The sequence below is a fragment of the Acinetobacter sp. YH12021 genome (genome assembly GCF_013420145.1).
GTDB classification, from domain to species: Bacteria; Pseudomonadota; Gammaproteobacteria; order Pseudomonadales; family Moraxellaceae; genus Acinetobacter; species Acinetobacter towneri.
This window is the reverse complement of the sequence record NZ_VOYT01000001.1, coordinates 230687-461372: the sequence shown is the minus strand read 5'-3', so window position 1 is coordinate 461372 and position 230686 is coordinate 230687. Positions and strand designations below refer to the sequence as shown.

At 41.0% G+C, this 230686-nt stretch carries 204 protein-coding genes, 14 tRNA genes, 1 other RNA gene and 1 pseudogene (2 of these 220 cut by a window edge); 129 read left to right on the top strand and 91 right to left on the bottom strand.

What is annotated here, in order from left to right; all coding sequences use genetic code 11:
- Positions 1-418 carry the start of a 1-aminocyclopropane-1-carboxylate deaminase/D-cysteine desulfhydrase gene (locus tag FTT91_RS02110; RefSeq protein WP_180168880.1) on the bottom strand. It extends 452 nt beyond the left edge of the window, so the window shows 418 of its 870 coding nt (coding positions 1-418); it begins with the start codon at positions 416-418; its stop codon lies beyond the left edge, outside the window.
- Between the two features lie 124 nt (positions 419-542).
- On the opposite strand from FTT91_RS02110, the gene FTT91_RS02105 reads away from it, so the two are divergent.
- Both FTT91_RS02105 and FTT91_RS02100 read left to right on the top strand, forming a co-directional pair.
- Positions 543-752, top strand: a complete 210-nt coding sequence (locus tag FTT91_RS02105; RefSeq protein WP_180168879.1) for an NF038215 family lipoprotein — start codon at positions 543-545, stop codon at positions 750-752.
- 76 nt (positions 753-828) lie between these two features.
- On the top strand, positions 829-1452 hold the full coding sequence (locus tag FTT91_RS02100; protein ID WP_180168878.1) for a LysE family translocator: 624 nt from the start codon (positions 829-831) through the stop codon (positions 1450-1452).
- A gap of 49 nt (positions 1453-1501) precedes the next feature.
- Here the strand turns inward: FTT91_RS02100 and FTT91_RS02095 are convergent, their stop codons facing one another.
- Both FTT91_RS02095 and metG read right to left on the bottom strand, forming a co-directional pair.
- Positions 1502-1858 carry a hypothetical protein gene (locus FTT91_RS02095; RefSeq protein WP_136144675.1) on the bottom strand — a complete coding sequence of 119 codons (357 nt, stop codon included), beginning with the start codon at positions 1856-1858 and terminating at the stop codon, positions 1502-1504.
- Between the two features lie 127 nt (positions 1859-1985).
- Complete coding sequence (gene metG / locus FTT91_RS02090; RefSeq protein ID WP_180168877.1) at positions 1986-4043, bottom strand: methionine--tRNA ligase; 2058 nt, start codon at positions 4041-4043, stop codon at positions 1986-1988.
- Positions 4044-4321: 278 nt separating this feature from the next.
- Here metG and apbC point away from each other — a divergent pair, with 278 nt between their 5' ends.
- The 7 genes from apbC (at position 4322) to FTT91_RS02055 (ending at position 14141) form a co-directional block, all read left to right on the top strand.
- Positions 4322-5581 carry an iron-sulfur cluster carrier protein ApbC gene (gene apbC, locus FTT91_RS02085; RefSeq protein ID WP_180168876.1) on the top strand — a complete coding sequence of 420 codons (1260 nt, stop codon included), beginning with the start codon at positions 4322-4324 and terminating at the stop codon, positions 5579-5581.
- A gap of 372 nt (positions 5582-5953) precedes the next feature.
- Positions 5954-6547 (top strand): LysE family translocator, encoded by a 594-nt coding sequence (locus tag FTT91_RS02080; RefSeq protein WP_070152620.1) that lies wholly within the window; start codon positions 5954-5956, stop codon positions 6545-6547.
- Positions 6548-7007: 460 nt separating this feature from the next.
- Positions 7008-7577, top strand: a complete 570-nt coding sequence (gene dcd, locus FTT91_RS02075) for a dCTP deaminase (RefSeq protein ID WP_004975507.1) — start codon at positions 7008-7010, stop codon at positions 7575-7577.
- A 243-nt stretch (positions 7578-7820) separates the two neighbouring features.
- Positions 7821-9704: a hypothetical protein gene (locus tag FTT91_RS02070; RefSeq protein ID WP_180168875.1), complete on the top strand. Its 1884-nt coding sequence runs from the start codon at positions 7821-7823 to the stop codon at positions 9702-9704.
- Between the two features lie 13 nt (positions 9705-9717).
- Positions 9718-10434, top strand: a complete 717-nt coding sequence (locus tag FTT91_RS02065) for a hypothetical protein (protein WP_178867163.1) — start codon at positions 9718-9720, stop codon at positions 10432-10434.
- Between the two features lie 33 nt (positions 10435-10467).
- Positions 10468-12714 (top strand): DUF6160 family protein, encoded by a 2247-nt coding sequence (locus FTT91_RS02060; RefSeq protein ID WP_180168874.1) that lies wholly within the window; start codon positions 10468-10470, stop codon positions 12712-12714.
- A 14-nt stretch (positions 12715-12728) separates the two neighbouring features.
- Entirely contained in the window at positions 12729-14141 is a 1413-nt protein-coding gene (locus FTT91_RS02055) for a hypothetical protein (RefSeq protein WP_178867159.1), read from the top strand.
- A 52-nt stretch (positions 14142-14193) separates the two neighbouring features.
- Here the strand turns inward: FTT91_RS02055 and FTT91_RS02050 are convergent, their stop codons facing one another.
- The 4 genes from FTT91_RS02050 to FTT91_RS02035 all read right to left on the bottom strand — a co-directional run bounded on the left by FTT91_RS02050 (position 14194) and on the right by FTT91_RS02035 (position 21034).
- Positions 14194-15915, bottom strand: coding sequence for a proline--tRNA ligase (locus FTT91_RS02050; RefSeq protein WP_180168873.1), 1722 nt, complete (start codon positions 15913-15915; stop codon positions 14194-14196).
- Between the two features lie 123 nt (positions 15916-16038).
- Positions 16039-19143 carry an efflux RND transporter permease subunit gene (locus FTT91_RS02045; protein WP_180168872.1) on the bottom strand — a complete coding sequence of 1035 codons (3105 nt, stop codon included), beginning with the start codon at positions 19141-19143 and terminating at the stop codon, positions 16039-16041.
- A 63-nt stretch (positions 19144-19206) separates the two neighbouring features.
- Complete coding sequence (locus tag FTT91_RS02040; RefSeq protein ID WP_004975519.1) at positions 19207-20340, bottom strand: efflux RND transporter periplasmic adaptor subunit; 1134 nt, start codon at positions 20338-20340, stop codon at positions 19207-19209.
- A gap of 49 nt (positions 20341-20389) precedes the next feature.
- Entirely contained in the window at positions 20390-21034 is a 645-nt protein-coding gene (locus FTT91_RS02035) for a hypothetical protein (protein WP_004975522.1), read from the bottom strand.
- Positions 21035-21310: 276 nt separating this feature from the next.
- Between FTT91_RS02035 and pilG the strand changes: the two genes are divergently transcribed.
- The 6 genes from pilG to FTT91_RS02005 all read left to right on the top strand — a co-directional run bounded on the left by pilG (position 21311) and on the right by FTT91_RS02005 (position 29963).
- Positions 21311-21694 (top strand): twitching motility response regulator PilG, encoded by a 384-nt coding sequence (gene pilG / locus FTT91_RS02030; protein WP_004975524.1) that lies wholly within the window; start codon positions 21311-21313, stop codon positions 21692-21694.
- 32 nt (positions 21695-21726) lie between these two features.
- Entirely contained in the window at positions 21727-22095 is a 369-nt protein-coding gene (locus tag FTT91_RS02025; RefSeq protein WP_180168871.1) for a PleD family two-component system response regulator, read from the top strand.
- A 3-nt stretch (positions 22096-22098) separates the two neighbouring features.
- Positions 22099-22635, top strand: coding sequence for a chemotaxis protein CheW (locus FTT91_RS02020; RefSeq protein ID WP_004975527.1), 537 nt, complete (start codon positions 22099-22101; stop codon positions 22633-22635).
- 46 nt (positions 22636-22681) lie between these two features.
- On the top strand, positions 22682-24757 hold the full coding sequence (locus tag FTT91_RS02015) for a methyl-accepting chemotaxis protein (protein ID WP_180168870.1): 2076 nt from the start codon (positions 22682-22684) through the stop codon (positions 24755-24757).
- A gap of 169 nt (positions 24758-24926) precedes the next feature.
- Positions 24927-29501 carry an Hpt domain-containing protein gene (locus FTT91_RS02010; protein ID WP_180168869.1) on the top strand — a complete coding sequence of 1525 codons (4575 nt, stop codon included), beginning with the start codon at positions 24927-24929 and terminating at the stop codon, positions 29499-29501.
- A gap of 3 nt (positions 29502-29504) precedes the next feature.
- The gene (locus FTT91_RS02005) at positions 29505-29963 is read left to right on the top strand and encodes a hypothetical protein (protein WP_167846162.1); all 459 of its coding nucleotides are present in this window, start codon (positions 29505-29507) and stop codon (positions 29961-29963) included.
- Between the two features lie 83 nt (positions 29964-30046).
- Here FTT91_RS02005 and dapE read toward each other — a convergent pair whose 3' ends face one another.
- The 3 genes from dapE to FTT91_RS01990 all read right to left on the bottom strand — a co-directional run bounded on the left by dapE (position 30047) and on the right by FTT91_RS01990 (position 32474).
- Positions 30047-31180 (bottom strand): succinyl-diaminopimelate desuccinylase, encoded by a 1134-nt coding sequence (gene dapE / locus FTT91_RS02000; RefSeq protein WP_179988577.1) that lies wholly within the window; start codon positions 31178-31180, stop codon positions 30047-30049.
- 142 nt (positions 31181-31322) lie between these two features.
- Positions 31323-31469, bottom strand: a complete 147-nt coding sequence (locus FTT91_RS01995; RefSeq protein ID WP_004968261.1) for an entericidin A/B family lipoprotein — start codon at positions 31467-31469, stop codon at positions 31323-31325.
- 120 nt (positions 31470-31589) lie between these two features.
- Positions 31590-32474 (bottom strand): DUF1853 family protein, encoded by an 885-nt coding sequence (locus FTT91_RS01990; RefSeq protein WP_178318184.1) that lies wholly within the window; start codon positions 32472-32474, stop codon positions 31590-31592.
- A gap of 87 nt (positions 32475-32561) precedes the next feature.
- On the opposite strand from FTT91_RS01990, the gene FTT91_RS01985 reads away from it, so the two are divergent.
- From FTT91_RS01985 to FTT91_RS01935, 11 genes are all read left to right on the top strand, one after another.
- Complete coding sequence (locus FTT91_RS01985; protein ID WP_180168868.1) at positions 32562-32942, top strand: YbaN family protein; 381 nt, start codon at positions 32562-32564, stop codon at positions 32940-32942.
- Between the two features lie 9 nt (positions 32943-32951).
- A complete protein-coding gene (elsL, locus tag FTT91_RS01980) occupies positions 32952-33476 on the top strand; it encodes a cell wall-recycling L,D-carboxypeptidase ElsL (RefSeq protein ID WP_004968267.1) in 525 nt (174 codons plus the stop codon).
- A 262-nt stretch (positions 33477-33738) separates the two neighbouring features.
- Positions 33739-33814 (top strand) — tRNA-Val (locus FTT91_RS01975).
- A 26-nt stretch (positions 33815-33840) separates the two neighbouring features.
- A tRNA-Asp gene (locus tag FTT91_RS01970) sits at positions 33841-33917 on the top strand.
- A gap of 51 nt (positions 33918-33968) precedes the next feature.
- Positions 33969-34045: transfer RNA gene (locus FTT91_RS01965), tRNA-Asp, on the top strand.
- Between the two features lie 21 nt (positions 34046-34066).
- Positions 34067-34142 (top strand) — tRNA-Val (locus tag FTT91_RS01960).
- A 14-nt stretch (positions 34143-34156) separates the two neighbouring features.
- A tRNA-Asp gene (locus tag FTT91_RS01955) sits at positions 34157-34233 on the top strand.
- A 101-nt stretch (positions 34234-34334) separates the two neighbouring features.
- Positions 34335-34410 (top strand) — tRNA-Val (locus tag FTT91_RS01950).
- A gap of 65 nt (positions 34411-34475) precedes the next feature.
- Positions 34476-34552, top strand: a tRNA-Asp gene (locus FTT91_RS01945).
- Between the two features lie 101 nt (positions 34553-34653).
- A tRNA-Val gene (locus FTT91_RS01940) sits at positions 34654-34729 on the top strand.
- A 94-nt stretch (positions 34730-34823) separates the two neighbouring features.
- On the top strand, positions 34824-35285 hold the full coding sequence (locus FTT91_RS01935; protein WP_004977378.1) for a DUF2750 domain-containing protein: 462 nt from the start codon (positions 34824-34826) through the stop codon (positions 35283-35285).
- Between the two features lie 25 nt (positions 35286-35310).
- Here the strand turns inward: FTT91_RS01935 and FTT91_RS01930 are convergent, their stop codons facing one another.
- From FTT91_RS01930 to yccS, 4 genes are all read right to left on the bottom strand, one after another.
- Positions 35311-36129, bottom strand: coding sequence for a YdcF family protein (locus FTT91_RS01930; RefSeq protein ID WP_180168867.1), 819 nt, complete (start codon positions 36127-36129; stop codon positions 35311-35313).
- 167 nt (positions 36130-36296) lie between these two features.
- The gene (locus FTT91_RS01925) at positions 36297-38906 is read right to left on the bottom strand and encodes a sulfite reductase flavoprotein subunit alpha (protein WP_180168908.1); all 2610 of its coding nucleotides are present in this window, start codon (positions 38904-38906) and stop codon (positions 36297-36299) included.
- A gap of 155 nt (positions 38907-39061) precedes the next feature.
- Positions 39062-39622, bottom strand: a complete 561-nt coding sequence (locus tag FTT91_RS01920) for a YcxB family protein (RefSeq protein WP_004977388.1) — start codon at positions 39620-39622, stop codon at positions 39062-39064.
- A 147-nt stretch (positions 39623-39769) separates the two neighbouring features.
- A complete protein-coding gene (gene yccS, locus FTT91_RS01915) occupies positions 39770-41944 on the bottom strand; it encodes a YccS family putative transporter (protein ID WP_180005964.1) in 2175 nt (724 codons plus the stop codon).
- A 251-nt stretch (positions 41945-42195) separates the two neighbouring features.
- On the opposite strand from yccS, the gene FTT91_RS01910 reads away from it, so the two are divergent.
- The 3 genes from FTT91_RS01910 (at position 42196) to gltS (ending at position 46973) form a co-directional block, all read left to right on the top strand.
- Positions 42196-43380, top strand: coding sequence for a multidrug effflux MFS transporter (locus tag FTT91_RS01910; protein ID WP_131261542.1), 1185 nt, complete (start codon positions 42196-42198; stop codon positions 43378-43380).
- Between the two features lie 400 nt (positions 43381-43780).
- The gene (locus FTT91_RS01905) at positions 43781-45115 is read left to right on the top strand and encodes a DcaP family trimeric outer membrane transporter (protein ID WP_180168866.1); all 1335 of its coding nucleotides are present in this window, start codon (positions 43781-43783) and stop codon (positions 45113-45115) included.
- A 616-nt stretch (positions 45116-45731) separates the two neighbouring features.
- Complete coding sequence (gene gltS, locus FTT91_RS01900; protein ID WP_026438165.1) at positions 45732-46973, top strand: sodium/glutamate symporter; 1242 nt, start codon at positions 45732-45734, stop codon at positions 46971-46973.
- 91 nt (positions 46974-47064) lie between these two features.
- Here the strand turns inward: gltS and chrA are convergent, their stop codons facing one another.
- Positions 47065-48291 (bottom strand): chromate efflux transporter, encoded by a 1227-nt coding sequence (gene chrA, locus FTT91_RS01895; RefSeq protein WP_180168865.1) that lies wholly within the window; start codon positions 48289-48291, stop codon positions 47065-47067.
- Between the two features lie 234 nt (positions 48292-48525).
- On the opposite strand from chrA, the gene FTT91_RS01890 reads away from it, so the two are divergent.
- The 3 genes from FTT91_RS01890 to FTT91_RS01880 all read left to right on the top strand — a co-directional run bounded on the left by FTT91_RS01890 (position 48526) and on the right by FTT91_RS01880 (position 50942).
- On the top strand, positions 48526-49536 hold the full coding sequence (locus tag FTT91_RS01890; protein ID WP_218951984.1) for a patatin-like phospholipase family protein: 1011 nt from the start codon (positions 48526-48528) through the stop codon (positions 49534-49536).
- A gap of 355 nt (positions 49537-49891) precedes the next feature.
- A complete protein-coding gene (locus tag FTT91_RS01885) occupies positions 49892-50062 on the top strand; it encodes a hypothetical protein (protein ID WP_004977313.1) in 171 nt (56 codons plus the stop codon).
- Between the two features lie 358 nt (positions 50063-50420).
- Positions 50421-50942: an acyl-CoA thioesterase gene (locus FTT91_RS01880; RefSeq protein WP_004977311.1), complete on the top strand. Its 522-nt coding sequence runs from the start codon at positions 50421-50423 to the stop codon at positions 50940-50942.
- 184 nt (positions 50943-51126) lie between these two features.
- On the opposite strand, the gene FTT91_RS01875 is transcribed toward FTT91_RS01880, so the two are convergent.
- Positions 51127-51339: a hypothetical protein gene (locus FTT91_RS01875; protein ID WP_004977309.1), complete on the bottom strand. Its 213-nt coding sequence runs from the start codon at positions 51337-51339 to the stop codon at positions 51127-51129.
- 521 nt (positions 51340-51860) lie between these two features.
- On the opposite strand from FTT91_RS01875, the gene FTT91_RS01870 reads away from it, so the two are divergent.
- The 4 genes from FTT91_RS01870 (at position 51861) to FTT91_RS01855 (ending at position 55909) form a co-directional block, all read left to right on the top strand.
- A complete protein-coding gene (locus FTT91_RS01870; protein ID WP_180168864.1) occupies positions 51861-52883 on the top strand; it encodes a GTP-binding protein in 1023 nt (340 codons plus the stop codon).
- Between the two features lie 92 nt (positions 52884-52975).
- Positions 52976-53506, top strand: a complete 531-nt coding sequence (locus FTT91_RS01865; protein WP_004977306.1) for a YaeQ family protein — start codon at positions 52976-52978, stop codon at positions 53504-53506.
- Between the two features lie 58 nt (positions 53507-53564).
- Positions 53565-53906, top strand: a complete 342-nt coding sequence (locus FTT91_RS01860) for an FKBP-type peptidyl-prolyl cis-trans isomerase (RefSeq protein ID WP_004977304.1) — start codon at positions 53565-53567, stop codon at positions 53904-53906.
- Positions 53907-54067: 161 nt separating this feature from the next.
- On the top strand, positions 54068-55909 hold the full coding sequence (locus tag FTT91_RS01855) for a diguanylate cyclase domain-containing protein (protein WP_373686097.1): 1842 nt from the start codon (positions 54068-54070) through the stop codon (positions 55907-55909).
- 24 nt (positions 55910-55933) lie between these two features.
- On the opposite strand, the gene FTT91_RS01850 is transcribed toward FTT91_RS01855, so the two are convergent.
- The gene (locus tag FTT91_RS01850) at positions 55934-56254 is read right to left on the bottom strand and encodes a co-chaperone YbbN (RefSeq protein WP_004977299.1); all 321 of its coding nucleotides are present in this window, start codon (positions 56252-56254) and stop codon (positions 55934-55936) included.
- 152 nt (positions 56255-56406) lie between these two features.
- Between FTT91_RS01850 and FTT91_RS01845 the strand changes: the two genes are divergently transcribed.
- From FTT91_RS01845 to FTT91_RS01835, 3 genes are all read left to right on the top strand, one after another.
- Positions 56407-57399 (top strand): NAD(P)H-quinone oxidoreductase, encoded by a 993-nt coding sequence (locus FTT91_RS01845; RefSeq protein WP_178318175.1) that lies wholly within the window; start codon positions 56407-56409, stop codon positions 57397-57399.
- 304 nt (positions 57400-57703) lie between these two features.
- Positions 57704-57883 (top strand): hypothetical protein, encoded by a 180-nt coding sequence (locus tag FTT91_RS01840; protein ID WP_131262037.1) that lies wholly within the window; start codon positions 57704-57706, stop codon positions 57881-57883.
- Between the two features lie 313 nt (positions 57884-58196).
- Positions 58197-58703: a hypothetical protein gene (locus FTT91_RS01835; protein ID WP_004977287.1), complete on the top strand. Its 507-nt coding sequence runs from the start codon at positions 58197-58199 to the stop codon at positions 58701-58703.
- 133 nt (positions 58704-58836) lie between these two features.
- Here FTT91_RS01835 and FTT91_RS01830 read toward each other — a convergent pair whose 3' ends face one another.
- The gene (locus FTT91_RS01830) at positions 58837-60165 is read right to left on the bottom strand and encodes a hemolysin family protein (RefSeq protein ID WP_179989393.1); all 1329 of its coding nucleotides are present in this window, start codon (positions 60163-60165) and stop codon (positions 58837-58839) included.
- A gap of 137 nt (positions 60166-60302) precedes the next feature.
- A complete protein-coding gene (locus FTT91_RS01825; RefSeq protein ID WP_004977282.1) occupies positions 60303-61292 on the bottom strand; it encodes a LysR family transcriptional regulator in 990 nt (329 codons plus the stop codon).
- Positions 61293-61940: 648 nt separating this feature from the next.
- Between FTT91_RS01825 and FTT91_RS01820 the strand changes: the two genes are divergently transcribed.
- Positions 61941-63542 (top strand): isocitrate lyase, encoded by a 1602-nt coding sequence (locus tag FTT91_RS01820; RefSeq protein ID WP_004977281.1) that lies wholly within the window; start codon positions 61941-61943, stop codon positions 63540-63542.
- Positions 63543-63669: 127 nt separating this feature from the next.
- Here FTT91_RS01820 and FTT91_RS01815 read toward each other — a convergent pair whose 3' ends face one another.
- Entirely contained in the window at positions 63670-64500 is an 831-nt protein-coding gene (locus FTT91_RS01815; RefSeq protein WP_096901480.1) for a copper resistance protein NlpE N-terminal domain-containing protein, read from the bottom strand.
- 356 nt (positions 64501-64856) lie between these two features.
- On the opposite strand from FTT91_RS01815, the gene FTT91_RS01810 reads away from it, so the two are divergent.
- Positions 64857-65483, top strand: a complete 627-nt coding sequence (locus FTT91_RS01810) for a 1-acyl-sn-glycerol-3-phosphate acyltransferase (RefSeq protein ID WP_104852321.1) — start codon at positions 64857-64859, stop codon at positions 65481-65483.
- 47 nt (positions 65484-65530) lie between these two features.
- On the opposite strand, the gene ykgO is transcribed toward FTT91_RS01810, so the two are convergent.
- The 3 genes from ykgO to mrdA form a co-directional block, all read right to left on the bottom strand.
- A complete protein-coding gene (gene ykgO / locus FTT91_RS01805) occupies positions 65531-65653 on the bottom strand; it encodes a type B 50S ribosomal protein L36 (RefSeq protein ID WP_026438469.1) in 123 nt (40 codons plus the stop codon).
- A gap of 105 nt (positions 65654-65758) precedes the next feature.
- Positions 65759-66316 (bottom strand): 16S rRNA (guanine(966)-N(2))-methyltransferase RsmD, encoded by a 558-nt coding sequence (rsmD, locus tag FTT91_RS01800; protein WP_180168863.1) that lies wholly within the window; start codon positions 66314-66316, stop codon positions 65759-65761.
- A gap of 3 nt (positions 66317-66319) precedes the next feature.
- Entirely contained in the window at positions 66320-68410 is a 2091-nt protein-coding gene (mrdA, locus tag FTT91_RS01795; protein ID WP_096901482.1) for a penicillin-binding protein 2, read from the bottom strand.
- Positions 68411-68664: 254 nt separating this feature from the next.
- Between mrdA and FTT91_RS01790 the strand changes: the two genes are divergently transcribed.
- The 4 genes from FTT91_RS01790 to FTT91_RS01775 all read left to right on the top strand — a co-directional run bounded on the left by FTT91_RS01790 (position 68665) and on the right by FTT91_RS01775 (position 71636).
- On the top strand, positions 68665-69183 hold the full coding sequence (locus FTT91_RS01790) for a hypothetical protein (RefSeq protein ID WP_004970721.1): 519 nt from the start codon (positions 68665-68667) through the stop codon (positions 69181-69183).
- A gap of 63 nt (positions 69184-69246) precedes the next feature.
- Entirely contained in the window at positions 69247-70563 is a 1317-nt protein-coding gene (locus FTT91_RS01785; protein ID WP_167846149.1) for a hypothetical protein, read from the top strand.
- An 81-nt stretch (positions 70564-70644) separates the two neighbouring features.
- Positions 70645-71304 carry an adenylate kinase gene (adk, locus tag FTT91_RS01780; protein WP_004970717.1) on the top strand — a complete coding sequence of 220 codons (660 nt, stop codon included), beginning with the start codon at positions 70645-70647 and terminating at the stop codon, positions 71302-71304.
- 107 nt (positions 71305-71411) lie between these two features.
- Positions 71412-71636 (top strand): hypothetical protein, encoded by a 225-nt coding sequence (locus tag FTT91_RS01775; RefSeq protein WP_225543532.1) that lies wholly within the window; start codon positions 71412-71414, stop codon positions 71634-71636.
- A gap of 129 nt (positions 71637-71765) precedes the next feature.
- Here the strand turns inward: FTT91_RS01775 and nth are convergent, their stop codons facing one another.
- Entirely contained in the window at positions 71766-72455 is a 690-nt protein-coding gene (gene nth, locus FTT91_RS01770) for an endonuclease III (protein WP_180168905.1), read from the bottom strand.
- 92 nt (positions 72456-72547) lie between these two features.
- Positions 72548-73342, bottom strand: a complete 795-nt coding sequence (locus FTT91_RS01765; protein WP_131260797.1) for an RnfABCDGE type electron transport complex subunit B — start codon at positions 73340-73342, stop codon at positions 72548-72550.
- Positions 73343-73698: 356 nt separating this feature from the next.
- On the opposite strand from FTT91_RS01765, the gene gdhA reads away from it, so the two are divergent.
- Positions 73699-75042, top strand: a complete 1344-nt coding sequence (gene gdhA / locus FTT91_RS01760) for an NADP-specific glutamate dehydrogenase (RefSeq protein WP_004970711.1) — start codon at positions 73699-73701, stop codon at positions 75040-75042.
- A 71-nt stretch (positions 75043-75113) separates the two neighbouring features.
- On the opposite strand, the gene FTT91_RS01755 is transcribed toward gdhA, so the two are convergent.
- The 3 genes from FTT91_RS01755 to rlmH all read right to left on the bottom strand — a co-directional run bounded on the left by FTT91_RS01755 (position 75114) and on the right by rlmH (position 77445).
- Positions 75114-75896, bottom strand: a complete 783-nt coding sequence (locus FTT91_RS01755) for an META and DUF4377 domain-containing protein (protein WP_180168862.1) — start codon at positions 75894-75896, stop codon at positions 75114-75116.
- 139 nt (positions 75897-76035) lie between these two features.
- Positions 76036-76812, bottom strand: a complete 777-nt coding sequence (locus tag FTT91_RS01750; protein ID WP_096901485.1) for a dioxygenase — start codon at positions 76810-76812, stop codon at positions 76036-76038.
- A 150-nt stretch (positions 76813-76962) separates the two neighbouring features.
- Positions 76963-77445: a 23S rRNA (pseudouridine(1915)-N(3))-methyltransferase RlmH gene (gene rlmH / locus FTT91_RS01745; RefSeq protein WP_026438445.1), complete on the bottom strand. Its 483-nt coding sequence runs from the start codon at positions 77443-77445 to the stop codon at positions 76963-76965.
- Positions 77446-77602: 157 nt separating this feature from the next.
- On the opposite strand from rlmH, the gene FTT91_RS01740 reads away from it, so the two are divergent.
- A complete protein-coding gene (locus tag FTT91_RS01740; protein ID WP_373686095.1) occupies positions 77603-78568 on the top strand; it encodes a M28 family peptidase in 966 nt (321 codons plus the stop codon).
- A 354-nt stretch (positions 78569-78922) separates the two neighbouring features.
- On the opposite strand, the gene lon is transcribed toward FTT91_RS01740, so the two are convergent.
- Positions 78923-81349: an endopeptidase La gene (gene lon, locus FTT91_RS01735; RefSeq protein WP_180168861.1), complete on the bottom strand. Its 2427-nt coding sequence runs from the start codon at positions 81347-81349 to the stop codon at positions 78923-78925.
- A gap of 147 nt (positions 81350-81496) precedes the next feature.
- Entirely contained in the window at positions 81497-82093 is a 597-nt protein-coding gene (locus tag FTT91_RS01730) for a 5-formyltetrahydrofolate cyclo-ligase (protein WP_026438444.1), read from the bottom strand.
- Positions 82094-82444: 351 nt separating this feature from the next.
- On the opposite strand from FTT91_RS01730, the gene FTT91_RS01725 reads away from it, so the two are divergent.
- From FTT91_RS01725 to FTT91_RS01695, 7 genes are all read left to right on the top strand, one after another.
- A complete protein-coding gene (locus FTT91_RS01725; RefSeq protein WP_180168860.1) occupies positions 82445-83695 on the top strand; it encodes a YncE family protein in 1251 nt (416 codons plus the stop codon).
- 97 nt (positions 83696-83792) lie between these two features.
- Entirely contained in the window at positions 83793-84290 is a 498-nt protein-coding gene (locus FTT91_RS01720; protein WP_004970693.1) for a hypothetical protein, read from the top strand.
- A 519-nt stretch (positions 84291-84809) separates the two neighbouring features.
- Positions 84810-86480, top strand: coding sequence for an L-lactate permease (gene lldP, locus FTT91_RS01715; RefSeq protein ID WP_179996066.1), 1671 nt, complete (start codon positions 84810-84812; stop codon positions 86478-86480).
- A gap of 24 nt (positions 86481-86504) precedes the next feature.
- A complete protein-coding gene (gene lldR, locus FTT91_RS01710) occupies positions 86505-87254 on the top strand; it encodes a transcriptional regulator LldR (protein WP_004970689.1) in 750 nt (249 codons plus the stop codon).
- Entirely contained in the window at positions 87251-88405 is a 1155-nt protein-coding gene (gene lldD / locus FTT91_RS01705; protein ID WP_016659249.1) for an FMN-dependent L-lactate dehydrogenase LldD, read from the top strand. The genes lldR and lldD overlap by 4 nt, the downstream gene beginning before the upstream one ends.
- Before the next feature lie 90 nt (positions 88406-88495).
- Positions 88496-90211, top strand: a complete 1716-nt coding sequence (gene dld, locus FTT91_RS01700) for a D-lactate dehydrogenase (RefSeq protein WP_180168859.1) — start codon at positions 88496-88498, stop codon at positions 90209-90211.
- A 48-nt stretch (positions 90212-90259) separates the two neighbouring features.
- Positions 90260-91159, top strand: coding sequence for a LysR family transcriptional regulator (locus tag FTT91_RS01695; RefSeq protein ID WP_180168858.1), 900 nt, complete (start codon positions 90260-90262; stop codon positions 91157-91159).
- Between the two features lie 105 nt (positions 91160-91264).
- Here the strand turns inward: FTT91_RS01695 and FTT91_RS01690 are convergent, their stop codons facing one another.
- Positions 91265-91816, bottom strand: coding sequence for a ricin-type beta-trefoil lectin domain protein (locus FTT91_RS01690; RefSeq protein WP_019837853.1), 552 nt, complete (start codon positions 91814-91816; stop codon positions 91265-91267).
- Positions 91817-92237: 421 nt separating this feature from the next.
- Here FTT91_RS01690 and FTT91_RS01685 point away from each other — a divergent pair, with 421 nt between their 5' ends.
- The 4 genes from FTT91_RS01685 (at position 92238) to FTT91_RS01670 (ending at position 96315) form a co-directional block, all read left to right on the top strand.
- Positions 92238-93812 (top strand): sensor domain-containing diguanylate cyclase, encoded by a 1575-nt coding sequence (locus FTT91_RS01685; protein WP_180009250.1) that lies wholly within the window; start codon positions 92238-92240, stop codon positions 93810-93812.
- A gap of 42 nt (positions 93813-93854) precedes the next feature.
- Complete coding sequence (locus tag FTT91_RS01680) at positions 93855-94985, top strand: TIGR00341 family protein (protein WP_004970544.1); 1131 nt, start codon at positions 93855-93857, stop codon at positions 94983-94985.
- Positions 94986-95165: 180 nt separating this feature from the next.
- Positions 95166-95543: a diacylglycerol kinase gene (locus FTT91_RS01675; RefSeq protein WP_180168857.1), complete on the top strand. Its 378-nt coding sequence runs from the start codon at positions 95166-95168 to the stop codon at positions 95541-95543.
- Between the two features lie 58 nt (positions 95544-95601).
- On the top strand, positions 95602-96315 hold the full coding sequence (locus FTT91_RS01670; protein ID WP_180168856.1) for a phosphatase PAP2 family protein: 714 nt from the start codon (positions 95602-95604) through the stop codon (positions 96313-96315).
- Here the strand turns inward: FTT91_RS01670 and FTT91_RS01665 are convergent.
- The 6 genes from FTT91_RS01665 to FTT91_RS01640 all read right to left on the bottom strand — a co-directional run bounded on the left by FTT91_RS01665 (position 96296) and on the right by FTT91_RS01640 (position 104720).
- The gene (locus FTT91_RS01665) at positions 96296-97606 is read right to left on the bottom strand and encodes an ATP-binding protein (protein ID WP_104852308.1); all 1311 of its coding nucleotides are present in this window, start codon (positions 97604-97606) and stop codon (positions 96296-96298) included. The two genes, FTT91_RS01670 and FTT91_RS01665, sit on opposite strands and share 20 nt — an antisense overlap.
- Positions 97606-98283, bottom strand: a complete 678-nt coding sequence (locus FTT91_RS01660) for a response regulator transcription factor (RefSeq protein ID WP_096902721.1) — start codon at positions 98281-98283, stop codon at positions 97606-97608. The genes FTT91_RS01665 and FTT91_RS01660 overlap by 1 nt, the downstream gene beginning before the upstream one ends.
- 1 nt (position 98284) lies before the next feature.
- Positions 98285-99997 carry a phosphoethanolamine transferase gene (locus FTT91_RS01655; protein ID WP_180168855.1) on the bottom strand — a complete coding sequence of 571 codons (1713 nt, stop codon included), beginning with the start codon at positions 99995-99997 and terminating at the stop codon, positions 98285-98287.
- 240 nt (positions 99998-100237) lie between these two features.
- Positions 100238-100939: a VIT family protein gene (locus tag FTT91_RS01650; RefSeq protein WP_096902719.1), complete on the bottom strand. Its 702-nt coding sequence runs from the start codon at positions 100937-100939 to the stop codon at positions 100238-100240.
- 857 nt (positions 100940-101796) lie between these two features.
- Entirely contained in the window at positions 101797-102189 is a 393-nt protein-coding gene (gene cueR, locus FTT91_RS01645) for a Cu(I)-responsive transcriptional regulator (protein ID WP_004970532.1), read from the bottom strand.
- Positions 102190-102248: 59 nt separating this feature from the next.
- A complete protein-coding gene (locus FTT91_RS01640; RefSeq protein WP_180168854.1) occupies positions 102249-104720 on the bottom strand; it encodes a heavy metal translocating P-type ATPase in 2472 nt (823 codons plus the stop codon).
- A 149-nt stretch (positions 104721-104869) separates the two neighbouring features.
- On the opposite strand from FTT91_RS01640, the gene FTT91_RS01635 reads away from it, so the two are divergent.
- From FTT91_RS01635 to FTT91_RS01610, 6 genes are all read left to right on the top strand, one after another.
- Positions 104870-105064 (top strand): heavy-metal-associated domain-containing protein, encoded by a 195-nt coding sequence (locus FTT91_RS01635; protein WP_004970528.1) that lies wholly within the window; start codon positions 104870-104872, stop codon positions 105062-105064.
- 504 nt (positions 105065-105568) lie between these two features.
- The gene (locus FTT91_RS01630) at positions 105569-106570 is read left to right on the top strand and encodes a putative oxygenase MesX (RefSeq protein WP_154320486.1); all 1002 of its coding nucleotides are present in this window, start codon (positions 105569-105571) and stop codon (positions 106568-106570) included.
- A gap of 26 nt (positions 106571-106596) precedes the next feature.
- On the top strand, positions 106597-107625 hold the full coding sequence (locus FTT91_RS01625; RefSeq protein WP_179988915.1) for a methionine synthase: 1029 nt from the start codon (positions 106597-106599) through the stop codon (positions 107623-107625).
- Positions 107626-107747: 122 nt separating this feature from the next.
- Positions 107748-108242 carry a flavin reductase gene (locus FTT91_RS01620; protein WP_004970523.1) on the top strand — a complete coding sequence of 165 codons (495 nt, stop codon included), beginning with the start codon at positions 107748-107750 and terminating at the stop codon, positions 108240-108242.
- Between the two features lie 71 nt (positions 108243-108313).
- The gene (locus tag FTT91_RS01615; protein WP_019836372.1) at positions 108314-108604 is read left to right on the top strand and encodes a type II toxin-antitoxin system HigB family toxin; all 291 of its coding nucleotides are present in this window, start codon (positions 108314-108316) and stop codon (positions 108602-108604) included.
- Position 108605: 1 nt separating this feature from the next.
- Positions 108606-109007, top strand: a complete 402-nt coding sequence (locus FTT91_RS01610; protein ID WP_004970519.1) for a type II toxin-antitoxin system HigA family antitoxin — start codon at positions 108606-108608, stop codon at positions 109005-109007.
- Between the two features lie 47 nt (positions 109008-109054).
- Here the strand turns inward: FTT91_RS01610 and ssrS are convergent.
- From ssrS to FTT91_RS01595, 3 genes are all read right to left on the bottom strand, one after another.
- Positions 109055-109237, bottom strand: a non-coding RNA gene (ssrS, locus tag FTT91_RS01605) — 6S RNA.
- Positions 109238-109347: 110 nt separating this feature from the next.
- Complete coding sequence (locus tag FTT91_RS01600) at positions 109348-109632, bottom strand: cell division protein ZapA (RefSeq protein WP_004970518.1); 285 nt, start codon at positions 109630-109632, stop codon at positions 109348-109350.
- Position 109633: 1 nt separating this feature from the next.
- Positions 109634-110185: a hypothetical protein gene (locus FTT91_RS01595; protein ID WP_180168853.1), complete on the bottom strand. Its 552-nt coding sequence runs from the start codon at positions 110183-110185 to the stop codon at positions 109634-109636.
- Between the two features lie 64 nt (positions 110186-110249).
- Between FTT91_RS01595 and FTT91_RS01590 the strand changes: the two genes are divergently transcribed.
- A complete protein-coding gene (locus FTT91_RS01590; RefSeq protein WP_180168852.1) occupies positions 110250-110888 on the top strand; it encodes a UPF0149 family protein in 639 nt (212 codons plus the stop codon).
- Positions 110889-110982: 94 nt separating this feature from the next.
- On the top strand, positions 110983-112317 hold the full coding sequence (gene pepP, locus FTT91_RS01585) for a Xaa-Pro aminopeptidase (RefSeq protein ID WP_154320488.1): 1335 nt from the start codon (positions 110983-110985) through the stop codon (positions 112315-112317).
- Positions 112318-112396: 79 nt separating this feature from the next.
- Here the strand turns inward: pepP and FTT91_RS01580 are convergent, their stop codons facing one another.
- Positions 112397-112690 (bottom strand): type II toxin-antitoxin system RelE/ParE family toxin, encoded by a 294-nt coding sequence (locus FTT91_RS01580; protein WP_004970510.1) that lies wholly within the window; start codon positions 112688-112690, stop codon positions 112397-112399.
- The gene (locus FTT91_RS01575) at positions 112680-112925 is read right to left on the bottom strand and encodes a type II toxin-antitoxin system RelB/DinJ family antitoxin (protein ID WP_167846138.1); all 246 of its coding nucleotides are present in this window, start codon (positions 112923-112925) and stop codon (positions 112680-112682) included. Before FTT91_RS01575 ends, FTT91_RS01580 begins: the two co-directional genes overlap by 11 nt.
- A gap of 372 nt (positions 112926-113297) precedes the next feature.
- Here FTT91_RS01575 and ubiH point away from each other — a divergent pair, with 372 nt between their 5' ends.
- From ubiH to FTT91_RS01560, 3 genes are all read left to right on the top strand, one after another.
- Positions 113298-114506 (top strand): 2-octaprenyl-6-methoxyphenyl hydroxylase, encoded by a 1209-nt coding sequence (gene ubiH / locus FTT91_RS01570; RefSeq protein WP_180168851.1) that lies wholly within the window; start codon positions 113298-113300, stop codon positions 114504-114506.
- On the top strand, positions 114503-115753 hold the full coding sequence (locus FTT91_RS01565) for an FAD-dependent monooxygenase (protein WP_180168850.1): 1251 nt from the start codon (positions 114503-114505) through the stop codon (positions 115751-115753). Before ubiH ends, FTT91_RS01565 begins: the two co-directional genes overlap by 4 nt.
- A 176-nt stretch (positions 115754-115929) precedes the next feature.
- On the top strand, positions 115930-116178 hold the full coding sequence (locus FTT91_RS01560; protein WP_096902159.1) for a hypothetical protein: 249 nt from the start codon (positions 115930-115932) through the stop codon (positions 116176-116178).
- Positions 116179-116369: 191 nt separating this feature from the next.
- Here FTT91_RS01560 and rsmI read toward each other — a convergent pair whose 3' ends face one another.
- On the bottom strand, positions 116370-117212 hold the full coding sequence (gene rsmI, locus FTT91_RS01555) for a 16S rRNA (cytidine(1402)-2'-O)-methyltransferase (protein WP_180168849.1): 843 nt from the start codon (positions 117210-117212) through the stop codon (positions 116370-116372).
- 204 nt (positions 117213-117416) lie between these two features.
- Here rsmI and FTT91_RS01550 point away from each other — a divergent pair, with 204 nt between their 5' ends.
- From FTT91_RS01550 to FTT91_RS01540, 3 genes are all read left to right on the top strand, one after another.
- Entirely contained in the window at positions 117417-117845 is a 429-nt protein-coding gene (locus FTT91_RS01550) for a YraN family protein (protein WP_180008691.1), read from the top strand.
- Positions 117846-117955: 110 nt separating this feature from the next.
- A complete protein-coding gene (locus FTT91_RS01545) occupies positions 117956-118633 on the top strand; it encodes a BON domain-containing protein (protein ID WP_004972649.1) in 678 nt (225 codons plus the stop codon).
- Positions 118623-119516, top strand: a complete 894-nt coding sequence (locus tag FTT91_RS01540) for an alpha/beta hydrolase (RefSeq protein WP_180168848.1) — start codon at positions 118623-118625, stop codon at positions 119514-119516. Before FTT91_RS01545 ends, FTT91_RS01540 begins: the two co-directional genes overlap by 11 nt.
- A gap of 94 nt (positions 119517-119610) precedes the next feature.
- Here FTT91_RS01540 and nudC read toward each other — a convergent pair whose 3' ends face one another.
- From nudC to dnaQ, 3 genes are all read right to left on the bottom strand, one after another.
- Positions 119611-120384, bottom strand: coding sequence for an NAD(+) diphosphatase (gene nudC, locus FTT91_RS01535; RefSeq protein WP_180168847.1), 774 nt, complete (start codon positions 120382-120384; stop codon positions 119611-119613).
- Positions 120384-122027 carry a chemotaxis protein gene (locus FTT91_RS01530; RefSeq protein ID WP_180168846.1) on the bottom strand — a complete coding sequence of 548 codons (1644 nt, stop codon included), beginning with the start codon at positions 122025-122027 and terminating at the stop codon, positions 120384-120386. The genes nudC and FTT91_RS01530 overlap by 1 nt, the downstream gene beginning before the upstream one ends.
- Positions 122028-122155: 128 nt before the next feature.
- A complete protein-coding gene (dnaQ, locus tag FTT91_RS01525) occupies positions 122156-123634 on the bottom strand; it encodes a DNA polymerase III subunit epsilon (protein ID WP_180168845.1) in 1479 nt (492 codons plus the stop codon).
- 212 nt (positions 123635-123846) lie between these two features.
- Here dnaQ and FTT91_RS01520 point away from each other — a divergent pair, with 212 nt between their 5' ends.
- From FTT91_RS01520 to FTT91_RS01495, 6 genes are all read left to right on the top strand, one after another.
- On the top strand, positions 123847-127116 hold the full coding sequence (locus FTT91_RS01520; RefSeq protein WP_180168844.1) for a LysM peptidoglycan-binding domain-containing protein: 3270 nt from the start codon (positions 123847-123849) through the stop codon (positions 127114-127116).
- A 66-nt stretch (positions 127117-127182) separates the two neighbouring features.
- Entirely contained in the window at positions 127183-129030 is a 1848-nt protein-coding gene (locus FTT91_RS01515) for an extracellular solute-binding protein (protein ID WP_004972660.1), read from the top strand.
- A gap of 64 nt (positions 129031-129094) precedes the next feature.
- Positions 129095-130165, top strand: a complete 1071-nt coding sequence (locus FTT91_RS01510) for a microcin C ABC transporter permease YejB (RefSeq protein ID WP_180168843.1) — start codon at positions 129095-129097, stop codon at positions 130163-130165.
- Positions 130165-131175: an ABC transporter permease gene (locus tag FTT91_RS01505; protein WP_179988923.1), complete on the top strand. Its 1011-nt coding sequence runs from the start codon at positions 130165-130167 to the stop codon at positions 131173-131175. Before FTT91_RS01510 ends, FTT91_RS01505 begins: the two co-directional genes overlap by 1 nt.
- A complete protein-coding gene (locus tag FTT91_RS01500) occupies positions 131153-132751 on the top strand; it encodes an ABC transporter ATP-binding protein (protein ID WP_180168903.1) in 1599 nt (532 codons plus the stop codon). Before FTT91_RS01505 ends, FTT91_RS01500 begins: the two co-directional genes overlap by 23 nt.
- A gap of 142 nt (positions 132752-132893) precedes the next feature.
- Positions 132894-134138: an NADH:flavin oxidoreductase/NADH oxidase family protein gene (locus FTT91_RS01495; protein WP_004972669.1), complete on the top strand. Its 1245-nt coding sequence runs from the start codon at positions 132894-132896 to the stop codon at positions 134136-134138.
- A 66-nt stretch (positions 134139-134204) separates the two neighbouring features.
- On the opposite strand, the gene FTT91_RS01490 is transcribed toward FTT91_RS01495, so the two are convergent.
- From FTT91_RS01490 to pyrC, 9 genes are all read right to left on the bottom strand, one after another.
- Positions 134205-135626, bottom strand: a complete 1422-nt coding sequence (locus FTT91_RS01490) for an iron-containing redox enzyme family protein (RefSeq protein ID WP_180168842.1) — start codon at positions 135624-135626, stop codon at positions 134205-134207.
- Positions 135627-135939: 313 nt separating this feature from the next.
- Positions 135940-136015: transfer RNA gene (locus FTT91_RS01485), tRNA-Glu, on the bottom strand.
- A 45-nt stretch (positions 136016-136060) separates the two neighbouring features.
- Positions 136061-136136 (bottom strand) — tRNA-Glu (locus tag FTT91_RS01480).
- 24 nt (positions 136137-136160) lie between these two features.
- Positions 136161-136236 (bottom strand) — tRNA-Glu (locus FTT91_RS01475).
- A gap of 288 nt (positions 136237-136524) precedes the next feature.
- Positions 136525-137943 (bottom strand): amino acid permease, encoded by a 1419-nt coding sequence (locus FTT91_RS01470; protein ID WP_026438458.1) that lies wholly within the window; start codon positions 137941-137943, stop codon positions 136525-136527.
- A 110-nt stretch (positions 137944-138053) separates the two neighbouring features.
- Positions 138054-138129: transfer RNA gene (locus FTT91_RS01465), tRNA-Glu, on the bottom strand.
- Positions 138130-138278: 149 nt separating this feature from the next.
- Positions 138279-138437, bottom strand: coding sequence for a hypothetical protein (locus tag FTT91_RS01460; protein WP_004972674.1), 159 nt, complete (start codon positions 138435-138437; stop codon positions 138279-138281).
- 215 nt (positions 138438-138652) lie between these two features.
- Complete coding sequence (gene rnt / locus FTT91_RS01455) at positions 138653-139315, bottom strand: ribonuclease T (protein WP_096902181.1); 663 nt, start codon at positions 139313-139315, stop codon at positions 138653-138655.
- Positions 139300-140334, bottom strand: coding sequence for a dihydroorotase (gene pyrC, locus FTT91_RS01450; RefSeq protein WP_004972678.1), 1035 nt, complete (start codon positions 140332-140334; stop codon positions 139300-139302). The genes rnt and pyrC overlap by 16 nt, the downstream gene beginning before the upstream one ends.
- Positions 140335-140531: 197 nt before the next feature.
- On the opposite strand from pyrC, the gene FTT91_RS01445 reads away from it, so the two are divergent.
- A complete protein-coding gene (locus FTT91_RS01445) occupies positions 140532-141791 on the top strand; it encodes a GGDEF domain-containing protein (protein WP_096902183.1) in 1260 nt (419 codons plus the stop codon).
- 116 nt (positions 141792-141907) lie between these two features.
- Here the strand turns inward: FTT91_RS01445 and argG are convergent, their stop codons facing one another.
- Positions 141908-143251 carry an argininosuccinate synthase gene (gene argG / locus FTT91_RS01440; protein WP_179994760.1) on the bottom strand — a complete coding sequence of 448 codons (1344 nt, stop codon included), beginning with the start codon at positions 143249-143251 and terminating at the stop codon, positions 141908-141910.
- Between the two features lie 597 nt (positions 143252-143848).
- On the opposite strand from argG, the gene FTT91_RS01435 reads away from it, so the two are divergent.
- Together FTT91_RS01435 and FTT91_RS01430 are read left to right on the top strand one after the other, a co-directional pair.
- Entirely contained in the window at positions 143849-145882 is a 2034-nt protein-coding gene (locus tag FTT91_RS01435) for an NADPH-dependent 2,4-dienoyl-CoA reductase (protein WP_004972684.1), read from the top strand.
- Positions 145883-146011: 129 nt separating this feature from the next.
- A tRNA-Ser gene (locus FTT91_RS01430) sits at positions 146012-146101 on the top strand.
- A gap of 142 nt (positions 146102-146243) precedes the next feature.
- Here the strand turns inward: FTT91_RS01430 and FTT91_RS01425 are convergent.
- Genes FTT91_RS01425 through tssH form a run of 6 tightly spaced genes read right to left on the bottom strand, consistent with a single transcriptional unit; the run spans position 146244 to position 153747 of the window.
- Complete coding sequence (locus FTT91_RS01425) at positions 146244-147194, bottom strand: M15 family metallopeptidase (protein WP_180168841.1); 951 nt, start codon at positions 147192-147194, stop codon at positions 146244-146246.
- A 3-nt stretch (positions 147195-147197) separates the two neighbouring features.
- Positions 147198-147764: a hypothetical protein gene (locus tag FTT91_RS01420; RefSeq protein ID WP_180168840.1), complete on the bottom strand. Its 567-nt coding sequence runs from the start codon at positions 147762-147764 to the stop codon at positions 147198-147200.
- Positions 147765-147774: 10 nt separating this feature from the next.
- Entirely contained in the window at positions 147775-148575 is an 801-nt protein-coding gene (gene icmH, locus FTT91_RS01415; protein WP_180168839.1) for a type IVB secretion system protein IcmH/DotU, read from the bottom strand.
- A gap of 10 nt (positions 148576-148585) precedes the next feature.
- The gene (gene tssK / locus FTT91_RS01410; protein WP_136144160.1) at positions 148586-149950 is read right to left on the bottom strand and encodes a type VI secretion system baseplate subunit TssK; all 1365 of its coding nucleotides are present in this window, start codon (positions 149948-149950) and stop codon (positions 148586-148588) included.
- 10 nt (positions 149951-149960) lie between these two features.
- Complete coding sequence (tssA, locus tag FTT91_RS01405; protein ID WP_136144159.1) at positions 149961-151052, bottom strand: type VI secretion system protein TssA; 1092 nt, start codon at positions 151050-151052, stop codon at positions 149961-149963.
- 28 nt (positions 151053-151080) lie between these two features.
- A complete protein-coding gene (gene tssH / locus FTT91_RS01400) occupies positions 151081-153747 on the bottom strand; it encodes a type VI secretion system ATPase TssH (RefSeq protein WP_218948408.1) in 2667 nt (888 codons plus the stop codon).
- A 439-nt stretch (positions 153748-154186) separates the two neighbouring features.
- Between tssH and FTT91_RS01395 the strand changes: the two genes are divergently transcribed.
- From FTT91_RS01395 to purL, 12 genes and pseudogenes are all read left to right on the top strand, one after another.
- Positions 154187-154846, top strand: a complete 660-nt coding sequence (locus FTT91_RS01395) for a hypothetical protein (protein WP_136144010.1) — start codon at positions 154187-154189, stop codon at positions 154844-154846.
- A gap of 15 nt (positions 154847-154861) precedes the next feature.
- Positions 154862-155365, top strand: coding sequence for a type VI secretion system contractile sheath small subunit (gene tssB, locus FTT91_RS01390; protein ID WP_004972705.1), 504 nt, complete (start codon positions 154862-154864; stop codon positions 155363-155365).
- Positions 155358-156839, top strand: a complete 1482-nt coding sequence (gene tssC, locus FTT91_RS01385) for a type VI secretion system contractile sheath large subunit (RefSeq protein WP_180168838.1) — start codon at positions 155358-155360, stop codon at positions 156837-156839. Before tssB ends, tssC begins: the two co-directional genes overlap by 8 nt.
- A gap of 45 nt (positions 156840-156884) precedes the next feature.
- Positions 156885-157388 carry a type VI secretion system tube protein Hcp gene (locus FTT91_RS01380; protein WP_004972712.1) on the top strand — a complete coding sequence of 168 codons (504 nt, stop codon included), beginning with the start codon at positions 156885-156887 and terminating at the stop codon, positions 157386-157388.
- Between the two features lie 81 nt (positions 157389-157469).
- Positions 157470-157946, top strand: a complete 477-nt coding sequence (gene tssE, locus FTT91_RS01375; RefSeq protein WP_004972715.1) for a type VI secretion system baseplate subunit TssE — start codon at positions 157470-157472, stop codon at positions 157944-157946.
- 12 nt (positions 157947-157958) lie between these two features.
- Entirely contained in the window at positions 157959-159767 is a 1809-nt protein-coding gene (gene tssF, locus FTT91_RS01370; protein WP_180158812.1) for a type VI secretion system baseplate subunit TssF, read from the top strand.
- A complete protein-coding gene (tssG, locus tag FTT91_RS01365; protein WP_004972723.1) occupies positions 159731-160732 on the top strand; it encodes a type VI secretion system baseplate subunit TssG in 1002 nt (333 codons plus the stop codon). The genes tssF and tssG overlap by 37 nt, the downstream gene beginning before the upstream one ends.
- Positions 160726-162152 (top strand): annotated as a pseudogene (locus FTT91_RS01360) (hypothetical protein). Before tssG ends, FTT91_RS01360 begins: the two are co-directional and overlap by 7 nt.
- 25 nt (positions 162153-162177) lie before the next feature.
- Entirely contained in the window at positions 162178-166002 is a 3825-nt protein-coding gene (gene tssM, locus FTT91_RS01355) for a type VI secretion system membrane subunit TssM (protein WP_180168837.1), read from the top strand.
- 37 nt (positions 166003-166039) lie between these two features.
- Positions 166040-166999, top strand: coding sequence for a type VI secretion system-associated protein TagF (tagF, locus tag FTT91_RS01350; RefSeq protein ID WP_179994234.1), 960 nt, complete (start codon positions 166040-166042; stop codon positions 166997-166999).
- Between the two features lie 2 nt (positions 167000-167001).
- Positions 167002-167769 carry an OmpA family protein gene (locus tag FTT91_RS01345; protein WP_180168836.1) on the top strand — a complete coding sequence of 256 codons (768 nt, stop codon included), beginning with the start codon at positions 167002-167004 and terminating at the stop codon, positions 167767-167769.
- A 331-nt stretch (positions 167770-168100) separates the two neighbouring features.
- Positions 168101-171937, top strand: coding sequence for a phosphoribosylformylglycinamidine synthase (gene purL / locus FTT91_RS01340; RefSeq protein WP_180168835.1), 3837 nt, complete (start codon positions 168101-168103; stop codon positions 171935-171937).
- A 26-nt stretch (positions 171938-171963) separates the two neighbouring features.
- Here the strand turns inward: purL and FTT91_RS14720 are convergent, their stop codons facing one another.
- The gene (locus tag FTT91_RS14720; RefSeq protein WP_256732322.1) at positions 171964-172095 is read right to left on the bottom strand and encodes a hypothetical protein; all 132 of its coding nucleotides are present in this window, start codon (positions 172093-172095) and stop codon (positions 171964-171966) included.
- 51 nt (positions 172096-172146) lie between these two features.
- Between FTT91_RS14720 and FTT91_RS01335 the strand changes: the two genes are divergently transcribed.
- Together FTT91_RS01335 and epmA are read left to right on the top strand one after the other, a co-directional pair.
- Entirely contained in the window at positions 172147-173214 is a 1068-nt protein-coding gene (locus FTT91_RS01335) for a 4-phosphoerythronate dehydrogenase (RefSeq protein WP_004972744.1), read from the top strand.
- Positions 173211-174191 carry an EF-P lysine aminoacylase EpmA gene (gene epmA / locus FTT91_RS01330; RefSeq protein WP_180168834.1) on the top strand — a complete coding sequence of 327 codons (981 nt, stop codon included), beginning with the start codon at positions 173211-173213 and terminating at the stop codon, positions 174189-174191. Before FTT91_RS01335 ends, epmA begins: the two co-directional genes overlap by 4 nt.
- 170 nt (positions 174192-174361) lie before the next feature.
- On the opposite strand, the gene FTT91_RS01325 is transcribed toward epmA, so the two are convergent.
- The 6 genes from FTT91_RS01325 to ahcY all read right to left on the bottom strand — a co-directional run bounded on the left by FTT91_RS01325 (position 174362) and on the right by ahcY (position 184330).
- A complete protein-coding gene (locus tag FTT91_RS01325) occupies positions 174362-175597 on the bottom strand; it encodes a multifunctional CCA addition/repair protein (protein ID WP_004972751.1) in 1236 nt (411 codons plus the stop codon).
- A gap of 90 nt (positions 175598-175687) precedes the next feature.
- Positions 175688-177967, bottom strand: coding sequence for an NADP-dependent malic enzyme (locus FTT91_RS01320; protein WP_180168833.1), 2280 nt, complete (start codon positions 177965-177967; stop codon positions 175688-175690).
- 139 nt (positions 177968-178106) lie between these two features.
- Positions 178107-180983, bottom strand: coding sequence for a bifunctional diguanylate cyclase/phosphodiesterase (locus FTT91_RS01315; protein ID WP_180168832.1), 2877 nt, complete (start codon positions 180981-180983; stop codon positions 178107-178109).
- 186 nt (positions 180984-181169) lie between these two features.
- Complete coding sequence (locus FTT91_RS01310; RefSeq protein ID WP_180168831.1) at positions 181170-181886, bottom strand: 16S rRNA (uracil(1498)-N(3))-methyltransferase; 717 nt, start codon at positions 181884-181886, stop codon at positions 181170-181172.
- A 41-nt stretch (positions 181887-181927) separates the two neighbouring features.
- On the bottom strand, positions 181928-182764 hold the full coding sequence (gene metF, locus FTT91_RS01305) for a methylenetetrahydrofolate reductase [NAD(P)H] (protein WP_136144198.1): 837 nt from the start codon (positions 182762-182764) through the stop codon (positions 181928-181930).
- Positions 182765-182947: 183 nt separating this feature from the next.
- The gene (gene ahcY / locus FTT91_RS01300; protein WP_179995669.1) at positions 182948-184330 is read right to left on the bottom strand and encodes an adenosylhomocysteinase; all 1383 of its coding nucleotides are present in this window, start codon (positions 184328-184330) and stop codon (positions 182948-182950) included.
- Between the two features lie 456 nt (positions 184331-184786).
- Between ahcY and FTT91_RS01295 the strand changes: the two genes are divergently transcribed.
- The 4 genes from FTT91_RS01295 (at position 184787) to FTT91_RS01280 (ending at position 187970) form a co-directional block, all read left to right on the top strand.
- Complete coding sequence (locus tag FTT91_RS01295; RefSeq protein WP_167846472.1) at positions 184787-185713, top strand: DUF4424 family protein; 927 nt, start codon at positions 184787-184789, stop codon at positions 185711-185713.
- 294 nt (positions 185714-186007) lie between these two features.
- On the top strand, positions 186008-186607 hold the full coding sequence (locus tag FTT91_RS01290; RefSeq protein ID WP_104852276.1) for a DUF3592 domain-containing protein: 600 nt from the start codon (positions 186008-186010) through the stop codon (positions 186605-186607).
- A 40-nt stretch (positions 186608-186647) separates the two neighbouring features.
- Positions 186648-187229: a hypothetical protein gene (locus FTT91_RS01285; RefSeq protein WP_104852275.1), complete on the top strand. Its 582-nt coding sequence runs from the start codon at positions 186648-186650 to the stop codon at positions 187227-187229.
- A 102-nt stretch (positions 187230-187331) separates the two neighbouring features.
- Positions 187332-187970, top strand: coding sequence for a DUF3592 domain-containing protein (locus tag FTT91_RS01280; protein WP_104852274.1), 639 nt, complete (start codon positions 187332-187334; stop codon positions 187968-187970).
- Positions 187971-188029: 59 nt separating this feature from the next.
- Here FTT91_RS01280 and FTT91_RS01275 read toward each other — a convergent pair whose 3' ends face one another.
- Positions 188030-188551 (bottom strand): tetratricopeptide repeat protein, encoded by a 522-nt coding sequence (locus FTT91_RS01275; RefSeq protein WP_180168830.1) that lies wholly within the window; start codon positions 188549-188551, stop codon positions 188030-188032.
- A 206-nt stretch (positions 188552-188757) separates the two neighbouring features.
- Between FTT91_RS01275 and FTT91_RS01270 the strand changes: the two genes are divergently transcribed.
- Complete coding sequence (locus FTT91_RS01270; RefSeq protein ID WP_004972768.1) at positions 188758-189018, top strand: hypothetical protein; 261 nt, start codon at positions 188758-188760, stop codon at positions 189016-189018.
- A gap of 77 nt (positions 189019-189095) precedes the next feature.
- On the opposite strand, the gene FTT91_RS01265 is transcribed toward FTT91_RS01270, so the two are convergent.
- Both FTT91_RS01265 and lipA read right to left on the bottom strand, forming a co-directional pair.
- Complete coding sequence (locus tag FTT91_RS01265) at positions 189096-189482, bottom strand: carboxymuconolactone decarboxylase family protein (RefSeq protein WP_004972770.1); 387 nt, start codon at positions 189480-189482, stop codon at positions 189096-189098.
- Positions 189483-189693: 211 nt separating this feature from the next.
- Entirely contained in the window at positions 189694-190707 is a 1014-nt protein-coding gene (lipA, locus tag FTT91_RS01260) for a lipoyl synthase (RefSeq protein WP_180168829.1), read from the bottom strand.
- Between the two features lie 287 nt (positions 190708-190994).
- On the opposite strand from lipA, the gene sthA reads away from it, so the two are divergent.
- Complete coding sequence (gene sthA, locus FTT91_RS01255; protein WP_042068765.1) at positions 190995-192410, top strand: Si-specific NAD(P)(+) transhydrogenase; 1416 nt, start codon at positions 190995-190997, stop codon at positions 192408-192410.
- 132 nt (positions 192411-192542) lie between these two features.
- Here sthA and FTT91_RS01250 read toward each other — a convergent pair whose 3' ends face one another.
- The 4 genes from FTT91_RS01250 to map form a co-directional block, all read right to left on the bottom strand.
- Entirely contained in the window at positions 192543-192968 is a 426-nt protein-coding gene (locus FTT91_RS01250; protein WP_180168828.1) for a VOC family protein, read from the bottom strand.
- Between the two features lie 194 nt (positions 192969-193162).
- Positions 193163-194374, bottom strand: coding sequence for an MFS transporter (locus tag FTT91_RS01245; protein ID WP_180168827.1), 1212 nt, complete (start codon positions 194372-194374; stop codon positions 193163-193165).
- A gap of 194 nt (positions 194375-194568) precedes the next feature.
- Positions 194569-195621 carry an OmpW family protein gene (locus tag FTT91_RS01240; protein WP_180168826.1) on the bottom strand — a complete coding sequence of 351 codons (1053 nt, stop codon included), beginning with the start codon at positions 195619-195621 and terminating at the stop codon, positions 194569-194571.
- 341 nt (positions 195622-195962) lie between these two features.
- Positions 195963-196790 carry a type I methionyl aminopeptidase gene (gene map / locus FTT91_RS01235; protein ID WP_004972787.1) on the bottom strand — a complete coding sequence of 276 codons (828 nt, stop codon included), beginning with the start codon at positions 196788-196790 and terminating at the stop codon, positions 195963-195965.
- Between the two features lie 208 nt (positions 196791-196998).
- On the opposite strand from map, the gene rpsB reads away from it, so the two are divergent.
- The 3 genes from rpsB to FTT91_RS01220 all read left to right on the top strand — a co-directional run bounded on the left by rpsB (position 196999) and on the right by FTT91_RS01220 (position 199478).
- On the top strand, positions 196999-197745 hold the full coding sequence (gene rpsB, locus FTT91_RS01230) for a 30S ribosomal protein S2 (RefSeq protein ID WP_004972791.1): 747 nt from the start codon (positions 196999-197001) through the stop codon (positions 197743-197745).
- Positions 197746-197888: 143 nt separating this feature from the next.
- On the top strand, positions 197889-198764 hold the full coding sequence (tsf, locus tag FTT91_RS01225) for a translation elongation factor Ts (RefSeq protein ID WP_004972793.1): 876 nt from the start codon (positions 197889-197891) through the stop codon (positions 198762-198764).
- Positions 198765-198956: 192 nt separating this feature from the next.
- Positions 198957-199478 (top strand): DUF3465 domain-containing protein, encoded by a 522-nt coding sequence (locus tag FTT91_RS01220; RefSeq protein ID WP_004972795.1) that lies wholly within the window; start codon positions 198957-198959, stop codon positions 199476-199478.
- Between the two features lie 34 nt (positions 199479-199512).
- Here the strand turns inward: FTT91_RS01220 and FTT91_RS01215 are convergent, their stop codons facing one another.
- The 7 genes from FTT91_RS01215 to FTT91_RS01185 form a co-directional block, all read right to left on the bottom strand.
- Entirely contained in the window at positions 199513-199968 is a 456-nt protein-coding gene (locus FTT91_RS01215; protein ID WP_004972797.1) for a DUF962 domain-containing protein, read from the bottom strand.
- A gap of 231 nt (positions 199969-200199) precedes the next feature.
- A complete protein-coding gene (locus FTT91_RS01210; protein ID WP_004972798.1) occupies positions 200200-200808 on the bottom strand; it encodes a septal ring lytic transglycosylase RlpA family protein in 609 nt (202 codons plus the stop codon).
- 294 nt (positions 200809-201102) lie between these two features.
- Entirely contained in the window at positions 201103-202104 is a 1002-nt protein-coding gene (gene mltB, locus FTT91_RS01205; protein ID WP_131261569.1) for a lytic murein transglycosylase B, read from the bottom strand.
- A gap of 369 nt (positions 202105-202473) precedes the next feature.
- Positions 202474-203124, bottom strand: coding sequence for a hypothetical protein (locus FTT91_RS01200; RefSeq protein ID WP_180168825.1), 651 nt, complete (start codon positions 203122-203124; stop codon positions 202474-202476).
- Positions 203125-203142: 18 nt separating this feature from the next.
- Entirely contained in the window at positions 203143-203958 is an 816-nt protein-coding gene (gene queF / locus FTT91_RS01195) for an NADPH-dependent 7-cyano-7-deazaguanine reductase QueF (protein WP_154320518.1), read from the bottom strand.
- Positions 203958-204731: an ABC transporter permease gene (locus FTT91_RS01190; RefSeq protein WP_096902393.1), complete on the bottom strand. Its 774-nt coding sequence runs from the start codon at positions 204729-204731 to the stop codon at positions 203958-203960. The genes queF and FTT91_RS01190 overlap by 1 nt, the downstream gene beginning before the upstream one ends.
- Complete coding sequence (locus FTT91_RS01185) at positions 204728-205663, bottom strand: ABC transporter ATP-binding protein (protein ID WP_154320519.1); 936 nt, start codon at positions 205661-205663, stop codon at positions 204728-204730. Before FTT91_RS01185 ends, FTT91_RS01190 begins: the two co-directional genes overlap by 4 nt.
- A gap of 179 nt (positions 205664-205842) precedes the next feature.
- Here FTT91_RS01185 and FTT91_RS01180 point away from each other — a divergent pair.
- Together FTT91_RS01180 and FTT91_RS01175 are read left to right on the top strand one after the other, a co-directional pair.
- Positions 205843-205918, top strand: a tRNA-Arg gene (locus tag FTT91_RS01180).
- 168 nt (positions 205919-206086) lie between these two features.
- Positions 206087-207367: an integrase arm-type DNA-binding domain-containing protein gene (locus tag FTT91_RS01175; RefSeq protein WP_180168824.1), complete on the top strand. Its 1281-nt coding sequence runs from the start codon at positions 206087-206089 to the stop codon at positions 207365-207367.
- Here FTT91_RS01175 and FTT91_RS01170 read toward each other — a convergent pair.
- The 8 genes from FTT91_RS01170 to FTT91_RS01135 all read right to left on the bottom strand — a co-directional run bounded on the left by FTT91_RS01170 (position 207362) and on the right by FTT91_RS01135 (position 212156).
- Entirely contained in the window at positions 207362-207571 is a 210-nt protein-coding gene (locus FTT91_RS01170) for an AlpA family phage regulatory protein (protein WP_104852263.1), read from the bottom strand. The genes FTT91_RS01175 and FTT91_RS01170 overlap by 6 nt on opposite strands.
- Positions 207572-207650: 79 nt before the next feature.
- Positions 207651-208004 carry a hypothetical protein gene (locus tag FTT91_RS01165; RefSeq protein ID WP_180168823.1) on the bottom strand — a complete coding sequence of 118 codons (354 nt, stop codon included), beginning with the start codon at positions 208002-208004 and terminating at the stop codon, positions 207651-207653.
- A complete protein-coding gene (locus tag FTT91_RS01160; protein WP_180168822.1) occupies positions 208004-208240 on the bottom strand; it encodes a hypothetical protein in 237 nt (78 codons plus the stop codon). Before FTT91_RS01160 ends, FTT91_RS01165 begins: the two co-directional genes overlap by 1 nt.
- Positions 208241-208290: 50 nt before the next feature.
- Positions 208291-209763 (bottom strand): recombinase RecT, encoded by a 1473-nt coding sequence (locus FTT91_RS01155; protein ID WP_180168821.1) that lies wholly within the window; start codon positions 209761-209763, stop codon positions 208291-208293.
- Positions 209764-209782: 19 nt separating this feature from the next.
- Positions 209783-210664, bottom strand: a complete 882-nt coding sequence (locus FTT91_RS01150; RefSeq protein ID WP_180168820.1) for a PD-(D/E)XK nuclease-like domain-containing protein — start codon at positions 210662-210664, stop codon at positions 209783-209785.
- Positions 210661-210912 carry a hypothetical protein gene (locus FTT91_RS01145; RefSeq protein ID WP_180168819.1) on the bottom strand — a complete coding sequence of 84 codons (252 nt, stop codon included), beginning with the start codon at positions 210910-210912 and terminating at the stop codon, positions 210661-210663. The genes FTT91_RS01150 and FTT91_RS01145 overlap by 4 nt, the downstream gene beginning before the upstream one ends.
- Before the next feature lie 207 nt (positions 210913-211119).
- A complete protein-coding gene (locus tag FTT91_RS01140; protein ID WP_104852255.1) occupies positions 211120-211455 on the bottom strand; it encodes a hypothetical protein in 336 nt (111 codons plus the stop codon).
- 2 nt (positions 211456-211457) lie between these two features.
- Positions 211458-212156, bottom strand: a complete 699-nt coding sequence (locus tag FTT91_RS01135; protein ID WP_171287384.1) for a LexA family transcriptional regulator — start codon at positions 212154-212156, stop codon at positions 211458-211460.
- A 115-nt stretch (positions 212157-212271) separates the two neighbouring features.
- Here FTT91_RS01135 and FTT91_RS01130 point away from each other — a divergent pair, with 115 nt between their 5' ends.
- The 23 genes from FTT91_RS01130 to FTT91_RS01020 all read left to right on the top strand — a co-directional run.
- Positions 212272-212517: a hypothetical protein gene (locus FTT91_RS01130; RefSeq protein ID WP_104852254.1), complete on the top strand. Its 246-nt coding sequence runs from the start codon at positions 212272-212274 to the stop codon at positions 212515-212517.
- Between the two features lie 14 nt (positions 212518-212531).
- On the top strand, positions 212532-212849 hold the full coding sequence (locus tag FTT91_RS01125; RefSeq protein WP_104852253.1) for a hypothetical protein: 318 nt from the start codon (positions 212532-212534) through the stop codon (positions 212847-212849).
- Positions 212850-212865: 16 nt separating this feature from the next.
- The gene (locus tag FTT91_RS01120) at positions 212866-213816 is read left to right on the top strand and encodes a hypothetical protein (RefSeq protein ID WP_180168818.1); all 951 of its coding nucleotides are present in this window, start codon (positions 212866-212868) and stop codon (positions 213814-213816) included.
- Positions 213809-214408, top strand: a complete 600-nt coding sequence (locus FTT91_RS01115) for a restriction endonuclease (RefSeq protein ID WP_180168817.1) — start codon at positions 213809-213811, stop codon at positions 214406-214408. Before FTT91_RS01120 ends, FTT91_RS01115 begins: the two co-directional genes overlap by 8 nt.
- On the top strand, positions 214405-214779 hold the full coding sequence (locus FTT91_RS01110; RefSeq protein WP_180168816.1) for a hypothetical protein: 375 nt from the start codon (positions 214405-214407) through the stop codon (positions 214777-214779). Before FTT91_RS01115 ends, FTT91_RS01110 begins: the two co-directional genes overlap by 4 nt.
- Complete coding sequence (locus FTT91_RS01105) at positions 214776-214928, top strand: hypothetical protein (RefSeq protein ID WP_158660389.1); 153 nt, start codon at positions 214776-214778, stop codon at positions 214926-214928. The genes FTT91_RS01110 and FTT91_RS01105 overlap by 4 nt, the downstream gene beginning before the upstream one ends.
- Positions 214921-215436, top strand: a complete 516-nt coding sequence (locus tag FTT91_RS01100; protein WP_180168815.1) for a RusA family crossover junction endodeoxyribonuclease — start codon at positions 214921-214923, stop codon at positions 215434-215436. The genes FTT91_RS01105 and FTT91_RS01100 overlap by 8 nt, the downstream gene beginning before the upstream one ends.
- Before the next feature lie 2 nt (positions 215437-215438).
- Positions 215439-215864, top strand: a complete 426-nt coding sequence (locus FTT91_RS01095; protein WP_180168814.1) for a hypothetical protein — start codon at positions 215439-215441, stop codon at positions 215862-215864.
- Positions 215865-216081: 217 nt separating this feature from the next.
- Positions 216082-216393 carry a hypothetical protein gene (locus FTT91_RS01090; protein ID WP_180168813.1) on the top strand — a complete coding sequence of 104 codons (312 nt, stop codon included), beginning with the start codon at positions 216082-216084 and terminating at the stop codon, positions 216391-216393.
- A gap of 2 nt (positions 216394-216395) precedes the next feature.
- Positions 216396-216629, top strand: a complete 234-nt coding sequence (locus tag FTT91_RS01085; protein ID WP_104852246.1) for a hypothetical protein — start codon at positions 216396-216398, stop codon at positions 216627-216629.
- Positions 216629-218272 carry a portal protein gene (locus FTT91_RS01080; RefSeq protein WP_180168812.1) on the top strand — a complete coding sequence of 548 codons (1644 nt, stop codon included), beginning with the start codon at positions 216629-216631 and terminating at the stop codon, positions 218270-218272. Before FTT91_RS01085 ends, FTT91_RS01080 begins: the two co-directional genes overlap by 1 nt.
- Positions 218269-218700, top strand: a complete 432-nt coding sequence (locus FTT91_RS01075) for a hypothetical protein (RefSeq protein ID WP_180168811.1) — start codon at positions 218269-218271, stop codon at positions 218698-218700. The genes FTT91_RS01080 and FTT91_RS01075 overlap by 4 nt, the downstream gene beginning before the upstream one ends.
- Positions 218693-219352, top strand: coding sequence for a hypothetical protein (locus FTT91_RS01070; protein WP_180168810.1), 660 nt, complete (start codon positions 218693-218695; stop codon positions 219350-219352). Before FTT91_RS01075 ends, FTT91_RS01070 begins: the two co-directional genes overlap by 8 nt.
- Before the next feature lie 16 nt (positions 219353-219368).
- Positions 219369-220265 (top strand): phage capsid protein, encoded by an 897-nt coding sequence (locus FTT91_RS01065; protein WP_180168902.1) that lies wholly within the window; start codon positions 219369-219371, stop codon positions 220263-220265.
- A gap of 137 nt (positions 220266-220402) precedes the next feature.
- The gene (locus FTT91_RS01060; protein WP_180168901.1) at positions 220403-220852 is read left to right on the top strand and encodes a DUF2829 domain-containing protein; all 450 of its coding nucleotides are present in this window, start codon (positions 220403-220405) and stop codon (positions 220850-220852) included.
- Between the two features lie 58 nt (positions 220853-220910).
- Positions 220911-221474 (top strand): hypothetical protein, encoded by a 564-nt coding sequence (locus tag FTT91_RS01055; RefSeq protein ID WP_180168809.1) that lies wholly within the window; start codon positions 220911-220913, stop codon positions 221472-221474.
- On the top strand, positions 221474-223543 hold the full coding sequence (locus FTT91_RS01050) for a carbohydrate-binding protein (protein WP_180168808.1): 2070 nt from the start codon (positions 221474-221476) through the stop codon (positions 223541-223543). Before FTT91_RS01055 ends, FTT91_RS01050 begins: the two co-directional genes overlap by 1 nt.
- A 1-nt stretch (position 223544) precedes the next feature.
- Complete coding sequence (locus tag FTT91_RS01045; RefSeq protein ID WP_180168807.1) at positions 223545-223994, top strand: GNAT family N-acetyltransferase; 450 nt, start codon at positions 223545-223547, stop codon at positions 223992-223994.
- Positions 223995-223996: 2 nt separating this feature from the next.
- A complete protein-coding gene (locus FTT91_RS01040; protein WP_180168806.1) occupies positions 223997-224479 on the top strand; it encodes a hypothetical protein in 483 nt (160 codons plus the stop codon).
- Positions 224479-224913, top strand: a complete 435-nt coding sequence (locus FTT91_RS01035; protein WP_180168805.1) for a hypothetical protein — start codon at positions 224479-224481, stop codon at positions 224911-224913. Before FTT91_RS01040 ends, FTT91_RS01035 begins: the two co-directional genes overlap by 1 nt.
- Entirely contained in the window at positions 224913-226976 is a 2064-nt protein-coding gene (locus FTT91_RS01030) for a methyl-coenzyme M reductase (protein ID WP_180168804.1), read from the top strand. Before FTT91_RS01035 ends, FTT91_RS01030 begins: the two co-directional genes overlap by 1 nt.
- The gene (locus FTT91_RS01025; RefSeq protein ID WP_180168803.1) at positions 226976-229840 is read left to right on the top strand and encodes a lytic transglycosylase domain-containing protein; all 2865 of its coding nucleotides are present in this window, start codon (positions 226976-226978) and stop codon (positions 229838-229840) included. Before FTT91_RS01030 ends, FTT91_RS01025 begins: the two co-directional genes overlap by 1 nt.
- A gap of 3 nt (positions 229841-229843) precedes the next feature.
- A protein-coding gene (locus FTT91_RS01020; RefSeq protein WP_180168802.1) for a hypothetical protein crosses the window boundary here: on the top strand, positions 229844-230686 show its start. The gene runs 1683 nt beyond the window's last position; the window shows 843 of its 2526 coding nt (coding positions 1-843); it begins with the start codon at positions 229844-229846; its stop codon lies beyond the right edge, outside the window.

Below are 230686 nucleotides of genomic sequence, written 5' to 3'. Positions count from 1 at the left end.
GTAAAATATAGGCATCGGGATATTCATGCTGTAAAAACTGTAAGAATTCGGGATGGTTTTTCTGTCGATACATTTCACGTGAAACGAATCGAAATTGCATCCCCATTTTATGGGCTAAAGCCAAAGTTGAGTTATAAGGGCGTTCTGCCAACTCTTCACCACGGATGATTGCTGTGCTTTTCCAACCAAACAGCTGAGCGGCAAAAGCGGTTGCAGCAATATGATTTGAATATGCGCCACCAAAAGTCAGAACGTGTTGATAACCCTGTGCTTGCGCAGCTAAAAAATTATATTTTAGTTTGTAAAACTTATTGCCCGAAATATAGGGATGAACTAAATCGAGGCGCTTTATCCATAGCTCACGACCATAAAAATCAATACGTTGTAAAGGAACTTCTTGGGCGATGTTATTGAACATACAGATCAGCAATAGGATTAGACACATAATTATAAATGGCACTTTATTAAACACAATGAATTTACGTGCTGAATGAATGTTATGCTCGAACTATAAATATAAATAGAAGAACAGGAGAAAAATCATGTCATTCTTTTCTCATCAATGGTGTTCTGTATTTTTGCTTGGTGTGGTTGTGGGTTTATGTGGATGTGATGCCGCAAGTGTGCAAAAGACACAAACTCAAAACTCACAAAAAATAGAAACGTGCGGCATGATTATGGTGGGCATGCCTGTACATGAACATGACTATCAATTGGTTACGACATCCAGTAGGAAAATTGCCAAGAAATAATTTGACCAAATAGTACAACCATGGAAATAAAAACCGTAAAATAGCCGAATTGATTTTGCTGCGTCAGGTGTTGGTTTTGGAATCCTTGCTTATATTAGGTTCAATTGCGATGGCATTAATGCTGGGTGCAATGAGTCCTGGCCCCACCTTTATTTATGTGGCAAAAAATTCGATTGCCATTTCTCGTAAACATGGTTTATTTACGGCTTTAGGCACAGGTACGGGTGCAGCAATTTTTGGTTTATTGGCGGTGATGGGGTTGCAGGCTATTTTATTGGCTGTGCCTTCGGCATATTTGCTGCTTAAAATTTGCGGTGGTTTATATCTGTTATTTTTGGCTTATAAAATTGTGAAGCATGCCAAAGAGCCTATTCAAACTAATCTTGCAGATGGACAGCAAATGTCACTGCGCCGTGCGTTTACCACAGGTTTAATTACACAGTTATCTAACCCTAAAATTGCAATTGTCTTGGCGAGTATTTTTACAGCTTTGTTGCCTAAAGAAATTCCGAACTATTTTTATGTGGTGCTGCCAATTCTGTGTTTTTTTATTGATGCAGGTTGGTGTTCATTGGTTGCTGTAGCTTTGTCTGCAGAAAAACCACGTGAGGCTTATATTAAGTTTAAGGCTATTTTTGACCGTGCAGCAGGGGCGGTCATGACAGTATTGGGCTTAAAATTAATTTTTGGGATGAAGTGATTTTTGTATAAATCCCCTCTAGGGTGAGAGGATTTATACTTAGTACATATTATTTTTTACATTCTGGTTGAGAGCGATCAATAACTTGAGTGCCTTCAACGCGATAACCAATTTGACCTACAATGAATGCTTGGTTTAATTGAGTAATAACAACATCAGATAAAGCAACTGCACAGCGATCTTTTTCAATTGCACGATCTACAGCTGTTTTGAAGTTTGGAATACCTAAAGGAAATAATACAACAGGTACTTTATCTTCACCTGTAACTCGTTCACCTTTTACAAATTGATTTGAGTTTAAGTTATAGTTTTTCGTAGATGCGACAGTCATATCCGCCATACGTACTGAACAACCAGTGAAAGCAAGTGTCGATAAAGATAATGCGATTGCTAATACTTTTTTCATAAATACCCCTAAAATAATTTTAATAAATAAAAGCAGCGATATTTTAATTAGAATTATTTAGAAATCAATAAAATAATTATATTTTTAAGAAAAATGCGCCATTTCGGCGCATTTTTCAATTCACAGCTTAGCTGACTTTATCACCCGGTTTAGCACCAGATTCAGGTGAAATCACCCAAACACCATCGCCATTACCCGCTGCAAGTACCATACCGTTTGAAATACCAAAACGCATCTTACGCGGTGCAAGGTTAGCCACCATTACTACCAATTTGCCTTTTAAGTCTTCTGGTTGGTAAAACTCACGAATACCACTAAACACATTACGTGGTTCAGCTTCACCAACATTTAAAGTGAGTTGAAGTAATTTATCAGAACCCTCGACAGTTGAAGCTTCTAAAACTTCAGCTACACGTAGGTCAACTTTCATAAAGTCTTCAATACCAATAATTTCAGCTTCACCCACTTTAGGTTCTGCTTTTTTCTCTTTGGCTTTTTCTTTTTTCTTTTCCGCTTTTGGTGCTTCAGCAGGGGCAGCTAAAGAATCTTTAGATGCATCTACCATTGCAGCTACCGCTTTCGGATCAACACGTTGCATGAGTGGTTGGAACAACGCAATTTCATGACCGACTAAAACAGTTTTACGTGATTCAAAGTTAAAGCTATCTAACTGTAAGAAGGCTTGAACTTGTTCAGCCAAGGTTGGCAGTATAGGCGCAAGATAAATCGCCAATTGACGGAATAGGTTAATCCCTACAGAACATACGTCATGAACTTGCTGTTCTTCGCCTTCAATTTTGGCTAAAGCCCAAGGCTTTTTCTCATCAATATATTGGTTGGCGCGGTCAGCAAGCGCCATAATTTCACGAATTGCCGCAGAGAATTCACGCTCTTCGTATGCTTTGGCAATCGAGTCACCTGCAGCAATAAAGCTTTGTACTAACTCAGGTTCAGCGCAGTTTGCACTTAATTTGTTATCAAATTTAGTGTTGATGAATTTGGCACAACGACTGGCAATATTCACCACTTTACCTACAAGATCAGAGTTTACTTTCTGCACAAAATCATCCAGATTTAAGTCAGAGTCTTCAACTTTATCAGACAGTTTTGATGCAAAGTAATAGCGTAAATATTCAGGATTTAAATGCTGTAAATACGTTTCTGCTTTAATAAATGTGCCGCGAGATTTCGACATTTTTTGACCATTTACAGTCAAGAAACCATTTACAAATAAACCTGTAGGCGTGCGATAACCCGCACCATCTAACATTGCAGGCCAGAATAAAGCGTGGAAATATACGATGTCTTTACCAATGAAGTGATAGACTTCTTTGTCTGAATCTTTTTTCCAGTAATCGTCAAAATTTAGGTCAGGGCGTTTGGTTTTTACGTAGTTTTCAAAACTCGACATATAACCAATTGGTGCATCAACCCATACATAAAAATATTTATTTGGTGCGTCTGGAATTTCAAAACCAAAATATGGCGCGTCACGTGAAATATCCCAGTCATTCAAGCCATTTTCAAACCATTCATCCAATTTGTTGGCAATTGAAACTGGCAAACGACCTTCATCGCGCGTCCATTTTTGTAAATATTCACCAAAATTAGGCAATTTAAAGAAGTAATGATCTGATGATTTTTCTACAGGTGTTGCACCGCTCAAAGTCGATTTTGGATTAATCAGCTCAGTCGCGTTATAGGTAGTGCCGCAAACTTCGCAAGAATCGCCGTATTGATCTTCCGCTTTACATTTCGGGCACGTGCCTTTAATGAAACGATCAGACAAAAACATGCCTTTTTCAGGGTCAAATAATTGCGTAACAGGACGCACAGCAATATTGCCTGCATCACGGTTTTTGACATAAATTTCGCTGGCACGTGCGCGGTTGGTGTCGCTATGCGTTGAATCATAATGATCAAAATGCACACCAAAACCGTCAAAATCGCGAATGTGTTCTTGTTGCACATTGGCAATTTGCTGTTCAGGGCTAATCCCGTTGGCTTCGGCACGCAGCATGATTGCTGTACCATGCGCATCATCCGCACAGACATAAGTCACGTCATGTCCCATTGCACGCATGGCGCGAACCCAGATATCTGCCTGGATATAACCGAGTAAGTGACCCATATGGATCGGACCATTGGCGTATGGTAGGGCGTTAGTGACTAAAATTTGACGCACGGATATAACTCTCTCAAATAGGGACGATGCAATTCGGGCAATTTTACCTTAGATAGCACATAGATGCACAAGGGATTCCAGGAATTCTTTTCAAATCCGCTTAGAAGGCTAAATACAATATCGAAACAAGCTCTTGGTCTGCATTTGAAGATAAATCATGTCAAAAACCAAGCAATATACTCAGAATTAAGTATTTCAGTGATAGCACGACTTAACCTTATACTGAATTATCGTTACACTATCAAAATCGCGGTATTTCCAAACTTTGGAGTAAATCTATGTCTTGGCTTTCTTCACTTAAATCAGTTTTTTCACCTTTGCATACGGTGAATGAGGAAGCTATTCAGCACGTGCTACAAAGTTATATATTGCCTGAATCTGAACATGCTTTAAAAGATCGTATTTCTCAAGTGAATGTGCAAGGTGATATTCTGCAAATCACCATCAATACTTATCCTGAAGAAAAACAACATTTACAACAAATTCATGATGAACTGGCAGATGCTTTAGAAAAATGCGGCATTAAAGAATTGAATATGCATGTGATTCAGCAAAAAACGGGTCAAGCAAAGCAAGAAAGTTGTGGTCATCAACATGCTGCGGGCGAAAGCTGTTCATCATCTACTCAAGCTCAGACTGTATCTTCTAATTTACCACCAGTGGTCGATGCTGCGGGTCAAAGCTCAGCGCAAGAAGCAGATCCGAATAATCCACCTATTCAAAAAGCTGCGCCACAACAGCGTGATGTGCCAAAACATCCACGTATTCAAAACGTGATTTTGGTGTCATCAGGTAAAGGCGGGGTTGGAAAATCTACCACTACTGTAAATTTGGCTTTGGCATTACAAAAGCTAGGCTTAAAAGTTGGCGTATTAGATGCTGATATTTATGGTCCAAGTATTCCGACCATGCTCGGCAATGCTGGCAAAACTCCAATGATTGAAGCTGAGCAATTTGTACCATTGGATGCTTTTGGGATGCCTGTGTTATCCATCGGACATTTAACAGGTGACCACAATACACCTGTAGCGTGGCGTGGACCAAAAGCCACAGGTGCATTAATGCAGCTCTTTAATCAAACTTTATGGCCAGATTTAGATGTGTTGATGATTGATATGCCACCAGGAACGGGGGATATTCAATTGACACTTGCACAGCGTATTCCTGTAACGGGAGCGGTGATTGTGACTACACCACAAAATGTTGCCTTAATGGATGCTGTCAAAGGCATCGAACTATTTAATCGTGTGCAAATCCCTGTCATGGGCGTAATTGAGAATATGTCGACGCATATCTGCTCAAACTGCGGCTACGAAGAACAAATTTTTGGTCAAGGTGGTGGCGATAAACTGGCAGAACAATATGACATTCCGTTACTTGGGCGTTTACCATTGAATGTCAGTATTCGTGAAAATGTCGATGCAGGTACGCCGTCAGTGATTGCAGGCGATGATGCTGCCGATAGTTACATTGCGATTGCTCAGCAAATTGCAAAAAAACTGCCTAAAGCTGAAAAAGATCAGAATCGTATTTTCTAGTGAGGGATCTCAGCTTGGAATGATTGCAGTTGCAGTCATTAAGTTATCATTCTTTAAATTTTGACTGATTCATCTTTAAAAGCTAAGTCACAATATTTTGAAAATTTGGCTCACTTCGGTGAGCTATTTTTTTTGATTAAAAAATACACAAGCATCTGATTTAATGGTGTTTAATCTCTAAATACCTTAAAAATGTTAAGATAAAATGACTTATAAGTTACCATTTAATTAAAAAATATTTTTTATATAAGTGATTGAATAAAATAATAAACTTAAAATGTTAAACTGATCAAGAATTTGTCTTACAAAATACTTTTTGCCAATTGCAATGAACTATTTTAATCTGCGCTCATTCAGTAGTGAGGTCAATGCATGATTTCATGGTTTTTTATCGGTTTGGTGATCACAATTTTATTGACACCAGGGCCAACCAATACCTTGCTTGCATCATCAGGTATTCAGGTTGGTATCCGCAAATCTTTCCGATTAATTCCAGCAGAAGCATTGGGTTATTTGATTTCTATTACACTTTGGGGCGCCTTAATTGGTACGGTGTCTACTCATCTCCCGTTGTTGCCCACCATTCTAAAATTATTCAGTGCAAGCTATATTATTTTCTTGGCGATTAAATTATGGCGCACGGCTAAAGTCGAGCAAAGCTTTAATCAACCTACGATCCGTGCGAGTGAGCTATTTTTAGCGACTTTACTGAATCCTAAAGCATTGTTGTTCGCCTCTGCAATTTTCCCAACGATTGCATGGGTAAAAGCAGACTATTATGTGGCACACATGTTGGCATTTTTATGTTTAATCGTGCCGATTGCTTTTTTCTGGACATTTATTGGTTCGGTGCTCGCTAAAAATAAAATTAGCTGGCTCAATCAGTGCAATCTACAAAAAACAGCTTCTATTGTGTTGCTGAGCTTTTCAATTCCTTTAAGTTATTCGGCTTTGTTGAGTCTATAAAGCCAACGTTGTATCTAAAAGTTGTATCTACTGGAAATAGGGTCTGTTGACATTTCATAAATGGCTTGCGCTGTAGGCTAAAACTGAGCAGATCAGGCATGAAACGCAGGGAATAGTGGGTCTATTGCCAAGTTTCATAACGCAATCTGAGAAAGTTTTAGCCACATGAGCGAGAACAAAGCATTGCTTTGTTTGCTGCGCAAGGGGACAAGCATATTTTTTGCTGCTATTGCGTTATGTGCCAGTCATTTAGAATGACTAAATTTCCTGTCCCATGCCTTATATCAGCTAAAAAACCTTGCGAGATATATCTCTCATGTCGCAAACATAGACGAATTGTCAACAGCCCCTAATCATTGCACTTAAAAAAGCGATGTGAGGGAAACGGCTGGTTTTCATTAACTTAGATTTCAGTTAAAGTACAGCACAGTTAAACATTCATATTTTGGATAGAAAATAAATGGCAATTAAGTCTGATCGTTGGATTCGCGAAATGAGCGAAAAACACGGCATGATTGAACCGTATGCAGAAAACCAAGTTCGCTTTGACGAAAATGGCGAGAAACTCATTTCTTATGGTGTTTCTAGTTATGGTTATGATGTACGTTGTGCACGTGAATTTAAAGTCTTTACCAATGTTCACTCCGCAATTGTCGATCCAAAAAACTTTGATGAAAAAAGTTTTATCGATATTGAGTCAGATGTGTGCATCATTCCGCCAAACTCGTTTGCATTGGCGCGTACCGTTGAATATTTCCGTATTCCGCGCAATGTATTGACAGTGTGTTTAGGTAAATCGACCTATGCACGTTGCGGTATTATTGTGAATGTGACGCCACTCGAACCAGAGTGGGAAGGTCATGTAACTTTAGAGTTTTCCAATACCACGAACTTACCTGCACGTATTTATGCAGGCGAAGGTGTGGCACAAATGTTGTTCTTTGAATCAGATGAAGTTTGTGAAACCTCGTACAAAGACCGTGGTGGTAAATATCAAGGGCAGACAGGCGTGACCTTGCCTAAAGCATAAGTGATTAACCCATCACAATTTTTCTGTTGAACAAGCGAGCCAATGTGCTCGCTTTTTTTTCATTCATCGGAAAGCTGTGCTGTTTAGCCAGTTTGTTTTGCATTTGCATAAATATTCAGCATAATTAAATATGAGAATGGTTTGGCATAATCACGTTTTTAAGGATAAAAACACTCAAATAAATAGCCAAGCTATAGATAAATAAAAGAAAGATGCGGAGCATCAGATAAAAGGAAGGTCGAGATGACTGAACACGCAATTACTTTCCCTTTTCGTAAGCGTTGCTTAGCCACTGCGATAGGCTTATTTTTGACGAATCCGAGTTATGCTTTACAAGCACTCTCCGATGACTCTTTGTCAAATACCACAGGCGAAGGGGTTGCTTTAGTTCTTGATGACTTCAAGATGGTGTTCCAGCAACCGAACGATCTTTCTACAGGGTCGAGCTATACACGTGGCTTAGAAAACCCAAGTCAATATGATACGGGCTTTATTCGTATTATCCCGACGGGGGAGAATTATCAATATATTCAAAATAAGCAGTTTGAAGAAAAATATAAAATTGCTTATACGAATCAATATGATAATTCACATAAAGCAGTGTATAAGACATCGGAAACTGCAGAATATAATCGTGTTTATCAGGGTGAGTTTGATAAAGCATTTGCAGCAAAGAAAGTTGAAAATGAAAAAACTTATCGTGAATATGAGTATAGTGATCAGGCGGGAACCCTTTATAAACAACGTTACGATTATTGGTATAATGAAGTTTATAATGTGGGAGCGAATTGGTTTTTATTACCTAATGAAAAGAGGAAGCGTTCGCGTGATGCAGCTTTAAATGATTTAAATAATGTTGATCAGTGGAAGAATGAATTAACTAGCCGTGTAAATGCAAAACTAACAATTGATGCGACACCTATCGCCGTAAAAAATGCGAAAGCATTGGCAGAGGTGTATGCATTAAAACAGGTTGAATTGCATGCGAATCAAGTAATACGTGATACTGTAAATCAGCAAGCAAATATAACGCATAATAGAACCAAAGCAGATGTTTTTATTTATGGTTTAGCATTATCTAAAAGTGATAACTCATTAAGTAGCCGTTATAGCAATCAGGGCTTTAACTGGGGTTCCGCAGACAATCCATGGTTATTCCGTGCAGGCACAGAAAAAGTAAAACAATTTAAAAATATAGAAAAAGATGTTGGTTATTTAGCATTAGAGGCACCGCTCGCAACTACAACGCCAACTGAAAGTGATAATAATATTAAATTGGGTTTTTGGACTGATATTTTTTCACGTCAGTTGAACTCAAGCGCAGAGGTAGATCCAAGCACTGGGGCGCCAAAATCTGGTTTAGATAAAGAGTACCGTTTGCGTACTCAGTTTATTGCCAATGGTTTAAGTTTAAATGGTTCGCAGACTCGACTATTTCAGACTTTAGATTCTGATAATCCAAATCATCATCAAACATTGGGTATGGCAAGTGTATTGCGTTTAAATACTAATGATAATCCTGCGAATTTAAGTTTCACAGATTCAAACTTAGATAGTAAAGGGATCCGCATTAGTACAGCAGCAAAATCAGATACTTTGGATGGAACGGCGGTCACACCAGCAATAGATGGTTCATTAGCACCAGTTTTTCATGATACAGAGGGTTTGTACTTATATAGTCCAAATGTCAATTTAGTTTTAGGGAATATGTATCAGCCTTTTGTGGTTGGTTCTGAGGGCAATAATATTGTGCTGGAAGTCACACGTATTCCGAATGTTCCTGAAATTTACAATAAAATTTATCAAAATTATGAAGACGGAAAGGGTGGGTATTTAGGTTCTACAGCATTTACAGGTTCAACCTGTAATGTGGTGAGCTGTGGCACACCGCTAAAAGCCAATGTCAATGACAGTACTGCGATGTATCAAGGACGTAATGCGACGCATAGTAGTATTGCAATTGGTACTGTAGAACGCTTGCCAAATAATATGTTGCGTGCCAAGGATCATGATAATGCCACAGGTGTTGTATTTAAGGGTGTAGATGGTACTGCTAAGAATCTAGGTTCAGTTGCAATAGATGGTGTGCTGATTCAGCACCTTAAATTTAAAACAACAGGTCTATAAAAGGAGAATCATCATGTTGAAAAAACTGTCTTGTATTGCATTGATGTGTAGTCCTTTGACCCATGCCAATTTAATTGCACTGGAAAATCATGAATTAACCCAAGCAACAGGTCAAGGGGGTGCAGATCTCAGTTGGACGTTGTCGTTAAACCATGAATATGCTGAAAATTTAGAACTCAGCAATATTTCAAAATTTAATGGCGGGACTAAACCTACAGAAGTTTATTATCGCTATAGTGAAAATTGTGCTGACAATAATGTGCTCTGTCGTTTAGCGATTGCACCCAATAACCATGAAGATAATAACGGTAATAAAAAATGGCTGGTATTTAAGCAAATTCAAGGCACCCTACAAATTGATAAGTTTTCTTTAGATGGCACGACTATTATTAATCATAAAAATGACCCACAAACGGCTATGCAGCTTAAGTTTTATGATGATAAGCCGTTGAAAATAAGAAATTTGGGTTTTGCAACCATGGCGATTGAAACAGGTTCTAAACTTGAAGGTGAGGGTTATGCAAATTCAACAGTTTATGAGAAATATAATTCAAAACAAATTTTAGCAGATGGAACGATCGGTAGTGAGGTATCTTTGGATGTACCATTGTTTGATCGGGGCGCCGAAAAAGGATTTATGGGCTTAAATATTCACGGCAATATGCACATGTCTGGCAATGTGAAAATATTTAGCTACAACTGTACAGGTTCAGCAGCAAGTCGTTGTTGAATATAGGATTAAGTACAGTATAGGGAAATAAAAATGAAAAAAATAATGCAGTTGAATTTATTAACATTGAGCGTACTTTGTGCGCAACAAGTGTATGCTTTAGAGCTGATTGCAGACCAGCATTTGTCTGATGTAAGTGGGCAAGATGGTATTGTAATCACCCATGAAATGTCTAAAGCCACGATTAATCAAGTCAATTGGTATGATCCTGATTTAGTGGCTGGAACTCAACAGGGTTTAGGCTTACATAATGTAGAAATTCAAGGACAGAATAACCAGCCTATTATCAGTAAGCTTGCTTTAGATGTGGGGAAAACTGATGTTGGCGCAGGTGTGCGTATAGATGCGAGTATTGACGCTTTTCAAGCGACTGCAGATTTAAACTTAGTCAAAAAGAACTGTGTCGGAAATAGTTGTACTAAAGAAACACAAAGTTTGGGTCAGTTCGGCTTAGAAACGAAATCACCTTTAAAAGTATTATTAGAAACCAAAGCAGGTTTATTCAATCAAAATGAAACGGCACATTTAAACTTCCAGTTACAGAATGCCAATATTAGTCATGGTTTAGGTAAGCATCAATTATCTTTGCATGATTTTAACTTTAATTTTGCGACTGACGGCTATATGTATATTGATGCCGATGAGGGATTGGTCTTTACCACTAAAAATGGTACCACCGACCATTTTGTTAATCTTGGACGAGTGAAAGACCTGAGTGATGTTGCAAGTAGCCGACAAAATGCAACCAATCCTGGGGTCAATATTGACTTGCGTTATGATGATAAAAATTTAATTCGCTTTGGTGCATCTGGTGCAGTGAGCAATGCGAAATTGTTTTTTAATGGGCAGCAAAAAAATGTTGCCAATTTTGACGTTTCGAATAAGGTCAATGGTGTAATTGAAACTAAAAATACCGCAGTTACAGGCTACGATACTGTGGTGGGGCAAGGTGGTTTGCATTTGGGCTTATCTGCTGATTTTACCAATCAAAATACGACAGGTTTGACCGCAGGACAATTACCAACAACTTTAGAAATTGGGCACACAGGAAAAGGCAGTTATGCGGTTGAGTTTTCGAATTTAAGACCGCTAACTACCCGTGATGCACAAGGTAATTTACACAATAAAAATGCCTATATCGATTTTGGCGATATTTATATTAATACCGTACAAGCGAAAAATCTCAATTTTTTAGTCAATGAAAATATTAAAAATACCATTGGTGCAACCAGTCCTATTTTAAACCAGTTGCTATCGAGTGAGCTTGAAGGTGATCAGTTCTCACTCATTGCTGTTCGTGGTATGGACTTTCAGTCTATTGCGGCCAAAGCGAGAATTATTTCTGATAACTCTTTAAATGAATTGACAGGGGATGGTGGTTCTTGGGGTATTGGAATTCCAATTTATAATTTAAATGCCAATGTGGCCTTGTCGGGTAAACAATATTTGTCACCTTATGATGGAACGAATAAAACGGGAATTGGTTATAACGCCATGGTTTCTACCGAAGGTTATGGCATAGATTCAAAAACAGGCTTGCCCAGTACCACTTCTATTATCCTAATTGATGGGCAAAACAGCCTGCATGCAGGAGAAACTGTTAACTATTATGCTGGTTTAAGAAATATTGATGCATTAATTCAGTCCGACGGTGTGATTGGTTATGAAGATGATGGGATTTATATTCGTGCAGATCATTTATTGGTTGCAGCAAAAGCAGAGTTAGCGATTGGGCAATTACCAGGTTCAAAATACAATTGCGTCACAGAATCAACGAAATGCGGTAGCTTTGTACCCTACGACAATTTCTCTAAGAAAGATGATGTGTTAACCACAATTGTGTTTAAATTAGATGGAAATGGTGAATTGTTGGTAATTCCTGGAATGGATCCAACCGCTACTAATCCGAACTCAAATTTTTTGTCTTTTGATGCGAACTTTAAGTTTAGAAGTCTAGATAGCACAGAACAGGCAGATCCGAATAATTTAGGTAGTTATTTTAGTTTGATTAATGAAGATCAAGTGAATCATGAAACTGTTCAAACTTCTTCAATTAACTTGAATCGTATGGAAGGGCATTTAGGTGTTAAAGGAAAAGTCGTCGTTAGTGCAGATACGGTTACTTTAGACAATCAAGTTAAATTTAATTATAAAAATGATATTGCTCAACCCTTTAAAACAGACTTTGCAATGTCTACCAATGGCAATATGCAGAAAATCGCATCTGTCGCGCTTACAGGTGGAACCATGCGCAGTACATTGGGCATTACGCCACGCTAAAGGATAGAAATAAAATGAAAAAACCGATTTTAGTTGCATCTATTTTAAGTACAGCTTTTTCATTCAATTCTGCTCAAGCGATGCAGGCTTTAAATGATGATCAGTTATCTCATGTACAAGGTCAGGCACTTTTGAACCTGATGACTGCGACAGATCAATCACAAGGGCTCAACTTTTATAAGCTGAGTGTTGATGCACTCATGGAGCTTAATGCCAACATTAAAACACTACAATTAGGTTGTGGTGGTGTAAATAATGCGATTGGTGGTAAAGCGGGATGTGATATTGATATTTCTAATATTGCACTAAGTGGTTTGAATAAGTCCCATGATTCAACAGGTAGTCCAGAGTTTAATGGTGAACGTGCGGGTACTAGTGCGCAAATTACCAATCCATTTATTGAGTTTGCAATTAGTGGAAATAGTGCGTCAACACGTGAAGTGGTTGGTTTTCGTTTAGGTGCTGAAGAAATTTTAGGTCTACTAACTTTGGGTACAGATAACGTACAAAACCCAAATGACGGGATTAAAAGTTTTAGTGGTTATATGAAAATGGCACAAACTCAAGGTCATTCATTTACTGAGCAAGCGACATTTGGTATGACCGAGGATGAAATTATTTCTGGTCGTTTAAAGGCTTTGGGGCAAACAAGACAGTTTGATAGTAAGCCATTTACAAATGGTGTTAGAACAGAAGGGCATACAGGGATTACAGTTCCTTCTATGAAAGTAGATTTTACTATGCCAGAAACGGTGGTTACGGGTCAACGTATGACTGCTGCCAAAGTGAGTGGTATTCGCTCATCTATTCCTTCTATTCCTTTAGCTGCTGCAGAGTCGGGTAAGAGTTTACCAGGTAGTGTTCAGGGAACTCCTGACTTCTCAAAAGACCAGCTTTATGTGGAATTCCCGGCTTTATTAGGTACGGTTGGTACGCACTCATTCTTTAAAATGGCAGCAGGTTCGAGTTTGGATGAACTTAATATGGATATTACTTTTGTTCAAGCTTTAAATATGATTCACAATATTCCACTCAATGGTACGGGGGGCTATTTATCTTTGCAAAGTAAACCTGTGCATTGGCAGGGGGCTGATCAGGGCGATGTTGCACAACAAGGGTGGTGGATGTCTTTTAAAGAACCTATACAACTGGGATATTTAGCAACAACAGATAAGGTTGATATTTCTGCGGTATTACCACAAGTAGCTGAAGCAATTAGTGATTATTTACTTTATAAATCTGAACCAATTGATGTTGGTTTTTTTGCTGCGTTAGGATCTTTAGCTGGAATACCTGTTGAAAAAAAATTAAATATTAATGTGGGGCAATATACTACTCAGAACCCTGCTACGATTACATTAACGGATAAGGTTTTACAAAACCAGAACGTCACCCCTAACTGTTATGGTGGTATGAAATTCTGTTAATTCCAAATGAAAAAAATCCCGCAACTTGTGCGGGATTTTTTATGCTTAGTGTTTAACCTTCTTTAGCAATTTTGATGAGTAATTCTTCTTTCGTCAGGTTGCTAGATTCAGCATCACGACGACCTTTATATTCAAAAGTACCTGCATCTAAACCTTTCTCACCAATCACAATACGGTGCGGAATACCTGTAAGCTCAAGATCAGAGAATTTCACCCCAGGACGTTCATTACGATCATCCAGTAATACATCATAACCTGCAGCTTGAAGTTCAGCATAAAGTGCTTCTGCTGCTTCTAATGTGCGAGGTGATTTATGTGCGTTCATTGGTACAATCGCAATTTCAAATGGTGCGATGGCTGCAGGCCAAATAATCCCTTTATCATCAAAATTTTGTTCAATGGCAGAGGCAACGACACGTGTTACTCCAATCCCATAGCATCCCATGGTAACAGTAAACGGTTTGCCATCTTCACCTAATACTTTGCAGCCCAACGCTTCTGAGTATTTAGTACCAAGCTGGAAGATATGACCGACTTCAATACCGCGTTTAATTTGTAGAGTTCCTTTGCCATCTGGAGATGGATCGCCCTCAACGACGTTACGTAAATCGTAAACTTCAGTATATTGTGCATCGCGTTCCCAGTTCACACCTGTTGCGTGTTGATCAACTTGGTTTGCACCTGCAACGAAGTCAGACAATATCGATGCAGCACGGTCTACAATCACTGTTATGCCTTTTTCAACCAAACCTTGTGGACCAACAAAGCCAGCAGTTAAACCTAAAGCTGCAATTTGTGCATCGGTTGCAAAAGTAAGTGGTGCAGCAATCTGTGGATGCTTTTCTGCTTTAATTTCGTTGAGTTCATGGTCACCGCGCAGGAATAATGCAATCACAGGCACTTGACCTGTTTCATCTGCAACACCTTGAACCAAGAGCGCTTTGACTGATTGGTTACTATTTGTGCCTAAAAATGCAGAAACTTCCGCAATGGTTTTTTGGTTTGGTGTATCCACAATGTTGAGTTCTTGGGTTGCAGCAGCACGTTCACCCACCAAAATAGCTTCAGCCATTTCAATATTGGCTGCATAATCAGATTCGGTAGAGAAGGCGATATCATCTTCACCGCTTGAAGCCAGAACGTGGAATTCATGTGAACCAGAACCACCAATAGAACCTGTATCTGCTTGTACAGGGCGGAAGTCTAAACCTAAGCGCGAGAAAATACGGCAGTAGGTGTCGTACATTACATCATAGGTTTCTTGTAAAGAAGCTTGATCGGTATGGAAAGAATAAGCATCTTTCATAATAAATTCGCGTGAACGCATTACCCCAAAACGTGGGCGAATTTCGTCACGGAATTTGGTTTGAATTTGATAGAAGTTGATTGGTAATTGCTTATAGCTTTTTAATTCATTACGCGCCAAATCGGTAATGACTTCTTCATGTGTTGGGCCAAGTACAAAAGGATTGTCGTGGCGGTCTTTAAAGCGCAGTAATTCAGGACCGTATTGCACATAACGACCTGATTCTTCCCAAAGTGAGGCAGGCTGAGTGACAGGCATAAATGTTTCTAAAGCACCTGCGCGATTCATTTCTTCACGAACAATGGCTTCAACTTTATTTAGCACACGTACACCCATTGGCAGCCAAGTATATAAACCTGAAGCCAATTTACGAATCATACCCGCACGTAACATCAGCTGGTGAGAAATCACCTCGGCATCGTTTGGGGTTTCTCTTAACGTAGCAAATAAAAAGCGACTCGCGCGCATGGAAACTGTCCTAAAAAATGAAGCGTTAAATGGATTTTTTTCAAAGCCAGATTATACAATAAAAATCGGGCTAAACTTGTGTTAAAATTTAGCCCGAGCGATTGTGTGATTTTACGTGAGATTTTAAGAAATGAGTTTACGTGTTTGGCGTAACATAAAATTCTTAAAATCGTCTAAATAAGTGAAAATGACAGGTACGACCACCAAGGTGAGTAGGGTAGATGTAATTACACCGCCAATGACTGCATGTGCCATAGGCGCACTTTGTTCGCCGCCTTCACCCAAGCCAAGTGCGAGTGGCACCATCCCCATCACCATTGCACTGGTGGTCATTAAAATAGGGCGTAAACGGGTTTTCCCTGCAGCTATAATTGCATCATAACGTGAATCGCCCTGATCCATGGCTTTTTTAATAAAATCAATTAGTAAAATCGCATTTTTGGTGACCAATCCCATCAGCATAATAATACCGATAATAGAAAACAGGTTCATGGTCGAGTTAAAAATAAACAGTGCCAAGAATACTCCAATCAACGATAAAGGTAGGGAAGCCATAATTGCTGCGGGGTGAATGAAACTGTTGAATTGCGAACCTAAAACAATATAAATAAACACAATAGACAGGGTAATTGCAGTCAGTGCATAACCTGCAGATTCAGCCATGTCAGCATTGGCGCCTTGAGTGTCGAAGCTATAACCTGCGGGTAATTTAAAGTTATCCTGAATTTTTTGAATGTCGGCACCAATGTCCCCTGAAGGACGTCCAGCAGTGTTAGCTTCGACCAAAACTTCACGGGCCAAATCACGGCGGTTGATTTGCGCTGCACCTAAACTTTCTTCAAACTTCGCCACACTTGCTAGAGGCACTAAAATATTTTGTCCATTGGCATCGGTTTTTTGTGAAGTTAAATACATATTTTGCACATCGCTCGGCAAGCTACGATGGTTTTCTGTAAGGCGAACATTGACATCGTAGGTTTCGCCACGTTCATCTTGCCAAGTGGTGACATCATCCCCCGCAATCAGTGGGCGGATAATATTGGCAATTTGATTTACCGATAGCCCTAAATCGCTGGCAAGGACACGGTTAATATGAACACCTAATGTAGGTTTAGGAGCTTTTAGCGAGCTTTCTAAATCGACAATACCATTCACCTGAGCAATTTCGGTCATAAAGCGGTCAGAGATTTTTTGTAATTCTGCTAAATCAGGGCCTTTAATAGACACCATCACAGGTTTTTGCCCACCAGAAACCGTTTCATCGGCAGATGCGACAGAGGTAATGGTGATGCCTGCAATACTTTGTAGACGCTGGCGAAATTCGTTATTGAGTTCGGTCAGCGTTTGTTGACGTTCATTACGCGGGCTGACAGTTACACGCAAGTTAACATGATTTTTCCCGTGATCTGTCACGCTGTTAATGGCTCCGTAAGTCGCGCGAACTTCAGGGTGTTGACGGATGATTTGATCTACTTGTTTTAATTTTGCTTGTGAATATTCAAGTGAGGCATCCACAGGTGTTTCAAATTTAATCCGAATCTCACCTTTGTCGGGTACAGGTACAAACTCCGTACCAATCAGTTTGGATAATCCGAGTGCTGCAAATAATGAGCCCACTGCAATCAATAAGGTAATAACGCGAAATCGTAGTGCTAATTTTAAAAGTTTTTCATAATGATGGCTTAAATTGTCGAGTTTGTTAGAAATCCAGTTTAAGAAGCGTTTTACCCGTCCAGGTTTTTTATTCGGATTTGCTTTTTCTGCCCAGTGTGCAGAAAGCATTGGATCCAGCGTAAAACTGACAAACATGGAAATCAGTACGGCAGTACTGACGGTGACACCAAATTGATAGAAAAAGCGTCCGATAATGCCGCCCATAAATGCCACAGGTAAAAATACCGCCACAATGGTTAAGGTGGTTGCTAAAACTGCTAAGCCAATTTCTTTAGTACCATCCAAAGCAGCCGTGACATGGTCTTTACCCATATCTGCATGACGCACGATATTTTCACGTACCACAATTGCATCATCAATCAATAAGCCAATACTGAGCGAGAGCGCCAGTAAGGTCATCATGTTGATGGTAAAGCCAAATGCCCAAATAAAGGTGAGTGTGCCGAGTAGGGCGATTGGCAGGGTCAATCCTGTAATGGCGGTAGAACGGAATGAACCAAGAAACAACAGTACAATCAGGACTGCCAGAATCGCACCCTCAATAATGGTGCGCGCTACATCACGGATACTGCCACGAATCCCTTTAGAAGAATCCACCACGACCTTTGCAGTCATGCCTACAGGTAGTTGGGTCTGAATACGTTCTAAGGTTTTGTAGGTGTTATCAACCACTTCAATAACATTAGAGTCTGAACTACGCAAGATATCGACAGCAACCGCAGTTTGCCCATTTAAAAATGCACTGGTTTCCAGCTCTGCCTGACTGTCTTGAATTGTGGCAACTTGTTTTAAAAAGATTGGCGCACCATTTTTATTGGCAATAATTAAATCGCCAAAAGCCAGAGGATGAATGACTTTGGATTGGATTTCGACTACCAATTCACTATTGGCTTGTTTGAGTGTACCGCCTGGCACTTCAATATTTTCAGCTTTGAGGGTGTTGATAACCTGATCCACACCTAAGCCAAAACTCATTAACTTTTGTGGATCTACCTCAATCCGAATTTGTCGCTGTGCATCACCCAATAAATTAACAGTTCCGACACCAGACACAGTGCGCAGTTGCGGTACAACTTGTTGATCTAAATAGGAACTTAAATCACGCAAAGACATTTGTGAGGATTCAAACACAATCGACATGACTGCATTGGCAGTTGGGTCGTAGCGCTCCACCACAGGGTCTTGAATTTCATCTCGAAAGCCTGCACTGACAGACGAAATTTTATCGCGTACATCTTGTGCCGCCACTGCCGAAGGAACATCTAAATTAAACTCTGCAATAATAGTAGATAGCCCTTCACTGGATTGTGAAACCAGTTGTTTGAGTCCAGAAATGGTGTTGATCTGATCTTCCATTTTCTTGGTGATTTCAGATTCAACTGTTTCAGGTGATGCACCCGGATAACTGGTATAAACCACTACAAACGGAAAATCGACGTCAGGAAATTCTTCCACGCCCATACGTTGCCATGAAGCCAAGCCAAGCACCATTAGACAAAACATCATCATGATGGTAAAAACGGGATACTTGACGCTAACTCGGGTAAACCACATAACAACGATCCTGATTTTTTATTTATTGGACATCTGCACTACTGCATTGAGATGAAATTCAATTTATTGAGGGTTATTTTGAATGATCACCTGCTGCTGAATTTGATCGGGGTTGAACACCACTCGACTGACTAGATCACTGCTCTGTAAGCCTTGAATCACAGCAGTATTGTCACTATAGCGCTGTTCTAAAACTGTGATATCCACGCGGGCAATTTTTTGATCTCGAATCACCCAAACATAAGGTTTGTTTTGGATATCGTGAATGGTATTGAGTGGGATGATTTGCCCTGAAATTGTCGTGTTCGCTAAAATATAACCATCCACAAATGCCCCAATACTTAAAGAGGGAAGACGCTCAAGCGGGGTCGCAAAAAATTCAATTTGACGACTGGCTAAATCCGCAACAGGAGAAACACGGCTAATTTGTGCATTAAATGTGTTTGCTTGTCCTTGGAGTTGATATTCAATTTTTTGACCAATTTTGAGTGCGGCTTGTAAGTCGCTTGGTAATTTCGCTTGAATTTCTAATTGGTTCGGATCGACGACTTCAAATAAGGTTTGTCCTGCAGCCACAGTTTGCCCAGGCTCAACTTGACGTTGGGTAATGACACCATGAATTGGACTGGTAATCGTGCCATCTTGATCGGCTTTTAGTGCAATATCGACATTGGCTTGTTGGGCGCGTACATTTTCCATTTGAGCACGATAATCTAACTGACTTTGCTCATATTCCACTTGTGAAATAAAACCCTGATCGAGCAAACGTTTTTTTCGTTGCATCATGTTGCGGGCTTGGTTGGCTTGCGCTTGCGTTGCAGCTAAATTGGCGCGAGCTTGTGCTAAACGCGCAGCATTATCCTGATTATTTAAGCGTAGCAAGGTTTGACCACGTTGTACGCTATCGCCCACTTTGACATAGACTGAAGTTGCTGTGGCAGTCACCTGTGCTTGAATACTACTTTGATTGACTGCACGCACTGTGCCTGTAAAGGCAGTTTTACTGATTGCGCTGCCTTGTTGTGGTGTCACTAAATCTTGCTGAATGAGTTCAATTTTTTCTGATACTGTTGTTTTATTTTCAGTTTCTGTTTTTTGGCAGGCACTCAGCAAAATACATAAGCCGATTGCACCAATACGAAAAATGGGTAAATGCTGCCGATTAAACCTAACTGCGATACGCTGTGCAATGTGCATGCATATTTGTCCTTATTGATTGCCAAAATGACAAGGTAATTCAAATCAACTATTCAAGTGCTTTTAAGCGAGTAATAATTCTGTCGTATTCTGCTTGTGTATTTCGATAGCTTGTTTGTAAAGATTGAATCATATCTTTTTTAAGCTCGATGTTTTTTAAGTTATTGTCCAAATTGGTTTTTAGTTGTGCAGGCACAGGTTTGACCTTGCGTAAATACTCCATTTCTTGACGTTTAAAAGTAATACGGTCATTTTGCAGCTGTTTGAGTTGTTCTTGTTGGAAAATAATTTGCTTTTTAATATGCGCTAAAGCGTTATTACGTTTAGTGATTGCGGTTTGACTATTGGTATAGGCTTTTTTTAAACGCTGATCAGATTCCATTTGATACGCTTGAGCAGCACGTTGTGGGGCTTTTTTAATATCCGTTTCGGTGTTGTATGGACGTGCACGCTGAATCACTTGCATATTACGGTCTAATGCTTCATAGCCATGACGAATATGATTAGGTGTCACATTACTACTAATATTTGCAACACCATGTTGATCATAATAGCGATACCACACCGCTTTGTTCTGGCTGTCAGCCATGAGTGGGGCAGAGGGCAATAGCAGTAACGCAAGCATGCCCAATTTGAGTGACTGCTTATTTTGTTTTAATTTTACAGCGAGTGATTTTGCAAAAAAAGTGCTCACGTTGTCCCCCACAATAAAGTTGACTAAATTACTTAAATTACACGTAATAATAGTGTTATATTAGATCAAAATTAGGAATTAAAAAAATACAACCGATAAAAAAATATCAATGGTCACACGAAAGTGTGAGCGGTTTGGTGATAATGGTGTAAAAGTGTAGCTTTACACTAAATATGTTCATTGAAACTACAAGTAAAGATATGTTAAAAATACGATCAATGTGTAAAATTTTTCTACTCAGTTGCTTGTACAAACAAAAATGGGAAGGGTCATTGAATGGACGATAAATTCCAAAATCTAAAAGTCATGGTGATTGATGATTCAAAAACCATTCGCCGTACAGCTGAAACACTTCTACAGCGTGAAGGTTGTGAAGTGGTTACCGCAGTTGATGGATTTGAAGCTTTATCCAAAATTGCCGAATCAAATCCAGATATCGTATTCGTAGATATTATGATGCCACGCCTAGATGGTTACCAAACGTGTGCCTTAATTAAAAACTCGCAAAACTACCAAAACATTCCTGTCATTATGCTATCAAGTAAAGATGGTTTATTTGACCAAGCCAAAGGACGTGTAGTAGGTTCTGATGAGTATCTGACTAAACCATTTAGTAAAGATGAATTATTAAACGCCATTCGTAACCACGTGACAGCATAATTATTAGTTAGTTAGATTTATTGGGGAAAATAATGGCTCGTATTCTTATTGTAGATGATTCACCTACAGAAACATTCCGCTTCAGAGAAATCTTGACCAAGCATGGTTTTGAAGTCATTGAAGCAGCGAATGGTGCAGATGGCGTGACCATGGCGCAAGCTGAATTACCAGATTTAGTATTAATGGATGTGGTTATGCCAGGCGTGAATGGCTTTCAGGCAACACGTCAAATTTCGCGTGGTGATACCACCAAACACATTCCAATTGTAATTGTGAGTACCAAAGATCAGGCAACTGATCGTGTTTGGGGAAAACGCCAAGGTGCAAGCGATTACTTAACTAAGCCTGTTGACGAAAAACAATTAATTGATGCGATTAATCAACACCTTAATGCAGGATAAGCTATGGCTGCAAATGGTTTTATTGAATTGCTTCGGTTATCTAAACGTGGAAACAAAAACTACGTTAGTACCGAAAATGAGGTAAACCGCTGGTCAGGCATTGCTTTTGAGATGATGGGGCAATATTTCGTTGCTCCATTAGGAGAAGTTTCTGAGGTTATTTATCCACCGAAATATACGCCAGTGCCAAATACCCAACCTTGGGTAGTAGGTTTAGCGAATATTCGCGGAAGATTACTTTCAGTTTCAGATTTGGCACATTATGTTTCTGGGCAAAGCAGCCAATATTCACCTACTCAAAAAGTAATGTGTATTAGTCATAATGACCATTATGTCGGTTTAGTTGTAGATCAAGTTTTGGGTATACAGCACTTTAATAAGAAAAGTTTCTTTTCTAAACACAATGATTTAGATAGTAATTTACAAGAATATTGTCAGGGGTATTTTCACCAACATAACCAACAATGGCATGTTTTCTTATTTAGTCGTTTATTGCAAAACCCAAAATACATGAACGCATCTATAAAATTTATAAATTAACTGTCGCGCACCTAAAAAATGAAGGCGTCAATCGGGGAGAAGCTGCATGGGCTTTAAACTTAAAAAGAAAAATTCAGGCGAAGAAACTGTCCGTAAAGCAAGTGGTCCAGGTTTTTTTGCAAAATTACAGGCGCGAACAGAAGAGTTTGCGAGTGTATTTGGCGAAACAGAAAAATCTAAGCCACTTATTTTAGGCGCAGCTTTTTGTATCATCTTATCGCTTTTCCTGTTGTTATACCTTTTTTATAGCGTGCCGCGTAATAACGATTTTACCCGTAGTTTGGGTGATTTACGTCTGTTGTCACAAACCATTTCACGTCAAGCAACTGAAGCGACTGCATCAGGTACGCCTGAATCTATTAAAAACTTAACAGATTCACAAAAAGCCTTTGCTGCAAACTTAGAAACAGTGAAAGATATTCATGCCAGCACAGATACACTGCGTGAAGTGGAAACACAGTGGAAATCGGTTTCTGAAAATATTGATTTGATTGCTTCGCAACAAAAAATCATTAACCAACTCTATGACACCAACATTGCAATTGGTGAAACCATTCCGGGTATTCAGGCTGAATATAACTTGATGGTTGACCAAATGGCACGTCAAGACATGCCAAGTAGCCAGGTGGTTATTGCAAAGAACCAAGTATTCATTGCAGAACGTATTTTACGTTCAATCAGTTCTGTATTAACAGGTACAGACAGTTCACGTGAATCTGCAGATGACTTTAGTGCCGATACCGAAACGTTTGGTGCTTACTTGGCAGCACAGTTAAATGGTAGTGCGGAACTTGGTGTACAACGTATTACTCAAGAAGATTTACGTAGTTCATTAGAAGGCATTCAAGCAGAATATGAAGATGTATTGAAATCTGCTGCTGCAACGGTTTTAAGTAACTCAACACAAATTGTAAAAGTACGTCAGGCATCATCTTCTATTTTTGATCAGTCAGATAAGCTTTTAACCAATTTAAATAAATTGTCTAGCGGTTCAGGTTGGTCTATTGCAATTCCTGCAATTGGCTTAATTGCAGCATTACTTGCGTTCTTATTCTGTGTATTCAAACTCTTGAACTTACGTGGTGAAGCCGATAAAACTCGCGTGGTTCGTCTACAAGATGAATATGACCGTAACCAGAACGCGATTTTACGTTTACTTGATGAGATTGCCGACCTTGCGGATGGTGACTTACGTTCATACGCAACAGTATCGGAAGACTTCACGGGTGCCATTGCCGACTCGATTAACTTCGCAATTGACCAATTACGTGACCTTGTATCGCGTATTCACGAAACATCGCACGAAGTTGCACAATATACGGCAACCACACAGAACATTACCAACCAGCTTGCTGAAGCATCTGAGCATCAGGCGCAAGAAATTGCAGGTGCATCTGCCGCAATTAACGAAATGGCAATGTCAATTGACCAAGTATCTGCCAACGCTGAAGAATCAGCAGCGGTAGCAGAACGTTCAGTACATATTGCATCGAATGGTGCAGACGTTGTAAACCGTTCAATTGAAGGTATGGATATCATTCGTGAGCAGATTCAAGAAACCTCTAAGCGTATTAAGCGTTTGGGTGAATCTTCACAAGAGATTGGTAACATCGTTGCCTTGATTAACGATATTGCCGACCAAACTAACATTTTGGCATTAAACGCAGCAATTCAGGCGTCTATGGCGGGTGAAGCAGGTCGTGGTTTCGCAGTCGTAGCCGACGAGGTACAGCGTCTAGCGGAACGTTCAGCATCTGCAACTAAACAGATTGAAACACTGGTTAAAACCATTCAAACTGATACCAACGAAGCCGTAATTTCGATGGAACAAACCACATCGGAAGTTGTACGTGGTGCGAACTTATCTAAGGATGCGGGTGTTGCACTGGATGAAATTCAAACGGTATCAACCAACCTTGCGAAATTGATTTCTAACATTTCGGACGCTGCAAAACTTCAGTCTGCTTCTGCAGGTCACATTGCAACCACGATGAACGTTGTACAGGAAATTACCTCGCAAACGACCAGTGCAACTTTCGATACTGCACGTTCGGTATCTGAGTTGGCCAACATGGCAGAATCATTACGTGAATCTGTAACTGACTTTAAACTACCTGAATAAGCGGGATTCCAGCTTGAGGAAAGGTGTACCTATACACTGTTATGGGTACACCATCATTCAGAGATAAAGCATCGCAAAGATGAACTTAACTTTTGGGTTAGGGGCATTCAGGATGGTTACAATTAAGTTGAAGTGCCTTTTGGTGCTGAAAACGTAAGAAGCCTTAGCTATGAAAGAAATATTAAAAAATTTAGTCGAAACAATGACGCTTCCTGAAGATAGTTATCTTGAGCAAGATGCGGAAATTCTTGAAATTTTTGTCGAAGAAATTGAAGAAATCTTCGAAGAATTAAATCCATTATTTACAACTTGGTTTGCGAACCCAACAGATCAAGAAACTTTAGTAACTATTCGTCGTCACTTTCACACTTTAAAAGGCTCGGGTCGCATGGTGGGTGCGAAGTCTGCGGGCGAGTTGGCATGGACGGTTGAAGATACTTTAAACCGTGTGCTTTCGGGTGCGGTAACACTCAATACTGATATTCAAAAATACGCAAAAACTGTTTTAAATATTTATCAATACAAGCTTTATCCAATTTTTAAGCAAGTCGGTTTAATTGATCTTGATTTACGCCCATTGGTGCTTTTAGGACAACAATTACAGCAAAACCAAAGTCCTGAACCTGCACTGGAAGAGTTGCTAGTTCTAGCGGATCAACTGACTGCAACTGATATACTGACAGGGCTAGAATTGGCGGATGCTGCAGTTGAAACAGCAGCTGTCGCAGCAGTTGAATCATCTGAAGATGTAATGACTGCTGAAGAAATGCTGCATACAGAAGTTGAACAAGAAGCGGCTGCTGATGCGAGTCTATTGGCTGAAACTCTGGCTATTTTTGTAGAAGAAGCTGAAGAGCATTTAGCGACCATTGATCAGTTCTTGGCGCAAGATCAGATTCACTCACAAGACTATAATGGCTTAATCCGTGCTTTACATACACTGCGCGGCAGTTCGTCTATGGCGCAAATTGATCAAGTTTTTCAAGCTAGTTCTAAAGTTGAAAATTTGTTTAAAACGTTTGTACAAGATGAAATTGAATCTACATCTAAAGAAACTGCGCTGTTGGTGCAATATGCGGAATTTGTCCGTGATTATCTGCATGTACTTCGTCAAGGTCACTGTGATAGTTTAGATGTTATCTATGCAACTTTTAATAAAGCTTGGGATAGCTACGGCTTTAGCACCAGCGATACGGAAGACTCTAATCCTCAAGGTTTAGTATCGAAGCTAATCGAACTGAATATTGATCGTTTACTTGATGCCGAATTTGAATTTGATAAATTGGCGCAAGCGCAATTCCCAAGCTATTTAGAAGAACTCAGCGCACAAGCGCAATTGTTGGTAGAGCATACCGATAACCGTGCGTCTGTGGGTATCCATCAATTTACTGAAGAACTTAAAGCCGCTTACGACAGTGTTTTAGCCAAGCCAATCTTGCTTAACTCTGAATATGGTTATGAGTTATTTGCACAGGCGCACCAAGAGTTTATTCATTTATTCGATACCTTGGCTGCGGGACAGCGTGTTACGGTTACAGAAGACATTCAGAAAACCTTAAATGACTTAACTGCATTTGTGCAGCAAGACATTGATGCAATTGCACTTGAAGATGCTGAAACATCAGTGAGCGACAATGCTGTAGAAACAACAGTTGTTGCAGAACCTGAAGCGGTGCCTGCTGCAGTTACTGGCGAAAATTCGGGCACAGTGAATTTGGCGCAATTGTCACAACGTATTGCATCAGATCAACAAAACATGCATGCTGATGATGCCAACAAAGACTTCGATCCTGACTTGCTGGATATCTTCTTGGAAGAAGCAGAAGAGCTTTTGGTGGGTATGGATGAAGATGTCAATACTTGGTCAAAAGACGCCAGCGATACTTCGGCGTTAAATAACTTAATGCGTTATTTGCACACTTTAAAAGGTGGTGCAAATATGATTTCTGCGACGCATATTGGTTTAATTGCACACAACCTTGAGTCGATTTACGAGCGTATCATTAACAACCAAATTGTTGTTTCACCTGCGTTAATTCAAATTATTCGTTTGGTGCAAGATGATATTGCAGACCGTATTCAGACCATTCGTGATGAGCGTGTGGACTATGCTGCGCCAGAGTCGATTGCAATTTTAGGCAACATTGTTAGCTTGGCACAAGGCGATGCAGATGTGTCAGTTGCAAGTGCGACAACCGCAGCGCAGCCTAAACAGACTATTGAGGCAGTAGAAGAGGTTGATGCACAGCCTGAGTTGGCGGTAAAAGCGTTGCAAGATACAACTGCAGATTTAGCTGAAGATGACGCAGTTATTGCTGATGATGCACATCTTGAAGACACCGCTGCTGCGGCATTTGAACCGATCACAGAAACTGCAAGTCTTGAAGCAAGTGCTGAATCTGAAGATGAGCAATTACATTCAATTGTGGTTGAGACTTTCAGAGAAGAAGCGGAAGAAATTTTGGATGCTGCAGATCAGCGCTTGAAACAATGGTTTGAGCAGCGTAGTGACCGAAGTATCTTGCTTCAATTACAACGTGCGGCGCACAGCTTAAAAGGCGGTGCACGTATGGCTGAAATTGAGTCTGTTGCGCAAATCGCCTATCAACTTGAAAGTGCCTTTGAACAGTTTGCTGTGCATCAATTTAACTCAAATGTTTATGATGCTTTATTGCAAACCACGTTGGCGTGGTTGCGTGATGCAATCTTCAAAGCAGATTACAGCAATTATGACAGCTTAAAATCTAGCTTGTCGGCGATGCAGTTTGTAGATGTATCTGCGCAATTGCCCGAGCGTTTAACGCATACCGACTTGTTATCGCCAAGCCGTAGTTATGAGTTTGTTCAGGGTGATGGTACAGAGCCACCTGCAATGTCGGGTGAGTGGGGCGAAACCACACAGCTGGATAATAGCAATGAGATGATTCGTATCTCTGCCGATTTAGTCGAGAAGATGATTGACTTGTCAGGCGAGAACTCGATTAACCGTTCACGTATTGAAATGGAGCTTGGGCAACTGGGCGGTACGTTGAATGAGATGGAATTGGCGATTAAACGTCTTGCCGATCAGTTACGTCGAATGGAAGGCGAGCTGGAATCGCAAATTATTGCCAAGCACGGTTCTGAAAACTCACGTTATGCAGACTTTGACCCATTAGAGATGGATCAATATTCATCGTTGAATCAGTTGTCTAAATCTCTGGCGGAATCTGCATCGGACTTGGTGGACTTTAAGAGCACCTTGGCTGAAAAAATTCGTGATGCTGAAGGTTTGTTATTACAACAATCACGTATTCAGGCCGAAATTCAAGAAAGCTTGATGCGCACACGCCTTGTACCATTCTCACGTTTATTGCCACGTTTACAACGTATTGTGCGTCAGACTTCATCGACCTTAAACCGTCCAACAGAATTGGTGGTTTATAACACTGAAGGTGAATTAGACCGTACCATTCTAGAGCGTTTGGTGACACCGTTTGAACACATGCTGCGTAATGCGGTCGACCATGGTATTGAAGACCCTGCACAACGTGCTGCAGCCAATAAACCTGAAGTTGGTAAAATTGAACTGAACATTACTCGCCAAGGCACAGATGTTATGGTGACTTTTGTGGATGATGGTAAGGGTATTGATGATGCCAAGATTAAAGAAAAAGCATTGAGCTTAGGTTTAATCAAAGCCGATCAGAATTTAGATAAAAATGAAATTCTGCAATACATTTTCCACCCAGGCTTTACAACAGCGCAATCAGTTACACAAATTTCAGGTCGTGGTGTTGGTTTAGATGTGGTGCAAAGTGAAATTAAGGCACTTGGTGGTCACGTTTCTGTAGATTCAACTTTAGGTCAAGGCACAACCTTTAGTATTCGTGTACCAACGACAGTTGCTGTATCCGATGCCTTAATGGTTAAAGTTGGCGATCAACAATTTGCTGTACCGTTGGCGCAAATTGACCGTATTGTACGTATTGCACCAACTACCTTGGAATCTTACTTCAATAGCAATGAAGATTTCTTCCAAATTGATAACCAGAACTACAAGTTGCGTTACTTATCTGAGTTCGTTGGCAATCAGCCATTACCGCGTTTAAGCCATGTGGGTCATTCACTACCTGTCTTGTTAATTAAAGGCAGTACAGGTCAAACCATTGCCTTGCTAGTCGATCAATTGATTGGTTCACGTGGTCAAATTGTTGTGAAACCAATTGGACAACAGTTCTCAAGTATTGGTGCAATTGCAGGCGCAACCATTTTGGGTGATGGTCAAGTTTGTTTGATTTTGGATGGTCAGAACATTGCCCGTCAAATTCTTGCAACGCAACGTACCAAACAAGCCAGCGATCAACGTGATAGCCAACGTCGTGATACGCGCCGCTTAATTATGATCGTGGATGACTCAGTCACCGTACGTAAAGTAACTTCACGTCTGCTTGAGCGTCAAGGTTATGATATCGTGACTGCTAAAGATGGTGTCGATGCCATGGAGCAGCTTGAAAACGTCAAACCTGACTTGATGTTACTGGATATTGAAATGCCACGTATGGATGGTTTTGAGGTGACTAACCTTGTGCGCCACCACGACATGCATAGCAATCTGCCGATCATCATGATTACGTCACGTACAGGTGAAAAACACCGCGAACGAGCGTTTAGCTTAGGTGTGACGCATTACATGGGGAAACCGTTCCAAGAGGCAGAATTGCTTGCCAATATTGAACAATTATTAGCAGTCAGTCAGGGGTAAACGATGAGTCAGACGAATAGTCCAAATTTACTCGGGCAAATCAGTCAGCAAGAGCTGCAACATTTAATTACCGTATCTACTGGTTTTATTGATGCTTATATTGTTGAATGTCATGGTAAACAACCGATGCTGATACCTCAAAATATTGTGTTGTCAGCGCTGGATAACGCCACTCAAGTTAAAACTGTGGAATGGCACGAATCGCAATTGCCTGTTTATGCAGTCAATGACCCAGAGAAAAAAATGGGCGTGGCACTGGTCATTGAAGGTGATGAAATGGAGCAGCGTTTTGCTTTGATGTGCAATGAAATGCCTAAAACACTGCGCTTGCGTATTTCTGAAGTAGTGGATGATGACCAACAAACCACGACTGATCCTGCGGTATTCCAATATGTCCGTATGGGTGAGCAGGTCTTTCATGTACCAAATTTACAATACATTCAAGAAAACTTGACGGCTTAAACGCAATTTTTCTCCGTTGTAAAATAGAAAAGGAACTCAAAATGGAGTTCCTTTTCTGCTTCATGCAACTAATCTTATAGGGTTTAAGTCAATAACCCTTCCAAAATCTGTTCATAAATTTCTGCCAATGGCTCTAAATCAGCCACATCAACATGCTCGTTAATTTGGTGAATGGTGGCATTGAGTACGCCTAATTCCAACACTTGCGCACCTGTTGGCGCAATAAAGCGACCATCAGATGTACCGCCACTGGTCGATAATTCTGTTTCAACACCTGTGACATTGCGAATGGCTTGACGTGCAGCATTAACCAATTCACCTACAGGGGTTAAAAATGGCAAACCTGAAAGCGTCCACTCGATTTCATAATCCACTTGATGGCGATCTAAAATTTCCAAGACACGTGCTTTTAGCTCATCTGCAGTCACTTCAGTCGAATAACGGAAGTTAAAGGTCACCGTCATATTGCCAGGGACAACATTGGTCGCGCCTGTTCCTGCTTGAATATTTGAAATTTGAAATGAGGTGGCAGGGAAGTATTCATTGCCATGATCCCACACCGTTTCACAAAGTTCCGAAATCGCTTTAGACGCGGTATGAATCGGGTTAATTGCCAAGTGTGGATAAGCCACATGACCTTGTTTACCCTTTACCGTTAAGACACCATTAAGCGAACCGCGACGCCCATTTTTAATAATATCGCCTAATTTATGGGTACTTGAAGGTTCACCCACCAAACACCAAGTCATTTTTTCATGACGTGCTTCCAACGTTTCTACAACTTTTACGGTGCCGTTAATGGATGGGCCTTCTTCATCTGAGGTGATTAAAAAGGCAATTGAGCCTTTGTGGTCAGGATGTTTGGCGACAAAGCGTTCAGAGGCAACGACCATGGCTGCCAATGCTGTTTTCATGTCGGCACTGCCACGACCATAAAGTTTGCCATCACGAATTTCAGGTACAAATGGATCGGTATTCCATGCGTCTAAATTGCCTGTCGGTACAACATCTGTATGACCTGCAAAGCAAAAGACTGGTGCTTCCGTACCTTTACGCGCCCAGAGGTTATCTACATCGTCAAAACGCATAGATTCAATCTTAAATCCAATTTTTTCTAAGCGTTCTGCCATGAGGTTTTGACAGTTGTGATCGACAGGAGTGACAGACGGTTGGCGTAAAAGCTGAAGGCTTAAATCCAGAGTAGCAGAAGAGGTCATGAGAGTTTCAGACGTTTATCAAGAGTAAGTGCTAATAATAGGGGAATAATGCAACAAAAGTGAAATTTTAGCGTGAAAAAAACCTTGTCCGAGAACAAGGTTTTTTGTGGTTTTTGTGAAGATATTCGTGAAATACTCAGAATTATTTGCGAATTTCTTGTTGGGTTTTTTCAGCAGTGTTACTCACCGCATGACCTGCAGAAGATACGTCTTCGCCCACGCCTTTAATTGTATTACAACCCGTTAAAACAAAGGTTAATAGCAGTGAAGTCACTAGAATTTTTTTCATGATCATCTCCAATATGCTCTAGATAGATTATTTTGATGTGTTTTTTAGCTTAGGAAATAAACAGAATAATAAATAGGCAACTTTTATGGTGCTTACGTAATAAAATGTTGAAACAGTTATTCAGCGTGTTAAAGGGGGATAGCTAATCAGCGGTGCAGCGCGATACATATAAAATTGTGAATGTGCCTCTTGATAATACAAACCATCGCCCCACCATTGATTCGGTAGGCTACTGGCTTGAGCATTTTGACAAATCCATTCATGACGTTGTAGGCGATAAAACCGTTCTGCTTGGGCAGGAATATCACTCCCCCAAAGACCTAAACGACGAGCGCGATTAACCCAGTGTGGCGTAAGTGTTGTAGATGATTGTGCCAAGTGATGTATGGCGAAATACAATTGTCCTTTGAGTACAGCAAAACGGCGTTGAATCGGCACATCCAAGGCTTGCTTAAATTGAAATTGCTTTTGACTAAAATGATTCAGTTTACGCGCCAAAGTATCGGAGCGGTTTAAACCATACCAGTGTGCCAAAGAGCAATCCGCTTCGGCTAAATAGTATTTTAATGCGACTTCCCAATGTTCAACCTGCTGTGTGTCATGGTTGTGCAGTAAAAAATCCAGTTCACCCACAGTTTTAGCGCCATCAATAATTTGAATACTGTGTCCCAATAATTCGAAGGGATGATAATCACGATCACGCAGCCAAAACCACATCAACATTTCAAAGCGTAAGCCTAAACGGGTACTTTTCAGTTGATTTAAAAAATCGTACACCGCTTCGGGATGTGAATCTAAATAGGCTAAACGTGATTGATAAGCGTGATAATGCTGCTGCCAAAAAGTATCTGAATGGAATTCAAAAGCATGTTGAATGGGCAATTGCTCAGGCACAGCACATAAAATATTCGGACTTGCCACACTAAAAGCCAACTGACGGATGAGTGGGGTTTTGTAGGTCAGCCATACTTCGGGCAGAAGTTCGGGTTGATACAACTCAATCATTATGAATCCATGCTGAAAAATGCAGAATTACAACGGAAAATTAAAAAACGCTTTATACTACCGCAATTCGTAGTTTAGGACAGTGGTATGCAAAGCTTGTTATGGCGAAGTTTAGTGGTGATCTTTGTCATCCTCGGCTTTATTGGTGCATTGTTGCCGGGTATGCCTACTACTGTTTTCTTGATTTTAGCAGCTTGGGCATCGTCACGCGGTTGGCCGCAAATGGACAACTGGTTACTGAATCATCCTAAATATGGCAGTACACTCAGAGATTGGCGTGCCAATGGTACTGTACCGCTTAAAGCCAAATGGTTTGCAACGATCATGATGAGTATTAGTGCCGTGATCATGCTGTTTACAACTGCGCCCGTTGCGGTCAAAATTTTTACCAATACCACCATGTTGGTGGTGTGTATTTGGTTGTGGTTACGTCCTGAGCCACAGCCGCCCACGCAAGAAGAAGAATAGGGTAGCGCAATGTCTTTTTTATACACACAAGCAGATATTTTGATTGATTTAGCCGAGCAAACTTTATATTTGCCGAAGCATCAGAAACTCTACGTCATCTCGAGTGGTGTGAATGGCATTGGTGAAACTGAAAATAGTGGTAAAACACCACGTGGCTGGCATGAAGTCGCTTTAAAGTTTGGTGAAAATGAACCTGAAAATGCAGTGTTCATTGCACGTCAACCGACAGGGGAAATTTACAATTTAGATTTAGCTGAACAATTTCCTGAACGAGACTGGATTTTAAGCCGCATTTTATGGCTCAGTGGTTTGCAAGAAGGTTTTAATCAAGGCATCGGCTGCGATACTTTTCAGCGTTATATTTATATACATGGCACACCAGATACAGAGCCGATGGGAATTCCTGCATCGCATGGCTGTATTCGGATGCGTAACCACGATATTTTAGAATTGTATGAACTGATTCCAGAAAAAGCCTTGGTTTATATTTCTGAACACAAGCTAGATTTAAATAGCTTAGGTTTGCTTGGTTGATGGTGCGAGTCAATTGAATAAAGTTGTATCTATCACAACATAAAAAACCAACATATTGAGCAGATAGATTGCAGAGCTAACAAGTTGAAAAGCACATTAATTTTGCTTGAAAACTAAAATAACTTGCAGAATTTGTTTGTTTTTATAGCGGATCACCTATTTTTTAATCACTCAGTCACAAAAAACTGAAAACAAGCCGAAAAGCGTTTGACAGGCGGTAAAGATTCTCTATAATGCACCTCACAAACGATAAAGACGTTAAGGGCGCTTAGCTCAGTTGGTAGAGCGTCTGCCTTACAAGCAGAATGTCGGCGGTTCGATCCCGTCAGCGCCCACCAAGCCTTTACGTTATAGATTCTTACGTGCAGCGGTAGTTCAGTTGGTTAGAATACCGGCCTGTCACGCCGGGGGTCGCGGGTTCGAGCCCCGTCCGCTGCGCCACTTAAGATTCTTTAACCATTGTTTGTACCACAATAGTGACTTTGTGTAAGTGCAGCGGTAGTTCAGTTGGTTAGAATACCGGCCTGTCACGCCGGGGGTCGCGGGTTCGAGCCCCGTCCGCTGCGCCATTTACATAAAATTGCTTTTGAGGGCGCTTAGCTCAGTTGGTAGAGCGTCTGCCTTACAAGCAGAATGTCGGCGGTTCGATCCCGTCAGCGCCCACCAGATTCTTTTGCGATGCAGCGGTAGTTCAGTTGGTTAGAATACCGGCCTGTCACGCCGGGGGTCGCGGGTTCGAGCCCCGTCCGCTGCGCCATTCAAAAGAAAAGTTTAGGTTGCCTGATAGACTTAAACTGAAATGATGCAAAGTTTGACAGTTTTGCAAAATCAGAACAAAATATTGTTTTGATCTTATCAGGGCGCTTAGCTCAGTTGGTAGAGCGTCTGCCTTACAAGCAGAATGTCGGCGGTTCGATCCCGTCAGCGCCCACCATATTTTAGTATCTATGCTTGTCATATATACAAAAAAGACCTTAATTGCTTAACGCAATTACCGTTGCAGCGGTAGTTCAGTTGGTTAGAATACCGGCCTGTCACGCCGGGGGTCGCGGGTTCGAGCCCCGTCCGCTGCGCCATTTTTCATTCCCTGATGTGAAAAATGTATTTCAAAGTTCAAGACGACGTGCTTCGCTTGTCTTGCATCATAAAAAATAACGATGTTATTTTTTAATATTCAGGGCGCTTAGCTCAGTTGGTAGAGCGTCTGCCTTACAAGCAGAATGTCGGCGGTTCGATCCCGTCAGCGCCCACCATATCCTTTCATCCTCCTTTATCTTATATTTCTTGCGTATTGCACTAAATTCGCCTAGAATTTTTATTTAATAATAATACTAATATCCGTGACTTATGCGAAATCCTTATCAACGTAAAGCTGCATCTAAGCAAGCAACGCAAACTTATAATGCACAAGATATTTACAAGCAATTTATTGAAACCATTGTGTCTCAGGGGCATGTTTTTGCATTGTATGAAGATGGCTGGGCGCTCTGTGCCACGCCTACAGGGCAACGTGCTTTTGCAATGTGGCAAAATAAAAGTCTGGCAAAACTGTTAATTAAAGACAATTGGGCCAATTATCAAGTTGAAGAAATTTCACTGAAAGATTTTATTGAAAAAGTGATTCCATTTTTACGTCAGGAAGCCACCAATATTTCGATGAATCTAAGCCCAGAAGGGCAGAATGTATTGGTTGCCCCTGAAAAGTTATTGCTTGATCTAAAAAATTATTTGTATCAGGTGTATATGCAAAAACCTGAATTTTTTAAAGATATGCAAATTCCTTTACCACGCTCGATACGTTTGAATTAAGCGATCTGCTTGCTAGATTTTATTTTTAATACTCATTCAGCAGCCAACCACTGATATAAGCAAAATACTCGCGTAACCATGCGTTATAGCGGGTATAGAGTGGTGTCGTTGCACTGAGCATGCTGAACTGTGTGTATCCTTGTCGTTTGGCAATGGCTGCTGCACGTGGTGTGTGAAAGTCGCTGGTGACAATTATAATCGGTTGGGTTTTATCTGTGCCTAATGTATGCAGCAAGGGCTGACTGTTTTTCAAATTAAGTGCCGTACTGGTGCTTTGGGTTTCCAAGATAATGTGTGATGCTGCAATTGCATAACGTTGTTGCAAATAATTAGACATCACCTGTGCTTCAGTGAGTTGTTCCGCAAATGCAGGGCCACCACTAACAATGAAATAACTTTGAGGATGCGCTAAGGCATACGCGGCTGCAGTATCCAGTCGTTTGGCGAGCGTGGGCGATGGTTGTCCATTTTCAATGCCACTGCCGAGTACAATCACCACTTTAGCATTGTTGGTTACAGTATTTTGCTGCTGTGTACTGAAATGAATATAAGTAAAAAAGATCAGCAGGCTGATGCACCACAGCCAAAATACGCCCCAACCGAATTTCCACAGCCAATCTAAGCGTGTATGTTGTTTTAAGTAGCTTTGAATCCAAGTATAGAAAATGGCATAACACAGCAGCATCGTGCCTATTAAAACAGGTAAAATGGTGCCGAAATGAATTTTCTTTAAGCTGATGAGATAGGCACCATCCAATACTAAAATTAGCCCAATTAGGCTACTGAATACTCTTTTGAATAGATTAGGTTGTGTTTGTACGTGACTTGCTTGCATGCCTTGCATAATTTTATTGCACTGTGATGCTGTACAAACAGTATAGCCGAAGCTGCTGAAAAATTTTGCCTCAACTGAATTATGTTTCGGCTGAGGCTATGGATAAAACTTGGGTGAATTGCCAAGTTTTAGCTATAGAGCTACAGCGCAAGCCATTTAAAAAGTGTCAACAAATCCTAATACACATCTCGGCGATAACGTCCTTGCTGACGTAATTGTTCCAGTTGAGTCTCACCCAAAATATCTTTTAAGGCTTGGTCGACATCACTGGCCATGCCTTGAATGCTACCGCAGACATAAATCACGGCATTTTGTTCAATCCAGCGTTTTAATTCTTCAGCCTGTTCGCGTAACTTATGGTGTACATAGACTTTTTCTGCTTGATCACGGGAAAAGGCCAAATCAAGGCGTTGTAGCATACCTGTGCTTTGCCAAGCCTCGATGGTGTGCTGATAAAAGTAATCGTGCGCTTGCTGACGTTCACCAAAAAACAACCAGTTTTGGGTGTAATTCAGGCGGGTACGTGCATGCAATAAGCTCATTAATCCTGCAAGCCCTGTACCGTTGCCAATACAAATAATTGGGCGGTCATCATCAATTAAATGGAAAGATGGATTATTGCGAATGCGTAATGCGATATTTTGCCCAAGTGCAGCATGTGCAGTTAACCAACCTGAAGCTAAGCCAAGCTCGCCTTGAGCATCGAATTTTTGACGCACCACAAGTCTTAAAACCTGTTGTGAAGGAATACTGGCAATTGAATATTCACGACTAGGCAAGGGTGAAAGTTGTGCCAATAATTCATCCGCAGTTTTAAATGTCTGAATTGGCGCGGTGAGGTCTTTATCTGCCAAAGCCTGTACTAAGGTTTGCTGACCATCAGCAAGAATTGTATTGGCATCGAGTTGATGCTGTTTTAAAAAGGCGTGAATCCGTGCAGTGCTGTTTTCAGGCTGAATTTCTGCAATATCACCTGCAGACCAATGCACATCATGTTGTGCTAACAGTGCAATATTGAAGGCGGGTGCGCCTAAACTGTTGGGATTTAGCAAGTCACGTTGCTGTAAGGTCCATGTATCAAAAGTTTTTTCGATATGCATACTTGGTAAGTCAAGTTGTGTGACCTGTACCAAAGCCTGATTCCAACGCTGTATGTCTGCAGGATTGGCATTATTTACTTCAATGGTATTGAACAAGGCATGTGCTTGATTACGTTGCAGCCATGCAGCAATCGTATGTCCAAAACGGCAGTAATGATCTGCATAATCACGTGAACCTAAAGCCAGTACTGCATAACGCAAATGACTCAGGTCACAGGTTTGCGGTAGGATTTTTTTCACAAAACTTGAGGTCAAATCGGGTGCATCACCTGTGCCATAGGTGCTGGCAATACATAACAGTTGGGTGGTGTTTTTAAGGTCTTCAAGGCTGAGATGTTGCAGAGCTTTGACTGTGACAGGCTGATGTGCTTCTTGCAGACTAGTAGCGGTGCGCCATGCCAATTGTTCGGCAGTACCTGTTTGGCTGGCATAGACAATGAGCCAGTGTGCAGCATTTGGGTCGATCTGAAATTGAGTCTGGTTTTGACGTGCAGCAAGAGTCAAACGCTTTTGTTTACGACGTTTTAAATACAGCATCCAACCTGTGACGAAAAACAGCGGCATCATCAATGCAGAAAGCATGGCTAAAAATTGATAAACAGGCCCAAAGAAACTACCGCGATGCACAGGCAACATGCTGCTCATGATTTTTTCATTGAGTTTCTTGTCTGCATAGAGCTGTAATGCAGTGATCTCGGTATTTTGATAATTAAAGGTAGCCGTGTTGCGTGCACGTTCATGCTGTGGAATGGCATCGACAAAAGTGATGTCAATTTCCGTATTGGCTTGTTTGGGCACATTGAAGGTAATGCTTGAATAATCACGTCCTAATTGTTGCGGGAAGTGATGCCACGCTTGATTTAAGGCAAGTTGGATTTGAGCAGCATCTATATTATTTTTCGGTTTTTTATTTTCTGATGATTTCTGCTCTATAGAAGGAGTACTCGATGCTGCATTAAGCTGAGTTGGATCCGAGGCATTCGCACGAGGTTGAGCTTGTTGCTGAGGCTGTGGTCGTTCCACCCCTAGAACTTTGTACATGCCACCACGCCACCAATCATAAGACCAAAACAGTCCAGTACAGGCTAAAATCAGATAAAAAATGATGACCCATGTGCCTACAACAGCATGTAAGTCCCAAATAAAATTGCGCCCTTTAAGTTGGGGTTTAATTGCGAACCATTGTTTGAATGAATGACGTTTTGGCCAGCGTAAATAAATGCCACTTAACACAAAGAAAATCAGAATAAGCGTACATGCGCCTGTGATTTGTTTACCGACTGGCCCAACGGTTAAATTGCGGTGTAATTGCTGAATAAACTGAAAAAATTCGCGTCCTTTAACTTTTGGAAGTTCTTCTGCCGAATAGGGATTGATGAGAATATTTTGCCCGCGTTTTGAACCTTCTTTGGCAATATTAATGCTTGAGGAGGCCGCAGGGTCTTTGGCAATGCTAATGCTATTGATTTTATAATCGGGTTGTACTTGCTGAAAATGTGTATAGATTTCTGCAGGGCTTAGTTTGGCTTTCTGCTCAACTTGTACCTGATAACTGTTCGGATTCATCCATTTTAGAATTTCTTGTTCGTAGGAATAAATCGCACCTGTCACGCCCATGAGTGACAAGATCAGTCCTGCAGTAATACCAAGGAACCAGTGAATTTGGAAAAAGGCTTTCTTCAGCATAAGCGTTGGTTGTTGAGTATGAATTGTGATGCAGAATAATGCAGAGATGAAGTTAATGCAAATGCTATTTATTCTCATTATCGTTCATTGTTTTAATTTTAAGCAAAAAAAACCTCCATCACAGGGGATAGAGGTTTATTTTTAGATCGGGATATTTAGATTTGCTTGGCTTCGCCTGCAGCTTCAGTCAAATGCTTGCGAATGGTGTTGAACGAAAAGTTCTTGCTGTCCATGCGCTTAGGCAGAATATAAGCACCTTGCTGACCTTTTACTTTGAAGTTCATCAAGATAAACTCAGGGGTATTGTACCATTCATACACATCTTTCCAGCCAATTGCACCCACGCCTTCTTGAGCGCCCATTTGCTGACGCATCACGATACCGTGCGGCTGTACGCCTAAACGAATCCCTTTAATTTCTTGAACAGGAAATTCATTCATTTTTCGCTTAACGTACCATTCCAAGCCGTATTTACGCACGAGCAGGTAGAGCACCACACAGACAATGGCAACCCAGCAGAAAATTGTCGAATAATTTTTTAATAGCAGAATGCCTAAAATGGAAAGGGCAACAATCACACCCATAATAATCCATGCTTTCATGCCAATTTTATTGGTACTGCGCCAAATTACCAGTTGTGCGTGACGTTGTTCTTCTTCAGAAACTTCGTAGATCACAGGCTGTAGGGTATAGGCGTATAAACTTTTCGCGGTCATAGTGAAACTAACAAATTTAAAACTATAAAAAGTTTAGCATTAATTGCTGTCATGCAGTGAGTATATTGTCGCAAAATCATGCTAAGGTCGGTGAATACTTGTGCAGCTTAGGGCGAATAAGTAGGCACTGACCGTTTGCAGGATTGTTTATAAAGACGCCAGTTCCGTTGCATCTTGATCATGTTCGTGGCTTAAACTTTGTTTTAAGCGACTTAATTGCTGCAAGATACTCATCATCAAAGATAATTGCTGCAAAATAATCAATGATTTTTGATCTTCTTCTTTGTTTTGGCTTAAACGCTGACGAATGGTTTGCAGCATGTTTTGTGCGCTTAAATCTGGCGTTTCATCTTTCAGTAAAGCACCTTGAATATCGTCCATCGCTTGATCGAGCAGTTGCAAGACTTCCTGATCATCAATTTTGTCACGATGTGCACCAAGTGCAGCAATATAGCTAATAAAGGTGTGATTTAGACACAAGAACTCAAAGGCTTGAGCTTTTTGATTGGGGTCAAAATCAGGTTCGGTGGCGAGTGTTGAAATCAGTGAAGCAACTTCTGCATCGGTATTGTGAGCAGCACGGCGTACCACACGGTAATTCAAGCCGTTATTGCGTCCATTTTTATATTGTTCAATCACTTCTGCTAAATAGCCACATTGCGCGGTGAGTGAGCGGCGAATCGTGCGTGATAAACGGCGGAATTTCCAGTCGGGGAAGATAAAACTCACGCCAAACCATGCTAGCGCACAACCAATTAAGGTATCGACCATACGAGGTACGGCTGCGGCATAGCCCAAACCTTCTAGGTTAAAGTTCATCAGCGCCAAAATGGTCATAAAGGCAGTGGCTTGTGCATATTGTTTACTGCGCAATTCAAAGAACAACATGCCACTAATCACTAAAACCAGTAATTGCCCTTCAACGGACGGTACAAAATATAAAATGGTGTAGCCGACTACAATCCCTGCTAACGTCCCAATAATACGCAAACGTAAACGCCGTTTGGTGGTGTTAAAGTTAGGCTGCATCACAAACAGGGCGGTCAGTAAAATCCAGTAGCCATATTGAATGTTGGTGACTTGCACAAAAATATAGCCAATCAACAGCACAATCGACAAACGAATGGCGTGGCGGAACAAAACCGATTCGGGGGTTAAATGCTGCTTAATCCGAATGACAATATCATCCCAACTTTTTAAGTCATCATCTTTCAGTTGCTGTTCAATATGTTTGGATTTATCCAGTTTAATATTACGTTCGGTTTCAAGGTTACGCAGTTGAGCATCAATTGATTTCAGGTTTTGGTATAAGGCAAACAGTGCATTAATCCAGACTTGGTCATATTGCTGTTCACTGCGCAGTTTTTCTAAAGACTGTTTAAGATTTTCAAAAGCATGTTTAAAACGCTTGTTATGCACATAAGGTTTACGATGCAAAATGCTTTCGCTTAAATCTTTACAGGCTTTGCCTTGAATCGACAAAATACGCTGGAAGCGAAATAAAATATCGCTGTGCTGAAATATTTTCGCCAGTTTTTGATAATCAATATGTGCAGAGTCGGCACGTTCGTGAATGTCTTGTGCGACAAAATAATATTGTAAGCTGCGTCGGGTATCTTTTTGCCCACGGTCGCCTTTTAAACGGGTCAGTAAAGCGGTTTTTAAGTCGTTAAAAATCGCAATTAATTTGCCATTTTCAAGTGATAAATCAATGATACTTTGTTGATAACTCGGTGCAGTCATATCCACATCAAATAGATTTGATTTGGCAAATAAAAAATCACCCAAAGAAGAATAACTGAGTGAAAGTTTGTCTTGTAAGGCACGAACAGGGAACAGTAAAAAGCTGATGGTCGAAATTAAGCCGTACCAAATTGCGCCCGAAACCAAAAGCAGCGGCTGCATGTACCAGTCATCAAATAGGTTGACGCCAAGCATGGAATAGACTGACACCACCAAACAGCCATAAGAAATGGTGGCATAACGTCGTCCGAGCGAACCGAGCAAAATTAAGACAATACACGACAGGATTAAGCCTGTAGCAAATAAAATAGGATGCGGAAATAAAAACTGAATTGATGTGGCGGTAACAAAGAAACCAATATAAGTATAGAGCTGATTGACAATACGCACCGAAAAACGGTCATCAATATCACTCAAACCTGCGGCAAGCACACCTAAAGTTAAAGGAATAGTGGCAAGCTGCATCCCCATAAAATAGGGAACAAAAGCAGTTCCCGCAAATGCAATGAGCATGCGGATGTTATACATAAATGTGGTGTTATAGGTCGCTTGTTTGAGCTTTATCAGCCAAGGTTTCAACATCATTCCTTTAAGTAAACTTTTCTGTCTAAACAGAGATTTATGCTGCAAGATGAAGGTTTGCGTACATTGTAACTGTAGATGAGATGTTTAGAGTACCTAATATGTGAAAATTCATCTTTGATCACAACAAATCATACTATGGAGCGTGTAAGCTTGTCTGTACATCTGTCATTTCATCATAAAATATGAGCATATCGAAAACGCTGCCAAGTTCAAGCAGTACGCCACCATCTAGGCAACAACCCAACATGCGGCAATATTCGACTGCGTGGATTTTATTGTTGGCGTTATTGACTTCGCTTGGACCTTTATCGATTGATATGTATTTGCCTGCCTTGCCCGTTATGGCAAGCGAGTTTGGCGTATCGACCCAAATGGTCGCAAACAGTTTGCCTGCCTACTTTTTAGGTTTGGCATTGGGTCAACTGATTTACGGGCCGCTGAGTGATCGGATTGGACGTAAGCCGCCTTTATATTTTGGCTTGGCACTATTTTCACTCGCCAGTATGTTGTGTGTGTTTGCACAAAATGAATGGGGACTGATTGCTGCACGTATTTTGCAGGCTTTGGGTGGCTGTGTGGGTGTGGTAATTGCACGAGCAGCTATTCGTGATCGCTTGGATTTGCAAACATCCGCTCAAGCTTTTTCGAGCATGATGATTGTGATGACCATTGCGCCCATTATTGCACCTACGCTGGGCGCATGGGTACTTAGATGGATGAATTGGCAAGCTATTTTTGTAGTGCTGACCTGCGTTGGAATTATTTGCTGTTTATGTGTGCACTTCTTTTTTAAAGAAACTTTGGCGAAAGAACGTCGTTTAAATTTGAACTTTCAGCAAGTACTGACCTTATATTTTGCCATTTTAAAAGATCGTGATTTTCGTTTTCCAATGTTGGCAGGCTGTCTGACTGGTGGAGCATTGTTTTGCTATATCAGCGGTTCAAGTGCAGTCATGATGGATCAATATGGCTTGAGTGAAACAGCTTTTGCTTATGTGTTTGGTGCCAATGCGATTGGTATTATGCTGTTTTCGACCTTGAATAAAAAAATCAGTGGCAAATTGGGTGTGTTACAACGCTTAAAATTGGGCAGCATGATTCAACTGAGTGGTGCGGTCATTCTACTGCTTGCAGGTAGTTTGGGGTATGCACCTTTGGCATTGGTGATGGTCGGTTTATTTCTTGCCGTGTCTGGGATTGGTTTTACAGGCCCGAATGCCATGGCACTAGCTATGGCAAAACAAGGCGCACGTGCAGGAACAGCCAGTGCGGTCATGGGCAGTGTGCAATTCTTTTGTGGCTTGATTGGTGGAGTGTTACTCAACTTTTTAACAGGCAGTGCTTTGCTGAATATGGCTGTATTAATGCTGCTATTTATTGGGTTTGGGATGTTTGCCGTTTTTCATATTTTGCAACCTCAATCAGATTGAGTTGGGGTCAATACTTTTTCAAATGGTGATTTTTTTCGAAAAAATCGGGCTTTTTAACAGAACTGAAATATATACAATAGTCTAATGGTGGTGTAAATACTTGAATAATCAACCTATTTAAGGTGTTGAATTTTATATGGTTTAATTGTTTGAATCTGTAATTATGATTAATTGTGATTTCTTATTCGGGAAAACTGATTTTAATAAACGTCATAACTTGATAGATTGAAGCCTGTAATAAATGACACAAATTGTAATATTTTAAATATTTGGGTGTCTTGGACTATTTGGCAAAAGTGTTTTGATTTTTAAGCCATTTTTATAATTCGATGTGAAATCGATAGATGACGAACAAAATCATCATGCACGGATGCAGCGTTGTTTTATTTTGGAGAGATAAATGAGTCAATTACTCAACGGTCAATTTATGATCAAAGGTTTAGCTATCGCCGTTACAACATTAATGGTAGGTACTGCACACGCAGCAAAAACTGAGCAACAACAAATTCAAGAACTTCGTCAAGAAGTTGAAGCGTTAAAATCATTAATTCAGCAACAACAGCAAGTACAACAACAACAGCAAACTCAAATTGCCCAAGTACAACAGGCGAAGCCTGCTGCACCTGCAACTGCATTAAGCAGTTTAAAGTCTAAATCTGGTGCAGATGTTTCTATTTATGGTTTTGTACGTGGTGATGCAAACTATATTATTAAAGGTGCTGATAATGACTTTAACTCGGCAAGTACGAGTAAAGAAGAAGCAAGTGACAAATTACGTGCTACTGCCAAAGTAACTCGTTTAGGTTTAGACTTTAATACACCTGTTGGTGACAACAAAGTAGGTGGTAAAGTTGAGGTTGACTTTGCGAGTGCCGCAGAGAATTTACGTATTCGCCATGCTTATTTAACTTTAAATAATTGGTTATTCGGTCAAACTACATCGAACTTCTTGTCTAATCATGCACCAGAAATGATCGACTTTAATACAAATATTGGTGGTGGTACAGCACGTGTACCGCAAGTTCGTTACAACTATAAATTAGCCCCTGCAACACAATTATTTGTTTCTGCCGAAGAAGGTAATAGTGCAGCAACTGAACTGAAAGTTACAGAAGAAAAAATTAGAAATGATTTGGGTGTTGTAACTGAAACTAAAGTTAAGAGAGAAAATGTTTCATCAAATGTGACCTATCGTGCCCCAGTAATTACTGCTAAATTGGTTCAAGGCTTTGCGGAAGGTAAAGGCTCAGCTTCTGCACGTGCATTAGTAGAACACTATAAAGCTACTTCTGGTGATGATAAAACAGGGTGGGGTGCAGCTGTAGGTGCGAATTATCAAGTTGCTGAGCCACTTAAAGTTTCAGCTGATGTATCTTATGTACAAGGCAACAGCAACTATTTATATGGCAGTAACTCAGCATTCTTCGTAGATGCAGATGGTGACATTCAGCAAAATGAAGCGATTGGTGTACAAGTGGGCGCAACTTATAAGTTCTCACCACAACTACGTTCAACTCTAGCTTATGGTGCACTATTTGCAGATGATGGTACAGACTATGCACGTTTAAACACTGGTGCTAACGAGAAAGTACAACAAGCATGGATCAACTTTATCTATTCACCTGTAAAACCAGTTGATTTAGGTATCGAGTATCTAAATGGTGAACGTGAAACATTTGCTGGTGAAAAATTCAGTGATGATCGTGTAGGCTTTATGGCACGTTATAGCTTCTAAGTTTTAGTACTTTTAGCGAAACCAAAACAGAGCTTAATATTAAGCTCTGTTTTTTTTATTTTGAAAATTTATGTTATTCACTCAATAACTTAAATTTTATCTGGTTTAAAGGAATATTGTAACTTTCTCTTATAGCAGAACACAATCATTAAAATTTTTAGAAAAAACCGAAGAAAATAGCAGCTTTTTGTCAAAAAAAATGCATAATGATCGACCTTTAATCTTGCTGTTTTTTGTCAAGTGGTTGAATATCTTTATCGGAAGGTATTTATCTACCTCAGATATTTTGGAGCTTATATGAGATTACCTCTCAGTGTTAAGCCGATTCAGTTGTTTGCACTCGAAGTCACCCCGAAAGTGAAAATGCTGTCTTTTGTCTTTCTTTTCTTCTGTTCTAGGCAAACGCAGATGATAACGCTTGAGTGAAACCAAAGGATGGGTTGGCTTAGCGAAATGCATACCTCTTAAACTTCGGTCAAATACGATACTGTTTACATACTTTGTATTGCGGCATTTTTTAGTTGATTTAGAGTCATAGTGATGCAAATGCTTTGGTTTGCATAGACAGCTCTTCATCGTATTAAAAACAATCTGCAATCACTATATGGATATTGCCATGGAATTTACTTTTAACGCGTTTTATACGCTGATTGCTGCGGTCATCGTCCTGCTCTTAGGGCGACTTTTAGTCAATAAAATTGATTTTTTAAAACGCTATAATATTCCTGAACCTGTTGCAGGTGGTTTGGTTGCCGCTATTGTTTCATTGTTGGTGAATCAATTTTGGGGTTATAGCATTACCACCAGTAGCGCATTGCAAACTAGCTTTATGCTTATTTTCTTCGCCTCGATTGGTTTAAGCGCGAACTTCACAAAATTGCGTCAGGGCGGAATCGGTTTAATTATTTTCTTGATTGCAATTTCCACATTTATTGTGTTGCAAAACATTGTCGGCATTAGTCTTGCAACATTGTTAGGTATTGATCCACTAATTGGTTTAATTGCAGGATCGATTACTTTAACTGGCGGTCATGGTACAGCAGGTGCGTGGGGTGAAATTTTAGAAACCCAATATGGTATTCAAGGTGCTTTGGCACTGGGCATGGCAAGTGCGACCTTTGGTTTAATTATTGGTGGTTTAATTGGTGGTCCACTGGCTAAAACTTTAATCAATCGTCATCAATTGGCTGTACCACGTACCGACGAACAAATTGAAAAACGCGATAATACGCCTGCGGATCAAGATTCCAATGAGTTTATTCCATTTGAATATCCGCATCAGGTTCGTTTAATTACAGCAGATAATGCAATTACTACTTTAGGTTTATTTGCAGCGTGTTTGGCATTTGCCGAATTTATGACAGGCGCTGCCAAAGGCACGATGTTTGAATTACCAACTTTCGTTTGGGCATTGGCGGGCGGTGTGGTTCTGCGTAATGTCTTAGAAAGTATTTTTAAAGTTAATATTTTTGACCGTGCGATTGATGTGTTTGGGAATGCATCTTTATCGTTATATTTGGCGATGGCGTTGTTGTCACTCAAACTATGGCAATTGGCCGATTTGGCAGGTCCGTTGATGGTGATTTTAGGTGCGCAAGCACTCACAATGGCGTTATATGCAGCTTTTGTGACCTTCCGTCTTATGGGGAAAAACTACGATGCAGCCGTGTTGGCAGCAGGACACTGTGGTTTTGGGATGGGGGCAACGCCAACAGCAGTCGCCAATATGCAGGCCATTACCAATATGTATGGTCCATCTTATAAAGCGTTCTTGATTGTGCCGCTGTGTGGTGCATTCTTTGTCGATTTAATTAACGTTGCGGTGATTCAATCTATTCTAAAATTCTTTGGTGGCTAAGCTCCAAAGCATTCAGGCTTGATTCAGTCATCCACAAAAAATGCCAGTTCAATTGAACTGGCATTTTTATTTGATCTGTAGCATTTTTCATTTAAGCCATGAAATGCAAGAATGCTGTATAGACCAGGAAACTACCAATTAAACTGAGCCAAACAGGTAGTTTGGATTTTAATAATCCAATCACCAAAACAATAAACAGCAGATCAACAATACTCAAAATATGACGCTGTGCCATTTCGAGCACCATATACAGCAGCAAACCGACTACAGCTGCATTAATACCTGTTACCGCATGACGGATATAGGCTTGCTGCATTAACCAAGACCAATAAGGCAAGGTCGCAAATACCAAAAAGAAAGACGGCAGAAAAATCGCCAACGTGGCTAAAGTCGCATTCAGCAGCATAGATTCTGTCATTGTAATCAAACTGCCCAAATATGTTGCAAAGCTGAACAGTGGACCAGGCACCAATTGCGCTATGGCATAACCCAAATCGAACTGTTCTGCACTGACTAAGCCTGTGCTAACAAAATCTTGATGCAATAAAGGCAAAATGACATGCCCTCCGCCAAAGACCAAAGATGCGGCTTGATAGAAACTTAAATTGGCTGCATAGAGTAATTGAGGTTGCAGCCAGTTTAGACCTGACAGCACAATAAAGGGTGCAACAAAAAGTACTGCCCAAAATACAGCATAACGACGATGTTTGAGTAAATGTGCCGCAGTAAAATGAGTATCTGTCGCCGTTGTATTGGTGGATGCTGGTGCAGCAGTCGGTGCTGCGCGTTTCGCCATCCAAATGCCAAAACAAGCGGCAATCAGAATCACCAAAACTTGATTGAAGCTCAATGGCATTAGATAAATAAATAGGGCAGAAGCAAACATTAAGGCATATTGCCAAACCGTTTTACAAAAACTACGCAACATTTGCCAAAATGCCCAAGCCACCACGGCCAATACGATCAGTTGAATACTGTGAAAGCTATTTGACGACAGTACATCTAAATATTGATGTCCCAAAACTGCAACCAAAGCCATAAACAACGCTGAAGGTAGGGTGAAACCCAACCAAGCTAGGACTGCACCCCAATAGCCTTTTTGCAAATAACCAATCGCTAACCCCACCTGACTACTAGTTGGGCCAGGTAAGAGTTGTGCAAGTGCGACAATTTGTGAATACTGGGATTCATCTAGCCATTTGAGTTGTTGCACAAAACGCTGATGGAAAAACACCAAATGCGCTGCAGGCCCACCAAAAGACAGACAGCCTAATTGCAGAAAAATCCAGAATAATAAGGAATAAGAAGGTGTTGGCATATAATTTTAGACAGATTCGACTTGTGCGCCACTGTAGTCGCTAGACGTGACAGTTTAACGAATTACTACAAGGATCGGTTAAAATAATAGATAGACTATGGGCGCTCATGCAAGGTAAAAACAGAGAGCATAACTGTTGACGTTAAGAGGGTTGCTGTATCAAGTAGGCTGATCAACCTTGACACGATTGATGGTGAAATATCGACTGAAACCTATGGATTCAAGAAGGTCATTATGAAAACTGGGTATGTATCTCTTACAGCATTACTGATGGTGGGATGTCAGGTGGTGCCATCGCAGCAGCAATTTTCGACTCAAACTTTGCGTGAGTCGCAGCCCGTGGTTGAAGCAGAGTCACGCCTGAATCAAATTGATTTTCGTCAGTTAAAACAACAAAAAAAACGTCCAGTTGTCGCCTTGGTTTTGGGCAGTGGTGGCGCACGTGGTTATGCACATATTGGGGTGATTGAAGTACTTGAGCAGTACGGTATTCATCCTGATTTTATTGTGGGCAGCAGCGCAGGCAGCATTGTCGGTTCAATTTATGCCAGTGGTAAAAATGCACAGCAATTACGTGAAATTGCCATGAATATGAAAGCCAGTGATGTGCGGGATGTGACTTTAGATTTAAAAGGCTTTTTTGATGGTAAAAAAGTTGAAAATTATGTCAATGCACAAGTCGATCAACTCCGTTTGGAGCAATTTAAAATCCCGATGTACGTGGTGGCGACTGAATTAAAAGAAGGCAAAAAAGTTGTATTTAATTATGGCAATACGGGTCAAGCGGTGCGTGCGTCAGTGTCTATCCCAAGTATGTTTGTACCTACTAAAATTGCAGAACATGAATATGTCGATGGTGGTTTAGTGAGCCCTGTACCTGTCAAGGTTGCACGCGATTTAGGGGCAGATATTGTGATTGCCGTGAATATTTTGGCGCAGCCTATTCATACTGAAACCAGTAATGTGTGGGGATTGTTTAACCAAAATATTAATATTATGCAAAAGCATTTGGCCAATGAAGAATTGAAACTGGCAGATGTGGTCATTCAACCCGATTTACGTGAAAAAGCCCATATTTTTGATGTGAAAGGGCGCGAAGCGACCATGTTGGCAGGCGCAGAAGCAACTGCAGCGCAATTAAATAAAATCGATCAGGTCTATCAACAGCATCATTATGCGCATGGGCATAGAATTGTAGACTATAAAGTGAGTAATACTTTTGGGCTTTATGGACAGTTTAAATAGCTGTCCAGATCCTTCATTTAGGTCAATTCAATGAAATCAACAGATTTAACTTAAGTCTAATTAGGTGCTTGATAAAAATAACTTTAATGTTAGATTGCTTAGATTTATTCTTTGTAAGTATTTGATATTATAGTTTAAAAATAAAGATACCATAAAGATATCTAAATACTGAGATGAGGTATTTAGACTTAAAATCAATTTTTTAGCGTGTTCTTTCGCACCGTTTCCATTTATTCTATGTAGCATTTACTGAATTCGTTTTTTAAGCAGTTTACCAATTGAACATGCTTCCAAGACCGCCTAACTTTTGTGCTTCAGGACTTTAAAACTTTATAAAAAATCGAGGGGATACTTCATGCACGGCTTTGAAATTGGACAGCAGGTGAAACTTGCTACTATGGAGCAAGTTATTTTTACAGTGACGATGATTAATCCAGATGGTTCTTATGTGATTGAAGCTGCACTGAGTACCGAACAAACTTTGACTTATAGCAATGTGTCGCAGGAAATGCTGCGCTTGGTTTAAATGTCGCAGCGAAGTTTGAAAATTTACGGGGAAATTGAACTTTTTTTCGTGTAAATTCGCCGAAATTTGCTTGAATAATCCATTGAATAAAAGATTTTAGATTGTTTTTTGAACACTTGAATCAGGGGGATTCACGTAATATTCAATTTGAACAAATATTCTAAAAAATCAGAAATGGATTAAAAAATAACAGCTTGGGAGTCTTAGTCTTTAGTCTTATAATTTTAAATAAATGTTATCATAAACAATATAAATAATAATGATGCAGTTGTTGCCGAAATGAACATTCAAACTTTTATAAACGCGATATAATAATACGCTCATATCTTACTGTCTTTAAAAGAGTCTAGAGAACGCGATGTCACCATTAGATCAAATTGCCCCAGTGTTAGATGACCAGTCAGAATTAACCATGACCGTGTTAATGACACCCGACATGGCAAATTTCTCAGGGAATGTACATGGTGGAACAATTTTAAAACTATTAGACCAAGTGGCGTATGCATGTGCGAGCCGCTATTCTGGTAGTTATGTGGTGACCCTTTCGGTTGATAAAGTGAACTTTAAAGAGCCGATTCATGTGGGTGAATTGGTGACTTTCCTTGCTAGTGTGAACCATGTGGGTCGTACTTCAATGGAAATAGGGATTCGTGTAGAAGCACAAAATATTCAAAAGCGTACAGTGCGCCATACCAACAGCTGTTACTTCACTATGGTTGCAGTCGATGAAAATGGTAAACCAAAACAAATCCCTGCGTTGAAATTAGACAATGACTGGAAGCGTTGCCGTTTTGAAGCAGCAGAGCAACGTAAAGTTGCACGTTTGCAAGAAAATCATCATCCATCTTGCAGCATTTATAAGAAAACTGAACAAAACTAAGTTTTCATCAAATTTAGCTGAAAACCTGTTTGCAATTGTAGACAGGTTTTTTTGTGCCTATTTTTTAATTTTGTCCAAGGCAATATTGATTAGTTATGCAGATAAACAAAAACTGAGTAAACCGAGAGAGTGGCGGAAAACTCAGTTTTTGTATTCGATTTACATTTTTAAATGTATCTAAGTTTTAAGGCTGTTGCGTCGATGCAGCAGGGGTTTCAGTGCTTGCTTCAGATGCAGGTTGTGCAGCAGCTTGTTCTGAAGCTGGTTCAGCCACAGTTTCCTGCGTTGAAACAACCACTTTTTCCTGTTCTGTTGCTGTCGATTCAGCCTTTGCAGCAAAAGTAGTTGCAGTGGCAAAAGCAAAAGTTGAAGCGAGTAAAATTTGTGTCAATTTCATGGTTTGGCATCCTTATTTAAAGTTTTTCATGAGTAGTAGGGAGTGCTCAGCACAAGCATTAAGTAAAAAAACTTATTGCGGCTAAAGTGTTCAAGTCAGTCATCACCTGATTTGAACGGGCTGAACAGGAACTCATGCTAAAGAGCCAAAGCTATGGGATCAATGCTTGCAACAAAGCAAAACAATGACGGTTACTTGAACCGCACAATGATGATGAATAGGTCGTAGTTTGGTAATTTTTGTTTTAAATATGCAGTCAAATCCAATCAAAATGGCTGTGTTTTCCGCAATAAAATTGCGTGGTTGGCAATAAAACATAACATCAAGCGGCTAAAACTCGTGTATTTCCCCAAATAAGTTGCAGATCATCACGTAATAAATGTAAGCGAATTTTTCAAATCATGATGGTGATAGATGTGCTGAAATGAATAAATTTCAGTGTGTTTAGATTCAGATTGAACTAATCGCTAAACTTGCTTAGCATGCTTGAGTTGTTTGAAATTCAATAAAGTGAGCTTATTTTGAAATTAATTGCACCACAAAAAGCAGTCCCGACGCATATTATTTCTGGTTTTCTCGGTGCAGGAAAAACCACCTTATTGAAACAGTTACTCAGCCAAAAACCAGAACATGAAGTTTGGGCGGTGCTGATGAATGAATTTGGACAAATCGGGGTCGATCAACAACTCTTACCTCAGCAACAGGGTTATCAAGTCAAAGAATTATTGGGCGGTTGCTTATGTTGTAGCAGCCAATTGCCTATGCAAATTGCTTTGTCGCGTTTATTGTCCGAAGCGAAGCCTGACCGTTTATTCATCGAGCCGACAGGTTTGGGGCATCCTGCGCAACTCTTGGAACAACTGACCGAACCACATTGGCATACGCATTTATCGATGCGCGCCTTGGTGACGGTAGTAGATGGTTCGCGTTTGCATGATCAGGCGTGGACGCAGCAAAACCTGTATGCCGATCAGCTCAAAGCTGCACAAATTATTGTGGTGTCACATGCAGACCAAATGCAGGCGGCAGATGAGCAAGCCCTCATACAACTACAACAGGAATATCAAGCCTACGCGCAAAAATGGTTGAAAGCAGAACAGGGTCATCTGGCTTTGACCGAAATGGATATACCGTATGTCGGTACACAGCGTAAAACTCAGCCGTTGCTAAAATTGCAACAGAAGGTCAGCTCTACAAATCTGCAAGAGTCTGCAGAAATCAAACAATTGCCATATCACTATTTCGAAACTGCACAAGGATATGCAGTCGCAGGTTGGAAATTGCCTAAACGTTGGCAATTCGACTTTTATCCCTTATTAGATTTACTCTGTGAACAGCAAGATTGGCTGCGTATTAAAGGAATTTTTTATACCAATCAGGGTTGGAAAAGTTTCAACTTCAATCCGCAGCAATTTAATTATCAATCTACCGATGAAGGCATAGACAATCGGTTGGAAATTATTTATCAAAGCGAGCGTGATTGGGAAAAATTTGAGGCTGAACTATTGGCGTATCGGGTCGATGCTGCTGCGGTTCTAGACTGAAATCTATACGTTATCGGGCAAACGATACAGCAAAATCACAGAAAATCCATTATGCTTAGTGGCAAATTTAAACATAGTTTTAGGAATAGACAATGGCGCTGAAAGCGACAATTTATAAGGCAGATTTGAACATTGCCAATATGGATGTGCATCAATACGGTGACTATCAGCTCACCATGGCATTGCATCCTTCTGAAACTATTGAGCGATTGATGGTGCGTATTTTGGCATTCGCACGTTATGCAGATGAAGCTTTGGAATTTACCAAAGATTTATTTGAAACCGATGAGCCTGCTTTGTGGGAAAAAGACTTAACAGGGCAGTTAATTAAGTGGATTGAAGTCGGTTGCCCAGATGAAGACAAAGTCAAAAAAGCCAGTTCGCGTTGTAAGCAAGTTGCGATTATTGCTTATGGTTCATCGGTAGATGAATGGTACAAACGTAACAGTAAAATCAAAACTTTAAATAATGTTGAAGTGTGGCAACTATCGCCAGCGAGTACCGAAGCCGTTCAAGCTTTATGCGAACGTACCATGCAATTGCAGTTGAATGTAATGGATGGCGAATGGACATTGATTGGCGATCAGGCACAGGCTCAGATTGAGTGGACACAGTTGCAATAACACTTGCACGAGTTGGAAATTATCTTAAACATCGAAGTGTAAATATTTGGAGATGAACATGAGTGCAGAATTAGAAATTATTGATTTGGTGGTGGGTGAGGGGAAAGAAGCGGTTAAAGGCGCTTTAATTACTACGCATTACACAGGCTGGTTGGAAGATGGCACCAAGTTTGATTCATCCTTAGACCGTGGTAACTATTTTGAAACCGTGATTGGTACAGGTCGTGTCATTAAAGGCTGGGATCAAGGCATCATGGGGATGAAAGTGGGTGGTAAACGCAAACTGATCGTACCTGCGCATTTGGCTTATGGTGAGCGCAAAATGGGCAATATCATTCCTGCTAATTCTAATTTGATTTTTGAAATTGAATTGTATGATGTGAAAACACGCGATCAATAAACACCTTTCAACTTAGCCAAACCGCTAGAATTTAAGTCATTCATCCGATGCCAGTAAGGTCTAGCATAAATGACTTAATTTTTTACTTCAAATTTAGTGCAAGAACGATTAGATTAAAAAACAAGCACAATAGGACTTTTGCATTTTTGAATTTCACTCGGATGTGGCACAAGTGTGCATTACTCTTCTTAATTTTACTGTGCAGTGTACTCACACCACCGCGTGTGTTGGCGCAGTATGAGTCTGCACCTAAATCTTATTATCTACATCAAGAACTGCTGAATTCTGTTCAATTTACTGAAGATAAAACGAGTATTTTGAGTGGGCAATGGTTGTTTTATCCGCAACAATTAATTCAAGAACCCAGTGCGGTACTGGCATCGAATACCGTTGAATTGCCTGCTTCATTTGAAGATTTAATGGGCAATGCCAATACTTACGGCACTTTTATTGGGCACTTTCAAATTCCAAAAGAATTTCTAGGCAGACGTATTGCGATTTGGATTCCCAACCAATATGGCGCCTATCGGGTATTTTTAAATGGCGATCCACTGGTGCGTGTTGGCACAGTCGGTGCAGATGCGAGTAGTCACCAAACCGAAAATGCCCCACGAATTGCATATTTTGTTCCTGAAAGTGAATATTTTACCCTGACCATTCAAGCGTCTAGCTTTCAGAGCTTGCAAGGTGGTTTAAAAAATCCAATGAAAATTGGTTTAAGTCGCACCATCAATCAACAGTATCAGCGTTTGATGATGAGTATTGCCATGATTTGTGGGGCAGTACTTGGTATTGGTTTGTTTACCTTGATGTTTTCGGCATTTAGTCTTGCAAATGGTGGAAAGACCAAGCGTATTTTTATTTTCGGCATTTTTATTGTTTTTCTGGCATTACACAATTTATTTTCTGCACCCTATGCCTATACCACTTTCCTGAATTTAAGTTGGTCTTGGGGAATAAGACTCGAATATTTATTTAGTTTTTTAGCGATTTTATTTTTCCTGAGTTATATGTTTTTGCTCAGTTCGCGCTATTTGCATCGTTGGGTATTTAGCGCGGCAATGCTGTTATTGAGCTTTAATATTGGGGTGACGCTGTGGGCAGAACCCACTATTTTTCAGCAGTTGGCATTTTATAGTTCTTTTTTCTTTGTGCTGATTTTGGCAAATTTTGCTTATGGATTTTATCAAACCCTGCATTCAGGAGAGGATTATTCCAAAATTAATTTTTGGGCAGTAATTATTCTGTGTGGCACATTTATTCATGATTTTTTATTAATGCTGAATTTGGTCAATTCCATTCATTTATCTTTTATTTCGACCAGTGTTTATGCATTGCTCATCATGTTTCAGCAGGCACGAAATTATGCCTACCATAACTTACGCATTGAACGCTTGAACCAAAAACTGATTCATTTAAACAGCTCGTTAGATTTAAAAGTGCAGGAACGCACTGAACAACTCAGTCTTTTGAATGAAAAACTGGAAATACAGATTAAAACCGATGCATTAACAGGGGCATATAATCGCCGTGCATTAAATGAAGAAATTCAGCGTTTGTATTTTGAAACCTTGCAAAATAAGCGACATATTTTGGTCTTTGCGATGCTCGATGTCGATTATTTTAAAAAATACAATGATCATTATGGGCACTTAAAAGGCGATCAAATTCTGCAAAACCTAGTTAAAGTTTTACAAGATACTTTGCCTAAAAATGCGTTTGTGGCACGTTATGGGGGTGAAGAATTTGCCATTTTACTGCACGATATTCCGCAACCTGCGATTGCACCACTCATGCAAAAGGTCTTGCAGGCTGTGCGTGATGCAGCTTTTGAGCATGTAGCACGAGAAGACCATAAACAATATGTGACTTTAAGTATCGGTGTAGCGTGGATGACTCGCGCACAAGCGTATACGCACGTGGATGATTTTATGAAAGCTGCAGATGCGCATTTGTATCAAGCCAAACATGCAGGACGCGATCAGGTAGTAATTCAAACTTAATATGTTGACGCTACTCTACATGGCTTAAAGATAGCTCTGAATTTTTTGTTGAAGTTGTACGACAGAAACATTGCCCGACAGTCGTTCAACAATTTGCCCATCTTTAAAAATCAGAGTGGTCGGTAAACCAAAGACTTGATAACGCAAAGTTAAAATTGGAGATTGATCGACATTCACTTTGCCAAACTTTACCGAAGCATCAAAAAGTTGGGCAAGCTGCTCAAAAAATGGTGCATTTTGAACACAAGGCGTACACCACGTCGCATAAAAACGAATCACCGCAACGCCTGTTTCATATTCAAACTCACGGTAATTATTTTCGTTGTATTCCACAATTTCTGACATCACATACTCTTTAATCATAAATAAAAATTTAATCACGCATGAAACACCACGGCATGAGAATTATACCTAAGTTAATCTGGGTTTTAATGCTTTGCTGTTTTATGTTCAAATAGTCAGAATTCATATCAGCATCAAACAATCAGGGATTTGCCATGACACAAAACACAATGCAGCAGATTATTATCACAGAACCAGGTGGCCCAGAAAAATTAGCCTATGAAACGGTTGCAATACCTGAGCCACAAGCCAATGAGGTTTTGGTCAAAGTACATGCTTTTGGTTTGAATCGTCCTGATATTTTACAGCGTCAGGGTCTGTATCCTATGCCTAAAGGCGTGACGCCAGTGCCAGGTTTAGAAGTAGCAGGTGAAGTAGTTGCTGTGGGTGCAGATGTTAGCCAATTTAAAGTTGGTGATGCAGTGTGTGGCTTAACCAATGGTGGTGGTTATGCAGAATATTGTGTTGTACCAGAAAGCCAGACTTTGACAATTCCAACAGGTGTCAGTTTTGTACAAGCCGCTGCGATACCTGAAACGTTTTTTACTGTGTGGGCCAATGTATTCCAAATGGGCAAAGCCAAAGCAGGTGAAACGGCACTAATTCATGGCGGAACCAGTGGTATTGGTACAACTGCTTTAATGTTGTGCAAAGCCTTAGGTTTAAAAACCTTTGCAACTGTAGGTTCAGATGAAAAAGTACAGGCAATTTCACACCTCACCACAGCAATTAATTACAAGACACAAGATTTTGAACAAGTGATTAACGAAGTGACAGACAATGCTGGGGTTGATGTCATTTTAGATATTGTTGGTGCGCCGTATTTGGAACGTAATTTAAATTTATTACGTCGTGATGGTCGCTTGGTGTATATCGCATTCTTGGGTGGTGCAAAAGCCAAAGAAGTGAAACTTGGTCAAATTATGATGAAGCGTCTTACCATTACTGGTTCGACTATGCGCGCCCGCAATACTGCAGAAAAAGCTGAAATTACCAAAGGCTTGCAAGAGATTGTTTGGCCATTGTTAGCAAAAGGCGAATGTCTGCCAATGATTTATAAAACTTTCCAGTTTGATCAAATTCAACAAGCACATGCCGAAATGGATACAGGTGAGCATGTGGGCAAAGTAGTGGTGGAAGTGATTTAAAGACTCAAAATTTAAAATCAGCCCGCATAAAAAACTGACCGAGTGTCAGTTTTTTTATGCATATTTTTATAGAAGATTTTAACAAAGATTTTTTGAATCTTTTTTAGCAATTATTTTAATCATAATTACATAAATATTCCTTTAAACTACAATTTAACACAATAAAATTTTTCCAAATAGTCAAATATTAAGGAGGTGTAGGACACACCCTGTCAATAATAGAGCTTATCTTTATATTCATTGAATTCATTCTCAAGATAACAAAACGGTTCATGTAAAATAATTTGATAGAGAGAGCAGGCTTATGAAAATTTTATCTGCATATACGACAAAGCACAGTCTACGTGCATTAAAACGGTTACACAAAAATATTGTTCGTCAGCAAATCAATGTTGGGAACTTAAATAAAATGTATCATGCGATGCTACATTTAGAGCGCTATATTGACCGCCTCGATCATGATAAACGCGAAAACTTGTATTAAGTGTAAAGAGCAACCTGTTAATTGTTTTTTACTAAAAAGTACAAGTGAGTTGAAAAGTTAAACCTGTTATTTATTGGATTATTCATTTGAAATAACGGGTTTTAAATAGACGGTAAAATTCAGGAGAAAAACTAAGGGAACAATAAGAAATTTAAAATAAACAAGGATGATCAAAGCTGAAAGATCAATTTTAAACTGCTGCACTGTAATAGGTGCAGCACTGCCTTGTGTGAACAATTGCTTCGGAATGTGTCGAGCTTTTAGCTAAATTGTGCGAAAATAGTGTTTTGCTATTTTTGTCCAAGGGCAGTACATGATTGACCAATCTCCTGAATCATTAAGTGATATCGAAATACTCGACATTTTGCAGTCTATGAAAAGTGATGAGCTAGACACAGAGGCAAAAGAAATTATCCGTAATGGTGGGAAAGCAGGTCGTCAGGAAGCGCATAAAGCAGCGTTGGTGGCACTTAATCAGTCATTCGAAAGCAAATTTGTAGAAGCAGTAAGTTTGGCTTTGCAGTTAAACGAAGCGCAAATGAAAAAAATCCGTTATAAAAAAGACCGTGTACGTATTTTAAAAGCACGTGGCATTGATTATTTAGCCATTGATGGCACAGAAACTGCACAAGTATTGGCTCAGGTTGCACAAGCGATTGTGCGTGAAGATGCTGTGGTGACGCATGATTTGCACAACATTTTTCCTTTCTGGAAAGAGGGCTGGCCGATGGTGCAATTCGACAATGTCTATAAAATTCTAGCTGAAGATATTGCGATTCACTATCAAGCGGTATTGGATGAATTGATCAGCAAATATTAAATAGATATTCAGCTGAATTTCAGAAGTATCAGTTCAGATTTAAAAAAAGCACCACTTCATTTTGATGTGGTGCTTTTTTGTGAATGCGAGAAAATGTAGATGCAATCAGGCTGAACGAATACAAGGAATCTCACTATCCATCTGCTTCAGTGTTGTTTTGTATTTCCTGCGTTTCTACAATTCGTGTCACTAAAAGTTGGTCAATTTTAAAATGATCGACGTCGACCACTTCAAATTTATAACCATCAAAAAGTACAGAGTCGGCAGGACGCGGGATTTTACGTAGCTTATACATCATAAAACCTGCAATGGTTTCATAATTTTCATCATCTGGCATTTCATCAATTTGCAGCGCGTGTTTAATGTCTTCAATTGGTGTACTGCCATCAATCAGCCAAGAATTGTTATCACGTTTAATGATTTGCTGATCTTCTTCAATAGGTGTTACCCAATCGCCCATCACAGTAATCATAATATCAGACAGGGTAATTACGCCCACAACCAACGCATATTCATTAATGACTACGGCAAATTTTTCTTTGGTAGAGCGGAAACGGTCTAAGACTTCAGACAGCGTGAGTGTATCTGGAATGGTTAATACATTACGGATGGTGCTTTCATTTAGTTGTAGTAAAGATTGATTATTGAGGATTCTGACCAAAATATCTTTGGCATCAACATAACCAATCACATCATCAATATTTTCGCTACAGACCAAAAATTTGGAATAAGGATATTCTGCAAGTTTTTGACGAATACTGGCTTCAGATTCCTTTAGGGTAAAAAACACCACATTTTCACGTGTAGTCATACTCGAAGGTACGTTACGTTCTTCGAGTTCAAACACGTTTTCGATAAAGTGATGTTCCTGCTTTTGTAAAACACCTGCTTGAGCGCCTGCATCCATGACTGCAGAAATATCATCAAAGGTAATATTGTCTTCGCGCGTGGTGTTTACTTTGAATAAACGGAACAGCACGTTGGCAATCGCATTAATCATCCATGCCAAAGGCTTGCATACCCGAATAAAAATTTGAATCGGGTTTATGACCGACACCGCAATTTTTTCAGGGGCGATCATCGCCAAACGCTTAGGCATCAGGTCGGCAAATAAAATAAACAGCGAAGTCACTAAGGTAAATGATAAGGCAAAACTAAGCGTTTCAGCCCATGGCCCTTGATAGAAGCGTACAACTAAGTTGTAAAAATAAGGACGGAATGCGCCTTCACCTAAAATACCACCTAAAATGGCAACTGCGTTTAAGCCAATTTGTGAGGCAGCAAAAAAATCAGCTGAGTTTTCTTGTAGGTCTAAAACTTTTTGGGCACGTTCATCGCCTGATTCGGCTAGAATTTTCAGTTTAACTTTACGTGCACCAGCCAACGCAATTTCAGTCAGCGATAAAAAACCAGCTCCGACAATGAGGATGAGGATAATAACAATATTCTGGAAGAGGCTCACGAATCCACCTGTGGATTATATTATTTTAAATATAACAATTTGAATCTTTATTAAATCATGATTAAACAATGAGGAATATCGAAATATTCCTCATCTGAGTATAAGCGTTTGTGCCAATAAGTTCAGTGAATTTTTAATTAATAGGCTGAAAATTGAGAGTTATTCAGTAAAAACTCACGGTTTTCTTCTTCAATCATTTGGCGCGCTACATATAAAATCAATTGGCGTAACCAACGGTGTGCAGGGTGATGATGTAACAACGGACACCATGCCATCTTTAATTCAAATTCTGGAATATAAAATGGTGGGTCTTTAATCAGTAAACTTTGGCTTTTGGCTTGTAAGCGCGCAATACGTGTAGGTAAGGTTGCGACTAAATCTACATTAGACGCGAGTAGTGCAGGCATTTGATAATGACGGGTAAACACCGAAATTTTACGTTTTTGTCCAATACGCTCTAAAGCTTGATCAATCCAACCCAGTCCCGCTTGTTTCTCTGGATTCACACCAAAACCAACGCCCATACCTGTTTTAGAAACCCAAATATGTTGTGCATCTAAGTAACTTTTTAAATTCAGGTTATTGGCAGCAGGGTGTTTGTGATTGAGCAGGCAAGAAAAACTATCACGCCAAACTAAAACCTGATGGAAACTTTGTGGAATTTCATTAAAACGGTTAATCGCCAAATCGACTTTACCTTGTTCCATGTCGCGATAAGACACATCACTCGGGGTTAAAAAGTCTAATACCACATTAGGTGCTTCAGAGCGTAAAGCTTTAACCAAGCGTGGGACTAATGTGGCTTCTGCGTAATCGGAGGTCATAATCCGAAATACACGATTTGAAGTATAAGGGCGGAACTCAGTACGCGGCTCCAAAATCATAGAAAGGTCAGATAAGGCATCGCGGATACGCGGTTGTAATTCTAAGGCACGTTCAGTTGGCGTCATGCCTTCAGAAGAACGAATTAGCAGGGGATCATTAAATAAATTGCGCAAACGACGTAAAATGTTACTCATTGCAGGTTGGGTAACGCCCAATTGTTCTGCAGCACGGGTTACATTTTTTTCACGAAGTAAGACGTCAAGATAAATTAATAGATTAAGATCAACCCGCTCCAGATTCATAAAATAAATACCGAAAATAAAATCACTAAATTATTGGAATTATGCCATAAGCCGTAAGGCTTGTGTATAAATTATGATGAAAAAATCGACGAGATAAACAGCAAAAAATGGCAATAAAAACAGCCAAAGTCCTGACTATTTCTGAATGAAATATGTGTACAAGCGCATTACTTTTCTAATTGCAGTATTTTAAAAGCGTGTATGCCAATAAGCATTGGCAAAACTGATAATAAAACAAAGCTTTTGAGTGAAATCTATGCAGTTGTATTGAATTGAATATCATCAAATTTTATCTAAAAAATGGCAGAAATCGCCAATGCAAGCATTTTTTATGAAATGCAAGACTTAAGTCTAATGCAGAAAATATCGGCATAGAGATGAATTTGTAAGCAAAGATATTTGATTAATTTTCTAAATAAGGTTTTTAAAATCAATAGGTTGTGTTTTTATTGTTTTTGTGAATTAAGACTTTGATCTATACATTTTTTTAAAAAATACCGAGAATTACACGAGAATATTGGATTAATTCATTCAGTCACTCTACTCTGTATTCATCGTAACGAAGTGCTCTAAATCTGAGCAATCAAGCATAAGCGCGATTTAGCCTTCGATTGATAAATCCTAAATAATATTACAGGGTACAATATCATGACTACATACCAAACAGCGATTGATGCAATCCGCGAATTAAAAGCAAAATTCGGCAACACTTGGGCAGACATCAGTCCTGAAGATGCTGCGCGTATGCAAATGCAAAACCGTTTCAAAACTGGTTTAGATATTGCTAAATATACAGCTGCGATTATGCGTCGTGATATGGCTGCTTATGATGCTGATTCAAGCAAATACACTCAATCTTTAGGTTGCTGGCACGGTTTTGTTGCGCAACAAAAAATGATTGCGAACAAAAAATACTTCGGTACTACTGAACGCCGTTATATCTACCTTTCTGGTTGGATGGTTGCTGCACTTCGTTCAGAATTCGGTCCACTTCCTGACCAATCTATGCACGAAAAAACTTCTGTTCCTGCATTGATCGAAGAAATCTACACATTCTTACGTCAAGCTGACGCGAAAGAATTAAACGATTTGTTCCGCGCACTTAAAAAAGCACAAGACGCTGGTGATACTGCTAAAGCTGCTGAAATCACTGCTCAAATCGACAACTTTGAAACTCACGTTGTGCCAATCATTGCGGACATCGACGCTGGTTTCGGTAATGAAGAAGCAACTTACTTATTAGCTAAGAAAATGATCGAAGCGGGTGCATGTGCACTTCAAATCGAAAACCAAGTTTCTGACGCGAAACAATGTGGTCACCAAGCTGGTAAAGTAACTGTTCCACACGAAGACTTCATCGCTAAAATCCACGCGTTACGTTATGCGTTCTTAGAAATGGGTCTTGACGACGGTATCATCGTTGCACGTACTGACTCTGAAGGCGCTGACTTAACTCAAAAAATCCCAGTAGTTAAAGAGCCAGGCGACATCGCTTCTCAATACATCAGCTACTTAGACACTCAAGAAATTGACATCTCTGAAGCGAAAGAAGACGAAATCCTAATCAAGCGTGATGGTAAATTACACCGTCCTAAGCGTTTAGCTTCTGGCTTGTACCAGTTCCGTGAAGGCACTCAAATTGACCGCGTTGTACTTGACTGTGTAACTAGCTTACAAAACGGTGCTGACCTTCTTTGGATCGAAACTGCGACTCCAAACGTAGAAGAAATCGCTCACATGGTTAACCGTGTACGTGAAGTTGTGCCAAATGCGAAACTTGTTTACAACAACTCTCCATCATTCAACTGGACACTGAACTTCCGTCAACAAGCGTACGACCGTTGGGTTGCTGAAGGTAAAGACGTATCTGCATACGACCGCGCTAAATTAATGAGCGCTGAGTACGACGATTCTGAATTGGCTGCTGAAGCTGACGAAAAAGTACGTACATTCCAAGCAGACGCTTCTCGTGAAGCAGGCGTGTTCCACCACTTGATCACTCTGCCTACTTACCACACAGCTGCTCTTTCTACTCACGAGCTTGCTCAAGGTTACTTCGGTTCTGAAGGTATGTTGGCTTATGTTGCTGGCGTACAACGTAAAGAAATCCGCGGTGGTATCGCTTGTGTTAAACACCAAGCAATGGCTGGTTCTGACATCGGTGACGATCACAAAGAAATTTTCTCTGGTGACAACGCGCTTAAAGCAGCGGACGAAGCTAAAAACACAATGAACCAATTCAACGCGTAATCGCTTGATGGTTTAAAAGAAAACCCTGCTGATGCAGGGTTTTTTTATGGCTATTTAAAATAGTCAAAGAACTTTGAAACATCCTTAAATTGATGTTCCTTCATTTATGAAATGCAGCAGCTGTAACCTATTTAATTTTGATCACATCTGCCTCTACAGAAGCAGGGTAATGGAAAGACACCTTAATCCATTGTTTTTGTTGTGCAGGAATTGGTTCTAAAAAATGCGGATCGACTACGGCTGCATATTCTTGATATTGCTGATCGACCAAAACCAAGTCATTGGCATGTAATTGTAATGCTTGATCAGATTGATTGTGAATTGCCAGAAAATAATCGTGTGCCATCACAGGGTCGTTTAATTCTTTGACCTCAACATTTTGTACGTGTTCAGCCTGAATATCGACATGCTTCAGGGCATTACTGACTTGCATATTTTCTACAGGATGTAAGAAAACCTGAGTTTCATTTTTCTGCTGATTTTGTGTCTTTTTCTGATTGTATAAACTGAATTTAAGACCGTGCGCTGTGAGTTGAATACGTGCATAGGCTTGCCCATTTTCTGTATTGAGCAACCATTCATTTGCCGTGTTTTGCGATGGGTGTTGGTTCTGTTTGTCTTGCTGATTGTTGCCCTGAGCAGCTTGAATCGTTCCCGCCACTTGGTTTTCGCGCTGGCGCTGTTTCGAGCGTTTAATGTCGCTGAGTTGAAAGGTTTGATCATCATTCAGGCGTAAATGAATCACATGCTGTTCACAGTTGTCACAAGGCAATAAGGCTCTAAAGTTACCTGTAGCTTGTCCTGTCCATGAAGTTGCTGAATTTTGAACTTCAGTTTTGGGCGTAATTTGTGGCTCAGAAGGCAAAGCGGATTGATATTCCCTGCTTGGATCAGTTGATCCGCAAGCTACTAAAAATAAGCTAAGTGTACTGAGTGCAATCGGATAACGATTCAGCATAAATGTTCTGAACTTCAAACTTGTCTTGCTGCCACCTTAAACTTTCACCTTGTATCTGAAAAGCCAATTTGCCTTATTTTTAATGAAGATTTGTAGCAAATCATAACAAGCCAGATGTTTTAAAGCTTTAAGTTTCACTTCAAGGATTACATCGGATTAGACCGTAAAAAACTCAGCAAACTGTGCGTAAATTTATATATTTACCATTTTAAACTTGCTTGAATCTAGCAATGAATAAGCGCAAAAACAGTATGATTTTGCATGGAATGACAAAAATAAGATGAGTGCAGGAAATTTTTATACATTTATAAAGTATTTGTTTATTTATTCGTCGTTTTAGACTTTTGTATTTGTCGATGCTTGCTAAAATTCGCACACTTTATTTGGGGTATGCGGTTGTGTTTGAAAAGTTAGCTGAGCGAAGCTTAAATTTAATGGGTTGGGAAATCGACAATCATTGTCCGTTGGAATTAGACCAATATGTGATGATTGCTGCACCGCATACCAGTAATTGGGATGCCTTATATGCACGCTTAGGGCTTAAAGCTTTGGGCGTTAATGTTCGCTTGACCATTAAAGACAGCTATATGAAATTGCCGTTTGGGCCATTTGTCCGTGCGATGGGAGGTATTGGTATAGACCGTCGTCCGAAAGCACCAGGCGAAGCACGACCTAGTATGGTTCAGCTCATGACGGACTTATTTAAAAACCATCCTAAATTGGTGATGTTGGTGACGCCTGAAGCCACACGTGCGCGTCAAGAACAATGGAAAACAGGTTTTTATCATGTTGCGTTAAATGCAGGTGTGCCAATTGCTTTGGCGTATATGGATTACGCAAAAAAGAAAACGGGTGTGGGAAAAATTGTGCATCCAACCGGTGATTTTGAAAAAGATATGGCTGAAATCATGGCATTTTATGCGCAGGTTCAAGCAAAATTTCCTGAAAGTTTTAGTGTCGATACACGTTACTATTCAGAATAAGCACACTATTTCAGTGTAATAATCTATCAAAACTAAAAGACAGGGGATTATCCCTGTCTTGCTTTAAAACGTGGATTGGATTTGCAAATCACAAATAATTTGCCACGACGTTTCACAATTTGACAATCGGCACGCGATTTTGCACTTTTTAAAGATGAACGAACTTTCATGAAGATAAACACTACAACATGTAACGTTATAATATTACATTAATAGATGACTCTTGAAAAGTGTCGATAGTCATAAAATTACCGCGTATCTTTTAAGGAGAAAATTTAAACAACAATCTTTTGGTATAAGCCCGCACGTACAGTTCCCGCTTTGCTCTCTTTAACTTTTTGCCAAGTCTGCGGTAATTTTAACAGGTTTAAATCACGATCTGCTTCAACATAAATCAGACCTTGTGCCGCAATGAGTGGATCAGCCAACCCTGCCAATTCTTCCCATAAATCTAAACTATAAGGCGGGTCTAAAAATACCAAATCAAACTGATCTTGTAGTGTCGCCAAAGCATGTTGTGCGGTAGAAACTTTTAATTGTGCTTTGCTTTTATTGACGCGTAATAATTCTAAATTTTGCTGTAAAAACTGTGCTTGTGTACGGTTTGGCTCAATCATGACCACGTGTGCCGCACCGCGAGACAGGGCTTCAAAAGCTAAAGCGCCCGAACCTGAACAGAGGTCTAACACTTTGGCGTTTTGCACATCCCACATTAACCAGTTGAATAAGGTTTCGCGCACTCGGTCGGGCGTAGGGCGTAATCCCTCAATTGAAGCAAAAGCCAACTGACGACGTTTCCATTCTCCACCAATAATGCGTAGTTGATTTTTCATGGCTTAGTCGCTCTCAATTGGGTTAGTGGGTACAACTGCTGTTGGCGCAGTTGCAGGTGGATTGGTTGGAGCTGAACTCGGAGTAGTTTGCGAAGGATTTGGGTTGAGCGCAGGGTGATTGGTTGCTGTATTCGGATTATTCACGTTATTCGTATTTGGTGCAGTAGATGAAGGGACTTCACCACTTGGCAATTCACTTGGTTTTAAACCTGCAGTCATTAAGCCACCACTCACTTGTGCGGCAGATGGACGAATTGGCTTTTTATTTTTATTCAGTAACCAATAGTCTAAAATTGGACGCGCCAAAGCCGTTGCTGCAGAACCACCGCGACCATTTTCTAGAATGATGGCAATTGCGATTTCAGGGTTTTCGGCAGGAGCGAAGCCAACAAATAAACCGTGGTCAAGCTGACGGTCGGTCAATAAGGCTTCGTTATAGCGTTTACCTTGCGCAATACTTTTAACCTGTGCTGTACCTGTTTTACCTGCAACTGAATATTGCAAGCCGCCTTTAATCCCTTTACCTGTACCTGATTGAATCACATCAACCATGGCATCACGCATTTTAATCCAGTCTTCTTCTGTGCCGTTAAAGTCAATTTTTCCGTTGGTACCATTGTGAACTTTAAATGGTTTCGCGCCACGACTTTCACGTAACACGTGCGGTGTGACTTTAAATCCTTTGTTGGCGGTGATGGCGGTGGCCATTGCTAATTGCAATGGTGTCGAGGTAAATGCACCCTGACCAATACTGACGGAAATTGTTTCACCTTTCATCCATTTGGCTTTGCGCGTACGCATTTTCCAGTCCGGGTTTGGGTAGAGTCCTGTGCTTTCACTTGGTAAATCGACCCCAGTTTTTTCACTGAAGCCAAATTGACGCATCCAGTCGTTCATTTTTTCAATGCCCATGCGATACGACAATACATAGAAGTAGGTATCACACGACACGACTTGAGCTTTGTGCATATCGACAATGCCATGCCCAGTTTTTTTATGGTCACGGAAACGGTGGCTGTCGCCTGGTAAAGTGAAATAACCATAATCCTGAATGGCGGTTTTCCAGTCGACATAGCCATAATGAATACCGCCTAAACCAAACATCGGCTTAATGGTAGAACCCGGTGGATAAACACCTTGTACTGCACGGTTATAGAGTGGTTGATCTAAATTATCGCGTAAGGCAGAGTAGTCGGTATGGCTAATACCTGTGACAAATAAGTTAGGGTTAAAACTCGGACTGGAGACTAAAGCTAAAATTTCACCTGTACGTGGGTCAAGTGCCACAATTGCACCACGGCGTTCTGCCAGTTGTTCAGAGGCGACCACTTGCAAGCCATAATCCAATGACAAAAACAAATCATTGCCACGTACAGGGTCTTTACGTCCTAAATTGCGCAGCACATTACCATGTGCATCGGCTTCTACAGATTCGTTGCCGGGTACGCCATGTAGCAAGTGCTCATACGATTTCTCCACCCCAATTTTGCCAATCAAGTTGGTGCCTGCATAAGCATCTTTGTCAATTTCTTTCAGTTCTTTGTCGTTAATGCGCCCGACATAACCAATCACGTGCGCAAATAAGTCACCATGCGGATAGTAACGTGTCATCTGGGTTTCAATATTGACCCCAGGGAACTGAAATTTAACTTCACTAAAACGGGCAATATCCGATTCATTTAAATTCAGCTTGATCGATACACGTTCAGTTTTACGTGAAGTTTTAATCCGACTTTTAAAGCGATCGATATCTTCTTCTGTCAGTTGTAAAACAGGTGTCAGTCGCGCAATGGTATCGTCAATATCTTCAACATCTGCACGGCTTAGAGTGGCTGAGAACACAGGGTAGTTATCTGCCAATAACACACCATTGCGGTCATAAATATAACCACGTGCAGGTGCGAGTGGTTGTAGCCGAATTCGGTTTTTATCTGATGCAGTCGCAAATTCATCGTAGCCGCTAATTTGTAAAAAGGCATAACGAGCCACCAACAGCAGCAAGAAAAAAACCACAACACCCACCGAAAAAAAGATGCGATTGCGAAAAATACGCTTCTCTTGCTGAGCATTTTTTAACGGATAGTGTTGTTTCATACAAAAATTGGCTTAACAAAAATGAGGGAGAACGAATTTGGACTATTCTAACGCATCTATTGGCAATTTTGAGTAACCATGTTTGACTGAATTGCCCGATTTAACCTAGAAGATGGGCGCAATCTTAATTTTTGACTTTAGCGACATCAAAATTGTAATTTGCTGTATATAAGAATCCTGACAATTCTGCTAGAGTCAAAACACGAAAACAGGACTGTTTTTAAAATTAAAACAAATGGACACTGGTGACAATAATGACAAAAGTCTATTCTTTCGTGGCATTACTTGCCTTTTCAAGTTTTAGCTTTGCTGGGAACACTACTTTTTTACCTGAAGCAAAAATTAGCGCAGATAGCGCAAAAACCTGGAATGTAGGGGCGGGTATTACCCAAAAATTACTGCATTTGAATGGTGAATGGGTCAATCCTTATGGCATTGCCTATCTAAAAGCGGGGGCTTTTTTAAATGGTGACCATGAAGTCGGTGGGCAAACAGGTTTTCGTTACCCATACCACCTCACAGGTAAAGACAAAAATGGTTATTATATTGGCGCTTACGCAGGACACCTAGAATCTAAATGGGTGGATGGTGAAGAAAAAGCGCGTTTAGGTGCAGGCATTGATCTGGCTTATGTATTACTGAGCCCTGAACGCATCAGTAGCTTTAGTGTTGGCATTGGCGCAGGTGAAAAATTGGAAGATCGACAAGGGCGAGTGATTGCGGAAACTGAGCCTAGACTACAATTTTCCTATACGCTCAGTATGGGTTTGTAGTCAGAATAGTGACTTTTAACTACTTTAGAATCTTGTAATTAGAACTAAATATGGAAAAAATGCATGCTTGAGTACGTCAATCAGTTGTGGCAAACCTTTTTGAATCGTCCAGATTTTTGGGCCGTGCTCAGTATTATTCCTGTGACTGCTTTTGTGACTTGGGCGCACGTGTGGATGGCACTAAAAATGGTGTTCTATCCAATTAGCTTTTGGGGCTTTCACCTTGGGCCTATTCCTGTGGGATGGCAGGGGATTGTACCGCGTAAAGCAGGGCGTATTTCAGGCATCATTACCGATAACACATTGTCAAAATTAGGTTCATTGCGTGAGTTTCTCAATGCTATGGACCCTGACGATATGGCGCGTATTATTGGTGAGCAAGTGGGTTTTGAACTTGAGCACTTAATTGATGAGGTCATGTTAGACCGCAATGCTGTGCTTTGGGAAAACCTACCGTATTCGATTAAACGCCGTATTTACGCACAGGCGCATAAACAATTGCCAGGTGTGCTGCGTGAATTGGTGACTGAACTGACCTTGAATGTTGAATCCTTGGTGGATATGCGTGAAATGGTGGTCAGCCAAATGGAAGGTGATCGCCGCTTAATGGTGCGTATGTTCCTAAAAGTCGGTCAAAAAGAAATTAACTTTATTTGGCATATCAGTGCATTGATTGGGATGTTCTTTGGTATTTTCCAAATGATTGTTTGGTTTCTTGTACCATGGCACTGGACGGTTCCATTTTGGGCGGCAATTTGGGGCTTCTTGACCAACTGGATTGCGATTTGGATGGTATTTAACCCAGTCGAACCACATTACGTGAAATATCCGCAGTTCTTTAAATTGACTGAAAATCGTCAATTTCCATGGATTAAGCCAGTGATTCCACGCATTGGGACTTATAATATTCAGGGTGCGTTCATGAAACGCCAAGAAGAAGTCTCGGATGTGTTTGCAACGGTAGTCACAGAAGATCTGATTACGTTAAAATCGATTATGACTGAAATGATGTATGGCAGTAAAAAAGACAAAACCCGCCGTATTGTCAAACGCCACATCAACGAAATTATGGAAACACCATTGGTTCGTACCTCTTTACAGTTGTCTTTGGGGCCAAAAGAGTATGCCAAACTCAAGACTGACTTGATTGATCGTTCGATTGAAATTACGATGGTGCCTGTATGCGACCCTGCCTTTAATGCGAGCCGTGCACAGAAAATTTATCAAATGTTCAGAGATCGTATTCGTGAACTGACGCCAAAAGAATTCCAGAATCTCTTGCGTCCTGCCTTTCAGGAAGATGAGTGGATTTTAATTGTCTTGGGTGGTGTAACTGGTTTTATTGCTGGTTTAATACATTTGTTTGTCGCTTTCTTATAAGAGGATGCTGGCTGCGTAAAGGGCGATGGCTCTGATATGCAACGAGTGTCAAATACATTGTTAAAATGAGGATGTTTTTTTATGCGCATTATCTTACTCGGACCACCTGGAGCAGGTAAAGGTACACAAGCTCAGTTGATCTGTAAGCGCTACAATATCCCACAAATTTCAACCGGTGATATGCTCCGTGCTGCAATTCGTGAAGGTACTGAATTAGGTCTACAAGCCAAAAGCGTCATGGACGGTGGCGGTTTGGTATCTGATGAACTGATCATTGGCTTAGTGAAAGAGCGTATTGCGCAGCCAGATTGCGTGAATGGTTGTATTTTTGATGGTTTCCCTCGCACTATTCCACAAGCTGAAGCCTTGGAAAGCGAAGGCATCAATATCGACCACGTGATTGAAATTGATGTTGCAGACGAAGAAATCGTACAGCGTTTGTCTGGTCGTCGTCAGCACCCTGCATCTGGTCGTATTTATCACCTTGTTTACAACCCACCAAAAGTGGAAGGTAAAGATGACGAAACTGGCGAAGATTTGGTTCAACGTCCAGATGACCAAGAAGAAACTATTCGTAAACGTTTAAAAGCGTATCACTCAGAAACTGAGCAATTGGTTGGCTTCTATCAAGGTCGTGCTGCTTCTGGTGAAAATGCACCAAGCTATAACAAATTGAATGGTCTTCGTCCAATTGAAGAAGTTCAAGCAGATTTGTTTGCTATTTTAGACCAAGCAAAATAAGTCTAGGTTTTAGACCAAGCCTGTTTAAAAGAAAATAAAATCGCTTAAACAGGCAGCTTGTTTTGACTTTAAAAGAGTCCTGATTCATATTAGGGCTCTTTTTATTTGTGTCAGTTTGGGAGAGTGCTTTGCAACATGCTGCTGTGATCATCATGTTATTGGCAAGTATTGCCGTTTTAGGCTTTCTTGTTTTTGTGAGCTATAAGTTATTGCGCAACACACAAGCTCAGAATTCGGCTGAAAAAAAATCAGGTAAGCACTATCAATTGCATCCGAAACTTAAACAACAGCAAGAACAACAACGTCAGTCTGAAGATTCTCAGGATAAATAAATCATCTCTGCACAATCTTGTGCATAGATTGCACAGTTATCCACACGATTTTGGATAATCCACATTGCTTTGATGATCTAGCTTGTCATCAATAAGCTTAGATCACTTTGCAAAACTCTACCGAAGCACTTACTTAGATATGGGCGCGTGATGAATTTCATGCAGCGTAGTATGACGATGTGCACCAAATTCAAAGCGATCAGGCCAGTTACACACATCTGACACCACACATTCAGCGCATTTAGGCTTACGCGCAATACAACAATAACGGCCATGTAAAATTAGCCAGTGATGCGAGTCAATTAAAAATTCTTTAGGAATGACTTTAATCAAACGGTGTTCGACTTCTAAAACATTTTTACCTACAGCTAAACCTGTACGGTTACCTAAGCGGAAAATATGCGTATCGACCGCCATAGTAGGCTGTCCAAATGCGGTATTTAACACTACATTGGCCGTTTTGCGTCCCACGCCGGGCAAGGCTTCTAAATTGGCACGATTATCAGGCACGATGCTGCCGTGTTTTTCGATGAGAATTTTGCAGGTTTTAATGACATTTTCTGCTTTGGAATTATACAGCCCGATGGTTTTAATATATTCTTTTAAACCTTCCACACCTAAGGCATAAATCGCTTCGGGAGTATTGGCAACAGGAAACAGTTTGTCGGTGGCTTTATTGACGCTGACATCGGTCGCTTGTGCAGATAAGGTCACCGCTATCAGCAATTCAAATGGATTGGAAAAATTCAGTTCAGTGGTCGGATTTGGACGTTGGTCACGTAAGCGCTCAAAAAAAGTCTGAATTTGCTTTTTGGTCATATTTTTAGACGGCTTTTCTTTGAGCGTGGTGCTTTTGGCAGTCGTTGTTTTAACCGCTTTATTGGTCAGACGTGTCTTTCTTTCGGGCATGTTTATGCTCCTAATTCACGTAACTGTTGTTGTAAATTGTCAAGTAATAACCGTTTTTTCTCATCGTCACGTACACTGAGTTGTTTTTCGAGTTTTTTAATTTGTGTGCGTAATTTTGCCAGTTCGATGGTGGTTTGTGCATCGGCAGTGGAAATCTGTTCATTTTTTTGTACAGGCAATTCAATCACAGGCACAGCAGCATCGGCTTGTGCTGAAAATTGTGCAAACAGTTCGGTATCAATTTCTGCACGTACCACAGGGCCTTTACGGTGCAGACGACGTTGTTCCTCACGTTGTATGTGGGCGTAGTAGCGTTGGCGTAAATCATTCTGTTCTGCCACTCGTGCGCTATCAGAAAGCAGAGGTTGTGTATCTTCTACCAAGTCAATGCAATCGACAGGGCAAGGCGGAATACACAATTCACAGCCCGTACATAAATCAGTCAAAATGCTGTGCATGAGTTTGCCTGAGCCTAAAATGGCATCGACAGGGCAGGCATTAATACATTTGGTACAACCAATGCACTCATCTTCACGAATTAGGGCTTTCATACGCTGTGGGCGTCCATCTGCCTGCACAGGCCAAACACTGGCTTCTGCGGTCAATACAGGGCGTTGCAGTAAGTTTGCTAGTGCATCTGCAACAGGTTGTCCACCGGGTACGCATTTATTGGCCGCTTCGCCTTCTGCAATCGCTTTGGCGTAGGGTAAACAGCCATCACGGTGACCACATAAGCCACATTGAGTTTGAGGGAGCAGCGCATCAATATTTTGAATCAGAGCAATTTGCGAATTCATGGACAAACCAATGCCACTTTAACAGCAGCAGAAAAACGGAAGATAAGGCTAGGGGAAAATTCTAGGTCGATGATTTTAGCACGATTTTTGCTTTTAGGCTTGTGCGCAAATTAAGAACAACAATTGCTAGCTTTTTGGGCAAAAATGCTCAAAACTATGAATTAATTTGTTACATTAACTTATGGGCTTAACACGCTAAAAAATAAGTTAAATTTATGAAAATACAAATGTTTTAAAGTTTTTTGAAAAAAACTATTGTAGATTGTTAACAAAAGATATTTAATATTTTGCGCCAAAATATATCATTGATTGAAATTTTGACCAATTTTGATCCATTTTCTGCTGAGGATTAAGCGTTGAAATACAACAGCCTTAACGAATTCCTAGATTACGTTAAAACACGTGATGCACATCAACCAGAGTTTCTACAAGCTGTAGAAGAAGTAATGACCAGCCTTTGGCCGTTCATTGAAAAGAACCCTCAATATGCAGCACATGGTTTGCTTGAGCGTTTGGTTGAGCCTGAGCGTGCAATTCAGTTCCGCGTTTCTTGGGTAGATGACCAAGGTCAAACCCACGTAAACCGTGCATTCCGTGTACAGTACAACTCAGCAATTGGTCCATTTAAAGGTGGTATGCGTTTCCACCCATCAGTGAACCTTTCAATTTTAAAATTCTTAGGTTTTGAACAAACCTTTAAAAATGCTTTGACCACATTGCCAATGGGCGGTGGTAAAGGTGGTTCAGACTTTGACCCTAAAGGTAAGTCTGAAGGCGAAATTATGCGTTTCTGCCAAGCCTTAATGATCGAGTTATATCGTCATTTAGGTTCTAACACGGATATTCCTGCGGGTGATATTGGTGTAGGCGGTCGTGAAGTGGGTTACATGGCGGGTATGATGAAGAAGCTCAGCAATGACACTTCATGTGTATTCACAGGTAAAGGCTTGTCTTTCGGTGGTTCTTTGGCGCGTCCAGAAGCTACAGGTTACGGTACTGTGTATTTCGCTGAGGAAATGCTCAAGACTCGTGGCGATTGCTTTAAAGATAAAGTCGTTGCGATTTCTGGTTCAGGCAACGTTGCACAATTTGCTGCAGACAAAGCAATGTACTTGGGTGCGAAAGTAGTTTCACTTTCTGACTCGAATGGTACTGTGTACGTGAAAGAAGGTTTCACGCCAGAATTACTTGCTGAAGTGATGGAACTTAAAAACGTAAAACGTGGTCGTATTTCTGAATTTGCGTCTAAGCACGGTTTTGAATACCTTGAAGGTCAACGTCCTTGGGGTATTAAATGTGATATCGCGCTTCCATGTGCGACTCAAAACGAACTTGATGCGAATGATGCAGCAGCGCTTCTTGCAAACGGCGTAATCTGTGTTGCTGAAGGTGCGAACATGCCTTCTACACTTGAAGCGGTTGAGAAATTCGTTGAAGCGAAAATTCTTTATGCGCCAGGTAAAGCATCTAACGCCGGTGGTGTAGCAACTTCTGGTCTGGAAATGTCTCAAAACGCATTGCGTTTAGGCTGGACTTTCGAAGAAGTTGATGAGCGCTTACACGCAATCATGAAAGAAATTCACCGCAACTGCGTAAAATTCGGTACGAAAGAAGACGGTACCGTGAACTATGTAGACGGCGCAAACATCGCTGGCTTCGTAAAAGTTGCTGATGCAATGCTTTCTCAAGGCGTATTCTAAGTCTGACTGAGTTTAAGCTTGAAAAAAAACCGAGGTGAATGCCTCGGTTTTTTTATATTGCGATTTTATCGTTATAGAGTGCCTTTGACTGCTTCACGCTCTACGGTCATGTCGAATACATAGGCATATTTAGACTGGTCAGCTGCCGGATTTTTAATTTCATAACGTTTTACCCGAATAATCTGACGCTCATTCGATGAATGCTGAAAACCTTCGATCTGATCGTAAAATAAAGTCCAGTCTTTATCGACCTGAGTCTTTAAGCCTTTTTCATCATATTTGATTTCTTTCACCTGTAAGCAGGTTTGCTGAGCTACACCCATACAGGCTTTAGTCTGTGACGAAACTTCCAGGAAAATGGTTTCTGCCTGACCTTGGTATTTGGTTTCCGGTGTCATTTTTCCGGTAAAGACATATTTTTGACCATCAGCTGCAGTAATACTCAGTTTTGGCTGATTGGCATCATTTAGATCCAGACTAAACGGAATATTACGCTTTTGCAGAAGCTGGCTGATAAAACGTTCCTGTTCCATTAATGGTGCATCACATGCCATCATGGTGCCCATCATGTCACCCGTACTCAGGGTATTATCTTTAACAGTCCAGCTCGTGCCAAGGCCATTACAGCCAGAAGCTACACTTAGTCTGCCTCGTTGATCAAAGCTCAGAACAATCGGGCGTTGCAGCCCACGATCAAGTTCCCAGGTATAAGCGGGCAAAATTTGTGTAGGCGTTTTTAATGTGGTGGATAGAGTAGAAATAGCCAGATCTCCTGAAGTGGCAGGAAGATGTGAAGATTGACATGCAGTTAAAGCCAAAGGGAGCAGGGCAAGCGCAAAAATACTGAATTTCATTGGTTTATATTCTATGTGCTAAAGTTTCAACGTGATTATAACCAAGAGATTAACAAAAAATATGGATACAAATCGTAGCTTTTGTTAACAAAATGTATCCAAATTAAAAAGTCAGATTTTAAATAAGCGGAGCTATCGGTTAGTCAAAACGATAAATATCCATACCGAGTGAACCCATGCTAAAGCTGCTATGTACAATGTTAAATCGATCTCCCGTACCCATTGCAAAAAACAGCGGTGCAAAGTGTTCTAGGGTTGGGTGATTACGTGCTACATGTGGCAATTGTTGCCAATCTAGTACTGCATCATAATTGCGATGACTTAAATGCTGCACCACACGATTACGGAAACTAGATGCCCATTCAGGCACAGCCGCATTGGGTGTATTCCATGATAATTCACGTAAGTTATGGGTGATACTGCCTGAGCCAATCAGTAAAATTTGCTGTTCACGTAATGGCGCTAAACTTTGCCCAATGTGATAAATCTGTTCGGCGCTCATATTCATGGGCAAAGAAATGGTAATCACTGGAATATTGGCATCGGGATACATGTGTAGTAATGGCATCCATACGCCATGATCATGCGGGCGTGTGCTGTTGGCATGGGCAGCAAAGCCCGCATCAGCCAAACGCTGCAAAATATCTTCTGCCAGTTCAGGTAAGCCAGGTGCAGGGTAGCGCAGGGCGTACAAGGCTTCAGGAAAACCACGGAAGTCATGCCATGTTTCAGGGCGAATACCTGTGTTGACCTCCAGTGCATTACTTTCCCAATGCGCCGACATCACCACAATGGCTTGCGGTGTTGGCAAATTTTCACTTAAACGGCTGAGTGCAGGCCCGACCTGTTCAGGATTGAGTGCCAACATGGGCGAACCATGTGAGATAAATAAACCGGGTAATGTCTGTAAGTTCATGCCTAGATCCCTAAAGCCTGCTGTTCTACAGCATCGCAAAAAAGTGTGTATAGCGAAATGTACTTTTGTTCAACGCTATGTTGCAGCTTTGCAACGTCGTTTGAGTTGAAGATATTTTGATAACTCAACGTACAAATTGAATAAGTTGATTTAACCTGCACGATGATAAGGATGGTTGTGGTTGATGCTCATAGCACGGTATAGCTGCTCAATCAGCATCACGCGAACTAAAGGGTGTGGCAAAGTTAGTTTGGATAATGACCAATGCCATGCTGCTGCTTTACGTACTGCTTCAGAGTGACCATCTGGTCCACCAATCGCAAGCACGACATCATTGCCTTCTAGCATCCAGCCTTTCATGGTTTCTGCAAGTTTTTCGGTGCTGAACTCTTTGCCGCCCACTTCCAAGGCAATTAACAGCTCATTGTTTTTCATGGCATTTAAAATGCTATCACCTTCAATTTGGCGATATTTTAGAATATCGGCCTCAGAATCATTTTTGCCACGTTTCGCCATTGGCAGTTCGACAATTTGAGTCTGCACAAAAGGCTGAATCCGTTTGAAATAATCTTCAAAACCAGTCAGCACCCAAGCAGGCATTTTTTGTCCAATGGTCAGAATGCGAATTTTCATAGGCGAGTTCATGTAGCGATCAATCAGAATCTCGCATTATAACCATGATTCAACACAAGCGCTGTGTAACGACACAATTTGCAATTGAATTTGCCAACAGGCTGTTGCTTTAATACTCAGCAATCTTATTGGTCTTTTTTGTCTTGGAATTATCAGCATGCGCGCGTTTCAAAGTCAGCAGTTATATTCATGGATATTGGGCGCGGGTATGGGATTGATGACCACTGCTACATTTGCTGTGCCTGAGGCTCAATGGGCAGAACCAAACAATTTACACGTCTATATGCAGCAAGTGATTGGGCAGCAGGGTTTGAGTAATTCCGAACAGTATCGTCATTATAAAAATGTGATTGAACTGAATCGGGTTTCGGCATGGATTCGGGAACAAATGCGAGTATTTGGAATTCCGTGTCAATTTCAAAATTATGTGGTCAATCAGCAAAGCTACCGCAATGTGGTGTGCAAATTGAATATCGGTGCTGCGCAAAAAACGATTTTTGGTGCGCATTACGATGTTTATGGGCAGCAGCAGGGGGCAAATGACAACGCTTCTGGCGTTGCAGGTGTAATCGAAACAGCACGAATTTTGGCGCAGGAAAAGAATAAACTTAGTCAAAATGTTGAATTTGTTTTTTATACCTTGGCAGAGCCACCATTTTTTAAAACCGAGTCGATGGGCAGTTTTATACATGCCAAATCTGTGCAGGCTGAAAAGGAAAAAATCCGTGCGGTGTATGTGCTGGATATGATTGGTTATTACGATAAAAATTTGGTGCAAAATTACCCAATCGGTTTAAAGTGGATTTACCCAAGTCATGGCAATTTTATTGCGGCATTGAGTAATATGCAGTCACGTGAAATGAGTGCAACCTATTGCAATGCGATGCAGCGTTTGAATCAATTGCAATGTGAGCGTGTGGTCGCACCGACTTTCGTCAAGGGTATAGATTTTTCAGATCATTTAAATTATTGGAAATATGATATTCCAGCTATTTTAATTACCGATACGGGCAGTTATCGCAGCTCACTTCGCCACACCACAGGTGATACTTTAAAAACAGTAAATTTTGAAAAAATGGCACATGTCGTGAATGGTTTGGTTGCACAGATTTTATCACCTTGATGATTGATCGCAGCGCATAAAAAACGCAGCCCTGAATTGAAATAGGACTGCGGTTAAAAGGTCATCCACCTGGAGATATGGATGACCAGACCATGAAGCACGCTTCAATCAAAAGCGTCTGATCAATTTATCGGTCTAAATAGACCAAACAAGAAACATACAGCGCGATGTATCTTAAATTTATATATGTGGATGGTTTGCCTATTTTTCAAGGAAATTGAATTAAAAACAGACTATCCATTTTAAAAATAGTTAAAAAATTATTCAATTATTTTAAATCCAGAATCTAAATACAACAAAAGAGCACCGAAGTGCTCTTTTGAGATGTTCTATGCTTAAAGCAGAGTAACTTGCTTAATGACGTGCGGCTTTGCCTGCTGCTACTGGCTTCACAATCGGTGCCTTGGTTAAAGGCTTAGGCATACTGGTCAGTGCCAAAGGCAAGATTTCATCAATGCTTTTCACAGCCTTGATTTCCAAACCTTCTTTGACATTGTCTGGAATTTCAGACAAGTCACGCACGTTTTCCTGTGGGATAAATACCAGTTTGATACCACCACGATGTGCCGCAAGAAGTTTCTCTTTCAAGCCACCAATGCGCATTGCACGACCACGTAAGCTGGTTTCGCCTGTCATGGCAATATCAGGACGAATTGGAATATCTGTAAATGCAGATACCAATGCCGTAGTCAATGCCAAACCTGCAGATGGACCATCTTTAGGCGTTGCACCTTCTGGCAAGTGTACGTGTACATCGGTTTCGGCAAATGCATTGGCTTCAATGCCTAAACTGTCGGCACGGGTACGCACAACGGTCATCGCGGCTTTGATTGACTCTTGCATCACATCACCCAATGAACCTGTGGTGATGAAATTACCTTTACCTTTCATGGTTGCCACTTCAATGGTGAGTAATTCACCACCCACTGAAGTCCAAGCCAAGCCATTTACACGACCGACTTCTGCTTCTTCTTCTGCCATGCCATAGTCAAATTTATGTGGACCCAAATAGTCTGGCAAGTTTTGAGAAGTGACATCAATCTCAAGGTTTTTAGCTTTTTTGCTGACCGCTTCTTTAACCACTTTACGGGCAATTTTTGACACTTCACGTTCTAGGCTACGCACACCTGCTTCACGCGTATAGCGTTGCACGATGTCACGAATCGCTTCTTCATGAACAGTCAATTCTTTAGCACGTAAGCCATTATTTTTGATGGCCTTCGGTACAAGATAGCGTTCTGCAATATTCACTTTTTCATCTTCGGTATAACCCGGCAGACGAATAACTTCCATACGATCTAGTAAAGCTTCAGGAATGTTCATGCTGTTGGCAGTACAAATAAACATCACTTCAGACAAGTCTAAGTCCAGATCTAAATAGTGATCGTTAAACTTGTTGTTTTGTGATGGGTCAAGTACTTCAAGCAAAGCAGAAGCAGGGTCACCACGGTAGTCCTGTGCCATTTTGTCAATTTCATCGAGCAAGAACAGTGGGTTTTTTACACCAACTTTGGTCAATGACTGCACAATTTTACCTGGCATCGCACCAATATAAGTACGACGGTGACCACGAATTTCAGCTTCATCACGCACACCGCCCAAAGCCATACGCACAAACTCACGGCCTGTTGCTTTGGCAACCGATTCACCCAAAGAAGTTTTACCTACACCTGGAGGGCCAACCAAGCACAGAATAGGGCCTTTGAGCTTTTTCACACGAGATTGCACAGCAAGATATTCCACAATACGGTCTTTGACTTCATCTAGACCGTAATGATCGGCATCTAAAATTTCCTGAGCTTTGTTCAGGTTGATGCTGACTTTGCTGGCTTTGTTCCATGGTGTATCTAAAATGACTTCTAGATAGTTACGCACTACTGCCGCTTCGCTAGACGCAGGTTGCATCGCTTTAAGTTTACGGAACTCAGCTTCTGCTTTTTTACGTACATGCTCAGGCAAGTCCGCTTCAGCCAAACGTTTTTCAATCTCAGCGACATCATCTTCTGCGCCGCCATTCATATCTGACAGTTCGCGTTGAATGACTTTCATCTTCTCATTCAAGAAGTATTCACGCTGATTTTTTTCCATCTGGCGTTTAACAGAGTCATGCAAGGTTTGCTCAATCTGTTGTTCTTCAGACTGTTGCAATAAATAAGTCATTAACTCGGTCAAGTGAGCTTCAAACTCATCGTGCTCAAGGAATTTTTGTTTGACATCAATATTCAATGGCACACGGGTTGCAACAAAGAACAACAACTGCAATAAATCTTCAATTTTATTGGCAGCAGCAATCAGTTCACGTGCATTACGTAATTTTGCTTCTGCATATTGCGCAAATAAGGCACGTAATTCTTGCAAACGTGTTGCTTGGGTATTTTCATCCATCGCAACAGTCATTGGGCTCAAGCTGTGTTCTGCAGTCAAATACGCGTCTTCATCAATAATTTTTTCGAGTTTGGCGCGGTATAAGCCTTCAATCAGCACTTTGATACAGTTTTCATCATTTTCGTGATTCACAACTTGCACAATCTTCGCGACAGTACCGTATTGATATAAATTGTCGTGATCAATTTCTTCTGTAAGCGAATCTTTTTGCGCAACTACAAATACTAGATTGTCACTGTTACGAGCCACATCAACTGCATTGATCGATTTTTCACGACCTACAAATAGCGCGATTTGCATGTGTGGATAAACCACCACATCACGTAGCGCTAAAAGCGGTAATACACTTGGAACCTGAGGCTCTAAGGTTTCTTGATTCATAATAATTTCAGACATGGGCACTCCTAATGAGTGACAACGGTGTTGCCATGTTTTTAATAGTGATGGGTATTTTTTAAAATACAAGGGCAGGTCAACACAAATTGTTTAAAAAGTAGCTAAATATGTGATTTTAAATTGATCTATTCAGTCAAAATGATCAATTTAGCGTTTCAAGGTGCGTTTAAACTGTAAAAAATGTTGTGGAGTTAGTAAGGCATCTACAGGTTGATCCCAATTTTCACGTGGCAAGCGTGTATGAATTAGCTGAAAATCATGTGCAATCCCTAAGCGATAAGGATGCTGCGGGGCAGAAGCTAAAGTGCGGTCATAATAACCACCGCCCATTCCAATGCGGGTGCCATGCGTATCGCAAGCCAATAAGGGCATCAAGACTAAATCTAAATGGGAGATGTGTTTTCCGCGACTTGTTCTTGGTTCTTGCATCCCCAAACGATGATGGGCAAAGCGACGCTGACGATATTGTTGTGGGGTGATTTGTACCCACACCAAGTGTTGATTCATATTGCAAATCATGGGCAAATACACTTGTTTGCTATGCGCGAAGCAATATTCAATGATGCGGTGTGTATGAATTTCACCAAAAGCATGTAAATACATACCCACTTTTTTTGCGTACTGAAATTTTGGCAGTCGTATTAGCCGCTGCAAAACAGCTTGCTGTGCGTGTTGCTGTTGGGTGCGCGTGACCGCTCTGCGCTGTTGTCGAAGCTGTTTACGCAAGGTTTTAAGTTCCAACAACTGCATCTCGGCACATCCTTATATTCTTGAGTTTAAATGCTTGAATGGGTATGGGATTACTGTCATTTCATCGACAAAAACAAGCTTTTATCATACTTGGCATTTTAACAGGATGTGATGCTGTATTTCTGTTTATCTGAAACTTGACCTGCTATCGGATAGTCTAGCTCGAACCCTAGACGCAAAATTACAAAAACTCTTATGCTATTGCCCAATCAATGCCACGCCAACAATCTTCAAGATCGCTTCAAGATGGATTAGGCAGGCTTCAGTTAAAAACAACAAATATGTAAAAACACAAGCCAAAACAAAAACAACACTTTCATTTTGCTGTTCAGGGAGAACAAGAACATGAATTATTCCAACAAGGTGTTTAAACATCTACTTCAAGGCGTGCTGGCTTTAGGAAGTTGTGTCAGCGCACAAAGTTATGCAGATTCGACCTATTTACCGCAGCCACCGAATACCCAACAAGTCTTTTTTGTCGGCAATAACTGGGATGGCACAGTGACGGTGATTCACCCTTCACAAGACTTTGGCAAAGTGGGTGTGGTCAATATGATTCCTGACCGCAAAGAGCGTTTATTAGAAATTCATTTAAATCCAGTGAAATTGATTGCCTACACTTACATTCAACAAACTGCAGGTGAGGGCAATGACCAGTTGGTGGATGATATGTATTCCACGCCAGATGGACAGTCGATTGTTGCTTCACGTCCAAGTTTTGCCGATGTGGTATCCATCAACATTAAAACGGGCAAAATTAATTGGCGTACGCCAGTCGAAGGTTTCCGCGCAGACCACATGGCGGTTTCACCAGATGGACAACGTGTTGCTGTGTCGGCATCGTCAGGTAATGTGGTGCATGTTTTAGATATTCATACAGGTAAAGAATTGGGGCGTTTTGCAACAGGGGATAAGCCGCACGAAAATATTTACTTTGCAGGTGGAACGAAAATCTTAAACTCTGCGATTGGTAACGTAGAAACTTCGATGGATGCACAGTGGCAAGATTTTACCAAAGGTAAGCGCTTTATTACCATTGCCGATGCCAATAATTATAAAGTTCTGAAAAAAATTGATTTCCGACCTACGTTAGATGCCTTTGGACGTAAAGATTTATCCAACTCAGTGCGTCCTATGGTGCTAAGTAAAGATGAAAGCAAACTTTATGCGCAGGTTTCATTTTTTAATGGTTTGGTGGAATACGACTTAAAAACCGATAAAGTCACGCGTATTGGACAATTACCGGGCAGCAGTACAATTCCAAAAGACCGCAGCAAATGGGTAAATGATTCACGTCATCATGGTTTATCCATCAGCGCAGATGGCGAAAAACTCTGTGTGGCAGGCACGATGGATGATTACGCGACCATTGTAGACCGTCAGAGTTTAAAAGCAGGCAAACTGATTCCTGCAGGTAAACCATATTGGGCAACCCGTAGCCCAGATGGAAAAAGCTGTGTGATTTCAGAAAGTGAAACCGATGTGGTAACGGTGATTGACTTTGCTACGGGAGAAAAAGTCCGCAGTGTGCCAGTGGGGAATCACCCACAGCGAGTGCGTTTGGGTTATGCACCAAGCGATTGGTCGACGCCGTAATTTTTAAGCCGATCATAACAGGCAAAGCATGCTAAGGCGCTCAAGACGATATTTGAATTGAGCACATTTTAGGATGGTTTGCTTATGGAGCATGCACATGAATGGGACTCGATGGCTCGGTATTGGCTTTTTTGTTTTGGCGGTCGCGGTGTTGTTTACCGTGGTGTATGTGTTTCAACCACCGAATAAGACTGTTTCGGAAACAGTGTGGGTGAAACCGAACACGGCTTCCACAGAGATAGAAACAACGCAAAGTCTATATTCAGATGAATCTGAAAATGTACTGGAAACAAACGCTATGCTAGAGCGTGCTGCGGTATCTGCAGTTGAAATGCAGCAATTAATCCAGCAACGTGATCAGTTGTATTTAGGCTTTAAGCAAATTAGTACAGGTTTAAGCCAAGGGCAAAAGCCTGATTTAAACCGTGTACAAAGTATGTTGCTACAGCAGGAACAATTGGTACAAGCAGGCGTATTAAGAGCAGAAGATGCAATGAACTATAGCCAGTTTTTAAAGCAAATTTTACCTGAAATTGCAGGGCAAATTGATTTGCATATTTCGCGTTTAAAGCGCCTGAACGTGGTGACAGGTTAAGCCACAGTAAGGTGTGAGTTGCTGTTATAAATACACGATGACGCCATTGTTGCAGTCAATAATGGCGTTATTTTTTTGTCTAAAAAATTCTTTTAATCCACATGTTTTTAAGCCGAATAGCGGCCACTTGAGCTGAATTTATCCATGATTCCTTTGATCAAGCGTTCAATTCATCTTGCTAGAAATCACACTGATTCCATTGTATTGGACTAAAGTTGTATAAAGCTGTGCGAAATAAATTTGGTTTTTCCTTACTTTTAAAAACTCCAGAAAAAACAAAGTTTAAATATTTTTTTGGCATATTTTTATGCTGTATATAAAGAAATACCTTCACCAAAATTGGTATGACCATTTGAAATAAACAATCAGACCAATCTTGACTTTTTCTTGTCTAAAACTATCATTTGTACCTTATATTGAGGAAATTCTGATTTTAACCTCAATATTGGTCAGACCAAAATTAGAATTTTACCTCTATGCTTAGACCTATGTTTACGTTTGAGTGAGCATTTCAAGGAGATGACAATGCTTCAACATTGGCAACAGATCTATGATCCAATGGCAAATATTTGGATTTCGAGTCTTATTGCATTAATCCCGATTATCTTTTTCTTTCTGGCATTGGCTGTATTTCGCTTAAAGGGAAGTGTTGCGGGAACAATTACGGTGATTTTGGCGTTATTAGTGTCTTTATTTGCCTATGGCATGCCAGCACCAATGGCTTTTGCTTCATTGATCTATGGATTTTTCTACGGTTTGTGGCCAATCGCATGGATTATTATTGGCGCATTATTCTTATATAAAATCTCTGTAAAAACAGGGCAATTTAACATTATTCGCTCATCTATTCTTTCGATTACAGAAGATCAGCGTCTCCAGATGCTATTAGTCGGCTTTGCGTTTGGGACATTTTTAGAAGGTGCAGCGGGCTTTGGGGCGCCAGTGGCAATTACTGCAGCTTTATTGGTGGGTTTGGGCTTTAAGCCTTTATACGCTGCGGGTTTATGTCTGATTGTGAACACCGCACCTGTTGCGTTTGGCGCAATGGGGATTCCAATTATTGTGGCGGGTCAGGTTTCGGGTGTAGAAACCATGGAAATTAGCCAGATGGTTGGACGTCAGTTGCCATTTATGGTGCCTATTGTGCTGTTCTGGATTATGGCAATTATGGATGGCTGGCGCGGTGTGAAAGAAACTTGGCCTGCAGTGTTGGTGGGTGGTGGTGCTTTTGCGATTGCACAATACTTGACCTCTAACTTTGTTGGACCTGAGTTACCAGACATTACAGCTGCAATTGCCTCTTTGATTAGTTTAACGGTCTTATTTAAATTCTGGCAGCCAAAACACATTTTCCGTTTTAGCGATGCAGACACAAAAGTAGATGCCAACTTGGTTGCAGAACAACAGCAAAAATACAGCATCGGGCAGATTGTTAAAGCATGGTCACCCTTTGCAGTGTTAACGGTGATGGTCACCATTTGGAGCATCAAACCGTTTAAAGATTTATTTGCCAAAGATGGGGCAATGCACGACTGGGTAATTTCCATCAAGGTGCCATTTTTACATCAATTGGTGCAAAAAATGCCGCCTGTGGTTGCTGAAGTTAAAGACTACGATGCAATCTTTAAGTTCGATTGGCTGAGTGCAACAGGGACTGCAATTATGATTGCGGCTGTCATCACCATCATTTACTTAAAAATGAAACCACGTGAAGCGGTTAAAACTTTTGCAGAAACCATCAACGAGCTAAAAACACCAATTTATTCGATTGGGATGGTGTTAGCTTTTGCTTTTATTGCCAATTATTCAGGCATGTCTGCGACTTTGGCACTGGCTTTGTCACACACAGGCAATGCTTTCACATTCTTCTCGCCATTTTTAGGTTGGATTGGAGTGTTCTTGACAGGTTCAGATACATCAGCCAATGCCTTATTTGCTGCCTTGCAAGCCACAACTGCACAGCAAATTGGTGTACCAGAAGTCTTGTTGGTTGCTGCCAATACCAGTGGTGGAGTAACAGGCAAAATGATTTCACCACAATCGATTGCAATTGCCTGTGCGGCAGTGGGTTTAGTCGGAAAAGAATCGGATTTATTCCGCTTTACCGTGAAACATAGTATCACGTTCACCGTTATGATCGGTATTATTATCACTCTACAAGCTTATGTGTTCCCATGGATGATTCCATAACCACATGCACAAGAGGATAGCCGCATGAAAGTTTCCGACAAAGTTGTACAAGACCTGCGCACACTGGTTGAAAAAAATCAGATGCAAGTCGGAGACCGATTGCCTGCCGAAAGAAAGTTATGTGAACAACTCGGGGTTTCCCGTTCCTCTTTGCGTGAAGCCATTCAGCAATTGACCAGTCAGGGCATGCTGGTCAGCAAAGTTGGAGCGGGTACTTTTTTGCAACAGCTACCCACCAATTGGTCGCAATATCAAATTGTGCAGCCTTTAAGTAACCTGATTGATGAAGACCCTGCTTATCGTTTTGATGTGCAGGAAGCTCGAATGGTGCTTGAAGGTGGTACGGCATGGTATGCCGCACAGCGGGCAACTGCTGAGGATTTGAAAAACATCCGTGCCTGTTATGAGCAAATCGCCCATTTTCAAATTTTAGGTGATGACGATCAGGCAGCAATTGCCGATGCCAAGTTTCATTTGGCAATTGCCGAAGCATCGCACAATTTGGTGCTCATTCAAATGATGCGTGGCTTATTTGATTTGTTGCAATACAACGTAGTTTTGGGCAGACGCAAAGTCTATACCGAAGCCCACCGTTTCGATCAGTTGCACGATCAACACTTTCAAGTGATGGATGCAATTGAACGCCAGGATCCAGAAGCTGCCCGTTCGGCAGTGTGTGGACATATTGAATTTGTAGTTCAACAAGTACGCATGATAGACGAGGAAGATGCGCGTCGTCAGCGTGCGAGTCGATTAAACAGGATAGCGCCATGATTATTTCTTCTGCGAATGATTACCGCGAAGCAGCGAAACGCCGTTTACCGCCATTTTTATTTCACTATATTGATGGAGGTGCGTACGCGGAACAAACGCTGAAAAGAAATGTGGAAGACCTTTCACAGATTGCCTTGCGCCAACGTGTTTTGAATGACATGTCGGCTTTGAGTTTAGAAACCACCTTATTTAATGAAACCTTGTCAATGCCTGTGGCTTTGGCACCTGTGGGTTTAACGGGCATGTATGCGCGCCGTGGTGAAGTGCAGGCTGCAGTTGCAGCTGACAAAAAAGGCATTCCGTTTACTTTATCTACCGTGTCGGTATGCCCAATTGAAGAAGTGGTGCCTGCCATTTCACGGCCAATGTGGTTTCAATTATATGTATTGCGTGACCGTGGTTTTATGCGTAATGCTTTGGAACGTGCTAAAGCAGCAGGCTGTTCAACTTTGGTCTTTACAGTAGATATGCCTGTGCCTGGCGCACGTTATCGGGATGCACATTCGGGCATGAGTGGTCCAAATGCTGCTATGCGCCGCTATATGCAGGCAGTGATGCATCCAAACTGGGCATGGGATGTTGGCTTACTAGGTCGTCCGCATGACTTGGGCAATATCTCTAAATACTTAGGCAAACCAACAGGACTTGAAGATTATATTGGCTGGTTAGGCAATAACTTTGACCCATCTATTTCATGGAAAGACTTGGAGTGGATTCGTGAATTCTGGGATGGCCCAATGGTCATTAAAGGCATTTTAGACCCAGAAGATGCTAAGGATGCTGTTCGTTTTGGGGCTGATGGAATTGTGGTGTCCAATCACGGTGGTCGTCAGTTAGATGGTGTGCTCTCGACTGCACGTGCTTTACCGCCAATAGCCGATGCAGTAAAAGGAGATCTAAAAATTCTAGTGGATTCAGGTATTCGTAATGGCCTAGATGTGGTGCGCATGTTGGCGATGGGTGCGGATACTTGTATGCTCGGACGTGCCTTTATTTATGCACTAGGTGCAGCAGGTGGGGCGGGTGTGAGTAATTTACTCGAATTGATTGATAAAGAAATGCGAGTCGCAATGACCTTAACGGGTGCTAAAAACATTCAAGCGATTAACTCAGATTGCTTGGTACAACTTGAGCGTGAACTGAAAGGCTAAATTGCCAACAGGAGCGATCAATCCATCAACCGATGCATTTGGCTGAATCGCTTAATTGTATTTTTCACCTTGTTTCAGGACTTGTACACTATGCCACAGACAATTTCTTCTGCAACACAATTTGATGCTGCAGCAACCCTCAAAAACTTGGTCGATATTGTGGGAAAAGCGCATGTATTGACCCATGAATCAGATACTCGTTTATATCGTCAAGGGCGACGTTTTGGCGAAGGACAGGTTTTTGCGGTGGTCACGCCAGGTTCTTTGTTGCAGCAGTGGCAAGTGTTACAAGTGGCTGTGGCGGCAGATTGCATTATTATCATGCAAGCCGCCAATACAGGGCTTACGGGTGGTTCTACACCATTTGGTGATGACTATGACCGTCCTGTAATTTTGATTAATACCCAACGTTTAAAAGGTATTCAGCTCATCAATGATGCCAAGCAAGTGATTTGCTTACCTGGTGCAACGCTAGATGCTTTGGAACAACAACTGGCGCCGCATCAACGTGAGCCACATTCAGTCATTGGTTCATCTTGTATTGGTGCTTCGGTGTTGGGTGGGGTGTGCAATAATTCAGGCGGTGCATTGGTCAGACGCGGCCCTGCCTATACTGAGTTGGCCTTATATGCACAAGTCAATGAACTGGGCGAGTTGCAACTCATCAATCATTTGGGGGTAAATTTAGGAAGCTCGCCAGAAGAAATTTTAACCAAACTTGAGCAACAACAATATCGCCCTGAAGATATTGAATATTCGGAACATTGTTGTGCTTCAGATCAGCGTTACGTGCATGATGTTGCCCAAGTCGATGCCGATACGCCTGCACGGTTTAATGCCGACCCGAGTCGTTTGTTTGAAGCTTCGGGTTCTGCAGGTAAAGTCTGTGTGTTTGCGGTGCGTTTGGATACGTTTGAGAAAATTCCGAGTCAGGTGTTTTATATCGGCAGCAATCAGCAAGAGGATTTAACCGCAATCCGCCGTTTTTTATTGCGTGATTTGCCGCGTGTACCGATTGCTGGCGAGTATATTCATCGAGATGCCTATGACATTGGTGCAGAATACGGCAAAGACAGTTTCTTGTTTATTGAGAAATTTGGCACCAGTAAAGTACCTGCAGCTTTTGCAATGAAAGACAAAGTTGATGGTTTTCTAACCCGTTGGGGCATGCGTGGATTGTCGGATAAAGTTTTGCAAATGTTCACGAAACTACTGCCAAATCATTTACCAGAACGCATGAACCAATTTCGTGATTTGTATGAACATCATTTAATTTTGCGCATTGAGCAGCAAGATGTTGCGGCAGTACAGCAGTTTTTAATGGATTATTTTATCACGCGCAATTCCGGCAGTTTTTTTCTATGTAATGAAGATGAAGGCCGCAAGGCTTTTCTGCATCGCTTTGCAGTGGCAGGTGCTGCAATTCGTTATCGTGATACACATCGAAATGAAGTGGAAGACATTGTTGCTTTAGATATTGCGTTAAGACGTAATGATCAGCAATGGGTTGAAACCTTGCCCGAAGAGTTGGAGCAGGCGATTATACATAAGTTGTATTATGGTCATTTTTTATGTCATGTCTTTCATCAGGACTATATTATTAAAAAAGGCGTAGACCCGTTGGCGATGGAACATCAAATGTGGTCATTGCTTGATGCACGTGGGGCAGAGTATCCTGCAGAGCATAATGTTGGGCATTTATATGTGGCGAAGCCTGCCTTAAAGCAGCATTATCAAAAATTGGATCCGACCAATTGTTTTAATGTGGGCATTGGGCATAGCTCTAAATTAAAAGCTTGGCGTTAAATAAGGATGAAAACTGAGCAGTGAAACTGATTCTAAGGAAAGATGGATATGTTTAAGTTAGATAGCAGACTGCTACAGATTTTTTATTATGTGTATAAATTAAAAAATGTGTCTGCTGCCGCAGATGCATTGGGCATGAGTCAGCCTGCGGTTAGTAACTGTTTAAATAAAATTCGTCAGCATTTTAATGACCCATTATTTTTAAGGGTTGGCAATGAAATGTTGCCTACAGAGTTGGCGAAACAGATTTTTTCACCGATTAGTGAAATTATTAATAAAATTGAAACGGTCAATAATTTTAAAGTCGATTTTGATCCGACACATTCCGATCAATTATTTACCTTGGCAATGACCGATGTTTCGCATTTGGTTTTATTGCCAAAACTGACCAAGTTTTTAAAAAAATATGCACCTTCAGTGCGGATTAAAATTCGTCCTATTACCCGTGAAACCAGTTATCAAATGGCAAATGGTGAAATTGATTTTGCGATTGGTTTTTTACCTGAGTTAGAGCAGGGTTTTTATCAGCAGCAATTATTTTTACAATATTATGTGGTGATTAGTCGTAAAGATCATCCACGCATCTGTGAAAAAAGTTTAGATGTTGAAGCTTATATTCGTGAATCGCATGTCGATGTAGATACCAGTATAGGTCACTACCATATTGAAAATGAATTAAGCAATCGTGGTTTAAGACGTAATATTCTAATGAGTATCCCAAGTTATTTAGGGGTCGGTTTAATTGTGCAAGAAACCGATATGATTGCGACAGTGCCTTATTATTTAAGTGAGGTGTTATTGGCACGCGGGAATTTACAAGTAGTGAGTGCGCCTTTGAATTTTCCAACCTATCCTGTACGACAATATTGGCATACGTCTTGTCATCACCAAACCAGTCATCAGTGGTTAAGAAAAGTGATTTTTGATTTGTTTAGTCAGCATCCTTAATTAATCGTATTTAAAGTAAAATTTTTATAATTTTTTAAATTATCATTCGCTAATTCCCTCATCTTCAAAAGAGCAGGCTAGGCTGAGGGAATTAGTGATTCTTTTTTATAAGGCAATAAAACTAAATTTCTGCCCACGATTTTGATTGCAGCTATACATTTTCATTTTTCCATTATAAATATCTAAACATTTGCCTGTATCTGCACTACGAATACGCTGACCATCGAGATACCATTTTTGGTTACTTTGTCCATTACAGGTATAAGCAATTACTTCAGCACCATCATGTTTCTGTTTTCCTGCTACATCTAGACATTTACCTTGCACGGTAATGCTTTGATCAGGATGGAAAATAAAATGCTGATTGGTACCATCATGACAATGTGAAGTCTGAATGGAACGTTGATTACTGCGACTAAAATCTACGCAGCGACCATCATAGGTTTTAATTTTGACTTTTTGTTGCCATGTTTGTGCAGGATAAGGCATAGGTGTTGGCATATAAATGGTTTGTTGTGCAGGACGTTCTACAGGTGTACTTGCTGGAATTTGAGGTTGAATGACGATATTGGGAATCTGCCCCGATGCTGTTCCGTCAACTACAATACATGCTGTTAAAAGTGAGCAACTGCTTATAGTGAAAAGTGTCTTAAACATAAGAGAAAACAATTTATTTATTAGGTGGATAGGATAAATTTAAAGCATGGAATAAATATTTATTTTTTGTAATTTTGTGTGTAATTGACCAAAAAATTTTATCTAATAGACATGGTTTCCTAGACACGGTTTTCAAGCAAAAAATTAAGTTTGAAAAAACTTCAACTCGCGATTCTATGTATTCTTTGTTTGCTAGTGGGTGCATTCATAGGAAGTGTGTGGTAGAAATTGTATTTAGAGGATATATTTCTGATTTAGTTGGTGGTCAGCAATAAACGAACTATCTAATTTGTGCAATTGAACATCAAAAATTCACAACTAAAATTCAACTATATTGCTTTAAAATTATGTGATTGAGTTGTAAAATTATGTGTTAAAGTTGGCAATTGTCACAGTTTTTGAATTTTTGGGGTAGGAACTGTTGAAACATTTTTTACTACGACTTGGATTGGATCTGCGTAAACTTATTTTAATTTCCACAATTTTAAGTGTATCAGGCTTATTTGTCGTAAGTATTTTTATTTTAAATTATGTAATTAAACAACAATTAATTCAAAATTCACTTTCGATCAATGAAAAATATGCAGAAAAAATTGCCACCAGTGCCAATCAACATTTTTCAGATATGCTGCAAGAGTTGGATTATAGTGCACGTTTATTAGAAAAAAAATTTTATAATACACAAGTTAGAAAAGAAGAAGTAAAACGCTTAAAAAATCAATCGAATAATTTTAATAGTGTTTTATTGGTAGAGCAGAATAAACATATTTTAGCTTATGCACCTAATACATTAAAACTTAATTTTAATCAGGCTTATAGTACCATTGGTATTGATGGATCTATTGAAAAAAAGAAAACTTATATTTCATCTCCCTATTGGTCTATAAGTAATAATTTAATCGTCATGATGTCACAACCTATTTATAATAAAACACATCAATATTTAGGCTTAATCAGTGGTACGATTTATTTACAGGAGCAGAACTTGATTAATACCATGCTCAATACTCAGTATGATTATAAAAAAAGTTATATGTATGTGATTGATCAACATAATCGTATTATTTTTCATCCAGATAAAAAGCGAATTGGTGAAAAAATTATCAATAATACAGGTTTGGATTATATTAATAAGAATACAAAGGGATCAATTCGTTTAAAGAATAGTTTAGGTATAGATAATTTGGCGGGTTTTGCACATATTCCAAGTGTAAATTGGATTGTAGTTTCTCAGCAGCCCACAGATGATTTACTTGCACAAGCTAATACGCTGATTTTTAAAGTATCGATTGGAATCTTCATTTTTTACTTTTTTATTTTTTTATTGATTTGGTATATCTCAAGCTTTATTTCTTCACCTTTGAACCGCTTGGCACGTATGGCAAGTATGCTCAATCATGCGGACATTGAAAATAAAATTAAAGAAGTTGATCCGTGGTATTTCGAGGTTTTAAAGTTTAGAACCTCATTATTAATGAGTTCGGAAACCTTTAGTGATCGGATTGCGGAGTTAAAACATCGTGTCAATACGGACCCATTAACAGGTTTATATAACCGTCGTGGTATGCAATTATTTTTAAATGAACTGCTAGAGACTCGTACCGAATTTGCAGTATTAGCCATTGATATAGATTTTTTTAAGCAAATTAATGATCAGTATGGGCATGATCAAGGTGATGTGGTACTTAAAACGCTCGCGCAAATAATGCTAACTAATTTTAGGGAACAGGATGTTTGCTGTCGTAGTGGCGGTGAAGAATTTCTAGTTTTAATGACGACTGCAGATGCAAATGTGGTGTATAAAGCTGCAGAGCGGCTTAGAAAAACCATGCAGGAAACTACGATTAATCAGATGGGTCAAATCACCATCTCTGTTGGCATCGCTTTTTGGCCTCGAGATGCAGAAGATGTTTCTGATGTACTGAAACTTGCAGATAATAAATTGTATGAAGCTAAACATGATGGGCGTAATTGCACAAAGTCTACGGCCGTATGAGGATTTGGAAAGATTCTTCTTTAGCTGACACGGAGGTATGCTTTGGAAAAAGATCAAGATCCAACGATAGTGGTTGAAGACAGTCCTGAACAAGAAAAATATGAACTTTTGAAAGAAAAGTTGAAATACAAACAGGCGGAGCGCGAAAATTCTAAAAAAATTGATCATAAACAAGTACGGTTGAACATTCAAGCGGATGCCTTACCAAGCAAAACCTTCTTTATTATGAATGCTTTGGCAGCGATTATTGCGGGCTACGGTTTACTGTCAAATTCAGCCGCAGTGGTGATTGGTGCAATGCTAGTTGCGATGATGCTAGGCCCTATTTCAGGTATGGCTTTAGCATTTATTGATAATCGATGGTTGTTTTTTAAAACAGCATTTAAAACCTTAGTTTTAGGTGTGTCGATGATTGTCAGTATTGGCATCATTTTAGGTCTTATCAATATTAACTTACCTATCACCCATGAAATTCTGTCTAGAACTCAGCCTACCATTATGGATTTAATGATTGCACTTGCGGGTGGTGCAGCAGGGGCATTTGCAGCCGTTTCACCACGTCTGTCTGTGGCTGTAGTTGGCGTTGCAGTTGCGACTGCTTTGGTACCGCCGCTGGTTGCAAGTGGCATATTAATTGCGCATCTGGAATGGAAACATGCAGCAAATGCTCTGCTGTTGGCACTGACCAATATTGTTGCTATTCAAATTAGTTCTTCACTGGTGTTATGGGCAGCTGGTTTTAGACGCGGTTCAGATGAAGAAGTAAATAGCACAGTAATTGAATTTATTAAAAGAAATATCGTGAGTCTTTTAGTACTTTTTGCGCTGGGTATCTATTTAAGCTTTAACTTTATGATGATGTTAAATAAACAGATGTATGAACATCAGGTAGAAAGCTTGATTGAAAGTCAGTTTAATCAGCATAATAATTTAATTGATACGGTGCAGTTTGATCGGCGTAAAGAGATGACTTTAATTCGCGTAGTCTTGCGTGGAGATATAGCGCCAAAACCTCAACAGATTTCTGCATTGAATCAAAAATTAGCACAAGACCCACGTGGAAAACCAAGTGTGGTTCAAGTGCGCTTTATTCCTGTGCAAATTATTCAAGCCAAAGAAAGTCCTGATTTTGATATTAAGCAAGTTGAAGCCGAGCAATTGATACAACCTTAGATTCAACAATAAGAAATTGATGGTATTTACAGCTTACTTTAGATGGAGTCTTATTATTCAATAGGGCACTCATAATGTTACATATTACACCGATTTAATTTAATAGTCTCAAAAGGTTATAGTTAAGCCAATTTTAAGCTAAACCACTTAACATCCGATTTATTTCAAATCAGATTCACTATGCTTCCACGCTCTCCTTACAAAGGCACTTCTGGTTTACAACGGATTTTGAATGCCACAGGCTATTCTTTGGCAGGCTTTAAAGCCGCCTTTCAAAATGAAGCGGCATTTCGGCAAATCATTCTGATTAATTTACTGCTGATCCCGCTCAGTTTTTTCATGCCTGTCAGTCGTGTTGAACAAGTGCTCATGATTGTGGTGTGTTTACTTGCCATCATTGTCAAACTGATTAACTCTGCTATTGAAGCCGTGGTCGATCGTGTTTCGATGGAGCAACACCCCTTGTCTAAAAATGCCAAAGATATGGGCAGTGCAGCGCAATTTGTTGCTTTGGCAATTATCGCATTGACTTGGGGCGCATGCCTGATTCCTGCTTAATCCCTTAAAAACAAGCATAAAACAGACTTTAAAATAGATAGTGAGTTGAGTATTCCTCATGCGGCATCAGCATTCAAAATTTTTACTTCTTCAAGCAATTTTACTCCTTCTGAGTTTGCTGATATTGCTTAATTTATTTAGCGTTGCAGGCAGGCTAGATTTACACCTCATTCAACCCTTCGTGGATGCTCATGCAGAATTTCCACTTCGACAAGACTGGGCATTGGCTGAATTAAATCATCGGTATGTCAAATATATCCTGATTGCGGTATATCTGAGTTATTTACTGACTTGGTTGCTGTCTTTCAGATTTCAAAAATTACGTGCTTGTCGTTGGGAGTTTGGCTATTTCTTTTGGATGGCGGTGATTTCAACCAGTGTGATTGCAATACTTAAATCGCAGTCGGCACATGCTTGCCCGTGGGATATGAGCATTGCCACAGCGCATGGCGTTTGGTGGGATTTAAGTGCAACGGCAGGGCATTGTTTTCCAGGGGGGCATGCCTCAAGTGGTTTTGCTTTATTGGTAGGATATTTTGTTTATCGGGCTGCTCAACCTAAACGTGCTTATTTTTTCTTGATTGCGGCTTGCATTTTAGGCATGGGGATGGGCTGGGCGCAAATGATGCGCGGGGCACATTTTTTTAGTCATAATCTTTGGACAGGCTGGATTACTTGGTGTTTGAACGTAGTCGCTTATGCGTTCTTGGCGCATAAATTGCCACAATCAAAATCTAAATTAAAACCCGATCTTAACGCATCGGAAATTTAACCTGCACACATAAACCACCTAAACTGGCACTTTTAGAAAACTCTAAACTTGCACCTAAGCGTTGGGTGGCTTTATCTACAATAGATAAACCTAAACCGCTGCCAATTTCTGCATGGTTGTGAATACGGTAAAAACGCTGTCGAATTTGATTGAATAGTGCGGGGTCAATGCCTGCACCACTGTCTTCAATTTGCAAAATTGCATGTTGTTCTTGCTGAAAAATAGTCACATTGATCACGCCTTGTTTGGGCGTATATTTAATCGCATTATCAATTAAATTATAAATAATGGAATGCAAAGCAGAACTTTGCCCATGAATATTCAACTCTTGGCGTTGTTCGACACCTAAATCAATATCTTTTTGCAATGCCAATTGAATAAGTTGTTCCACACAGGCAATGGTCATTTGATTTAAAGATAGGGTTTGATCGTTTTCAATTAGACTATCTGAGGCATCTTGCTTGGCTAAGCTTAATAACTGATTGACTAAATGCTGTAAACGCAAAACCCCTTGGCTTAAATTATTGAGGGCATCACTATGTGGAAATTGCTGCAATAAAATTTGTACTTGTAAATTGAGTGCAGTGAGTGGGGTACGTAATTCATGTGCAGCATCGGCAACGAACTGGCGCTGTTCCTGCTGTGCGGCAGAAATTCGCGTAAATAACTGATTCATTTCCTGAATCGTGGGTGCAAGCTCGACAGGATAATCCAACATGTGAATCGGGCTGAGATCCTGCGCTTTACGACGTGCCAATTCGCTTTTAAAGTTATTTAGTGGTTGAAAATTATGACGAATCAGCCAACCCAAAGCCAAAAGGGCAAAGGGTAAAAATATTGCATAGGGAATAAACATATTTGCCGCTAATTCTAAAGCTAAATATTGGCGCACAGAGTTTTGCTGGCTAATTTGAATCTGTAGGGTTTCTTGCGGCAAAATATAGGTATGCCACAGTCCAACTTCGGTTTGATGATTATAAAACCCTGGTTTTTCTACGGGTTGTAGCAACACATCTTGAGGGTGTAATTGTGTTGTAGCATCGTCATATGACCAAATATCGACAAATAAGTCTTCTTCGCTATATCTCTGATTTAAATCGATTTGGCTCTGTGTAGGTTCAGGATGGTTCGCTGCAATGCGTTCTGCCAAACTTTGCATTTGTGCATCTAAAATTTCATTCATTTCTTCTAGGGCAATTCGATACGCTGCAAATACCAAAACGCAGCCCAACATGACACTAAAGATAGAAACATAAACAATCAGACGTTTTTGCAAAGAGTAGGATTGCATTAAATTTGCCCTAAACGGTAGCCCAAACCACGAATGGTACGAATAAAGTCCTTGCCAAGTTTGGCGCGTAAATGGTGAATATAGACTTCAATGGTGTTGCTGCTGACTTCACTGTCAAAATCATATAATTTATCTTCTAAATTACTTTTAGAGAAAATTTTATTAGGGTGGCTGACCAAAGCCATTAAAATTGCCCATTCACGATTCGACAATTCGATATATTCACCTTTGAATTTTGCCAAATGTTGTTCGGTATCTAAGACTAAATCGCCATAACTTAAAATATGTGCGGTATCGTTTACAGGATTTTGTGCGCCGCTACGTCTGAGCAGGGCATAAATTCGCGCCAGTAATTCATCAAATTCATAGGGTTTAATTAAATAATCATCTGCACCCTGATTTAAACCATCCACCCGTTGTTGCAATTGATCACGCGCAGAAATAATCAGCACGGGCAATTGTGGATGTAACTGGCGAATGTTTTTTAATACCTGCATGCCGTCCATCATGGGTAAGCCTAAGTCCAGCAACACCAACTGGATATCTTGCTGCTCTAATTGCTTTAAGCCATCAATCCCGTTGTTCACCCAAGTAACATCAAATTGCTGTAACTTGAGCAAGGTTTGGGTCGATTCGGCAATCATAAAATCATCTTCAATGATTAATATTTTAGGCATGTTACGACTCGTGCTGCGGTTGAGTGGTAGATGGGGCAGAACATTGATTCAGCATATCATTTTTCGGATCAATCACTTGGCTTTTTACATCTAGTAAGCTCAATAAACTTGGGAAAAGATTGTCCTGACTCAATGCTGCTTGGCGTTGTGCTTTTAAGCAATTCACTTGCGCGGAATTTTGTTGTTGCCAAGCTTCTGAAAACCACATCAGCATCGGTACATGAGTTTGTTGAGTCGGTGCCATAGAATACGGTGCGCCGTGTAAATATAAACCATGCTCGCCTGTCGATTCACCATGATCAGATAAATACCAAAAACCAGTTTGATAGTGTTTTTGTTGCTCTAAAGTTTGAATCAACTGACTTAAAACATGGTCGGTATACACAATCGAGTTGTCATAGGTATTGCGTAAGGCATCGGCACTGCAACCCTGAATCGCATTGCTGTTACACGTCGGTTGGAAGGGTTGATAAGCTACGGTTGAGCGTTTGAAATAAGCAGGTCCATGACTGCCCATTTGGTGCAAGATAATTAAATGTGAACGTCTGTCTTTCGGGTCAAGCTGAGCAAGATAAGCCTGTAAACTGTCCACTAAAATTTCATCTAAACATTCACTGCTAGCATCACACCATTTTTGTTTTAGCGCTGCAGGAATTTGATATTGCTGCACCCGATCACAGGCACCTTTACAGCCTGAATTGTTATCAATCCAAGTGACTTGATAACCTGCACGCTGAGCAATATCCAGTAATCCTTCACGGTGACTTGCCAGTTGTTCATCATAATTTTGGCGTGGCATCCCCGAGAACATGCACGGCACAGAAACAGCCGTGGCTGTACCACAAGAGCTGACTTGAGTGAAATTAATCACAGGCAGCTTAGAGAGTTCAGGGTTGGTATTTTTTGCGTAGCCATTCAGCGAGAAGCTTTCGGCACGTGCAGTTTCACCAACCACCAACAGCATAATTTTGGGTGCTGTGCCTGTTTGCGCACGTTGAATTAAATGTGCATCTTCACCATAGCGCAGCAGCGGCAAATTCTGTTTGGGTGCTTTCTTTTTATAATACGATAGACTAGAGGCAATCGCATTTTGTGGAGAAAGCATGCCTTTTAAATCACGATGCTCGCGGAAGATTGCAGCATAATCCACATAAAAACAGAACAATAAACCCAAAATCAGCACAATCGAAACTACACTGCCTAAAGTCTTTTGCAGTAATTGACGGGCAAAATGAGTCGGCTGAATTTTAACAGACCACACCAAGACCAATGGCAATAGTACAAACAGCACACTCCAAACCACTAAGCGTACAGACAAAAGATCACGTACTTCACGTACATCGGTTTGCAGCATATTTTGAATTTGGTCTGCGGTAATCACTACGCTCAAGCTATTAACAAAATAAGCGCTGAATCCACCGACTACAATCAAAATACTGGCTAATATTTTGGCATTCCAACGCCAGTTTAGCCATTGCAGCAACAGATGATACGCCGATACGATGACGATCACAGTTGCAATCAATAAGCCTATGGCTTTAATGCCCTGATAAGGTGTGAATTGTTGAATTTTCTCATAAAATCCATAGTTCAATACCAAGCCTAACCATAGGGCAAGCAGTAGATTGAAATAGAATAAAGAAATCGGTTTTTGCCAAAAGCGTAGTCGGGCAAAGATAGATGGAGCAAGTGGTGATTCGGGCTGCTTAGACATTGTCAATGATTCAAAAGACTTTAAGATGCTTTAGTTTAAAATTTGAAACTTAAAACTGACTTAAAATTGTGGGCTGAATCTGTTGTAGTTTTATTTGATTAACTTTGAAGATAGAAGTTTTAGAGATATAAACTTTGCATGGATAAGCTGTTCATTCATGTTATTTCTGAAGCTTGCCCTATCTCTGAACATATTTTTATCCAAAGATAGGGCAGATTTTTATACTGAGTTTTCTAGATTTTAAGCCACAGCGACATGGAACATTGAACCAATCCACGCACTGAATACCATGGCGACAATACCCCAGATCATGACACGCAATGCACCTTTCCACATACTTGCGCCACCGACATAGCTGGCAAGCGCACCCATAACCCCTAGACTGATTACACCGACCAACATCACGCCTTTGTCTAACAGATGTTCAGGTAAGAGTAAAATAGACACCAACGGGAATAATGAACCTACAGTAAATGCCAATGCCGATGAAAAAGCTGCCATAAATGGCTGCGCTGAGGTGTGTTCTAAAATACCAATTTCGTCACGGGCATGGGCATCTAGAGCATTGTGAGCAGTCAGTTGTATGGCAACTTGTTCTGCCAATTCGGCATCTAAACCACGAATCATATAAATATTGGTGAGTTCTTTTAGTTCATGCTCTGGATTGAGTTTTAATTCGCGTGCTTCCATCGCAAGGTCATTTTGTTCAATGTCTTGTTGAGATTTCACCGAAATATATTCACCTGCTGCCATAGAAGCAGCGCCCGAAATTAAGCCTGCAATACAGGTAATTAACAATGTTTGAGAAGATGCACCACTGGCTGCCATCCCCACGACCAAACTGGTCACAGAAATGATCCCATCGTTCGCACCCAATACTGCAGCACGTAACCATCCAGACCGTTCAATATAGTGTTTTTCGAGGTGGTAAGAATGTGGCATAGATCAAACTCTCTTGTTATTCAATTTTCGTTTATTGATGTGTGATATAGCATAAATCATTCTAAAAAATTTATCGTTTAAAAATGAGAGGTATTTCACAAAATAGATGAAGTCGTAATGTGGTTTTTGAGTTTGAGCTTGGAGTTTTTTATAAAATTTCCTTAAATTTCAACCTTTAAATGCCTTAAAAAATGATCAATAGCTTGTAAGATGATAAAAGAGATTGATTCAATCAGGCTTGCAAGTAAATAGGAAATATCGTGATGTCTTTTCAGAATATTGTGGTACCTGTAGTGAGCGAAGTCAGTCTAAAAACCATTCATCGGTTGGGTGCAGGGTAAAGTATGCCTAAATTATCTCGTGACTTAGTATCGCCAGACGTATTTGATTTAAAGTCATTTATTTCTCCTCGCATTAGGGGTAGATGTCGCACTTGCAGAAGTCATACGTGGACACGGTACAATTTATGATGCAGAAGTCTGTGATGCTGCGGTTCGTTTAATTAATGAAAAAGGGTATGAATTACCGCGCTAAAATATGCGTAATGAATAGTGCTAAAACTTGATTGTTGTGCAGTTTATCGGAGAGATTCTTAAAAAGTGTTAAATTTATCTCGTAAATTGTTTAGAATATCTATCAATTCAAATTGTGTTTATATATAATACGCTCCCATAAAGTAACAGATATTCCAAGTTTCCCCCCACACTTCCCCAAAGTGTGAGTTTTTTTATGCTATGTATTAAAAAGATAGGGATGTAGATTTCCTAAGTTAAATTTAAGCTGACAGATACAACAATGGTTTCTAACAAGTGGATAACTGTCAGGTCTTGTTTGAATGGGGGAAGCTTAATTCCAAATCACTTCCCCAATTCAATATCTTTCAAAATCACACAATCTGCCTGTTCATCGCCAGAGCAATGATCTGCAGAGCTTTGCAACCAGTTCGCCATTTCCTGTAATTGCGTAATCTTCTGTTTTAAGGTTTCAATATGTTTAAGCGTGAGTTGCTTCACTTCTGCACTTTGTCGGTCAGCATTTTTCCATAAACCTAGCAATTCTTTCATTTGCTCAGAAGAAAACCCCAAATCCCGTGCATGCTTAATAAAAGACAAAGTTTTTAAATCTTGCTCAGAATAAATCCGATAACCCGAAGCAGAGCGTTTGGCGGTATCCAGTAAACCAATTTGCTCATAATAACGAATCATTTTGCTGGAAATACCCGATAGCTTAGAGGCTTGACCAATATTCATGTGACTTCTCTCATAAAAAGGGCGTAGAGCAATCTTCTAAACCCTTTTGTATGTTGCATTTAAATCTGTGCTGCTTGGAAATATTTTAAACGGAGCGCATTACCCAATACAAACACTGAAGATAATGCCATCGCGCCCGCAGCAAAAATAGGCGAGAGCAAAATACCTGCAAACGGGTATAGCACGCCTGCAGCAATTGGAATCAAGGCAATATTATAAATAAATGCCCAAAACAGATTTTGACGAATATTGCGGATAGTGGCTTTACTCAAAGCAATTGCATTGGGCACACCTTGTAAATTGCCCGACATCAATACAACTTCGGCTGCTTCAATCGCAACATCTGTACCTGTACCAATCGCAATTCCAACATCGGCTTGTGCCAAAGCAGGGGCATCATTAATACCATCACCCACAAAAGCCACACGTCCAAATTGCTGTTGTAATTCACGTACAACATCGACCTTGCCTTCAGGTAAAACCTCGGCCACCACATGATCAATCTGTAAACGTGCAGCAATTGCCTGAGCCGTATGTCGGTTATCTCCCGTAATCATCGCCACTTTTAAACCCAGTTGATGCAACGCTGCAATAGCAGCAAAAGTCGTGTCTTTAATTGGGTCTGCAACGGCAACAATGGCTGCCAGTTGTTGATCAATCGCCATATAAATTGGTGTTTTGCCTTCTTGTCCTAAACGTGCAGCTTCTGCATTAAAAGCGCTAACATCTAGCCCAATTTGTTGCATATAACGGTCTGCACCAATCTGAATACGTTGACCATCCACCCCTGCTTCAATACCTGAACCTGTGATGCTGTCAAATTCGGTAACAGGCAGTAAACTGACTTGCTTTTCTGTTGCAGCTTGCACAATCGCCAATGCAATGGGATGCTCAGATTTCGCTTCTACCGATGCCAAAAGTGCAAAGACCTGATCTGCATCAAAACCCGATTGCACATGAAAATCGGTTAATGTTGGTTTGCCTTCGGTGAGCGTTCCTGTTTTATCCACCGCGACCACTTTAACATCTTGCAAAAGCTGCAAAGCTTCGCCTTTACGAAACAGCACGCCCATTTCTGCGCCACGACCTGTTCCCACCATAATTGAAGTCGGTGTGGCTAAACCCATCGCACATGGGCAGGCAATAATTAGAACAGCGACTGCATTGACTAAACCAAAGGTTAGGGTAGGTTCTGGGCCAAAAATAAACCACACAATAAAAGTAAGTGCAGCCAATAACATCACGGCAGGTACAAACCACATGGTCACTTTATCCACCAAGGCTTGAATAGGTAATTTAGAGCCTTGCGCTTGTTCGACCATACGAATAATTTGCGCCAACACCGAAGCTTCACCAATGGCAGTAGCACGAATATTTAGTGTGCCATTTTGGTTGATGGTACCGCCTACAACTTGATTGCCCACTTGTTTTGCCATAGGAACAGGTTCACCTGTAATCATCGATTCATCTATATAACTATGACCTTCGACTACTTCACCATCTACAGGAATACGTTCACCCGGGCGGATTTCGACAATGGTATTGGAACTGACTTCTGCCACAGGTACTTCAATGATTTGACCATCTCGATGAATACGCGCAGTTTTGGCTTGCATACCAATTAAATGCTGAATGGCTTGTGAAGTGCGACCTTTGGCTTTGGCTTCGAAATAGCGCCCTAGCAAAATTAAACTGACAATCACTGCCGCAGCTTCATAATAAACATGCACTGTGCCTTCTGGTAAAAGCTGTGGCATAAATGTCGCTACCAATGAAAAACTGTATGCAGCCAAAGTTCCCACAGCCACCAAAGAGTTCATATCAGGCGCAAAACGTAACAGCGCTGGAATCCCTTTTTGATAAAAACGACGTCCTGGTAACAGCAGCACCAATGTGGTTAAAGCAAATTGAATCAACCAACTTTGTTGTTGCCCAATATTGTGCATCACCCACATGTGAAAGGCGGGAATCATGTGTGAGCCCATTTCCAGAATAAATACAGGCAAGGCTAAAATCAGTGAAATTACTAAATCACGTTTCAGTTGTTGCTGTTCCAGATTCTTTTTATCGTGTTGTTCGTTAGAGTCGTGTTGCAGCAGTTTGGCGTCATAACCTGCTTTTTGAATCGCTCGAATCAGGTCTTGGCTAGAAACTGTGGCATTCGGTTGAATCCATGCGCGTTCAGTCGCCAAATTGACATTGGCTTGTTCTACACCAGACACTTTCTTTAAGGCTTTTTCGACACGTGCTACACACGAGGCACAGGTCATGCCATCAATAGACAGTTCTATTGGTTGAATGGCAGCTACATCAAAACCTGCACGTTGCACTGCCTTAATGAGCAGTGCACGGTCTAAAGGTTGCGATGCGTGAATCAGTGCTTTTTCTGTTGCAAGATTCACTTCAGCTTTTTCTACACCATCGACTTTTTTTAAGGCTTTTTCGACACGCCCGACACATGAGGCACAGGTCATGCCTTCTATAGACAAAGTTTCCTGATAGGGAGAGGCATTTGGGTGTTTTGCGTCCATGGTCGTCTCTATAATTTGGAGGATGTGTTTAGCATATAGATTGACACGATGGTAAGGTCAAGTAAATTTTAGCCCAAAATAGGCTTGACCTTGCCAGCATGGTAAGCTTTAAACTACAGTTCAACAAAGGCAGAAGTGTGGAGTTCGCAATGAAACTATTGATTGAAAATATGACTTGTGGCGGTTGTGCACGTGGTGTCACGGCAACCATTCAAGATGTTGATCCTGCTGCAAAAGTTGAAGTCGATTTAGCGACTAAAATTGTGACTGTGGAAAGCACTGCAACAGTAGATCAAATTACCGCTGCATTGGCAGAAGATGATTTTCCTGCACAAGTTCAATAAAACTGCATCATCTAAGAAGCTCCAATGTGTGAGCTTATCGTAAGGTCAATTGGTCAACTGACGAATTGACCTATTTTTTTGCCTGCCGATTTTTTTCTCGTTGTTTTTTGATGTGACCAACTGAATACATTTTGATCACGAAGATGCTAAACCAAGCCAATCAGAAGCTGAGATTTTCTAACTTCAAGCTGAGTTTCATTCATTCAGGGCTGAAATCTACTGAATGAACTATGTGCTGTCCTCTAAAATATACTCTTCAATATTTATCGGAATAAAAATATTTTTTGGTTTTAACTTGTTGTTATTGAAATATTTATTTTAATTTTTAAATTTAAGGGATAACAGAAAAACCATCATTTTTAGATGTTTTGCTGCATATTTTAAATTAAGGTGAATAAAATTCACTTTGGACTGAGGTTAAATCATTTTTATTCACTTTGTCGTTCCAGTATAAATACCCTCATTCAGAAATTTTAACTTTTTAAATTTGGGTAGTAGATCATCATGACAAAGCCATTCACCTGTTCAATTAAACGTATTCGTTTTGACGAAAACTATGAACCTGCTAACAACACGCGTTTAACCACCAATTTTGCAAATTTGGCGCGTGGTGAAAGCCGTCAGGAAAATTTACGCAGAACTTTAGCGATGATCAATAATCGTTTTAACTCGCTGGCATCTTGCGATAACCCAAAAGGTGATCGTTATTCGCTTGAAATCGACATTATTTCTGCAGAAATTGATATTGAAGGAAATGGCAAAACTTTTCCATTCATTGAAATGCTAAAAAGTACGATCACAGATCATCAAACAAATGAACGTATTGAAGGCATGATTGGCAACAGTTTTTCATCGTATGTTCGTGATTATGATTTTAGTGTGGTCTTGCCAGCATTAGGCTGCAAAGTAAATGAAAAGCCTGAAAGTTTTGGTGATTTACATGGCAAGCTTTATCAGCATTTGGTCAGTTCAGCAGTGTTCCAAGCTGAGTTTCAAAAACAACCTGTGATTTGCCTGAGCGTATCAACCACAAAAACTTATTATCGTACGACCAATGTGCATCCTGTCTTAGGTACAGAATATAAAAATGATGAATATTCAAGAACCGATGACTATTTTGAAAAAATGGGTTTAACCGTGCGTTACTTCAAACCTGAAAATAGCAATGCACCGCTTGCGTTCTATTTTTCTGGCGATTTACTGCATGATTACACAGATTTTGAGTTGATCAGTGCCATCAGTACTATGGAAAGTTTCCAGAAAATTTATCGTCCTGAAATTTATAACACCAACTCACCTGCAGGCGAGGTCTATCAGCCAAGTTTGAATTATCAGGATTATTCATTAACCCAAGTTGTATATGACCGTGTTGAGCGAGGTCAGTTGGCAGTCAAGCAGGGCAAATGGACTGAAGAAAACTTTATCAAGCCTTATCAAGATATTCTTGAACAATGGGCTGCCAAGTTCGTGCCGCTACATGCTGCCAATCAAGAACGTGTTGCTTAACTTAAAATACAGATAGAAGATTCAAAATGGCTATTTTATTACCGACCTCAACGGCTGGCAGTTTACCTAAACCTTCGTGGCTCGCAGAACCTGAAAAGCTTTGGTCAGCTTGGAAATTAACAGGGCAAGAATTACTGGACGCAAAACAAGATGCGCTACGTCTATCACTGCATGAACAACAGCAAGCAGAGATTGATATTGTGAGTGATGGGGAGCAAACCCGTCAGCATTTTGTCACCACCTTTATTGAACACCTTGAAGGTGTCGATTTTGAAAAACGTGAAACAGTCAAAATTCGTGATCGTTATGATGCCAGTGTCCCTTCTGTGGTGGGTGCAGTTTCTAGGCAAAAACCAGTCTTTGTTGAAGATGCCAAATTCCTGCGTTCACTGACAGATCAACCCATCAAATGGGCGTTGCCTGGTCCTATGACCATGATTGATACTTTATACGATGCGCACTACAAGAGCCGTGAAAAACTGGCGTGGGAATTTGCCAAAATCCTGAATCAGGAAGCGCGTGAACTTGAAGCAGCAGGCGTGGATATCATCCAGTTTGATGAACCTGCGTTTAATGTGTTTTTTGATGAGGTGAATGACTGGGGCGTGGCAACATTAGAGCGCGCGTTAGAAGGTTTGAAATGTGAAACAGCCGTGCATATTTGCTATGGCTATGGCATTAAAGCCAATACCGATTGGAAAAAAACACTCGGCTCAGAATGGCGTCAATACGAAGCAGTTTTCCCAAAACTACAGCAGTCTAATTTGGATATTATCTCACTGGAATGTCACAACTCACGTGTTCCGATGGATTTGCTTGAACTTATCCGTGGTAAAAAGGTGATGGTGGGTGCGATTGATGTCGCAACGAATACGATTGAAACAGCCGATGAAGTTGCAGATACATTGCGCAAAGCATTGCAATTTGTCGATGCTAACAAGTTGTACCCATCGACTAACTGTGGAATGGCACCATTGAGTCGTCAGGTTGCACGAGGCAAGTTACAGGCTTTGGCTGCTGGTACGAAGATTATTCGCCAAGAATTATCTAGTTAAGCGTTCGATCAGGCGAAGTGAATTCAAGCCAAGTGAATTTAAGTTAAGTGAATCAGGGATGCTTTTTCAGGCAAAAAGCATCCTTTGAACTTTCTAAAAAAGTTGAGTGTTGGAATACGGTGATGGTTAAAGCAACAGACTTCAAAAATGCAATGTCTTTCTTATCAAGTGCAGTCAATGTAGTGACGACAATGGGAGATGCAGGACGTCATGGTTTTACTGCATCTGCGGTATGTAGCGTGACAGATACACCGCCAACATTATTGGTGTGTATGAACAAATCATCGCGTTCTCATCTCAGTTTTTTAGAGAATAAAGTGCTGTGTGTGAATGTGCTAAATGCAGAACAAGAACATCTTTCTAATGCATTTGCCTCATCAAAATTGAGTTCCGATGAGCGTTTTAAGCAGGCTGAATGGGCAGCTTTGGAAACAGGTGCTCCTATATTAAAAAATGCATTGGTCAGTTTTGATTGTGAAATTTCACAAATTCAAGAAGTGGGGACGCATACTATTTTTATTTGCCCAATTGTTGCTATTCAAAAAAATCAACAAGATCAGGCGTTGGTTTATTTTAATCGTCACTATCATCAAGTTGGTGAAACTGAGTTTGTTTAATTCGCTATAAAATATTGCAATATGCGATAATCAGTTTATACTTGATTTATAGCAAAATGCGATAAAATATTATGCATGTGATCACCCACGCTAGAATTATAGAGGCAATGCACAAGTGGCCACAGGCTGAAACAGCACTCGATGGTTGGTATCGAATTATTAAGGCAAATGATCCGAAAGACTTTGCCGAAATGAAGCAGTTATTTCCAGCAGTTGATAAAGTTGGAAAGTTTCATGTATTCGATATTGGTGGGAATAAGATTCGACTTATTGCTGTTGTGATGTATCAGGCAAAGCGTGTGTATATTCGTCATGTGTTATCCCATAAAGAATATGACAAAGGTCATTGGAAGGAGGATTAGTATGAACGCAATGATTAAACAGGCTGTAGATCACTGGCACTACGTTGCTCCTTTGCTGAGTAAACCAGAAAATGAAAAAGATTTTCATGCACTTGTCGAGGCTTTAGATGAGCTTTTAGATATTGTTGGTGATGATGAAACGCATCCTTTAATGGGGCTGATTCATCAACTCGGTGACTTGGTTTCTGTTTATGAAAATGAACACCTGCCTATTCCTCATGGAGATGGTCGTGCTGCTTTAGCTTTTTTGATGGCGCAACATGGATTAGGTCAATCTGACTTGGCAGAGGTTGCAACTCAATCTGTGATTTCGGAGATTTTAAGCGGCAAACGCCAGTTGAATATTCGTCATATTAAAGCGCTGTCTGAGCGGTTTAAGGTTTCTGCTGATACATTTTTCTAAACGATTTTATATTTTTTAGACATTTTATTTTTAGATATTTAAAAATAAATAGCTCCGAAGATGCCGCTGCATGTCGTTACCCTGAACCCGAAAAAGTTCAAGGCGGACGCGACGCATACTTGCTGGGTTTCCCATACGTGATGGGCATACGCTCTAAATATGCAGAACACAATCCTAAGATTAAAGTATCGGCAGGGATATAGACTCGCTGGCGAACACCTCAGAGTTAGAATTAGTATAACCCATCTCAGTTGCTTGGCAACTCATGTTCACGAATTAACTGTAAAGATAGAGCTTGTTTGCATAGCCTTTATGCAAACTTAAGTCAAAAAAACGACACTTAAGTAAGGGCTTCAACTTCTTGCAAAATGGTGCTGAGTAAACGCTCACAATGCTCATAATGCTGCAAAGATTTATTCATAGAAAGAACCTCTTGCATCAACTCTAAAGCCACCACAATAATCAGTTTGCTCGGTTCCATATTGGGCGCTTTACGACGAAACTCATCATAGCGTTCATTCAATAATTGTGCTGCACGCTCTAAATCTTCTCTTTTTTCTTCAGTTGTGGCTAAACGGAAACTATGTCCTAAAACACGTAAATCAATTGGAATTTGAACTGACATATTAACCTTCCTCGCTCACTTCGGCAGGGTGGGCAAGTTGTTGAATTTCTTGCGCATGATGATCTTGAGCTGTACCTAAAATTGCAAGACGCTGAATAATAGCTTCAACTTTGGCTTTGGCATGCTCATTTTTTTGTAACAATCTTTCACGTTCTTGTTTGAGTGTCTGAATTTCATGCTGATTCATACGCTGATCATTCAGCATTTTTTCTTTCAGAATGCGTAATTCATTGCGCTCAGCCAAAATTTCCTGAAAGCGGTTTTTCAAATCAGTACAGCTTTTTTCCAAACGACTGTAACGGTCTGCCAGTGCTGTCGCATCTTGGTTTAACTGCTGAAATTGCGCCTGAGTGCTGCTTAATTGCTCAGTCAGATTCTCAATTTCATCTTGCTTGGCAGTAATAATGCTGTTTCTTTGCACAATTTGTGCATGATGCTGTTCCTCAGCAGTTTGCTTGGCTGTGCTGAGGGCGGCATTTTCACTTTCATAATGATTAATTCGTGTTTTTAAAACACCAATATACGCTTGTAGACGCTGTAATTCTTCTAACATATCGTGGTCGCACAGTATTGCAAACAAAGGTAATATATACGAAGTATAGAGATTGGATAAACGAATGCAAGACGATATTTCAGGTTGGTCGGAATGGTTCCGCAATTTTTCTAACATTGAAGAAATTTCAAGCCCAAGTGAGTTACATGGCTTGCTGACAGGTATAGTTTGTGTGACAGATGCACCAAGTGAAACCGAATGGCAGCAGATTTTAGAAACTTTAAATGTGCCAGAATTAGAGCCAGCCGCACTCTCACTTTTAACCGATGAATCAGAAGATGTCGCACATGCCTTGTCTGAAGATGAGTTGGATTATTTGCCGTTGTTGCCAGATGATGAACATCTTTTACAAGAACGTGTGCAAGCTTTGGCGGATTGGTGTGCAGGCGTCGTGCTTGGGTTTGGTTTAGCTTCTGGGCATATTCGTTCAGATGAAATCGAACTGATTGAGCATTTACAAGATGTCGCTGCGGTTGAGTTTGAAGATTCAGACAATGATGAAGAAGGCGAAGAAAGCTATCAGGAATTGTATGAATTTGTACGTTTGATTCCTGTGAGTTTATCTGTAGGACGTAAAAAAGTGCCTGTAGAAGAAAGCTCTTTATTGCAAAACTTACATGCTAAGTCGCGTCAACAAACCGTACAAACAACACAAAACGCAAGTGCTGTTGTTGAAATGTTTACGCCACACCGTCCGAGTTAATCAGGCGTTGTGTGCCTAAGTTAAGTCGGTGTAAGGTGCTTTAAGTCATTACAACAATCATATTTTCATCATTTTATATATGTAGACCGTATTTATGAAAAAACTGACTCAAGTCGAATTTAAAGAACGTCGTGATCAACTTGCAGAACTGATGGGACCCAATAGTGTCGCAATTATTGCAACCAGTCCTGTGGCAATGCGTAATCGTGATGCAGATTATAAATATCGTGCCGACAGCAGTTTTTTCTATTTAACAGGTTTTGCTGAACCTGAAGCAGTTGCGGTGATTGAAACCTATGAATCAATTGATGAAGGTTATACCTACACGTTGTTCTGCCGTGAACGTAACCGTGAAATGGAAATCTGGAATGGTTATCGCGCAGGTTTAGAAGGTGCAATTGAGCTGTTTGAGGCAGATGAGTCTTTTGCAATTGCGCAATTAGATGCAGAAATCATCGCCAAAATTGTCAATAAAGACACGTTGTACTATCGCTTGGGGCATCAGACTGAATTTGATGTACGTGTTGCGGCATGGAACCAACAAGCTGATGCACAACATCGTCAAGGCAATACTGCACCTGCCAAAATTGTTCAGTTAGATCGTTTGCTGGATGAAATGCGTTTGCATAAAACTGAGTCTGAATTGGAACTGATGCAAATTGCTTCAAATATTAGTGCAGAAGCACATACTCGTGCCATGCAAACAGTAAAAGCAGGCATGATGGAATATGAGCTAGAAGCTGAACTGAATTACATTTTTGGTAAAAATGGCTGCGTACCTGCCTATAACAGTATTGTCGGTGGTGGTGAAAATGCCTGCATTTTGCATTATGTCGAAAATGACAAAGTGCTTAAAGATGGCGATTTAGTCCTGATTGATGCAGCCTGTGAATATCAGTGCTATGCCTCAGATATTACCCGTACTTTTCCCGTGAATGGTCAATTCAGTCCAGAACAAAAAGCACTGTATAACATTGTATTGGATGCGCAAATTGCAGCAATTGAAGCTGTACAAATTGGTAACTCCTATAAAGAACCACACCATGTTGCGGTGCGTATTTTGGTGCAAGGTTTGCTTGATCTAGGCATTATGCAGGGCAATTTAGAAGAAATTATTGCTTCGGAAAGTTATCGCCAGTTTTATATGCACGGTACAGGGCATTGGTTGGGCATGGATGTGCATGATGTCGGCAGCTATAAACACGGTGAAGACTGGCGTGTTTATGAAGAAGGTATGGTGGTGACCGTTGAACCGGGTCTATACATTGCACCCGATGATGAAACGGTAGATGCTAAATGGCGTGGTATAGGTATCCGTATTGAAGATGATATTGTTGCGACTGCGAACGGGCCATTGAATCTGACTTCAAAAGTGGTGAAAACCGTAGAAGAGATTGAAGCATTGATGGCAAAAGCTAAATCTGCTTAATTGGGTCTAATCAAAGCTGGTCAAGTGATCAGCTTTTTTATTAGAAAGCGCGTGTAAATTTTGAGTATGTAAATAATTTTTAGTCTTTGATCCGCTTTTTTGCTTCATCATAAACAATGTTATCAGCACGCTTTCCAACGGTAATGAGCAAAATAACGACCTGATCATCTTTGACCTGATAAATAAGTCGGACACCCGCTTTTAATAATTTGATTTTATAGCAGCCAGCAAGATCACCTTTAAGCATGTTCTTTGGAATATGTGGCTGCTCAATGACTTTGGCTAATTTTTTCTTGAATTGGTCGCGGATAGCACTCGGAAGCTTTTCCCATTCTGCAGTGAAGTCCTTATGACGTAAAAGATTATAAGTCATCTAATGTGACTTCCTCGAACATCTCTTTAGGATCATTCATGCGTTTACGGACGAGTGCCAATAGTTCTGCATCTTCTTCTGAAAGCAATACTTTTTGTACAGGAAGTTTTCCAGTCGTTGCCACATATTCAAGAATATTGGTGAAGAAATCGGTAGGTGAAATACCTTGTTCTTTAAGAATAGAATAAGATTTTTCTTTAAGGGCTTCATCGACCCTGAAATTAACAGTAGCCATCACTTTTCTCAGTTATTGAATGTATGGAAATATTGTAATGCAATATGCATTACAAAGATAGTTTGTATAATAATCATTATGTGAGATCATTTTTATCATTGAGCTTATTTCAAAATTGATCATCAGCCATCAATAATACTAAGTATTGAATTTATCTTCTCTTGTGTCATACATGGCTCGGAGCAAGAAGATGAGGGACTAATAATTATAGTTTGAATTGGACATTTGCAAGAAGTCTAATCATCTTCCATAGCTTCAACACTAATTCATTATAAAAATAAATGACTTTGCGGTAAGATAAAATCCATTACAGATTATACGTATTTCGATTGAATCTTTTGAAGTCGAATACCTCATAAAAAGGATCAAGGCATGCAACAAGAAGTGATCATTGTAGGCGGTGGTATGGTCGGGCTAAGCTTAGCCTTGATGTTGGCTAAGTCAAACATTGCAGTGAAGTTGCTAGAAGCGATTCAATACCCCAATTATGACGATGCCAGCCTTGCGCCGTATCATTCCAGTTTTGATGCACGTAACAGTGCCTTGTCGCGTCGCAGCGTACAAATTTACCAAGAGCTAGGTTTATGGGATGCCTTGCAAGAACATGCTACGCCTATTTTAGAAGTTCAAATTACCGAACAAGGTAGTTTTGGCAAGGCACGTTTATTGGCCGAACAAGAAAAAGTCGAAAGCTTTGGTCAGGTGATTGAAAATGCATGGTTAGGTCGGGTGTTACTGACCGAAGTGCGTAAACAACCTTTGATTGAATTGATTGATGGTGTGCAGGTCAGCAGTCTTAAACAAGATGCAGATTTTGCCTATATTAAAGCGGTACGTGGTCAGGAACAATTACAGCTTGCTGCCAAACTACTGATTGCTGCCGATGGTCGTGATTCTTTCTGCCGTAAAGCCTTGGGCATTGGTGCATCGGAACATGATTATGACCAAGTAGCGATTGTGACCACAGTGCAAACCTCCAAGCCGCATGCGCATGTGGGTTTTGAGCGTTTTAGTCATTTAGGGCCTTTGGCGTTGCTGCCCCTGCCAGGTGAATATCGCCGTTCTGTGGTGTGGCCTGTGCCAAAAGGGACAGAACATGAATGGATTGGCGATGAAAATGATCAACACTTTTTAAATGCCTTGCAACAAGCCTATGGTGACCGTGCAGGGAAGTTTGAAAAAACAGGACGTCGTTTTAGTTTTCCATTGTCACAAGTTCTGGCAGAAAAACAGGCGGTTGGTCGCGTTGTACTGATGGGTAATGCAGCGCATACCATTCACCCAGTCGCAGGGCAGGGCTTTAACTTGTGTATGCGAGATGCTTACGTATTATTGCGTTATCTCACCGAACAGGCGGCACAGTCAGCAGATTTAGGCGATGCTGCAATGCTGCGTGACTATGAACAATCGCGTTTGAAAGATCAACAGCGAGTCATTAAATTCTGTGACAGCGTGGTACGTGGATTTAGCAATCAAAACCCAATCCTGAAATTTATGCGTAATACAGGCTTAGTCGCGTTTGATACCATTCCAGGCATTAAACCTTTGGTCGCCAATTATGCCATGGGGTTAAAAGCATGATCACAGCAAATCAACAAACGCAAGTGTTAGATGTCGTCATTATTGGTGGCGGCTTGGTGGGAGGCTTAACTGCACTTTTATTGGCACAAGGGGGTGTGCAGGCTACAGTTTTAGATGCCGCACCTATTTTAGATGCAGAGAAAACCCTTGCAGTTGCCAATCCGCGTGTATTGGCTTTAAGTCAGGCCACCATCCACCTGTTAAAAACAGTCAATGTCTGGTCTAAACTGGCGCGACATATGCCGTATAGCGGCATGCAGGTTTGGAATAAAAATGGCTATGGCGAAATTAACTTTGGGGCAAGTAACGAACGTACACCCGCTATTGAGCAGGCTCTGGGTTCAATGGTCGAGCCAAGCATTTTAAATCTAGCGATTCAGCAGCAAATGTTGCAACAAGTGCAAGATTATCGAACGCAAGTCAAAGTGACCCGTTTAGAGCGTGGTGTTGGCGTTTGGCACATTTATTTGGCCGATGGTACACAATTACAGACTAAGCTAGTCATTGGCGCAGATGGTGCTAACTCCTTTGTGCGCGAACAAGCCTTTATTGATTTTGATGTGTTGGATTATCGTCAGGCAGGTCTAACCTGTGCAATTCGTACTGCGCAGCCGCATCAGCATGTTGCACGTCAAATTTTCTTAGAAACTGGCCCTTTGGCCTATTTACCGATGGCAAGTTTACACGCCGAGCAGGAAGGGCATTGGCAGTCGATTGTTTGGACTTTGCCTGATGATTATGCCGAAGAATATGCCAAACTGAATGATGAAGACTTTACCCAACTTTTGACTCGTGAAAGTCATCACATGCTCGGGGAAGTCTTAGAGGCAACCCCACGTGCTATTTTCCCACTGAAAGCACGTGCAGCGCAGCGTTATGTGCAAGAGGGGCTGGCACTTATTGGTGATGCCGCGCATGTAATTCATCCGCTTGCAGGGCAAGGTGTGAATATTGGTTGTCTCGATGCAGCCGTGCTGTGTGATGTATTGTTGCATGATTTCAAACGTGGCGTTTGGGCGCATGAGCAAACCCTAAAGCGTTACGAGCATCGTCGTAAAGGACAAAATGATGCCATGATGCATAGCATGTCTGCGATTGGCTGGATGGAAACCACCACTTTATTTCCTGTGGTGTGGGCACGTAACTTTGGTTTAAAACAGGTGGAACAACAGCCTGCGTTAAAAGATGCCTTTATGGCACAAGCCAATGGATTAAGTCTGCTTAAAGACACACGCTACGAGGTTTAAAGAAAAACAGTCGTTTTTTGAACGGTCATACATACCTGATTACGAATTTGATTAAAAAAGATACGTTTTTTTAAATCTAGACTCTATGCGAAAGGCCAAGAGATTGCTAAATTTCATCGTAATTCATAACCAGTTTTCACTTGGACTAAATTGAAGTCATTTGTGGGGAGATTAAGATGACGGACATGAACGATTACGATGATGTAGAAGATTCAACTGTAGACGAAGATGAAGCGAAAGCGGCTGAAAAAGGTGCTGCAGATTCAGAAGAAGGTGCTGTAGATGGTGATCTTGCAGAAGCAGAAACTCTCACTGTAACTGCCAAACTGAAACAGCGTCAGGCATTGGAAGATGAAGTGGCTGCATTTTTGGCACGTGGCGGAAAAATTACCGAAGTACCGCCAGATGAATCTGCACGAGACTAATCTGTTGCATTTGCTTGCCGAACTTGTTGATTGAATTTATTCGTTGAACTGTTGAGTGAGTTAGGGCGGGATGCTTACTATGCAGGCTGCTCTAATGTTTATCACTTCAAGATAAAAAAGCATCACCTTGTATAAAGGGTGATGCTTTTTTTATGCGCGATGATCGTCATCACTGTTATTGCTCAATCGGCTTATTCAGCTGCTTGGCTTAATTCCAACGCACGTTGATAGGCAATTTTCTTTTTAATCCCTGTTAGATCAGCCGCCAATTGTGATGCTGCTTTTACCGATAAATCTTGCAACAAACGCTGCAATAATAGATCTAATTTTTCTTGTTCCATGTTTTTTTCTTCGCTCGCTCCCCCCACCACCAATACAATTTCACCTTTTTGTTGATGATGATCTGCTGCGATAAATTCAGCCAATTCACCTAAAGTCATTTTTTTAATGGTTTCAAAGGTTTTGGTGATTTCACGGGCAAAGCCAACAGGGCGATCTGCACCAAACACGGCAGCCATATCTTTGACTGAATCTAAAATTCGATGTGGTGCTTCATAAAAAATCAGGGTTTGGGTTTCATCTTTTAGCTTTTCAAGTTGTTGTAATCGCTGTGACTGTTTAGAAGCGAGAAATCCCTGAAAACTAAAGCGATCACTTGGTAAGCCAACCGCACTGAGCGCTGCAATGGCTGCACATGCACCCGGCACAGGAATCACACGAATACCATTGGCTTGTGCTGCACGAACCAGTTTAAAACCTGGGTCGCTAATCAGTGGTGTACCTGCATCGCTAATGAGCGCCATGTCTTCGCCATTGAGTAATTTTTGGACTAAAATATCAATCTTGTTACTTTCGTTGTGTTCATGGCAGGCTGTAAGCGGAGTTGAAATATTAAAATGTTTCATTAATTGTGCAGAGGTGCGGGTATCTTCAGCGGCAATTAGGCTGACCGATTTGAGCACATCAATTGCACGGTAGCTCATATCATCTAAGTGACCAATTGGGGTAGCAACAACAAATAACTGGGCACTCATTGAGTTTTCTCCGTGGGAAATAGCAAACTAAAATAAAATGATGGAACACGAAACAACAGCAGTATTGGCTTGCGTCTGATACAAGTTACAGACCAAGCGCTTATTCTACCTGAATTGCAGTCTGGCGTGTGAAACTCGCGTCATCGCACTTCAGCGAATACTACGATTGCGCACCATAACAAAATAAAAAAAATCGGATATAGCATGAATCAAAAAACACTGCAGCAAAGCATTGGCACATGGGCAGAGCAGACGGCTTGGCAATATTTACATCAACACGGTTGGCGTATGCTGGAGCAGAATTATCACAGTGTTTTTGGTGAAATAGATGGTATTTTTATTCAAGCAGAACAACTGATTTTTGTAGAAGTTAAAGCGCGTTCGCAAACTGGCTATGGCAAAGCCTACGAAGTGGTGTCTGCATCTAAGCAGCGTAAAATTATGAAAACCGCCATGCAGTTTTTAACAGAATATCCACACTATTCAGAATATTATTGTCGTTTTGATGTGATTTGCTTTGATTTTTCTCGGCAATTTGCAAAAACAGTACAGCAAGACTTTTCCAAATTCCCGTATGATTTGCAATGGATTGAAAATGCTTTTACTTTTGATGCAGACTTGATTAATCTTTGAGTGAAATTTAAAGCAAAAGCATCAGTCGGTGTATTGTTGATCGTGCAAATCTAAGGATGAAATGCACAGCACAAGCCAGAATTGAAAGAAAATAATAGGAGTCTTGCTGAGTGTTCAAGCGTATTGCAGTGACCTTGCTGTGTGTAGCAAGTTTATCGGGTTGTGCAAGTTTTATTTCAAGTGGCACAGGCACTGCGCCAGTGGGTACAGAAAGTGGTGCACGCTCACTTGGGCAAGTGTTTATAGATAACTCTATTGAACGTACTGCAAAAATTAATTTATATAAACTGGATTCACGTTTTAAACAATCACGTGTCAATATAGAAAGTTTTCATGGCAATGTGTTGTTGACAGGGCAAGTGCCTGACGCGCATTTAAAACAGTTGGCAGAAGACAATGTGCGTGCCATGAGTGATGTAAAAACCATCCACAATTATATTACAGTGGGTAATCAAATCAGCTATAGCACCATTATGCAGGACACCACGGTTACTGCAAATACCCGTGGTTTGATTATGAAAGCACCTGTGGTGTCAGACAGCAAAGTGCGTATTCATACCGAAGATGGCGTGTTATATGTGATGGGACGTTTGAACAATGCAGAATTGCAGGATTTAAACCAAGTGCTACAACAAGTGGGCAATGTCACTAAAATTATTACCCTAATTGATAATATTGAGCTACAGCCGAGCAACAACGCGAACTTTGTCAGCCCAATGGTTGCTCCAGAAACACAAACGCCAGTCGCGATTGACCCAGATCAGGTTGAACCGACACATGTTCAATAATGTGGAACACTGGTTTAAACAACTGAATAAAACTTTAGAACAGGCGAAACGTATTTATGAAGAATTTCGCCTGTATAGTTTGGGCAGCTATGCGCTGAACCGTTTAACCCCACGTCAGGGTTATACCGTTCAAAGCAATATTGCTTATGGTTTACGTGCGCGACATCGTCTGGATTTGTACCGCACTACAACACCACGCCCGCAGTGTCCACTCATGGTGTTTGTGCATGGTGGGGCATGGTCACGTGGCGATAAGCAGGATTATCGCTTTGTGGGTGAAGCTTTTGCAAAAGAAGGCTTTGACGTTGCGATCATTAACTATCAGCTTGCGCCACAGCATATTTTCCCCACCTATATTGATGATTTAACCTTGGCGTTGAATTATTTGACTCAGCATCAACATAAATTGGGTATTGCAACTGCACAGGTGGTCTTGATGGGACATTCGGCAGGGGCATTTAATGTGATGTCTTTGTTATACCATCCGCAGCCTTATGCCTTAAGCTGTAAGAATCATATCCGTGCAATTATTGGTTTGGCAGGGCCTTATCATTTTGATTATAAAGATGACCCGCTGTGTGCCGATGCTTTTGATCAGGATGTACCGTATCAGGATGTGATGCCGTACTATTTTGTTGAGCCGAATCCAGTTAAACACTATTTACTGGTGGCAGAAAAGGATCAAATTGTCGGGCCAAGCAATGCCACTGACTTCGACCACGTGTTAAAGAAATACGGCAATCATAGTGAAATTATGGTCATTCCAAGAACAGGGCATGTCAGTGTCATGGCATCGGTATCTAGTTTGTTTAGCCGTTTCTTTGCGACCAAGACTCAAATTATGCGAGCTTTAGATCAGGCCCTTGAAGATGAGTTATATTGATTGATCTTCAGCCTAGTGTTTGGTTGAGTAGCAATAAAAAAACCGTTGCAACAAATTTGTGGCAACGGTTTTTGTATTTAGGATAACAGCAGACTTACAGCCAAGCTTTGGTATCATCTGCAACAGCAGTGCCTTGCGTCACGTGCATAATCATGGCGTGTGCAATACTGCCTTTAAAGGGAATTTCAGGCAGTTGATCAAATTTAAAGAACTGCGCATCACGAATTTCTTCTTCTTGTAACTGAATTTCACCGCCTGCATATTCGGCTTTAAAAGCAATCATCAGATTACTTGGGAATGGCCAAGGCTGACTGGCTAGGTACTGAATATTTTTTAGTTGCACGCCAACCTCTTCAAAGGTTTCACGACGTACTGCTTCTTCTAAGGTTTCACCCACTTCTACAAAGCCTGCAATGAGGCCATAAATTGGCTGTTTGTTGCGTGCATTGCGCGCCAGTAGTACTTCGTCTTCACCGCGAGTAATGACAGTAATCACACATGGATTGACACGTGGGTATTGATGATAGCCGCAAGCAGGGCAGACCATGGCATATTGAGTCGCATGTACTTCAGTTTTGTGACCACAATGGCTGCAGAATTTATGATTACGACGCCATTCCAGTAACTGGATGGCACGGCTGGCTTGCTCAAATTGCTGAGTGTTCCACAGTTGCAATAACTGTCGGATAGGAATTAATTGAAAGCCATTCGGGATTGGTTCATCTTCGAGGAGGTCTCGGGCAATCACTTGATCGCCCGAGCTAAAGCTTAAGTCACTTGCCAGTTTTTCCACACGGGGTAATTGGAAGTTTTCATCGACCAAAAGTTGTTGTTGCTGAAAAATATATGCAAGTGAGAGTTCAGTCATTAGGCTACAGTTTTTAATTTTTCACTACTGTTCAATGCTACCTTAAACATGCTGTGCAGAACAGGCTGTTTGTTCTTTAAATTGTCAATCAGCATATCTGCGCTGGCAAGTGTATCCAAGATGTGGTTGACTTGTTCTGCAGTTAAGTTCTGACCTGCTTCAACTTGTGTTTTTACAAAATCGGCAGAGACTTTCAGGGCTTTTTGACCACTTTCTGCATTTAAGAACAACATTGCACCCGCAACCTCACGAATTTGAGCAGAAGTATGCTCCAATTCTGCAATGTTTTGACTTTGCAAATGCTGAGTCAGGGTTTGCGTAATCAAATCAATCAGTAATTTGGTTTCGGTCAACAAGGCTTCATGCGCTTCATCTAAACGATCTAGCGAAATATTCATGTTGTTGACGCGCAACTGCAAGCGACTAGAGGTGTGATGACGTTCAAGCACACCAATTGAGTTCATGGCAGATAAAATCACGTTCATTAATTGCTGAGCAAAGTTTTCATCTTTAAGCAATTCAGGACGGCTTAATGATTCTGCCTGACGCTCCAAGTCTTGATTGGCTTCATTTAAGTTCAGTACTTTAAATAAGTTCGCCAACTCTTTTAACTTGCTTTGTAATTCCTGTGTTTTTTCAGGACTCATGTTTTGGTAGTTGTATTCAATGTCATTGCGAATCTGTGCCATTTCTGTGGTCACTAGGTCGCTAATGGTATGCATGGTGTCAAAATCTGGACCATATAAATGACGGCTGAATACTTGGAGCTGCATGTCGGTGAGTAAGTCTTCACCAATATTCATTTGACTGCGAATATGTTGAGAAATTTCATCTTCTTGACTAATACACAGGCTCAACACATTCGCAAGATCAGACAAGCTGGCGGTAAAGCTTTCTGGCGTAGCAAAGTATTGACGCATATTGTGCTCAATACTAATAAAAGTACGCAAACGTGGCTCATTCAACAACAAGTTATCAATATGGTTAAAGGCAACGTGTACTAAGCCCCAATATTGCTGACTCGGATGTTGTTCTGCCAAACCTGCCAAATACGTTCCTACCAGTTTAATCGCTTGAAGATCCATGGCAGATTCTTCTTGCTTGAGCAGCTTATGTAATGACAGTTTATATAAGCGATGCACATAAGCCGACTTTTCTAAAGAAGGCACTTGCGGCAATTGGAAACTTGGAGTGATGCAGTCCAATAAAGTTTCAATATGCTGACCTTCCTGAGTCAATGGTTTACCCAATGCCAATTCTAAACGGTTTAAAGTGTCGAGTAGGAATTGTGGAATTTTAACTTCACGTAGGCAAATAAACTCAATATAACGCTTGAGCATGGTGGTGCCTTCGCTAAGTGCAATGACTTCCAGCGTGTTGATATTGCTTGGATTCCCCATAATTTTACGCATCAGCTCTGCTGAGTATTGCGCAATTTTTGCCAAGCTTTCCATATCAATTAAGGCTAAAACCTGAGCACACTGTTCAAACTGATTCAGTGCATCATCAATCCCAAAAGGCAAAGTTTGATCTTCTGCTAAGGTGCTTACTGCGGATTCAACCAGTTTGATAGAATTATCAACCTCATTTTTTATTATCAGTAAGGCAGTTGGATCAAAATGTATAGAGGTTTGGTAAGACATGGATCTGCACCTTTCCTAGTGTTTTATCTGTTTGTTGGTTCTTTGCAAAATACACAAAGTCCTATTTGCTTTAACTATAACTGAACTGGCAAATCTTTAAATACATAAAATTACAAAACTCGTAGATTTTATTTGGCAAAAAAGCAAGGTTTACCGTGTTTTTCTTCAAATTGTTTGACCCAATTCTCATGTGCAGCCAATTCTTCTTCTGATGGCAGAATCACAGCAAGATCAATATCAATGCTTAAACGATCACTTTGACGTTGCTGTTCTTCGCTTGCAGACAGAGCATCCATATCAAAGGCGACTTGTCCGCCCGTCATTGCCAAGTAAACATCGGCTAGAATTTCAGCATCTAGTAATGCGCCGTGGAACGTACGGTCACGCGCAGGAATTTCATAGCGTCTGACGAGCGCATCGAGTGAGTTTTTTTGCCCAGGGTGTTTGTTTTTTGCCATCAGCAATGAGTCCGTTACGGTACACACGTCTGATAAATTGCCCAAACCTGCACGACTGAACTCCATATCCAAGAAGTTCATATCGAAGGTAGCGTTGTGCGCGATAATTTCTGCACCTTTAAGATACTGATACAGCACATCGGCAATTTCGGCAAATTTGGGTTTGTCTTTTAAGAACTCATCTGAAATACCGTGAATGTTTTCTGATTCACCGACCAATTTCTCAGGCTGAATATAAATGTGGATAGAGCTGCCCGTGAGTTTACGGTTAATCATTTCTAGTGCACCGACTTCAATAATTCGGTCACCATCTTGATAGTAAAAACCTGTGGTTTCGGTATCCAGAATCAGTTGGCGCGGGCCGTGTAGCTGCATTGTGGCAGGGGTGACCACAATATGCGGATGCGATTGAGTTGTGTTCACTGCGTCAACGCGAGCTGATGGATTGGTTTTTTCTACTTCAGCTTCGTCTGTGATTGTTGATTCAGTTGCAGGCACGTTCTCTGCTGTTTCAAGTTCCGTGACAGTTGTCTGATGAGTTTCCTGAAGCGTATTTTGAATATCTTCTGTTTCAGCCTCGGCATCAGCGCCCATTAAATCAAAACCAAAGGGGTCATCTAACAACCAGTCAGATTCCGCTTTTTTTTTATCATGTTCTGCTATGTCTACTGCCGATGTGATTAAGGTTGCATTGAGGGTTGGGTTTGAGTCTGCGGTTTTTAACATTTTGCTGACTTGATCTGCACCCACATTGGCGAGTTGATCTGCCATTTCATTGCCTACATGTCCTGCATGACCTTTAATCCAGTGCCATTCAATTTCACGCCCTTGACAGGTGGCATCTAATTTTTGCCAAAGGTCAGGGTTTTTGACATCTTTCCAGTTTTTCTTTTTCCAGCCGTGAATCCACTCGGTAATGCCTTGTTTGACGTAATTGGAGTCAGTCCAAATAATCAGCTTGGCATCCATTGGGCAAAATAAAATGCCTTCAATCGCTGCAGTCAATTCCATACGGTTATTGGTGGTTTGAGCTTCGCCACCATATAATTTATGTTCTTCTTGTTCGGTAACAATATACGCACCCCAGCCACCCAAGCCAGGATTACCACGACAAGCACCATCAACATATAAAGTGATTGTTTGAGACATAAATCAGATCCGCAGGTTGTGCAAAATAAATCAAAATGAAAAGCTATTGTATATCGCAAATTCGGTTTAGACGTGTAAATCCTGTCTATTTTTTAATTTCTTGTAACATTTATAGACGAAACGCGCTAAATTAATGCCTTGTGTCGTTGTCTAGCTCTACTACAATGGCAAGTCTAAAAAATAATTTATATACGAGTTGTTTGGATTTTTTTATGTATAAACCAACCACGCGCATGTGGCAGCCGACTTTACCTTCATTTTTAAAAATTACAGTTTTAGGTTCAGCATTGGCTGCCCTTGGCTTGATGACGGGCTGTAGCTCGACGCAGGGTGCGAGCAAGCCACTCACTTCAAGTCAGGTCGGTTCGGGTTATTTAGATGCCAGTACTTTAGATGGTCTGGAAGATTTACTCTCTGCAACCGATATGCGCGCGGTAGAAGGTGACCGTTTATTAATTTTAAAACACGGTGATGTCTGGAAGCGTATGACCGTTGGTTTCAAAATGGATTTAAACCATTGGAACCCACGTATTGAAGCGCAGCGAGGCTGGTTTATTTCACGTCAACCGTATTTGGATCGTTTAAGTGCGCGTGCGTCACGTTATTTGTATCACACGGTTAAAGAAGCTGAACGTCGTGGTATGCCAACTGAATTGGCGTTGTTACCTGTGATTGAAAGTTCCTATGACCCTGCAGCAACCAGTAGCGCAGCTGCCGCAGGTTTATGGCAGTTCATTCCAAGTACAGGGCGTATTTACGGCTTAAAACAAACTTCGATGTACGATGGTCGCCGAGATGTCGTGGAGTCGACTCGTGCTGCCTATGAGTTTTTGGGCAGTTTGTATAATCAGTTTGGTTCTTGGGAATTGGCATTGGCGGCTTATAACGCAGGCCCGGGTCGTATTCAACAAGCCATTAACCGCAATAAAGCTGCAGGTTTACCAACCGATTATTGGTCTTTAAAACTGCCGCAAGAAACCATGAACTATGTGCCGCGTTTCTTGGCGGTAGCACAAATTATTAAAAGCCCGCATGCTTATGGCGTGTCTTTACCCCCAATTGCCAACCGTCCACACTTCCGTGAAATTAATGTGGGCGCGGTGAATTTAAATGATGTGGCCAATATTACCGGTCTCAGCCGTGCCGAACTGTATTCGCTTAACCCTGGACATCGTGGGGATCGGATTGATACCCAAAGTCCAATGCGTATTTTGATTCCTGCAGATTTAAGCCCAACAGTCGATGCACGATTGAAAAAACTACAAGGCGGTGGCGGTTTATGGGCAAGCAATAACAGCAACACACCATCGTTTTCATATTCTGGTGTGACCATTACACCATCTAAATCTGAGCCACCTGCGTTAACGACCAGTACAACAACCAGAACGACTACAGGCAAGCCTGCTGCCTCTACGGCAGTCACAACTACCACTACACCAAGCACGGCATCGACTACAGCCAGTGTTTCAAAACCAGCAACGACTACGCCTACACGTTTGTCACGTACCCCACAAGGTTCGGACGCTTTGGCAGCATTTGCTGCGGGTAGCGATATTCCAAGTGCGCCGCGTATTCCTGTTGCTGTTACACCTGCTGCCAATATTCAGCCTGTGCGGATTGAACCACCAATTTCCAATACTGAGCGTGAGCAAATTCTTGCAGCAGTGCAGGCAGAAGGTAGCAATAAAACTGTAGAAGAAGTGTTGCAGCCTGTGGCTTCTAAAGCAGAACAAGAACAACTTGTGGCTGAGTTAAAACAAATTGCGCCTCAAGGCACTGAAATTGTTGATCCATACGATGGAAAAATTAAGCTGACCGCTATTCAGACCAGTCTGTCTGTTGCAGAGCAGCAAGGTAAAGAATTAACCAAAGGTTTTGCTTACCCGAAAAGTGTGGCAGAAAATACGCGCCTAGATTCAGAAGAAGCAAAGCGTAACCAAGGTAAGAATTATGTGCGTACGGAGTCTGAAGTGCTGGTCGTACCACCAAAAGGCAAACGTACCACGTACACCGTGTTAGCGGGGGACACCTTGGCCAGTATTGCCATGAAAAATGGCTTGAACTGGCGTGATATTGCCAAGTGGAACCAAATTGCTCCAGATGCAACTTTGTATGTGGGCACCAGTATTTATTTATACGACGCCAAGCCACAAGTTCAGGCAGAGCCTGCTAAGCCAAAAACCATGCCTGAGCAATACGTGGTGCAAGCCAATGATACCTTAACAGGTGTCGCCAGTCAGTTTGGTTTAACTGTAAAACAATTGGCAGATTTTAATAACTTAAGCACCACCAGTGGCTTATTTGTAGGGCAGCGTCTAAGTTTAAAAGAAACGGCTGCATCTAAAGCCAAAGCAGAAGCCGACAAAAAAGCTGCAGAACAGGCTGCAAAAATAGCAACCAAAACTTACATGGTGAAGCGCGGCGAATATTTAAAACTGATTGCAGACCGTTATGCCTTGTCAAATCAGGAATTGGCTGATTTAACTCCAGGTTTAAACGCGAACAGTAGCTTATTGGTTGGGCAACGCATTAATGTGCCTGTAAATGAAGTGACTGCACAAAAAACGGAAGCGAGCAAAGCTGAAGCCAGTAAGTCAGAAACAAAAGCAGCAGAGCCAAACTATCCGACTGAAAACTACCAAGTACAGCGTGGTGATACTTTATCGAGCATTGCCAACCAAGCCAAAATTTCTTTGGCAGAGCTCGCCAGTTTAAATAATATAAGCACGCAAAGCGGTGTGCGCATTGGTCAAACCCTCAAAGTGCCTGCAGGTGTCAATGTGCCTGAGCGTTATACGGTACAACGTGGCGATACCTTATCGGCGATTTCGACAAAATATAATCTCAGCCAAGACTATATTGCAGACTTAAACAATCTAAGCCGTAACAGTGGTTTAAGAGCAGGACAAATTCTTAAACTCACGGGGGATGTTCCTGAAAAAAAAGCCCAAGTTGAAGCTGTGGCTGAAACCACCAATGATATTCACGTGGTCAAAGCAGGGGAAACTTTAAGCAGTATTGCGCGCCAATATAAATTGCAATTGAATTATTTGGCAGAGCTGAATGATCTTTCACGTACTGCCAATGTCCGCATTGGACAACGCTTAAAAGTCGATGCCAGCGCTGCAAAAAATGAAGTAAAAACAGAGGTCGTAAGTGCTGCGAAAAGCAGCAGTAGTAAAGCCACCGAAACTTATACCGTTAAAAGTGGTGAGTCTTTAAATTCGATTGCCAGCCGTGTGGGTGTGTCGGTTGCAGAATTGGCGAGTTTAAATAACTTAACGCCACGTTCAGGTTTACGCATTGGACAAAATATTCAAGTTCCCAAAACCGTAACTGAATATAAAGTGAAACGTGGGGATACGCTGATTGGCTTATCCAGTCGTTATGGCATCGACACCAAAGCATTGGCAGATTTAAATGATATGCAGCCAAATACTCAATTGCGTATTGGCGATGTGATTAAAGTCCCGAATCTGTAAAGTTTAATCCTGAGGATGTCATGTTTTGACGGCATCCTCAGGAATACTGCACAAGGAGCTGTGTGCATGTCATTTGCCATAAAAAAGACACATCAATATCTGGGCTGTATTTTAGGTTGTGTGGTCTTGCCGCAGTTTGGATGGGCTGCGTTACAAACCACGCCCTATATTGCCGTACATAGCCAGCCTCAGTATGTGGGGCGCTCGGCTATGCCTTATGCCAACCCGCAAGCGCCCAAAGGTGGCGATTTAATTCGTGCCAGTAATGGCACTTTTGATAATTTAAATGACATGAATGGCAAGGGCAGCTCAACCGATGGGGTGAGTTTTATATTCGATTCACTCATGAGCAGTTCTTTAGATGAGCCGGGGGTGATGTATCCCTTACTGGCAGAAAAAGTCAGCTATGACCCCAAGCAAACTGCATTTGTCATTTTTCATTTAAATCCTAAAGCTAAATTTAGTGATGGCAGCCCAGTTACAGCAGATGATGTGAAATTCAGTTTTGATGCTTTTCAGACCAAGTCTAATCCAGGTTTGCAAATGTATTTATCCGATTTAGATAAAACCACGGTCTTGTCTAAGCATCAGGTTAAAGTCAGTTTTAAATCCACTAACAATGCAGAAATGCCGCTGATTTTGTCGCAAATGCCAATCTATTCTAAAAAAGACTGGCAAAAGCGTGACTTTACCCGCATCACACTAGAACCGATTTTAGGTTCAGGGCCGTATCTTATTGAGCGGATTGATGCAGGGCGCAGCATTACTTATAAGCGTAATCCAAATTATTGGGGCAAAGATTTACCCGTAAATAAAGGGCGCTATAATTTTGACCGCCTGAAGTATGTTTATTATCGCAATCTGGATATTGCCTTCGAAGGGTTTAAGTCGGGGCAATACACGTTGCATGAAGAATATACCGCACGAAAATGGGTCACTGAATATCGTTTTCCTGCTGTGAATGCGGGCATGGTGGTCAAGCATAAATTTCAGCACCAAAACCCAATTCCGACCCAAAGTTTTGTTTTTAATACCCGCAGACATGCGTTTCAGGATATTCGTTTTAGGCAGGCTTTAACCTACGCTTATGATTTTGAATGGCAAAACAAAGCCTTGTTTTATGGGCAATATCGCCGTTTGCAAAGTTATTTTTCTAACAGTGAATTAGAAGCCAAAGGCACACCTTCAGCCGCAGAATTGTCTGTTTTAAAACCCTATTTGGCCAAGCTGCATCCTATTCAACGCCAAGGCGTATTGCAAAATTGGCAGTATCCTGTGACTGATGCCAGTGGCTTTAACCGTAACGGCTTGCTTAAAGCCCGTGAATTGCTTTTGAAAGCGGGTTATCGTTTTCAGCAAGGTAAATTGGTCGATGCCAAAGGCAAAGCCATTCAAATTGAATTTTTAATTCATCAGGATGGTTTGCAACGCACATTAGTGCCTTTTGTGCGCAATATGAAACGTCTGGGCGTTACGGTAAATATTCGGCATGTCGATGTGCCGCAATATATTGAACGCATGCGCCGTGCCGATTTTGATATGACCACCAGTGTCATGCCGCAATCTTTAAGTCCAGGCAATGAGCAAGCACAGCTTTGGAGTAGTGCTGCCGCAGATCAACCAGGAAACTATAATTACGCAGGCATTAAAAACCCAGTAATTGATGAAGTGGTACAACAGTTGATTCGTGCGCCTAATCGTGAACAATTGATTGTGCGTACCAAAGTTTTGGATCGTTTATTGCGTGCGGGGTATTATCAAATTCCAACCTATGGCAAAGGTGAAAACTGGTATGCCTATTGGAATATGTATCGTCAGCCCGCCATCAAACCTAAACTATCGGCAGGAATTGATTATTGGTGGAGCGATGCGGCCCAAGCCAAGAAAGTTGCACATTATTTACGTCAACAATAACGATTTTAAAACTCAAGCATGACAGTGTTTGCGATAAACCAGAACATTGCCAAAAGGTAAGTACATGGGCACATACATACTCAAAAGATTGCTCCTGATTATTCCAACCTTGTTTTTCATTTTATTGATTAACTTTGTGGTGATTCAAATTGCACCGGGCGGTCCAGTCGAACAGGCGATTCAGCAAGCCGAAGCCTTTCAGGGCATGGGGGCGACAGGCGGTGAAACTGCTGCAACCTCCAATAGCAGCGATTATCAAGGTGCTAAAGGTTTAAGTGATGAAATGGTCGCAAAAATCGAAGCGCAATATGGATTCGATAAACCTGCACATGAACGCTTTTGGCAAATGCTCACCAGCTATGTGCAGTTCGATTTTGGCACCAGCTTTTTTAAAGATAAACCTGTGACCCAATTGTTATGGGAAAAATTACCTGTATCGCTATCTTTAGGTTTATGGAGCACCTTGCTGATTTATTTAATTTCTATTCCTTTAGGCATTAAAAAAGCCCGTCAGCATGGCTTGTTGTTTGATAAAGCCACTTCTATTTTGTTGGCGATTGGCTATGCCATTCCTGCGTTTGCCTTTGCTATTTTACTGATTGTATTTTTTGCAGGCGGTTCATATTTTCAGTGGTTTCCTTTACAGGGTTTGGTGTCTGAAAACTTTGCTCAATTGAGTCTGTGGGGAAAAATCACCGATTATTTTTGGCACATGACTTTGCCTTTATTGGCGATGGTGATTGGTGGTTTTGCAGGGCTGACCTATCTGACCAAATATTCATTTATGGAAGAATTAAACAAACAATATGTGTTGGCGGCACGTTCTAAAGGTCTTACTGAATCGCGTGTGTTATATGGGCATGTGTTTCGTAATGCCATGCTGATTGTGATTGCAGGTTTACCCGAAGCGTTGGTGAGTATTTTCTTTGTTGGGAATTTATTCATCGAAATTATTTTTAATTTAGATGGATTAGGCCTGCTTGGTTTTGAGGCGATTGTACAGCGTGATTATCCTGTAATTTTTGGTACTTTGTTTATTTTTACCTTATTGGGCTTAATTCTACGCTTAATCAGCGATGTGTTATATCAGGTGATTGACCCACGTATTAGTTTTGAATCGCGAGGGGCAAAATAATGTCACCGATCATGCAGGCGCGTGTGCAGCGTTTTAAACAGAATAAATTGGGTTTGGGTTGTTTCATTGTCTTTATCATTATTTTTGTGTTGTCTTTGGCGGCAGAACTGATTGCCAATGATAAACCGTTATTGGTCAAATATGAGCAATCTTTATATCTGCCAGTGTTCAAGGCTTATCCTGAAACGACCTTTGGCGGTGTATTTGAAACCGAAGCAGATTATAAAGACCCAGTGGTGCAACAACTGATTGCAGACCGAGGATGGGCAGTTTGGCCGCTCATTGAGTTTTCTTACCAGACCCCGAATTTAGATTTGGCCGTTCCTGTACCTTCTGCACCAACTGCACAAAATTGGCTAGGTACAGATGACCAAGGACGTGATGTGTTGGCGCGAATTTTATATGGCTTGCGTGTATCGCTGTTATTTGGCTTTGCATTGACTTTTGCATCGGCAGCTTTGGGCATTTTGGTCGGGGCAATTCAGGGCTACTATGGCGGCTGGGTCGATTTAATTGGTCAGCGCGTTTTAGAGGTGTGGGGCGGTTTACCGATGCTGTTCATGGTGATGATTTTGGTCAGCATGTTTACCCCAAGTGTGTATTGGCTATTTGTGATTATGCTGTTATTTGGCTGGACGACACTGGTCGGCTTGGTTCGAGCAGAATTTTTACGCGCCCGAAATTTTGACTATGTCCGTGCAGCGCGAAGTTTAGGCGTAACCGATCGTACCATTATGTTTCGGCATATTTTACCCAATGCCATGAGTTCGAGTTTGTCGCAGTTGCCATTTATGCTAACCGCCAATATTACAGCTTTAACCGCACTGGATTTTTTAGGTTACGGCTTATCGCCCGATGCAGCATCTTTAGGGGAGTTGTTGTTACAAGGTAAAAATAATTTAAATGCACCGTGGTTGGCATTGTCAGGCTTTTTTACCTTAGCAATTGTGCTGTCCTTGTTAATTTATATTGGGGAGGCGACCCGTGATGCATTCGATCCAAGACGTTAATTCTTCAACTGCATCACAGCCTGCAGTATTGCTAACAGTCAGTCATCTGCGTATTCAGCAGCAACAGGTTTTATTGCACGATTTAAACTTTGAGCTGCATGCAGGCGAAACCATTGCTTTGGTTGGTGAAAGTGGTTCTGGAAAATCTATTAGTAGTTTGGCATTGCTGGGTTTATTGCCCGAACATTTACAGGTGCAAGGTCAGGCAGTCTTTGCAGAACAAGATTTACTTCGCCTTAAACCGCAACAATTGCGACAAGTTCGTGGTCAAAAAATTGCCATGATTTTTCAGGAACCAATGACGGCTTTAAATCCGTTGCATCGCGTGGAAAAAATTATTGGTGAAAGTTTATTACTCCAAGGTTGGAGCAAAGAAAAAACGCGTGCCCGGGTGCTGCAATTACTTGCAGATGTCGGCATTCCACAGCCTGAAGAAAAACTAAAGCGTTATCCACATGAATTATCTGGGGGGCAACGTCAGCGAGTGATGATCGCAATGGCGTTGGCACTCGATCCCGATATTTTAATTGCTGATGAACCAACTACGGCTTTAGATGTGACTTTGCAGGCGCAGATTTTGGATTTATTAAAAAGCCTGCAAGTGCGTTGTAATATGGCCATGATTTTGATCAGCCACGATTTGAATTTAGTCAAACACTATGCAGATCGGGTAATTGTAATGAATCAGGGGCGGGTCGAAGAACAGGGCAGTGTGGCAGATATTTTTAATAGACCGCAGCAAGCCTATACCCAAAACTTGTTGAATCATGATTTTGGTGAAGCTTTGCAGGTTGATGAGTTGCCGACCATTTTGGAGTTGGAGCAGGTTGCTGTGAAATTCCCGATTAAACAAGGCTTGCTGAATCGGGTTAAAGATTATGTGGTTGCGGTTGAGCCGTTAAGCTTGCAACTTCCGCAAGGTCAATCTATTGGTATTGTCGGTGAAAGTGGTTCGGGTAAAAGTTCATTGGCACTTGCAATTGCACGATTGATTGAAAGTGAGGGAAAAATTGAACTACTTGGGCAAGATCTGAATCAACTGAATGAACGCCAATTGCGTCCCTTACGTCAGCAGTTTCAAATTGTATTTCAAGACCCGTTTAGCAGCTTAAATCCACGTTTAAATGTGGAGCAAACCATTGGTGAGGGTTTGGCATTGCAACAATTGTCCAAGCCTGAAATCATCCAGCGCATTGATGAAGCTCTAAGCAAAGTGGAATTGCCTGTGAGTTTTAAACAACGCTATCCGCATGAATTGTCGGGTGGGCAACGTCAACGGATTGCATTAGCACGCGCGTTGGTGCTGCGTCCTAAACTGTTAATTATGGATGAGCCGACTTCTGCCTTAGACCGTACCACGCAACGTGCTGTCGTGCAGCTGTTACGCCGTTTGCAGCAGCAAGAACAGATGAGCTATTTGTTTATTAGCCACGATTTGCAAGTGGTGAAAGCACTGTGTCAAAAAGTGTTGGTGCTGCATCAAGCGAAAGTCATGGAATTTCAAGATACTGTACAGTTATTTAGCCATCCGCAAACAGAATATACCCGTCAATTGATTGCTGCCAGTGAGTATTAAACCTTCAATATTTTTAAACAGCTATTTCGGCTGGCTGACTTGTTTTACCATTTTGACAATAAGATTTGTCAAAATGGCATTGACCTGTTCCGAAAAATCTTTAGAGTAAAAAAGACCAATAAAACACAATACGGAACAGTGTATGAGCCATCTTGCCGAAACAATTCAGATTCGTAATACCATGTTTAAAAATCGCATCATTAAAGGCGCGATGAGTGAGGCGCTTGCCAACACGGCAGGGCAGCCGAATAGCCTGCATTTAGGTCTATATGAAGCATGGGCAAAAGGTGGTTTGGGCTGTGCCATCACTGGCAACGTAATGGTCGATTTACGTGCCAAAAATGAACCGGGTGTTGTGGGAATTGAATCAGACCGAGATATAGAAAAGCTCAAACAGTGGGCAGAAGTTGGTAAACGTTATGGCATGGTGCAATTGGTACAGTTGTCACATCCTGGGCGGCAATGTCCGAAAGGTTTGAATAAAGAAACGGTTGCACCTTCGGCTGTGCCTTTTAGTCCAAGTTTAGCTTTGAGTTTTGGTACACCACGTGAACTACATGAAGATGAAATCCTCGATATTATTCAGCGTTTTGCCAAAGCTGCACAGATTTGTGAGCAAGCGGGCTTTGAAGGGATTCAACTGCATGGTGCGCATGGCTATTTGATCAGCCAGTTTTTATCGCCACTGACCAATAAACGCCAAGACCAATGGGGCGGCAATATTGAAAACCGTATGCGCTTTTTGATGCAAATTTATCAAGCGGTACGTGCAGCGACCTCAGACAATTTTATTGTATCAGTCAAACTAAACTCTGCAGATTTTCAACGTGGCGGCATCACTGAAGAAGAAGTGATTAGCGTGTTTAAAGCCATGGATGAAGCAGGTATAGATATGATTGAAATTTCAGGTGGTACTTATGAAGCACCCGCGATGGCAGGCTCTAAAGCTGATAAACGTAAACCAAGTACCATTGCCCGTGAAGCCTATTTTTTATCTTTTGCGGAATTGATTCGCAGTCAGGTGAAATGCCACTTAATGGTGACAGGTGGTTTTAGAACGGTAGTTGCCATGAATGCTGCTTTGGACAGTGGTGCATGTGACTTTATTGGGATCGCCCGACCATTTGCGGTAGAAACCGATTTAGCCAACCGTTTGTTGGCGGGTCAAGATGTACGTTACGGGGTCGATAAAATTAAAACTGGTATCCCGATGATTGATAAAATGGCAATTATGGAAATTATTTGGTATGCCGCGCAGTTCAAAGCAATTGCACAAGGCAAGCGTCCAAACCCGAAACTCTCGCCTTTAAAAGTCTTTTTCAAATATTTAAAAGGCAATTTAACTGCGGTGATTAAAGGACAGGTCAACTCACGTAAATCGGCTTAATATCTATAATACATTGAACAAAAACAGGGCATATAAAAGGCCCTGTTTTTAATGAACTATCTTTTTTTAAGAATAAGTCATGGCTTGAGTCTGAAAAGGGAAGAGTAGCTGGGAAAGCTGACGCGTTGCCCACAAGCCCAATTCCTGATGATGCATATGCGGTGCCACATAAGGAATCAATAAAGCTATTTTTTGTTCGGCAGCAACACAGCGATTCAGACGGCTTTTCAGCTGATGGATCTGTTGCTGGTCAATACGGTTCAATACGGGTTCCATATGGTTATGTACTTGAAATCTGCTACGTGATGACAGACGAGCAGCCAAAGTCTCACCTTGAATCCAGTCTTTAATAATTTGTTTTTCAGTCGCATTAAATACACCAAACATTTTGCCATCTGGATCATCAATCATTTTCCAGAAACGGCTTTGTTGAACAGGAGCATTTTTTTCAATCCAGCCTTTTTCAATCATCACTTTCAGGAAGTCCGCAATCTGTCCCGGATCGGATAACCATTCATTAATGGTCTTGCCACTAAACTGGCATTTTTGGTTATGAATATATTGTCCAATGAGTGCTTTGTTCTGGAACACTTTCAAAGCCAGTTTTTCGGTATCCAGTTGTTTGATGATCTGGGTAGAACTTTTACCAATGTTATTCAGCATATACCCTTTTTTAATCAAATCCAGATAGTGGGCAGGATCTTCAGCGAGTGCATAATGATCAAAATATGCTTGCAGCGATTTTTGTGCATGACCGTTGTGAGCATTATCAATGGTAATGTGCACATTGAAATAATGTGGATCAATACCGAGTTCAGATAACTCATAATTGGTAATTAACAGATGTAAGGGCAGCTGCTCATAACCGAGATTAAAACCAATGACTAACGGCAAATATTCAGGTGGTGCATAGGCCAATGCCAGTTGAACGGCTGCTTGTTCATAATAACTGGCATCCAGCTGCTCGGCATAGCTGTTTAACTCATAATGATTCAGCAAGTCCTGATACATAGTAACATGATTGGCACGAGTATGACCCATGCCCAGTTCTTCTAGATAGATATAAATCAGATCTTTAGTTTCCGGCCGATTCAAGTTTTGCACAGTTGAATAAAGCCATGAGCCGTCTACCAGTTTTACAGGTGAAACTTTGGCAATAAACTCAAATGCATGTGATACAGTCGGGAAATACTCACGTCCTTGCTGCTTTTTACGCCGTTCTAAATATGATTGGAAATTTGCGCAGGTTTGGTGGTGCTGTTCAATAAAATGTTGCTCTACATGTCTGGGTTGATCCAACCATTCCAACCCAGCCACATCAACCTGCTGGATTAAATCTCTTAAATAGTTCTCAGCCTGTTCGGTCTTTACTGCCGTCGAAATCTGTTGATCTTGAAAGAAGTTGACCCAATCTTTAAAGTTATTGAATTGATGATTATGATTTTTAATAGATGTTCCAGGCGAACTTAACTTTGTACTGACGAACATAATCTGATCCCTGAAGATATATTATGCTTTCTACCTTAACGGCATGCTGATACCACGGGTGTTGATTTTTTGTTCGGATTTATAGTGCGATTGCTGTAAATGAATATGAATGGATAACGAGTTGAAGGGAAATGTAAAAGAACAAGACTTTTGAATGAATTATTTATTAACAAATAATATTGCAATCAAAGAAATTTGATCAAACGTTAAAAACAGGAATGAGGGAATAAGCAAAAAACAAGCAATAAAAAAGCCCAAGTCATCATGCTTGGGCTTTTTAATAAGAAGTTAATTAAATTAACTATCTCGAATATGGCGTCCCTACGGGGATTCGAACCCCGGTTACCGCCGTGAAAGGGCGATGTCCTAGGCCTCTAGACGATAGGGACAATGTAGAAGTGATATTTTAAACCAGAACTTTTGATCTAAAGTAATGGCGTCCCTACGGGGATTCGAACCCCGGTTACCGCCGTGAAAGGGCGATGTCCTAGGCCTCTAGACGATAGGGACTTAATAAAATATTACTTCTGAAATTGGCGTCCCTACGGGGATTCGAACCCCGGTTACCGCCGTGAAAGGGCGATGTCCTAGGCCTCTAGACGATAGGGACGTTTCAGAGGTGGGCGTATAATAGGGCGTATAAAGGGGGGTGTCAAACGCTTTTCGGCAATAATTCTGAAAAAAATGATCAACTGAATAAAATTAAAACTATTCTACTGTCGTAATATGTTTGAAGCGCTAAAAATGATGTTTTTTAAGCTATTGTTTAAATAGACGCCTATATTCGAGCAGGGTGATTCTCTTTGTATTTCGCTATTTGTTGTTACTTAACAAAATTCAGAAAAAAGGGCAATCCTAAGATTGCCCGCTATTGTTTTTAGATGCCCGCTAAAAAGTATTATGATTTTTTGTGATAAATCATGTAATAACTGAGATAGCACAACACAATAAAAATCATACAGCCAATAAAACCTGCCAGCATTTCAGGGTCAAACACCATACTTAAGCAAGTAATAAAACAGAACACAAAACCTAAAATAGGCACTATTGGAAATAGCGGTGCAGCAAAACCTAAGTCCTGCACGGTTTTACCTTGTTTATACCATTGGCGACGGAAGTTAAACTGGCTTAAACAAATGCTCATCCAGACCACGACCATGGTAAATGCAGCCACACCCAAGAGGTTTTTAAAGATGGTTTCAGGCGCAAATTGTTCAGACAATAAACCTGGCATTGCACCGAGCATGGTGACCATGACTGCAATATAAGGAATACCACGCGCATTCACCTTAGAAAAAATCTGTGGTAATTGCTTTTGGTGTGAGAGCGACCACATCATTCGTGAAGCTGCAAATAAACCTGAGTTCGCTGCAGAGAGTAACGCTGTGATAATCACAAAACGAATAATATCTTCCGCATAAGGAATACCAATCTGATTAAACACCGTTACAAAAGGACTGCTGCTTACACCTTCTGCAGCCAAACCTGCAGCCTGATGTGGTAGCAAGGCACTAATCACCACAATGGTACCTACAAAGAAAATCAACAGACGGAAAATTGCGGTATTGATTGCTTTAGGCACGTTTTTGGCAGGGTCTTTGGTTTCACCTGCGGCAACACCAATCAACTCTGTACCTGAAAAGGCGAAATTAACAATTAACATGGTGGCAAAAATAGGGAATAGCCCTTCAGGAAACCAACCTTGTGCGGTTAAATTGCTAAATAAAGGTGCAGAGGTATAACCTTGATAAGACACAGCACCTAAAATTGCCATTAAACCCAAAACGATAAAGGCAATGACAGTCACGACTTTGACCAAAGATAGCCAAAACTCAGATTCTGCAAACAAGCGCGTGGAAATCATATTCAAACCAAATACAACGCCACCAAAAATCAGTGTCCAAATCCACATGGAAATATGCGGGAACCATTCCTGCATTAGCAACGCAGCGGCGGTAAATTCTGTGCCTAAAGTGACCGACCACGTGAGCCAATATAACCAAGTGATGGTATAGCCCGTGCCAGGTCCAATATATTGTTTGGCGTATGCCCCAAATGAACCTGAAACAGGCATGTGTACGGCAAGCTCGCCCAAACACAGCATCACCATATAGGCAATTAAACCACCAAAAATATAAGCGATGATGGCGCCAACGGGGCCTGTTTGTGCAATGACTTCACCTGAGCCTAAAAATAGACCTGTGCCAATAGCACCGCCCAGTGAAATCATAACCAAATGTCGAGTGCTCATCGCACGTTTTAAAGGCATAGTATTGCCTTGATGCACAGCATCATTTTGATGATTCGATGACGGCATAAGTGATAGGAGAAAAAATGAAATGAAGCGAAGTATTGTAGAGAAAAACTACAAATCTGCAATCTTGAAATAATAAATTTGGATTAGAAATGATCGTATAGCACGATAAATGGCGTCCCTACGGGGATTCGAACCCCGGTTACCGCCGTGAAAGGGCGATGTCCTAGGCCTCTAGACGATAGGGACGTTGCGAGGTGATGCGTATATTATGAATTTTTAGCGACAGTGTCAAACCTGAATCTAAAAAAACTGCCGCACTATTTGTTATTTGCTTAAAAAATAATACATCTTTAAAAATAAATCAGTGCATGTAAATTTGAATACGGTGCATCATTTTAATGATCAGGGGTTTGATATTGCTTTTCAGTGGTTGTTGTTTGTGTGGCTGCGGGTTGAGTGCTTGGTTTAGGTTGAGCAGGCTCACGATTCACAATATAAAGATACAACGCAGAAGGCGCGAGAATGACCAAAACCAAGACAATTTTTTTCAACATGGCAGAATCAATAACACAAATTGGAATATTGCCATTATAACCAAAGCCAGCTCAAAAGACTGCATGCATAAAAGCTGATTCGTAGAAAAAATCATTTTGATGCTCAGTCTTGTGGTTGAAAAGCACGAATCAAAACCACAACACTAAAAAGAAAACAGGACGACAAACGCAGTCTGTCATCCTGTAAACATCTCAATGTTCGAGTACAAATCGTATTATTGATCTGTGTTGAGTAAGTTCTCTACCATGTGCGGCGCAAGTTTATTTAGAATAAAACAAAACAGCTCTGCAGTTTTTTGCGTATCGTATAAAGCTGAATGAGCTTCTTTGCCATCAAACTCAATACCTGCCTGAATGCATGATTTTGCCAGCACCGTTTGACCAAACATCACCGCACTTAAAGTCACTGTATCAAACACTGAAAAGCTGTGGAATGGGTTTTGGTTTTTCGTGCCTGTGCGGGCAATGGCTGCTTGTACAAAGCCTAAATCGAAATGCGCATTGTGACCGACCAAAATGGCATGGGTACAATTCTGTTGGCGACGCACTTCATTGACTGATTTGAAAATCCGTTTTAATGCGGTTTTTTCATCTTCAGCCATAGCCATACGCATAGGGTTGAAAGGATCAATCCCAATAAAGTCCAACGAACGACGGTCTAAATTTGCCCCTTCAAACGGGTTGATATGCGCATGATACGCTTCACCTGGTACAAATTTGCCATCCGCATCATAAATAATTGGAATGGCAGCAATTTCCAACAAAGCATCGGTTTGGGCATTAAAGCCTGCGGTTTCCACATCGACCACCACAGGCAAAAAACCACGAAAACGTTGCCCCATCACGGGCAAAGTTGTATCTGTCACACTTTTCTCCATTGAATGGTTTTACCCGCATATAACGGAATAATTTGTTCACCATCCAAGTAGTCTAAACTGGTTGGAATGATTTGCTCTTCTTTCACCAAAGTAATGGTGTTGGTATTACGCGGCAAACCATAAAAATCTGCACCAAAGAAGCTTGCAAAGCCTTCTAAGCGGTCAATACGTCCAACTTGATCAAAAGCTTGTGCATAAAGCTCAATTGCCGTAGGCGCACTATAGCAGCCTGCACAGCCACATGCATTTTCTTTGGCATTTTTTGAGTGCGGTGCGCTATCTGTCCCTAAGAAAAATTTAGGATTTCCGCTAGTTGCGACTTCTAATAAGGTTTGTTGATGGGTTTGACGCTTTAAAATAGGCAAACAATAGAAATGCGGTTTTACGCCACCTACTAACATATCATTACGGTTAAATAATAAATGTTGTGGGGTAATGGTTGCTGCGACATTACGGCCTTGTTCTAAAACAAATTGCGCTGCTTCAGAGGTCGTAATGTGTTCAAGCACCAATTTTAAGTTTGGAAATTGTTGTAATAATGGTGAAAGCACTTCATCTAAGAAACGTTTTTCACGGTCAAAAATATCGACATGATTGTGCGTGACTTCGCCGTGCAGTAATAATGGCACTTGTTGTTCTTCAAGTTGCTCAATCACCGCATATACTTTACGAATGTCGCTCACCCCATTGTCTGAATTGGTGGTCGCGCCAGCAGGGTAAAGTTTAATGGCATTCACATGCGCAGAGGCTTTAATTTTCTTGACTTCTTCGGGAGAGGTTTGATCGGTAAAATACAACACCATACGCGGATCAAAATTTACACCTTCAGGGACGTGTGCCATGATGCGTTCACGATACGCTTCCGCTTCTTCTACCGTTTTTACTGGTGGAACAAGGTTAGGCATACAAATTGCGCGTGAAAATTGCTTGGCAAGATCGGGAACAGTACGTTGTAGTGCTAAACCATCACGTAAATGAGCATGCCAGTCATCTGGCTGGATAAGAGTAATCGTATTCAAGGCGCTGCCAGTCTGAAAAATAAAACAGATGATAATCTATAAATGTTAAAATGGTAACGTCGAAAGCCATAAAAAATAGAAATGCCTGAATTAATTGTTTCGACATTGTGTTATTTTTAAACCACTAAAAAAATTATATTCAGGTTGTTACAGTTTTGCTGTGCAACAATCGTGATTAAATGGAATTTAAAGCATCCATGGAATACAAATATAAGTTAGCCAAGCTACAGTACGACAAAGAAAAAAATGAAGAGTTGATTAAACGTCAACGTAAACGTGCGGGGCAGGTTTTTCCGAAACAACTGGAAGTTGAGTTTTGGCAACAGCATCTTGAACAAGCTCGGCACAACATTAACCAATATTTTTGGTCGGGCGTACTCATCTACTTTATTATCACCGTGCTGATGATTACTGGGGATTATTGGATTATTGATCGTAATTTTTTTAAACACGATTTTATCCACTCTTTACTAGGCTTGGTCAATGGCGCGTTTTGCTTACTGACCCTGTTCTTTTTTGCCCATTATAAAATTTTGCGCCCGTATTATGCCTATGCCGCCATGGCTATGATTTTTTGGGCCATTGTGTCGATGACCTGGCTGACCATGACGGTGCATACCGAAGTGTTTAGACACCAAGCCATGATGATCATCAGCATGATTTATATTATGGGTTTTGTACTGACGGGGGTGAAGCCGTTTCACATGCTGCTGACTGGGTTAATGGCGGCTGTGGTTGCCATGATTATGCTATTAACCTTGTATATTCCAATTGATGTGATGGTGATGGGGCGGGTGTTGGTTGGCAGTACGGTAGTGGGTTTTTTAATCAGTAAAATGCTGTGTACCCGTGAGCGGATGATTTTTTTGGTCATGCACCAAGCCCGACTTAGTGAAAAAATTAACCGTATTCATGCTGAAGAATTGTTGCATTTAAGTCAGCATGACGCGCTGACTAAAGTATCCAACAGACGTACTTTTGATGAAATGCTGGACAGCTATTTCGAACAGGCACGGCATGATGAAGTGCCATTGTCTTTACTCTTTATCGATGTCGATTTTTTTAAAAAATATAACGATCATTATGGGCATCAAAAGGGAGATGAAGTCATTTCAGCGATTGCCAAATCCATTAAAGACTCAATTCGTCACATGGATTTTGTTGCGCGTTATGGTGGTGAAGAATTTGTGGTGTTATTGCCAGAAACCGATGCGCATGGTGCGTATGCTGTGGCTTCCAATATTTTTAAAGCGGTTGAGCGTTTAGCGATTCCACATAGTCAATCTTTGGTTGACAGTAATGTCACCATCAGTTTGGGCTTTACCGTCTATAAAGGTGAGGCGGACATTTTTAAAAGCGATTTCTTACAACGTGCAGACCAAGCCTTGTACCGTGCGAAACAGTTGGGACGTAATCAAATTTATTACCACACTTTGCAGGTGGAAGAAGTGCTGTAAATTTTTCTATTGCAGCTTTCATTTAGTATGAATTGTTTAGTCCTCATGTTTAAACAAACATAAAAAAGCCGCTCAATTTGAGCGGCTTTCGATTTCACAAAATCATCACCAAGTGATTATTTGTTTTTGTCTTTCAATTGTGGCACTGCAGAACCTGAACCAATCGACAATAAGCCAGAATTGGTATAAAGACCCAATTTAGCGCGTGTATCGGTAATGTCTAGGTTACGCATAGTTAACTGACCAATACGATCCATTGGCGTAAACATTGAATCACCTTTCTCCATAGTTAAACGCTCAGCTTCATAAGTGAGGTTCGGAGATTCAGTGTTCATAATGGTATAGTCATTACCACGACGTAATTCTAAAGTCACTGTACCAGTAATTGCTTTAGCCACCCAACGCTGCGCAGTTTCACGTAACATTAACGCTTGAGAATCGAACCAACGACCTTGATACAATAAACGACCTAAACGTAAACCGTTAATGCGGTATTGTTCAATAGTATCTTCGTTGTGAATACCCGTAACCAAACGCTCATAAGCAATGTGCAATAACGCCATGCCTGGTGCTTCATAAATACCGCGAGATTTTGCTTCAATAATACGGTTTTCGATTTGGTCAGACATCCCCAAACCATGACGACCACCAATACGGTTCGCTTCAAGAATCAACTCAACAGGGTTTTCAAAACGCTGACCGTTTAATGCAACTGGCATACCTTCTTCAAAGGTAACCGACACTTCTTCGGCTTTAACTTCAACGTCATCTTTCCAGAACGCCACGCCCATGATTGGATCAACGATTTTGATGCCAGCATCTAGGTACTCAAGGTCTTTCGCTTCGTGTGTTGCACCTAGCATGTTTGAGTCAGTTGAATAAGCTTTTTCTTTTGACATTTTATAGTCAAAACCATTGTCGATAAGGAATTGTGACATTTCCGCACGACCGCCTAATTCATCAATAAAGGTTTGGTCTAACCACGGCTTATAAATTTTAAGCGCAGGATTAGTCAATAAACCATAACGATAGAAACGCTCAATATCGTTACCTTTATAGGTTGAACCATCACCCCAGATGTTTACGTCATCTTCTTTCATGGCAGTCACTAGCATTGTACCTGTTACTGCACGACCAAGCGGGGTGGTGTTAAAGTAAGGCATACCGCCTGTGCTGATATGGAATGCACCACATTGAATGGCAGCAATACCTTCCAAAGCCAACTGCATACGGCAGTCAACCAAGACTGCTTTTACCGCACCGTATTCTTCGGCTTTCTTTGGAATGGCATCATAGTCATCTTCATCTGGCTGACCCAAGTTTGCGGTATACGCATATGGTTCAGCGCCTTTTTGCTTCATCCACAATAAAGCAGCTGAAGTATCTAGACCACCAGAAAAGGCGATACCGACTTTTTTGCCTACTGGTACATTCTGCAAGATAGTTGCATTATCAGTCATTGCTAGTCCTAACTTTTTTAAAATAGGCACCACATTTGGTGGCCAAGGAGAATTCTAAACTGCAAATTATAGCACTCTTTAAAATGCTTGTTTTCGTTAAAAAAGCGCATTTGATAAAAAAATCAGGTTCAGGCTTAAATTTTCATTTAGAAATGGCAAACTTGGTATAGATGTTGAAGATCAAAACCTGCAATTGGGATGGTGCAGAATAAAATCACTTTTACTTTTGGGCGGTTTTATATCAAGTTTATATCAAGAATAGTTAGGGTCTATTGCCAAGTTTCATAACGCAATCTGAGAAAGTTTTAGCCACATGAGCAAGAACAAAGCACTGCTTTGTTTGCTGCGCAAGGGGACAAGCATATTTTTTGCTGCTATTGCGTTATGAGTCAGTCATTTAGAATGACTAAATTTCCTGCCTCATGCCTTATATCAGCTAAAAAATAAGCGTCGTCGCAAACATAGAAGAAGTGTCAACAGACCCTATAAATTGACGTTTGCGCCATACAGTCGAACTTTAGAGTCATAAACAGTTTATAAAAATCGGTTAAAGTATTCATGCAACAAGTTGCAAAGCTCATCATATAAGGACTCATCATGACAACTCGCTATGCAAATATTCTAAAACCATTACATTTAGGATTTACCACCATTAAAAACCGTGTCGTGATGGGTTCAATGCACACGGGTTTGGAAGATCGTTTTTATAATTATCCAAAACTGGCTGCTTATTTTGGCGAACGTGCCAAAGGTGGCGTGGGTTTAATTATTACAGGTGGTATTTCACCTAACCGTCAAGGCTGGTTATTGCCTGCGGGCGGTACTATGAATACATTGGGCGATGTTGCACCACATCGATTAGTGACACATGCCGTACATAAGCATGGTGCGAAAATTTTAATGCAAATTCTGCATTCAGGACGCTATGGTTATCAACCATTTGTGGTGTCTGCAAGTCCGATTAAATCTCCAATTTCACCATTTAAACCACGTAAAATGAGTGAAAGACAAATTTTAAATACCATTGAAGATTATGCGAAAACAGCTAGTTTAGCCAAAATGGCAGGCTACGATGGTGTCGAAATTATGGGTTCGGAAGGCTATTTACTGAATCAGTTTTTAAGCCGTCATGTGAATCAGCGTGAAGACCAATGGGGCGGTACGATTGAAAACCGTATGCGTTTTGCTTTAGAAGTAGTCAAAGCCATTCGCGCCGAAGTGGGTGAAAAATTTATTATCTGCTTCCGCTTGTCGATGCTGGATTTAGTCCACGATGGCAATACCATGCACGAAGTGATTACCGTTGCCAAAGCCTTAGAGCATGCGGGTGTGAACTTGCTCAATACAGGGATTGGCTGGCATGAAGCGCGCATTCCAACCATCGTGACTTCTGTGCCACGCGCAGCTTTTGTTGATTACACCGCAGAAGTGAAAAAACACGTTGAGATTCCTGTAATTGCATCCAACCGTATTAATATGCCTGATACTGCAGAAGAAATATTGGCAGCGGGTAAAGCTGATATGATTCAAATGGCACGACCATTGTTGGCAGATGCGTTTTGGGTCAATAAAACTGCGACCAATCGTGTCAATGAAATTAACACCTGTATTGCCTGTAACCAAGCGTGTTTAGATCATACCTTTAAAAATCAGCGTGCGACTTGTTTGGTCAATCCGCGTGCAGCCTATGAAACTGAATTGGTCTATGAAAAAACCAAGCAACCGAAGCGTATTGCAGTTGTCGGTGGTGGTGTTGCGGGAATGTCTGCTGCTACAGTTGCTGCTAGTCGTGGGCACCATGTGACTTTATTTGAAGCCAGCAACGAAGTGGGCGGTCAATTCAACTTGGCAAAAGTCGTGCCGGGCAAAGAAGAATTTCACGAAACCATTCGCTACTTTAAAGTGCAAATTGAAAAAACTGGGGTCGATTTGCGTTTAAATACCAAAGTCAACCGCGAGCAGTTAGAACGTGAAGGTTTTGATGAAGTGGTCATTGCAACAGGTGTAGTACCACGTGCTTTAAAAATTGAAGGCAGCGATGCACCGCAAGTATTGTCTTATGCAGAAGTATTACGTGGTGCACCTGTTGGACAAAAAGTCGCTGTGATTGGTGCAGGCGGTATCGGTTTTGATGTGTCGGAGTTTTTACTGAAACCTGAACATCAGCCACAACCGCAGCCTTTGGCAGATTGGCAGCGTGAGTGGGGAGTCGATCCGAATCCTAACTATGTGACTGAAGGTGGTATGCTTGCTCCAGAAGTTCATCCCCCAGTCCGTGAAATTTATTTATTGCAACGTAAGACGACAGCTTTAGGTGCAGGTTTGGGTAAAACTTCAGGATGGGTACATCGTGCACAGTTGAAAAAACATGCGGTGCGTATGCTACGTGGTGTGCAATATAAAGCCATCAGCAATGAAGGCTTGTGGATTGAAATGGCAGGTCAAGACCAATTGTTACGTGTAGATAGCATTGTAGTCTGTGCAGGGCAGGAATCGGTTAAAGATTTAATGCCTGCGGCAGATGAAAATACTTTGGCTAACTATCATATTATTGGTGGGGCGAAGCTTGCTGCAGAGTTAGATGCAAAACGTGCGATTCGTGAAGGGGCTGAATTGGCTGCTAAACTTTAAAAAGTGAGGTGGCTATGCTGTTGTTTTGATGAACTTTAGCGCTGATTTGGTGAAACAATATTCACTTGAGTGCTTGAGTGGTATTTTTTACTTGTCATCAAATCAAAAGCTTCGTATCATGGCCCACATGGAAGCGTGGCAGAGCGGTTTAATGCACCGGTCTTGAAAACCGACGAGGGCGCGAGTCCTCCGTGAGTTCGAATCTCACCGCTTCCGCCAAATTTTTAAAAGACCCTTGATTTTCAAGGGTCTTTTTTATGTCTTGTTATTTCGCTTATGACCTATATCTGAAAAAGTTAAATATGATTAACTTGGTATAGAGGCTGAAAATTGAGTTGCTTTTGTTTTTACAACCCCTCAACTATCGCAATTGACCCTCTGCAATTAACTGTTCAGCCATTTCTTTGGTCTTTTTTAAACCAGGCATACGGTATTCAGTATGACCATAATCTTGGATTGATTTCCAGCGACCACCCCAAGTCAAACCTACCGATTCAGCCACCTCACCATACAGTTGATAGCCACGCATTGCCCAAGGATCACGTTCCGAAATAACAATTTTACCATTACGTTTAAAAGCAATATCGGCAGCTAAACCAAACTGATGATAACTCTGATAGCCTTTGGCGCGTGTAGTATTTGGATTAGTCGACAACATATTCTGACGACTTGGACTACGATAACCTTCAAGTAAGACCAGTTCATAACCGTGTTGTTCTCGCATAATTTTAAATACCTTCAGCAGACGTTGCTTATAGCGTGGGTTGATTTTGTCCCATTTACGATCCAGTAAAGCAGAATCTAAATGTGCATGGCTATGAAAAACGGGCGTTTCAATACGAGCAGCATCCACGCTGCCCTCGGCGGAATGTTGTGCTTGATAGCTTTGTTCAAGCTGAGTCGTTTCTATGATTGCATCTTGAATCAAAATAGCATCTTCTTCTGGGGGAGGACTGAGCATTTCTCCCTGAAGTAAGGCATAAATTTGTGGGTCAGTTTCTTTTAAATATTCAGCTTCAATTCGTGTGGAATGAATGGGTTGGGTAAAAGCAAAAGTCAGAACACTGGTCAATAAAATTAGCCCCGCAATTAAAATCCACCATTGCTGCACATACCAATGTGATTGTAGTTTGTTGGGTGAAGCAGCCTGATATAAATGATGAATAACGTGCAAAAAATTGATTATTTTAGTTTTACTTTGTGGTAATAAAGACCGTAAACGCTGCCTGCATGTATGCTGTATCTCATAAGACATGAGCAGCATTAATCCGAGTGCAATAGCAACAAAGCAGAAAAAAATCACAAAAATCATAGGTTATTGATCTTCATCTATAGCCAATGGTCTTTGTGTCACCGTAATTTTTAGTGTTGCTTCAGGCGTTGCTGTTTCAGCTTCTGATTGTGTCGATGTTGTGGATTTCGTTGTTGCTGGATTAATTTTCTCAACTTTCGTGATGCGCTTTACTGGATGCTGTGCGGCATTTTCAAAGGGAGCAACTTGCTGTGCAGGCGGCGTTGGAGCGCCGTTTGATGGTGTGTTGTTGGATGTCGGGCGCTCAAAGAATTTATTTAAATCCTTGTCCTTCGGCTGAATGAAATGATGATCTTCACTTAATAAAGAAGTTTCATGATCATCTGTTACAACCTCATCAACCCATGGAGCATGAACCGTGATTGATGGATGCATTTGTTTCTTTTCTGATTCATCTAATATTGGCGAGGTCTGTAGATTAGAGCCATTAAAGTTGTTCACCCATAATAAGAAAATCAGGGTAGAAACAATCAAACCTGCAATAAAACCGATCAGTACATAAAAGCGAGAAGCTAAGGTCTTTTTCTTATGTTGTAAGATGCGTAAAGAAGTCTTTTTTTCCTGTGCCATACATCATCCACTAGGGTAAATGAATTGTGATATGTGCTTCTTCTACAGGTATCGAAATCACATTTTGATAGGGACTTAAGGCATTCTGGCTCTGTTGAGAAAGCACGAATGTTAAGCCAGCGAAAGTCAGTACCGTAAACATGCAGAGGCAAATTAAAATCCAGAAAAAAGGTAATTCATGATGAATCAGATGTTTAATTTGATCTGGAATGGCAGCAAATGGAGAAAATGCCGCTTTTTTCCCTTTGAGATAATCAATTTCATCGCCAACACGGGCAACAAGATGATTTAAATTTTCCACCGATTCCAGTCGATATTTCCCTTGAAAACCCAGTAACAGGCAGTAATGCAATACTTCTAATGCTGCTAAATGTTCTTTACCGCGACTACGCAACTGTTCCAAAATTTCAAAAAAACGATAGCCTGCCAATTGCGAACCAAACAGACTCAATTGTAAAGGACTGATGAGCCATGTATTTTGCAAGTCAAAATAGGCATTATCTTGTTGTGTGGCAATGGTTTCATCCATCAGAGCGCAAAAGGCATATTTGGCGTTGTGAATATCATCGGCAGAAAATTGTAAGCGTTTTGCCTGTTGCTCAAAATGACTGAGTACATCCAGAATCTTTTCACGAAACTCACTCGGATGGGTAGGGATATAATGATTACGCAGCAGAAAAACTAAATAAAAGCCATCATGTAAGAGGTCAATTAAACTGGTGGTTTGAGCTGTTGGTAAGGACAGGTGAGATAAGTCTGAACCAATTTCTTCATCATCAAATAAAGAGGGCATGCCGATGGGTTGAGTCATAATTTTTCTCTTAATGATTAAGTACTGCAATCAGTTCGATGCTGATATCTTGGAAGCCTGCGGGCATATACACACAAATTGTTGTGGATTCCAGCATTGGTTGATAAAGCTCATGATGTGATTCAATTTCAAAATAACTGACCCCAGAACGTACTGGAATTGCACTTGGCACTTGGACTAAATGCTGCAATGGAACTGCGGGTAGTGCGGCAATTACACGTTGCTCTACATCAAAGGTACTGCCCACTTTAAAACGTAAAGGCACGACTTGAATTAATTCATGGGTTTGCATTGAGCTGCTAGAAACTGCAAGATACAGTCGCGTATCACGGTCAATCTTGTCAGATTCAAGGCTACCGACCCAATATGATGGGCGGGTTTCTTTCAGTGCAATGCTGAAGTAACGATTGGAAATAATTGTGTCGAGTAAATCTCTTAAGATGAGATCAAGCTGCTGAAAACTCTCTTGTAATTGGCAATGTCGGTATTGTGGAAGATGCTCCACACTATAAGCAGTTGAAAACGTCAGTAATGAGCCAGTTAGACGTAATAATTCTGAAAATAAGCGTTCTGGATGAATCTGTGGATAGTGTAATAGGTGGTTTAATTCGGCATAGGCTGTATTTAAGACATTGATTAGCCAAAAGGAAACAATATCTCCTGAACGGAACTCAATCAGTTTTTGTTCATTTTCACGATTATTGCCCTGAATGGTTTTTATCTTCGCCTTAATGATGTTTAGGCTACGTTTTAAGTGATTGATTAAGACTTCTGAAGCTGAAATATGCAAAAGTGGTGGAATAAATTGGTAATCTAGCTCAAAACTGCCTGAACTATGGCGTTTGAGTTTCGCAATCGGTAGGTATAGAAAACCATCCAGATTTTGACTGGGCTGAACATGCAACTCTAATAACTTAAATGCTGCGCGGCGATGTAAAAAATTGAGTTCAGCAGGGCTGGCATCGGTAAATAAATCATGGGTTTCCTGCAAAAAATTATGATAGCGACTCGGTATTGCCTGTGTTTCATCTGCTATATTTTTTTGCTTGGCCTGCAAAATCGGAAGAGTTAGATACAGCATCATCTCTGTGTTTAAATTCAGGTCATCCAATAACAACGGTGCAGGTAGCAAGTCTTGTGCAGGTGCATGGTAAATTTCACCATCTTGCCAAATCATTTGTACCTCTTGCAGTGCAAGAATATGTGTTGCAAGTTGTGCTTCATCAAATTTTAATTTTTGTATGCCATAGGCATGAGGAATCATGGCACGGATGGTGTGATTCAAACGCTGTTCATGGTAGCGATCTTGAACTTGAAAATGCTGAGGACGTAAAAATAAGCCTTCACCCCAAAGGATTTTTTCTGCTTTAAACATGGTGATTCACTTATTCTGATTGGTATTGATTGTTGGATTGAACGCCAAGCGTGTCTTGTAGCATGTTCAATGGATGTTCATCCTTAATCACCTGCGCTAGCCATTCATGCAAGGGCATTTGGCTCCACTTAATGGTTTTTTCCAGTAAATAGCTGACAGGACTATGCGGTTCATTTTTTTGAAAATATGCTGAAATTTCCTGCAGAACTTGCATGGCGTGTTCACGATTTTCTAGGTGTGACTGTTGCTGTGGTTGAAATGACAGCTGTTGTGCAGTAGACGATTGAATGCTGACTGGAGGTGAAATAGAGGGCGATAAAGCTGTCACTTCTGTAAGTGCAGTGACAGGGCTTTGTTCAAGTGATGCTACTTTATAAATTTTCTTCAGACTAAGATGAATGCTATTGAAGCTTGAATCAATTGCAGCAAAACTTGGCGCATCTAAACCCAGCACATGATCTAGCACCTGCTTTAAGGTCGTCCAGTGCTGTAAAATCTCTGTAAAATATTGATAGTTTTGGCGCTGAATGTCTGGATTTAGCTCCAATACGGCTTGTTCTAAATGAGCCAATTCCGCGGAATGATCCACGCTGCTATCATCGCCTTGCTTACGAAGCATGTTTTCCTGATAAAGAAAATTGTCATAGTCGAGTAGGCAATAAAAAGGCGCCTGATTGACCAAGGGAACTTTTTTAATCAAGACGGGCAATTGATTGATCTGTCCTTGTAATAGTCCAATTCGTTGGTCTAAATCTTCATCTTCAATTTCAGGATGGAGCGTTATCCAATATTGCGCGATGAGGCGATGGCTGAGTTCCAGACTTTTACTGATCCCTTCAAAACCAGATAAGTTCGCCCATGCTTCAGCAAGCCAAGTCAGCAAACGAATATCTTTAGTCTTCGTTTGCAGTAAATGTATTACTGTATTTGCAACAAAGTCCCAATCTGCCTGTTTGGGGGCAATGACCCAATCCCCTTGTTCCAGTAAAGTATCATCTTGAGTTCTAGCGAGTTTGATTGCATGAAATTCATTTGAAAAACAATAATCTTCGCCACAAGGCAATTGTGCTTGAATAGGTGCAAGTAAAGATAAAATATCCATATAGCTAAATTAACTCAATTTTAAAGTTTTAAACCGCAGCTTGAGGTTCTGGATTGGAGGCTTGTTTGGTTGTTGGTTCTGCTGGATCTAGTTGATAGTGAATTTCATCATTGACGACATGCATCAAAATCAACTTCGGTAGGCGCTGTTCTGCCAAAGCAACTAAAATATGCGTGGCTAAAGTAGGTAGAATGGTAGCGTTCAAGATGTGGTCGACATTGCGTGCGCCACTATCTACTTCAGTACAACGCTGCAAAATTAATTCAATCACATCATCAGAATATTGAACCTGTATTGCATACTGTTGTTCGATACGCGTAATAATTTTTTCGAGTTTGTGCTGAATAATACGAACCAAAAGATCATCGTGCAGCGGAAAATAAGGTACGATGCGCATTCGCCCAATAAATGCAGGTTTAAATTGTTGAGATAGACTTGTTTTTAAATGCTCAATTAACTTTTCTGCAGTAGGCCAATTTTCTACAGGTTGATTTAAACAGGCTTGCATAATTGCACTCGAACCTGTATTTGAGGTCAGTAAAATCGTGGTGTTTTTAAAGTCAATGCTGCGACCTTCACCATCTTCCAGCATGCCTTTATCAAAGACTTGATAAAATAATTCTTGAACATCGGGATGCGCTTTTTCAATTTCATCCAATAACACGACACTATAAGGGTTGCGGCGCACGGCTTCGGTTAAGACACCGCCTTGCCCATAACCGACATAACCCGGTGGCGCGCCTTTTAAGGTAGAAACGGTATGTGCTTCCTGATATTCAGACATATTAATAGTGATGAGATGTTGCTCACCGCCATAGAGTTCATGGGCGAGGGCGAGCGCTGTTTCAGTTTTACCGACACCGCTTGGACCAATTAATAAGAAAACACCTTGAGGCTTTTGTGGGTCTTCTAATTTTGCTTTGGCAGTTTGAATCCCATGCACCAATTGAGTTAAGGCATACTCCTGTCCCATCACACGTTGGCTCAGTTTGACCTTTAACTTTAGAATTTTCTGGATTTCATCATTGAGCATTTCGCCAACAGGAATACCCGTCCAATCAGAAATAATTTCATGGATGATCTGTGCATTAACACGTTCAAAAACTAGAGGATTTTGACCTTGTAATTCAGCTAAATGGATTCTTAATTGCGTAACTTTATCCAGAACATCTGAGGCGTTTTGCGTATTGAGCTGCTGAATCTGCTGAACCAAATTCAACTCTTGTTGCCACCGTTTTTCAGTATCGGCAATTTCTTGTTCTAGCTGAACGAGCTGTTGTTTGAGTTGTGATAATCGTTCCTGATAAATCGGGAGTTGTTGATGTTCTTGCGTGATAAGCTGCTGTTCTAATTGTAGATTGTGTAACTGTGCTTTGAGGTGATCCAAAACAACAGGTTGTGCATTTTGGGTTAAAGCCACTCGTGCCGCAGCAGTATCTAAAACACTAATGGCTTTGTCTGGAAGTTGACGACCACTGATGTAGCGATTAGATGCTTGTACTGCGCTGATAATGGCTTGATCATCAATTTGTAAATTAAAATGTGTTTGCATGACTGGAATCATGGCACGTAGCATGTCAATTGCGACAGCTTCTGTAGGTTCAGCAACTTTGAGAACTTGAAACCGACGGCTAAGCGCAGCATCTTTTTCAAAATATTGCTTATATTCGCTCCAAGTTGTTGCGGCAATCGTTCTTAATTCTCCGCGTGCTAAGGCAGGTTTCAGTAAATTTGCGGCATCATTTTGTCCTGCTTGACCACCTGCCCCAATTAAAGTATGTGCTTCGTCAATAAATAAAATAATCGGATGAGAGGAAGATTGAACTTCTTGAATCACTTGCTTTAGGCGACTTTCAAACTCACCTTTGACACTGGCACCAGCCTGTAACAGACCTAAATCTAAGGCATGCAGATGCACATTTTTTAAGGCATCAGGTACCAAACCTTGGGCAATTTTTAATGCCAAACCTTCTACAACAGCTGTTTTTCCAACACCTGGCTCACCTGTCAAAATTGGGTTGTTTTGACGACGTCGCATTAAGATGTCAAGCAGCAAACGGATTTCAAACTCACGCCCAATGACAGGATCAATCTCACCATTTTGTGCCTTTTGGGTCAGGTCGATGGTGTATTGATCCAATGCAGGGGTTTTGGGTGCTAATGTTTTTGCTTGAAGTTGATTCGTGTTTTCTGCACATGATGTTTGATTTGTTTGGCTAAAATTTTCACAGCTTTCAGCACAAATTTCTAGAAACTTATGTTTCATGGTATCAATGGGAAATGCTTCAAATAAAGTTGAGGCACGGATTGCCACTTGATATAAATCGGCAGAAGTTAATAAGGCAATGATTAAATGACCACTGCGAATAATCGGCTGTTGATCTGCAGCAGCGAGTAACCAAGCTTGTTCTAATAAAAGAATAATTGATTTTGTGAAAATAGGTGTACGTGTATTTCCTTTAGACAGTGTTGTAAGGCTGTTATTTAAATCATCAATAAATTTGGATTTTGATATTTTATATTTAGCAAATAATATAGAAAGATCAGTTTTGGATTGTTCCTTTAATAATTCACATAAAAGATGTTCAATCTCGACTTCATAATGACTTTGACTTATGCAAAAGTTTACAGATTTTTCTAATGCTGTTTTAGTCGGTTGCGAAAGTTTTGTAATGAGTGTTTTTAGGTTGTTCATTATCTGGCTCTAACTTTATCGTAAGAAAATTTTTAGTTTTAAATGAATCTAATCGTTCTATTTTTATTTAAATTATTGAAAATAATATATTTTACTTTTATTTTTGCGACAAAAACGATTGCTTTCCTGTCTTGGGACACCGCATCATATTTAAATCAAAAAATAAAATCAAACTAAATTTTAATATTTTTAAATGTTGTAATTCACTCACAACAAAATATATTGGAATACTTAACTGAATTTTCACATATGACTTGACTTATCTATTCATGTTCTAGTTAAATGCGCTCGCTAAATTATTTTATAACTATATTTGAACTGGAAATAATCAAAATAAAAGTTAATTTTGACTCCAGTTGAATTACAAAAATTAAGAGAAACTCATTTTAATAAAAATGATTAGAAATTAGTTCAAATAACAAATAAATAAGAGGTTGTCTTGAAAAGAATCGTTATTTTTATCACAATTTTGTCTGGTTTTACTTTCAATCAGCATGTGGTTGCAAATACATCAGAAGTGAAGCTTAAAAAGAAATGTATCCAACAATATCCGTGGATGGAAGGGGAGTCAGACCTTGCTTTGCGTGGTATTTATGCGCAGATTTGTGACAAGAAAAATCGTCAAAATAAAAATAATTTACTCATTCAAGCCGCACAGCAACATCAGCAGCTTGGACAGAATTTTAAAGCATTGCAGTTGATCAGTCATTTGCACGAGCAAGATATTCAAAGTACTGCATTGACGGATGTGCAATTTATGGCAAGTACGCAAATGGCATCTTCAGCGATTGAGCAAATGCGTCGTAATGAAGTTCGCTATTTAAGTGAAGAACAGACTTATCCAGCAGCAAAAAACTTGGTCGATGCAATTGAACAAGCAAAGCCTGCACCTGTTTTAGCGGTAAAAGAGGCTTCTAGTTACGTCAAGAAATCGTCAAAAAAATCACTGCAACCTAAACCTAAACCTAAAAAGCAAATATCTAAAGTGACTGCAAAATCACCAAAAAAAGAAAAAACCGTAACAACTCAACCTGTAAAAATGGTTCAACTTGCTGTTGCACCAAGTAGTACAAATCCATTTGCGACTTTAAAAAAATAACCAAAGGAATCACTCATGGCTAAAAAAGAAAGCGTGCAGAAGAAACTGCAACGCATACGTCCACCGCGTGTTCAGCTGACTTATGATGTTGAGGTTGGTGATGGTATTGCATCTAAAGAATTACCGTTTGTGGTTGGAGTAATGGGGGATTTTTCAGCGGCATCCGAAGTAGAAAAGACCAAATTAAAAGACAAAAAATTCATTAATGTCGATTTAGATAATATTGATGAAGTGATGCAATCTTTAGCACCGCGTGCGGCTTTTCAAGTGGAAAATACCTTGACTGCGGAAGGTGGAAAACTATCCGTTGATCTCATTTTTAACTCGATGGAAGACTTTCGTCCAGAACAGGTCGTACAACAAGTGGATCCGCTGCGTAAGTTGCTAGAAGCGCGTGAGCGTTTAACGGATTTGCGTAATAAAATTTCTAATAGCGAACGTTTAGAAGATTTACTGGATGAAGTGCTGAACAATACCGATCAAATTCGTCAATTGAGTGCAGAGGCTGAACGTGAATAATTTACAAACAGCAGTTGCATCAAATCAGCAAGTAGAATCGGTAGGTTTATTGGATTCAATTATTGAGCAAAGCCGTATTGCGCGTAATGCGGATGAGCAGATTCGTGCCAAAAGTTTGATTGGTGAGTTGGCAAAAGAAGTCATGGCGGGAACAATTACTATTTCTGAGAATATGACGCTGTCTATTGATCAGCGTATTGCCGAAATTGATGCATTAATTTCCAGTCAGCTCAGCCAGATTATGCAGCATGCGCAGTTTCAAAAAATTGAATCAACTTGGCGGGGGCTTTACTATTTTTGCCAAGAAACACCCTCGAATAGCATGATCAAAATTCGTATGTTAAATACGACAAAAAAAGAATTGGTCAAAGATTTTCAGGGGGCAACTGATTTTGACCAAAGCACTTTGTTTAAAAAGATTTATGAAGAAGAATATGGCTCGTTTGGTGGAGCGCCTTATGCGGCACTGATTGGCGATTTTGAGTTTGATCGTACCCCGTCAGATATGTATTTATTGGAACAAATTTCGCAATTGGCTGCAGCGGCACACGCACCTTTTGTATCGGCTGCAAGTCCGAGCATGTTAGGACTTGAATCATTCACGGATATTGACCGCCCGCGTGATGTTTCAAAAATCTTTGAAACGGCTGAATATGTGCAATGGCGTTCATTTCGAGAGAGTGAAGATTCACGCTATGTTGCATTAATTATGCCGCATGTGTTGGGTCGCCTGCCTTACCATCCCAAAGATGGCACAGCCACAGAAGGCTTTAATTTTATAGAACATGTGTCTGGCGAAAAGCATGATGATTATTTATGGATGAATGCTGCTTATGCTTTTGGCACGCGCTTAACCAATGCTTTTGATATGCATGGTTGGTGTGCTGCGATTCGTGGGGTTGAAGGTGGTGGTTTGGTAGAAGGCTTACCTGTACACACCTTTAAAACCTCAGATGGTGAAGTGGTATTTAAATGCCCGACTGAAATTGCCATTACAGATCGCCGTGAAAAAGAACTCAGCGATCTAGGTTTTATTCCTTTGGTTCATTGTAAAAATACCGATTATGCAGCATTTTTTGGTGCGCAATCTGCACAGAAACCTAAAAAATATGACAATGATACAGCCAATGCGAACTCTGCATTGTCGAGTCAAATTCAATACATCATGGCGGTGTCACGTATCGCACATTATTTAAAAGCCATGATGCGCGACAAAGTCGGAAGTTTTGCATCTGCAGGCAATGTGGAGGCCTTTTTAAATGAATGGCTTTCGCAGTATGTCTTGCTTGATGATGGTGCATCTCAAGAAGCAAAAGCGCAATATCCGCTTCGAGAGGCATCTGTAAAAGTTGTAGAAGATCCAGCTCAACCGGGTCATTACAAGTCTGTGGTGTTTTTAAGACCACATTTCCAGCTAGACGAGTTGTCTGTTTCTTTACGACTCGTGACTGAATTACCTCAGTCCTCACATTAAGAGCCTAATCATAACTTTAAATATAAAAATAGAGGTCAATTATAAATGAAAGATATATATGTTGAGTTTCGCGGCAAGTACAAAGTCGATGGAGAATCACGAGATGCTGAACACAAAGGTTGGCTTGAAGTGAACTCTTGGTCACATCACATTCGTCAACCTAAATCTGCGACCTCAAGTAGCGTTGGTGGTCATACCGCTGAACGAGTTGAACATTCAGATATGATTTTTGTGAAAGACTTAGATGCAACCAGTCCTAAATTATGGGAAGCGTGTTCTGCGGGTTATACCTTCGATGAAGTGCAAATTGATTATTATCGTGCCAATGGCGATAAGCGAATCAAGTACTTACAAATCAAATTGAAGCATGTTTTGGTTTCAAGTGTGACGCCTACTGTAAATGAAGAGGGCGTTCCGGCTGAAACATTTGGTTTGAAATATGCAGCAGTTGAGTGGACGTATAACCAACAAGACATTAATGGCACTGCAAAAGGTGCAGTGACGAAAAAGTGGTCGTTGTCCAATAACACAGCTTCATACGCTGCTTAATCAAGCATGGGGTGATTAGACTGAGGTCATAGCACCTCAGCTCTAATTTCTCAAAATCTCTCAAAGATTATCGTGATCATCATGAATTTAGATCATTTATATCCTTATGGTTTTAGATCAACTTTATTTGATCGTTTGTTCGCTGAACAAGAAAACGGATTAAGCGGGATGTCGATTCAGCAATTGCGCGAGTCAGTTGCACGTGATTTAGAAGATTTGCTGAATAGTCGAATTGCAAAGTTTGATCGAAATATGGATGAGTTCCCACTCGTTAAAAAATCGATTTTGCAGTTTGGCATTATTGACTTTATTGGATTGTCGACAGCGAACCCTTTAGATCGCGATAAAATTTGTCAATCGATTGAGCAGTCCATTACAGCGCACGAACCAAGATTGAAGCAGATTAAAGTTGACATGCTATTTGATGGACACAACATGGGCGCGCTTTGTTTAAGTATTCAAGCTTATTTAAATATTCACCCATTGTATGAGCCTGTTTTTTTTGATGCCTTACTCAAACCCACAACACAACAATATGTTATTTCTGCCCGAGCTTAGTGGGAGTCCACTGTGATAGAGCAACTTTTACCGTATTATGAAAAACAATTACAAGAATTCGGTCAACAATCTAGAGCATTTGCAGAGAAATATCCGAAGATTGCACAGCGACTCGCGTTAAATCAAGAGCAAATTGATGATCCGCATATCGAGCGTCTCATTCAGGCATTTTCCTTTATTGCTGCACGTATTGATAAAAAATTAGCAGACAGTTATGAGGTTTTTACTTATTCTTTGTTTGAGGTGATGTTTCCGCAGTATCTACGTCATTTTCCCGCGTGTACGGTGGTGAGTTTTGATGAGCGCGATAAATTGAAACAATTGACTGCAGCACAGTTAATTCCAGCAAAAACTACATTAAAGTCACGTAGTTTTAAAGGCGTACAATGTGAATTTAACACCAGTCAAGATGTGCGTTTATTGCCGATTGCAATAACGGATTTGGCATTTCAGACCTCACCAAGTGTACATCTGAATTTGAATCAGAATGCAACTTTAAGTCTGAAATTTGAAATTTTTAATGATGCACACAGCTGGATTTTAGATGAAAAACTACCGATCTATTTGGATGCTCTTTCTAATTTTCCCCTACAAGTTTTAGATGGTATTTTTCGTCAGGAAACAGCTTTTTCCCTTCGTGTTGGACAAAGCGTAACTGATATTCGCAACCCATTTACCGTGATGGGATTTAGCGAACAAGAGAGTTTATTGCCGATTGATCAACACACGCATCATGCTTATCGTTTATTGATGGAGTATTTTTGTTTTCCTGAAAAGTTTCATTATTTAAACTTTGATTTGAGTGTTTTAAATGAACACTTGCAGCAGCAAAATAGTTTTGAAATATTGATTCATCTCAAACTGAATTTGAATAATCAGGCACTTCTACGCAATTATTCCGCATTGAATGTCGCAAATTTTAAATTGTTTAGTACACCTGCAATTAACCTGTTTGAAAAGCAGGCAGAACCGCAAAAGATTTTACATACACAATTACACTATCCCTTGATTACAGATGCGCATCACCCTGAGTTATATCAAGTTTATGCAGTGATCGAAATGAATATGCTGCGCGAAAAGACTCGGCAGGCTGCAACTCATTTGCCTGTTTTGCCATTTTTTGCCATGAGTCATTATCATCCAGATCAAACTCAATTTTTTTATACGCTGCATTATCAGCCTGTGCAAAATAAAATGATGCCAATCAGCTATTCGATTATTTCCAAACAGTTGCAGCCAGATGAAGTTAAATCGGATTTTATCAGTACACGTTTGCTGTGTTCCAACGGTGATTTGGCGCATGAAGCGCTAAGTCAGAGCAATCATGTTCTACATTTAAATGACAGTCGTCTGGCAAGGCGTGCCAATATTCTAAAACGACCTACCTTGGCGGTTTCATTTGATCAAAATAGTCAGCAACAATGGCGCATTATTTCGCATCTTTCACTCAATACTTTGGCTTTAATGAAAGGTGATGCTTTGAGTCACGTGAAAGAGCTTTTAACTTTATACAATTTGCCGCAGTCGAAAGACAATATTGTATTGATTGATGCAATCAAACAACTCAGTTTTTCCACAACACATAAGTTAGTGAATACACAGCCATTTCCTATGTTTGTTCGGGGTGTGAAAGCTGAGCTTTGTATAGATCCACGTGTTTTTCATGGACACAGTCTTTATATTTTTAGCCAATTATTAAGTCATCTTTTTAATCTGAAAGTTCAAATCAATAGTTTTGTGGATGTCGTCATTAAAGACAGTCTGAATCAACAGGAGATCTACCCATGCGTGCAGAACGTTGGTGGCAAGACACTTCTATAATTGATCAAGTCTTTAAACAGCCAGGCACATTTGAATTTGTTCAATCGACGCGCTTATTACGTCATTCGACTGTAGTGCAAGGTCAATACCATTGGTCAGCAGCGTTTTATTTTGAACCTTCATTTCGCTTGAGTTTTCCATTAGCGGAAATTGAATCGTTGCATTATCAGGATCAACGTATTCATCTAAGCAATTTAGTGATCGGACTGACTGGTATACAAGGGGCTTTGCCTTATAGTTATACGCATCAGTTAAAACAGCATTTGCGTCAACAGCGTTTGGAAGCGCAAGCATTTTTAGGCTTATTTAATCATCAACTGACCGCAAAATATGTCGATGCGACTTTGGCATATCACTTGCCCATCCGCTATGAGATAGAACACAAAAATGATTATCTCGATATTTTGCATGCGTTAAGTGGTTATTCGAGAACTCATCATGAACAGCCTGATTTAGATGAATATTTTGCCGAGTTTTCTGGATTCATGCAGGGGCAGAATAACACTGCACATGCCTTAAAAACGGTCTTGTCCTGCATTTTTGCGCAGCAAATACATATTCGGGAATTTGTAAAAGAAAAGTTTCAGTTACAGGATGAACAAAAATCCTGCTTAGGTGGCAAGAATCCAAGTTTGCTCGGGCTGAATACGTTTTGTGGAAGTACTATGCAGCAAATGGATGGCAAAATTGAGATTCAAATTGGGCCTTTATGCCGAGCGCAATATCTCGCTTTTTTGCCAGATCAACCTTTAAGCCACAAATTAAAACGTCTGATTGAAACATGGTGTGATCCAAGTTTGCATATTGATTTGCGTTTGATTTTAGGTCGAACAGAAATTCAGCCGATGTGTTTAGATTCAAAACATGAGATGGGGTTGGGGCAAGGTGCATTTTTAATGCCTACTAAGACATTAGACCATCATGCTGAAACTTGCTATGCCTTAATAGGACGTGCGCCATGTTGAAGAAGTTTTTAGCAACATGGATTGCCTGTTTTATTTTGTTTGGATGGGGCGCGATTGATTATTGGCGTGATATTCAATATCAACCTGAATTGACAGATTTGATTGCATATTTTTTGGTTGTACCGATGCTGATCAGTGCAGCTTTGTTTGCACCTTGGTTTATTTATCAGGTTTATCAGCACTACAAAATGCAGCGGCAACAAGCTTCACAGACTGAATTTGATTCAGCGCAGTTTTTCACAACAGCCATGCCTCATGTTGACCCTCAATATTTGAAATTGCATGTGTATGCAGCAGCTGCATATAGTGCTTTAGGTGAAAATGAGGCAATTCTGGAAGGTATTCAGCATTTTACCAGTCCAAAGTTAGATCGAAATTTACTGAATTTACATGGGCTGCCGATGCTTTCGTATCGCATTGAAGATTTAGATCAACAGCACGGTGATGGAAGTGCGCATGAGCAAGATGAATCATGCTTGTCACTTCGACAGCAGCGCATCATGGCATTAATTCAACAGCAAATTGAACAGCACATTACGCTTTTGAGTCTGATCTCAGCGCAGCTAAAATGCTCAAGTTTATTTTATGAAAGCCAGCATTTACATGAATATCGTATGCATCCTGCATGGACAGATTTAAGTTTGGCAGATACTGAACAGGGTGAGCTTGCTCAGCTTGAACAGGTCTATCGTTTAGATCGTCTGAATCTACATATTTTATTGTCTGCAGAGCTTGTAGATGTTTGGGATGATTCACACAGTAATACGGCTATTCAGCGTATTTTAGATGAAATGGGCATCATTTTAGAAAAAATTCACCTGAATATCATTATCTAAGCGCATTATCTGCCGAACAGGAACTACAGGAATTATTTGAGCGTATTCAGCATCAAGCACATGAAATTGCTTTGATCATTGTGGTGGATTCTGAAATTGATCAAGTATTGATTGATGAAAAATGTTGGATCAATAGCAGCTATCTCCCTGCCGAATTTATTAGTAGTTGGTGTGTTGCAAATACTGCTGTGCAACTAGAACAGCAACGACCTATCAAGGCTTTTAATCTATTTGCCGATCAAGCTCATGTGCAACAAATATTTGAAATATTAAAACTGCGTGAGTTGGCACTAGACCAAGCCGAAGCGCCTTTTGTATTCATGCTTGAAGATGCTACGGATCGTAAAGCAATGAAAAAATGTGAACAGTTTTTCGCAGAAAGTCCTGTCGAGCCGTATCACTATTTATATTGTAAACCCGCTGTCGGAAATACCCTGAACTTAGCCAAACCATTTGGGTTGATGTTGGGAGCATTGCTCCCAAGTCATCAAGCCGCTTTGGTTTATACACAAAATTTACAGGCATGCATCCAAACTTTTTCTGAGATTCCCGCAGAGCGAGCATGTGCAGCATTTGCTGATTAATGAACAACAATAATAAGAGAATTCCATGCATATTATTTTAGCTTATTTGTGGCAGTACATGAGTAATCCTAAAGCGATGATTGCTTTATCTTTATTCATTGCCTTGCTATCCACATATTCAGTGCTACCCCGCAAAATATTTTGGATATTGGTAGTCAGTTATGCGCTGAGTGTCATTGCCTATGTTATTTATTGGCTCATCCAGCGCAAACAGCACGCGGAACAAGGTGAAAAACTTGCCTATGCTATTGAACAAAGCCATCAGGCTGTTTCTACCCAATATAAAGACAAGGCAGAATTACAATCAATTCAACAACAAGTGAAAGAATCAATCCAGTTGATTCGTAAATCTAAACTTGGCGATAAAAAGGGCAATGCTGCCTTATATGAATTGCCCTGGTATATGGTGATTGGTAATCCTGCTGCAGGTAAAAGTTCTGCAATTTATAACTCAGGCTTGAAGTTTCCATTTGAAGAAACTCATCAAAAAATGGTGTCAGCTGGTTTAAGCGGCACCCGAAGTTGTGACTGGTTTTTTTCTACCCAAGGCGTTTTGCTAGATACAGCAGGACGTTATTCGGTGTATGCAGAAGATCATGCGGAATGGCTTGGCTTCTTAAATATTCTTAAAAAAAGCCGAGCCAAAGCCCCTGTAAATGGCTTGATTGTGATCGTGAGTATTGCTGAATTAATCAGTCAAAGCCCCGAACATTCGTTGAAACTTGCTAAAAATTTACGTGCCCGAATTCAGGATTTAACCGAAAGACTGGAAGTTGTGGTTCCTGTGTATTTGGTATTTTCCAAAATGGATTTAATTGCAGGGTTTACCGAGTTTTTCAATTGTTATGCAGCGCAAGAATATAATCAGGCTTGGGGCGCGACTTTGCCTTATGAGCAAAACTCATCGCAGCATGCCGTGACATTGTTCGAGAAACATTACAACATTTTATATGATGGCTTAAAAAGCGTGAGCACCACACATTTAAGTCGCCGTCATGCTCAAAATATTTCGCCGAGTGTCATGACATTTCCATTGGAATTTAAAACTTTAAAGCCAGCATTAAAAAGTTTTATTGGGACTTTATTTGAAGATAATCCGTATCAATTCCAACCTGTTTTTCGAGGTTTTTACTTTACCAGTGCGTTACAGGAAGGCAGCATCGAAAGCCCGATGACAGAAAGTATCGCACAAGAATTTCAACTGCAGCAGATTGCAAGTCCTTTTCAGGACGAAGAAAAAAGTTCGATTGCCCCAAATCATGGCTATTTTTTACAAGGTCTGTTTTCCAATGTGATTTTGCGAGATCAGCATTTGGTGAAACAACATATTAATCCTGCGAAAAAACGTCAGCGTTATATGGCATTTACTGCTGCATTGCTTGGTGTTGGATTGTTGCTCAGTGTTTGGGTATGGTCATATCGCCATAATCAACAACTCATTGCCGATGTTCAGGCAGATTTAGATCAAGTTGTACGTTTGGAAAAAACTTCTGGGCAGGTTTTATCCACGCAATTGGAAAGCTTATTAATTTTACAAGCGCGACTGCAACAGTTGGATGGATTTTCCGAACAACGTCCACTTAAGTTCAGTTTTGGCTTATATCAGGGCAAGCAGTTACGCGAACAGCTCAAAGTTGAATATCTAAAAGGTGTTCAGCAGATTGTATTGTTGCCAACGCAGCAAAATATCGCGCAATATTTACAGCGTGTCCAACAAGATGCGGCAACACTCAAAGCGCATCATATACGTGCAGAAACACAGCAAGTTGCCAAAACTCAACCATATTTAGAGCCTTCCGCGCAAAAACCGCAAGATGCTTATAATGCTTTAAAAGCTTATTTAATGCTGACAAACCCTGAATATCGGGAGAACAGTCATTTAAGTGATCAGATTTCACGTTTTTGGCGCACTTGGTTGGATGCTCATCTTGGGGAAATGCCACGTACTGACATGATTCAGCAGGCAGAAAAAATCCTGTCTTATGCCATGACACTCGCTCATCAGGACGATTTTCCTGTACTGGAAAGTGATGCACAAATGGTCGATCAAACTCGTCAAGTGCTGTTGTCGGTCATTCAGGGAATGCCTGCACGAGATCGGGTATATAACGAAATAAAAATGCGTGCAGCAGTACGTTTTCCTGCGCTAACAGTCAGTCAAATTGTGGGGGAGCAACACAGTCGCATTGTTTTAGGCAGTCATGCTTTGCCTGGCATTTTTACGCAGCAGGCGTGGAGTGAATATGTCGAACAAGCAATTGATCAGGCAGCCAATCAGCCAACGGACAGCAAAGATTGGGTACTCAATAGCCGTCAGTCAGATGATCTGACTTTTTCAGGAAGTCCTGAACAAATCCGTAAACAATTGCTGAGTTTGTATCAGCAAGAATATGTAAGTGAATGGAAGAAATTCCTAAATGGTATTCACTATGCCAAAACAGATCAGTTCAGCCAGCAAGTGAAACAGCTTGATTTGTTGGGAGAGCCGCAAAACTCGCCAATTCGCAAGTTATTGCAACGTATTGCAGTGGAAACCAATTGGGATAATCCAATTGTGCAAGCTGAACTTGCTGTGCCTGAACAAGGATTTATGGCGTGGTTTAAAGACAAAGTGCTGCGTCAATCTAATGACAAAGCTGCAGCGCAGGCAGCTCTAAAAGCGCAAGGTGCGATTTCTCAAGAATACCAAATGTTTTATCAACTGCTGCGTAAACGTGACGATTTACAGGATCAATCTCTGTTTGATGTGTATATGAACAACCTTGCACAGGTGCGCAGCAAGTTAAATGATCTTCAAACGGCAGGGGAAATTGGAGCAAGTGCAATGGCATTGTTCAAACAAACCATCCATGATCAAAACTCGGTCTTTAATACAACGCAAAAATATGTCGATGAAAAAATGATGGTGGGTTTAAAAGAGGCTGACCAACAATTATTACAAAAACTATTGATGACACCGCTAACTCAATCTTTTGCAAGTTTAATTGTACCGACACAAGATGAAATTAATAAATTATGGCGTATTCAAGCCTATCAACCGTTTGCAACACATTTAGGTCAGAAATATCCATTTCATTCAGGGGGGACTTTACAGGCAACCAGTCAGGAAATGGGACAAATTTTTGGTGAAACAGGAAGTATTGCTGGCTTTGTCAAAGACACTTTAGATCCGTTGTTGATTCGTCGTGGTTATGTCTTAACTTCAAAAACATGGAAAGATTTAGGCTTAAATTTAAATCCTCAGTTTGTGATGGCATTTCCGCAATATGTTGCGCCAATTCATGGTATGGCAACAGGACGTTTAGATCAGCCTGCAACATCTGCTGTTTCAAATCAATCCAATTTCCAATTTTATCCATTACAGCACCCACAATTTTTATCGTATAGCATCGATATTGATGGTCAGCGGATGCAGTTTGAAAATGGAATTCAACAATGGGTCAACTTTGTGTGGCCCAATCCAGGCGCAATTCCCGGCGTGCGTATTAGTGCAGTCGATTTAAACGGTCAGTCGCATACTATTTTTGAAGCACCGGGCGAATATGGCATTAACCGTTTAATTGATGCTGCACAGCGCAAAGAGCAAAACGGTCACTTTGAAATGACTTGGGTCAGTAAAACGGAACCATCTTTATCTTTAAAAGTGAATTTCCGACTCATTAGCGGACATAGCTCGGGCAATATTGGTTCAAGTCGTGGTTATGTGGGGTTGCAGTTGGTCGATCAAGTCACCACGACCAAAGCACTTCTTGTGGTTGCTGCACAAACGACAGCAATGAGTCCCGCACAAACAGCGGCTACGCAGTCTAAAACTACAATGTCTGCACAAGTGGGAGGCGTTCCGCAATGATCAAGAGAAATAACACTTGGCAAAAGGTGTGGTGGGTATGCAAGCAGTAAAAACCGTACCTTTATATTATGGAAAAATACCTGCCCGTGGTGATTTTATAAAGTCTAAAGGGCAATCGGAACTCATTCAGCAGCTCGATCAGTGGATTAGTAATGCACTGGAACATGCCATGCAGAGCGCAGATTTTAAACAGCGTTATGCAACTTTGCCTGCTTTAGATTTTTTGATTGCCCATCCAGCAGAACCAATGTTTTTAGCTGTTAATTTAAAGGCGAGCCAAGATAGCTCGGGGCGGGCATTTCCAATGCTACTGGGGCAGTTGTTTGAGGTCGAACAGCCGAGTCAAAAGTTATTATTTGTGCCGTTTTTTTACAAAGCTATTTGGACTGATTTATTGCAACGCAATCAGGTCTTAAGCAATATCCGTGATCCCAATATGTCATTTGAACTGTTGAATCAATTGCCGAATAGGGTTCAACTTTTGAGTGCAGAAGAATACCAAGACTTTTATGAAAAACACAGCACGCATTCATTGGCACAATTAATGAAAATCAGTGTCAATGACTTGGCTCAGAGTATGATTGGGTTGGGACTTTTACTGCAACCCGTCCTCAAAAATGGCACTCGTCGTTTAAACAAAGTGATGATTTTACCGCTGAATCATCCGCGATATTGCTTTGAAATCGCAGCATTTTGGATGGGCATGATCGGGCGGTTTTTAGGCGCGCATCATACTGAAATTTTGCTGGGGATACTACATTTTGAGGCACCCATTTTGATCATTGATTTTCAGGGGGCTGATGTCATGACGCTGCGCGATCTATTTATTCAAAATATGCAGGGTGAACATTGGGTTTCTTTAATTCAAGCCACTTGGATTGATGCTTATTTAGAACAAAATGCAGGTCTTGCAACATTGGAACAATTACTTTGTCAGCGGCAGTTAAATCTTAACCAAGCCTTGAAGCTGTTTAGGCAAACTTTTTTAGATAAATAAATATGAAAAATAATCAAAAACGTATTCGCGTAAGTCTATTTATTGGCTTGTGTTTTTTAGTCCAAAGTCATTTGATCTATGCAGCGCCCATTGTTATAGAAGGTGTGGTGCCAAACGAAGCAAGTAAACAAGCCATTTTGGCGAAAATGCAAGCTGTGTATGGTGAATCGCAGGTGTTAGATAAAATTCAAGTCCGTGCAGTTGCTGCACCGAATGGTTGGGATGATTCAGTCACTCGTATGATTACAGCAGAGTTAAAAAAGATTTCTCAAGGGCAGTTACGTGTGAAAGGGACTCAAGTTGATTTGAAAGGAAAAGTGAATGCTGCTCATCAAATTCAAGCCACGACAGCAAATTTTCAGGCTTTGGTACAGCAGCCTTATCGTTTGAACACACAGCTTTCGGAGAGTCAGTATGAACAAAAAATGCTGGATGCTGCGCTCAAAAATAGGATTGTTGAGTTTGAATCGGGCAGTGCAATTTTGACTGACGTAGGGCAAAAAATTCTGGATGAAATGGCTGTGGCATTGAAGCAAGTTGGCACCAAAAAAGTGAAAATTGTTGGACATACAGACAGTTCGGGCGATGCGCATAAAAATATAGTGTTAAGCCAATCACGTGCAGGCGCGGTAAAAAATTATTTGATCGATAAAGGTATTGCGATAACGCATTTAAGCACCGAAGGTCAAGGTTCTAATCAGCCTGTCGCAGACAATACAACGCCACAAGGACGTAAGAAAAATCGACGTATTGAATTTGAGGTGCTTTGATTAGTTGATATTGAGCAAGGCGGAAGATGATCGCCATGTCCTGATCTTTAGAGCATCTGTGTGTAAACAGATGGCATAGAAAATAAAAACAGCATCAATCATTCAGTAATTTCCACAGTGAGAGTGCTTTGTGCAATTTAAAGCACGAATCTTGAATACATTGATCTGAAATAGAGGCTTTAAATCAACATTCGGAAGTTTTACTGCCGAAACGCGCCAAGAAAACCATTTTCCATCTAGCTGATTATGGCATTTCACAGTAGAATATGCGCTCTCTTCAAGTCACATTGTGGCATGGTCCAAAAGATCAGCCCGTGGAGCCAAAATCAGCATGTTTATCGTTGCCGGTGCACCTGCACATTCATCTTTTAAGAAAACTCAACTCTTAAACCGTTTAGCGTCAATGAGTTCTGTTCAATCTTTCGATAGCCAATGGGTTTATTTATTTGACCAAGCGCTCGACGAGCAACAACAGCAATCTGCTTTACAGCTTTTAAACGATGGTGCATCTTTTGAATTACGCCAAGCTGCAAGTGATGAAGTTCAAATTTTAGTGACACCACGTGTGGGCACAATTTCTCCTTGGTCATCAAAAGCAACCGATATTTTTGCCAACTGTAATACGCCTGTACACCGCCTAGAACGCGGTGTTTTGTTTACCTTAAAAGGTATTACAGACGTTTCAAACGAAGTAAAACAAGTATTGCATGACCGCATGACCGAAAGTGTGTTTAACCACATTAACGATGCTGCAGCGTTATTTGTTGAAACTGAACCAAAACCTTTAAATAGCATTGATATTTTGGGTGAAGGCAAAGCGGCATTGGTAAAAGCCAACAGTGAGTTTGGTTTTGCCTTGTCTGATGAAGAAATTGATTATTTAACCGAAGCATTTATCAAGTTAGGCCGTAATCCGCATGACATTGAATTGATGATGTTTGCACAAGCCAACTCTGAGCACTGCCGTCACAAAATCTTTGGTTCTGAATGGACAATTGATGGCGAAGTACAGCCATTGTCATTGTTCCAAATGATCAAAAATACTTATAAAGAATCACCAACAGATGTATTGTCGGCTTATAAAGACAACGCTTCGGTGATTGTTGGTTTTGACACGCAGCGTTTCTATCCGAAAAAAGATGCTGCAACAGGTCACTACGTTTATAAATATAAGAGCCAAGCTGCCCACATTCTAATGAAAGTGGAAACGCACAACCACCCAACTGCAATTGCACCATTTGCAGGTGCTGCGACAGGTTCGGGTGGTGAAATCCGTGATGAAGGCGCGACAGGTCGTGGTGGTAAACCAAAAGCAGGTTTAACAGGCTTTACAGTATCGAATTTAAATATTCCTGGTTTTGAACAGCCTTGGGAAGAAAACTATGGCAAGCCTTCACGTATGGCATCGCCATTACAAATTATGATTGAAGGCCCATTGGGCGGTGCAGCGTTTAACAACGAATTTGGTCGTCCTGCGTTAAATGGTTACTTCCGTACTTTCGAGCAAAACGTGAATGGTGAAGTAAAAGGCTTCCATAAACCAATCATGATTGCAGGTGGTTACGGCAACATTCGTCCAGACCATGTCGAAAAAGACCCAATCCAGCCAGGCGATTTATTAATCGTTTTAGGCGGCCCTGCGATGTTGATTGGTTTGGGCGGTGGTGCTGCATCTTCTGTAGATAGCGGAACCATGGGTGAAAACCTTGACTTCGCTTCAGTACAACGTGAAAACCCAGAAATGGAACGCCGTTGCCAAGAAGTGATTGATACGTGCTGGCGTTTGGAAGATGCCAACCCAATCGTATCGGTGCATGATGTCGGTGCAGGTGGTATTTCTAACGCAATGCCTGAGTTGGTAAATGATCACGAACTAGGTGCAGTGCTTGATTTGCGTAAGATTCCATCTTTAGAACCGGGCATGTCACCAATGGAAATTTGGTCAAACGAAGCGCAAGAGCGTTATGTATTGGCGATTCGTCCAAGCTCTTTAGAATTATTTGAATCAATCTGTGCGCGTGAGCGTTGTCCGTTTGCGGTATTGGGTGAAGCGACAGAAGCGCGTCATTTAACGGTTGAAGATCCTTTGTTCAATAACAAAGCTGTAGATATGCCAATGCAGGTCATGTTAGGCGGTACGCCACGCATGAGCCGTTCTTATGAAAGCATTGAACGTCAAGGTGATGATTTTGATGTAGCTCAAGTTATTGATCTGAAAGATGCGATTTACCGTGTGATTAAGAATCCAACTGTTGCTTCTAAATCATTCCTAATCACTATTGGTGACCGTTCAATTACAGGTATGGTTGCACGTGATCAGTTGGTTGGCCCATGGCAGGTGCCTGTTGCAGATGCAGCAGTAACCACTACCAGCTTGCAAGGCTTTACAGGTGAAGCAATGGCGATGGGTGAACGTCCACCTGTAGCTTTATTAAACCCTGCAGCATCTGCGCGTTTGGCAGTGGCAGAATCTATTTCCAATATCATGTCAGCCAAAATTGACCAGATCAGCGACATTAAATTATCTGCAAACTGGATGGCAGCAGCAGGTCAAAAAGGCGAAGACCAAGCTTTGTTTGAAGGTGTAAAAGCCATTGGTATGGAAATGTGTCCTGCGCTAGGAATTGCAATTCCAGTAGGTAAAGACTCATTGTCTATGCGTACCACTTGGAATGACGAAGGTGTTGATAAATCTGTAACTTCACCAATGTCAGGTGTAATTACTGCATTTGCACCAGTGACCGATGTACGTAAAACACTAACCCCTGAATTGAAAAATACCGATTCAGTATTGGTACGTATTGACTTGTCTAAAGGTCAGTTCCGTTTAGGCGGTTCAATTTTAGCGCAAGTCTATAAAGCTATTGGTTCAGTAACACCAGATGTCGATAACTTTGACGAATTCAAAGCATTCTTTGCTTTGGTACAAGACTGGAATAACCGTGGCTTGATTCAAGCTTATCACGACATTGGTGATGGTGGTTTATTGGCAACTGTAACAGAAATGATGTTCGCTTCACGTTTAGGTGTGGCGTTAGAAGATCGATCTGTTGCGGCATTGTTTGCTGAAGAAATTGGTGCAGTACTACAAATCTCTAAAGCAGACTGGGCTAACTTAGCTGCTGAAGTTGCTGCATCTACTTTGAAAGATGCGATTTCGGTAGTCGGTACAGTTAATAGCACAGACCAACTTGCTGTAAATGGCTTGGTGCTTGAACGTGCCGATTTGCAAGCGGCTTGGAGTGAAGTATCACACCAAATCCAGCGTTTACGTGACAACTCAGAAACTGCTGATCAAGAATTTGCTTTGATCACAGACAAAAACCACAAAGGCTTAATTGCTCAACCGACATTTGACTTAAATGAGCCAGTTGAAGCGCCATACATCAACACACGTCGTCCTAACATGGTGATTTTACGTGAACAAGGCGTAAACGGTCATGTAGAAATGGCGGCAGCATTTGACAAAGTCGGCTTTAACACCGTTGACGTACACATGAGTGACTTGCTTGCAGGGCGTGTCGATTTAGACGACTTTGAAGGCTTAGTGGCGTGTGGTGGTTTCTCTTACGGTGACGTATTAGGTGCTGGCGGTGGCTGGGCGAAGTCAGTCTTGTTCAACCCGAAATTACGCGACCAGTTTGAGAAATTCTTTAACCGTCAAGAAACGTTCTCACTGGGTATCTGTAACGGTTGTCAAATGTTGTCACAATTAGCACCACTCATTCCAGGTGCAGAAGCGTGGCCACGTTTCCATCGCAATACTTCAGAAGTGTTTGAAGCGCGTAGCGTTAACGTCCGTGTGGAAAAATCAAACTCTGTATTATTGCAAGATATGGAAGGCTCGATTTTACCAATCGCAGTGGCACATGGTGAAGGTCGCGTCGTTGCACCAGAAGCTAATTTGGCAGCCTTGAACGCAGGCAACCAAGTGATTTTACGTTATGTCGATAGCCACGGAAATGCGACTCAACATTATCCAATGAACCCGAATGGTTCGCCAGAAGGTATTTCAGGCGTAACTTCAAAAGATGGTCGTGCAACAATTATGATGCCGCACCCTGAACGTAATTTCCGTGCGCTTCAACATTCTTGGAAACCTGAAGAATGGACTGAAGATGGTGCATGGTTACGTATGTTCCGCAATGCGCGTAAATTTATTGGTTAAGATTTAACTCGCTTAATCTATAGCAGTCAGCCACCTTCGGGTGGCTGATTTTTTTGCTGTGAATATGCAACTTTTATATAGACGTGCATGTTTCCACCTAAATGAATCGTCGGCTTGCTGTTCAACAATTCTGCATTAATCTCAACAATCATAGTCATCCTAGACAACTCAAGCTATCATAAACAAGCAAACACACATGGGATGGCGTTATGAAAATCATTGCAGATGAAAATCTGGCATATACCGATTATTTCTTTGCAGATTTGGCAGAAATAGAGCACAAGGCTGGACGCCGTCTAACGCATCAAGATGTGCAAGATGCTGATGCGCTGCTAGTTCGTTCCGTCACCCAAGTGAATGCAGCATTGATTCAACAGACCGCGCTTCAGTTTATTGGCAGCGCGACCATTGGCACAGACCACCTTGATATCCCAGCCATCGAGCAGCAGGGCATTGCATGGTCAAATGCGGCAGGTTGTAATGCGCAGGCGGTGAGTGAGTATGTGATTACCGCATTGCTTCATCTCGAGCCTGAATTACTACATGCCAATCAAAACTTTAAACTTGGCATTATTGGACTGGGCAATGTCGGCTCGCGCTTGGTCAAAATGGCACAATTATTAGGTTGGGATGTCATCGCATACGATCCATTTGTGCAGTTGCCCAATGTGCAGCAATGTGACTTAGATGCACTATTACAACAGGCAGATGCAATTTCCATTCATGTGCCATTAACAGAAACTGGTGAACATCCTACTCATCATTTAATTAATGCAGCGCGTTTGGCATGTATGAAGCCTCAAGCCATTCTGATTAATTCAGCGCGTGGGCCAGTGGTAGAAGAAGCGGCTTTAATGCAGGATATTCAACATACTCAGCGTTTAGTGGTATTAGATGTTTTTGAATATGAACCTGAAATCTCTGCAGAATTATTAGATTTGCTTGCTTTGGCAACCCCGCATATTGCAGGGTATAGCCTAGAAGGCAAGGCACGCGGCACACAAATGATTTATCAGGCTTTTTGTGAAAATTTTGGTTTAGATGCCACAAAACAATTTGAAACTCAATTGCCAAGCTGCGCGCAATATTTCAAAACCCAAGATTTGAAAAATAGTCTGCATGCACATTTAAGTCAAATTTATGATATTGCACAGGATGATGCCAATTTACGTGCCTGTGTCAAAGCGGGCAAAGTTGAGCAGCAGGCTTTTGATCATTTAAGAAAAACCTATCCTCTGCGTCGTGAATGGGCAGCACACGGAGGCCCGCAAGCATGAGTTCAAATCTCCAATATCAACCAACTTGCGACTTAAACAGCATGCGCGCACGTGCACAATTGTATGCACAAATACGCCAGTTTTTTGCGGAACGTGAAGTACTTGAAGTTGAAACGCCAATTTTGTCACAGGCAGGAGTGACAGATGTGCATTTGGCTTCAGTGCAAGCACAGCGCCATGTGCGGGGCAAATTGCATACGCACTATTTACAGACCTCACCTGAATTTGCCATGAAGCGTTTATTGGCCAGTGGTAGTGGTGCTATTTATCAAATTTGCAAAGTCTTTCGTGATGATGAGCATGGACGTAAACACAACAGCGAATTTACCATGTTGGAATGGTATCGTCCCGAATTTAGCCTGAAAGAGCTTATGTTTGAGGTGACAGATTTACTTAATCTGACGTTAAAACAACGCTTTGGCGAAGTACGTCCAACAGTGTTGAGTTATAAACACGCATTTATGGATCGTTTGGATTTAAATCCTTTACAGGCAAGTCTGCAACAATTGAAAGACTGCTGTCATCGTGTGGGTTTGCATCTGGATTTGGGTGATGACCGTCTAGGCTACATCGACCTATTGTTTTCACATTTTGTAGAACCAAGTTTGGGCTTTGATGCTCCTGTATTTTTAACCGATTTTCCACCTGAATTAGCATCTTTGGCTAAAACCAGAACAGATGATGATGGGGAATTGGTCGCAGCCCGTTTTGAGCTATATATCGAAGGTTTAGAGCTTGCCAATGCCTATGATGAATTGATTGATGCTACTGTGCTGCGTTCTCGTTTTGAAGCCGATAATGCAGAACGCGCACAACTTGGTTTACATGTGATGCCAATTGATGAATATTTATTGGCTGCGTTGCCGAACATGCCTGAATGTTCAGGTATCGCCTTGGGCATAGATCGCTTATTGATGATTGCAACTGAGCAGATGCGTTTAGAGCAAGTGATTAGCTTTCCTGCGCAGCTTGCCTAAAAGCAAAAGACAGTTTCTTATTTCAAGAAGGATTTATTTGAGCTAAAAAGCCGTAGCTTCTATATTTTAGAAGATTACGGCTTTTCGATCAGAAATTTAGGCTGACTTAAATAGGTTAAGAATGATAGATCAAAGAACGCATGTAATGACGTTCTATAGACTTAAATAGCCTAAGCAGTAGCAGCCAAGTGACGTGCCTTTAATTGCTCAATCGCTTTAATGCGTCGTTCAATCAGCATTTCACCAATATCGGGGCCTTGGACATCGGCAGGTAAGTCTTGCGCCTTAATGCTGCGTACCACTTGAATCGCTTCCAAAATATAGCTCGCTTGCGGATAGTCACGATCTTCCAAACCTAAACGCCCACGAGAGTCACATTCACAGGCTTGTACAAAGGCTTCTACACGCTCAGGACGACGCAAGACATCCAAACGCTGTAATAAGCGCCATAACGTGCCAGGCTTTAAGCTCAATGCTTGGTGGCATTTTAAATGCTCTTTACATACAGCAAGTGCAAGTTGTTTGGTATTGGTCGGTACGCGCAGGCGTTCACACACTTCCGTTACAGGTCGAATCCCACGTTCTTCATGCATAATGTGCCGTGGTAATTCATCGGCAGGGGTCAAGGCCTTGCCTAAATCATGCAATAACACTGCAAAGCGTACATCGAGTGAGTAATTGGCACGACAGGCTTGTTGTAGTGACATCATGGTGTGCACACCACTGTCAATTTCAGGGTGATATTCAGGACGCTGTGGAATACCGAATAAAGCATCTAATTCAGGAAATAAAACTTTTAAAGCACCACAGGCACGCAATGTTTCAAAATAAACATCGGCACGTGCTTCCATTAAGGCACGTGAAGTTTCTTTCCATACGCGTTCAGGTGTCAGCGCATGTAACTCACCAGATTCTGCCAACTCTTGCATTAATAACAAGGTTTCAGGTGCAACCACAAAGCCTAAAGCATGATAACGTGCTGCAAAACGAGCAATACGCAGCACCCGTAACGGGTCTTCTACAAAAGCATTGGAAACATGGCGCAGCACTTTATTGCACAGATCTTGCTGTCCACCGTAAGGGTCGTAGACATTGCCATCACTATCCATTGCCATGGCGTTAATGGTTAAGTCACGGCGGATTAAATCTTCTTCTAAGGTCACGCTTGGGTCGGTATGAAATTCAAAACCGTGATAACCGTGTCCAGATTTGCGCTCAGTGCGAGCAAGTGCATATTCATCTTTGGTTTCAGGATGAAGAAAAACAGGGAAGTCTTTGCCCACAGGTTGAAAGCCTTGAGCCAAAAGTTGTTCGGGCGTTGCGCCAACGACAACATAATCTTTTTCGTGATAGGGATGCCCGAGTAAGTGATCTCGAACTGCACCGCCTACTAAATAAACTTGCATGAAAAAACCTCTATTCTTCAAGCAATCATGCTACAGAATAGAGGTTTTCTCAAGTCTATAATTCTGAGTCAGTCACTCAGAAATATAGGTTTATGCTTTAACTTGTGCTGTTTGTTGAATTTCAGCAACAGTGAGGGCAGTCATATTCACAACACGACGTGTCGTAGCAGTTGGCGTCAAAATATGTACAGGTTTTGCTGCACCTAACAAGATAGGGCCAATCGTAACATTGTTACCTGAAGTCGATTTCAACAAGTTAAATGAAATATTGGCAGCATCTAAGTTCGGCATAATCAACAAGTTTGCAGAACCTTTGAAGCGTGAGTTCGGGAAAGCAAAATGACGGATATTTTCGTCTAATGCTGCATCACCGTGCATTTCACCTTCAACTTCAAGCTCAGGTGCAATCTCACTCAAGATTTCAAAGACTTTACGCATTTTTTGTGCGCTAGAGTCTTGTTGGTCAGAACCAAAACTTGAGTGAGAAAGTAGAGCAACGCGTGGTGTCATACCAAAACGGCGTACTTCTTCAGCCGCTAAAAGTGTCATTTCAGCCAACTGTTCAGCAGTTGGGTTTGTGTTGACATAAGTGTCGGCAATGAACAAGTTGCGATCTTCAAGCATCAATGCGTTAAGGGTAAAGAAGTTAGTACGACCTTCTTTTAGACCAATCACATTTTTTACGAAATCAAGGTGAATATCGTAGCTAGAATAAGTACCACATAACATACCATCGGCTAAACCATGTTTCACTAACATTGCTGCAATGAGGGTAGAGCGACGACGTGCTTCACGCTGCGCGTATTCAGGTGTAACGCCTTTACGCTGCATGATGGTGTAGTAATCATCTGCAAATTTTTCGTAGTTCGGGTTTTTTTCCTGATCTACAATTTCCATATTCACGCCATGTTCCAGACGTAAACCTAGCTTTTTAATGTTCGCTTCAATCACTGAGGTACGACCTACAAGGATTGGTTTAGCCAAGCCTTCATCCACTGCAATTTGTACTGCACGAAGTACGCGTAAGTCTTCACCTTCTGCATAAGCAATACGCTTAGGGTCAGTTTTTGCTTGAGCAAAAATAGGCTTCATCATAAATGCCGAGTTATATACAAACTCAGACAAACGCTGACGGTATGCAGAGAAGTCTTGAATTGGACGACTTGCTACACCTGAATCCATTGCCGCTTGAGCAACTGCAGGTGCAATTTCAAGAATTAAACGCTGATCAAGTGGACGTGGAATTAAATAGTCACGACCGAATGATGCAGATTTTTCACCATAAGTCGCAGCATCTGCTTCAATGTGTGCCATGCGTGCAATTGCGTGTACACAAGCAATTTTCATTTCTTCGTTGATGGTAGTTGCGCCAACGTCTAATGCACCACGGAAAATATACGGGAAGCAAAGTGCGTTGTTAACTTGGTTCGGGTAGTCCGAACGACCAGTTGCCATAATCACATCTGGACGTACTTCATGCGCATGTTCAGGTAAGATTTCTGGGTCTGGGTTAGCCAAAGCAAAGATAATTGGATTTTCAGCCATTTCTTTGACCATAGCTTTGGTCAAGATACCCGCTGCAGAAAGACCAAGGAACATATCCGCACCGCTAATTACATCAGCAAGTTGCGTTCCTTCAATGTCTTGCATATAGCGTTTTTTCGAGTCATCCAAACCTTCACGTTTGGTGGTGATTAGACCACGCGAATCCGCAACAATGATATTTTCTTTTTTCGCGCCCAATGCACATAACAGGTCTAAACAAGACAGTGCGGCTGCACCTGCACCTGAAGCAACGATTTTGATTTCTTCAATTTTCTTGCCGTTAAGTAACAAGGCATTGAGTAGGGCAGAACCTACAATGATTGACGTACCGTGTTGGTCATCGTGGAACACAGGAATATTCATGCGTTCACGAAGTTTTTGCTCAATGTAGAAACATTCTGGTGCCTTGATGTCTTCAAGGTTAATACCACCAAAAGTTGGTTCTAGTGCTGCAACAATATCTACAATTTTGTCTGGATCATTTTCAGCAATTTCGATGTCAAATACATCGACACCAGCAAACTTTTTAAAGAGTACGCCTTTACCTTCCATCACAGGTTTAGACGCCAAAGGACCGATATTACCTAAACCTAATACTGCTGTACCGTTACTAACGACAGCAACCAAGTTACCGCGAGCGGTATAAAGTGCAGCTGTTGAAGGATCACGTTCAATCTCTAAACATGGTGCTGCGACACCTGGTGAGTAAGCGAGCGCTAAGTCACGTTGGTTGACCAGCTGCTTACTTGGAGTAACGCTGATTTTTCCTGGTGTTGGAAATTCGTGATAGTAAAGTGCCTGCTGTTTTAATGATTGATCGTCCATCTGAATCTCGTGTGTGACAAGTTGGCCAGCGATGCTGGTGGTTTTTTTATGAATCTTATCGAATATACCATTACTTGCCCCCTTAGCACAGACGTCACTGTTTATTTTTAGAACAAACTTAGAGCTTTTGGGTCTAGTTTCAGATTAAGGAGCGATAAGCGCGCGATACTAAATTGGCTTTTAGAAATTGGGTCGCTTCACTTTCAGGCAAAGGCCTAGAGAATAAATACCCCTGCGCAATATCACAATTTAAATTCTGCAAATATTGCAGTTGTTGCTCAGTTTCAATCCCTTCAGCCACCACACTCATGCCCATGGCTTTGCCCATAGCAATCATGGCACTAACAATGGCTTCTTGTTTGGTGTTTCCAATTTTAGAAACAAAGCTACGGTCTATTTTTAAACTGTCAATTGGGAAGTCTGTTAAGTAAGAAAGTGAAGAATAGCCTGTACCAAAATCATCTAAGGCGATATGAATATCACGTTGTTTAATTTCATCTAATAAAGACTTCACGGTTGTGGAGTTTTCCACTAAAGAGGATTCGGTAATTTCTAATTCTAAGCTTGCACCTGAAATTTGATAGGTATTAATCGCATCATCTAAATCTTGCAGCAATTGACCACGTTGCAGTTGTTGTGCAACTACATTAACCGATACTTGGATATGATCAAAACCTAACAGATTCCATTCACGAATTTGCTTGGCAGTTTGTTGAATTACAACCCGACCAATATCGGAAATTAAACTGGTTTGTTCTGCAATAGGAATAAATAGGTTGGGTGGAATAATGCCTTTGGTTGGATGCTGCCAGCGCACCAATGCTTCAAACCCGATCACCTGATAATTATGGAAATCAATTTTAGGTTGATAATATACAATTAATTCATCATTTTTAATGGCTTGGCGTAAGTCACGCTCTAAATGTACATCCTGCTCTAGCAGTTTGGTGTTGTCTAAAGTGTAATATTTAATGGTATTGCCACCTAAACGCTTAGCCTCAGACAAGGCTTGTTCAGCACAATTATTTAGATAATCCAACTGGCGTCCATGTTCAGGATAGAGGGAAACCCCCATCGATAGGGTAATAATATGTTCTTGTCCCTGTACATTAAACGGCAAATTAAAGGCTTTGGTGATACGTTCACAGTGCTCTTCGATTGAAGGGCGAATATGAGAAATTTCATAAACAATTGCAAAATCATCGCCATTTAAGTGTGCAACAAACAGCGCTTCGGCATTGGTGATACGTAAACGCTGCGCCACTTGGCGGAGTAATTCATCGCCACCATTATTGCTTAAATATTCGTTTAAAGGTCTGAAACGGTCAATATTGAGTCGAATGACCGCCAATTGCTGCAATGAATCTTGCTGTGAAATAAGATATTGATGTAGTTGATAATTATAATAAAAACGATTGGGGAGATCGGTCAGCGCATCATAATTTTCTAAATAGGATAAACGCTGTTCTTGTAGTTTATGTTCGGTTAAATCAGACACAATTCCTATATAATTAATAATACGGTTTTGCTCATCTTTGACTGCATTGATATGCAAACGAACTTCTAATTCTTTTCCTGAGCGGAATTTTATATTCCTTTCAGTATGATATTCACCCTTGCTGAGTAATTGTTGAACAATTTCCTCTTGTGTCATGCGTGGATTTGCTTTGTTGGATTTGACTAAATCAAACAGATATTTACCTATAATATGGTCACGTTGAAATCCACTCATTTGTGCATAGAATGGATTGCTTTCAATATAGCGCAGGTTTTCATCTAAAATAAAAATACCTTCAGCCGCTTGTTCAAGTACGCTAGCAGTGAGTTTTAAGCGTTCTTGTGCAATCCGTTCTTGGTGAATGTCACGGCGAACCCCGACCATGCGTAAAGGTTTATTGGTGACAGGATCACGCTCAATTACTCGCCCAATATCATGCACCCAATACCATTGACCTGAATTATGTTGTATGCGATATGTGGCTTGATAGCGTTCTGTCTGACCACGTAAATGCTCTTTCATGGTTTGATGAAGGTGTGCAATATCATCACGGTGAATTAATTGCTGTAATTTATTCCGATGCTTTTTGGAATTTTTTAAACGAGTTTGCTGTGAGCCAGTGCCAAAGACAATCCTTCTTTCTCGGATATTCCAGTCCCACGCTTTAATACCTGCGGCTTCATGTGCCAAAATTAAACTATGTTGTTGTTTAATTAAGTCTAGATGGGTTTGTTCTAAGTCAAAGGTACGTTCTCTAATTTTTTGTTCCAGCATTTGATTGTTAAATTGCAGTTGCAATTCAATATCTTTAGATTTGTTCATTTCCACTTGCAATTGTTGGCGGAGTTGATCTGTCCAGTCAACTTGTTGCTCTGCGGCTTTTTTGAGTTGGTCGTTTTTAAAATTGACGCTCGATAAACGACGATGCATGTGCATTGAAGTATTGGCACAAATCAGTAAGGTAATTAAGGCAAAATTTGTCGCGAGAAAAAAGAAGGCGGAAGTTTCGGAGTGAACTAAAAACTGTGCGGCAATATAGGGTGTAATCACTGGAATGAATACCCAGCAAAAATAACTCAAGCGCTGCGTTAAAAAGGTGAGGGCAAAGGTTTGACTCACAATAATTAATAAGGCCGCTAAAATAATCGCTTCATAGTTGCTCAGTTCAGGGTTTTGCTGAGGTAAAAAGTAATACAGTAAACTTACCCCAACCGCGATTGCTGTTCCGATCAAGAAACACACCAATTTTAACCAACGATGTGCTTGTTGGAGTTGATATTGTCCCGCTTTAAAGTGAACTGCTGTGAGCAGTAAACACGAACCAATGGTCAGTTCAGTGAGAATAAACCAGATATTGAGGTAGGGTGATGAATGTGAGAAAGAAATTTGATAAATAAAAAACACATACAGACAAACAATCAGGATGCTGACCAAAAAGAATCGAATAAGCCGAATGGTATTGGTGATTTGCGCAGCATCTAAGTACTGCTGCAACAATTCATCTTGAGCGTCTGACATACTTCCCCAAAATCTAGTTAAATGATTCCATCATTTATATTTTTAAATAACATCACGTTCATGCATAAAATATTGCTGTTTTGTGTTTAAATTTTATGCAAATTTTTTAATATATTGTTCGAGATTAATCCTGTACTTTATAAATTGCAATGTTATTGGCAATCGATTTCTGTAAAAACGGATAAATTAATCAGCCAAGCGATAATTTAAGAGAGCTAAAGCAACCACAGGTGCGGTTTCAGTGCGTAATACCCGAGTACCAATACACCAGTTTTGAAAGCCAACCGCATTGGCAGCGCTAATTTCTGTTTCGCTTAAACCACCTTCAGGCCCAATTAATAAAGCCAAATCTTTACTGGCATTGTTTAGTACATCTACTTGATCTTTATTCGGTGCTAACACTAGTTTGGTGGCAGGAAGGTCGCTATTCAGCCAGTCCTCTAAACGTAGTGGGGCTAAAATTTTCGGTACGATATTCATGCCACATTGTTCACAGGCTGTAATGGCAATGCCTTGCCAATGATCTAATTTTTTTTGATCGCGGTCATATTTTAAGCGCATTTCACAGCGTTCAGAGGTGAGCAACTGAATGTTAGTTACGCCAAGCTCTACCGCTTTTTGAATCGCATAATCCATACGATCGCCTTTGCTCATTACTTGTCCTAATAAGGCGCTAAAGCTTGGGATGCGATTGTCTGGATTAAAACTTTTAATCTGCACTTGCGCTGTTTTTTTGGTAACTTCAACCAGTTCCACTTCATATTCACCACCTTGCCCATTGAACAAGGTGGCGGTTTCACCGACTTGTGCGCGTAGTACTTTCACCCAGTGATGAAATACTGTTTCAGTCAGTTCAACTTGTGTATCTACTGCTAATTCAGCCTCAATATAAAAACGGGGCATAGGGATTACTCGTTCAAGTCAATAAATATGAAAAATACAGCTTAAGCCAAACCAAGATCTGTCACTAATTGACGAGTCGGTTCGGTGTTGTTCATGGTGTAAAAATGCAAACTTGGTGCACCACCTGCAATCAGGCGTTCGCACAGTTTAATAATCACTTCATGACCAAAGGCTTTGATTGAAGCTGTGTCATCACCATAGGTTGCTAATTGCTTACGAATCCAGCGTGGAATTTCTGCACCTGTACCATCTGCAAAGCGAATTAAATTGCTGGCATTGGTAATCGGCATAATGCCAGGCGCAACAGGAATATTCACACCTTGCTTTTGAATACGTTCTACAAAGTAAAAGTACGCATCTGGATTAAAAAAGAACTGGGTGATGGCAGCATTGGCACCAGCATTTACTTTGGTGACAAAGTTTTTAATGTCTTGATCAAAGTGGTCTGCTTGTGGATGCATTTCAGGATAAGCCGCAACTTCAATGTGAAAATGATCACCTGAATGTTCACGAATAAAACGCACCAAGTCAGACGCATACGGCAATTCGCCTAAACCAACTTGACCTGAAGGTAAATCACCACGCAAAGCCACAATGCGGTCAATGCCTTGTGCTTTATAAATATCAAGCAATTCAGCAATACGCGCTTTGTCATCACCAATACAAGACAGGTGCGGCGCTACAGGTGTGCCTTTGCCATTGAAGTCGCTAATGGTCGATAAAGTACGTTCACGAGTAGAACCACCTGCACCATAAGTGATAGAAAAAAACTCTGGATTTAAAAGTTGTAATTCTTGATGCACAACTTTGAGTTTTTCTGCACCTACATCGGTTTTAGATGGGAAAAATTCAAATGAAATTGGAACTAGTTTGGTCATGATTCAATCCTTGTTATAAATACTTATTTATATTTTTATCTCTGCTCAATCCTCTCGTGTGCTGGGTTTAAAAAAGCAATGTTTTAAACTTGCTCACGAGAGGACTTACCTTCTAACTCATTCATTAAACAATGAATCATTCCCTCTCCCTATGAGAGAGGGTTAGGCAGAGGGATTAAATACTTAGTATTTATAAGCATCCGATTTAAACGGACCATCAACAGCTACACCTAAGTAGTCCGCTTGTACTTGAGTCAATTGTGTTAATACACCACCAAAACCAGCAACCATTGCAGCAGCAACTTCTTCGTCTAGTTTTTTCGGTAAGATTTCAACACGAATTGCCGCTTGTTTTTGATCGGCAGGAAGATCGGCAAATTTCTCTGCAAATAAGTGCATTTGTGCCAATACTTGGTTAGCAAATGAACCATCCATAATACGTGATGGGTGACCTGTTGCGTTACCCAAGTTCACTAAACGACCTTCAGAAAGCAAGATTAAATAATCGTTTTCGTTTTCTGAACGATACACTTGGTGTACTTGTGGCTTCACTTCAACCCACTTATAACCACGTAAGTAGTTGGTGTCGATTTCAGTATCGAAGTGACCAATGTTGCATACAACAGCGCCTGCTTTAAGTGTATCTAGCATTGCTGCGTCACACACGTGATAGTTACCTGTTGTAGTCACAATCAAGTCAGTATTTTCTAAAAGCTCTAGGTTCACGTCTGCTTTATTGCCTGTTTGTACGCCATTCTTGTACGGAGATACAACTTCGTAACCATCCATACATGCTTGCATTGCACAAATTGGGTCAATTTCAGAAACACGAACAATCATGCCTTCTTGACGTAAAGATTGTGCAGAACCTTTACCTACATCACCATAACCAATAACCAATGCACGACGACCAGACAATAACATGTCTGTACCACGTTTAATCGCATCGTTGAGTGAGTGACGGCAACCGTATTTATTGTCGTTTTTAGATTTAGTCACAGAGTCGTTGACGTTAATTGCAGGCACTTTTAAAGAACCATCTTTCCACATTTCAATTAGACGTTGTACGCCCGTAGTGGTTTCTTCAGTAATGCCGTGAATGCGCTCTAATAATGCAGGATATTTTTCGTGAACAAGTGCAGTTAAGTCACCGCCATCGTCCAAAATCATGTTGGCATCCCATGGTGTGCCATTTACATTAATTTGTTGTTCAAGACACCATACATATTCTTCTTCAGTTTCGCCTTTCCAAGCAAAAACAGGCACACCTGAAGCGGCAATTGCTGCAGCAGCGTGGTCTTGAGTAGAGAAGATGTTACAAGAAGTCCAACGAACTTCTGCGCCCAATTCAACTAGCGTTTCAATTAAAACAGCAGTTTGAATGGTCATGTGGATACAGCCGAGAATTTTCGCGCCTGCAAGAGGTTTTGCAGCTGAGTAGCGCTTACGCAAACCCATAAGGGCTGGCATTTCTGCTTCTGCAAGTTTGATTTCTTTACGACCAAAATCAGCTAGTGTGATATCGGCAACTTTATAATCTGTAAATGAAGCATTAACCGCGTTCATCACGATCTCCTTATAGAAAAAAATAAATGATCATTATGTTCGCGGATGCCGTTGTTGGTCTAAATGAACATTTAAACCGATGGTCGAGCCTAGCGATTTTACATTTATGTGCCTGTAAAAACGTCGCAGCATCCCTCGACTAGCGGGGTATTGTACTTGGATTTAGTTTTAGTTCCAATCTTAAATTGTTTATATAAAAAACAAGCAATAAATGCCCTGCATGTACATGAAAATTGGTTATCGTATTAAGAAATCGAAATTTGTCGTTCTTATTGAGCCTGATTTTGGCGTTTAATCGGTTATGATTTGAGGTGAAATGATTCACAAAAAATTGAAAGTTCTCACTGTTTCTCAGCAGAGCAGTGGTTTGAAATTGTGTTTAACAGAGTTAAACATAATAAAAATGGGGAAAATCAGATGAAAACAAAAATAATTTTCAACCTCATCGGGATTGTAATGGGTAGCTTGATGTTGAATATGGTTCAAGCCAACGATAGCACAGGTTATGTGGCAACCAGTGGCGTACAGTACCTGAAAAATAAAGATATTCAGATGTATAGCGAAGATCTCTATATCAGTAAAAAAATCATCAAAGTTGATTATCAATTTAAAAATTTAAGCAACAAAGACATCAAGGAAAATATTTTATTTCCTTTGCCGAAGGTGGAAAATTTCTTTGACTCGGACTTTGCAGATACTGAGGGCTTGTTGAAAAGTTTTCAGGTGAAAGTCGATGGGAAAAAGATTCAGCCCAGCATGCATGTGCGTGCTTATCTACAATTGGGTGATTGGCAGAATCCACAATATGTTGATGTCACCACTGAATTTAAACAATGTGGCTTCACACAGCAGGATTTACTGAATCCTTGGACACGTAAAGTCCGTGATTCTGACTATTACTGGGAAAAAGTACAACAATGTAAGCATCCAAAATTAAAGAAATATTTTACTGATAATCAAGGTTCACTAGAGTGGTCATCAGAAGTGATTTATAGCTGGCCGCAGACCTTTAAAGCAGGAGCAATGACACGGGTACAACATGAGTATCGTCCTTTAGTGGGTGGTTCAGTTGCTATGTATTTAGAACAAGATGCGAAAGACTTTTGTATGGATCGTGCTTTTTTAAATGGTCTAAAAAAGAAGAATGCGGAACATGCACCCATAGCAACTTTAGGTTATATCTTGACTACAGGTGCCAATTGGGCAAAGCCAATACAAAATTTTAAATTGACAATTGAGCGTGATGCAAGCGAACTGATTTCGTTATGTTGGGATGGTAAAATTAAGAAGATCAGTCCAACGAGATTCCAAATTCAAGAGAAAAAATTTACACCTCAGCAAGATTTAAATATTTTGTTTTTAGATACCACACGTCGTTATTAATTCAAAAATCAGGAAAATTTCAGATCATTCTTTCACTTGAAAATACTGGAATTTTCCTTCTGTTGCATCATTCATCCCTAGATGAAAAAGTAAATATTCCATGCATTCATCTGTAAGACTTTGAACAGGATCAACAACATATTTTTTGATTTATATCAAAAAAATTTTAATGAAAAATCTAGCAGTTTTGTAAATACACGCATTATTGGCGATACTTGCACCATTAAAGTGCTATGACAAAATCTAATCTATTTTTATAGCCGTTCTAAAAATTAAAAAATAAGGACGTCAGCCATGATTAGCTTGGTTTTTTTCTTGGTTGGGATGGGCACACTATTTTTAGCATGGGTGCTGTATCAACAGTCACAGTATTTTAAAAGTAATGTGATTGAAGTGCAGGGACGTATAGTCGATATTCAGATTCGAAAATTCAGTTCAAGTAAAACCCAGCGTATTGTACATCGACCCATTATTCACTATGTTTTTCAGGGTAAAACTTGGCAATACGAAGCAGAATATGACGTCCGCCAATACAATCAAAATACAGATGCTTTTGTCAGATTACATTTCAAGCCTGAGCATCCGAGTTTGGTTCGAAGTGAGCCAGATCTGAGAGATGGTCATATTTTAATTTTTATTTGTTTAGGTTTAGGTCTGCTTTTTAATGGTTTAGGTCTGCATTTAATCATCGATAATTTTAACGACATTAAAATCAGTTTATTGGACGAAAAGTTTTTTATCGGGATGGGCGTGATTGCTATCGTGATGTTTTTTACTTTGTTTTGGCAGCGTGAAAACCTTTTATGGATGTTCAACTTGCCCAATGCGACAAAAAAATGGGGCTTAACTGATAATGCAATTTGCCTAGAACAGGGATCAGACCATTCGATATAAAAATGTAGTGCTTCGAAAATGAACGAGTGGAGGGAGGTCAATGCTTGAAATAATCACATTTATTGGAGTCTTTTTTGTCGGTGCTTGTTTTACCTTTGTTGGCGCTATGATTTTATGGCGTAATACATTTTTTCAGCAACACGGGATAAAAATTTACGGACGTATTGTCGATTTTTCATCTGAAACAAAGGATTCGAGTCGCCGACTTCCGATCATTGAATATCAATTTCAAGCACAGAAACGTCGTTTTGTTGATCAATTTTCGGGGCAAATGACACCTGTAAAAATGAACCAAAATATTGAAATTTATGTTTTTCAATCTCATTTAGACACGGCAATGACCGTACATTTTATTGAGGAAATAAAAGCAGTGGGCTATATCTTCACTGCGATTGGTCTTGTGACCTGTATTGTTGGTTTAGTGGTGGCAAATGTGTATTTTAAAGATGGTATTGAGCTTGCCAAAATTTCAGTGGCTCATCCAATGTTTTATGCAGAGCTGTTTTTTTCTATCATGTTTTTTATCGCTGTTATTAAAGCAGCATCCGCATTTTCTGAAATCTTTAAAATTGCTTTAACTGGCATACCATTGGAGAAAAACACGGATTTGGTCGATCAATAGCACAGGAGTCAAGAGAAATGACGAGAGCAGCCTGATTAAGACGGAGAAATTGACAATATATAAAAAAGAATCTAGATCAACTCAACAAAAGAAGAATGAACAATGACTTATATTTTATTTGCGCTTATTTTTTGCGGCTTACTTACTTTGGTGATTTGGGTAAAAAAGCAAAATCAATTTTTTAAGCAACATGGGCTCAAGGTAATTGGACGTGTGGTGGCTCTTGAAGAAAAAACCATGCAGCGACCTAAAGGTGGGGGTAGCTATACAGTACAGCTTCCTGTGATTGAATATCCACATAAAGGACAGACGTGGCAGCTACAAGGAGATGCATCCGCACCGCAGCAATACAAAGAAGGTGAAATTGTCAATTTGGTGGTGCATCCAGAGCTGCCTATAGCAATGACAGAAAAAGAACTTGAGCAGCGTAATATTTTATTGCTGGTGCTGACTGGTCTATTGATTGTCCCCATTGGTCTTATTTTGGGATTTCATTCATTACTCAGCGGTGATGCTGCACAAATGATGATGTTTAAAGGGTACGGTATCACCGTTGGACATTTTTATGATTTTATGGGGGGCGCAGCACTGCTCACATTTCTTGTCAAAATGTATCCTATTTGGAAGCGTTGGAAAGAGAAACAGGATCAGGCTTTTATGGGGTTACCCTATAATGTCAAAGCGGTTAGCCCAAAAAATACCATGCATGAGCAGCAAGCATACAAAGCTCATTCAGGTTAAATATGTGCATTTATAAGATAGATTTAAAAAAGCCGAGTAGTAAATACTCGGCTTATTTCTTATTCAGTTTTCTCAGCAGCTTCTGCTTTTTCAGTCCAGTAATCGGCTTTTTCTTCATTGGCATCTATACCTAAACCATTGGCATAAATAAACGAAATATCACGCATGGCTTGGACATCGCCCAGTGTTGCTGCTTGCTCCACCAATTCAATAGAGCGAGCGACATCTTGTTCAACCACATCACCACGACGGTAGTAGCCTGCCAACTCTAAAATAGCGGCAGGGTGTTGTGCATCACTGGCTTTTTTGAGCCAGACAAAAGCATCTTCAAAATGTTGTTTGGCATCTTCAGGGTCATCTTCTAGAACATCTTTGGCATATACGGTATAGCCTTCACCAAGCCAATACATGGCTTCGATATGTCCGTTTGCGGCAGCTTTGAGCGCCCATTGTTCGGCAAATTCAATATCTTCATTAAAATCGCTTTGCATATACAGCACCGCCACTTCAAATTGGGCATCGGCTTGTCCTGCAATGGCGCGGTTCATTAGCGCAGGGGAGATTGAAACAGATTCTGACATAATGTCATCCAGCAAAATTACAACATAAGATTGTGCGATAGCCTAAAAGGTCTGCTGCGAAAAAGCCATCTTCGGTGTGATTTTTTTTAAAAAATTAGGGTTAATTGATCATGCGTTTATGCAGACAATAACAAAAAATCACTTGAGCCATATCGTCAAGTTTCAATATGCTGAATGTTAAACATGGTCATAATGAGAACAATAAGATGGCAAATTTTTTAACTGCTGAACAAGCAAAAGTTTATTCAGATCATGCCAAGCTAGATATTGAATTATATAAGCAGCGTTTGGCGTCTTTAATCGAAGAGAATGCCAAGCAGGGCAATACCGCAGTTTTTACTGTGCTGCCAAAACATTTACCTTTAGAAGATATTCGAAATTTATCGGCACAGCTGACTGATTTGGGTTATCAGGTGCGCTTTGAGTTAAATGAGTTCTTTTATAGCTTTAATGTGTATTGGATTTAAAACTCAACTCTACCGACATTTCACCAAATAGTTTTAGTGAAATGTCGAGCGTTTATATTTTTTGATTTAGATTGCGTTTAAGTATTTGCAGTATGTTCTGCCAAAACTTCCAACGCTGCGCGAAAAGCTTCCTGAGTTGCAGGTGCGCCACAATAAGGCAAGCTGTGTAACAAGACTTCCTGAATTTCTTCGACACTTGCCCCGTTATTTAGCGCACCACGAATATGTCCTTTAAGCTCTGTCGGGCTTTTTAAAGCAGTTAAAAAGGCGATAGTAATTAAGGAACGATATTTGCGTGGTAACACACCTTCACGTTGCCAAGTTGAACCCCATGCATGTTCATTAATCCAGTCCTGCAAAGGTTGGGTAAATGGTACAGTGTTGTCCTGTGCGCGTTTTACAAAGCTTTCGCCCATGACTTCAGTGCGAACTTTTAAGCCATTGTCATAGTCTTGTTGTGACATTTTACTATCCCTGTTTTATTGTTTGAGCTCGGTGTATAGATTAAGTGCATAGATTAACAATTTATGGCGATGACACCATGCGCACTTGGTCGTAGACCATCAAAAAATATTCACATCTATCTATTTTTAATATATCCACAAGGTATAAAAAACCCCGAACATAAAGTCGGGGCTGTTTTAGCTTTATCGCAAATTTTGAAATAAGCGAGTGTTAAGCTTCAATGGTTTGCACGCTAATTTTTTTAGCAGGGTCGGCTTTACGACGTACTGTTGGTACAGGTTCACCATAATATTGACGGTCTGCAAAATAACTTGAACGTACCATTGGCGCAGCCCAAATATTTTTAAAACCTAACTTTTGACCATGCGCTGTATAACGCTCAAATTCTTCAGGTGTTACAAAGCGGTTAATTGGCGCATGTTCTTTAGATGGCTGTAAATATTGACCAATGGTCACATAATCTACATCGTGCGCTTTAAGATCATCTAACAGTGCAATAACTTCTTCTTCAGATTCTCCAATACCTACCATCAAACCGCATTTGGTTGGAATATCTGGGCAATATTCTTTAAACATTTTCAGCAAGTTCAAAGAGTGCTGATAGTCTGAACCCGGACGCATGGCTTTATATAAGCGTGGCACAGTTTCAATGTTGTGGTTAAAAACATCTGGCGGACATTCGGTCATAATGCGTAGTGCAATATCCATACGACCACGGAAGTCTGGCACCAAAATTTCTAACAACGTATTTGGGCTTAAAGAGCGGGCTTCTTTAATACAATCGACAAAATGTTGTGCACCACCATCTAACAAGTCATCACGGTCTACAGAGGTGATCACGGCATATTTTAAGCCTAAGTTGGCAATGGTTTCTGCCATGTGACGAGGTTCTTCAGGATCTAGTGCATTTGGACGACCATGCGCAACATCACAGAACGGGCAGCGACGGGTACAAATATCACCCATGATCATAAAGGTTGCTGTACCACCACCAAAGCATTCTGGAAGGTTTGGACAAGCGGCTTCTTCACAAACGGTGTGCAATTTTTGCTGACGCAAAGTGGTTTTAATACGTTGAACTTCTTCTGGTGCCGTCATTTTGACCCGAATCCAGTCAGGTTTACGAGGCGTTTCAACCGTAGGAACAACTTTTACAGGAATACGTGCGACTTTTTCAGCACCACGAAGTTTGACACCCTGTTCTGGTTTACGGTTTGCAGACATATTCAACTTTTCCACTGTTTTTGAAAGGGGAGAGATTTAGTGTAGGCTAGATTTTACGTGAAATAGAGTCTGATTAAACCGAATCTAAGTGCAAAAGTAAAATGTCACCTTAACTTCATCATAAGACGGTTATTATAACGAAATTGTGCTTAAATTGGGTAAAAACGATATTCATATAAAAAATGTGGTTATCACGTAATATATGCACAGTAAATACAGAAAATTCAAAAGATTTACGTCATAATATAGCCCATTGAAAAGACAGATTTAAAGAAAAGGAGCGTTGAATGCCACGTAAAAAAGAGGTCGTTAGTGGAACTTTCGTGAAGTACGATGCGGTTGTTCTCGGTTCAGGCCCTGCGGGTGAAGGCGCGGCAATGAAACTTGCCAAATCTGGTAAGCGTGTTGCGATTGTAGATGTTCGTGAGCAGCTTGGCGGTAACTGTACCCATGTGGGTACCATTCCAAGTAAAGCATTGCGTCAGACAGTGTCGAATATTATCCGTTATCGCCGTGACCCAATGTTTAAAAAAATGGGCGATTGGCGTCAGTTCACCATGAAGCAAGTGTTGCAAAGTGCGCATAAAGTTATTCAGCAGCAAGTTGAAACGCACTCTCGCTTTTATGACCGTAATGAAATTGCGATTTATCATGGTCGTGCTTATATCCAAGATAAAAATACGGTCTTGGTATTTGGTGCAGATGGCATTAAAGAAACCATTATGTGTCAGCAAATTGTGATTGCGACAGGTAGCCGTCCATATCGTCCAGAAATGTTGGATTTCAACCATCCACGTGTATTTGATTCAGACAAAATTTTGGATTTGGATTTCTCGATTCAAAAAATTATTATTTATGGCGCGGGTGTGATTGGTTGTGAATATGCATCCATCTTCATTGGTTTAGATCATAAAGTTGATTTGATTAATACTCAGCACAAATTGCTCAGCTATTTGGATGATGAAATTTCAGATGCCTTGTCATATCACTTGCGTGCGCAAGGGGTGCTGATTCGCCACAATGAGCAAATTGATCATTTAGAAACTTTTGATGATCACGTGGTTTTATATTTGCAAAGTGGCAAGAAAATCAAAGCCGATGCGATTTTGTGGTGTAACGGACGTTCAGGTAATACCGATGGTTTAGGTTTAGAAAACGTAGAACTTAAACCAAACAGCCGTGGTCAATTAACGGTGAATGATCAATATCAAACCGAAGTAGAGAATATTTATGCTGCGGGCGATGTGATTGGTTGGCCTTCGTTGGCATCTGCTGCCTATGACCAAGGTCGTTGCGCGGGTGCAAATATGAGCGGCGAAGAAAATGTTGCGCCTGTGACCGATATTCCAACAGGTATTTATACCATTCCAGAAATTTCTTCGATTGGTAAAACTGAACAGGAATTGACGGAAGAAAAAATTCCTTATGAAGTTGGTCAGGCATCTTTCCGTCATTTGGCACGTGCGCAAATTACGGGTGATACAGTGGGTGAATTGAAGATTTTATTCCACCGTGACACTTTAGAAGTATTGGGTGTGCATTGCTTTGGTAATAATGCGGCTGAGATTATCCATATTGGTCAGGCGGTGATGAACAGCCCGAACAATACCATTAAGTATTTTGTGGAAACCACATTCAACTATCCAACCATGGCGGAAGCTTACCGTGTGGCGACCCTGAATGGAATGAATCGTTTGTTTTAAGCAGATTCTGCTGACTGCAAAATACAAAATTTAGAACACCCCATAAGATCATTCTTGTGGGGTGTTTTTTTATTGACTTGCTGTAAGGAAATTTATGCATTGAGGGAAAGTTGATTTGTGGAACATTGAGCGTTAAATATCAATTATGACTGATGCCGCACTGCGTGGCGCTTCGCCATGAAAGACAGCTTCAATATTGTTACCATCAGGATCAAGTACATAAGCTGCATAATAACCAGGATGATAAGCACGTTCATCAGGTTTGCCATTGCACTTGCCGCCATGTGCCAATGCTGCAAGATAGAAAGCATTGACCATTTCACGATTTTTAGCTTGAAAGGCGAGATGATGACGCCCAGTGAGTATGCCTTGTGCGGCAGGACTTTTTACTGAGGAGATAAAGAGTTCATCTGCCCAAAAGTGATCATTGGCAGTCCCGATAACTGGAATATCCAACATCGCTAAGATGGCGGTATAAAATGCCCGACTTGCCTCAAGGTCATTCACCACAAGATGAATATGGTCAATCAGTCTTCCACGATGCAATTGAATCTGCATAAGACGCTCCATGTCTAAAGCGGAATTTTGAATAGCAAAATAGACTTAATATTTTAGAGATTGGGTTTTAATGCGCACAAAACGCCTGATTAAAATATTCGAATAGTTGTGGCGTTTGCATCCATAAAAAGATCGATAAGCCAAAAAGGGCAGTGATGGCAAGTGTGAGCAATACTTTAAAATTCAATAAAGAATTAATCATGAATGACGTGCTCCTCATCTACCCAAAAATGGACCAAGACCGCAAACGCACTTAAAGCAATAGAAACAATCCAGATTGCATTATAGTTACCTGTCAGATCGTGATTTAAACCGCCAAGCCATCCACCAAAAAATGAGCCGACTTGGTGTGTGAAAAACACAATGCCGCTGAGCATGGTCAGGTACTTAATCCCAAACATATTTGCCACAATACCATTGGTCAAAGGCACTGTAGATAACCACAATAAACCCATAATGATCCCGAATGCATAAATTGTCCAGATGCTTAAAGGCAGGATTAAAAAGGCGATAATGGCAATGCCGCGTAGTCCGTAAAGCCACATTAGCAAATGCGATTTGGAATAGCGACCGCCTAACCAACCCGCCGTATAGGTGCCTACAATATTAAATAAGCCCACGAGTGCTAGAAAAACTGTGCCTGTGGTTGCATTAAAGCCATGATCAATTAAGTAGCTAGGTAAGTGAATCCCAATAAAAACCACTTGAAAACCACAGACAAAAAAGCCCAAAGCTAAAAACCAAAAGGGTTTATGGTTTTTGGCAATCACCAAAACCTGCTTAAAGCCTAAAGCGGGTTGGCTGACTGAACTTGCATTAGGGTTTTGATACATGGGTGCTTTGAGCATCCATGCCAAAGGAACAATCAAGACAATTAAAATCGCACTGACAATTAATGCGCCCGACCAACCTACACTTTGTAATAACAATAAGGTCGATGGCAACATGATAAATTGCCCAAACGAGCCTGCAGCACTGGCAATACCCATTGCAAGGCTACGCTTTTCTGGAGGAGCAGCGCGACCTACTGCAGAAAGTAGCACAGGGAAAGAGGTTGCAGAAAGTGCCAAACCTAAAATTAAACCCACACTTACATTTAGCAATAAGCCTGTCGAGCTGACGGCCATGAGCAATAAGCCGAGTGCATACAGTGCGCCACCAACTGCAACTACAATTTTACTACCGTATTTGTCTGCAAAAGCACCTGTGATGGGTTGGACTGCACCCCAAATTAGGTTTTGCATGGCAATGGCTAAACTAAAGACATTATGTCCCCAGCCAAATTCATGGCTCATAGGCACCAAATACAAACCAAATGCATGCCGAACCCCAAGCGATAATGCCAAAATAATGGCGCTTCCAATTAACATATAAATTAGAGGTTTGGAAAATTGAGCATTCAACATAAAGCATCCAACAACAGCATACAGACTGCTATGGTAGTCGATTCAGCTTAAGATCGCGATAAAATAAAATTCATCAAATGATAAAATTTAGTTATTAAGATTGAAGCGATTACTTTAATTAAAAAGTGCAAGAAAAAATAAGACGACCGTAGCCGTCTTAAATTTAGTTGAAAGTGGAAAAGTAAAATTAGAGCTTAAAAGCGCATCCCAAAACCTGCGTATGCAATAATCGGATTCACTTCAATATCGGCTTTGGAGTGAATGAGTTCGCCGTGTTTAGCATCGGTCACAGTAATGGTGGTTTCGTTTTTAAGATGTGCATAAGATACAGAACCGACCGCAAACCATTTTTCATTAAAGTCATAGGTAAAACCTACGGTTGCAACGGGCGCAAAGGCATCGGTGGCGTCTAATTCAACTTTTGGGTTGGCTGAACTTGGTTTGCCTTCTAAAGATGCGCCTGATTTTCCTTCTTTAATATTGGCAATCATGTGACCTGCGGCAATCAGATCTTGTTCAGTGCGTGGGTTAATTTCTAATTCATTAAAATAAGCGTACATTAATCCGACACCGACATAAGGACGGAATTTATTCACACCTGTTTTACCAAAATGGTATTGAAACTCAAACGCTGGAGTCCATGCTCGGGCAGAAGCAGCAGTGCCATGTGCTGCTAAATCGGTAATGAAAATATCGTTTTGTAATTCTAGCTCACCCAACGCACCGCCTAATGGACGTGCAATTGCGGAGAAGGGTGCATAAATTTTCCCTTTGCCTTGCAAATCAACTTTAGGTGGAATGCCGCCTTTGACTTCAAAGGAAATATTATCAGTAAAGAAATAGTTACTGATGATACCCAGTGTAGTGACATCATCTGCTTCTAAACCTGTACCGGGATTATCCCATTGTTCCAAACCTGAAATTGTGGCTTGTCCACTCATGTTGGCAGGCACGGTAGGCAGCAAATTTAATGCTCCGCTTAATAATATGGGTGGCTCAAAACCGTCACGTAAATTATCTTTTACAGTTTGCGATTGAACCTCACCGACATCCGCTGTGTAGCCATTGTGGATGGCTGTATTGACCCGAAAAGGTTGTGCTTTACCTTGTGGCATAACGTGCAGCGCACCTACCGAAACAGAAAAGCGTTTAAAACCATCACCATCTTTTAAACTAAAATAAGGTGAGTTGGCATAACTAATGACTGGCAAACTACTCAGTGCCAAACAGCATAGTGTTTTTTTCATTGTGGAACTCCATGTCCAATTTTGCTTGTTGTTATTTACGGCATTGTTATGCAAGGCATTATGAAATGGGCTGGAAAAATAAAACTGTTGTTTTTACAAGATATTTTTTTAAACTTTTGTGAATAACTGGAAAAGTGTGCAGGTGTTTTGTTAAATCCAAAACTGTTGAATACGTGAAAATGCTTGTTTTATTGGATGGCTTTAAAGTTCTATTGGTTTGAAATAAAAAGATTTTATAGAAATTGTATGCGTTGAAATTAATAAAAAAGACCAGTCGGAACTGATCTTTTTGACATACGGGTTAAATTTTTAGCCAATGACAGATTTTGGCTGCAAACACGTTATGCAGTAAAGCGTGATAAATCTTCATCAGGGCGGGCAGTCAGCACTTCCAAGCCATCTTTGGTGACCAAAATGGTGTGTTCAAACTGTGCCGATAATTTGTGGTCTTTGGTCACCACTGTCCATTTATCGCCAAGTAATTTGGTTTGCCATACGCCTGCATTGACCATTGGTTCAATGGTAAAAGTCATACCTTCTTCTAAAATCATGCCTGTGTTGGCTTGACCATAGTGCAATACTTGTGGCTCATCGTGGAAGGTCGTCCCAATACCATGACCGCAATATTCACGCACGACACTAAAGCGTTCAGATTCAACATATTTTTGAATCGCATGACCAATATCACCAATGGTTGAACCGGGTTTAACGGTTGCCATACCGCGATACATCGCTTCTTGGGCAACTTTGCATAAACGATTGGCTAAAATGGAAGTTTCACCACCCACGATATACATCATATTGGTATCGCCGTGGAAACCATCTTTAATGACTGTGACATCAATATTTAAAATATCGCCTTTCTTCAGCACTTTACTTTCTGACGGAATACCGTGACAAACCACATGGTTAACCGATGTGCAAATGGTGTGTTGGAATGCTGGACGACCCGGAGCAGCACCATAACCTAAGCAGGCAGGAATAGCTTGTTGTTGATTGACAATATAGTCATGGCAAATCGTATCCAGTTCGAGCGTAGTAACGCCTGGTTTAACGTGTGCTTTGATCATCTCCAAAACTTCTGCCGCCAGTCGTCCTGCCACGCGCATTTTTTCAATATCTTCTGCGGTTTTGATGAGTCGACGAGGTGCTTGATAAGTTGTGTTCATGATCTTTAAAAACTTTTGGAAATTTGTGTGTGACTATGGTATAAATAGCCGCCCATTTTATCAAATGCTTTTTATGAATATGTTTCAAAGAGCTTGGTAAAAGGGAAATTAAAAATCCGCACATATATCGTCACATTACTCTGGGTGCCCTTTGGGGTGGAGAATGCGGATATATGGAGGCCTAACCCAAACATTTAAGGTAAAGAAAATGGCAGATTACAACGTAAGCATGCGCGACCTTCTTCAAGCTGGCGCACACTTTGGTCACCAAACACGTTTCTGGAACCCAAAGATGCGTCAATACATCTTTGGTGCGCGTAACAAAATTCACATCATCAACCTTGAACACACTGTTCCTGCGTTAAATGATGCTTTGAACTTTGCAAACCAATTGGCTAGCAAAAAGAACAAAGTTTTGTTCGTTGGTACAAAACGTGCTGCTTCTGCAATCATCCGTGAACAAGCTCAACGCGCTGGTCAACCGTATGTAGATCACCGTTGGTTAGGTGGTATGTTGACGAACTGGAAAACACTTCGCCAATCTATCAGCCGTTTAAAAGATCTTCAAGTTCAGTCTACTGACGGTACTTTTGCTAAGCTTACTAAACGTGAAGCTTTAGAGCGTAGCCGTGAAATGGAAAAACTTGAGCGCGCTTTAGGCGGTGTGAAAAACATGGGTGGTTTACCTGACGCATTATTCGTAATTGACGTTGATCACGAAGCAATTGCAATTAAAGAAGCGAAAAACTTAGGTATTCCTGTAATCGGTATCGTTGATACAAACTCTAACCCAGACAACGTAGACTACGTTATTCCGGGTAACGACGATGCGATCCGTGCAGTAACACTTTACGCTTCTTCAATGGCTGATGCGATCATTGCTGGTAAAGAATACGCTCAAACTCAAGCCAATGCTCAAGCAAAAGGCGAAGAAGCTCCTGCTTCTGAGGCTTAATGCGTTTTGACGTAAGCTTGTCATTTTTGCGACATGTGATGGTGGCAAAGTAAGCGTCATGTATGCAGACGGCCCAAGAGACACCCTCTGGGCCGTTTCTGTTAAAAAAAGAATTCATTTTCTACCGATTTTAGGAGATAAACATGACTGCAGTTACAGCAAGCATGGTTAAAGAATTGCGTGATCGTACTGGTCTAGCAATGATGGAATGTAAAAAAGCATTAACAGAAGCGGGCGGTGACATCGAATTAGCGATTGACAACCTTCGTAAATCTGGTCAAGCAAAAGCTGCTAAAAAAGCAGGTAACATTGCTGCTGACGGTGCAATCACAATCGTTCAAGAAGGCAACAAAGCGATTCTTTTAGAAGTAAACTGTCAAACTGACTTCGTTGCAAAAGACGAAAACTTTGCTGGTTTCTCTGCGAAAGTTGCTGCTGCTGCACTTGCTGCAAATGAAACTGATGCTGCTAAAATTGCTGAACTTAAACTTGAAGATGGCGCAACTGTTGAAGAAACACGTGTTGCACTTGTTCAAAAAATTGGTGAAAACATCCAAGTTCGTCGTGCACAAATCGTTGAAGGTGAAAACCTTGCTGTGTACAAGCACGGTTTAAAAATCGGTGTTGTTGTTTCTTACACAGGTGATGCTGCGACTGGTAAAGGTATTGCAATGCACGTTGCTGCATTCAACCCAGTTGCTGTTACTGCTGAACAAGTTCCTGCTGATCTTATCGCTAAAGAGAAAGAAATTGCAGAAGCGAAAGCAGTTGAATCTGGTAAGCCTGCAAACATCGTAGAGAAGATGGTAACTGGTTCAGTTGAAAAATACTTGAACGAAGTTGCGCTTGATCGTCAAATGTACGTAATTGACAACGAGAAGAAAGTTGCTGAAGTATTAAAAGCAACTGGTACAACTGTTGCTCAATTCGTTCGTTTCGAAGTAGGCGAAGGTATTGAGAAAAAAGCAGAAATGAGCTTCGCTGAAGAAGTTGCTGCTGCTCAAGCTGCTGCAAAATAATTTTTACTTAAGGTAAAATATTTTGTAAGGAAAGCCCCAATTTATTTTGGGGCTTTTTTGTGAATATAGATTTTGGCAATATGCAATCGTGGCATAAATATTGAGATGAAGATTAAAGATATTAATTTTAAATCAGTATGTTACGAATAATTGACTTAATCGTATAGGGTGGAATCAGAACAAGAAGGTTATATGGCAAATAAAAAGAATTTAAGCATCGGCGCAATTATTGTAGTGCTAATTGCTGCATTTTTTGGCATAGATTTACAGCAGTTTCAGTCTGAAACATCAAATGCACCATCTACAAGTACTGCTCGCACATCGCAAACTGAAAAAGAGCAGTTAGACGTACAGCGAGATGCGCTGCAAGATGATGCTCAGGGTGTTCAGCTGATTGAACGTGCGTTTGAGCGCAAACAGAGCGATTTACAAGTCCGTGCGAGTGGGCAGGTCATTGCAGTGTTAGCGGATGACAACGAAGGCTCACGTCATCAAAAATTTATTTTAAAACTGAATAATGGGCAAACTGTATTGGTTGCACATAATATTGATCTTGCACCACGAATTACCAATATTGCAAAAGGTGATACTGTTGAGTTTTTTGGTGAATATGAATACTCAGATAAGGGTGGGGTGATTCACTGGACGCATCATGATCCAGCAAATAAACACGTGGGCGGATGGTTAAAACATCAAGGAAGAACCTATCAATAACGGTTCTTCCGATAACGAAAATAGGATATAGCGTTTAAATGCTCATAATGCTGTTTTTACGACGTGTTTTCCAAGAGGGTAGGATTTTACCTAAATAGGCATCCATGCACCAAATTGGGCCAATGAGAAGGAATTGGAGGTCTTTGAAGAATGAAGGCTTTTTCCCTTCAACTTTGTGACCATAAAACTGCCCAATCCACGCCAAAACAAAAATTGCGATATAAAAACCCATTCCAACAGGCAAAACATAAATCAGCCATGCCATTACCAGCATTAATGCTGCCATTGCAACTGCAAGAACCAAGTCTAAACGTGCATAAAAAATAAAACTGAGCACCAGAAGTAATGTTGTTAGTAAAGCGCTGAAATGCGCCAAGATGCCGACAATCGAAAAAAAGATCGTAGGTACGCACACCCAGTGAATTAATTTATTGGTTTTATTTTGATGGCTCTCGCTGTATTCATCTAGCCACTCGCTTACTGTCTTCATGTGCTACTCCTGTAGACCGATCATCCGTTGTTATTGTTTGACTGTCTAAAATATAACTGAGAACAGTGAGGCGGTCAAAACAGTATTCATATTTTCAAAATGAAGTGGCAACAAAATTTGTGTGGATCATCTTTGTGCAGACATGCATGGGATGACTGTAAATCTTACAGGCATTAAAAAAGCCACATTGCTGTGGCTTTCAAGTCAAATGTGAAGTCGTGTAAGCGAATCTTAAGAGTTTGGACCGTCAATACGCTCAATGCTTACTTTGGCAGTACCTGCATTGGTGATGCCCAATTGTTTTGCAGCGCCGTAAGAAAGATCAAGTACACGGTTGCCATGGAACGGACCACGGTCATTTACTTTTACAACAACGCTTTTGCCGTTGTTTTTATTGGTCACGCGAATATAACAGTTGAGCGGTAGGCTACGGTGTGCTGCGGTCATTGCATTCATATCGAATGTTTCACCGCTTGCAGTTTTACGACCGTGGAATTGACGACCATACCAAGACGCCATACCTGTTTGGCTAAATTTACGTACAGTATTTGAAGCCACAGTGTTTAACTTCTCAATCACTGAAGGCTCTTCTGCAGGAATTTCAATTTTCGCTGCAATCGTTTGACGACGAATTTGGTCGCCTGAACGTTCGGTGATTGAAAGGCTGTTTAAATTTGAGAAATGTGAATTAAAACTTTGAGCTTCTTTATTGAGTACACGTGCAGCAAGGCTAGATGACTCATTATCATTATTGAATGATGATTGCACCATTTCAGCTTGCGACTGACTTAGGGCAACAGCTGCAGAAAGTGCAAGTAAGTATTTAAGTGAACTATGCATGGTTTGAACTCCTGAAGACAGAATTTTTAACTTATTTCGCTCTTAACTGATTGAAATAGTGGTAATCCTGTCTGTAATTTCACTTTTTTGACTACATTTGACGAAATGGATAATATTCATCCCTTACCAAAGGTGTCTAGTCTTTATACGAAAATAATGACAAAAAGTACCAAAAACCAACTCTATTTGATTAAAAAATAATCAATATTGTAACATTATATGTAAAAAGTTTGTTTTGTGATCAAATTGTCAAAAATATTTCTTGACTTTTTGGTTTTGTATTTAAATTTGTACTTAGCGACTCGCAATTTCAGTGCCCAATAACCACAGTGCAGTCGCATACATACGGCTACGGTTATAAGTCGTAATCACCTGAAAATTTGGGTAGGTTATATAGTAGATATGACCATAATTTTCTTGTAATTGAATGACATTGACCAAGTCGAGGTCATCTATTTGCACAATTGGATTCATTGGCATCACGCCTTGCGATTTTAAAACCCCATAAGGTGTTGGCAGGGTCAAATCTTTGGCAATGACACTGTCAGGATTGTTGCCTGTATATCGTGCAGCAAATGCAATGGGTTGATTGCGCTGCCAGCCATGTTGTGCCAAGTAGTTTGCAATGGAGCCAATGGCATCGACTGCCGAGTTGCGTAGATCAATATGTCCGTTGCCGTCATAATCGACCCCAAATTTTGGAATATTGCTAGGCATAAACTGCGGATAACCAACAGCACCTGCATAAGAACCAACAATTGAAGAAGTTGGCACACCATCTTTATATGACCATGCGATCAGTGCTGCGAGTTCATCTTTAAAGTATTCCGCGCGACGTTCATAACCAAAGCCTAAGGTGGCAAGGGCATCACGGGTTACAAAAGAGCCCTTATTGCTTCCAAAACCTGTTTCTACACCCAGAATCCCTAAAATAATGGATTGCGGTACACCAAATTGCTGTTCAGCACGATTGAGCGTGTCTGCATATTGTTGTTTAAAGCGCACACCGCGCTGAATAGTGCTTTCTGCAAGGAAATTGGTTTTATAGTCGTACCAAGGCTTACTTTCGCCTGGGCGGTTCATGATGTTGATGATATTGGGTAAGTTTTTAGAGCCTTCCATCGCCCAATCGACTTGTGCTGCACTCAAGCCATAGGTCTGCATGGTTTTTTGTTTAAAACTGGCATAAGACGGATGATTTTGGAAATCATTGGCCAGACAAAAACTGGTGATAGAAAATGCACCAATGAGTAAAGAAAGACGTTTTAGTTTGTTATAAAAATCAAGTTTGAACATATTGAGGAAAATTCCAAATTGATGATTTACACAACTTATTTATATGCAGTAAATAAGTTGCTACTTATATATGAAGAATAAGCCGCTATTGGGGCCAAACTGCGAAAGCGAAGTAAGCGGCTAAGATAGCATTCATGCGTGACTGGTTTGCAAAAACTTATACAAAAATAGACAAAGAATGTGTAAAAAGCGCGCAGGATTTGTAACAAAATTCAATCTAGGTGCAAAAAGTTATTCTTGATTGTGCAAAAGTTGCAGACATATCCTGATATTGCATTGCATATAAAAATGCCTGATCAAAATCAGGCATTTTGCACTTAACATGCAACAAAAGGGCTTAAAACGCATTATGAGTTAAACCCACTGATATTAATGATGGAATAAGGTGTCGTGATATTCCGCTAAAACCAAGAGTTCCTCTTTGGTTAAATTTGGGATGATTTTATCCACCGCAATATGGACAGCTTTAATTACCGCTGCTGCGCCAATATCTGCTGCTTTACGCTTAATCATGCCCAAATCGAGGGTTTTGTTAAAGTCGCTCATAAAGTGGCGTACCGTCGCTTCTGCAAACTGTTTATATAGTTCGGTTAAAGCAGCTTTGTTCACTTCATTGCCTGCTTGAATTTCGGCATAGTTGTGTTTCAGGTTGGTCACTAGACTTGCATCGAGCGTTTCACCTACACGTGCATTGCCTGCTGCATCTTTAAAGCTACTGCGCTCAGAAAATTCAATCGATTGTTTCACGACATCATTTGGCGCTTTGCTTAATAATTGTTTTAGGAGTACTGCAACGGTAGATTTGACAAAGCCCGCAAGTTTTTCGGCAGTGTCGCGTTTATCGCTGGCAGGAAAACGACGTACCAACTCGGTTAAAATGGCATCAATGATTTCTTCATTAATCATTAATGCGGTTTTGTCGCGCAGTGGGTACAGCGGCTCACTTGAATTTTTTTTCTGTTGTGCAGTTTCAATCGTATTTAATAATTCTGCAGATGGAATGAATCCAAAAAATGGCATTGTTCAACCTCAATGTTGTTATTGTCGCGCTAAACGAATAGGGCGAGGCATCCATGTTAAGTCCGATACACGGCAAGGGTTAATGTCTAAACCACCACGACGTGTATAGGTTGCATATACCATCAGTTTTTCTGGTGCGAATTTTTGCCAGATGTCTGCAAACATCTGTTCCACACATTGTTCATGGAAACCATTATGCTGACGATAAGAAATAATATAAGCCAAAATACTGCGATAACAAGGTTTTTTGCCTTGATAACGGATAAAAACCGTGCCCCAGTCAGGTTGTCCTGTGACAGGACAATTGCTGCGTAATAAATGTGAGAAAAGTTGTACCTCTATATCTTCCGCTTGTTCTAAATCGAATTGCAATAAACTTGGGTCAGGATGCTGCTCTAAACGCTCAGGCGTGAGCTGATCAATGCAAATGCCCTCAGGCTGGCTAATCGCTAAATCATCGACCTGAAATAAAGTTAGCGTAACAGGTGCTTGCGCAGCAGCCGTTAAATCATGCTCAACAGTTTCAATGAAATTGGCTTCAGACTGAAAGCGGGTAAAGTTCATACTATTAAAGTAGAGCTTTAATGATTTTGATTCGATCAGGTTAGGCGATGAAGCAGGTAGTGTAATCCGACCAATCGCAACTTGCGGAATGCCTGCGGCATTCAACCACGAAATTTCAAAAACGTGCCACCAGTCTTGCCCCAGTTGAATTCCCTCAACATCTGCATATTTTTCACGTGCAGCAGCACGTGAAATAGGGAATAAAATATCGGGTTGATATTCTGTAGGATAATTGGTGTCTTTACCAAGGAGAGATTGTTCAACACTCATTATTCACGCATTCCTGAACCACGAGAAAGTAAATGATAGGCAATACCATAAAGCACTGCGCAGCATAGTGTAATCACAGATAATGAAATCGTCACGTTGACATCACTATGTCCTAAAATGCCGTAACGGAAAGCATTAACCATATACACCACAGGGTTAATTAAAGAGAGATTTTGCCAAAAAGGGCTTAAGGCACTAATGGCATAGAATACACCACCTAAATAAGTCAGTGGAGTCAGTACAAAAGTTGGAATAATAGAAATATCATCAAATGATTTGGCATAAACAGCATTAATAAAACCGCCTAATGAAAATAAAAAGGACGTAATTAATACGGTATAAATGGTAACAAACCAATTGGTAATATAAAGGTCGGTAAAGAATAGACTCATGGTGGTGACAATAATACCGACCAATACGCCACGACTAACACCACCCAAAACATAGCCCCATAAAATGGCATGCAAAGGTACAGGGCTCATGATTAGTTCTTCAATGCTTTTCTGGAATTTTGCACTAAAAAAACTTGAAGATACGTTGGCATAGCTGTTGGTAATGACTGCCATCATAATTAAGCCGGGCACAATAAATTGCATATAGCTAAAGCCGCCCATTTCACCAATACGCGAACCGACCAAATTACCAAAAATCACAAAGTACAAACTCATGGTGATGGCTGGCGGGAGCAAGGTTTGAGGCCATATGCGCATAAAACGACGAACTTCTTTATGCACTAAGGTATAGAGTGCAATCCGTAGTTGGGTAAAATTCATTGCGCAGCTCCATCTAAATTCTTTTCGACCATTTTGACAAATAACTCTTCTAGACGGTTGGACTTATTACGCATACTGCGCACGCGAATGCCTTGTGCTTCTAAAAGTTGGAATAAATCATTTAAGGTGTGAGCTTTATCCATAGTGACTTCTAGGGTCACTGCATCAATTAAGTTGAAACGTACACCAATAATATCTAAATGAATGGGTTGAATCGGTTCAGCTAAATCGAAAATAAAAGATTCTTCACTTAACTGGTTTAAGAAGTTTTTCATGGAAGTGTCTTCTTTAATCACACCACGATCAATAATCGCGATACGACGACACAACATTTCGGCTTCTTCTAAATAGTGGGTAGTGAGAATGATTGAGGTGCCTTTATCATTCATCTCTGTTAAAAAATCCCACATTGAACGACGCAGCTCAATATCTACACCTGCAGTGGGTTCATCCAAAATAAGTAGTTTCGGTTCGTGCATCATGGCACGTGCAATCATTAAACGACGCTTCATGCCGCCAGACAGCATTCGCGCTTGAGTGGCACGTTTATCCCACAAACCCAGTTTTTCTAAATATTCTTCGGCACGTTGTTCGGCAATTTTTTTAGGGATACCGTAATAGCCTGCTTGTGTGACCAAAATATCAAACGTCTTTTCAAACTGACCGAAGTTAAATTCTTGCGGCACAACTCCTAAGCACTGCTTGGCTTGAGATGGTTGTGTATCCAGATTGTGCCCAAAAATTTCTACCGTGCCTGCCGTTTTTTTGGTGAGAGAACTGATGATGCTAATGGTTGTAGATTTACCTGCACCATTGGGTCCAAGTAGGGCATAAAACTCGCCTTCAGGAACGGTCAAATTAATTCCTTTCAGTGCTTGGAAACCATTTCGATAGGTCTTTGACACGTCCCTTAACGTCAATGCATCAGTCATGAAATTCTCACTTGAGGAATAGAGCCACTATTGTGAGCGATCTGCGCCAATAAACCAAGTAAGTTAGATGGAATTCTATGTTGCAAGTTTGGAACATTGTTTAAAGCATAAGCATAAAAATACGTAACTTATATATAGTTGCTTTACCTTCAGCAATTTTTTGTTATGATGTGCAGCGCGCGCTCATAGCTCAACTGGATAGAGTACAGGTCTCCGAAGCCTGTGGCGTGGGTTCGAGTCCCGCTGAGCGCACCAGATACTTTGTTTAAACTTGTATAAACTCGTATAAACCTATTGAATATAATAGACATAACAAATAAAACCTGTATAAAGTTGTATAAACCTTTTTAAAGTTGTAACGCATTGATGCATTACAGGATGCGTTACACACCAACTTTGTACTCATCGGTGTAACGCAAAAACATGCCAAAGCAAGTAATTTCGCTTACAGACAGTAAGATCAAATCCTTTTTACGTGAATTAAAACTTAATAATCCCAACGGCTTAAATACTGATGTAAGGCTGTCAGATGGTGCGGGATTAAATCTTCTAATTCGCAAAAATGGGTCGGTAATGTGGCGATTCGACTACACACGCCCAGTTACAAAAAAAAGAAATACCATGTCCATTGGTTATTACCCTGAGATTACTTTGGCAAAAGCACGCGAGTATCGTGAACAATTTAGGGCATTATTGGCTGAAGGTAAGGACCCACAAGCAGAGAGACAGGGTGTAGAAGAAAAAGAAAGGCTTAAACAGCAAAATACTTTTAAAGCGGTAGCTGAGTTATATAAAAGCAAACAGCGATTGGCTGAGGCTACTGTGATACGCAATGAGCGCATCTTTGAAAAACTTTATCGAGACATTGGTAATTTGCCTATTGCTGATATCACGCCACGTGACTTGGCTAAAGTTATCGAAAAAGATGAAAACAAGGGATTCATTGAATCCGCCATGAGAATTAGATCAAAAGCATCGCAGGTATTTCGTTTTGCCGTAAAAATGGGTTTGTGTCAGCGAGATATTGCTCAAGACTTATCTGGCACCATTACACAAAGAGAAAAACAACACTATTCAGCATTAACTGATCCGTTTGACTTCGCACGATTGCTTTTTGATATTGATAACTATGAATCGCAACTTGTACACGTAAAGTTTGCGTTACAGCTGGCACCTTTGGTTTTTGTACGCATTGGAGAATTAAGAGCTGCTAAGTGGGCTGATATAGATTTTGATAATGCTACCTGGTCTTACACACCATCCAAGACTTCTGCAAAAACAGGTTTGAGCCATATTGTGCCGCTATCAACTCAGGCTGTAGCGATTTTAAAAGAAGCATATAACTTCACAAACAATTCAATTTATGTATTCCCATCACGTTCTGATAAAAACCGCCCTATTTCCAATATGTCAATTAATATGGCATTACGTCGCATGGGATACGGAAAAGAGGAAATGACAGGTCATGGCTTCCGAGCGATTGCACGCACATTGCTTGATGAAGTCTTGGAATTTCCATTGGAGCTAATCGAGCAGCAGCTTGCGCACCAAGTCCGTGATATGCACGGCAGGGCATACAACCGAACAAAGCATTTAGACAAAAGAAAAGTGATGATGCAGCGATGGTCAGATTATTGTGATGAATTAAAACTGCAATTTGAATCATCGAAAAATATTAGATATGAAGAAAAAAAGCCCTCATGATACGAGGGCTTGTTTTTTATTGAAGTGAGCATAAATAGTCGACTTCCACCAGTGTTTGTATCCGCTTTCACTTACCCAGTCAGGCTCTGGAAATTGCTGAGATTCAATCATCTTGATGATAGATGCACGCGTCATACCGACCATTTTGGTGACTTCACTTGTCTTTAAAAGGCGATCTTCTTCACCATATAAGGCGTTTTCCATGCTCACACCTCACTTAAACCCACATTTACTACAAAACACACCACAGCGAACCGTGAACCTTTTACACATGAAGCAGTATTCAGTCATTGGCTTGCTCCTGTGCTTCATCAATCATGGCCTTGTAGATAAACTCATTGCGCTTGTTGTGACTCATGCCTTCGATATCTTCAAAGTAATCCCATGTCGCATCAATCATTTTTGGTGTCGGCTCTTTCGGCACAACCACAAAACCGTCGGGAACGGCTCGGGCTTTGGCTTTCAACCATGATGACCAGCCCCAATTAATGCAGTCGATAGTTGTTGAGGCTAGATGATCTGAATAAAACATATTTATCCCATCACTTAATTTAAGCGTATCGCACTGTTCTTGAGTTATTGCATTCTCAGCCACCAACATGGCTGTGTAGTCCCATTTTTCTTGATGAATATCCATCACACCAACTCCTCTAAAAATCGCTTGCCACCATCTAAATACCCATTCAGAAAAATCTTAAACACTGGCAAACAAGGCTTGTTCATCTTTAAATTTACAATTTCAATTTGCTTATGCTTTGCTTTCCAAGCAATCAAATAATCATTACCGTGCTTTCTGCCACTCCAACCATTTTTAACCAGCCATTTTCTGAAATATGGAAGCAGTGAAATCGGTATCGTTTGCTTTTTTCTCATGTTGCTTTCCTTGTATGGCCACACTCATTTTTGAATGTGGCCAACTTCAATTACTCGAACATATCCTGTTGGTTTTCGATGAACTCTTTACGCTGTTTGTATGCTGCCAGTAGCTCGGTTTTATGCTCTGCTAGTAACTTGTCTTTGTTTTGATTCATCAACTCTGCAACGCTTTTAAGCTCATCCACAGTTTTTGAATTAGCGATTGAAGTCATCAAACCACCCATCACAGATTTACTTTTGATAGGGTCCGGTGCTACAGCTGCCGTTTGTTGCTGTTCAGGTTGAGTCTGCGGCTTCTCAAACTTGGCGCGTACTTGTTCAATATTGGCTTGCAAATACTGTGCATCTGGTTGATTTAAAGCCGCATCATTTTCGATTTGTTCTTCAATATCCAGCACGTCTACCATTGACTTTGCTGTGTTTAAGGCTTTGGCATACTCTTTTTTCAAGTCGGCTGAACTTGGTTGTTTCTTTTGCTGCACCACTGCTTCAGCTTCTGCTTGTAATCGCTTTAATTCATCAGCATTTAGTTCAGCATGAACAACTTCACCCGATGTTTCGGTTGGGGCGTCCTCAATTACAGTTTCTTCAGCTGCTTTCGGCTGTGCCTTTGTTTTTTTGGTCGTCGCTGCTTCTGAATACTTCTTATATTGAGCATTCAAAAGTTTGTCTAATTCGGCTTTTTCTTTATCCGAATATTTTTCAATGTCAGCAGCAATCGTATCCAATTCATCTAAAGTTTTAGCTTGCAGGATTTGCTTTTTGACTGCACTTAAATCCTGTTGAGTCGAAACAACATTGGTATCTGGTGTCACATCAATGATGCGATCCTGTTCTTCTTCTGCAGAACGTAAACCCATCAACAACTCAGGTGCATAAACACGGCCAAAGAATGATGCAGCACGATAGCGAAGCATCTGCTCAGGCATGGTCTGCCACTTACTACCGTTTTTACCGTACCAACCTTCTTTAACCGCCATTTCCATAGTAATTTTTGAAGATTCGATACGCTCACCAGTTTCACGTTCAATCGCCCAAGCTACACAAGTTAGGTTTTTAACCGTGACTTTCTTTGCAACTGTTTTCTTTTGGCGGTTTTCCCAAACAGTTTCCTGATACTCCACTTCAGTTTCGCCTAAATCCTCTAGGTCAAAACGCAGGGCGGAGAAGCGACCACAGCTATTGATTGCTGCCATGATGAATTGAGATGACCACGCTGGGCGGCCTTCAATTAAGTAAAGGTTTTGCATCACCATCAATGGATCTGCACCCATGCGGTTAGCCATATTTAAAGCGATAATGCAGTTCGATAAGCCGTTCGGGTTTTCTTCGTCACGGTACTGCATGTTGCCAAAGCTATCTTTCCCAGCTTTGACCTTTACAACAGAACGATACTGTTCAGGCACAAGGGTAGAGCTTGCAAGCATTTTGGCAATGCGCTGTGAAAGTTCAAAAGCTTCTAAGTTTAAAAGGCCAACTGAATGAGCTTGCTGTTGTGCAATTTGAGTTTGAGCGTTCATAATAAATTTCCTATAAAAATCAGTTAAAGTCGTTTTCTAAAGCTTGTTTTGTCATGTATGACGGCAGAAATATTTCTTCCATTTCTAGCGAGTAGCCGTCCCATTCATTAATGAGTAACGATTCAGCTAGTAGAGATTTGGCTTTGTTGTATCGCGCCTCACCAACGCTTAAAAATAGGTCGGATGCTTTGTATTGCTTGACGTTGAAAGGGATAGCACTTTCAGCCACAAGAAAAATAAAAGGTGGCTTTTCTTCGGTTTTGTAATATTGCTGGAAGCCTTCACGGTACATTGCAGCAGATAAGTCATAACCAAAATTGGCGCATTTGCGTGAAAACTCATTTGGACGTGCATCCGTTGTGGTTTTTAAATCCAAAATCATGCCGTTTGGAAATACATCACACGGTACAATGTGAAAGTCTGGACGGACGCGCAGCTGTAAATCAAACACTGGATCCGTATAGAAGATGCTCGCTTCTGCCATGCCGTAGTTGTTTTGCATATCTGCATACGAACTCAGCATTTTTAGGTTAGCTACAATGCGTTTAGCGCCTTCCACTTGTTCATCTGTCACTAGAATCTTGCCTGCGTGCGCTTGCTCCCATGCCAAAGCTTCTTCTTTGCCAGCTTTGGTGCGTCGGTCAAACTTAGGCGCAATTACAAATTCATCATCAAACTGTTCGGGTTCAAGGAATAGGGTGTGTGCTAAGGTGCCAAAATCCATAGATGCCTTAGATTCACGTTCAACTTCTTTCAAAATGTGATTTGAGTAGAAATGAGCGCCTGAACGCAACATATCTTTAAGTTGGCTTGAACTGTGTTCTGGTCGAGCGTGATATTCATCATTACTCATTTGCTCAACCATTAAGGCATTTAAGCCTGGTGCGATAAGTGTTGTCATTTAGCACCCCCAATTTTGACCATGCGCTCAACTTCACGCGCTTGTTCATGGTCAGCAGTGACAATGCACATATACGCAAGACCAGAAAACAGAAGGAATAGGAACAAGCCAGCAAAGAAGTTGCTGCCGAAGCGTGGTTTTTTACCCCACATTTCTTCATGTGTCGGGTATTGATAAAGACGCTCAGACGTTTGACTTTTGTTAGCGTCAAACTGTGGCGTATTGCTATGTGATGGGTATTGACTCATAATTGATCTCGCTTTATAGCAAGCCCTGATGCCGTCGAAAGTAGTCAGGGCTTTTTGTTGTTTACGAGATAGAATTTAGCAAAATACTAAATTTAGTACAATACTAAATATGAGTATTTTTTTTAAATTAGTATAGTTTCATACTAAACTTCTGTTTTTATTAGATATAAAAAAACCTGCTAGTGCAGGCAAATTAAGAGTATGTGTCTAGTTGAAATATGTTTTCCAAATGGTCGCACCTATAGCAAAAGCGAATACAACAACAACCACAACCCATACCCACCATAGAAAATATATAAAAACCCCTGAACTTAAAGCATCCTTTTTGAAAATACCTTTGGTGGAATCTCGGAAAACCATCAAAGAACCAATAAACAGTATAGGCATAACTATATATTTAAAAAATAATGAAAAAGAATTTTCAAATACATACTCAATATTTGTAAATTCAAATAAAATAAATAGAGAAATAAGTGAAAAAATAAAAACAAATTGCCAATTTATGCGGTAATAAATCCTTTTTATTGACTTTGGTGCTTTCATTTTTAAATTTTCCTATACAAACCAACTACCTTTCCAACTAAGCGGCAATCTTCGGTTAGTTTAATGATCTGCTCAGGCCAATTAGGGTTGAGCGGCTGCAAATATTTATTAGCCCCCTCAATAATTAACTTTTTAAAAGTAGCCTCGCTTTCGCCATGACAGGCCACAATTACTAAGTCATCGGTCTGTAAGTCAAATGTTTGTATGTCAGGGTTGATGTAAATTCGGTCTCCTGGCTTAAAGTCTGGACTCATTGAATTACCAACCACGACTAAACCATAGCCGTTTTTTCCACAATCTTTGTTTGGCGGCAACCATTCTGCCACCTCTGTATCTTTAATAACGGTTTCAATTGGACTGAAAGACCCAGCTGCAACCCACGAAATAACAGGAATTTGACGACCCTCTAAGCTGATTTTTTCTGACAGGTTAATATTGTTGTCTAGTTTTACAGTGTCTTTATTTTTGCCGTGTGAAACATCCATATAACCATGACTTAAGCCAAATGCTTTCTCAATCTTTCTAGCCATAGCAGTTCCTACAACTGCAGGCTTTCCATTTCTCCCGATTGTTCCATTAATAATTTGGCTGATGTATGCAGGCGCAGTCGGCACAGCATTAGCAAAATCTTTTTGAGAGCCGTTAGCTTTCAACTCAATAAGCTCTAACAGATTCGCTTTTCTAATTTCTGAAATATCCATAATTAAATAATCTAGTAAAAAACTAAAAAAAGGAATGTGTAAAAAACTAAAGATGATCTTGCATTAAGTTTAGTAAAATACTAAATTACATATATTGGTAATTTAGGTACTCACTATGACTGCAAAAACATCAACACATACCAAGGTTTCAAAAAAACGTGTTGGTTTGCTTAATTTCTTGAAAGCTATTCCAACTGAAAAAGACCTTTCTAAGTTTGCTAAAGACTGCGGAACAACCACTGGCAATTTAATGCAGATCGCCTATGGCGGCAGTGTGTCTGCAAAACTTTCAAAAACAATCCATGAAAAAAGCGAATCAAAAGTTCTTTTGGTCGAATTACGTCCAGATATTTTTTCTTAAAAATGGAATTTGCTATGTCTGAAAAACTTACGGAGAGCATCACATTCAAATGCACGTATGAAGAAAAGCGTGAATTTGAAGCGATAGCCAAAGCCGAAAAAACCGATGTTTCTAAATTAAGTCGTGTTTGCATGAATCAAAAAATCTCGGAAGTGAGGGAATACCTAAATTCTCTCAAAGCCTTTGCACGTCTTACCACAGAAACGATAGACACAGATTTTATGCTGACAGCGCAGCCACGAATTATTGATGTCACCCCAAAACCGCAGGCACAAAAAAAGCTCAACTGTTGCGACCAGATGAGCTTTTTTGCCGTTCACTCAGAAAAGTAAACGAGGTAATTCAAACATGCCGAATTTAGCACATGAAACCTTAGACCATCAAGGTGTGGTCGTTAAGTTTCCGAGAAAAGAGCAAAAATCCATGTCTATCAAACCAGATGGGTTCACTGGCTTACCTAACTTTATTTGTGATGAAGGTTATTTATCTGAACTTAGCGGTGAAGCTATCAAGTGTTTGGTATTTCTAAATCGCTATATCAGTGGTTTTCATGTAGCTAGCAAAGCGATTGGTGAACCTTTGATTATGAAAATTACAGGTATTAAGGATAAGAGAACCATTAGAAAGTACATTACCGAGTTATCTAAATTCAAGTTAATTCGCGTGGAGAAATCAAAGGGTAGAAGCAATGTTTATTTCGTCACTTTTGATGAAAGACTACCTGTAGAAGTAGTATCACCGCATGTACCTAGTGCATCGGATGCAGTCACATTACATGCAGCTACAGTAGTATCACCGCATGTACCTAGTAGTAGTGACATGGCATGTCACTCTGTAAAAGAAATAGATTTAAAAGAAAATATTAAAATAGATGATGATAATGCGCGCGAAGATTTTCAGCCTCAGCAAAACCGTCCGTTGAATTTTGTTGAGTATCATCCGAAAGACCGAACAGCAATTTCGTTCAAAGACCTTTGCAAAAAATATTCAGCGCAAATTGATTTTCAAGATCAAGCCAAAATCAATTTTCCAAATCACGCACCAGAACGCATTTTTGAAAATCTCAAAAAAATGGCGCAGTGGTCGCTGGATAAATCAAATCACACACCGCAAAAGTGGATGACCATCTGGTTAGACACGTTCATGAAAAACATGCCGAGCGACGCAGAACTTGCAGCACAGCAAGCACGCAAAGCCAAGGCAACACCAAAAACCAAACCGCAAAAGAAATATCACCGATACGGCCAAGCGCAGTATCAGCAGCCTGCTATGCGCGATGTAGGGGGTAATCATGAGTAACATCCAGCAGTACCAACAAGCCTTTGCAGTCGATTTTCCAGTTGAAATTGCAGATCAAATTTTGGGACACATGCAAGCACTGTACGGCGATCTGTTCGATAAAAAATACGGCGAAATTGATTCTGAACACCTGAAAATCACGGTTTGCCAAGTCCTAAATGGATTGAGTCCAGCCGATTTACAGCGCGGTATTCAGCGTATGAGCACTGAAAAATGGTGTCCGACACTGCCTGAGTTACGCAGCTGGTGTATCCGCGATTCAGATTGGTGGACAGCCGAACAGGCTTGGGCCAAAGCATTGAATTTTATTGCTGATGATTCGCAAGCAATCACGACACTGGCAAAACGCTCACTGGACGAAGTGCAGCACGTTTTGAAAACCGAAGGGCAAAAAGCGGCTCACCGTGCGTTTGTGGATATTTACAACGATTACCAGAACCGAGCAAAAAAATTAGGACGTGTGCAAGTCATGTGGGTAAAACCCAAAGCCATCGCAGCACCGCAGGAATTGAACGAAAAGGGTACGCCGTTGCCATCAGAACTGGCAGGCATGCGAGATCAGATTTTTAGACGCGCAGGGAGAGTGGCATGAATATCACGCTCACAGAAGTAAAAAATTCATTGCAGGCTTATGCACGTAGCAAGGGACGTCCTGAATACACGCATTACGCCGTGAAAGCTGTGCATTTTGCTATTGCAAACGGTTTAGATCATCCGTTGAAAAGCCTTGTTTTAGTTAGTCCAAAGTCAATCACGGCGCAAGTTTCGGAATTAAAAAAGACAATTTTGTTTAGTGATGATGCTGAACGACTTGCACGGAACCGCATTGCGGCAGCTGAAACCATAGAGCTTGGAGAAAACACATTTATCGGTGAGTGCAAGCATCACGGCTTTGTGAAATTTACGGTTTATCGCAAGGCAGGTTATGTCTGCAACAAGTGCAAAAGGGAGTTAAAGGCATGAATGATTTAAAAACACTACGCGACAAGCTAAACGGCTCAATTCGTCACAACGAGGATGAGGCTGAGTTGCAGGCCCAATGGGACGCATTGCATCAAGCCATGGAAGATGAACAGGCGGCTGAAGAATTTGAACGGAGTTTTAATGAGTAATCTACGTTGGTCTGAAAATCAGCTAGAAGTTCATTTGAATAGGCATAAATTACGCAAGGATTTCGCCACAGCGCAATTTAAAACTAAAAATGATGCAAAGGTACAGGACGCACAGCAGAACGCAACACAAGCGATTACAGCGCAAAATACAACACATCAAGAAAAAACAATTTTGGATTGTGAAATAGCGACGATTCCACCGAGCGTGAACCACTACTGGAAGAAATCTGGTCGCGGTTTCAAGTTGAGTAATGAAGCAAGAGATTTTCATGATGTGGTCAGCATGTTGGTACCACGAATCAACACAGCAGCACGCTTAAAACTTGATGTGACGTTCCATTTTCCAAACCGCCTGCGTCGTGACATCGACAATTACCTAAAAGCGACCATCGACAGTTTAGTGAAGTGTGGGCTGTGTGTGGACGATGAACAGTTTGATGAGCTGATTGTTAGACGTGGTGATGTGGTCAAAGGTGGATTAATAAAAATTAAAGTGCTGGAGATTTAGCAATGGAAAGTCTGGTGGATTTAGTAAGTTCAAGCACTGACCCTCGCGCGCGCGCGCGTTTTCAAAATCTTCAATTAAAAAAGAAGGTTAAAGAATTTCGTGTCGCGATGCGCGGATATAAACGACCAGACTTCAATCGCATGATTTTAGACCTTTGCAGACTCGGCTGGACACACGAAAAAATTGCGTTTGTCTTGCCAGTTGCAAACGCCAGTACCGTGTCTGAATGGGCACGTGGTGGCAAACCTAATTACGAAAACGGAGAGGCATTTGTGATGCTATGGAAAACCGAAACAGGTATTGAGCGTGAACCGCGTGAAGGTGAGTGGCAAACGTATAGATACACCGTAGGGCAGTTAGATATTTTTGAAGATGGCGGCCTGTGTGACCAAGTGATTAGTGAGTTGGATCGGGAGATTAAAGGGTAATGCCACCTGACTACACCCACATAGAAAAAGATGGTACGCCGTGGAAGAACGCCAATAGCGATTGGTATTTTTGGCGTGATGGCTGGGGATGGATTCAGTATGTCGGTCCCAAGCCTGCGAGTTTTTTTAATAAGTTCAGGTAAAAAACACCCAACAAACCGCCACACATTACCATCCAAATTGACCCTATTCGACAACCATTGAATAGGGCTTTTTTATGTCTACACGTCGCGCAACTCGAACACCAGGTGCAAAAGAACCTGAGCCAACAACACAGGAGCAAGCAGATCAGGCACTGGAAGAAATTCTAAATGATACATCTGCAGGTGCGTTGGTACCCGCTGAACAATTTGATGCTGTGGCGCAAAAGCTTGCTGAAGCAGAAGCAAAAATCAAAGCGCTTGAGGCTCAATCAAAAGCAACAGCCAAAACTGCTGCACCAACACAACCATCTCAATCACAAGCTACCGAAGTTAAACGCACCAAAAAAGTATTGACTGAGCATGGCTGGACGTCTGTGGAGGAATAATCATGGGTTCAAAACCAAAAGTTGTGCAGCAAGACCCTGAAGGTGATGCACGCCGCGCAGCCGAGAAAGCGACAGCAGAAGCCAACACCAAAAAAGCCATGCGTCGCACTGGAAGCTCAACAGGTAGCGCAATGAGTGTATTGGGCAGTCAAGATGGTGGTAAAAAGCTGACAGGTTTTTCTGGTGCATTTTCTACATTTTTAAATGACCAAAAATCAAAACTAGGCGGTGGCTAATGCAAAACGACGCTCGAAAATTCTGTGCTCGTCTTGGGCACTTAAAGGCTGCACGCTCACAGTATGAGTCGCATTGGTCTGAGTGCTACAAGTACGGTGCACCAGAGCGTCAGCAATCTTTTTCAGGATCGGACGTAAAGAGTCAGCGTGAAAATGAACGTGTTGAACTTTACGATTCAACAGCTGCAGATTCTATTCAGATTCTCGTTTCAATGATTATGAACGGGGTAACACCTGCAAACGCTGTTTGGTTTAAAGCACAGCCCGATGGCATAGATGACTTGTCGGAAGTTACAGAAGGTGAACGCTGGCTTGAAGATGTGTGTCAATTCATGTGGCGCAATATTCACGGTGCAAACTTTGATAGTGAAAACTTTGACACGATCACGGACGTTGTGACTGCTGGATGGGGTGTGATGTATGTTGATATTGACCGTGTGGCAGGTGGTGGATACGTCTTTGAATCATGGCCTATCGGTAGTTGCTTCATAGGTTCGACACGCGCAGACGGCTTAATTGATACGATTTACCGTGAACATGAAATGACAGCCGAGGCGGTGATTAACACGTATGGCGAGAAGAATTGCCACTATACCGTTGTTGATACCGCTAAGAGTTCACCAGATACAAAAATCAAGTTATTGCACGTGATTCAGCCACGTAAGCAGGTCGGTGCAGGGCAGATCAATAAAGCCATGCCGTTTGCTTCATATCATATTGATCAGAGCAATCAGCACATGCTTAAAGAGTCGGGTTATCACGAATTCCCTTGTTCTATTCCACGTCTGCGAAAACTGCCAAATTCGGTCTATGGAAATGGTGAAATGACGCTTGCCTTGCCAGATGCAAAAATGGCTAACGAGCTTATGAAAAATACAGTTCGTTCTGCCGATCTACAAATTGGCGGCATGTGGATTGCCAAGGATGATGGCGTTTTAAATCCGCATACCGTGCGTATTGGTCCACGAAAAATTATTGTCGCCAACGATGTAGATTCAATTAAGCGCCTAGATGATGGTGTGAACTTTCAAATTTCAGAATATTTGATGCGTGATTTGCAGGGTGGTATTCGCAGAAAGCTTAAAGCAGATCAGCTACCACCAATCGGCACCACGCAAATGACAGCAACAGAAATTAATACACGTGTTGAGATGATTCGTCAGTTACTTGGCCCGATGTATGGACGCTTACAAACTGAGTATTTGAAAGCAATTCTTGATCGCTGCTTTGGTCTAGCGTTGCGGGCTAATCAACTTGGTAACCCACCAGAGGAATTGTGGGGCAGAAACCTATCATTCAAGTTTATTTCACCATTGGCGCGCAGTCAGCGCATGGAAGAAGTTTTTGCGACAGAGCAATACATTCTGAGCTTATCCAGCATGGCGCAAGTAGATCAAACCATTTTAGACAATATTGATTTTGATGCAGTTGCAGCCGTAACAGGCACTGGTCGTGGTGTGCCGCAGTCAATTATGCGTACAGCAGAAGAAGTGCAGCAACTACGTGAAGCGCGACAAAAGGCACAAGAAGAACAGGCTCAAGCACAACAAGAGCAAGCCATGATGGAAATGGCAGGCGGTGCAGTAGCCAAGGGTATCGAGAAACAGATTGGCACTGAAACAGCAACGGGAGTGATGCAGTGATAATTGCTATAGCGATGATGCTTGTTTTTGGGCTTGTTCTTGCCGTCAGTTGGTGGTTTGAGCTTAAGAAAAACAAAGAGCTTGAGGTATGCAATAACGCATTAAGACAGGAAATTTTCAAGTTAAAACTTTCGGATTCTGCTGAACAAAAAGATGCAGTAACCGAGCAAGGCAATTTTGTGCGAACACGAAAACTACAGCGTGCCACACCAGAAACCTATCGAAATATGTTTGATATGGACCTAAACGGACAGCGCATCCTTGAACACCTAACAAACGTATTTTGCAAAGATGCTTTCGTGTCAAACGACAAAGGTGGAGAGCGTGAAACATGCTATCGCCTTGGTCAGCAAAGTGTAATCAATTTCATCATTCTGAATATTAATCAAGCAAACAGCCCACTTTACAAGGAACAAGACAATGACTGATCAAACAAGCAATGAGCAAGGCCAACAGCCAACTGAGCCAACGCCAAGTGTACTTAGTACGCCGTCAGTAGAGCCAAATCCTACCGAACAAAACGAGCAGCCTGTGCCAACTGGTGCACCTGAATCAATTGATGGTTATCAGGTCGAAGTCGAAAACTTTAATTTTGATGAGTTCAAGGCCATTCCTGAAAATCAGGAGTTTTTAGAGCGTGCGCGTGAAGCTGGGCTGGATAACAGCAGCCTGAATTTCTTGCTCAAGGAATATAACGAGTTGATTCCTGCGCTCATGGAAAATAATGCCGTAATGGATAACGAAACCACGGTCAAAACCATGACTGAAGCATGGGGAGCTGATGCAGAGCAGAACTTTGGTTATGCGCAAGCGGTGGCAGGCAACCTGATTGCAAACGGTGTGCTGACTGCGGATGAAGTGAACGATCCATCATTTGGAAACAATCCTTTAGTTTTGAAGATGGCGGCCTATTTTGGTCAGCAGCTCAATGAAGATACACCCCCGTCTAACACACAACAAAGTGGCGGTTTGGATGTTGAATCATTAATGCAGTCGGAAGCGTATTTGAACGAAAGCCACCCTGATCATAAGCGTGTCTTTGCTCAAGTCCAAAACTTCTATCAGAAGCAATACAAGTAAGGGGTAATGTATGCCTATTGTGAATGAAAACAAAATCACGGCAGCCTTTGTTCAGCAGTTCCATGACAACTATGAGTTGGCATCACAGCAGAATGAATCGCGCCTGTTAAAAACAGTGGTCAATCGTGGAAAAATCGTGGGTGAATCATTCACCATTAATGATATGGGTCAAGTTGAAATGGCGGCTTCTGGTGCGCGTTTCGGTGATACTGCTTGGACGATTCCTGATGCTGGTACTCGTAGCGTCTTGATGAATGACTTTGATCTGTTCATTCCAATCGAATCACGTGACATTCCAAAGCTGAAAGCACATCCAAACGATAAGTACATCAAGTTGCTGTATAACGCGAAAAACCGCAAAATTGATGACATTGTTTACCAAGCTGCAATCGGCACAATTAATCGCAAAAGCGTTGCTGATAACGGCACAGCAACAACTACAGCAACCGCATTGCCAGCAAACCAGATCATCCTTTCAGGTTTTGGCACGTTGAAGCAAAAGATTATTGAAGCAAAATCCATGTTCCGTGCCAATGAGTGCGATGAGCACAATGGAGAACAGTTATACATCCTTTACACATCGGACATGCTGTCAAGCATTTTAGGTGACACCACACTTACATCTGCCGACTTTATGGCTGGAAAAATGCTGCAGGAAGGTGGTGTGGGTGGCAAATGGATGGGCTTCAACTGGATTCCATACGAAAAACTAAGCCAAGGTGCTGCGGTTGGTGAGAAACGTACCGTTGCTTACTGTGGGTCTGCAATTCATTTCGGTGAAGCGGATATTACTGGCTTTGATATTACGACACGTGCGGACAAGAAAAACATCAAGCAGGTTGGTGGTGTGCATTCTCTTGCAGCAGGTCGTGCAAACGAGAAGAAAGTTGTAGCGATTGATTTTGTTGTCTAAACAACGTCTTGAACTAGCATCTTGGGCATGAGGTGCTAGGTTTTTTTTAATAGCTAGAATTGGATAAAGACATGAAGAAATTATTAGCACATGCATTATGCGCATATATTGGCACTAAATCTGTATTGGCTACAACCATGACACGTGGCGAATATAATGAATATCGTGGCTGGCAGATTCCCGAAAATGAAGACCCAAGCGAGCAGGGTTATTTGGTTGAATATGTGGATGGCGGTAAGCCAAACGATGATCGTCATGCTGGCTATATCTCTTGGTCGCCAAAAGATGTCTTTGAACAATCATACAAATCCAGTGGATCATTGACCTTTGGTGATGCAATTACTGCATTAAAACAGGGGCAGCGTGTTGCCCGTTCTGGCTGGAATGGAAAGGGTATGTTCTTGTACTACGTGCCAGAAAACAAATATCCAGCAGCACGCAATACATTGAATACTCTGGATGGTTTATTTGAAGATAATATGGTTCCTTATGGTGCATACATTGCCATGAAGACTGCGCAAAACAATGTTGTACCCTGGCTTGCAAGTCAAACCGATGTGTTGGCTGAAGACTGGGTCATTCTCTAACACCCAACAAACCCACCCTTAAAAGCCCACAAGATCATAAAAACTTGAGGGCTTTTTTATGACCACAACAAAAGTATCCATCTGCAATGAGGCGCTAAATTTAATTGGTGCCAAGTCAATTTTATCCTTTGATGAAAATACAGAGAATGCACGTCGTTGCGCTTCAATTTATGACTCAACACGCAAGGCTTTATTGCGCATGCATCCATGGTCGTTTGCAAAGAAGCGAGTTCAGTTGGCACCAGTAACTACACATCCAACCTTTGGGTATCGACATTCATTCCCGCTACCAAAAGATTTTCTGCGCATCATTAATGCCAATGTTGAAGATTACGAAACAGAAGGTCGGCACATCCTTGCTAATACCGATCTGATTAGTCTGCTGTATGTTTCCGATCAAGATAACGAAGAAATGTGGGATTCGTTGTTCTGTGAATGCATGGTTTTTTATTTGGTGCATAAGTTAGCCAAGCCAATCACAGGCAGCCAAGCAGAGTCTGATAGTGCGTGGACCAAGCTGCAAAACATGCTTAAGCAGGCACGCGCGATTAATGGACAGGAACGCCCTGCACAAGACTTTGCAGCAGATTATGAGCCAGCATTGATGGGGGTGCGTTACTAATGAAAACTGTACTTATTAAAAACAACTTTAGTGCGGGTGAGTTATCACCAACACTTTATACCCGCACTGATATTCAGCAGTATTCCAATGGTGCTAAGCGTCTTAAAAATGTAATTCCACTGGTTGAGGGTGGTGTGCGAAAACGACCAGGGACAATTTTAAAGTATGTTATCTCAAGCGCTGTCCGCCTAATCCCATTCATTGTCAATTCTGATAATTCCTTTTTGCTGGCATTAAAACCCGGTCAGCTTACAGTTTTTAATCCCCAAACAATGGCTGTAGTCGCGCAGATTGCAATCCCATATACAGCAGAACAGATTCCAGATATTCAATACGTGCAATACCGATTTGAATTGTTTATTACGCATGGCGAAGTGCCTATGCAGCGTTTACGCTGTGATGAAGATTTTAGCAACTGGAATCTATCGGCTTTTGTTTTTACACACCCGCCAATTGACTCTGATAATGCGCGCTATCCATTTCGTAAGGGTACGCCGTCTGGTAAGGATTTGGGCGCATTCGTTACTTTCACACTTGATGCGGTGTCAGCTTGGTCAAACTCAACCACATATCTTTTAGGTGATGTGGTGATTTATTCAAGCCAGTATTACCAAGCGGCACGTGACAACTCAGATAAGCAGCCGAACACATCAACTGATGATTGGGTCGTTGTGCCGAATGCTGATGGCGCTGGTTTTGCTGCTGGTGATGTTGGGCGCTATCTTGATGTTAATGGCGGCCTGATCAAGATTACAAAGTTTAATAACGTAAATAGCGTCAGTGGTGAAGTGGTTAAAAAACTGGATGCAGTGATTAAGGCTATTGAACGGTCATGGGTAATTTTACCGCAGGCTTTTAATGCTACAGATGGCTATCCGCGTTGCTGTACTTACCACAAGCAGCGACTTGTTTTAGCGAATACAAAAAAAGCGCCTAATAAAATTTGGTTTAGTGCGGTAGGTGCCAACGGCAATTATCTTGAAACCACAGAAGATGGGGATGCATTCAGTGTTGTATCGGCTTCAGGACTATCAAACAGTATTTTGTTTCTTGAAGCGCAGCGTGGCGTAATTTGCTTAACGTCAGGTGGTGAGTTCATGGTTGATTCTGAAGGTGCATTATCCCCAACAACTGTGAATATGAATGAACATAGTGCTTATGGTGCATATTCTAAAGCAAGACCTGAACGTGTCGGCAATGAGCTTTTATTTGTTCAGCGTGGTGGTGAGCGTATGCGTGCTTTGACCTATCGCTATGAGGTAGATGGACTTGTATCACCTGAAATTAGTGCACTTTCATCACATATTGGTGAGGAGCATTTAGGAATTAATGAAATCTCATATCAACAGGAACCTGAATCAATTGTGTGGTGTGTGCTGGGAGATGGAAAAGTGGCTTCAATCACGTTCAACCGTGATCAGGAGGTGCTTGCGTGGGCACAGCATGATTTTGGCGGTACCGTGATAAGCATGTGCTCAATACCAACCAAGCTCGGTTCTGACCGCACATTCGCATTAATTCAAAGAGGGGCTTTAAGAATCATTGAGGAATTATCATTTGATGCTTTGGTTGATTGCCAACAGGAAATTTCAGTCACAATCGAGGGTCAGGAACGAACGATTGCTTATATGAACAATGTCTCGGCATATCAATGGCAAGATGGTAGTTGTTTTGAGGTTGGTGAAAAGGTTAATGGCAACACAATTAAGTTTAATGGCTTGTCTGGGCAAACAGTTAAATGTGGCGGAACGATTGAATGCATTGTTGAACTATTCCCACCTGAATTAAATCAAAACCCATTGTCTAGCATGATGCACAAAGCAAAGGTGGACCGCATTGCATTCTTTTTCAATAAAACGCTAGGTGCTGAAATTAATGGGCAGCTTATAGAAACCTTTACCTTTGAAGATAACTTGCTTGGCCCAAAACCGCCGTACACAGGTTTTCACTTAGAAGAAGGCGGGCACTGGGCTGATCTACACAAAGTTCCATTAATCATTACACACAACAAACCGCTGCCTTTTCACATGCAAGCTGTAACCATGCAGCTATCTATCAATGAGAAATGACATGCAAGTTCGACCAGCAACACTAAAAGACATGCCTAGTCTGCTTGCTATGGCGCGGCAATTTATTCTTGAGGCTCCTAATTATTCAGGTCGAGAGCTTAATGAGGATGCCCTAGAAGAAAACCTGACAGCAGTTATTCAGGGGCAGGGCGCTATTTTTGTGACTGAGCACAAGGACGCTTTAACAGGTGGGATTGTCTGCCTGACAACAAAAGATTGGTTTAATAATCAAATCATTGCTTTTGAACAAGTCTTTTATGTTGTCCCTGAATATCGTTCCACGCAGTCAGCACTTTTATTGATTGATAGCTTTGTAAGTTGGGCTAAGCACATGAATGCCAAGCGGGTGCAGTGTGGTACCACAACAGGTATTAGCACCGATGGGTGTGTTCGGCTTTATCGCCATTTTGGTTTTAACGAATACGGCATTCTTTTGGATCTGGAGCTTTAAACATGGAAATTATTGCAGCCGATAACACTGAACTATTGGCCCATATTCTAGGGGATATTCAGCAGCGTGATTATATCGACACGGTACGTGATGTGCAAAAGCAACTTTCAGAAAGTCCTGATGTAATCGATGTGCCAGTGCAGCATCACTTTGCACCAGGTGTGTATATGCGTCAGATGGATGCAGCAGCAGGCACATTGGTTGTCAGCAAGATGCACCGTACTGAGCACATGAATATTCTACTCAAAGGTTCGCTGACCGTGGCTACTGAAGATGGCATTCAATTGATGACTGCGCCATGCGTATTGAAATCTATGCCTGGCACAAAACGCATTGGTTATTTTCATGAGGATAGCAGCTGGATCACGGTGCATCCTACAGAAGAAACTGACTTAGAAAAGATCGAACAGCAGGTGATTGTGCCTGACGATGAGATTGATCAATTTCTTGCGTCACTTCCAAACCGATTAAAGGAGATTGAATAATGTCATGGGCAGCAGTAGCAGTCGTAACTACAGTGGCATCCGCAGCGTATGCAGGGTACACCAATTATGAAAACAACAAATACATGCAAAAGCAAGCCAATGCTGATGCAGAAGCACAATTGGCACGTGGTCGCTTAGAAGCAGAACGCATCCGAAAAGAAAAGGAGAAAGCGCAGTCAAGAGCACGTGCAGCAGCAGCGGAAAATGGTCTTGATGTGAATGAAGGCACTTCAATTGTGATTAATGATCAGATTGAACAAGACGCCAACTATGATGCAAATATGGCTGAAATTACAGGATACAACAGTTCTCAGCGACTCAAGGCTGAGGCAAGCGTACATGCAAAAAATGCACAAACTGCAATCGTATCTGGTGCGCTAAATACAGCCAGTTCTGGTATGAATTCCTATGGCGCAAATAAGGGGTGGAAATAATGGCTAGAATCCCGATGGGAAATTTTGGTAATGCGATGCCAGAGGTGGATCGAATCCAAATGCCACAGCGCAACACAGGACAATTGGCGCAGGCTGCAAAAAATCTTGGTGATTCTCTTTATGCTAGAGCAGAACAAAAAGACAAGCAGTTGCAGGAACAAGAGGTATCCGCTAAACGACTTGAGCTGTATCACAATGCTTTAGATGAGCAAGAGGCTAAAGTTAAGCTTGATGATGTGATGACTACTGAAATGTCAGAACAAGTCACCTTGCTTAAAAACGATGTGTCTAACGGTGCTATGACTGCAGACGCAGCCAGTCAGACTTTTAAGAAATGGTCAGATGAACGCTATAAGCAGCTTGAAAATGACATGCCTATGCATGCACGGCAAAACCTTAAAAACTATTGGGATGCCAATTCAACCAAACAGACACCAGGCTTTTTACCATTGCAGCTTCGTGCAGACGTTCAAAAGGGCGTGGTGCTTGCTGATCGTATAACCGATATTGCGACACGATATGAGCGCAAACAAGGCCGTGAATATCTTGAAACAAGCCTTGCAGGTTTAAACTTGCCCGAAGCAGATAAGCAGGCACGTTTATACAACTATGAAACCACACGTGATGTTTTAGATATTGATGGGCGTATCTCTGCAGCGGTTGAGAGCAATAATACAGCCGATCTACAGACGCTGGTATCTGATTTAGACAACGGCAAGTATGGCTACATTGATGGTCCAACAGTACAGCAAAAAAAGAACATGGCATTAAGCCGCATTGATGCGCTGAATAAACAAGCCGAAGTGCAGGAAAATAAGCGGGTGCAGGTCGCAGGCAAACTATTTAACGATTTTAAAACTCAAGTCATGACTGGTCGTGCATTAGATGATGACTATGTAAATAACGTGGGTGAGTCTGTCAAAGGCACAGAACATGAAGGTGAATATCAGTTTTACAAGCAGCAGTCTTTGAACTTTGGGCGTTTTGGTAAACTCAGTACAAGTGAGCAATTGAAGCTAATTAACGAACAAAAAGCCAAAGCCAAAAACAGCAAGTCAGCAGACCCAGCGACGGAAGAAAAGATTTTAGGCGTGTATGAATCTATCCATGCTGAAAAGCTTAAAACAGGACAAAACAACCCAAATCAGTTGGTGGCTGAGGCAGGGATTCAGGTCAATACAATTGAGCCTGCAGAATTGAAAACTAACCCTAAAGGCGCAGCACAAAAGATTGTAGATAACGCTACAAGTCAATTGGCGCTGAAAGATAACAATATCAAGCTTGCACCTATTTCACAGGAAGATTTACCAGACGCGAAAAAGGCTTTTGATGCCATGTCGGTGAATGACAAGCTGAATTTTATTGGTGGCTTAATTTCAGAATCTAAAGGCGTTCAAAGTGGCAATGCAATTTGGGGTGCAACTTTGGGGCAGCTTGGCGGTGGTGACTTGTCATACATCATGGCAGGCGTGGCTCGTATGAATAATTATAAGTCTACCCAAGGTGAAGATGTTGCAACTGCAATTATTAGCGGCACACAGGCGCTTAAAAACAAGCAATTGATTATCCCAAAGGATGACATCCTAAAACAAAAATTTAGTGAATATGTTGGAAATTCCGCATCAGGCAACACAGCAAATATGAATTTTGCAGCGTTTAAGTCTATCTATGCACACTTAACTGAGCGCAACGGCTATCAGCATAAAGACAAAGATGATTTTGATGAAGGGATGATGAACGCCGCATTAAGTATGGCTACTGGTGGCGTGTACGACCAAGGCAACTTTAAAAACACGGTGGGCGGAAAGATTGAAGACTGGAAAGTATCTAAGCCGTATGGCATGAATGACACTTTGTTTGAGGGGCATCTAGCCAAAGGCTATGCACAAATTGCCAAACAAACAGGTTTATCTGTATCTGATCTTGAGTCTTTGCGTTTACGCCGTTCAGATCGTCGCTCACCTAAAGGTGAAATTCAATACGACCTAATCAATGAACGTGGTAATCCGCTACAAGTTGGTGGTGTTGTGTGGCGAATCAATATTAAGGGAGCGACCAAGTAATGAGTAACTGGTTATCTGAGTTCTCAGGCGAAGAACAGCGCCAAGTTGATGAGCTAAACAAACAAGGTATCACAGGCAAACCGACACAGAAAAAAGAAGTGGGTTTATTTGATGGTGCTGCATCTTCACCATTTCGCGGTGCAGGTGCGGGCTTTGCTAAGGTTGCTGATACGATTGCCACGCCAATTGATGCATTATCTGATCGCCTTGCCTATACGTTTCAAGACGTGCATACCGATGAGTTTTTAGAGCCGTATTCTGCATACAAGGAACGCCAAAATAAAAAGCGTGATGACTTGGTTTATGGTGGTATCGAAGCATTAGAGGATAAGGAAAACACAGGCTTAGTCGGGAATATAGGTTTTAGTCTTGGTGACTATGCGACACGTGCTGTGATGGGTAGTGCGGTTGGTGGTGTACCAGGTGCAATTGCTGCAACAGGATTGTCTGAAACTGATTATGTTTATGGTGATTTGACACGGCAAGGCGTGGATGAAGCCACAGCCGCCAAAGTTGCTGTAACAGATGGTGCTATTGCTGCGGTATCGACAGCATTGCCTATGTCTTATGGTTTTAAAGGTACAGGTGGCATCATTAAAGATGGTTTGCTATCGATTGGTGGTGCAACAGCATTATCGCAAGGTGGGCAAGCTGTAAGTGGTGCGATTTTAGATTCTGCAGGATATGAAAAGCAGGCCAAAAAATACGAAATCACAGCCGAATCAGTCACAACCGATGTTTTACTGAATACTTTGTTTTTTGGGGCAGCACGTGGAGCAAGCCGTTATCTAAATGCAGATGCCACACCTGAACAAATTGAAGCACGTACTACTCAGCAGCAAGCCGCATTGATACTTAATGAAGCGGAATTTGACGATGCTGCAATTCCAGTCACACCATCCAATCCAATTCAGCATAACAACCATTTGGTGAATATGCGTGAAGCAACCGAGTCAATAAAAGCAGGTCGGCCAGTTAAAATTAACCGTGCCGTTGAGGGCGAAGAAAAGCAGAAGCCTATCAACTACAGCACTATGGCGATACCGACCAATGCCAAAACCATTGCACATAAAGCACAGCAGGCAGGCATTAATCCATCAGTAGCATTAACCATTGCACACATTGAAACAGGCGGTACTTTTGACCACACCATTCGCCCACCAAAGGGCAAGGATGGAAAACACATTTCATCGGCACATGGTTTATTCCAAGTTTTAGATAAGACTTGGAAGCAGCAAGGCGGTGGTGATCGAAATAATATTGATGAACAAATTCGCATGGGTTTTAAGCACATGCAGAATGCAGAAAAATACATCAAAAAACAGATTGGACGCGATCTGCAACCACATGAGCATTATTTAGGGCATTTGCTTGGGCCAGCTGGTGCAGTCAACGTTTTAAAAGCCGACCCAAATACACCGCTCATTGATATTGTGCGCAAGTACGACCCTAAAAATGCCAACGATATTGTGAAAAATAACGGTATGTCTGGTCTAACCGCAGGGCAAGCGATTCAAAAGTGGCAGCAAAAATGGAACACTTTAAGCGCGCGTTATGGTGGCAGTGGCACAAGTACGGTAATGGGTTTAGATGGCTCATCGTATGAAGTTGCTTTTGAAGTCAAATCACTTGGCGAACTGATTGCATCCAACGACCTTGCGTATGGTGTGAATCCGCTTTATCCAGCAGACTTGCAACCACGTGATCGTACCCGCGAAGCATCACGCCAGCAGATTGAAAACATGGCGAATGATTTACGTCCTGAATGGCTAGGTGAGTCGCCTAAGCTTTCCGATGGTGCGCCTATTGTGGGTATGGACAACGTAGTGGAATCAGGCAACGGACGTACTCTAGCCATAGGTAAAGCATACGAAAGCGGCAGAGCAGATGCCTATCAACAATTTGTGGCTGACTTTGCGGCATCACGCGGCATGGATATTTCAGGCATAGATCGTCCAGTTTTAGTGCGTACACGCTTGACTGATACTGACCGTGTGCAATTCACGCAACTAGCCAATCAAACCGATGTGGCGCAATTCAGCGCAACTGAGCGTGCCAAAACCGATGCAGACCGTTTGCCCGATACTTCACTAATCAAGCTCAATGCGGATGGCAATATCAATCTTGAGCAAAGCGTGGATTTTGTGCGTAGCTTTGTCAGCCAACTACCGAAGTCTGAACAGGCTTCTGTCATTACTGGTGATGGTCGCTTATCACAAGACGGCAAGCGTCGTATTGAATCAGCCATTGCACAACGTGCATATAACGACTCAGGTTTAATTGCCCGATTATCTGAAAACTTGGACGATGACAGCAAAACGGTACTGAATGCATTGTTGCGTGCTGCACCGCAATTAGCACAGCTGAATGACTTGGTGAAGCAAGGTGGACGGCATAGCAACACCTTAGCCGATGATTTAGCGCAGGCAGCGCAAAAGCTCAGTGATTTAAAAGCCAATGGTCAAACCGTGCCTGATTATCTCAGCCAAGGTCAGCTCCTCGAGGACGGTTTAAGCGATGGTGCAAAGCAGTTTTTAAACGTATTTGATAGCAATAAGCGTAGTGCTAAAGCTATTTCAGACAATATTCAATCTGAGATTGATCGCATCGAGGGGATGGGCGACCCACGACAAGGTTCGTTATTTGGGGATAGTCCAGAAGAACAGGCGGCATTAGATGTCATTTTGCAAAACCCTGATCAGGAGATTTCTGTAAGCCGTATGCGTCCAGATGGGGAAATGGAAGAAATCACAATGACCTTGCGTGAACGACTGGATGAACTGGAAGCCGAAGCAAAACAAGCAGAGCAAGATACACTTGCAGCACAAACAGCCATTAGTTGTGCTTTACAGTTTGGAGAATAATCAATGAAAGAACAATGCAAACAGGCTGTAGCCAAAGCACTCGGCAAAGCATCATTAAATCAACAAGAAGCACAGCAAATTGAGCAGCGCATCAAAGATGCAATGAAGTCCTTAGCAAAGCAGGATATGCAGGCATGGCGCAATTTGTCCGATGCAGACAAGCTCACCAAAGCAGGCGAGTTTGTGGCGCAAGATATTCAGGCGCAGTTAAAACGAAAGCATAAGATTGCTGCGCAAGATATTCTGACTCAAAACAAAAACCTTGCCTTACTAGATCATCCAACATTATCGGCTAGTGAAGTTGTAGACCGTATGGTGGCAGCGCATGGCGATATGTCAGGCATCCAGTCTATTGATTCTAAAGCACGTGCGATTGCATCTATTTACCGTGGTGATATGGTGGACTTTTACACCAACATCAAAGGCGGTTTAGGCGTATTTACCGATGCTGAATTGGTGCAGAAAATTGTCCGTGAACGCTTTGGTGACAGCACAGGCGACCCATTAGCCAAGCAGATCAGCGACAAAATGGGAGAAGTCTTTGAAAACATGCGCGAGCGATTCAATCGTTCAGGTGGTGACATTGGCAAGCTAGATGATTGGGGATTACCGCAGACGCATAGCCTAGAAAAGATCGTGGAAGCAGGCAAACAAGCATGGGTACAAAAAGCAGAAGGCTTAATCGACACTTCAAAATACGTGCATGAAGATGGCACATTTTATTCACAGCAAGAAATCCGTGAATTACTTGAATACTCATTCGACACACTAAGCAGTAATGGTGCAAACAAAACTGAAATAGGTCGTCAATCTTTTGGCGGTAATTCAAAAGTCACATCACGCCAC

Coding starts and splice junctions, on each gene's coding strand:
- FTT91_RS02105 (WP_180168879.1), top strand. CDS start 543: ATGTCATTCTTTTCTCATCAATGGTGTTCTGTATTTTTGCTTGGTGTG.
- FTT91_RS02095 (WP_136144675.1), bottom strand. CDS start 1,858: ATGAAAAAAGTATTAGCAATCGCATTATCTTTATCGACACTTGCTTTC.
- apbC (WP_180168876.1), top strand. CDS start 4,322: ATGTCTTGGCTTTCTTCACTTAAATCAGTTTTTTCACCTTTGCATACG.
- FTT91_RS02080 (WP_070152620.1), top strand. CDS start 5,954: ATGATTTCATGGTTTTTTATCGGTTTGGTGATCACAATTTTATTGACA.
- dcd (WP_004975507.1), top strand. CDS start 7,008: ATGGCAATTAAGTCTGATCGTTGGATTCGCGAAATGAGCGAAAAACAC.
- FTT91_RS02070 (WP_180168875.1), top strand. CDS start 7,821: ATGACTGAACACGCAATTACTTTCCCTTTTCGTAAGCGTTGCTTAGCC.
- FTT91_RS02065 (WP_178867163.1), top strand. CDS start 9,718: ATGTTGAAAAAACTGTCTTGTATTGCATTGATGTGTAGTCCTTTGACC.
- FTT91_RS02060 (WP_180168874.1), top strand. CDS start 10,468: ATGAAAAAAATAATGCAGTTGAATTTATTAACATTGAGCGTACTTTGT.
- FTT91_RS02055 (WP_178867159.1), top strand. CDS start 12,729: ATGAAAAAACCGATTTTAGTTGCATCTATTTTAAGTACAGCTTTTTCA.
- FTT91_RS02050 (WP_180168873.1), bottom strand. CDS start 15,915: ATGCGCGCGAGTCGCTTTTTATTTGCTACGTTAAGAGAAACCCCAAAC.
- FTT91_RS02045 (WP_180168872.1), bottom strand. CDS start 19,143: ATGTGGTTTACCCGAGTTAGCGTCAAGTATCCCGTTTTTACCATCATG.
- FTT91_RS02040 (WP_004975519.1), bottom strand. CDS start 20,340: ATGCACATTGCACAGCGTATCGCAGTTAGGTTTAATCGGCAGCATTTA.
- pilG (WP_004975524.1), top strand. CDS start 21,311: ATGGACGATAAATTCCAAAATCTAAAAGTCATGGTGATTGATGATTCA.
- FTT91_RS02025 (WP_180168871.1), top strand. CDS start 21,727: ATGGCTCGTATTCTTATTGTAGATGATTCACCTACAGAAACATTCCGC.
- FTT91_RS02020 (WP_004975527.1), top strand. CDS start 22,099: ATGGCTGCAAATGGTTTTATTGAATTGCTTCGGTTATCTAAACGTGGA.
- FTT91_RS02015 (WP_180168870.1), top strand. CDS start 22,682: ATGGGCTTTAAACTTAAAAAGAAAAATTCAGGCGAAGAAACTGTCCGT.
- FTT91_RS02010 (WP_180168869.1), top strand. CDS start 24,927: ATGAAAGAAATATTAAAAAATTTAGTCGAAACAATGACGCTTCCTGAA.
- FTT91_RS02005 (WP_167846162.1), top strand. CDS start 29,505: ATGAGTCAGACGAATAGTCCAAATTTACTCGGGCAAATCAGTCAGCAA.
- dapE (WP_179988577.1), bottom strand. CDS start 31,180: ATGACCTCTTCTGCTACTCTGGATTTAAGCCTTCAGCTTTTACGCCAA.
- FTT91_RS01995 (WP_004968261.1), bottom strand. CDS start 31,469: ATGAAAAAAATTCTAGTGACTTCACTGCTATTAACCTTTGTTTTAACG.
- FTT91_RS01990 (WP_178318184.1), bottom strand. CDS start 32,474: ATGATTGAGTTGTATCAACCCGAACTTCTGCCCGAAGTATGGCTGACC.
- FTT91_RS01985 (WP_180168868.1), top strand. CDS start 32,562: ATGCAAAGCTTGTTATGGCGAAGTTTAGTGGTGATCTTTGTCATCCTC.
- elsL (WP_004968267.1), top strand. CDS start 32,952: ATGTCTTTTTTATACACACAAGCAGATATTTTGATTGATTTAGCCGAG.
- FTT91_RS01935 (WP_004977378.1), top strand. CDS start 34,824: ATGCGAAATCCTTATCAACGTAAAGCTGCATCTAAGCAAGCAACGCAA.
- FTT91_RS01930 (WP_180168867.1), bottom strand. CDS start 36,129: ATGCAAGGCATGCAAGCAAGTCACGTACAAACACAACCTAATCTATTC.
- FTT91_RS01925 (WP_180168908.1), bottom strand. CDS start 38,906: ATGCTGAAGAAAGCCTTTTTCCAAATTCACTGGTTCCTTGGTATTACT.
- FTT91_RS01920 (WP_004977388.1), bottom strand. CDS start 39,622: ATGACCGCGAAAAGTTTATACGCCTATACCCTACAGCCTGTGATCTAC.
- FTT91_RS01910 (WP_131261542.1), top strand. CDS start 42,196: ATGCGGCAATATTCGACTGCGTGGATTTTATTGTTGGCGTTATTGACT.
- FTT91_RS01905 (WP_180168866.1), top strand. CDS start 43,781: ATGAGTCAATTACTCAACGGTCAATTTATGATCAAAGGTTTAGCTATC.
- gltS (WP_026438165.1), top strand. CDS start 45,732: ATGGAATTTACTTTTAACGCGTTTTATACGCTGATTGCTGCGGTCATC.
- chrA (WP_180168865.1), bottom strand. CDS start 48,291: ATGCCAACACCTTCTTATTCCTTATTATTCTGGATTTTTCTGCAATTA.
- FTT91_RS01890 (WP_218951984.1), top strand. CDS start 48,526: ATGAAAACTGGGTATGTATCTCTTACAGCATTACTGATGGTGGGATGT.
- FTT91_RS01885 (WP_004977313.1), top strand. CDS start 49,892: ATGCACGGCTTTGAAATTGGACAGCAGGTGAAACTTGCTACTATGGAG.
- FTT91_RS01880 (WP_004977311.1), top strand. CDS start 50,421: ATGTCACCATTAGATCAAATTGCCCCAGTGTTAGATGACCAGTCAGAA.
- FTT91_RS01875 (WP_004977309.1), bottom strand. CDS start 51,339: ATGAAATTGACACAAATTTTACTCGCTTCAACTTTTGCTTTTGCCACT.
- FTT91_RS01865 (WP_004977306.1), top strand. CDS start 52,976: ATGGCGCTGAAAGCGACAATTTATAAGGCAGATTTGAACATTGCCAAT.
- FTT91_RS01860 (WP_004977304.1), top strand. CDS start 53,565: ATGAGTGCAGAATTAGAAATTATTGATTTGGTGGTGGGTGAGGGGAAA.
- FTT91_RS01855 (WP_373686097.1), top strand. CDS start 54,068: ATGTGGCACAAGTGTGCATTACTCTTCTTAATTTTACTGTGCAGTGTA.
- FTT91_RS01850 (WP_004977299.1), bottom strand. CDS start 56,254: ATGTCAGAAATTGTGGAATACAACGAAAATAATTACCGTGAGTTTGAA.
- FTT91_RS01845 (WP_178318175.1), top strand. CDS start 56,407: ATGACACAAAACACAATGCAGCAGATTATTATCACAGAACCAGGTGGC.
- FTT91_RS01840 (WP_131262037.1), top strand. CDS start 57,704: ATGAAAATTTTATCTGCATATACGACAAAGCACAGTCTACGTGCATTA.
- FTT91_RS01835 (WP_004977287.1), top strand. CDS start 58,197: ATGATTGACCAATCTCCTGAATCATTAAGTGATATCGAAATACTCGAC.
- FTT91_RS01825 (WP_004977282.1), bottom strand. CDS start 61,292: ATGAATCTGGAGCGGGTTGATCTTAATCTATTAATTTATCTTGACGTC.
- FTT91_RS01820 (WP_004977281.1), top strand. CDS start 61,941: ATGACTACATACCAAACAGCGATTGATGCAATCCGCGAATTAAAAGCA.
- FTT91_RS01815 (WP_096901480.1), bottom strand. CDS start 64,500: ATGCTGAATCGTTATCCGATTGCACTCAGTACACTTAGCTTATTTTTA.
- FTT91_RS01810 (WP_104852321.1), top strand. CDS start 64,857: ATGCTTGCTAAAATTCGCACACTTTATTTGGGGTATGCGGTTGTGTTT.
- ykgO (WP_026438469.1), bottom strand. CDS start 65,653: ATGAAAGTTCGTTCATCTTTAAAAAGTGCAAAATCGCGTGCCGATTGT.
- rsmD (WP_180168863.1), bottom strand. CDS start 66,316: ATGAAAAATCAACTACGCATTATTGGTGGAGAATGGAAACGTCGTCAG.
- mrdA (WP_096901482.1), bottom strand. CDS start 68,410: ATGAAACAACACTATCCGTTAAAAAATGCTCAGCAAGAGAAGCGTATT.
- FTT91_RS01790 (WP_004970721.1), top strand. CDS start 68,665: ATGACAAAAGTCTATTCTTTCGTGGCATTACTTGCCTTTTCAAGTTTT.
- FTT91_RS01785 (WP_167846149.1), top strand. CDS start 69,247: ATGCTTGAGTACGTCAATCAGTTGTGGCAAACCTTTTTGAATCGTCCA.
- adk (WP_004970717.1), top strand. CDS start 70,645: ATGCGCATTATCTTACTCGGACCACCTGGAGCAGGTAAAGGTACACAA.
- nth (WP_180168905.1), bottom strand. CDS start 72,455: ATGACCAAAAAGCAAATTCAGACTTTTTTTGAGCGCTTACGTGACCAA.
- FTT91_RS01765 (WP_131260797.1), bottom strand. CDS start 73,342: ATGAATTCGCAAATTGCTCTGATTCAAAATATTGATGCGCTGCTCCCT.
- FTT91_RS01755 (WP_180168862.1), bottom strand. CDS start 75,896: ATGAAATTCAGTATTTTTGCGCTTGCCCTGCTCCCTTTGGCTTTAACT.
- FTT91_RS01750 (WP_096901485.1), bottom strand. CDS start 76,812: ATGAACTTACAGACATTACCCGGTTTATTTATCTCACATGGTTCGCCC.
- rlmH (WP_026438445.1), bottom strand. CDS start 77,445: ATGAAAATTCGCATTCTGACCATTGGACAAAAAATGCCTGCTTGGGTG.
- FTT91_RS01740 (WP_373686095.1), top strand. CDS start 77,603: ATGCGCGCGTTTCAAAGTCAGCAGTTATATTCATGGATATTGGGCGCG.
- lon (WP_180168861.1), bottom strand. CDS start 81,349: ATGTCTGAAATTATTATGAATCAAGAAACCTTAGAGCCTCAGGTTCCA.
- FTT91_RS01725 (WP_180168860.1), top strand. CDS start 82,445: ATGAATTATTCCAACAAGGTGTTTAAACATCTACTTCAAGGCGTGCTG.
- FTT91_RS01720 (WP_004970693.1), top strand. CDS start 83,793: ATGAATGGGACTCGATGGCTCGGTATTGGCTTTTTTGTTTTGGCGGTC.
- lldP (WP_179996066.1), top strand. CDS start 84,810: ATGACAATGCTTCAACATTGGCAACAGATCTATGATCCAATGGCAAAT.
- lldR (WP_004970689.1), top strand. CDS start 86,505: ATGAAAGTTTCCGACAAAGTTGTACAAGACCTGCGCACACTGGTTGAA.
- lldD (WP_016659249.1), top strand. CDS start 87,251: ATGATTATTTCTTCTGCGAATGATTACCGCGAAGCAGCGAAACGCCGT.
- dld (WP_180168859.1), top strand. CDS start 88,496: ATGCCACAGACAATTTCTTCTGCAACACAATTTGATGCTGCAGCAACC.
- FTT91_RS01695 (WP_180168858.1), top strand. CDS start 90,260: ATGTTTAAGTTAGATAGCAGACTGCTACAGATTTTTTATTATGTGTAT.
- FTT91_RS01690 (WP_019837853.1), bottom strand. CDS start 91,816: ATGTTTAAGACACTTTTCACTATAAGCAGTTGCTCACTTTTAACAGCA.
- FTT91_RS01675 (WP_180168857.1), top strand. CDS start 95,166: ATGCTTCCACGCTCTCCTTACAAAGGCACTTCTGGTTTACAACGGATT.
- FTT91_RS01670 (WP_180168856.1), top strand. CDS start 95,602: ATGCGGCATCAGCATTCAAAATTTTTACTTCTTCAAGCAATTTTACTC.
- FTT91_RS01665 (WP_104852308.1), bottom strand. CDS start 97,606: ATGCAATCCTACTCTTTGCAAAAACGTCTGATTGTTTATGTTTCTATC.
- FTT91_RS01660 (WP_096902721.1), bottom strand. CDS start 98,283: ATGCCTAAAATATTAATCATTGAAGATGATTTTATGATTGCCGAATCG.
- FTT91_RS01655 (WP_180168855.1), bottom strand. CDS start 99,997: ATGTCTAAGCAGCCCGAATCACCACTTGCTCCATCTATCTTTGCCCGA.
- FTT91_RS01650 (WP_096902719.1), bottom strand. CDS start 100,939: ATGCCACATTCTTACCACCTCGAAAAACACTATATTGAACGGTCTGGA.
- cueR (WP_004970532.1), bottom strand. CDS start 102,189: ATGAATATTGGTCAAGCCTCTAAGCTATCGGGTATTTCCAGCAAAATG.
- FTT91_RS01640 (WP_180168854.1), bottom strand. CDS start 104,720: ATGGACGCAAAACACCCAAATGCCTCTCCCTATCAGGAAACTTTGTCT.
- FTT91_RS01635 (WP_004970528.1), top strand. CDS start 104,870: ATGAAACTATTGATTGAAAATATGACTTGTGGCGGTTGTGCACGTGGT.
- FTT91_RS01630 (WP_154320486.1), top strand. CDS start 105,569: ATGACAAAGCCATTCACCTGTTCAATTAAACGTATTCGTTTTGACGAA.
- FTT91_RS01625 (WP_179988915.1), top strand. CDS start 106,597: ATGGCTATTTTATTACCGACCTCAACGGCTGGCAGTTTACCTAAACCT.
- FTT91_RS01620 (WP_004970523.1), top strand. CDS start 107,748: ATGGTTAAAGCAACAGACTTCAAAAATGCAATGTCTTTCTTATCAAGT.
- FTT91_RS01615 (WP_019836372.1), top strand. CDS start 108,314: ATGCATGTGATCACCCACGCTAGAATTATAGAGGCAATGCACAAGTGG.
- FTT91_RS01610 (WP_004970519.1), top strand. CDS start 108,606: ATGAACGCAATGATTAAACAGGCTGTAGATCACTGGCACTACGTTGCT.
- FTT91_RS01600 (WP_004970518.1), bottom strand. CDS start 109,632: ATGTCAGTTCAAATTCCAATTGATTTACGTGTTTTAGGACATAGTTTC.
- FTT91_RS01595 (WP_180168853.1), bottom strand. CDS start 110,185: ATGTTAGAAGAATTACAGCGTCTACAAGCGTATATTGGTGTTTTAAAA.
- FTT91_RS01590 (WP_180168852.1), top strand. CDS start 110,250: ATGCAAGACGATATTTCAGGTTGGTCGGAATGGTTCCGCAATTTTTCT.
- pepP (WP_154320488.1), top strand. CDS start 110,983: ATGAAAAAACTGACTCAAGTCGAATTTAAAGAACGTCGTGATCAACTT.
- FTT91_RS01580 (WP_004970510.1), bottom strand. CDS start 112,690: ATGACTTATAATCTTTTACGTCATAAGGACTTCACTGCAGAATGGGAA.
- FTT91_RS01575 (WP_167846138.1), bottom strand. CDS start 112,925: ATGGCTACTGTTAATTTCAGGGTCGATGAAGCCCTTAAAGAAAAATCT.
- ubiH (WP_180168851.1), top strand. CDS start 113,298: ATGCAACAAGAAGTGATCATTGTAGGCGGTGGTATGGTCGGGCTAAGC.
- FTT91_RS01565 (WP_180168850.1), top strand. CDS start 114,503: ATGATCACAGCAAATCAACAAACGCAAGTGTTAGATGTCGTCATTATT.
- FTT91_RS01560 (WP_096902159.1), top strand. CDS start 115,930: ATGACGGACATGAACGATTACGATGATGTAGAAGATTCAACTGTAGAC.
- rsmI (WP_180168849.1), bottom strand. CDS start 117,212: ATGAGTGCCCAGTTATTTGTTGTTGCTACCCCAATTGGTCACTTAGAT.
- FTT91_RS01550 (WP_180008691.1), top strand. CDS start 117,417: ATGAATCAAAAAACACTGCAGCAAAGCATTGGCACATGGGCAGAGCAG.
- FTT91_RS01540 (WP_180168848.1), top strand. CDS start 118,623: ATGTTCAATAATGTGGAACACTGGTTTAAACAACTGAATAAAACTTTA.
- nudC (WP_180168847.1), bottom strand. CDS start 120,384: ATGACTGAACTCTCACTTGCATATATTTTTCAGCAACAACAACTTTTG.
- FTT91_RS01530 (WP_180168846.1), bottom strand. CDS start 122,027: ATGTCTTACCAAACCTCTATACATTTTGATCCAACTGCCTTACTGATA.
- dnaQ (WP_180168845.1), bottom strand. CDS start 123,634: ATGTCTCAAACAATCACTTTATATGTTGATGGTGCTTGTCGTGGTAAT.
- FTT91_RS01520 (WP_180168844.1), top strand. CDS start 123,847: ATGTATAAACCAACCACGCGCATGTGGCAGCCGACTTTACCTTCATTT.
- FTT91_RS01515 (WP_004972660.1), top strand. CDS start 127,183: ATGTCATTTGCCATAAAAAAGACACATCAATATCTGGGCTGTATTTTA.
- FTT91_RS01510 (WP_180168843.1), top strand. CDS start 129,095: ATGGGCACATACATACTCAAAAGATTGCTCCTGATTATTCCAACCTTG.
- FTT91_RS01505 (WP_179988923.1), top strand. CDS start 130,165: ATGTCACCGATCATGCAGGCGCGTGTGCAGCGTTTTAAACAGAATAAA.
- FTT91_RS01500 (WP_180168903.1), top strand. CDS start 131,153: ATGCATTCGATCCAAGACGTTAATTCTTCAACTGCATCACAGCCTGCA.
- FTT91_RS01495 (WP_004972669.1), top strand. CDS start 132,894: ATGAGCCATCTTGCCGAAACAATTCAGATTCGTAATACCATGTTTAAA.
- FTT91_RS01490 (WP_180168842.1), bottom strand. CDS start 135,626: ATGTTCGTCAGTACAAAGTTAAGTTCGCCTGGAACATCTATTAAAAAT.
- FTT91_RS01470 (WP_026438458.1), bottom strand. CDS start 137,943: ATGCCGTCATCGAATCATCAAAATGATGCTGTGCATCAAGGCAATACT.
- FTT91_RS01460 (WP_004972674.1), bottom strand. CDS start 138,437: ATGTTGAAAAAAATTGTCTTGGTTTTGGTCATTCTCGCGCCTTCTGCG.
- rnt (WP_096902181.1), bottom strand. CDS start 139,315: ATGGAGAAAAGTGTGACAGATACAACTTTGCCCGTGATGGGGCAACGT.
- FTT91_RS01445 (WP_096902183.1), top strand. CDS start 140,532: ATGGAATACAAATATAAGTTAGCCAAGCTACAGTACGACAAAGAAAAA.
- argG (WP_179994760.1), bottom strand. CDS start 143,251: ATGACTGATAATGCAACTATCTTGCAGAATGTACCAGTAGGCAAAAAA.
- FTT91_RS01435 (WP_004972684.1), top strand. CDS start 143,849: ATGACAACTCGCTATGCAAATATTCTAAAACCATTACATTTAGGATTT.
- FTT91_RS01425 (WP_180168841.1), bottom strand. CDS start 147,194: ATGATTTTTGTGATTTTTTTCTGCTTTGTTGCTATTGCACTCGGATTA.
- FTT91_RS01420 (WP_180168840.1), bottom strand. CDS start 147,764: ATGGCACAGGAAAAAAAGACTTCTTTACGCATCTTACAACATAAGAAA.
- icmH (WP_180168839.1), bottom strand. CDS start 148,575: ATGACTCAACCCATCGGCATGCCCTCTTTATTTGATGATGAAGAAATT.
- tssK (WP_136144160.1), bottom strand. CDS start 149,950: ATGTTTAAAGCAGAAAAAATCCTTTGGGGTGAAGGCTTATTTTTACGT.
- tssA (WP_136144159.1), bottom strand. CDS start 151,052: ATGGATATTTTATCTTTACTTGCACCTATTCAAGCACAATTGCCTTGT.
- tssH (WP_218948408.1), bottom strand. CDS start 153,747: ATGAACAACCTAAAAACACTCATTACAAAACTTTCGCAACCGACTAAA.
- tssB (WP_004972705.1), top strand. CDS start 154,862: ATGGCTAAAAAAGAAAGCGTGCAGAAGAAACTGCAACGCATACGTCCA.
- FTT91_RS01380 (WP_004972712.1), top strand. CDS start 156,885: ATGAAAGATATATATGTTGAGTTTCGCGGCAAGTACAAAGTCGATGGA.
- tssE (WP_004972715.1), top strand. CDS start 157,470: ATGAATTTAGATCATTTATATCCTTATGGTTTTAGATCAACTTTATTT.
- tssG (WP_004972723.1), top strand. CDS start 159,731: ATGCGTGCAGAACGTTGGTGGCAAGACACTTCTATAATTGATCAAGTC.
- tssM (WP_180168837.1), top strand. CDS start 162,178: ATGCATATTATTTTAGCTTATTTGTGGCAGTACATGAGTAATCCTAAA.
- tagF (WP_179994234.1), top strand. CDS start 166,040: ATGCAAGCAGTAAAAACCGTACCTTTATATTATGGAAAAATACCTGCC.
- FTT91_RS01345 (WP_180168836.1), top strand. CDS start 167,002: ATGAAAAATAATCAAAAACGTATTCGCGTAAGTCTATTTATTGGCTTG.
- purL (WP_180168835.1), top strand. CDS start 168,101: ATGTTTATCGTTGCCGGTGCACCTGCACATTCATCTTTTAAGAAAACT.
- FTT91_RS14720 (WP_256732322.1), bottom strand. CDS start 172,095: ATGACTATGATTGTTGAGATTAATGCAGAATTGTTGAACAGCAAGCCG.
- FTT91_RS01335 (WP_004972744.1), top strand. CDS start 172,147: ATGAAAATCATTGCAGATGAAAATCTGGCATATACCGATTATTTCTTT.
- epmA (WP_180168834.1), top strand. CDS start 173,211: ATGAGTTCAAATCTCCAATATCAACCAACTTGCGACTTAAACAGCATG.
- FTT91_RS01325 (WP_004972751.1), bottom strand. CDS start 175,597: ATGCAAGTTTATTTAGTAGGCGGTGCAGTTCGAGATCACTTACTCGGG.
- FTT91_RS01320 (WP_180168833.1), bottom strand. CDS start 177,967: ATGGACGATCAATCATTAAAACAGCAGGCACTTTACTATCACGAATTT.
- FTT91_RS01315 (WP_180168832.1), bottom strand. CDS start 180,983: ATGTCAGACGCTCAAGATGAATTGTTGCAGCAGTACTTAGATGCTGCG.
- FTT91_RS01310 (WP_180168831.1), bottom strand. CDS start 181,886: ATGCCCCGTTTTTATATTGAGGCTGAATTAGCAGTAGATACACAAGTT.
- metF (WP_136144198.1), bottom strand. CDS start 182,764: ATGACCAAACTAGTTCCAATTTCATTTGAATTTTTCCCATCTAAAACC.
- ahcY (WP_179995669.1), bottom strand. CDS start 184,330: ATGAACGCGGTTAATGCTTCATTTACAGATTATAAAGTTGCCGATATC.
- FTT91_RS01295 (WP_167846472.1), top strand. CDS start 184,787: ATGGGTAGCTTGATGTTGAATATGGTTCAAGCCAACGATAGCACAGGT.
- FTT91_RS01290 (WP_104852276.1), top strand. CDS start 186,008: ATGATTAGCTTGGTTTTTTTCTTGGTTGGGATGGGCACACTATTTTTA.
- FTT91_RS01285 (WP_104852275.1), top strand. CDS start 186,648: ATGCTTGAAATAATCACATTTATTGGAGTCTTTTTTGTCGGTGCTTGT.
- FTT91_RS01280 (WP_104852274.1), top strand. CDS start 187,332: ATGACTTATATTTTATTTGCGCTTATTTTTTGCGGCTTACTTACTTTG.
- FTT91_RS01275 (WP_180168830.1), bottom strand. CDS start 188,551: ATGTCAGAATCTGTTTCAATCTCCCCTGCGCTAATGAACCGCGCCATT.
- FTT91_RS01270 (WP_004972768.1), top strand. CDS start 188,758: ATGGCAAATTTTTTAACTGCTGAACAAGCAAAAGTTTATTCAGATCAT.
- FTT91_RS01265 (WP_004972770.1), bottom strand. CDS start 189,482: ATGTCACAACAAGACTATGACAATGGCTTAAAAGTTCGCACTGAAGTC.
- lipA (WP_180168829.1), bottom strand. CDS start 190,707: ATGTCTGCAAACCGTAAACCAGAACAGGGTGTCAAACTTCGTGGTGCT.
- sthA (WP_042068765.1), top strand. CDS start 190,995: ATGCCACGTAAAAAAGAGGTCGTTAGTGGAACTTTCGTGAAGTACGAT.
- FTT91_RS01250 (WP_180168828.1), bottom strand. CDS start 192,968: ATGCAGATTCAATTGCATCGTGGAAGACTGATTGACCATATTCATCTT.
- FTT91_RS01245 (WP_180168827.1), bottom strand. CDS start 194,374: ATGTTGAATGCTCAATTTTCCAAACCTCTAATTTATATGTTAATTGGA.
- FTT91_RS01240 (WP_180168826.1), bottom strand. CDS start 195,621: ATGAAAAAAACACTATGCTGTTTGGCACTGAGTAGTTTGCCAGTCATT.
- map (WP_004972787.1), bottom strand. CDS start 196,790: ATGAACACAACTTATCAAGCACCTCGTCGACTCATCAAAACCGCAGAA.
- rpsB (WP_004972791.1), top strand. CDS start 196,999: ATGGCAGATTACAACGTAAGCATGCGCGACCTTCTTCAAGCTGGCGCA.
- tsf (WP_004972793.1), top strand. CDS start 197,889: ATGACTGCAGTTACAGCAAGCATGGTTAAAGAATTGCGTGATCGTACT.
- FTT91_RS01220 (WP_004972795.1), top strand. CDS start 198,957: ATGGCAAATAAAAAGAATTTAAGCATCGGCGCAATTATTGTAGTGCTA.
- FTT91_RS01215 (WP_004972797.1), bottom strand. CDS start 199,968: ATGAAGACAGTAAGCGAGTGGCTAGATGAATACAGCGAGAGCCATCAA.
- FTT91_RS01210 (WP_004972798.1), bottom strand. CDS start 200,808: ATGCATAGTTCACTTAAATACTTACTTGCACTTTCTGCAGCTGTTGCC.
- mltB (WP_131261569.1), bottom strand. CDS start 202,104: ATGTTCAAACTTGATTTTTATAACAAACTAAAACGTCTTTCTTTACTC.
- FTT91_RS01200 (WP_180168825.1), bottom strand. CDS start 203,124: ATGCCATTTTTTGGATTCATTCCATCTGCAGAATTATTAAATACGATT.
- queF (WP_154320518.1), bottom strand. CDS start 203,958: ATGAGTGTTGAACAATCTCTCCTTGGTAAAGACACCAATTATCCTACA.
- FTT91_RS01190 (WP_096902393.1), bottom strand. CDS start 204,731: ATGAATTTTACCCAACTACGGATTGCACTCTATACCTTAGTGCATAAA.
- FTT91_RS01185 (WP_154320519.1), bottom strand. CDS start 205,663: ATGACTGATGCATTGACGTTAAGGGACGTGTCAAAGACCTATCGAAAT.
- FTT91_RS01175 (WP_180168824.1), top strand. CDS start 206,087: ATGCCAAAGCAAGTAATTTCGCTTACAGACAGTAAGATCAAATCCTTT.
- FTT91_RS01170 (WP_104852263.1), bottom strand. CDS start 207,571: ATGGAAAACGCCTTATATGGTGAAGAAGATCGCCTTTTAAAGACAAGT.
- FTT91_RS01165 (WP_180168823.1), bottom strand. CDS start 208,004: ATGGATATTCATCAAGAAAAATGGGACTACACAGCCATGTTGGTGGCT.
- FTT91_RS01160 (WP_180168822.1), bottom strand. CDS start 208,240: ATGAGAAAAAAGCAAACGATACCGATTTCACTGCTTCCATATTTCAGA.
- FTT91_RS01155 (WP_180168821.1), bottom strand. CDS start 209,763: ATGAACGCTCAAACTCAAATTGCACAACAGCAAGCTCATTCAGTTGGC.
- FTT91_RS01150 (WP_180168820.1), bottom strand. CDS start 210,664: ATGACAACACTTATCGCACCAGGCTTAAATGCCTTAATGGTTGAGCAA.
- FTT91_RS01145 (WP_180168819.1), bottom strand. CDS start 210,912: ATGAGTCAATACCCATCACATAGCAATACGCCACAGTTTGACGCTAAC.
- FTT91_RS01140 (WP_104852255.1), bottom strand. CDS start 211,455: ATGAAAGCACCAAAGTCAATAAAAAGGATTTATTACCGCATAAATTGG.
- FTT91_RS01135 (WP_171287384.1), bottom strand. CDS start 212,156: ATGGATATTTCAGAAATTAGAAAAGCGAATCTGTTAGAGCTTATTGAG.
- FTT91_RS01130 (WP_104852254.1), top strand. CDS start 212,272: ATGACTGCAAAAACATCAACACATACCAAGGTTTCAAAAAAACGTGTT.
- FTT91_RS01125 (WP_104852253.1), top strand. CDS start 212,532: ATGTCTGAAAAACTTACGGAGAGCATCACATTCAAATGCACGTATGAA.
- FTT91_RS01120 (WP_180168818.1), top strand. CDS start 212,866: ATGCCGAATTTAGCACATGAAACCTTAGACCATCAAGGTGTGGTCGTT.
- FTT91_RS01115 (WP_180168817.1), top strand. CDS start 213,809: ATGAGTAACATCCAGCAGTACCAACAAGCCTTTGCAGTCGATTTTCCA.
- FTT91_RS01110 (WP_180168816.1), top strand. CDS start 214,405: ATGAATATCACGCTCACAGAAGTAAAAAATTCATTGCAGGCTTATGCA.
- FTT91_RS01105 (WP_158660389.1), top strand. CDS start 214,776: ATGAATGATTTAAAAACACTACGCGACAAGCTAAACGGCTCAATTCGT.
- FTT91_RS01100 (WP_180168815.1), top strand. CDS start 214,921: ATGAGTAATCTACGTTGGTCTGAAAATCAGCTAGAAGTTCATTTGAAT.
- FTT91_RS01095 (WP_180168814.1), top strand. CDS start 215,439: ATGGAAAGTCTGGTGGATTTAGTAAGTTCAAGCACTGACCCTCGCGCG.
- FTT91_RS01090 (WP_180168813.1), top strand. CDS start 216,082: ATGTCTACACGTCGCGCAACTCGAACACCAGGTGCAAAAGAACCTGAG.
- FTT91_RS01085 (WP_104852246.1), top strand. CDS start 216,396: ATGGGTTCAAAACCAAAAGTTGTGCAGCAAGACCCTGAAGGTGATGCA.
- FTT91_RS01080 (WP_180168812.1), top strand. CDS start 216,629: ATGCAAAACGACGCTCGAAAATTCTGTGCTCGTCTTGGGCACTTAAAG.
- FTT91_RS01070 (WP_180168810.1), top strand. CDS start 218,693: ATGACTGATCAAACAAGCAATGAGCAAGGCCAACAGCCAACTGAGCCA.
- FTT91_RS01060 (WP_180168901.1), top strand. CDS start 220,403: ATGACACGTGGCGAATATAATGAATATCGTGGCTGGCAGATTCCCGAA.
- FTT91_RS01055 (WP_180168809.1), top strand. CDS start 220,911: ATGACCACAACAAAAGTATCCATCTGCAATGAGGCGCTAAATTTAATT.
- FTT91_RS01050 (WP_180168808.1), top strand. CDS start 221,474: ATGAAAACTGTACTTATTAAAAACAACTTTAGTGCGGGTGAGTTATCA.
- FTT91_RS01045 (WP_180168807.1), top strand. CDS start 223,545: ATGCAAGTTCGACCAGCAACACTAAAAGACATGCCTAGTCTGCTTGCT.
- FTT91_RS01040 (WP_180168806.1), top strand. CDS start 223,997: ATGGAAATTATTGCAGCCGATAACACTGAACTATTGGCCCATATTCTA.
- FTT91_RS01035 (WP_180168805.1), top strand. CDS start 224,479: ATGTCATGGGCAGCAGTAGCAGTCGTAACTACAGTGGCATCCGCAGCG.
- FTT91_RS01030 (WP_180168804.1), top strand. CDS start 224,913: ATGGCTAGAATCCCGATGGGAAATTTTGGTAATGCGATGCCAGAGGTG.
- FTT91_RS01025 (WP_180168803.1), top strand. CDS start 226,976: ATGAGTAACTGGTTATCTGAGTTCTCAGGCGAAGAACAGCGCCAAGTT.